Source organism: Massilia forsythiae, assembly GCF_012849555.1.
In the GTDB taxonomy this organism is placed as follows: domain Bacteria; phylum Pseudomonadota; class Gammaproteobacteria; order Burkholderiales; family Burkholderiaceae_D; genus Telluria; species Telluria forsythiae.
This window is the reverse complement of record NZ_CP051685.1, coordinates 2,468,976-2,699,661: the sequence shown is the minus strand read 5'-3', so window position 1 is coordinate 2,699,661 and position 230,686 is coordinate 2,468,976. Positions and strand designations below refer to the sequence as shown.

190 protein-coding genes, 1 tRNA gene and 2 pseudogenes (2 of these 193 only partly in view) are annotated in these 230,686 nt (G+C 66.2%); 87 read left to right on the top strand and 106 right to left on the bottom strand.

Annotated features, from left to right (window positions below; genetic code table 11):
* On the bottom strand, window positions 1-1,234 hold the 5' portion of the coding sequence (gene mpl, locus HH212_RS11635; protein ID WP_170202622.1) for a UDP-N-acetylmuramate:L-alanyl-gamma-D-glutamyl-meso-diaminopimelate ligase. The gene continues 149 nt to the left of window position 1, outside the view; the window shows 1,234 of its 1,383 coding nt (coding positions 1-1,234); its start codon is at window positions 1,232-1,234; the stop codon falls past the left edge of the window.
* Window positions 1,235-1,323: 89 nt separating this feature from the next.
* Here mpl and HH212_RS11630 point away from each other — a divergent pair, with 89 nt between their 5' ends.
* The 8 genes from HH212_RS11630 (at window position 1,324) to HH212_RS11590 (ending at window position 8,803) form a co-directional block, all read left to right on the top strand.
* Window positions 1,324-1,956 (top strand): hypothetical protein, encoded by a 633-nt coding sequence (locus tag HH212_RS11630; protein WP_170202621.1) that lies wholly within the window; start codon window positions 1,324-1,326, stop codon window positions 1,954-1,956.
* Window positions 1,953-2,501: a TlpA family protein disulfide reductase gene (locus HH212_RS11625; RefSeq protein ID WP_170202620.1), complete on the top strand. Its 549-nt coding sequence runs from the start codon at window positions 1,953-1,955 to the stop codon at window positions 2,499-2,501. The genes HH212_RS11630 and HH212_RS11625 overlap by 4 nt, the downstream gene beginning before the upstream one ends.
* A gap of 112 nt (window positions 2,502-2,613) precedes the next feature.
* Window positions 2,614-3,051, top strand: a complete 438-nt coding sequence (gene aroQ, locus HH212_RS11620) for a type II 3-dehydroquinate dehydratase (RefSeq protein ID WP_170202619.1) — start codon at window positions 2,614-2,616, stop codon at window positions 3,049-3,051.
* 87 nt (window positions 3,052-3,138) lie between these two features.
* Entirely contained in the window at window positions 3,139-3,612 is a 474-nt protein-coding gene (gene accB / locus HH212_RS11615; RefSeq protein ID WP_170202618.1) for an acetyl-CoA carboxylase biotin carboxyl carrier protein, read from the top strand.
* Between the two features lie 113 nt (window positions 3,613-3,725).
* Window positions 3,726-5,132, top strand: a complete 1,407-nt coding sequence (gene accC / locus HH212_RS11610; protein ID WP_170202617.1) for an acetyl-CoA carboxylase biotin carboxylase subunit — start codon at window positions 3,726-3,728, stop codon at window positions 5,130-5,132.
* Window positions 5,129-6,079 (top strand): 50S ribosomal protein L11 methyltransferase, encoded by a 951-nt coding sequence (gene prmA, locus HH212_RS11605; RefSeq protein ID WP_170202616.1) that lies wholly within the window; start codon window positions 5,129-5,131, stop codon window positions 6,077-6,079. The genes accC and prmA overlap by 4 nt, the downstream gene beginning before the upstream one ends.
* A 4-nt stretch (window positions 6,080-6,083) precedes the next feature.
* Window positions 6,084-7,853 carry a zinc-ribbon and DUF3426 domain-containing protein gene (locus tag HH212_RS27310; protein ID WP_229217679.1) on the top strand — a complete coding sequence of 590 codons (1,770 nt, stop codon included), beginning with the start codon at window positions 6,084-6,086 and terminating at the stop codon, window positions 7,851-7,853.
* A gap of 11 nt (window positions 7,854-7,864) precedes the next feature.
* Window positions 7,865-8,803 carry a carbohydrate kinase family protein gene (locus HH212_RS11590; protein ID WP_170202615.1) on the top strand — a complete coding sequence of 313 codons (939 nt, stop codon included), beginning with the start codon at window positions 7,865-7,867 and terminating at the stop codon, window positions 8,801-8,803.
* Window positions 8,804-8,921: 118 nt separating this feature from the next.
* Here HH212_RS11590 and HH212_RS11585 read toward each other — a convergent pair whose 3' ends face one another.
* Both HH212_RS11585 and HH212_RS11580 read right to left on the bottom strand, forming a co-directional pair.
* Window positions 8,922-9,443, bottom strand: a complete 522-nt coding sequence (locus HH212_RS11585) for a YggT family protein (protein WP_229217678.1) — start codon at window positions 9,441-9,443, stop codon at window positions 8,922-8,924.
* Between the two features lie 78 nt (window positions 9,444-9,521).
* Window positions 9,522-11,804: a hypothetical protein gene (locus HH212_RS11580; RefSeq protein WP_170202614.1), complete on the bottom strand. Its 2,283-nt coding sequence runs from the start codon at window positions 11,802-11,804 to the stop codon at window positions 9,522-9,524.
* Window positions 11,805-11,915: 111 nt separating this feature from the next.
* On the opposite strand from HH212_RS11580, the gene HH212_RS11575 reads away from it, so the two are divergent.
* Complete coding sequence (locus HH212_RS11575) at window positions 11,916-12,200, top strand: hypothetical protein (protein WP_170202613.1); 285 nt, start codon at window positions 11,916-11,918, stop codon at window positions 12,198-12,200.
* Window positions 12,201-12,412: 212 nt separating this feature from the next.
* Here HH212_RS11575 and HH212_RS11570 read toward each other — a convergent pair whose 3' ends face one another.
* From HH212_RS11570 to HH212_RS11520, 11 genes are all read right to left on the bottom strand, one after another.
* Window positions 12,413-14,107, bottom strand: coding sequence for a glycosyltransferase family 4 protein (locus tag HH212_RS11570; RefSeq protein ID WP_170202612.1), 1,695 nt, complete (start codon window positions 14,105-14,107; stop codon window positions 12,413-12,415).
* Window positions 14,104-15,366, bottom strand: a complete 1,263-nt coding sequence (locus HH212_RS11565) for a glycosyltransferase family 4 protein (protein WP_211172487.1) — start codon at window positions 15,364-15,366, stop codon at window positions 14,104-14,106. The genes HH212_RS11570 and HH212_RS11565 overlap by 4 nt, the downstream gene beginning before the upstream one ends.
* Before the next feature lie 225 nt (window positions 15,367-15,591).
* A complete protein-coding gene (locus HH212_RS11560) occupies window positions 15,592-16,716 on the bottom strand; it encodes a ribonucleotide-diphosphate reductase subunit beta (protein ID WP_170202611.1) in 1,125 nt (374 codons plus the stop codon).
* Window positions 16,717-16,848: 132 nt separating this feature from the next.
* On the bottom strand, window positions 16,849-19,776 hold the full coding sequence (locus HH212_RS11555; protein ID WP_170202610.1) for a ribonucleoside-diphosphate reductase subunit alpha: 2,928 nt from the start codon (window positions 19,774-19,776) through the stop codon (window positions 16,849-16,851).
* A gap of 462 nt (window positions 19,777-20,238) precedes the next feature.
* Window positions 20,239-21,804, bottom strand: coding sequence for a sigma-54-dependent transcriptional regulator (locus HH212_RS11550; RefSeq protein ID WP_170202609.1), 1,566 nt, complete (start codon window positions 21,802-21,804; stop codon window positions 20,239-20,241).
* Window positions 21,805-21,895: 91 nt separating this feature from the next.
* Window positions 21,896-23,638: a sensor histidine kinase gene (locus HH212_RS11545; RefSeq protein ID WP_170202608.1), complete on the bottom strand. Its 1,743-nt coding sequence runs from the start codon at window positions 23,636-23,638 to the stop codon at window positions 21,896-21,898.
* Window positions 23,639-23,691: 53 nt separating this feature from the next.
* Entirely contained in the window at window positions 23,692-24,036 is a 345-nt protein-coding gene (locus tag HH212_RS11540; RefSeq protein WP_170202607.1) for a PP0621 family protein, read from the bottom strand.
* Window positions 24,033-24,836 (bottom strand): cytochrome C assembly family protein, encoded by an 804-nt coding sequence (locus HH212_RS11535; protein ID WP_170202606.1) that lies wholly within the window; start codon window positions 24,834-24,836, stop codon window positions 24,033-24,035. Before HH212_RS11535 ends, HH212_RS11540 begins: the two co-directional genes overlap by 4 nt.
* Window positions 24,837-25,036: 200 nt before the next feature.
* On the bottom strand, window positions 25,037-25,831 hold the full coding sequence (locus HH212_RS11530; RefSeq protein ID WP_170202605.1) for an ABC transporter ATP-binding protein: 795 nt from the start codon (window positions 25,829-25,831) through the stop codon (window positions 25,037-25,039).
* A 1-nt stretch (window position 25,832) separates the two neighbouring features.
* Window positions 25,833-26,669 carry an ABC transporter permease gene (locus tag HH212_RS11525; protein ID WP_170202604.1) on the bottom strand — a complete coding sequence of 279 codons (837 nt, stop codon included), beginning with the start codon at window positions 26,667-26,669 and terminating at the stop codon, window positions 25,833-25,835.
* Between the two features lie 16 nt (window positions 26,670-26,685).
* Window positions 26,686-27,666, bottom strand: a complete 981-nt coding sequence (locus tag HH212_RS11520; RefSeq protein ID WP_170202603.1) for an ABC transporter substrate-binding protein — start codon at window positions 27,664-27,666, stop codon at window positions 26,686-26,688.
* Window positions 27,667-27,934: 268 nt separating this feature from the next.
* Between HH212_RS11520 and ffh the strand changes: the two genes are divergently transcribed.
* Window positions 27,935-29,302, top strand: a complete 1,368-nt coding sequence (gene ffh / locus HH212_RS11515; RefSeq protein ID WP_170202602.1) for a signal recognition particle protein — start codon at window positions 27,935-27,937, stop codon at window positions 29,300-29,302.
* Window positions 29,303-29,573: 271 nt separating this feature from the next.
* Entirely contained in the window at window positions 29,574-30,002 is a 429-nt protein-coding gene (locus tag HH212_RS11510; protein WP_170202601.1) for an SWIB/MDM2 domain-containing protein, read from the top strand.
* Between the two features lie 104 nt (window positions 30,003-30,106).
* On the opposite strand, the gene HH212_RS11505 is transcribed toward HH212_RS11510, so the two are convergent.
* The gene (locus HH212_RS11505; RefSeq protein WP_170202600.1) at window positions 30,107-30,895 is read right to left on the bottom strand and encodes a sulfite exporter TauE/SafE family protein; all 789 of its coding nucleotides are present in this window, start codon (window positions 30,893-30,895) and stop codon (window positions 30,107-30,109) included.
* A 113-nt stretch (window positions 30,896-31,008) separates the two neighbouring features.
* Between HH212_RS11505 and HH212_RS11500 the strand changes: the two genes are divergently transcribed.
* The gene (locus HH212_RS11500) at window positions 31,009-31,926 is read left to right on the top strand and encodes a LysR substrate-binding domain-containing protein (RefSeq protein ID WP_170202599.1); all 918 of its coding nucleotides are present in this window, start codon (window positions 31,009-31,011) and stop codon (window positions 31,924-31,926) included.
* A 61-nt stretch (window positions 31,927-31,987) separates the two neighbouring features.
* Here HH212_RS11500 and HH212_RS11495 read toward each other — a convergent pair whose 3' ends face one another.
* Together HH212_RS11495 and HH212_RS11490 are read right to left on the bottom strand one after the other, a co-directional pair.
* Window positions 31,988-32,623, bottom strand: coding sequence for a lytic transglycosylase domain-containing protein (locus HH212_RS11495; protein WP_170202598.1), 636 nt, complete (start codon window positions 32,621-32,623; stop codon window positions 31,988-31,990).
* Window positions 32,623-34,365: a proline--tRNA ligase gene (locus HH212_RS11490; protein ID WP_170202597.1), complete on the bottom strand. Its 1,743-nt coding sequence runs from the start codon at window positions 34,363-34,365 to the stop codon at window positions 32,623-32,625. The genes HH212_RS11495 and HH212_RS11490 overlap by 1 nt, the downstream gene beginning before the upstream one ends.
* 280 nt (window positions 34,366-34,645) lie before the next feature.
* On the opposite strand from HH212_RS11490, the gene HH212_RS11485 reads away from it, so the two are divergent.
* On the top strand, window positions 34,646-35,323 hold the full coding sequence (locus HH212_RS11485; RefSeq protein ID WP_229217677.1) for an RNA pyrophosphohydrolase: 678 nt from the start codon (window positions 34,646-34,648) through the stop codon (window positions 35,321-35,323).
* 317 nt (window positions 35,324-35,640) lie between these two features.
* Window positions 35,641-36,066: a DUF1841 family protein gene (locus HH212_RS11480; protein ID WP_170205394.1), complete on the top strand. Its 426-nt coding sequence runs from the start codon at window positions 35,641-35,643 to the stop codon at window positions 36,064-36,066.
* A gap of 33 nt (window positions 36,067-36,099) precedes the next feature.
* On the opposite strand, the gene HH212_RS11475 is transcribed toward HH212_RS11480, so the two are convergent.
* From HH212_RS11475 to HH212_RS11465, 3 genes are all read right to left on the bottom strand, one after another.
* Window positions 36,100-37,653, bottom strand: a complete 1,554-nt coding sequence (locus tag HH212_RS11475) for a SulP family inorganic anion transporter (RefSeq protein WP_229217676.1) — start codon at window positions 37,651-37,653, stop codon at window positions 36,100-36,102.
* Window positions 37,654-37,842: 189 nt separating this feature from the next.
* Window positions 37,843-38,196, bottom strand: coding sequence for a c-type cytochrome (locus HH212_RS11470; RefSeq protein WP_170202596.1), 354 nt, complete (start codon window positions 38,194-38,196; stop codon window positions 37,843-37,845).
* A 9-nt stretch (window positions 38,197-38,205) separates the two neighbouring features.
* Window positions 38,206-38,565 (bottom strand): c-type cytochrome, encoded by a 360-nt coding sequence (locus HH212_RS11465; RefSeq protein ID WP_170202595.1) that lies wholly within the window; start codon window positions 38,563-38,565, stop codon window positions 38,206-38,208.
* Between the two features lie 217 nt (window positions 38,566-38,782).
* Here HH212_RS11465 and HH212_RS11460 point away from each other — a divergent pair, with 217 nt between their 5' ends.
* The 3 genes from HH212_RS11460 to HH212_RS11450 are packed head-to-tail and all read left to right on the top strand — an operon-like array spanning window position 38,783 to window position 41,390.
* The gene (locus tag HH212_RS11460; RefSeq protein WP_170202594.1) at window positions 38,783-39,637 is read left to right on the top strand and encodes an AAA family ATPase; all 855 of its coding nucleotides are present in this window, start codon (window positions 38,783-38,785) and stop codon (window positions 39,635-39,637) included.
* Window positions 39,634-40,227, top strand: coding sequence for a GNAT family N-acetyltransferase (locus HH212_RS11455; protein WP_170202593.1), 594 nt, complete (start codon window positions 39,634-39,636; stop codon window positions 40,225-40,227). Before HH212_RS11460 ends, HH212_RS11455 begins: the two co-directional genes overlap by 4 nt.
* Complete coding sequence (locus HH212_RS11450; protein WP_170202592.1) at window positions 40,221-41,390, top strand: vWA domain-containing protein; 1,170 nt, start codon at window positions 40,221-40,223, stop codon at window positions 41,388-41,390. Before HH212_RS11455 ends, HH212_RS11450 begins: the two co-directional genes overlap by 7 nt.
* 7 nt (window positions 41,391-41,397) lie before the next feature.
* Here the strand turns inward: HH212_RS11450 and HH212_RS11445 are convergent, their stop codons facing one another.
* Window positions 41,398-41,988, bottom strand: a complete 591-nt coding sequence (locus HH212_RS11445; RefSeq protein ID WP_170202591.1) for a CPBP family intramembrane glutamic endopeptidase — start codon at window positions 41,986-41,988, stop codon at window positions 41,398-41,400.
* A 164-nt stretch (window positions 41,989-42,152) separates the two neighbouring features.
* Between HH212_RS11445 and HH212_RS11440 the strand changes: the two genes are divergently transcribed.
* Window positions 42,153-43,385, top strand: coding sequence for a cation:proton antiporter (locus tag HH212_RS11440; RefSeq protein WP_170202590.1), 1,233 nt, complete (start codon window positions 42,153-42,155; stop codon window positions 43,383-43,385).
* Window positions 43,375-44,538: a YbdK family carboxylate-amine ligase gene (locus HH212_RS11435; protein ID WP_170202589.1), complete on the top strand. Its 1,164-nt coding sequence runs from the start codon at window positions 43,375-43,377 to the stop codon at window positions 44,536-44,538. Before HH212_RS11440 ends, HH212_RS11435 begins: the two co-directional genes overlap by 11 nt.
* Before the next feature lie 47 nt (window positions 44,539-44,585).
* Here HH212_RS11435 and HH212_RS11430 read toward each other — a convergent pair whose 3' ends face one another.
* On the bottom strand, window positions 44,586-44,975 hold the full coding sequence (locus HH212_RS11430; protein WP_229217675.1) for a hypothetical protein: 390 nt from the start codon (window positions 44,973-44,975) through the stop codon (window positions 44,586-44,588).
* A 134-nt stretch (window positions 44,976-45,109) separates the two neighbouring features.
* Window positions 45,110-46,240 (bottom strand): gamma-glutamyl-gamma-aminobutyrate hydrolase family protein, encoded by a 1,131-nt coding sequence (locus HH212_RS11425; RefSeq protein WP_370663920.1) that lies wholly within the window; start codon window positions 46,238-46,240, stop codon window positions 45,110-45,112.
* 194 nt (window positions 46,241-46,434) lie between these two features.
* Between HH212_RS11425 and HH212_RS11420 the strand changes: the two genes are divergently transcribed.
* Window positions 46,435-48,435 (top strand): DNA topoisomerase IV subunit B, encoded by a 2,001-nt coding sequence (locus HH212_RS11420; protein WP_170202587.1) that lies wholly within the window; start codon window positions 46,435-46,437, stop codon window positions 48,433-48,435.
* 179 nt (window positions 48,436-48,614) lie between these two features.
* A complete protein-coding gene (gene parC / locus HH212_RS11415) occupies window positions 48,615-50,954 on the top strand; it encodes a DNA topoisomerase IV subunit A (protein WP_170202586.1) in 2,340 nt (779 codons plus the stop codon).
* 88 nt (window positions 50,955-51,042) lie between these two features.
* Here the strand turns inward: parC and HH212_RS11410 are convergent, their stop codons facing one another.
* From HH212_RS11410 to HH212_RS11390, 5 genes are all read right to left on the bottom strand, one after another.
* Window positions 51,043-51,531, bottom strand: coding sequence for a hypothetical protein (locus tag HH212_RS11410; protein WP_170202585.1), 489 nt, complete (start codon window positions 51,529-51,531; stop codon window positions 51,043-51,045).
* 153 nt (window positions 51,532-51,684) lie between these two features.
* The gene (locus tag HH212_RS11405) at window positions 51,685-52,224 is read right to left on the bottom strand and encodes a hypothetical protein (protein ID WP_170202584.1); all 540 of its coding nucleotides are present in this window, start codon (window positions 52,222-52,224) and stop codon (window positions 51,685-51,687) included.
* Between the two features lie 132 nt (window positions 52,225-52,356).
* Window positions 52,357-53,805: an IgA Peptidase M64 gene (locus HH212_RS11400; RefSeq protein WP_229217674.1), complete on the bottom strand. Its 1,449-nt coding sequence runs from the start codon at window positions 53,803-53,805 to the stop codon at window positions 52,357-52,359.
* Between the two features lie 114 nt (window positions 53,806-53,919).
* Window positions 53,920-55,167, bottom strand: a complete 1,248-nt coding sequence (locus HH212_RS11395; protein ID WP_370663919.1) for a cyanophycinase — start codon at window positions 55,165-55,167, stop codon at window positions 53,920-53,922.
* A 188-nt stretch (window positions 55,168-55,355) separates the two neighbouring features.
* Complete coding sequence (locus HH212_RS11390) at window positions 55,356-55,796, bottom strand: GNAT family N-acetyltransferase (RefSeq protein ID WP_170202583.1); 441 nt, start codon at window positions 55,794-55,796, stop codon at window positions 55,356-55,358.
* Window positions 55,797-55,980: 184 nt separating this feature from the next.
* Here HH212_RS11390 and argH point away from each other — a divergent pair, with 184 nt between their 5' ends.
* Window positions 55,981-57,378 carry an argininosuccinate lyase gene (gene argH, locus HH212_RS11385; RefSeq protein ID WP_170202582.1) on the top strand — a complete coding sequence of 466 codons (1,398 nt, stop codon included), beginning with the start codon at window positions 55,981-55,983 and terminating at the stop codon, window positions 57,376-57,378.
* Between the two features lie 260 nt (window positions 57,379-57,638).
* The gene (locus tag HH212_RS11380) at window positions 57,639-58,334 is read left to right on the top strand and encodes an HAD-IA family hydrolase (RefSeq protein WP_229217673.1); all 696 of its coding nucleotides are present in this window, start codon (window positions 57,639-57,641) and stop codon (window positions 58,332-58,334) included.
* A 59-nt stretch (window positions 58,335-58,393) separates the two neighbouring features.
* Here HH212_RS11380 and HH212_RS11375 read toward each other — a convergent pair whose 3' ends face one another.
* Window positions 58,394-58,918, bottom strand: coding sequence for a cupin domain-containing protein (locus tag HH212_RS11375; protein WP_308633261.1), 525 nt, complete (start codon window positions 58,916-58,918; stop codon window positions 58,394-58,396).
* A 114-nt stretch (window positions 58,919-59,032) separates the two neighbouring features.
* On the opposite strand from HH212_RS11375, the gene HH212_RS11370 reads away from it, so the two are divergent.
* Complete coding sequence (locus tag HH212_RS11370; protein ID WP_170202579.1) at window positions 59,033-59,416, top strand: hypothetical protein; 384 nt, start codon at window positions 59,033-59,035, stop codon at window positions 59,414-59,416.
* Window positions 59,417-59,501: 85 nt separating this feature from the next.
* Here the strand turns inward: HH212_RS11370 and paaZ are convergent, their stop codons facing one another.
* The 12 genes from paaZ to paaA all read right to left on the bottom strand — a co-directional run bounded on the left by paaZ (window position 59,502) and on the right by paaA (window position 71,963).
* On the bottom strand, window positions 59,502-61,553 hold the full coding sequence (gene paaZ / locus HH212_RS11365) for a phenylacetic acid degradation bifunctional protein PaaZ (RefSeq protein ID WP_170202578.1): 2,052 nt from the start codon (window positions 61,551-61,553) through the stop codon (window positions 59,502-59,504).
* Window positions 61,554-61,716: 163 nt separating this feature from the next.
* The gene (paaY, locus tag HH212_RS11360) at window positions 61,717-62,310 is read right to left on the bottom strand and encodes a phenylacetic acid degradation protein PaaY (RefSeq protein ID WP_170202577.1); all 594 of its coding nucleotides are present in this window, start codon (window positions 62,308-62,310) and stop codon (window positions 61,717-61,719) included.
* Between the two features lie 2 nt (window positions 62,311-62,312).
* Window positions 62,313-63,518 (bottom strand): 3-oxoadipyl-CoA thiolase, encoded by a 1,206-nt coding sequence (gene pcaF, locus HH212_RS11355; protein WP_170202576.1) that lies wholly within the window; start codon window positions 63,516-63,518, stop codon window positions 62,313-62,315.
* A gap of 26 nt (window positions 63,519-63,544) precedes the next feature.
* Window positions 63,545-64,858, bottom strand: coding sequence for a phenylacetate--CoA ligase PaaK (paaK, locus tag HH212_RS11350; RefSeq protein WP_170202575.1), 1,314 nt, complete (start codon window positions 64,856-64,858; stop codon window positions 63,545-63,547).
* Between the two features lie 12 nt (window positions 64,859-64,870).
* Window positions 64,871-65,344, bottom strand: coding sequence for a hydroxyphenylacetyl-CoA thioesterase PaaI (gene paaI, locus HH212_RS11345; RefSeq protein WP_170202574.1), 474 nt, complete (start codon window positions 65,342-65,344; stop codon window positions 64,871-64,873).
* The gene (locus HH212_RS11340) at window positions 65,334-66,980 is read right to left on the bottom strand and encodes a 3-hydroxyacyl-CoA dehydrogenase (protein ID WP_170202573.1); all 1,647 of its coding nucleotides are present in this window, start codon (window positions 66,978-66,980) and stop codon (window positions 65,334-65,336) included. Before HH212_RS11340 ends, paaI begins: the two co-directional genes overlap by 11 nt.
* A gap of 12 nt (window positions 66,981-66,992) precedes the next feature.
* Window positions 66,993-67,784: a 2-(1,2-epoxy-1,2-dihydrophenyl)acetyl-CoA isomerase PaaG gene (gene paaG, locus HH212_RS11335; RefSeq protein ID WP_170202572.1), complete on the bottom strand. Its 792-nt coding sequence runs from the start codon at window positions 67,782-67,784 to the stop codon at window positions 66,993-66,995.
* A gap of 216 nt (window positions 67,785-68,000) precedes the next feature.
* On the bottom strand, window positions 68,001-69,080 hold the full coding sequence (gene paaE / locus HH212_RS11330) for a 1,2-phenylacetyl-CoA epoxidase subunit PaaE (protein ID WP_170202571.1): 1,080 nt from the start codon (window positions 69,078-69,080) through the stop codon (window positions 68,001-68,003).
* A gap of 139 nt (window positions 69,081-69,219) precedes the next feature.
* Window positions 69,220-69,774, bottom strand: a complete 555-nt coding sequence (paaD, locus tag HH212_RS11325; protein ID WP_170202570.1) for a 1,2-phenylacetyl-CoA epoxidase subunit PaaD — start codon at window positions 69,772-69,774, stop codon at window positions 69,220-69,222.
* An 11-nt stretch (window positions 69,775-69,785) separates the two neighbouring features.
* Window positions 69,786-70,550: a 1,2-phenylacetyl-CoA epoxidase subunit PaaC gene (gene paaC / locus HH212_RS11320; protein ID WP_370663918.1), complete on the bottom strand. Its 765-nt coding sequence runs from the start codon at window positions 70,548-70,550 to the stop codon at window positions 69,786-69,788.
* Window positions 70,547-70,831 carry a 1,2-phenylacetyl-CoA epoxidase subunit PaaB gene (gene paaB, locus HH212_RS11315; RefSeq protein ID WP_170202569.1) on the bottom strand — a complete coding sequence of 95 codons (285 nt, stop codon included), beginning with the start codon at window positions 70,829-70,831 and terminating at the stop codon, window positions 70,547-70,549. Before paaB ends, paaC begins: the two co-directional genes overlap by 4 nt.
* 142 nt (window positions 70,832-70,973) lie before the next feature.
* Window positions 70,974-71,963, bottom strand: coding sequence for a 1,2-phenylacetyl-CoA epoxidase subunit PaaA (gene paaA / locus HH212_RS11310; RefSeq protein WP_170202568.1), 990 nt, complete (start codon window positions 71,961-71,963; stop codon window positions 70,974-70,976).
* Between the two features lie 114 nt (window positions 71,964-72,077).
* On the opposite strand from paaA, the gene paaX reads away from it, so the two are divergent.
* Together paaX and HH212_RS11300 are read left to right on the top strand one after the other, a co-directional pair.
* A complete protein-coding gene (gene paaX / locus HH212_RS11305; protein WP_170202567.1) occupies window positions 72,078-73,034 on the top strand; it encodes a phenylacetic acid degradation operon negative regulatory protein PaaX in 957 nt (318 codons plus the stop codon).
* Window positions 73,035-73,102: 68 nt separating this feature from the next.
* Window positions 73,103-74,239: a M14 family metallopeptidase gene (locus HH212_RS11300; protein WP_170202566.1), complete on the top strand. Its 1,137-nt coding sequence runs from the start codon at window positions 73,103-73,105 to the stop codon at window positions 74,237-74,239.
* A gap of 62 nt (window positions 74,240-74,301) precedes the next feature.
* Here the strand turns inward: HH212_RS11300 and nfsB are convergent, their stop codons facing one another.
* Window positions 74,302-74,955, bottom strand: a complete 654-nt coding sequence (gene nfsB / locus HH212_RS11295) for an oxygen-insensitive NAD(P)H nitroreductase (RefSeq protein WP_170202565.1) — start codon at window positions 74,953-74,955, stop codon at window positions 74,302-74,304.
* 231 nt (window positions 74,956-75,186) lie between these two features.
* Here nfsB and HH212_RS11290 point away from each other — a divergent pair, with 231 nt between their 5' ends.
* Entirely contained in the window at window positions 75,187-76,263 is a 1,077-nt protein-coding gene (locus HH212_RS11290) for a porin (RefSeq protein ID WP_170202564.1), read from the top strand.
* 307 nt (window positions 76,264-76,570) lie between these two features.
* Here the strand turns inward: HH212_RS11290 and pmbA are convergent, their stop codons facing one another.
* A complete protein-coding gene (gene pmbA / locus HH212_RS11285; protein ID WP_170202563.1) occupies window positions 76,571-77,923 on the bottom strand; it encodes a metalloprotease PmbA in 1,353 nt (450 codons plus the stop codon).
* Window positions 77,924-78,013: 90 nt separating this feature from the next.
* Here pmbA and yjgA point away from each other — a divergent pair, with 90 nt between their 5' ends.
* The 5 genes from yjgA to HH212_RS11260 all read left to right on the top strand — a co-directional run bounded on the left by yjgA (window position 78,014) and on the right by HH212_RS11260 (window position 81,335).
* Window positions 78,014-78,619, top strand: a complete 606-nt coding sequence (gene yjgA, locus HH212_RS11280) for a ribosome biogenesis factor YjgA (protein WP_170202562.1) — start codon at window positions 78,014-78,016, stop codon at window positions 78,617-78,619.
* Window positions 78,603-79,220 (top strand): molybdopterin adenylyltransferase, encoded by a 618-nt coding sequence (gene mog, locus HH212_RS11275; RefSeq protein ID WP_170202561.1) that lies wholly within the window; start codon window positions 78,603-78,605, stop codon window positions 79,218-79,220. Before yjgA ends, mog begins: the two co-directional genes overlap by 17 nt.
* 29 nt (window positions 79,221-79,249) lie before the next feature.
* Window positions 79,250-79,918 carry an alpha/beta hydrolase gene (locus HH212_RS11270; RefSeq protein ID WP_170202560.1) on the top strand — a complete coding sequence of 223 codons (669 nt, stop codon included), beginning with the start codon at window positions 79,250-79,252 and terminating at the stop codon, window positions 79,916-79,918.
* On the top strand, window positions 79,918-80,115 hold the full coding sequence (locus HH212_RS11265) for a hypothetical protein (RefSeq protein ID WP_211172486.1): 198 nt from the start codon (window positions 79,918-79,920) through the stop codon (window positions 80,113-80,115). The genes HH212_RS11270 and HH212_RS11265 overlap by 1 nt, the downstream gene beginning before the upstream one ends.
* A gap of 86 nt (window positions 80,116-80,201) precedes the next feature.
* On the top strand, window positions 80,202-81,335 hold the full coding sequence (locus HH212_RS11260; RefSeq protein ID WP_170202559.1) for an NADH:flavin oxidoreductase: 1,134 nt from the start codon (window positions 80,202-80,204) through the stop codon (window positions 81,333-81,335).
* A 7-nt stretch (window positions 81,336-81,342) separates the two neighbouring features.
* Here the strand turns inward: HH212_RS11260 and HH212_RS11255 are convergent, their stop codons facing one another.
* Window positions 81,343-81,897: a carboxymuconolactone decarboxylase family protein gene (locus HH212_RS11255; protein ID WP_170202558.1), complete on the bottom strand. Its 555-nt coding sequence runs from the start codon at window positions 81,895-81,897 to the stop codon at window positions 81,343-81,345.
* Window positions 81,898-82,009: 112 nt separating this feature from the next.
* Between HH212_RS11255 and HH212_RS11250 the strand changes: the two genes are divergently transcribed.
* Window positions 82,010-83,365: an aspartate aminotransferase family protein gene (locus HH212_RS11250; RefSeq protein WP_170202557.1), complete on the top strand. Its 1,356-nt coding sequence runs from the start codon at window positions 82,010-82,012 to the stop codon at window positions 83,363-83,365.
* Between the two features lie 194 nt (window positions 83,366-83,559).
* Here the strand turns inward: HH212_RS11250 and galB are convergent, their stop codons facing one another.
* Window positions 83,560-86,445, bottom strand: a complete 2,886-nt coding sequence (gene galB, locus HH212_RS11245) for a beta-galactosidase GalB (protein WP_229217672.1) — start codon at window positions 86,443-86,445, stop codon at window positions 83,560-83,562.
* A gap of 250 nt (window positions 86,446-86,695) precedes the next feature.
* Window positions 86,696-87,547: a fumarylacetoacetate hydrolase family protein gene (locus tag HH212_RS11240; RefSeq protein WP_170202556.1), complete on the bottom strand. Its 852-nt coding sequence runs from the start codon at window positions 87,545-87,547 to the stop codon at window positions 86,696-86,698.
* 128 nt (window positions 87,548-87,675) lie between these two features.
* Here HH212_RS11240 and HH212_RS11235 point away from each other — a divergent pair, with 128 nt between their 5' ends.
* Window positions 87,676-89,457 carry a methyl-accepting chemotaxis protein gene (locus tag HH212_RS11235; RefSeq protein ID WP_170202555.1) on the top strand — a complete coding sequence of 594 codons (1,782 nt, stop codon included), beginning with the start codon at window positions 87,676-87,678 and terminating at the stop codon, window positions 89,455-89,457.
* 57 nt (window positions 89,458-89,514) lie between these two features.
* Here HH212_RS11235 and HH212_RS11230 read toward each other — a convergent pair whose 3' ends face one another.
* Both HH212_RS11230 and HH212_RS11225 read right to left on the bottom strand, forming a co-directional pair.
* Entirely contained in the window at window positions 89,515-90,756 is a 1,242-nt protein-coding gene (locus HH212_RS11230; RefSeq protein ID WP_170202554.1) for a YbfB/YjiJ family MFS transporter, read from the bottom strand.
* Window positions 90,757-90,760: 4 nt separating this feature from the next.
* Window positions 90,761-92,773, bottom strand: a complete 2,013-nt coding sequence (locus tag HH212_RS11225) for an FAD/NAD(P)-binding protein (protein ID WP_170202553.1) — start codon at window positions 92,771-92,773, stop codon at window positions 90,761-90,763.
* A gap of 254 nt (window positions 92,774-93,027) precedes the next feature.
* On the opposite strand from HH212_RS11225, the gene HH212_RS11220 reads away from it, so the two are divergent.
* Window positions 93,028-93,489, top strand: a complete 462-nt coding sequence (locus tag HH212_RS11220; RefSeq protein WP_170202552.1) for a cache domain-containing protein — start codon at window positions 93,028-93,030, stop codon at window positions 93,487-93,489.
* 39 nt (window positions 93,490-93,528) lie between these two features.
* Here HH212_RS11220 and HH212_RS11215 read toward each other — a convergent pair whose 3' ends face one another.
* Entirely contained in the window at window positions 93,529-94,101 is a 573-nt protein-coding gene (locus HH212_RS11215; RefSeq protein ID WP_170202551.1) for a DNA-3-methyladenine glycosylase, read from the bottom strand.
* Between the two features lie 166 nt (window positions 94,102-94,267).
* Here HH212_RS11215 and HH212_RS11210 point away from each other — a divergent pair, with 166 nt between their 5' ends.
* Both HH212_RS11210 and HH212_RS11205 read left to right on the top strand, forming a co-directional pair.
* A complete protein-coding gene (locus tag HH212_RS11210) occupies window positions 94,268-95,134 on the top strand; it encodes an HDOD domain-containing protein (protein ID WP_170202550.1) in 867 nt (288 codons plus the stop codon).
* Window positions 95,135-95,208: 74 nt separating this feature from the next.
* Window positions 95,209-96,426 (top strand): tetratricopeptide repeat protein, encoded by a 1,218-nt coding sequence (locus HH212_RS11205; RefSeq protein ID WP_229217671.1) that lies wholly within the window; start codon window positions 95,209-95,211, stop codon window positions 96,424-96,426.
* A 170-nt stretch (window positions 96,427-96,596) separates the two neighbouring features.
* Here HH212_RS11205 and infA read toward each other — a convergent pair whose 3' ends face one another.
* Complete coding sequence (gene infA, locus HH212_RS11200; RefSeq protein WP_170202549.1) at window positions 96,597-96,860, bottom strand: translation initiation factor IF-1; 264 nt, start codon at window positions 96,858-96,860, stop codon at window positions 96,597-96,599.
* Window positions 96,861-97,120: 260 nt separating this feature from the next.
* Here infA and HH212_RS11195 point away from each other — a divergent pair, with 260 nt between their 5' ends.
* A complete protein-coding gene (locus HH212_RS11195; protein ID WP_170202548.1) occupies window positions 97,121-97,684 on the top strand; it encodes a cysteine hydrolase family protein in 564 nt (187 codons plus the stop codon).
* On the opposite strand, the gene HH212_RS11190 is transcribed toward HH212_RS11195, so the two are convergent.
* The 6 genes from HH212_RS11190 to HH212_RS11165 all read right to left on the bottom strand — a co-directional run bounded on the left by HH212_RS11190 (window position 97,681) and on the right by HH212_RS11165 (window position 105,838).
* Window positions 97,681-98,223, bottom strand: a complete 543-nt coding sequence (locus HH212_RS11190) for a DNA-deoxyinosine glycosylase (RefSeq protein ID WP_170202547.1) — start codon at window positions 98,221-98,223, stop codon at window positions 97,681-97,683. The genes HH212_RS11195 and HH212_RS11190 overlap by 4 nt on opposite strands.
* Before the next feature lie 353 nt (window positions 98,224-98,576).
* On the bottom strand, window positions 98,577-100,106 hold the full coding sequence (locus HH212_RS11185; RefSeq protein ID WP_170202546.1) for an efflux transporter outer membrane subunit: 1,530 nt from the start codon (window positions 100,104-100,106) through the stop codon (window positions 98,577-98,579).
* Entirely contained in the window at window positions 100,106-103,309 is a 3,204-nt protein-coding gene (locus HH212_RS11180; RefSeq protein WP_170202545.1) for an efflux RND transporter permease subunit, read from the bottom strand. Before HH212_RS11180 ends, HH212_RS11185 begins: the two co-directional genes overlap by 1 nt.
* A 12-nt stretch (window positions 103,310-103,321) precedes the next feature.
* Window positions 103,322-104,539, bottom strand: a complete 1,218-nt coding sequence (locus HH212_RS11175; protein WP_170202544.1) for an efflux RND transporter periplasmic adaptor subunit — start codon at window positions 104,537-104,539, stop codon at window positions 103,322-103,324.
* A 229-nt stretch (window positions 104,540-104,768) separates the two neighbouring features.
* The gene (locus HH212_RS11170) at window positions 104,769-105,647 is read right to left on the bottom strand and encodes an alpha/beta hydrolase (RefSeq protein ID WP_170202543.1); all 879 of its coding nucleotides are present in this window, start codon (window positions 105,645-105,647) and stop codon (window positions 104,769-104,771) included.
* The gene (locus HH212_RS11165) at window positions 105,644-105,838 is read right to left on the bottom strand and encodes a hypothetical protein (protein WP_170202542.1); all 195 of its coding nucleotides are present in this window, start codon (window positions 105,836-105,838) and stop codon (window positions 105,644-105,646) included. Before HH212_RS11165 ends, HH212_RS11170 begins: the two co-directional genes overlap by 4 nt.
* 154 nt (window positions 105,839-105,992) lie before the next feature.
* Here HH212_RS11165 and HH212_RS11160 point away from each other — a divergent pair, with 154 nt between their 5' ends.
* From HH212_RS11160 to HH212_RS11140, 5 genes are all read left to right on the top strand, one after another.
* Complete coding sequence (locus HH212_RS11160; protein WP_170202541.1) at window positions 105,993-106,979, top strand: LysR family transcriptional regulator; 987 nt, start codon at window positions 105,993-105,995, stop codon at window positions 106,977-106,979.
* 58 nt (window positions 106,980-107,037) lie between these two features.
* Window positions 107,038-107,475: an Mpo1 family 2-hydroxy fatty acid dioxygenase gene (locus tag HH212_RS11155; protein ID WP_170202540.1), complete on the top strand. Its 438-nt coding sequence runs from the start codon at window positions 107,038-107,040 to the stop codon at window positions 107,473-107,475.
* Between the two features lie 159 nt (window positions 107,476-107,634).
* A complete protein-coding gene (locus HH212_RS11150) occupies window positions 107,635-108,090 on the top strand; it encodes an outer membrane lipoprotein (protein ID WP_170202539.1) in 456 nt (151 codons plus the stop codon).
* A 231-nt stretch (window positions 108,091-108,321) separates the two neighbouring features.
* Window positions 108,322-109,269, top strand: coding sequence for a DMT family transporter (locus HH212_RS11145; RefSeq protein ID WP_170202538.1), 948 nt, complete (start codon window positions 108,322-108,324; stop codon window positions 109,267-109,269).
* The gene (locus tag HH212_RS11140; protein WP_170202537.1) at window positions 109,266-109,793 is read left to right on the top strand and encodes a GNAT family N-acetyltransferase; all 528 of its coding nucleotides are present in this window, start codon (window positions 109,266-109,268) and stop codon (window positions 109,791-109,793) included. Before HH212_RS11145 ends, HH212_RS11140 begins: the two co-directional genes overlap by 4 nt.
* Window positions 109,794-110,006: 213 nt before the next feature.
* Here the strand turns inward: HH212_RS11140 and HH212_RS27305 are convergent, their stop codons facing one another.
* From HH212_RS27305 to HH212_RS11100, 8 genes and pseudogenes are all read right to left on the bottom strand, one after another.
* Window positions 110,007-111,791, bottom strand: a complete 1,785-nt coding sequence (locus HH212_RS27305; protein ID WP_229217670.1) for an ABC transporter permease/substrate-binding protein — start codon at window positions 111,789-111,791, stop codon at window positions 110,007-110,009.
* A 224-nt stretch (window positions 111,792-112,015) separates the two neighbouring features.
* Complete coding sequence (hutI, locus tag HH212_RS11130; protein ID WP_170202536.1) at window positions 112,016-113,281, bottom strand: imidazolonepropionase; 1,266 nt, start codon at window positions 113,279-113,281, stop codon at window positions 112,016-112,018.
* A complete protein-coding gene (locus tag HH212_RS11125) occupies window positions 113,274-113,891 on the bottom strand; it encodes a HutD/Ves family protein (protein WP_170202535.1) in 618 nt (205 codons plus the stop codon). The genes hutI and HH212_RS11125 overlap by 8 nt, the downstream gene beginning before the upstream one ends.
* 60 nt (window positions 113,892-113,951) lie before the next feature.
* Window positions 113,952-115,406 carry a formimidoylglutamate deiminase gene (locus HH212_RS11120; protein WP_170202534.1) on the bottom strand — a complete coding sequence of 485 codons (1,455 nt, stop codon included), beginning with the start codon at window positions 115,404-115,406 and terminating at the stop codon, window positions 113,952-113,954.
* Entirely contained in the window at window positions 115,403-116,215 is an 813-nt protein-coding gene (hutG, locus tag HH212_RS11115) for an N-formylglutamate deformylase (protein ID WP_170202533.1), read from the bottom strand. Before hutG ends, HH212_RS11120 begins: the two co-directional genes overlap by 4 nt.
* Window positions 116,216-116,362: 147 nt before the next feature.
* Window positions 116,363-117,979, bottom strand: coding sequence for a histidine ammonia-lyase (gene hutH, locus HH212_RS11110; protein ID WP_170202532.1), 1,617 nt, complete (start codon window positions 117,977-117,979; stop codon window positions 116,363-116,365).
* An 86-nt stretch (window positions 117,980-118,065) separates the two neighbouring features.
* Window positions 118,066-119,853: pseudogene (gene hutU / locus HH212_RS11105) on the bottom strand (urocanate hydratase); the annotation flags it as partial.
* A gap of 240 nt (window positions 119,854-120,093) precedes the next feature.
* Window positions 120,094-121,761: an amidohydrolase gene (locus HH212_RS11100; protein WP_170202530.1), complete on the bottom strand. Its 1,668-nt coding sequence runs from the start codon at window positions 121,759-121,761 to the stop codon at window positions 120,094-120,096.
* Window positions 121,762-121,955: 194 nt separating this feature from the next.
* On the opposite strand from HH212_RS11100, the gene HH212_RS11095 reads away from it, so the two are divergent.
* Window positions 121,956-122,684: a transposase gene (locus HH212_RS11095; protein ID WP_229217669.1), complete on the top strand. Its 729-nt coding sequence runs from the start codon at window positions 121,956-121,958 to the stop codon at window positions 122,682-122,684.
* Between the two features lie 8 nt (window positions 122,685-122,692).
* Here HH212_RS11095 and ada read toward each other — a convergent pair whose 3' ends face one another.
* Window positions 122,693-123,823, bottom strand: a complete 1,131-nt coding sequence (gene ada / locus HH212_RS11090; protein WP_170205385.1) for a bifunctional DNA-binding transcriptional regulator/O6-methylguanine-DNA methyltransferase Ada — start codon at window positions 123,821-123,823, stop codon at window positions 122,693-122,695.
* Between the two features lie 95 nt (window positions 123,824-123,918).
* Here ada and hutC point away from each other — a divergent pair, with 95 nt between their 5' ends.
* The 5 genes from hutC to HH212_RS11065 all read left to right on the top strand — a co-directional run bounded on the left by hutC (window position 123,919) and on the right by HH212_RS11065 (window position 129,447).
* Window positions 123,919-124,665: a histidine utilization transcriptional repressor HutC gene (gene hutC / locus HH212_RS11085; protein WP_170202529.1), complete on the top strand. Its 747-nt coding sequence runs from the start codon at window positions 123,919-123,921 to the stop codon at window positions 124,663-124,665.
* Between the two features lie 453 nt (window positions 124,666-125,118).
* Window positions 125,119-125,445, top strand: coding sequence for a thioredoxin TrxA (gene trxA / locus HH212_RS11080; protein ID WP_170202528.1), 327 nt, complete (start codon window positions 125,119-125,121; stop codon window positions 125,443-125,445).
* A 149-nt stretch (window positions 125,446-125,594) separates the two neighbouring features.
* Window positions 125,595-126,857, top strand: coding sequence for a transcription termination factor Rho (gene rho, locus HH212_RS11075; RefSeq protein ID WP_170202527.1), 1,263 nt, complete (start codon window positions 125,595-125,597; stop codon window positions 126,855-126,857).
* A 326-nt stretch (window positions 126,858-127,183) separates the two neighbouring features.
* A complete protein-coding gene (locus HH212_RS11070) occupies window positions 127,184-127,453 on the top strand; it encodes a type B 50S ribosomal protein L31 (protein ID WP_170202526.1) in 270 nt (89 codons plus the stop codon).
* Between the two features lie 149 nt (window positions 127,454-127,602).
* The gene (locus tag HH212_RS11065; RefSeq protein WP_170202525.1) at window positions 127,603-129,447 is read left to right on the top strand and encodes an ArnT family glycosyltransferase; all 1,845 of its coding nucleotides are present in this window, start codon (window positions 127,603-127,605) and stop codon (window positions 129,445-129,447) included.
* 4 nt (window positions 129,448-129,451) lie between these two features.
* Here HH212_RS11065 and HH212_RS11060 read toward each other — a convergent pair whose 3' ends face one another.
* Window positions 129,452-130,132 carry an FxDxF family PEP-CTERM protein gene (locus tag HH212_RS11060; RefSeq protein WP_170202524.1) on the bottom strand — a complete coding sequence of 227 codons (681 nt, stop codon included), beginning with the start codon at window positions 130,130-130,132 and terminating at the stop codon, window positions 129,452-129,454.
* A 275-nt stretch (window positions 130,133-130,407) separates the two neighbouring features.
* On the opposite strand from HH212_RS11060, the gene HH212_RS11055 reads away from it, so the two are divergent.
* From HH212_RS11055 to HH212_RS11030, 6 genes are all read left to right on the top strand, one after another.
* Window positions 130,408-130,878, top strand: a complete 471-nt coding sequence (locus HH212_RS11055) for a hypothetical protein (protein WP_170202523.1) — start codon at window positions 130,408-130,410, stop codon at window positions 130,876-130,878.
* Window positions 130,879-130,948: 70 nt separating this feature from the next.
* Window positions 130,949-131,033 (top strand) — tRNA-Leu (locus HH212_RS11050).
* Window positions 131,034-131,210: 177 nt separating this feature from the next.
* On the top strand, window positions 131,211-132,401 hold the full coding sequence (locus HH212_RS11045; RefSeq protein ID WP_170202522.1) for a tyrosine-type recombinase/integrase: 1,191 nt from the start codon (window positions 131,211-131,213) through the stop codon (window positions 132,399-132,401).
* 299 nt (window positions 132,402-132,700) lie between these two features.
* Window positions 132,701-132,901, top strand: a complete 201-nt coding sequence (locus HH212_RS11040; protein WP_170202521.1) for a helix-turn-helix transcriptional regulator — start codon at window positions 132,701-132,703, stop codon at window positions 132,899-132,901.
* Window positions 132,902-132,971: 70 nt separating this feature from the next.
* Window positions 132,972-133,661, top strand: coding sequence for a hypothetical protein (locus tag HH212_RS11035; protein ID WP_170202520.1), 690 nt, complete (start codon window positions 132,972-132,974; stop codon window positions 133,659-133,661).
* Between the two features lie 55 nt (window positions 133,662-133,716).
* A complete protein-coding gene (locus HH212_RS11030) occupies window positions 133,717-136,386 on the top strand; it encodes a bifunctional DNA primase/polymerase (protein WP_170202519.1) in 2,670 nt (889 codons plus the stop codon).
* A 1,511-nt stretch (window positions 136,387-137,897) separates the two neighbouring features.
* Here HH212_RS11030 and HH212_RS11025 read toward each other — a convergent pair.
* Window positions 137,898-139,340, bottom strand: a complete 1,443-nt coding sequence (locus HH212_RS11025) for a P-loop ATPase, Sll1717 family (protein WP_170202518.1) — start codon at window positions 139,338-139,340, stop codon at window positions 137,898-137,900.
* A gap of 212 nt (window positions 139,341-139,552) precedes the next feature.
* On the opposite strand from HH212_RS11025, the gene HH212_RS11020 reads away from it, so the two are divergent.
* The gene (locus HH212_RS11020; protein WP_170202517.1) at window positions 139,553-140,143 is read left to right on the top strand and encodes a recombinase family protein; all 591 of its coding nucleotides are present in this window, start codon (window positions 139,553-139,555) and stop codon (window positions 140,141-140,143) included.
* A gap of 99 nt (window positions 140,144-140,242) precedes the next feature.
* A complete protein-coding gene (locus HH212_RS11015; protein ID WP_170202516.1) occupies window positions 140,243-140,836 on the top strand; it encodes an HNH endonuclease signature motif containing protein in 594 nt (197 codons plus the stop codon).
* An 83-nt stretch (window positions 140,837-140,919) separates the two neighbouring features.
* On the opposite strand, the gene HH212_RS11010 is transcribed toward HH212_RS11015, so the two are convergent.
* The 4 genes from HH212_RS11010 to HH212_RS10995 form a co-directional block, all read right to left on the bottom strand.
* A protein-coding gene (locus tag HH212_RS11010; RefSeq protein WP_170202515.1) for an IS3 family transposase occupies window positions 140,920-142,007 on the bottom strand; the annotation gives its coding sequence in 2 pieces (ribosomal slippage) (window positions 140,920-141,755 and window positions 141,755-142,007; 1,089 coding nt in all).
* A 624-nt stretch (window positions 142,008-142,631) separates the two neighbouring features.
* Window positions 142,632-143,066: a hypothetical protein gene (locus tag HH212_RS11005; RefSeq protein WP_170202514.1), complete on the bottom strand. Its 435-nt coding sequence runs from the start codon at window positions 143,064-143,066 to the stop codon at window positions 142,632-142,634.
* Window positions 143,067-143,438: 372 nt separating this feature from the next.
* On the bottom strand, window positions 143,439-143,708 hold the full coding sequence (locus HH212_RS11000) for a hypothetical protein (protein ID WP_170202513.1): 270 nt from the start codon (window positions 143,706-143,708) through the stop codon (window positions 143,439-143,441).
* 53 nt (window positions 143,709-143,761) lie between these two features.
* On the bottom strand, window positions 143,762-144,202 hold the full coding sequence (locus HH212_RS10995) for a hypothetical protein (RefSeq protein WP_170202512.1): 441 nt from the start codon (window positions 144,200-144,202) through the stop codon (window positions 143,762-143,764).
* Between the two features lie 89 nt (window positions 144,203-144,291).
* Between HH212_RS10995 and HH212_RS10990 the strand changes: the two genes are divergently transcribed.
* From HH212_RS10990 to HH212_RS10945, 11 genes are all read left to right on the top strand, one after another.
* Window positions 144,292-144,534, top strand: a complete 243-nt coding sequence (locus tag HH212_RS10990; protein ID WP_170202511.1) for a helix-turn-helix domain-containing protein — start codon at window positions 144,292-144,294, stop codon at window positions 144,532-144,534.
* A 715-nt stretch (window positions 144,535-145,249) separates the two neighbouring features.
* Entirely contained in the window at window positions 145,250-145,696 is a 447-nt protein-coding gene (locus tag HH212_RS27820; protein ID WP_370663917.1) for a Fic family protein, read from the top strand.
* Window positions 145,697-145,946: 250 nt separating this feature from the next.
* A complete protein-coding gene (locus HH212_RS27815) occupies window positions 145,947-146,165 on the top strand; it encodes a hypothetical protein (RefSeq protein ID WP_370663916.1) in 219 nt (72 codons plus the stop codon).
* 21 nt (window positions 146,166-146,186) lie between these two features.
* Window positions 146,187-151,490 (top strand): DEAD/DEAH box helicase family protein, encoded by a 5,304-nt coding sequence (locus HH212_RS10980; RefSeq protein WP_170202510.1) that lies wholly within the window; start codon window positions 146,187-146,189, stop codon window positions 151,488-151,490.
* An 18-nt stretch (window positions 151,491-151,508) separates the two neighbouring features.
* Complete coding sequence (locus HH212_RS10975; protein WP_170202509.1) at window positions 151,509-154,301, top strand: DUF8741 domain-containing protein; 2,793 nt, start codon at window positions 151,509-151,511, stop codon at window positions 154,299-154,301.
* An 18-nt stretch (window positions 154,302-154,319) separates the two neighbouring features.
* A complete protein-coding gene (locus tag HH212_RS10970) occupies window positions 154,320-158,765 on the top strand; it encodes an Eco57I restriction-modification methylase domain-containing protein (protein ID WP_170202508.1) in 4,446 nt (1,481 codons plus the stop codon).
* Window positions 158,758-160,701, top strand: coding sequence for a coiled-coil domain-containing protein (locus HH212_RS10965; RefSeq protein WP_170202507.1), 1,944 nt, complete (start codon window positions 158,758-158,760; stop codon window positions 160,699-160,701). Before HH212_RS10970 ends, HH212_RS10965 begins: the two co-directional genes overlap by 8 nt.
* Before the next feature lie 38 nt (window positions 160,702-160,739).
* Window positions 160,740-161,510, top strand: coding sequence for an HNH endonuclease (locus tag HH212_RS10960; protein ID WP_170202506.1), 771 nt, complete (start codon window positions 160,740-160,742; stop codon window positions 161,508-161,510).
* 228 nt (window positions 161,511-161,738) lie between these two features.
* Window positions 161,739-161,933 (top strand): hypothetical protein, encoded by a 195-nt coding sequence (locus tag HH212_RS10955; RefSeq protein ID WP_170202505.1) that lies wholly within the window; start codon window positions 161,739-161,741, stop codon window positions 161,931-161,933.
* Window positions 161,934-162,568: 635 nt separating this feature from the next.
* The gene (locus tag HH212_RS10950) at window positions 162,569-162,772 is read left to right on the top strand and encodes a type II toxin-antitoxin system VapB family antitoxin (protein ID WP_170202504.1); all 204 of its coding nucleotides are present in this window, start codon (window positions 162,569-162,571) and stop codon (window positions 162,770-162,772) included.
* Window positions 162,769-163,152, top strand: coding sequence for a PIN domain-containing protein (locus tag HH212_RS10945; RefSeq protein ID WP_170202503.1), 384 nt, complete (start codon window positions 162,769-162,771; stop codon window positions 163,150-163,152). Before HH212_RS10950 ends, HH212_RS10945 begins: the two co-directional genes overlap by 4 nt.
* A gap of 95 nt (window positions 163,153-163,247) precedes the next feature.
* Here HH212_RS10945 and HH212_RS10940 read toward each other — a convergent pair whose 3' ends face one another.
* Together HH212_RS10940 and HH212_RS10935 are read right to left on the bottom strand one after the other, a co-directional pair.
* Window positions 163,248-163,667 carry a bleomycin resistance protein gene (locus tag HH212_RS10940; RefSeq protein ID WP_170202502.1) on the bottom strand — a complete coding sequence of 140 codons (420 nt, stop codon included), beginning with the start codon at window positions 163,665-163,667 and terminating at the stop codon, window positions 163,248-163,250.
* Between the two features lie 31 nt (window positions 163,668-163,698).
* Entirely contained in the window at window positions 163,699-164,853 is a 1,155-nt protein-coding gene (locus tag HH212_RS10935) for a sensor histidine kinase (RefSeq protein WP_170202501.1), read from the bottom strand.
* A gap of 294 nt (window positions 164,854-165,147) precedes the next feature.
* On the opposite strand from HH212_RS10935, the gene HH212_RS10930 reads away from it, so the two are divergent.
* Window positions 165,148-168,564 carry an MHYT domain-containing protein gene (locus tag HH212_RS10930; protein ID WP_170202500.1) on the top strand — a complete coding sequence of 1,139 codons (3,417 nt, stop codon included), beginning with the start codon at window positions 165,148-165,150 and terminating at the stop codon, window positions 168,562-168,564.
* Window positions 168,561-169,577: a response regulator gene (locus HH212_RS10925; RefSeq protein WP_170202499.1), complete on the top strand. Its 1,017-nt coding sequence runs from the start codon at window positions 168,561-168,563 to the stop codon at window positions 169,575-169,577. Before HH212_RS10930 ends, HH212_RS10925 begins: the two co-directional genes overlap by 4 nt.
* Window positions 169,578-169,774: 197 nt before the next feature.
* Here HH212_RS10925 and HH212_RS10920 read toward each other — a convergent pair whose 3' ends face one another.
* The 6 genes from HH212_RS10920 to HH212_RS10895 all read right to left on the bottom strand — a co-directional run bounded on the left by HH212_RS10920 (window position 169,775) and on the right by HH212_RS10895 (window position 178,119).
* Entirely contained in the window at window positions 169,775-170,923 is a 1,149-nt protein-coding gene (locus HH212_RS10920) for a glycosyltransferase family 4 protein (protein WP_170202498.1), read from the bottom strand.
* Window positions 170,924-170,933: 10 nt separating this feature from the next.
* A complete protein-coding gene (locus tag HH212_RS10915) occupies window positions 170,934-172,055 on the bottom strand; it encodes a glycosyltransferase family 4 protein (protein WP_308633260.1) in 1,122 nt (373 codons plus the stop codon).
* Entirely contained in the window at window positions 172,052-172,951 is a 900-nt protein-coding gene (locus tag HH212_RS10910) for a GDP-mannose 4,6-dehydratase (RefSeq protein WP_170205383.1), read from the bottom strand. Before HH212_RS10910 ends, HH212_RS10915 begins: the two co-directional genes overlap by 4 nt.
* A gap of 55 nt (window positions 172,952-173,006) precedes the next feature.
* Complete coding sequence (gene gmd, locus HH212_RS10905) at window positions 173,007-174,050, bottom strand: GDP-mannose 4,6-dehydratase (protein ID WP_170202497.1); 1,044 nt, start codon at window positions 174,048-174,050, stop codon at window positions 173,007-173,009.
* 409 nt (window positions 174,051-174,459) lie between these two features.
* Window positions 174,460-176,772, bottom strand: a complete 2,313-nt coding sequence (locus HH212_RS10900) for an NADP-dependent malic enzyme (protein WP_170202496.1) — start codon at window positions 176,770-176,772, stop codon at window positions 174,460-174,462.
* 63 nt (window positions 176,773-176,835) lie between these two features.
* Window positions 176,836-178,119, bottom strand: coding sequence for an ROK family transcriptional regulator (locus tag HH212_RS10895; RefSeq protein ID WP_170202495.1), 1,284 nt, complete (start codon window positions 178,117-178,119; stop codon window positions 176,836-176,838).
* Between the two features lie 176 nt (window positions 178,120-178,295).
* Between HH212_RS10895 and HH212_RS10890 the strand changes: the two genes are divergently transcribed.
* Both HH212_RS10890 and thiL read left to right on the top strand, forming a co-directional pair.
* A complete protein-coding gene (locus HH212_RS10890; protein ID WP_170202494.1) occupies window positions 178,296-178,610 on the top strand; it encodes a SemiSWEET transporter in 315 nt (104 codons plus the stop codon).
* 55 nt (window positions 178,611-178,665) lie between these two features.
* Window positions 178,666-179,655, top strand: a complete 990-nt coding sequence (gene thiL, locus HH212_RS10885) for a thiamine-phosphate kinase (RefSeq protein ID WP_170202493.1) — start codon at window positions 178,666-178,668, stop codon at window positions 179,653-179,655.
* A gap of 18 nt (window positions 179,656-179,673) precedes the next feature.
* Here the strand turns inward: thiL and HH212_RS10880 are convergent, their stop codons facing one another.
* Together HH212_RS10880 and HH212_RS10875 are read right to left on the bottom strand one after the other, a co-directional pair.
* Window positions 179,674-182,304 (bottom strand): EAL domain-containing protein, encoded by a 2,631-nt coding sequence (locus tag HH212_RS10880; RefSeq protein ID WP_170202492.1) that lies wholly within the window; start codon window positions 182,302-182,304, stop codon window positions 179,674-179,676.
* 17 nt (window positions 182,305-182,321) lie between these two features.
* Window positions 182,322-184,481, bottom strand: a complete 2,160-nt coding sequence (locus HH212_RS10875; protein ID WP_229217666.1) for a sensor histidine kinase, YfiR-like protein-associated — start codon at window positions 184,479-184,481, stop codon at window positions 182,322-182,324.
* A gap of 301 nt (window positions 184,482-184,782) precedes the next feature.
* Here HH212_RS10875 and HH212_RS10870 point away from each other — a divergent pair, with 301 nt between their 5' ends.
* From HH212_RS10870 to HH212_RS10860, 3 genes are all read left to right on the top strand, one after another.
* Entirely contained in the window at window positions 184,783-185,265 is a 483-nt protein-coding gene (locus HH212_RS10870; RefSeq protein ID WP_229217665.1) for a CinA family protein, read from the top strand.
* Window positions 185,266-185,342: 77 nt separating this feature from the next.
* A complete protein-coding gene (locus tag HH212_RS10865) occupies window positions 185,343-186,395 on the top strand; it encodes a metallophosphoesterase family protein (RefSeq protein ID WP_170202490.1) in 1,053 nt (350 codons plus the stop codon).
* Between the two features lie 98 nt (window positions 186,396-186,493).
* A complete protein-coding gene (locus HH212_RS10860) occupies window positions 186,494-189,466 on the top strand; it encodes a M16 family metallopeptidase (RefSeq protein ID WP_170202489.1) in 2,973 nt (990 codons plus the stop codon).
* Window positions 189,467-189,473: 7 nt separating this feature from the next.
* Here HH212_RS10860 and HH212_RS10855 read toward each other — a convergent pair whose 3' ends face one another.
* Entirely contained in the window at window positions 189,474-192,368 is a 2,895-nt protein-coding gene (locus HH212_RS10855) for a M16 family metallopeptidase (protein WP_170202488.1), read from the bottom strand.
* A 164-nt stretch (window positions 192,369-192,532) separates the two neighbouring features.
* Here HH212_RS10855 and HH212_RS10850 point away from each other — a divergent pair, with 164 nt between their 5' ends.
* Both HH212_RS10850 and HH212_RS10845 read left to right on the top strand, forming a co-directional pair.
* The gene (locus tag HH212_RS10850; RefSeq protein ID WP_370663915.1) at window positions 192,533-192,844 is read left to right on the top strand and encodes an ArsR/SmtB family transcription factor; all 312 of its coding nucleotides are present in this window, start codon (window positions 192,533-192,535) and stop codon (window positions 192,842-192,844) included.
* The gene (locus tag HH212_RS10845) at window positions 192,841-193,857 is read left to right on the top strand and encodes a cation diffusion facilitator family transporter (protein ID WP_170202486.1); all 1,017 of its coding nucleotides are present in this window, start codon (window positions 192,841-192,843) and stop codon (window positions 193,855-193,857) included. The genes HH212_RS10850 and HH212_RS10845 overlap by 4 nt, the downstream gene beginning before the upstream one ends.
* 101 nt (window positions 193,858-193,958) lie before the next feature.
* On the opposite strand, the gene cysK is transcribed toward HH212_RS10845, so the two are convergent.
* Genes cysK through tcdA form a run of 3 tightly spaced genes read right to left on the bottom strand, consistent with a single transcriptional unit; the run spans window position 193,959 to window position 196,420 of the window.
* Window positions 193,959-194,897 carry a cysteine synthase A gene (gene cysK, locus HH212_RS10840; protein ID WP_170202485.1) on the bottom strand — a complete coding sequence of 313 codons (939 nt, stop codon included), beginning with the start codon at window positions 194,895-194,897 and terminating at the stop codon, window positions 193,959-193,961.
* 37 nt (window positions 194,898-194,934) lie between these two features.
* The gene (locus HH212_RS10835; RefSeq protein WP_170202484.1) at window positions 194,935-195,519 is read right to left on the bottom strand and encodes an FKBP-type peptidyl-prolyl cis-trans isomerase; all 585 of its coding nucleotides are present in this window, start codon (window positions 195,517-195,519) and stop codon (window positions 194,935-194,937) included.
* Between the two features lie 34 nt (window positions 195,520-195,553).
* Complete coding sequence (tcdA, locus tag HH212_RS10830; protein ID WP_170202483.1) at window positions 195,554-196,420, bottom strand: tRNA cyclic N6-threonylcarbamoyladenosine(37) synthase TcdA; 867 nt, start codon at window positions 196,418-196,420, stop codon at window positions 195,554-195,556.
* A gap of 143 nt (window positions 196,421-196,563) precedes the next feature.
* Between tcdA and pdxH the strand changes: the two genes are divergently transcribed.
* Both pdxH and HH212_RS10820 read left to right on the top strand, forming a co-directional pair.
* Window positions 196,564-197,808: a pyridoxamine 5'-phosphate oxidase gene (gene pdxH, locus HH212_RS10825; RefSeq protein WP_229217732.1), complete on the top strand. Its 1,245-nt coding sequence runs from the start codon at window positions 196,564-196,566 to the stop codon at window positions 197,806-197,808.
* Window positions 197,809-197,855: 47 nt separating this feature from the next.
* Window positions 197,856-199,076 (top strand): class I SAM-dependent methyltransferase, encoded by a 1,221-nt coding sequence (locus tag HH212_RS10820; protein WP_170202482.1) that lies wholly within the window; start codon window positions 197,856-197,858, stop codon window positions 199,074-199,076.
* 90 nt (window positions 199,077-199,166) lie between these two features.
* Here the strand turns inward: HH212_RS10820 and msrA are convergent, their stop codons facing one another.
* On the bottom strand, window positions 199,167-199,703 hold the full coding sequence (gene msrA / locus HH212_RS10815; RefSeq protein ID WP_170202481.1) for a peptide-methionine (S)-S-oxide reductase MsrA: 537 nt from the start codon (window positions 199,701-199,703) through the stop codon (window positions 199,167-199,169).
* 140 nt (window positions 199,704-199,843) lie between these two features.
* Between msrA and HH212_RS10810 the strand changes: the two genes are divergently transcribed.
* Together HH212_RS10810 and HH212_RS10805 are read left to right on the top strand one after the other, a co-directional pair.
* Window positions 199,844-200,344 carry a flavin reductase family protein gene (locus HH212_RS10810; RefSeq protein ID WP_170205380.1) on the top strand — a complete coding sequence of 167 codons (501 nt, stop codon included), beginning with the start codon at window positions 199,844-199,846 and terminating at the stop codon, window positions 200,342-200,344.
* 255 nt (window positions 200,345-200,599) lie between these two features.
* Window positions 200,600-201,792, top strand: a pseudogene (locus HH212_RS10805) (acyl-CoA dehydrogenase).
* Between the two features lie 221 nt (window positions 201,793-202,013).
* On the opposite strand, the gene HH212_RS10800 reads toward HH212_RS10805, so the two are convergent.
* From HH212_RS10800 to HH212_RS10745, 12 genes are all read right to left on the bottom strand, one after another.
* The gene (locus HH212_RS10800; protein ID WP_170202479.1) at window positions 202,014-202,691 is read right to left on the bottom strand and encodes an OmpW/AlkL family protein; all 678 of its coding nucleotides are present in this window, start codon (window positions 202,689-202,691) and stop codon (window positions 202,014-202,016) included.
* Between the two features lie 60 nt (window positions 202,692-202,751).
* On the bottom strand, window positions 202,752-204,116 hold the full coding sequence (locus HH212_RS10795; protein WP_170202478.1) for an SGNH/GDSL hydrolase family protein: 1,365 nt from the start codon (window positions 204,114-204,116) through the stop codon (window positions 202,752-202,754).
* A 198-nt stretch (window positions 204,117-204,314) separates the two neighbouring features.
* Entirely contained in the window at window positions 204,315-205,826 is a 1,512-nt protein-coding gene (locus tag HH212_RS10790) for an alpha/beta hydrolase family protein (RefSeq protein ID WP_170202477.1), read from the bottom strand.
* Window positions 205,827-206,094: 268 nt separating this feature from the next.
* Window positions 206,095-207,150 (bottom strand): L-threonylcarbamoyladenylate synthase, encoded by a 1,056-nt coding sequence (locus HH212_RS10785; RefSeq protein ID WP_170202476.1) that lies wholly within the window; start codon window positions 207,148-207,150, stop codon window positions 206,095-206,097.
* A gap of 5 nt (window positions 207,151-207,155) precedes the next feature.
* On the bottom strand, window positions 207,156-208,376 hold the full coding sequence (locus HH212_RS10780; RefSeq protein WP_170202475.1) for a 5-(carboxyamino)imidazole ribonucleotide synthase: 1,221 nt from the start codon (window positions 208,374-208,376) through the stop codon (window positions 207,156-207,158).
* Window positions 208,373-208,891 carry a 5-(carboxyamino)imidazole ribonucleotide mutase gene (purE, locus tag HH212_RS10775; protein ID WP_229217664.1) on the bottom strand — a complete coding sequence of 173 codons (519 nt, stop codon included), beginning with the start codon at window positions 208,889-208,891 and terminating at the stop codon, window positions 208,373-208,375. The genes HH212_RS10780 and purE overlap by 4 nt, the downstream gene beginning before the upstream one ends.
* A 7-nt stretch (window positions 208,892-208,898) precedes the next feature.
* Window positions 208,899-209,795 (bottom strand): phosphoribosylaminoimidazolesuccinocarboxamide synthase, encoded by an 897-nt coding sequence (locus HH212_RS10770; protein ID WP_170202474.1) that lies wholly within the window; start codon window positions 209,793-209,795, stop codon window positions 208,899-208,901.
* A gap of 329 nt (window positions 209,796-210,124) precedes the next feature.
* A complete protein-coding gene (fba, locus tag HH212_RS10765; RefSeq protein ID WP_170202473.1) occupies window positions 210,125-211,189 on the bottom strand; it encodes a class II fructose-bisphosphate aldolase in 1,065 nt (354 codons plus the stop codon).
* Window positions 211,190-211,408: 219 nt separating this feature from the next.
* Entirely contained in the window at window positions 211,409-212,857 is a 1,449-nt protein-coding gene (gene pyk, locus HH212_RS10760; RefSeq protein ID WP_170202472.1) for a pyruvate kinase, read from the bottom strand.
* Between the two features lie 23 nt (window positions 212,858-212,880).
* Complete coding sequence (locus HH212_RS10755; RefSeq protein ID WP_170202471.1) at window positions 212,881-214,092, bottom strand: phosphoglycerate kinase; 1,212 nt, start codon at window positions 214,090-214,092, stop codon at window positions 212,881-212,883.
* A gap of 185 nt (window positions 214,093-214,277) precedes the next feature.
* Entirely contained in the window at window positions 214,278-214,634 is a 357-nt protein-coding gene (locus HH212_RS10750; protein ID WP_170202470.1) for an AzlD domain-containing protein, read from the bottom strand.
* Window positions 214,627-215,379, bottom strand: a complete 753-nt coding sequence (locus HH212_RS10745) for an AzlC family ABC transporter permease (protein WP_229217663.1) — start codon at window positions 215,377-215,379, stop codon at window positions 214,627-214,629. Before HH212_RS10745 ends, HH212_RS10750 begins: the two co-directional genes overlap by 8 nt.
* A 242-nt stretch (window positions 215,380-215,621) precedes the next feature.
* On the opposite strand from HH212_RS10745, the gene HH212_RS10740 reads away from it, so the two are divergent.
* Genes HH212_RS10740 through HH212_RS10730 form a run of 3 tightly spaced genes read left to right on the top strand, consistent with a single transcriptional unit; the run spans window position 215,622 to window position 217,559 of the window.
* Window positions 215,622-215,813: a zinc-finger domain-containing protein gene (locus tag HH212_RS10740; protein WP_170202469.1), complete on the top strand. Its 192-nt coding sequence runs from the start codon at window positions 215,622-215,624 to the stop codon at window positions 215,811-215,813.
* A 53-nt stretch (window positions 215,814-215,866) separates the two neighbouring features.
* Complete coding sequence (locus tag HH212_RS10735; RefSeq protein ID WP_229217662.1) at window positions 215,867-216,958, top strand: YheT family hydrolase; 1,092 nt, start codon at window positions 215,867-215,869, stop codon at window positions 216,956-216,958.
* A gap of 4 nt (window positions 216,959-216,962) precedes the next feature.
* Entirely contained in the window at window positions 216,963-217,559 is a 597-nt protein-coding gene (locus HH212_RS10730; RefSeq protein ID WP_170202468.1) for a DUF2946 family protein, read from the top strand.
* A gap of 421 nt (window positions 217,560-217,980) precedes the next feature.
* Here the strand turns inward: HH212_RS10730 and HH212_RS10725 are convergent, their stop codons facing one another.
* Window positions 217,981-219,552, bottom strand: coding sequence for a M48 family metalloprotease (locus HH212_RS10725; RefSeq protein ID WP_170205376.1), 1,572 nt, complete (start codon window positions 219,550-219,552; stop codon window positions 217,981-217,983).
* Window positions 219,553-219,737: 185 nt separating this feature from the next.
* Between HH212_RS10725 and moaC the strand changes: the two genes are divergently transcribed.
* The 3 genes from moaC to HH212_RS10710 all read left to right on the top strand — a co-directional run bounded on the left by moaC (window position 219,738) and on the right by HH212_RS10710 (window position 224,653).
* Entirely contained in the window at window positions 219,738-220,283 is a 546-nt protein-coding gene (gene moaC / locus HH212_RS10720) for a cyclic pyranopterin monophosphate synthase MoaC (RefSeq protein WP_255486986.1), read from the top strand.
* 400 nt (window positions 220,284-220,683) lie between these two features.
* A complete protein-coding gene (locus tag HH212_RS27705) occupies window positions 220,684-222,441 on the top strand; it encodes a methyl-accepting chemotaxis protein (RefSeq protein WP_170202467.1) in 1,758 nt (585 codons plus the stop codon).
* A gap of 184 nt (window positions 222,442-222,625) precedes the next feature.
* Window positions 222,626-224,653 (top strand): S9 family peptidase, encoded by a 2,028-nt coding sequence (locus HH212_RS10710; RefSeq protein WP_170205374.1) that lies wholly within the window; start codon window positions 222,626-222,628, stop codon window positions 224,651-224,653.
* Between the two features lie 119 nt (window positions 224,654-224,772).
* Here the strand turns inward: HH212_RS10710 and HH212_RS10705 are convergent, their stop codons facing one another.
* The 7 genes from HH212_RS10705 to recA all read right to left on the bottom strand — a co-directional run.
* Entirely contained in the window at window positions 224,773-226,161 is a 1,389-nt protein-coding gene (locus HH212_RS10705) for an O-antigen ligase family protein (RefSeq protein ID WP_170202466.1), read from the bottom strand.
* A 157-nt stretch (window positions 226,162-226,318) separates the two neighbouring features.
* Window positions 226,319-226,783 carry a pilin gene (locus HH212_RS10700; protein ID WP_170202465.1) on the bottom strand — a complete coding sequence of 155 codons (465 nt, stop codon included), beginning with the start codon at window positions 226,781-226,783 and terminating at the stop codon, window positions 226,319-226,321.
* A gap of 315 nt (window positions 226,784-227,098) precedes the next feature.
* Window positions 227,099-227,980: a succinate--CoA ligase subunit alpha gene (gene sucD / locus HH212_RS10695; RefSeq protein WP_170202464.1), complete on the bottom strand. Its 882-nt coding sequence runs from the start codon at window positions 227,978-227,980 to the stop codon at window positions 227,099-227,101.
* A 17-nt stretch (window positions 227,981-227,997) separates the two neighbouring features.
* Complete coding sequence (sucC, locus tag HH212_RS10690) at window positions 227,998-229,167, bottom strand: ADP-forming succinate--CoA ligase subunit beta (protein WP_170202463.1); 1,170 nt, start codon at window positions 229,165-229,167, stop codon at window positions 227,998-228,000.
* A 79-nt stretch (window positions 229,168-229,246) separates the two neighbouring features.
* Window positions 229,247-229,804 carry a DUF2889 domain-containing protein gene (locus HH212_RS10685; protein ID WP_170205373.1) on the bottom strand — a complete coding sequence of 186 codons (558 nt, stop codon included), beginning with the start codon at window positions 229,802-229,804 and terminating at the stop codon, window positions 229,247-229,249.
* A 327-nt stretch (window positions 229,805-230,131) separates the two neighbouring features.
* A complete protein-coding gene (gene recX / locus HH212_RS10680) occupies window positions 230,132-230,587 on the bottom strand; it encodes a recombination regulator RecX (protein WP_170202462.1) in 456 nt (151 codons plus the stop codon).
* A gap of 20 nt (window positions 230,588-230,607) precedes the next feature.
* A protein-coding gene (gene recA, locus HH212_RS10675) for a recombinase RecA (RefSeq protein ID WP_170202461.1) crosses the window boundary here: on the bottom strand, window positions 230,608-230,686 show its final stretch. It continues 1,004 nt past the right edge of the window; only the last 79 of its 1,083 coding nucleotides appear in the window; its start codon lies off the right edge, out of view; it ends in the stop codon at window positions 230,608-230,610.

Below are 230,686 nucleotides of genomic sequence, written 5' to 3'. Positions count from 1 at the left end.
GCGGTTTCAGGGCGTCGGCCAGCGACCAGCCCAGCGCCTGCTGGCTGCCGAAGCCGAACACCAGGTCGGCATCCTTCAGGCTGCCCGGCAGCGCATCCTTCATGGCGCCCAGCTTCATGGTGTTCGAGCGCGGTTCCAGCACCGCCAGGATGCGTCCATTCGTACCACTGGCCGCGCCGATCTTCTGGCGCAGGCCGCCGACCGTGGTGGCGATCGCGGTCGGATGGTGGGCGAAGTCGTCGTACACCGTCACGCCGCGCACCGCGCCGCGCACTTCCATCCTGCGCTTGACGCTCTGGAAGCGCGCCAGCGAATCGATCGCCTGCGCCGGCGGCACGCCGACGTGGCGCGCGGCGGCGATCGCGGCCAGCGCATTGGTGCGGTTGTGGTGGCCGGTCAGGTCCCATTGCACGGTGCCCTGCAGCTCGTTCTTGAACAGCACCTCGAAGCTGCCGCCGCCGGCGTGCTCGACCAGGCTCCAGTCGACCCCGCCCGAGGCGCCGAAGCTTTCCTTCTCGCTCCAGCAGCCGCGTTTCAGCACCCGCGCCAGCGCGGCCTCGTCGCCATTGACCACCAGGCGCCCGACGCCGGGCACGGTGCGCACCAGGTGGTGGAACTGGGTCTCGATGGCGCCGATGTCCGGGAAGATGTCGGCGTGGTCGTATTCCAGGTTGTTCAGCACCGCGGTCTTGGCGTGGTAGTGCACGAACTTGCTGCGCTTGTCGAAGAAGGCGGTGTCGTACTCGTCCGCCTCGATCACGAAGAAGTCCGAGTCCTGTTCGCCTGACAGGCGCGCCGACACGCCGAAGTTCATCGGCACGCCGCCGATCAGGAAGCCGGGCGAGTAACCCGCGTCTTCCAGGATCCAGGCCAGCATCGACGAGGTCGTGGTCTTGCCATGCGTGCCGGCCACGGCCAGCACCCATTTATGACGCAGGATATGTTCCCCGATCCATTGCGGTCCCGACATATACGGCAAGCCGCGATTCAGGATTTCCTCGATCAGCGGATTGCCGCGCGTCATCACGTTACCGACCACGTACAAGTCCGGATTCAACGCCACCTGCTCCGGCGAAAAACCCTGGATCAGTTCGATCCCCTGGGCTTCGAGCTGGGTACTCATCGGGGGATAGACGTTGGCATCGCAGCCGGTGACGCGGTGTCCGGCCTCCTTGGCCAGGACCGCCAGTCCGCCCATGAAAGTGCCGCAGATGCCGAGGATATGGATGTGCATGTTGACCGGAAAAATATGCTGGGGAAAGAACGAATACGCGATTCTACCCGACGCGATGCCCTTTTCCGTTCAAGAGTATCATCATGGACATGATGCCTACACCAAACGATGACCTCCAACAGTTACGCTCGCGCATCGCCGCCACCGCGGCGCGCATGATCGCGCAGGACGGCGCCGACTATGCCACCGCCAAGGCCAAGGCGGCGCGTCAGGTGCTGGGCGTGGACCGGCCGGCGCCGAACTATTTGCCCGACAATTTCCAGGTCGAGGACGAGGTGCGCCGCTACCAGGCACTGTTCCAGGGACCGGCGCTGGCGGCGCGCCTGCTGCGCAAGCGCCGCGCCGCGCTCGAGGCGATGGAACACCTGGCCGAGTTCAATCCCTACCTGACCGGCAGCGTGCTGAGCGGCACCGCCGGCGAGCACGACGATATCCACTTGCAATTGTTTGCCGACAGCGCCAAGGAAGTCGAGATCTGGCTGCTGAACCGCAACGTCGACCTCGACATCTCGGAAACCCCGCACTTCAAGGGCGGGCGCCACGACCCGGTCGAGACGGTGAGTTTCCAATGGCAGAAGGAAACCGTGCACGCCGAACTGTATGACTTGAACGATTTGCGCGGCGCCCTCAAGCCGCGTGCCGATGGACGCCTGCAGCGGGTCGACATGACCGGCCTGCGCGCATTGATGACGACCGACGAAACCCTGGAACAAGACGAATGAACAAGAAACGACTGGCGGGCTACGCCATCCTGGCAACCGCCTTTACCGTGTTCGGCGCCATCGCCGGCGTCAAGACCACCGGACCGGCCAGCGCCACCCCGGCGGACGGCAGCCTGGACGGCGGCAGCGCCAAGCTGTACGCCCAATCGCTGAACGACCTCGCCGGCAAGCCGCAGGCGCTGGCGCAATGGAAGGGCAAGCCGCTGCTGGTGAACTTCTGGGCATCGTGGTGCGCGCCATGCGTGCAGGAGATGCCGGAACTGTCGGCGCTGGCGGCCAAGGACGGCGGCAAGCATTTCAACGTGATCGGCATCGGCATCGATTCCCCGGGCAACCTGGTGGAATTCACGCAAAAGGTCAAGGTCGCCTACCCGGTCTACGTCGGCGGCATGGGCGCCACCGACCTGGCGCGCGGCCTGGGCAGCGCCACCGGCGGCTTGCCGTACACGGTCCTGATCGGCGCCGACGGCAAGGTGCGCAAGACGTATACGGGACGCCTAAAATTCGACCAGTTGCGTGCAGATCTTGCCAAGCTGCAAGGTTGACAACTGATCCGCGAACGGTCGTTCACTTCTTTTCGCTCGGCTTTTTAGCGCTTGCCAACACGACATGTTGGCGGCAAAATGCCTGACTTTCGGGCAAACAGACGGTTCCACCATGGCGAAAAAGCTCCTGCTGCTCAACGGCCCCAACCTGAATTTGCTGGGGACGCGCGAGCCGGCAGTGTACGGCGCGACGACGCTGGCCGATATCGAACGGGCCGCCACTGCCCAGGCGGCGGCGGCCGGTGCGCAGTGCGCCTGCTTCCAGAGCAACCATGAGGGCGCGCTGATCGACCGTATCCATGCCGCCAGGCAGGAAGGGGTCGATGCGATCGTCATCAACCCGGGCGGACTGACCCACACCAGCGTGGCGCTGCGCGATGCGCTGGCCGGCGTCGACATTCCGTTCGTGGAAGTGCACATCTCTAATATCTACAAGCGTGAGGAGTTCCGGCACCACTCGTTTTTGTCCGCGATCGCGCAAGGCACGATCTGCGGGCTGGGAGCTGATGGATATCGCTTTGCCATCGACTTCGCTCTGAAAGAGCGTTAATCTACGACAACTTCACGCATTCTTGCGGATTCGCGCAACACCTGACGCGCCGCATGCTCTTAAACCAATAATTCCAAGGGGTTTCACATGGATCTAAGAAAACTCAAGACGTTGATCGACCTCGTCGCCGAATCGGATATTGCTGAACTCGAAGTCACCGAAGGCGAAAGCAAGGTTCGCATCGTCAAGTCTTCCGCAATCCCGCAGAGTCAGGTGGTCATGGTCCCGCCGCAAGGCGTGCAGCAATTCTCGGCGCCGGCCGTGCAGGCCGCCGCGCCGGCCCCGGCGGCCAATGGCGCCGCCCCGGCCGCGGCCGCCGAGCCGACCGGCCACGTGGTCAAGTCGCCGATGGTCGGCACCTTCTACCGTTCGTCGGCGCCGGGCGCCCCGGCCTTCATCGAAGTCGGCTCGACCGTGAAGGAAGGCGACACGCTGTGCATCATCGAAGCGATGAAACTCCTCAATGAAATCGATGCCGACATCGCCGGCACCGTCACCAAGGTGCTGGTGGAAAACGGCCAGCCCGTCGAATTCGGCCAGCCGCTGTTCGTGATCGGCTGACGATCCCTCTCGGCGCAGGCGGTCGCTGCGGCGCACGGCGCCGGGTGTCCGCCCTCCCCCGATCCAGTTGTTCCCGGCATGCCGCCGGCACTCACAGAAACATCGAACTTACCATGTTTGAAAAAATCCTCATCGCCAACCGTGGTGAAATCGCGTTGCGTATCCAGCGCGCGTGCCGTGAAATGGGCATCAAGACCGTTGTCGTGCACTCCGAAGCGGACAAGGACGCCAAGTACGTGAAGCTTGCCGACGAGTCCGTCTGCATCGGCCCGGCGCCGTCGGCCAAGAGCTACCTGAGCATGCCGGCCATCATCAGCGCGGCCGAAGTGACCGATGCCGAGGCGATCCACCCGGGCTACGGTTTCCTCTCCGAAAACGCCGACTTCGCCGAGCGCGTGGAAAAATCGGGCTTCGTGTTCATCGGCCCGCGTCCGGAATCGATCCGCTTGATGGGCGACAAGGTCTCGGCCAAGCAGGCCATGATCAAGGCCGGCGTGCCCTGCGTGCCGGGCTCGGACGGCGCCTTGCCGGACGATCCGAAGGAAATCATCCAGACCGCGCGCCGCGTCGGCTATCCGGTCATCATCAAGGCGGCCGGCGGCGGCGGCGGACGCGGCATGCGCGTGGTGCATACCGAGGCGGCCCTGCTGAACGCGGTGGCGATGACCAAGACCGAGGCCGGCAGCGCCTTCGGCAACCCGGAAGTCTACATGGAGAAGTACCTGGAAAATCCGCGCCACGTGGAAATCCAGGTACTGGCCGACGAGCACAAGCAGGCGGTCTGGCTGGGCGAGCGCGACTGCTCGATGCAGCGCCGCCACCAGAAGGTGATCGAGGAAGCGCCGGCGCCGGGCATCCCGCGCAAGCTCATCGAGAAGATCGGCGACCGCTGCGCCGAAGCCTGCCGCAAGATCGGCTACCGCGGCGCCGGCACCTTCGAGTTCCTGTACGAGAACGGCGAGTTCTACTTCATCGAGATGAACACCCGCGTGCAGGTGGAGCACCCGGTCACCGAAATGATCACCGGCATCGACATCGTGCAGGAACAGATCCGCATCGCCTGCGGCGAGCGCCTGCGCTTCAAGCAGCGCGAGATCATGCTGTCGGGCCACGCGATCGAGTGCCGCATCAACGCCGAAGACCCGTTCAAGTTCACCCCGTCGCCGGGCCGCATCACCGGCTGGCATCCGCCGGGCGGTCCCGGCATCCGCGTCGATTCGCACTCGTACGCCGGCTATTACGTGCCGCCGCACTACGATTCGATGATCGGCAAGGTCATCGCCTACGGCGCCACGCGCGAGCAGGCGATCCGCCGCATGCAGATCGCGTTGTCGGAGATGGTGGTCGAGGGTATCCTGACGAATATCCCGCTGCACCGCGAACTGATGGTCGACGCCCGCTTCATCGAAGGCGGCACCAACATCCATTACCTGGAACAGAAGCTGGCGCACAAGCCGGACCTGTCGAAGGAAGTCGCCATCGGCGCCCAATCGGCAGCAGACGCGAAGGTCGAACAATGAGCTGGACTGAAGTCGTCATCGAAATCGCCCGCGAGCATGCGGAAGGCCTGTCCGACGCGCTGATGGAAGCGGGTGCATTGTCCGTCTCGGTCGAGGATGCCGACGAAGGCACCGAGGCCGAGAAACCGCTGTTCGGCGAGCCGGGCATGGTGCCGGAACAGGCCGCCTGGGACCACAGCCGCGTGGTGGCATTGACCGACGAAGACGCCGACCAGGCCGCCATCATCGCCGAAGCCGCCGCCGCCATTGGCCTGCAGGCGCCGCCGGCGTTCACCACCCGTTCGGTGGCGGACGCGGACTGGGTGCGCCTGACGCAATCGCAGTTCGAGCCGATCCACATCGGCAAGAACATCTGGGTGGTGCCGAGCTGGCACGAAGCGCCGGACCCGAACGGCCTGATCCTCGAAGTCGATCCGGGACTGGCTTTCGGCACCGGCAGCCACCCGACCACGCGCCTGTGCATGGAGTGGCTGGAAGCGCATCCCGCCCTCGAACGGTCGGTGCTGGACTACGGCTGCGGCTCGGGCATCCTGGCGATGGTGGCCAAGAAGCTGGGCGCCGGCGACGTGGCCGGCGTCGACATCGACGAGCAGGCAATCGAATCGGCCAGGCTGAACGCCGAGCGCAACGATTGCGCCATCGACTTCTACGTCCCGGACGCCTTCGTGGCGTCCAGCCGCGGCAACGCGCGCTTCGACATCGTGGTCGCCAACATCCTGTCCAGCCCCCTGAAACTGATGGCGCCGATGCTGTCCGGCCGCGTGGCCGAAGGCGGTTCGCTGGTGCTGTCGGGCGTGCTGGCGCGCCAGGCCGAGGAAGTGGCCGCCGCCTACGCCCCGTTCATCCAGCTGGGCGTATGGGCCGAGCACGACGGCTGGGTCGCCCTGCACGGCCGTCTCGGCCAGGAGAGCGCGCCGCCGCCGCGCGGCGCCGACGCTGCCGGGTAAGGCCATGGCGCTCGCGACCCGGTGCCCGTATTGCCAAACCGCGTTCCGGGTCGCGGCGGACCAGCTCAAATTGCGCGGCGGGATCGTCCGCTGCGGCGCCTGCCAGCGCATCTTCGATGGCGGCGCCAACCTGATCGACACCGAGGCGCCGGCGGCCGGCAAGGGAGATGGCGGTGCGGCGCCTGCTCCGGGCGCGGCTGCGGCTTCGCCTGTCTCCCCCGCCGGCGCCACGCCACCCGTCCCCGACGCCACCACCCAGGCCACGCCGGAAGCGTCCGCGCAAGCGGGCCAGGACGCGGCGGCGCCGGCCGAGCCGGCGCACGGCATCGACTTCGATACCGTCCCGGTATATACCCTCGATTTCGGCAGCACTTTCGGTCCGCTGGGCATCCTGCCCAGGGCGGCACCCGACGGCGCCGCGGCGGCGCCACGACCGGCGCAGGAAGCGCCGCCGCACGGCGACGTGCTGGCCCGTGCGGTCGACGCGGCGGCGGCGCCTGCCCTCGACGAGGCGCCCGCGCCGACGCCGGACGCTTCCGCAGCGGACCAGGAACCGCCGGCGCCGCACGGCGAGGTTCTCGCGTACGCGCTGGACGCGCTGACGCGTGGCGCCGCGGACGCGGCCGCCGCACCGCACGATGCATCCGCCCTGCCCGCGCAAGACACGCCGACGCAGGACACGTCCACGCCACATGGCGACGTGCTGGCCGCTGCCGTGGACGTCGCTGCGGAAGCCGGCGACGCGCCTGGCGACGCGCCCTTGCAGGCCCTGCCGGACTGGATCGAGCCTGACCGGTTCGCGGCCGACCGGGTCGCGCCTGACCGGGTCACGCCTGACCAGGCCGCACCCGCCCGCGCGGGACCGCAGCAGGCCGAATCCTCCCCCCTGCCGCCGGCATCCGCCTTTGCGCCGCAAGGCCGCATCGAACCGCGCTTCGACCTGCCGGTGGACGAGGAACTGGTCGCGCAAGCGCTGCCCGGCCACGACCCGGAACCCGAAGCGGCGCACGGCCGGGCCGATGGCCGCGATGCCGCCGCGCCGCCGTCCGCGGATACGGCGGGCGCCGGCGACGCCTTTTCCGCCGGCCTGCCGCTGCGCGCCTCGGCCGCCGGCGAAACCCAGTCGTTCCCTTCGTCGACGGCCGCACCGGAACCGAAATCGGCGCGCGCCAGGGCGCTCGATGCGCGCACGCGCCGCTCGCGCATGACGCCGACCAACATCGACGCACCCAAGCTGCGCGTGCCGGAAAGCGACGAGCCGGAATTCGTCAAGCGCAGCCGCAAGCAGGAACGCTCGGGGCGCGTGCGCCGCATCGTCATGGGCGTCGGCGCGGCGCTGCTGCTGCTGGCGCTGGCGCTGCAGCTGGCGCTCGCCTTCCGCAACACGCTGGCGGCGCGCCATCCGGGTGCGCGGCCGGCGCTGGGCGCGCTGTGCGCCGTGTTCGGCTGCCGCGTCGGACTGCCGGCCCAGATCGACAGCCTGGCGATCGAGACCGGTGAGCTGACCAGCCTCGGTCCCGACACCTACGCGCTCGCCACGCTGCTGCGCAACGGCGGCGCGCTGCCGCAGACCTGGCCCAGCATCGAACTCGAACTGACCGACAGCGGCGACAAGCCGGTGCTGCGGCGCGTCTTCGCGCCCGCGGAATACCTGCCGCCGGGGGTGTCCGCCGCCGCCGGCTTCGGCGCGCGCTCGGAACAAGCGGTCAAGCTGCAATTCGCGCTGACCGACCTGAAACCTTCCGGCTATCATATCGCCGTTTTCTACCCCTGAGGCTTCATCCCATGTCCAAGACTTCGCTGATCTGCGGCTCGCTCGCGTTCGACAAGATCATGCAATACCACGGCCGCTTCGGCGAAACCCTGCTGGCCGACCAGCTGCACCGCGTGAACGTCTCGTTCCTGGTGCCGACCCTGCGCACCGAATACGGCGGCTGCGCCGCCAACATCGCCCACAACTTGGCCATGCTGGGCGGCGATCCGCTGATCATGGCCACCATCGGCCAGGACGGCGGCGAATACCTGGAGCGCTTCAAGAAGGCCGGCATCGCCACCGGCGCCATCCGCGTCATCGAGCACGCGTACACGGCCCAGTGCTTCGTTACCGCCGACCTGGACAACAACCAGATCAACGCCTTCCACCCCGGGGCGATGCAGTTCTCGCACGAGAACAACGTGGCCGACCATGGCGAGTTGCGGGTGGCGATCATCGCCCCGGACGGCCGCGACGGCATGCTCAAGCACGCGCGCGACTGCGCTGCGCAGGGCCTGCCCTTCGTGTTCGACCCGGGCCAGCAACTGCCGATGTTCAACGGCGAGGAACTGCTCGCCTTCATCGAGCAGGCGACTTATTTGGCCTGCAACGACTACGAGTTCGAGATGGTCATGGACCGCACCGGCCTGGGCCTGGAAGACATCGCGACGCGCCTCGATGCGCTGGTCATCACGCGCAGCGAAGACGGCTCCGACATCTATGCCGGCGGCGAGCACCACAAGATCCCGGCGGTGCCGGCCAGCGCCGTGGTCGACCCCACCGGCTGCGGCGACGCCTACCGCGCCGGCCTGCTGTTCGGCATCGCCAACGATCTCGACTGGCCGACCACCGGCCGCCTGGCCAGCCTGCTCGGTTCGATCAAGATCGCGCACCAGGGCGGCCAGAACCACCGCTTCACGGCGCAGGAAATCGCCGACAGGTTCGAGACGGCGTTCGGCTACCGTTATTGAGCGACAGCGGCCGGCTTGCCGGCACGCCTGCACCGTCTTAAACGACAAGGGCTCCAGCCCGGCATGCAGCGCCGGCCTGGAGCCCTTGTCGTTCCGGACGCCGTCCGGGAGGCAGGCTTCAGAAGATCTGGCGCAGGATGTACAGGGCGATCTGCAGCAGGATGAAGGCCACCAGCACGGTGATGTCCAGGCCGCCGAGCGGCGGGATCACGCGGCGCAACGGCCGCAGCAGCGGTTCGTTCAGCGCATGCACGAACGGCGCCAGCGGCGCATGCGGATTGATCCAGCTGAAGATCACTTCGATGATCAACAGGCCCATGAAGCCGTACACGATCCAGGTAAGGAAGCGGTACAGCGCATACAGCACCACGGCCTGTCCCGAGGCGCCCATCAGCAGCAGCACCGAGCTGGCCGCCAGCACCACCAGGAACGCGCCGATCAGGCTGGCCCAGTCGTAACCGCGCATGCCCGGCACGACGCGGCGCAGCGGCAGCACCAGCCAGTCGGACAAAGTATAGGTGAACTGCCCGACCGAGGCCGGCGGACGCACGCGGATCAACTGCATCCAGAAACGCAGCAGCAGCACCCCGCCGAGGACGCCGGCCGCGGTATCGACGATCAACTGAAGAATGGACAGCACAAGAACTCCTTAAAAAAAAACCGCTGTGTGAACATTTCCACACAGCGGTATTGTGCCTGAAGCAGGCGCGTATTGTCGTTACGGACGGCTGCTGGTCGGGAAGGGCCATGCGGCCGGTGCGATCACCGTCTTGGCGGCCGGCTGGGCGCCGTCCTGCTTGGCATCGGCGCCATCGGACTTGGCGTCGGCCTTGGTATCGGCCTTGGCTTTGCCCTTGGCGGCGGTGGCCTTCCTGGCGGCCGGCTTTTTCGCTGCGGTGTCCTTGGCGACGGTGTCCTTGGCTACGTTATCCTTGGCCGCGCCTTTGGCGGCGGTCTTTTTCGCTGCGGCCGGCGTCGATGCCGCGCTTGCGGCCGGCGCATCGGCTGCAGTGGAAACGGCGGCCGTTGCCGTCACATCCGGCTGGATGCCGGACTGGACTTCCGGTTGTGCATCCGCCTTGGCGCCGGACTTGCTTTCCGCCTGGGCGGCGGGCTGCGCATCCGCCTTGGCATCGGACTTGGCATCCGGCTGGCTTGCCGATGCGGCGTCAGGCTGGCCGGCCGGCTGCGCCTGGGCGCTCTTCGCGCTCTTGCCGGCCTTGGCCACGGCCTTTTTCAACTCCGTCATCGTGTCGAACGGCGGCGGCTCGCCATTCGCGGAATCGGTCTTGACGCCTGCCTCGGTGGCCAGCGCGGCCGCCTTGCCGGTGGCAGCCGGTTTGGCACCAGCCGATTTCGTACCAGCCGCCTTTGCCGGTGACTTGGTCGACTTGGCGACCGGCTTGCCGGTGCTCGACGCGGCGGTGGCCGGGGTGGTGGCGGCCTTGGCGGACGACGCCTTGGTCACTGCCGATTTGGCGGCCGGGGTCTTGGCCGCTGTGCTGCCGGTCGCTGCAGATTTGGCGGCGCCGCCCTTGGCGGTGGTTGCCTTGGTAGCGCTGGCCTTGGTGGCGGCTGCCTTGGTGGCGCTGCCGGCGGCAGCGGTTTTCTGTGCGGCCGGCTTGACGCCGGCTTTCGGCGCTGCGCTTGCCGCGCCCTTGCCTGCGGTGGCCTTGGCGGTGGTGTTTTTGGCGCTGGTGGTTTTGGCGGCAGCAGTCTTGCCCGATGCTGCGGCGCCGGCTACCGGCTTGGCTGCCGCAGCCTTGGCGCCGGTCTTGGCGGTAGCGGTCTTGCCGGCCGTGGCCTTGCTTGCAGCTGGGGTTGCTGCCGGCTTGGCAGCGGTGCCCTTGGCAGCAGCGGTCTTGGTTGCAGCGGTCTTGGTTGCGGCGGTCCTGGTTGCAGCCGGCTTGGTGGCGCTGCCCTTGGTCGCGCCGGTCCTGGTGGCAGCGGTCGCGGTTGCCGACGCGCCAGCCGTCCTGGCGGCCGAGGTCCTGGCCGTTGGGGTTTTGGTTGCAGCCGACTTGGTGGCGCCGGTCTTGGCGGCCGTGCTCTTGGCGGCGCTCGTGCTCTTGGCAGCGGCAGTCTTGCTTGCAGCCGTCTTGGTCGCGGCAGTCCTGGTGGCGGCGGTCTTGCCTGCTGCGGATTTGGCCGCCGAGCCCTTGGCGGTGCTGGCCTTGGTTGCCGTCGCCTTGCTTGCGCTGGCCCTGGTGGCCGGCGTCTTGCTGGCGGCGGTCTTGGCGGCGGTCGACTTGGCTGCGGTCGACTTGGCTGCGGTCGACTTGGCTGCGCTTGCCTTGGTAGCGGTGGTCTTTGTAGCGGCGGCCTTGGTGGTCGCGCCCTTGGCGGCGGTCGATTTGGCAGCGCTCGATTTAGCGGCCGCGCCCTTGGTAGCGCCTGCCTTGGTTGCCGCAGTCCTGGTCGCCGCGGTCTTGGCGGTCGATGCGCTGCTTGCAGCGGACTTGCTTGCGGTGGACTTGCCTGCAGCCGGCTTGGTAGCGGTTGACTTGCTTGCCGACGCCCTGGACGCTGCGGTCTTGGCTGCTGCCGGCTTGGCGGCGGCGCCCTTGGCGCCAGTCGCCTTGGTGGCGCTCGCCTTGGCCACAGTCCTGGTGGCCGCAGCCTTGCTTGCCGGTGCCTTGACGGCAGCGGTCTTGCCTGCTGCCGGCTTGGCGGCGCCAGACTTGGTGGCAGCGGTCTTGGTGGCGGTGGTCTTGGCGGCGGTGGACTTGGCGACGGCAGCCTTGGTCGCAGTAGTCTTGCCGGCTGCAGGCTTGGTTGCTGCGGTCTTGGTCGCAGGGGTCTTCGCGGCCGCAGTCCTGGTCGCAGCGGCGGTCTTCGTGGCGGCGGTCTTGGTCGCTGCAGCCTTGGCCGCAGGCTTGCCGGTCGTCTTCACGGCTGCCTTGGCCGCCGTTTTCTTGGCGACGGGTTGATCGGCGGCGGCTTTGGTGGCGGCGGTCTTTGCGGCCGGCTTTGCTGCTGGTTTTTTTGCGGCTGTTGCCATTTTGTGTTCTCCTTCTCTGCGATGAGAAATACGCTACAAGGTTTGAACCCGTCCGACCCGGTCTGCTTGGTCGGGCGAATTATTCATCGTCGCACACGCCCGTGTACGTCAATGAATCCGGCACCAGCTGAACGACTGCAACACCCCGAAGAACATCTCGAGAAACCTGCTGCGCGTCGCATCGACGACATGACAGGCGCGAAGGTTTTTCGAGATTCCCTACTTCTGCAGTACTTCAGCTATCGTCGTCGCCGACGACCGAAACAACAAGTTCGATGGTTCATGACGCCGTTCATCGCGCTGCGCGCCGAGGAGCGAAAAGAAAAAGCCGCCATGCCCGAATTCCAGTTCAGGCATTGCGGCTTGTTCTTTTCGATAAGCTCACGTGCATACTGAATGAATCAACGCCCCATTTTTAATCGGTTTGCTTCCCGTTTTGCGCTCGATAAAACCGGCGTGTTCACGTTTTGACAAATTCAATCACGTAAAGTACACGAAAACCTTGTCAGTGCGCAACCCGCGCACGGGAATTTTCGTTCTCGTGCGGAGGCGGGCAAGCAGGCATCGAATTTCTTGTGATCGGTTGCTGCGAAAACGTTTATTCCTTATCACTCGTCGGCCGCGCGGATGCGCAGCAAATCCATCTTGCACAACCACGCCAGGCCGCGCAGCAGCATCGGACGGTCGCACGGTCCCAGCGTGTCCAGCAATTCATCCACCTGCGTCGGCCGCGATTCGATCGAGCCGAAGATCTGGCCGAACTCCTCGAGCGTCGGCAGCGACGCCGTGGCGAAGCGGTTGATCGCCAGCTCGCGGTACTGGCGCAGCAGCGCCAGCGACGCGTCCGGCGCCAGTTCCACCAGCGATGCCGGCGTGATTTGCGCGCTCGGATAACTCGCGAACAGCGCGAACGGGTCTGGCCGGTCCGGCGCGCCCGCGTGCACGCCCGGCGGCAAGGCCGGCGCCAGCGCGGCATCGGCGCGGCGCCGCTCATCGAGCTCGCCCCACAGCCGGCGATAGCACCCGAAGATGACCGACCAGTCGAACTCCGCCTGCGCGCGGCGGCGCCCGTTCTCGCCCAGCTGGCGGCGCAGGGCCGCATCCCCGATCAGGCGCCCGTAGGCCTGCGCCAGCTGCGCGCCATCCAGCGCCACCGCCTGGCTGGTATGACCGCAATACTGGTCGTAGCTGTCGACGCCATCGTCGTAACGCTGCGCGAGATCAAGGCCGGCGCCCGCTCCCGGCATCACGGTCGCGATGCGGTAGCCATCGACGCCGTCGCGCACCGTGTCGCGATATCCGCTCCAGTCGCTCACCACGCAGGGCAGGCCGGCCGCCATCGCTTCCAGCGGCGTCAGGCCGAAGGTTTCCTGGACGTTGTCCGAGAGCGAGGTGAACACATCGGCCGCGGCCCAGGCGCTGGCCTGGCTGTCCGGCGCGCGGCCGTCCAGCACCGTCAGCCGGATCGAGGGACACAATGCCGCCGCGGCGTCGCGGAAGGCGCGCTCGATCGCCTCGTTGGCGAACCAGCCGCACAGGATCAGGTGCACCTGCCGGACCCCGGCGCCAGGTCCGTTCTGGCCGTCCTGGCTGCATGCGCGTTCGAGCGCGCCGAACATCTGCTGCGGATGGGCCTTGGCGTGGAACGACAGGCGGCCGACATACAGGAAGGCGACGTCGTCCTCCGCGATGCCGAGCCGGCGGCGGGCTTCGGCGCGCGCGTCGGCATCGAAACGCAGGTCGGCGCTGTGCACGCCGAGCGGGATCAGCGGCAGCTGCGGCAGTTCGAAGCGCTGGGCGCCGAGGCGCGCGCCGAGATACTCGGCTTGCCGTTCGAGCAGGTGGCGCACGCTGTTGCGCACCACGCGCGAGGTGCAGATGACGGCGTCCCAGCTGCGCACCGGCGCCACCAGCAGGTTGGCGATCGCGCTCATCACCGTGTGGCTGGCGGTGGTGTGGGTGATGCCGCACAGGCTGTAGCGGCGCTCGCCGACGCCGAGGCGGCGCCAGGCCAGCCGCTCGATGCCGGGCGCCGGATGGTACAGCGTGCCGAAGCGCGCCAGGTCCTGCGGCCGGCCCGGGTCGAGGCGTTCGACCCGGCCGGCGTAGCCCAGCTCGCGCAGCTGGCGCTCGCAGGCGGCCGCATGGCCATCGCCGGCGGCCCAGCACCCCAGCATGGCCAGTCCGGCGCTGCGCGCAGCGGCGCGCAACAGGCCGGCGCCGGCCGCCTGGCGTCCCATCAGCCTGTGGCCCGCGACAGAATACCCTTCCGGGACGAAGTGCAGTGCGAAGCGGTCCGTCATGCGGCCTCCCTGGACGATGCCGGCAGCGGCTTGAGCAGGTCGAGATAGGCCGGCAAGCCCGCCGTCTCGAAATCGTAGTGGTGCAGCACGGTCTCGCGGCCGCGCAGGCCGGTGGCGGCGATCTCGTGGCGGCGCGCGATCGGGTCCAGCGCACGCCCGGCCAGCGCATCGGCATCGAAGAAATCGGTCAGGTAACCGTTGTCGCCGTCGCGCAGTACTTCCTCCACCGGCGGCGTGCGCGAGCCCAGCACCGGCGCGCCGGCGGCCATCGCTTCCAGCATCGACCACGACAGCACGAACGGATAGGTCAGATAGACGTGCAGGCTCGACACCTGCAGCACCGTGCGGTAGGTGGCGAACGGCAGCTTGCCGAGGAAGTGCACGCGCGCCCAGTCGACCCGCTGGCCCGAGTCATCCAATTCGGCCGCCAGCGCGGCGCGGTAGCTGGCGAAACCGGCCGGCGGACGGCGCCCATAGCTGACCTCGTCCCCGCCGACCACCACCACCCGCAAGTCCGGATTGCCGGCCAGCAGGCGCGGCAGGCTGCGCATGAACACGTGGAAGCCGCGGTACGGCTCCAGGTTGCGCGCGACATAGGTCAGCACCGGCCGGGCGCGCGTCAGCACCGTGCCGTCCGGCAGGACCAGGCTGGCGTCCGCGTCGGGCGCCAGGTAGGCGGTGTCGATGCCTTCGTGGATGGTGCGGATCTTCGGGCGCAGCTCGGGCGGATGCACGCTTCTCTGCCAGGCGGTCGGCGCGACGCCGTCGTCGGCCGCCATCAGCGACTGCATCAGCACCGAGTTCTTCATGCGGATGCGCAGGCGGTCGTCGAACGACACCGGGTACTCGGGATCGAAGCCGACGTCGGCGCCCTCGCCCGACCACCAGAATTCGCAGAACACGACCAGGCGCGCGCGCGGGAACACGTCCTTGACGAACAGGCCCTCTCCCCAGCCCGGATGGCACAGCACGACGTCAGGTTCGTAGCCGCTTTTCTCCAGCGCCACGCAGAGACGCGTAACCGCCTGGCCGCGCCGCACGCAGCCCTCGAAATGGCGCAGGTAGTGGTGGGTCTTCTCGCCTGGCCCGTCGGGCTTCCTGTAGACGATGGCGCGCAGGCGCGGCCCGAGGTGTTCGCGCTTCACCGCGGCCTCTTCGCCGATGCCGGTCAGCTCGTAGCCGGGCTGGCCCTGCAGGTGGCGGATCAGCCGCCGGAACTGGCCGGGCAGATTCTGGTGGATGACGAGGACGCGGATCATGTTTTTATGAATATGGCACGTGATCGCATCATATCCGCAGCGGAACGCCAGTGGCGCAAAACATGGCGGAAAGCGTGCAAGCGCCGTCGCCATTCGCCCGGCTTGCCACCGCGCGCGCATCCGGTCGAAAAAATGTCGACGGTGCCGGGCCTCGAAAAACAAAAGGCCCGCGCTGCGGGCCTCGGTGCGCGGACGGGAACGCGCCCGTCCATCGGTACGGCAGGATCAGTCCCAGTTCAGCGCGCCGCCGGTCTGGTATTCCGTCACGCGCGTCTCGAAGAAGTTGCGCTCCTTCTTCAGGTCGATCATCTCGCTCATCCACGGGAACGGATTCTCTTCGTTCGGGAACAGCGCATCCAGGCCGATCTGCACCGCGCGGCGGTTGGCGATGAAGCGCAGGTAGCCCTTGAACATGGCCGCGTTCAGGCCCAGCACGCCGCGCGGCATGGTGTCTTCGGCGTACGCGTATTCCAGTTCCACCGCCTTGGTGAACAGCGCCTTCAGCTCGTCGCGGAACTCGGCGGTCCACAGCTGCGGGTTTTCCATCTTGATCGTGTTGATCAGGTCGATGCCGAAGTTGCAGTGCATCGACTCGTCGCGCAGGATGTACTGGTACTGCTCGGCGGCGCCGGTCATTTTATTTTGGCGTCCCAGCGCCAGGATCTGGGTGAAGCCGACGTAGAAGAACAGGCCTTCCATCAGGCAGGCGAACACGATGATCGACTTCAGCAGCTTCTGGTCGTTTTCCAGCGTGCCAGTCTTGAATTCCGGGTCGTTGATGACGTCGATGAACGGGATCAGGAACTGGTCCTTGTCGCGGATCGACGGGATCTCGTTGTAGGCGTTGAAGATTTCCTTCTCGTCCAGGCCGAGCGATTCCACGATGTACTGGTAGGCGTGGGTGTGGATCGCTTCCTCGAAGGCCTGTCGCAGCAGGTACTGGCGGCATTCCGGCGCCGTGATGTGGCGGTAGGTGCCCAGCACGATGTTGTTGGCGGCCAGAGAGTCGGCGGTGACGAAGAAGCCCAGGTTGCGCTTGACGATGCGGCGCTCGTCCTCGGTCAGGCCGTTCGGGTTCTTCCACAGCTCGATGTCGCGCTGCATGTTCACTTCCTGCGGCATCCAGTGGTTGGCGCAGCCGGCCAGGTACTTGTCCCAGGCCCACTTGTACTTGAACGGGACCAGCTGGTTGACGTCGGTCTGGCCGTTGATGATGCGCTTGTCGTCGGCGTTGACGCGCTTGGCGACGTCGGCGGCGCTGGTGCCCGCGTGCGCTTCGGGGTTTACGTTGGCGGCAACGGCGGGAGCCGGTGCAGCGGTGGTCGGTTCATCGTCCCAGGAAAGAGCCATGATGAGTTCCTTCTAATATTGTTTAAACCGTCGTTCCCGCGTAGGCGGGAACCCATGCACCGTCGGCACTCCTGCTCGGCTTGGGTCCCCGCCTGCGCGGGGACGACGTGCTATTTTTTACGTACTAATGAGTTACTGGCAGGCTTCGCACTCGTCGAAGCCGGCATCGCCCGGACGCAGGTAGCAGGCGGCGCCTTCCACCACATCGGCGGATGCCGCCGGCGCCGCGGCCACCGGTGCGACCGGCGCCGGGATGGCGCCGCCCGCCGCCGACAGGCCGCCATCCACCGCCACCGCGTTCAGCGCGCCGGTGCGGGTGGTCGACTTCTCCATGTGCGTCGCGGCGATGGTGCGCAGGTAGTAGGTGGTCTTCAGGCCGCGCAGCCAGGCCAGTTTATAAGTCTCGTCCAGCTTCTTGCCCGAGGCGCCGGCCATGTAGATGTTCAGCGACTGGGCCTGGTCGATCCACTTCTGGCGGCGCGAGGCGGCTTCCACCAGCCACTTCGGCTCGACTTCGAAGGCCGTCGCGTAGATGTCGCGCAGGTCTTGCGGCACGCGGTCGATGCGCGACAGCGAGCCGTCGAAGTACTTCAGGTCGTTGATCATGACCTCGTCCCACAGGCCGCGCGCCTTCAGGTCGCGCACCAGGCAGGCGTTGATCTCGGTGAACTCGCCCGACAGGTTCGACTTCACGTACAGGTTCTGGAAGGTCGGCTCGATGCAGGCCGACACGCCGATGATGTTCGAGATGGTCGCGGTCGGGGCGATCGCCACGCAGTTCGAGTTGCGCATGCCGAAGCGCTTGATGCGCTCGCGCACCACGCTCCAGTTCATGGTCTCGCTGGTGTCCTGCTCCAGGTAGCCGCCGCGTTCCTCGGCCAGCAGCCTGATCGAGTCCTGCGGCAGGATGCCGCGGTCCCACAGCGAACCCTCGTACGAACCGTAGCGGCCGCGCTCTTCCGCCAGTTCGGTCGAGGCCAGGTAGGCGTAGTAGCACACCGCTTCCATCGAGCGGTCGGCGAACTCCACCGCCTTGTCCGAGGCAAACGGCACGCGCATCATGTGCAGGCAATCCTGGAAACCCATGATGCCCAGGCCGACCGGACGGTGGCGCAGGTTCGAGTTGCGCGCCTTGTCGACGGCGTAGTAGTTGATGTCGATGACGTTGTCGAGCATGCGCATCGCGGTGCGGATGGTCTTCTGCAGCTTGACCGCGTCCAGGCCGTCGCCCTTCATGTGCGCCGGCATGTTCACCGAACCCAGGTTGCAGACGGCGATCTCGTCCTCGTTGGTGTTCAGCGTGATCTCGGTGCACAGGTTCGACGAGTGCACCACGCCCACGTGCTGCTGCGGCGAGCGGATGTTGCACGGATCCTTGAAGGTCATCCACGGATGGCCGGTCTCGAACAGCATCGACAGCATCTTGCGCCACAGGTCGAGCGCCTGCACCTTCTTGTACACGGTCATCTCGCCGCGGGCGGCACGCGCCTCGTAGCCGAGATAGGCTTCCTCGAACGCGCGGCCGACCTTGTCGTGCAGGTCCGGCACTTCGGACGGCGAGAACAGGCTCCACTCGCCCTTTTCCATCACGCGCTTCATGAACAGGTCCGGAATCCAATTTGCCGTGTTCATGTCGTGGGTGCGGCGGCGGTCGTCGCCGGTGTTCTTGCGCAGGTCGAGGAATTCCTCGATGTCCAGGTGCCAGGTTTCCAGGTAGGCACACACCGCGCCCTTGCGCTTGCCGCCCTGGTTGACCGCCACCGCGGTGTCGTTGGCCACCTTCAGGAACGGCACCACGCCCTGCGACTTGCCGTTGGTGCCCTTGATGCGCGAGCCGAGCGCGCGCACCGGGGTCCAGTCGTTGCCCAGGCCGCCGGCGAACTTCGACAGCAACGCGTTTTCCTTGATGGCGTCGTAGATGTCTTCCAGGTCGTCGCCGACGGTAGTCAGGTAGCACGACGACAGCTGCGAGCGGCGCGTGCCCGAGTTGAATAGGGTCGGGGTCGAGCTCATGAAGTCGAAGCTCGACAGCAGGTTATAGAACTCGATCGCGCGCGCTTCGCGGTCATCTTCACGCAGCGCCAGGCCCATCGCCACGCGCATGTAGAACGCCTGCGGCATCTCGATGCGCACGTCGCGCACGTGCAGGAAATAGCGGTCGTACAGGGTCTGCAGGCCGATGTAGCCGAACTGCAGGTCGCGGTCGGCGACGATCGCCTTGGCCAGGCGCGCCAGGTCGAACTTGCCGAGCTCTTCGTCCAGCAGTTCGTTGTCGATGCCCTTGGCGACGTACTGCGGGAAATAGGTGATGTATTCGGCGGCGGCGCCGGCCTGCGGCACTTCGCGGCCGAAGACTTCCTTGCGGATCGTGTGCAGCAGGATGCGCGCGGTGACCTGACTGTAGGCCGGGTCCTTTTCCATCAGCGCGCGCGCCGCCAGGATGGCCGACTTGTGCAGTTCCTCGACCGGCACGCCGTCGTACAGATTTTTCACGGTCTCGGCCAGGATGGCGTCGGCATCGACGTGCTTTTCCAGGCCGGCGCAGGCGGCGTTGATCAGGCTTGCCACCTCGTTCATGTCGAGCGGACGGCGCACGCCGGCGTCGACCACGCTGTACTGCGGCGCGTCGGACTGGGTCATGCCCGCCGCTTCCTTGGCGGCGCGGCGCTCTTCCATGCGCTTGGCGCGGTACAGCACGTATTCGCGCGCGACGTCATGCTCGCCCGAGCGCATCAGGGACAATTCCACTTGGTCCTGCACATCCTCGATGTGGAAGGTGCCGCCGTTCGGCTGGCGGCGCACCAGCGCGGCCACCGCATTGGTGGTCAGCTCGCCGACCAGTTCGCGGATACGGGCCGATTCGCGGCCGCTCTCGCCGTTCACGGCCAGGAAGGCTTTCGACACGGCGACTTCGATCTTGTTCGGCTGGAACGGCACCACTGCGCCGTTGCGGCGGATGATGCGGTAGTCGGCGTTGGCGACCAGGTCGGCTGCATTGGCAGCTGCGTTGGCTGCCGCCGCGGCGTGCGGATTGATGGAAATGTCCGAAGATGTTTGCATTGAGGCTCCCGAGGTGGCGTGCAGAGCGACCGCCATGGCGTTCATTGATATAACTTGGTGTTCGGATCGCCTGATGGCATCCAGGCGAAACTGACAAAAACCCAAACTTGTCAGCCTAATAATCTTTCGCCGATAAAAATAGGAGCGGCCGGCTAGAAAAACGCTTCCGCGCTCCTGGTGTGTGTCTAGTGACATCCTGGCAGCAACCACTAGATGTAGTGGTCATCTACCCAACAAGCCTAATTGTAGTCGATCTTGGAAAATTTTTAGCGGCCTGCACTTGGGTTTTTTTATGCGTCCGACCCTTGACATTCAATAACGCCGATCAGTAAAGCCGCCAGGCGATAGCAAGCACTAACCTGCAGATTTTTCTGCCTTTTCGATAGGCAGGTTTGTAGAGGCAAGTATTATTTTTTGATTATCGGCAGATGAATAAAAAACAACGGATCGACGTACATACCGTCAGGGTTCCGGTGCGTGGATGTCCAGTTTCTGCATCTGGTAGCGCAGCTGGCGCAGGCTGATGCCGAGCAGGCCGGCGGCTTGCGTGCGGTTGAACTGGGTCTGGGTCAGCGCGCGCAGGATGATGTCGCGCTCGACCTGGTTCAGGTAATCGGGCAGGTTGCTGGGCAGTTCACCGTCCGCCAGCAGGCCGGCGGCGGGCGCCGCGGACGCGCCTCCAGGTGCTGGCGGCGCCGGCGCGCCGGTTGCCGGCAACGGCTGCGCAGCGCCATCCGCTGCGTACGATGGCGCACCCGCCGCGTGCGCATCCGGCCCAGGTGCCACCACCTGGCCAGCAGCCGCGCCGGCCGTGTGCGCCGCGCCGGCAGCGGGCGCCAGCGGCGCCGCGGCCGGCGCCACGCGCGCCCCTTTCAGCAGCAGATCGCCGACCTCGATCATGCCGCCGTCGGCGAACGCCAGCGCCCGCTCCAGCACGTTTTCCAGCTCGCGCACGTTGCCCGGAAAAGAATAGGTCTGCAGCAGGTCCAGGGCGCCGGCCCCCAGGCGCGCCCCGCCCGGCCCGGCCAGGCGCGCCAGCACGGCGTCGACCAGCAGCGGCAGGTCGTCGAGCCGCTCGCGCAGCGGCGGCAGCGACAGTTCGATCACGTTAAGGCGGTAGAACAAATCCTGGCGGAACACGCCGGTCTCGACGCAGCGCGCCAGGTCCTTGTGCGTGGCGCTGACGATGCGCACGTCCACCGGCTCCTCGGCGGTGGCGCCGATCTTGCGCACGCGCCGCTCCTGGATCGCGCGCAGCAATTTAACCTGCATCGCCAGCGGCAAATCGGCCACCTCGTCCAGCATCAGGGTGCCGCCGGCGGCGGCCTGGAAGAAGCCGTCGCGCTCGTCGGTGGCGCCGGTAAAGGCGCCCTTGCGGTAGCCGAAGAACTCGGCTTCCATCAACGCCTCGGGGATCGCGCCGCAGTTGACCGCCACGAAGGGCTTGCCGGCGCGTGCGCTGCGGGCGTGGATCTCGCGCGCCGCCAGCTCCTTGCCGCTGCCGGATTCGCCGTTGATCGCGACCGGCGCCTGCGAGCGCGCCAGCCGTTCGATCTGGGCGCGCAGCGCCTGCATCGCCTGCGAGCCGCCGATCAGGCGCGAGCCGGCGCCGTCCACGGCGGCCGCCTGCCCGTCCGCCGCGCCGGGTTCCATTCCCGTTGCGGACAGCTTCAGCGCCGAGCGCACCATCGCCCGCAGGTCGTCCAGCACCACCGGCTTGGAGACGTAGTCGAAGGCGCCCGCCTTGAGCGCCACCACCGCGTTCTCGGCGCTGCCGTAGGCGGTGATCACGGCGATCGGCGTGCCGCGGTGGCTGGCCGCCACCTCGCGCACCAGTTCCAGGCCGAGGCCGTCGGGCAGGCGCATGTCGGTCAGCACCAGCGCGTAGTCCTTGTCGGCCAACAGCGCGCGCGCCTCGCGTATGGTGGCGGCGCTGTCGACGTCCAGGCCCATCTTGAGCAGCGTGATCTCCAGCAGTTCGCGCAGGTCGGCCTCGTCGTCGACCACCAGCACGCGCGGCGCGCTCATGCCCGCCTCCCGCGGCACGGCGGACGGCGTTTCCGGTGGTGTGTGATGGTTCCCATGTGCTCCTGCCTTTCCTGGCTCGATATCGATGTCGTCATGCCTGCGCCGCGGCCGCGAAGGTGATCACGAAGCGGCCGCTGGCCTCGCCGCCGGCTTCTTCCCCCACGCCGCCGACGCGGTATTCGTAGTCGAGCATGGCGCCGTTGTTCAGGCACAGTTCGCGCGCCAGGTACAGGCCCAGGCCGGTGCCCTTGCTCGATGTGGTGTAGAACGGCTCGAACAAGTGCGCGCGCACTTCCGGCGTGATGCCGGGGCCGTCGTCCTGCACGTGCAGCTCGATGCGCCCGGTGGCGTCCGGCACCGGGAACACGCGGATGCTGGCCGGGCTGCCGCTGGCGTAGCGCACCGCGTTGCCGAGCAGGTTGACCAGCACTTCGCGCAGGTGCAGCGCGTCGAAGCGTACGCTGCGCCCGCCGCTGGCGCCGACCTGCACCATGCCGGCGGCCAGGCCCTGCGTCTCGGTGAATTCGGCCTGCAGCTCGGCCAGGAAACCGTCCAGCACCACCGGCTCGCCGTTCGGCTGCACCTTGCGCGACAGCTTCAGGATGTCTTCGACCATGCGGTTCACGCGCCCGACGTTGTCGTTGACGATGCGCAGCAGGCGCTGTTCCGCCTTGCCGTGCAGGTCCTCGGCCAGTAGCGCGGTCGCATGGCCGATCGCCGACAGCGGATTGCGCACTTCGTGGGCGATGCTGGCGGTCAGGCGCCCCATCGACGCCAGTTTCAATTGCTGCGCCTGGTTCTCGATGGCGCTCACGTCCTGCATGAAGATCACGCTGCGCTCGACCGCGCCGTCCGGCGTGTCCACGCGCGCGAAGCGCAGTTTCAGGTGCACCGGCTGGTCGAGCCGGCCGCGCACCGCGCCGTCGGCGTCGTGCCAGCGCTTCAGCGTGACATAGTCGGCCGGCGGCGCCGCGCCGGCGCCGGTGCAGCAGCCGATCCAGGCCGCGAAGCTGTGCGCCACCGGCTCGAACGCGGCGACGTCCCCCAGGCGGAAGCCGTTGCCGGCGTCCGCAGCCGCTTCGCCATGCATGGCGTCGCGTCCTTCTCCCTCCAGTCCCAGCATGCGGCGCGCCGCCGGGTTGGCGGAAAACACGTGGCCGTCGCGCCCCAGCACCAGGATGCCGTCGTCGACGTCGTCGACCACGATGCGGTAGATGGCCTGCTGCACGCGCAGGTCGGCGCCACGCTGCGCCGCCAGCTCTTCCTGGCCGATCAGCCGGGCGGCCAGGCGGTTCACCACCAGCACCAGCGCAAAAAAGGCGGCGCCGGTCATGCCGGCCTGCGCCAGCGGCGGGTCCTGCAGGCGGATGAAGATCTGCCAGGCGCTCTCGCCCAGCACGAACAGGGTCGCCAGCGCCGCCGCGGACAGCGCCGGCAGCAGCGGCGCCAGGATCGCGGCGCCGGCCAGCGGGAACAGGTACAGCAGCCCGAGGCCGCTGTGGGCGCCGCCAGCGGCGAGGTAGAGCAGCGAGATCAGGAAGATGTCGGCCAGCACCTGGGCCCAGAGCTGCAGCGAGAAGCGGCGCGGCCGGAAGCGGGCGGCCAGCGCGAACAGCAGCGCCGCCAGCACGTACGCGGCGCAGGTCTCGGCATACGCGGTGCCGGCCAGGCGCCCGCGCCCGGCGTCCAGGCTCAGGTACAGCAGCAGCACCGCCGCGATCATCAGGCGGGTCGCGGTGAAGGTCTGCAGCGAGCGCCAGAAGGTCTGGCGCGATTGCGCGGAAAGCGGCGGCGGCTGAAACGCCGGCGGGCGGCCGGGGACGAAGCGCCTCATCGACATGGATTCAGCACGATGGATTCAGCACGATGGACTCGCCACGAAACGCGTCAGGCACCCGGCATGTCCGCTGCCTGCTGGCGCGCGTGCGCCGCGCAGCAATAATCCCGCCCGCCCTCGCGCACCGCTTCCGAGGCCGGGAAGTAGATGCCGCAGCGGGTGCAGCTGGTCATGCGTTCGGACGCGTCCTCGACGCGGCCGTAGTCCGCGCGCGCGCCGACGCCCGGTCCGGCGCCGGCGCCCATACCCGGCATGGGGCCGGCGCCGTGCACCCCTCCATGAGCGCCGCCCTGCATGCCCCCGTGCTGCGCGCGCGCCAGCGCCGCGCGCACCTTGCTGCGCACCGCCATCACCACCAGGATGACGAGCGCAATCCAGAATAACAGTCGCGTCATAGGAACCCCCGGTGCAAGACGACTTCGAAGACGAAACGGCTGCCGACATAGGCCAGCACCAGCGTGGCGAATCCCGCCAGCGTGAAGCGCAACGCGGTCTTGCCGCGCCAGCCGCGCCAGCTGCGCCCCACCAGCAGCGCCGCGAACAGGATCCACGACAGCAGCGCGAACACGTTCTTGTGGTCCCAGCGCAGCGCCTTGCCGAACAGCTGTTCGGAAAACACCACGCCGGACAGCACGGTCAGGCTGAGCAGCACGAAGCCGATCCAGATCATCCGGAACAGCAGCTTTTCCATGGTCAGCAGCGCCGGCAGCTGGTCGATGGCCCCGCCCAGCCAGCCCGGCCTGGAATCGCGCGTATGCAGGCGCGCCTCCTGCAGCGCCATCAGCACCGCGTGGAAGGCGGCGATGGTGAGCGTGCTGTAGGCCATCACCGCCACCGCCACGTGCCAGCCGAAGGCCGGCGACTGGGCCGGCACCGGCATCAGGTTGCCCGGGAACAGCGGCGGCAGCACCGCCGCCACGGCCGCGCACGGCATCACCATGCGGCGCATGCCGTCCAGCGCGAAATTGCGGTTCTCGATCCAGTAGGCAGCCACCGAAATCCACAACGCCGCCGACAGCATGAAGGCGAAGCCGACGCGCAGCGCCCCGTTCGACACCACGTCCGGCCACAGTCCGGCACCATGCAGCACCCAGGCCGCCGCGGTGACCCCGGAAATGGCGGCGCCCTGCCGCGACGGCAGCAGGGCGCATACCGCGTACAGGATCGCCGCGGCAATGAATAAGATGGTTTGCATACGCGCGAGTCTACACCATCCGGGGCGGGCGGGAGCGAGTCGACAAGATGGAGAACCGTCGCGTTGCCACCGTCGTCCCCGCGGAGGCGGGGACCCATGCAGAAGCACCGAAGTTGGTAAAGCTAACTGTCTGCAGCATCGCCAACTTCGGTAGCTCGGTATGGGCCCCCGCCTCCGCGGGGGCGACGATCGTTGGCGAATCAATCCACCGCCGCACTCCGCATTTCCGCTTCATGATGGCGCTGCTGCTCTTCCATCACCAGCAGCCCCAGCTCGCGCTTGAGCGCGTTGAACGCCGGCGCCGCCGGGTCGCGCAGGCGCGGCAATTCCACCGGCAGGTCGCGCTTGACGGTGCCGGGCCGGTAGGTCATCACCACGATGCGGTCGGCCAGGTAGATCGCTTCCTCGATGCTGTGGGTGACGAACACCACTGTCTTCTTCAGCTCGGCCCAGATGCGCAGCAGTTCGTCCTGGAGGTTGCGCCGGGTGAGCGCGTCGAGCGCGCCGAACGGCTCGTCCATCAGCAAGATCGGGGAATCCAGCGCCAGCACGCGCGCGATCGCCACGCGCTGGCGCATACCGCCGGACAGGTCCTTCGGATAGCGGCGCGCGAAATCCTCCAGCGACAGCATGCGCAGCAAGCCGGCCACGCGCGCATCGATGGCCGCCCGCGCCAGGCCCTTGATCTCCAGGCCGAAGCCGACGTTCTGCTCGACCGTCATCCAGGGAAACAGCGCGTATTCCTGGAACACCATGCCGCGCTCCGGCCCCGGCGCGCCGACCGCGACGCCGTCCACCAGCACGCGGCCGGCGCTGGGCGGAGCGAAGCCGGCGATGGCGTTCAGCAGCGTCGACTTGCCGCAGCCCGAGGGACCCAGCAGGCACACGAACTGGCCGCGCGGGATGGCCAGGTCGATGCCGTGCAGCGCGTCCACTTGGCGCCCTTCGCTGGCAAAGGTCTTATTCACCTTGTCGATGAGGATGTGCGCATCCATGTCAGTGCTCCAGGCCGCGGTGCCAGCGCAGCAGATGGTTGTTCAGCCGGTTCATGCCGGCGTCGATCGCCAGGCCGAGCAGGCCGATGGTGATCATGCCGGCGATGATCTTGTCCGACCAGAAGTACTCGCGCGCTTCCAGGATGCGGAAACCGAGGCCGTTGTTCACCGCGATCATCTCGGACACGATCACCACGATGAAGGCGGTGCCGATGCCGATGCGCACGCCGGTCAGGATGTAGGGCACGGCTGCCGGCAGGATCACCCGCAGGAACAGGGTCGTGCCGCCGGCCCCCAGGTTGCGCGCCGCGCGCAAGTAAATGCCGTCGACCTGGCGCACGCCGGCGATGGTGTTCATCAGCACCGGGAAAAAGGCGCCCAGCGCGATCAGGAAGATCGCCGGCGGATTGCCCAGCCCGAACCACAGGATCGACAGCGGAATATAGGCGATCGGCGGGATCGGCCGCAGCAGCTGCACCAGCGGATTCAGCCAGGCGTACACGATGCGGCTGGCGCCCATCGCCAGGCCGAGCGGCAGCGCCAGCCCGGCGCCGACGGCGAAGCCGACCACCACCCGGTACAGGCTGCCGAGCGAGTCGACCACCAGTTCGCCCGAGACCGCCCACGCCAGCCGGCCGCCGTGCGGATTGTTGTCGCGCCAGGCGGCGTAGTCCTGCAGCGGCAGCAGGTAGGCCACCCACTTGCGCCACACCGCCAGCGGCGACGGCAGCACGTGCTCGTTGACCCATCCCATGCTGGCCACCCATTGCCAGATCCCGATCGCCACGACCGGCACCACCAGGCCGGCCGCGGCGTCCTGCCACCTGCGCTTCACCATCGCCGCTCCCCCTGCCTCATTGGACGTTGAGGCTTTTCTTGGCCGCCTCCAGCAGGTCGGTCTTGACCCACTCCTTCGCCGCCGGCGGCCTGGCCATGCGGCCGACGCCGGTCCTGGCCATGATGTCGGTGGTGACCTGGATGTGTTCCGGCGTGACGTCGTAGGTATAGGCGGCGTTGCCCATCGCGTCGCGGAAATCGTCGCTGCTGATCTGGCCCTTGAACACGCTGTCGCGCACGTATTTCTCGGCCAGCGCCGGATCCTTGATGAAGGCGCTGGTGGCCTGCACGAAGCAGCGCATGAATTTCTCGGCCAGCGGACGGCGCGTGTTGTAGAACTTTTCCGTCATGACCATGGTGCGCACCGGCTCGCCGATCGGCGTGTCGTACGGCTTGATGACCTCGACGCCGAAGCCCTTGTTGATCGCCTGCGAGGATTGCGGTTCCGACTGCATCATGGCGTCGATGTTCTTGCCCAGCAGCGCCTGGTTCAGGTCGGCGTAGGCCAGGAACACCAGCTGCACGTCCTTGCCGGGCGCGGCGTCGGCACTCAGGCCGGCCTTTTGCAGTTCGGCCATCAGCAGCACTTCCTGGATGCCGCCGCGGGTCACGCCGACCTTTTTACCCTTCAGGTCGCGCACCGACTTGATGTTGGCACCCTGCCCCGCCACCAGGCGCGCGCCGCCCTTGGCGAAGCCGGCCACCACGTAGATCGGCGCGTTGCCGGCGCGGCCCGAGATCGCCGCTTCCGACGCCGTGGTGCCGACGTCGATCTCGCCGGCGATGATGGCCTGCATCACGTCCAGGCCCTTGGCGAACACGCGCTCCTCGACCTTGATGCCGCACTTCGGCGCGATTTCCTTGATGTACGACACCGCGCCGTAGTGCGCGAACTTGAGGTTGCCGAGGCGGACCGTTTCCTGGGCCTGGGCGGCACCAGCGGCGAGCAGCGCCGCGACGATGGTGGACAGGGTCTTGCCGAACACGTTTACCTTCATGCTTGTCTCCGTAGGGTGTCAACCACTTCGATGAATTGCCGAGGTGCTGCGCTGTTGCGGTGTAGCCCATGCGATGCGCTGCCGCATGGCGTGTGAAAAAGGCTATAACGCAAAGCAACATGTTGTCAAACGATTCAATCGACTGCTTGACCACGGCGCTTGAAAGCGGTTGGATGGGCGTTTTTGTACGCCAAAAATCGGGGCCGACATGCGGTAAAATGGCGGTTTGCCGTACGCGCCCACTCATCCATTTGCAAGAAGGTAGACCATGCTGGATAACTTAACCCAACGCCTTGCCAAGGTCGTCAAGACGATGCGCGGCGAGGCGCGCCTGACCGAGGCCAACACCGCCGAGATGCTGCGCGAAGTGCGCCTGGCCCTGCTCGAGGCCGACGTGGCGCTGCCGGCCGTGCGCGAATTCATCGCCAAGGTGAAGGAAAAGGCCCTGGGCGAGGAAGTCATCGGTTCGCTGTCACCGGGCCAGGCCCTGGTCGGCGTGGTGCAGAAGGAACTGGCGGCGCTGATGGGCGCCGACCTCGGTCCGGAAGCGGCGCAATTGTCGTTCGCCCAGCAACCGCCGGCGATCATCCTGATGGCCGGCCTGCAGGGCGTGGGCAAGACCACCACCACCGGCAAGCTGGCCAAGTACCTGCGCGAGCAGAAGAAGAAAAAGGTGCTGACCGTGTCGGCCGACGTGTACCGCCCGGCCGCGATCGCGCAGCTGGAATCGGTGACGAAACAGGTCGGCGCCGACTTCTTCCCGTCCACCGCCAACGACAAGCCGGTCGACATCGCCAGGAACGCGCTCGACTGGGCCAAGAAGCACTACCACGACGTCCTGATCATCGACACCGCCGGCCGCCTCGGCATCGACGAAGCGATGATGCAGGAGATCGCGGCCGTGCACGCGGCCGTGAACCCGGTCGAGACCCTGTTCGTGGTCGACGCCATGCTCGGCCAGGACGCCATCAATACCGCGAAAGCCTTCAACGATGCGCTGCCGCTGACCGGCGTGGTGCTGACCAAGCTCGACGGCGACTCGCGCGGCGGCGCCGCGCTGTCGGTGCGCCACGTGACCGGCAAGCCGATCAAGTTCGCGGGCGTCTCGGAAAAGCTGGATGGCCTGGAAGCCTTCGATCCAACGCGGATGGCCAACCGCGTGCTGGGCATGGGCGACATCCTGGCGCTGGTGGAAGAAGCGCGCAAGGGCGTGGACATGCAGGCCGCGGCCGACATGGCCAACAAGATCAAGTCGGGCGGCAAGTTCGACATGAACGACTTCAAGGCCCAGCTGACGCAGATGAAGAAGATGGGCGGCATGTCCGGGCTGCTGGACAAGCTGCCGGCGCAGTTCCAGCAGGCCGCGGCCGGCGCCAACATGGACCAGGCCGAGAAGCAGGTGCGGCGCATGTGCGGCATCATCGATTCGATGACGCCGCTGGAGCGCGCCAAGCCGGAGCTGATCAAGGCCAACCGCAAGCGCCGCATCGCGGCCGGCGCCGGCGTGCAGGTGCAGGAAGTCAACCGCATGCTGAACCAGTACGACCAGATGAACACCATGATGAAGAAGCTCAAGGGCGGCGGCCTGATGAAGATGATGCGCGGGATGAAGGGCATGATGCCGGGCATGCGCTGAGCGGCCGGGCAGCGCGTCCGAGGCTGCGAAAAGGCCGTGCGGAGCCGGGTGCTCCACACGGCTTTTTTTCGTTTCGAGGGAGCGGTTTTGGAGGCCGAAAAGGCTGATTTTTCACTCTTGCACGGCTTTGGCGGCACACCCTGCCATTTTCGCGCTCGTAAGAGTGAAAAAATTTCGAAAAAGACTTGCATGAACACTAAAACCCTACCAATATAAGCCGGTGCGATCAATTGCGCAATTTTCCAATGTATTCCGTTTAGGAGGCTCGAATATGGCAACAGCCAAAAAAACCACCGCAGCACCGGCGAAGAAGGCCGCTGCCAAGCCGGCTGCAGCGGCGAAGCCGGCAGCTAAGAAGGCAGCAGCTCCTGCCAAGGAAGCAGAATCGACGAAAGCACCGGCCAAGGCAGCAGCACCCAAGGCAGCGGCAACCAAGACCGCCGCAGCCCGCAAGCCCAACGCCGCGTTCATGAAAGAGATGACCCCGTCGGAAACCCTGGCAGCCGTCGTCGGCACCAAGCCGCTGCCGCGCACCGAAGTGACCAAGAAAGTCTGGGAATACATCAAGAAGCAAGACCTGCAGGATGCAGCGAACCGCCGCATGATCAATGCGGACGACAAGCTGAAAGCCGTGTTCGGCGGCAAAGCGCAGGTGTCGATGTTCGAAATGACCAAGCTGATCTCGGATCACCTCAAATAAGAAGCAGGGACGCTCCGTCCCAGGCTGTACCCGCCAGCCCCAAAACGCCAAAAAGCCCTGCCCCGCAGGGCTTTTTGGCGTTTGGCGTTCATACACCACCATCGTCAATGCAAAAACGGCCGCAGCATCAAATGCGCTCCCAGCGCCAGCAAGCCGACGAAGAAGCAGCGCCGGAACAGCGCCGGCCGGATGCGCCCGCGCACCCGCTGCCCCAGCCACATGCCGAGCAGCGCCGGCAGCAGCGCAGCAAACGACGCCCCGGCCACGCCCGGCCGCCACTCCCCGGCCAGCAGCAGCGAAGCGGCCAGCGCGCAGGTGGACGCCGTGAACGCCAGCCCGAGCGCCTGCACCAGCGCGTCGCGTTCCAGGCGCAGGCCGCCCAGGTAAGGCACCGCCGGGATCACGAACACACCGGTAAAGGCGGTGATGGCGCCGGTGGCCGCGCCGACCAGCGGCCCGGCCACGGCCTCGAAGCGCGGCGCCACCGGCAGCGTATATGACGCCAGGCCGCTGGCCGCATACAGCACCAGCGCGCCGCCCAGCGCCGCATTGGCATCGGCGATGGCGGAAGCGGAAGCCGCCGCATCGGCGGCCGCCGGCACCAGCAGGCCGCCGGCCAGCGTGCCGGCGGCGATCCCGGCCAGCATCGGCCACAGGCGGCGCCACAGTGGGCCGATGGCGGGACCGGCCGTCAGCTGCCACACGTTCGTCACCAGCGAAGGCAGGACCAAGAGCGCCGCCGCCTCGCGCGGCGCCATCAACGTACCCAGCAGGCCGACCGCCACCGTCGGCAAGCCCAGTCCGACCACGCCCTTGACCGTGCCGGCCAACAGGAAAACCAGGAAAATGAAGGCCAGCGCGAGTGGGCGCTGGCCGAGTATGATCGTGTCCATGCCCGCCATTCTGGGCCATGCGCGGCGTGGCGACCATGCGGGAATGGCGCAGCCGGCCTTCGGCCACGACGGAGGCAGACGGCGCCGGCATGGCGCCGCGCGAAAGGATAACGATGCGATTCGACCTGGTGGATCTACGCCTGTTCCTGCATGTGGCGGAAGGCGGCAGCATCACCGCCGGCGCCGCCCGTGCGCACCTGTCGCTGGCGGCGGCCAGCCAGCGCATCCAGGAACTGGAAGCGGCGCTCGGCGCGGCGCTGCTGGTGCGCGGCCGGCGCGGCGTGCAGCCGACGCCGGCCGGCGAGGTGGTGGTGCGCCATGCGCGTGCGCTGGTGCGGCAGCTGGCGCACATGGAGGCGGAACTGGCCGAGCACGCCGGCGGCCTGAAGGGGCAGGTGCGCGTGCTGTGCAACACCGCGGCCCTGAGCGAATACCTGCCGCAGGTGCTGGCCGGCTTCATGGCGCGCCACGCCGGCGTCGACGTCGACCTGGAGGAGCGGCCCAGCTTCGATGCCGCGCTGGCGGTGCGCGCGGGCGCCGCCGACCTCGCCATCGTCACCGACACGGTCGACCTGTCCGGCCTGCAGGCCTACCCGTTCCGCCGCGACCGCCTGGTGGCGGTGGCGGCGCCGGCGCAGGCGCGGCGGCTGCTGGGAGAGGACGTCACGCGGCCCGGCGCCACGGTGGGGTTTTCGCGATTGGCGGACGTCGAGCAGGTCGGCCTGGCCGGCGACAGCGCCTTGTTCCGCTACCTGGCGCGCCAGGCCGAGCAATCCGGGCGCCTGCTGCGCGCGCGTGTGCGGGTGCGCAGCTTCGAGGCGGTCTGCCAGGTGGTGGCCGGCGGGATCGGGGTCGGCATCGTGTCCGAACCGGCGGCGCGCCGCTGCGCGCAGGCGATGGATCTCGCCGTCATCGAACTGGCCGATGCCTGGGCCTTGCGGCGGCTGGTGGTGTGCGTGCGCAGCCTGGACGAGCTGCCGCGCCAGGCGCAATTGCTGGTGGAAGCCTTGCGGGCGGAATGGGTAGGGTAGACGTGGCCGGCGAGGCGGCTACGCCGTCCAAGCGGTGATCACCGGCGGCGATCGCGGAAATTCACGCCGGCGGCGCGAACTCCCAGTTCTTCCACGCCGCCAGCACCGCGTTCGGGTACTCGGGCCGGCCGCGGCTGCCGTTGTAGCGGCCCAGGGCCAGGTACAGGTTGCCGCCTTCCATGTCGATGTACATGCGCAGGATCGAGCAGCCGTAGCGCAGGTTGGTCTGCATGTCGAACAGCGCGCGCCGGTTGGCGTCGCCGATCACCTTGGTCCAGAACGGCATCACCTGCATGTAGCCGCGCGCGCCGGCCATCGACACCGCGTACTTGCGGTAGGCCGATTCGACCTGGATCAGGCCCAGCACCATGCCCGGATCGAGTCCGGCGCGGGTGGCTTCGTACCACGCCGATTCCAGGAACTCGGTGCGCAGCTGGTCGTCCGGCAGGCGCCGCTTGAGGCGCCCGGACATGGCGTCGAACCACTGCTGGTAGCGGGCGCGCGCGGCGTCGTCGCGCAATACCGGCTTGGGCGGACGGCCGTCGCGGATCGCACGCTCGAGCGCCAGCCGCACGGAATCGGCCATCGCCTCTTCCTTCTGGTTGCCGGCCTGCGCCGGCGCGCCGCCCAGCAATCCGGCGGCGAGCAAGGCGCCCCCGAACCAGGCGGCGGCCCGGCGTGCGATCCCGCGGCGCATTACTTGCCCGGCGTGCCGAGTTTGCCGGTGATGAACGACACCATCTCGGCGGCCGGTACGGCGGTCGCCTCCGCATCGCGGCGGCCCTGGTATTCCAGGTTGCCTTCCTTGAGGCCGCGCTCGCCGATCACCACGCGGTGCGGCACGCCCACCAGTTCCCAGTCGGCGAACATGGCGCCCGGACGCAGGCCGCGGTCGTCGACGATCACGTCCACGCCCGCCGCCTGCAGTTCGGCGTACAGGCGGTCGGTCTCAAGCTTGACCAGTTCGCTGCGGTCGTAGCCCATCGGGCACAGCACCAGTTCGAACGGCGCGATCGCGTCCGGCCAGACGATGCCCTTGTCGTCGAAGTTCTGCTCGATCGCCGCGCCCAGGATGCGGGTCACGCCGATGCCGTAGCAGCCCATCTGCAGCGGCGCCGGCTGGCCTTTCTCGTCCAGGTAGGTCGCGTTCATCGCGGCCGAGTACGCGGTGCCGAGCTGGAACACGTGGCCTACCTCGATGCCGCGCTCGATCGCCAGCACGCCCTTGCCGTCCGGCGACGCGTCGCCCTCGACCACGTTGCGCAGGTCCGCGACGACCGGCTCCTGCAGATCGCGGCCCCAGTTCACGCCGGTGTAGTGGAAACCTTCCTCATTGGCGCCGCACACGAAATCGGCCATGTTGGCGACGGTGCGGTCGGCCACCACGTTCACCGGCTGTTTGGTGGCGACCGGGCCGAGGTAGCCCGGCACGCTGCCGTAGGCTTCCAGGATCTCGGCTTCGCTGGCGAAGCGGAAGTTCGACAGGCCCGCGACCTTCGAGACCTTGACTTCGTTCAGCTCATGGTCGCCGCGCAGCAGCAACAGCCAGTTTTCCTTGGTTACCTCACCTTCGCTTTCCTTCTCGACGGTCAGCGCGATCGACTTCACCGTGCGCGCCAGCGGCAGGCCCAGGAACTCGGCCACGCTCTCGCACTTGGTCTTGCCCGGGGTCGCGGTCTTGGCCAGCGCCTCGGCGGCGGCGGCGCGTCCGACCAGCAGCGGCAACGCTTCGGCCGCTTCCATGTTGGCGGCGTAATCCGAGGTGGGGCAGTACACCAGCGCGTCCTCGCCGGTGCTGGCGATCACGTGGAATTCGTGCGAGCCGGTGCCGCCGATGGCGCCGTTGTCGGCCGCCACCGCGCGGAACTGCAGGCCGAAGCGGGTGAAGATTTTTACGTAGGCGTCGAACATCGCCTGGTACGACACCTGCATGCCGGCCACGTCGCGGTCGAAGGAATAGGCGTCCTTCATGGTGAACTCGCGGCCGCGCATCAGGCCGAAGCGCGGGCGGCGCTCGTCGCGGAATTTGGTCTGGATGTGATAAAAGTTCAGCGGCAGCTGGCGGTAGCTCTTGATCTCGCTGCGTACCACGTCGGTGATGACTTCTTCCGAGGTCGGCTGGATGGCGAAATCGCGGCCGTGGCGATCCTTGACGCGCATCAGCTCGGGGCCCATCTTGTCCCAGCGCCCGGTTTCCTGCCACAGCTCGGCCGGCTGCACCAGCGGCATCAGCAGTTCGATTGCGCCGGCCTTGTTCATTTCTTCGCGCACGATGGCCTCGACTTTGCGGATCACGCGCAGGCCCAGCGGCATGTAGGTGTAGATGCCGGAACCGAGACGCTTGATCATCCCGGCGCGCATCATCAGCTTGTGGCTGACGATCTCGGCATCGGAAGGCGCTTCCTTGAGCGTTGAAATAAAAAATCGTGAGGCGCGCATATCGTTGAATTCTTTTTAAAAAGAGAGGGTTATAATCGACCTAATTTTAAAGGATTAGCTGGCTGATGCATCCAATCTTTATACAAATGGGTCCGAGAAAGATGCTGCATGCCGTTGTTCCTGTGCGGGAGAACGACAGAAGCACCTGGAAGAAACCTTGCAGAACCGTCGCGAACGGCAGCAGTTTTGTACGGGAAGTGCAGCAGGTTTGGCAAGGTTTCCGGATTTATAAGTAAAAAATTTAAGATCAGACGGCCGGCAGAAAGTTTCGAGGTGAATCATGCTCGATCGTGAAGGGTTTCGCCCCAACGTCGGCATCATCCTGCTGAACGCCAACAACGAGGTGTGGTGGGGCAAGCGGGTGCGCGAGCACTCATGGCAATTTCCGCAAGGGGGGATCAAATACGGCGAGACGCCGGAACAGGCGATGTACCGCGAGCTCGAGGAAGAAATCGGCCTGCGCCAGGAGCACGTCAAGATCGTGGGCCGCACCCGCGACTGGCTGCGCTACGAAGTGCCGGACCATTTCATCAAGCGCGAGGTGCGCGGCCACTACCGCGGCCAGAAGCAGATCTGGTTCCTGCTGCGCATGGTGGCGCGCGACAACGACGTCAACCTGCGCCTGACCGACCATCCGGAATTCGACGCCTGGCGCTGGCACAACTACTGGGTGCCGCTGGACGTGGTCATCGAATTCAAGCGCGACGTCTACCAGCGCGCGCTGCAGGAGTTGTCGCGTTTCCTGACCTGGCCCTCGGGCGGGCAAGGCGAGCGGCGCCACAGTTCGCGCTACCTGCGCCAGCCGCATGCGCCGCGCGCCCCGGGCAACGGCAGCGGACCGGCCGCCAGGACGGCCGTACCGTCTCCCGGCGCCAAGGTCGTGGCGGTGGCCGGCAAGGCGATCGCGGAAGTCGTCGTCGGCAGCGCGCAGTTGGCGCTGATGCGTGACAAAGAGTGAGAATGCGTCGCTGAAGTCGTAAAATGGCAACATAAAGTGAGGCAAGCGTGGTGCTGATCGCACTGCGTTTGCCTTTTTGCGTTTTTAAATTGCCATATTTACAGATTTTGCGCTGTAGAATCATTTTTGAACATGACTCTCCAGGGCGTGGAGGCGCCGGCCGCGCAAGGCGATTGCGAACCCGCCAAACCGTGACAGGCACGCCGATGGTGACCGGATTGCTGGAACTGGCCATGCCGGACCTGCAGGCGGCGCCGGCGGCGCGGCGGGAGGCGCGCTACAATGGCGCCCTTCCCTTCGCTTGTACCGTTCCCGCCATGTTCACCCCTTCTTCCCACGACGTGCGCCGCTTCTTTTGCGAGGCCTGGCGCAAGCGCCGCGCCGGCGAAGTCCTGACCCCGATGGATGCGATCGCCGCCGACTGGATCGACCGGCATCCCGAATACCACGACGCCCTGCGCGACGCCGACGCGGCGGTGGCGCGCGACTATTCGGTCGAGGGCGGCCAGGCCAATCCGTTCCTGCACCTGTCGATGCATCTGTCGATCACCGAGCAGCTGTCGATCGACCAGCCGCGCGGTATCCGCGCCGCCTTCGAGACGCTGGCCGGCCGCATCGGCGAGCACGAGGCCTACCACGAAGTGATGGAATGCCTGGGCGAGATGGTCTGGAGCGCGCAGCGCCACGGCACGCTGCCCGATACAGATGCCTACGTCGAGTGCGTGCGCAAGCGCGCGCGCTGAGCCTGCAAGCTGCTGCGCAGCTTTATGGTTTGATCAGTCCAGCTTGTCGTCCGCCACCCGGTAGCGCGGATCGTCCGCCAGGCTGACCTCGATCATGGCGTCGGCGCGCGCCAGCAGCGCGCGGCAGTCCGGGCTCAGGTGGCGCAAGTGCAGGCGCTTGCCGAGCAGGCGGTAGCGCTGCGCCAGGCCGTCGATGGCCTGGATCGCCGAATGGTCGGCCACGCGCGCGCCGCGGAACTCGATCGCCACGTCCTGCGGGTCGTCCCTGGGCGAAAACAGCGCCTGGAAGCCGGCGCTCGATGCGAAGAACAGCGTGCCCTCCAGTTCGTAGACCTTCCAGCCGAGAGCGTCGGTCGAGACCGTCGCGCGGATGCGCTTGGCGTGCTCCCAGGCGAACACCAGCGCCGACACGATCACGCCCACCACCACCGCGGTGGCCAGGTTGAAGGCCAGCGTCACGCCGGCCACCAGCACCACCACCAGCGCATCGGCGCGCGGCACCTTGCCGAACAGGCGGAAGGTGCCCCATTCGAAGGTCTTTTCGCACACCACGAACATCACGCCGATCAGCGCCGCCAGCGGAATCCGCTCGATCACGCTGGAGCCGAACAGGATGAACGACAACAGCAGCAGCGAAGCCGCGATGCCGGACAGGCGCCCGGTGGCGCCGTTGCCGACGTTGATCATGCTCTGGCCGATCATGGCGCAGCCGCCCATGCCGCCGAACAGGCCGGTGACCACGTTGGCCGCGCCCTGCGCCAGGCTTTCGCGGTTCGGCTGGCCGCGCGTGTCGGTGATCTCGTCGATCAGGGTCAGCGTCAGCAGGGTCTCGATCAGGCCGACGCCGGCCAGCACCAGCGAGTACGGGAACACGATCCTGAGCGTCTCCAGGTCGAACGGCACGGCCGGCGCGTGGAAGGCCGGCAGGCCACCGGCGATCGAACCGAGGTCGCCCACGGTCTTGGTGTCGATGCCGAGCAGGCGCACCAATAGCGCTACCACGACGATGCCCATCAGCGTGGCCGGCACCGCTTTCGTGATGCGCGGCGTCAGGTAGATCAGCGCCATCGTCAGCGCCACCAGGCCGAGCATGGTCCACAGCCGGGCGCCGACCATCCAGTGCGCGGCCCCATCGGCGCCCGCCACCTTGAAATGCTCGAACTGGGCCACGAAGATCACGATTGCCAGGCCGTTGACGAAGCCGAGCATGACCGGATGCGGCACCATGCGGATGAACTTGCCGAGGCGCGCCAGCGCGAACAGCATCTGCAGCACGCCCATCAGCACGACGGCGGCGAACAGGTATTGCACGCCGTGCTGCGCCACCAGCGCCACCATCACCACGGCCAGCGCGCCGGCGGCGCCCGAGATCATGCCCGGCCGGCCGCCGAAGGCCGAGGTGATGAACGAGACCAGCACCGCGGCGTACAGGCCGGTGAGCGGCGACACGTGCGCCACCAGCGCGAACGCGATCGCTTCCGGCACCAGCGCCAGCGCGACCGTCAGGCCGCTCAGCAGGTTGGTCTTGACGTGGGCGGGCGACAGCCCGGATGGGGAAATGGATGACGGTGAAACGGCGGGCGGCACGGCGACTCCTGATGCGGACGGGCGGATGGGATGGAAGACGGGAGCACGCCTGCGCCGGATGGACGGAGCAGCGCGCCAAAACAAAAATCCCTCCGGCCGGCGAGCGGCTGGAGGGATCCCGGTGGAACCGGAGAAGGCGGTATTCTACCCGCGAACGCGGGCAGGTGATGCGTGCGACCTGCTTGCGGCTTACTTGCGTACGACCAGCGGCCCCGGCAAGCCGTGCAGGTAGGCCGCGATGTCGGCCATGTCGCGGTCCGACAGCGGCTGCGCCATGCCCGCCATGATCGCGTTGTTACGGCCGTTCATGCCCTTGTCGCCGCGCTTGTAGGCGGCCAGCGCATGCGCCAGGTAGTCGGCGTGCTGGCCGGCCAGCTTCGGGTAGCCGGGGTCGATCGGGGTCTTGTAGTCGGCGCCGTGGCAGGAGGCGCAATTGTATTTCTTGGCCAGCGCGGCGCCGTTGGCGGCATCCGCGGCGGCAGCCGCCGGCAGGCACAAGGGCAGCACGGCGGCGCAGGACAGGGCAAGGGCGAGTTTTTTCATGGCGCTTCCTTATTTGCCGTCGGCCGGGGCTTGCTGCGCGTAGTAGGCGGCGATGTCGGCGATGTCCTGGTCGGACAGGCTGGCGGCGATGCCGCGCATCGACAGGTTCTTGCGGTCGCCCTTCTTGTACGCCTGCAGCGCGGCCTCGATGTAGCGCGCCGACTGGCCGCCGATCATCGGCACCTGGAATACTTCGGGAAACGCCGCCTTGTAGCCGGGGATGCCGTGGCAGCCGATGCATTGCTCGATCTTGTTGGGCGCCGCCTTGGGATTGGCGACGATGTCGGCCGCGCCGGCTGCACCGGCCAGGGATGCCAGCGCCGTGGCCAGTACCGCGGTGCGTACCGCTACTGCGAGTGGTTTTTTCATGGTTGGGCAATCGTTGGGTGGATCGAATACCGCACTGCACAAAACACACTGCACGAAACTTGACGTTTGTACCACTTGCCGATTCTATCTGAAGAGGATGGCACAGTCCACCAGGCAATTCAGCCCGGATGCAGCCTTCCCGGCCCCATCCGCGGCGGCATCGAAGCCGCATTTTTGGCATATACTCGATGGCATTTCCCTCCCCGTTCCGACGCCCATGACAGCACCCCGACGCTTCGACGGCAGCGACAGCTACGTCGCCACCGATGACCTGAAACTGGCGGTGAACGCCGCCCTCACCCTGGGCCGCCCGCTGCTGATCAAGGGTGAGCCCGGCACCGGCAAGACCATGCTGGCCGAGGAGGTCGCCGCCGCGCTCGGCATGCCGCTGCTGCAATGGCACATCAAGTCGACCACCAAGGCGCAGCAGGGCCTGTACGAATACGATGCCGTCTCGCGCCTGCGCGATTCGCAGCTGGGCGACGAGCGCGTGCGCGACATCCACAACTACATCGTCAAGGGCGTGCTGTGGCAAGCCTTCACGGCGCCCGAACCGGTGGTGCTCCTCATCGACGAGATCGACAAGGCCGACATCGAATTCCCCAACGACCTGCTGCGCGAACTGGACCGCATGGAATTCCACGTCTACGAGACGCGCGAGACCGTGACGGCGACGCACCGGCCACTGGTGATCATTACCTCCAACAACGAAAAGGAATTGCCGGACGCCTTTTTGCGGCGCTGCTTCTTCCACTACATCCGCTTCCCCGACCGCGACACGATGGCGGCGATCGTCGACGTGCACTACCCGCAACTGAAGCAGGAACTGCTGGCCGCCGCCCTGCACAGCTTCTACGAACTGCGCGAGGTCGCCGGCCTGAAGAAGAAGCCGTCGACGTCCGAACTGCTCGACTGGCTCAAGCTCCTGCTGGCCGAGGACATCCCGCCGGAAGCGCTGCAAGCCCAGGACGGCAAGGCGGCCGTGCCGCCGCTGCACGGCGCCCTGCTGAAGAACGAGCAGGACGTGCACCTGTTCGAGCGCCTGGTGGCGATGGCGAGGCGCAACCGATGATCCGCGTCGATCCGGTCACGCTGGCGTTCAACGGCGTGCGCCTGGAACCGCTGGCGCCGCACCATGCGGACGGCCTGCGCGCCGCCGCCGCCGACGGCGAACTGTGGACGCTGCGCGTGACCTCGGTGCCGGCACCGCAGGAAACCGGGCAGTACATCCGCACCGCGCTGGAAACAAGCAACCGCTGCGCCTTCGCCGTGATCGACGCCGCCAGCGGCACGGTCATCGGCAGCACCAGCTACCACGACATCCTGCCGGCGGTCGACCGCGTCGAGATCGGCTACACCTGGTACGCCGGGAGCCGCCAGCGCAGCCACGTCAACACCAGCTGCAAGCTGATGCTGCTGGCGCACGCCTTCGACACGCTCGGCTGCGCCGTGGTCGGCCTGCGCACCGACAACCTGAACCTGGCCTCGCAGGCGGCGATCGAACGCCTCGGGGCCGGCAAGGATGGCGTGATCCGCCACAGCGCGCTGCGCCGCGACGGCAGCGTGCGCGACACCGTCATGTACAGCATCCTGCGCAGCGAGTGGCCGGCGATCCGCACGCGCCTGCACGCGCGCCTGAATGCGTACGGTCCGGCATGCTGATCGACTTCTTCTACGCACTGCGCGACGCCAGGGTCCCGGTCACGATCCAGGAATTCCTGACGCTGCTGGAAGCGCTGCAGCGCCAGGTGATCCCGCCCTCGCTCGACGACTTCTACCACCTGGCGCGGCTGGCGCTGGTGAAGGACGAAGCCCATTTCGACAAGTTCGACCGCGCCTTCGGCAGCTACTTCAAGGGCATCGAGAGCGTGTTCGAGGACCGCCAAAGCGTGCCGCTCGACTGGCTGGTGAAACGCCTGGCGCGCGAGCTGACGCCGCAGCAGAAGGCGCAGCTGCAGAAGTTCGGCTACGACAAGCTGCTGGAGCGCCTGCAGCAACTGCTGGACGAGCAGAAGGAACGCCACGAAGGCGGCAGCAAATGGATCGGCACCGGCGGCACTTCGCCGTTCGGCAACGGCGGCGTCAACCCGGAGGGCATCCGCATCGGCGGCGCGGGCGGCCGGCGCAGCGCCGTAAAAGTGTGGGAACAGCGCGAATACCGCGACTACGACGGCGAACGCGAACTGGGCACGCGCAACCTCAAGGTCGCGCTGCGCCGCCTGCGCCGCTTCGCGCGCCAGGGCGCGGCCGACGAGCTGGCGCTGGACGACACCATCCGCGCCACCGCCAACAACGCCGGCTGGCTCGACGTGCGCATGCGTCCCGAGCGCAGGAACCGCATCAAGGTGCTGATGCTGCTGGACGTGGGCGGCAGCATGGACGACCACGTCGAGCGCACCGAGGAACTGTTCTCGGCGGCGCAATCCGAGTTCAAGCACCTCGACTTCTTCTACTTTCATAATTGCGTGTACGAGCACCTGTGGAAGCACAACGGCCGCCGCCACAGCGAGCGCATGCCGACCCGGGACGTGCTGCGCACCTATCCGCCCGACACGCGCCTGCTGTTCGTCGGCGACGCCACCATGAGCCCCTACGAGATCCTGGCGCCGGGCGGCTCGGTGGAATACCACAACGACGAAGCCGGCGCCGAATGGCTGGCGCGCCTGTGCAACGCGTTCCCGAAATTCGCCTGGCTGAACCCGGAACCGGAACACCTGTGGCAATACCGCCAGTCGATCGCCATCGTGCGCCAGATCGTGGGCGAGCGCATGTTCCCGGTGACCATCGACGGGCTGGAGCGGGCGATGCGGCTGCTGGGCAAGTAAAGGCGCCCTACCCTTGTTCCACGCTGCTGCGGGCCAGCACCAGGCTGACGATGGCGGCCCACCAGTGCACCACCATCGCCGCCAGCAGGCCGACGCGCGCGAAGACGAAGCCGAGCGCCACGCCGGCGGCGAACACGCCCGCCGCCTGCACCAGCGCGGCGCGCTCGAGGCGGCGCAGCTGGTCCAGCGGCACGTGCGCCAGCACGAACAGCAGCGACACGATCCAGATCCCGAGCAGCGGCTGCAGCGCGGCGCGCAACAACAGCTCCTCGCCGAAGGCGGCGGCCAGCGCGATCAGGAGCGGATTGTGCCCGCGCAGGTCGAGGCGCCGGTAGCGGCGCTGCATGGCGGCGAGCGCGTAGTGCGCGTCCACCCGCCACAATCCATACACCAGCGCCCCGCCCACCAGCGCCAGGCCCTGGCCGATCAGCATCTGGTAGGCCGGCCTCACCGGGCCGGCGAACAGCGCGCGCAGCGGCGTGCCGCTGACGTGGATGATCACCAGGGCCAGGACGCCGGCGGCCAGGCTGGCCAGCAGCTGGGCGGCGAGGCCGATCGGCGGGCGGGTGGAAGATGGGACGTACAAGCGAGGGGGCATGGGCGATTTGATCCGGACCGTATCGACGCGCCATTCTAGCGTAGGGTAGACGGCATGTACTCCACGCATCCGATGACGGTCCGCCCCACGCAATCGTGCGTGGCCGGCGCTCTTGTAGAATCGGCGCATCGCCGTACATACACCGTTGAGCGAAAGGAACCTGCATGGCGCAATTGCAGGGCATCCTGGCCAGCCTCGCCTGGCCGTTCGCGATCACCGTCGCCTGGCTGGCGGGCGAGTTCGGGCAGCGCTGGAGCGGCCTGCCGCGCATCAGTTTTTATGGGCTGGCCGGCTTCGCGCTGGCCGCCGGCCAGCTCGGCGTGCTGCCGCCGGCCGGCGTCGGCAACGCGCTGCTGCTGGCCGACGTCGGCTTCGCCCTGGTGCTGTTCGAACTGGGTTACCGCATCAACCTGCGCTGGCTGCGCACCAATCCGTGGATCGGCATCGCCGGCCTGGCCGAGGCGGGCCTGACCGGCATCGCGGTGTTCCTGATCGCGCGCGCGTTCGGCGTGGCCGGCATCCATGCGCTGATGCTGGCGTCGCTGTCGATGGCGACCTCGCCGGCCACGGTGGTGCGCGTCATCAACGAACAGAAAAGCTCCGGCCAGGTCACCGAGCGCGCCCTGCACCTGTGTGCGCTGGACTGCGTGCTGGCGGTGTTCGCCTTCAACGCCAGCGTCGGCCTGTGGATCTTCCGCACCTTCGAGGACGTCGGCGACGCACTGTGGAACAGCCTGGCGATGCTGGGCGTGTCGGCCTTTGCGGGCACGGTGTTCGGCATCGCCGTGCCGGCCGTGCTGCGCCTGCTCGGCAAGATGACGCAGGATGCGACGGCGGCGTTCGCGCTGGCGGTGATCCTGCTGGTGTCGATGGCATATGCCCTCGGCCTGTCGCCGGTGGTGGCGGCGCTCGCCTTCGGCCTGACGGCGCGCCACCGCCGCGTCGCCTTCAGCCAGGCGCAGCGCAACTTCGGCGCCCTCGGCGAACTGTTGACGGTGGTGCTGTTCGTCTATGTCGCCTCCACGCTCGACTGGCGCCGGGTGGCGGCCGGCGGCGCGCTGGCGCTGGCGCTGGTGCTGATACTGGCGCGCCTGCTGACCAAGACCGCCGGCGTGACCGCGTTCGCCCACCTGTCCGGCATTTCCTGGCGCAAGGGCGTGCTCACCGGCGTGGCGCTGGCGCCGCTGTCGGTGTTCGCGATCCTGATGCTCGAGCACGCGCGCCACGCCGGCGTGCAGGTGGTCGAGGAATTGCGCGCGATGGCGGCCGTGACCATGCTGCTCGAAGTGTTCGGCCCGGTCATCCTGCAGCGGGCGCTGGCGTGGGCGCGCGAAATCCCCGCAACCGGTCCGGAAACGCCGCCGGACGCCCGCCCGGAGAACCGCCATGCCGCTTGAACCGTTCACGTCGTCCGAACCGCTGACCTTCGGCGTCGAACTCGAGCTGCAGCTGGCCAGCCTGTCCGACTTCGACCTGACCCCGGCCAGCACCGACCTGCTGCACCTGCTGAAACGAAAACCCTTTCCCGGCAACGTGACGCTGGAGATCACCGAGAGCATGATCGAGATTAACTCCAGCGTGCAGACCCGCCACGGGCCGCTGCTGGCGGAACTGGGCGCGATCCGCGACACGCTGGTGGCGGCCAGCGACATGCTCAACATCGGCATCTGCGGCGGCGGCACCCATCCCTTTCAACATTGGTCGGAACAGCGCATCTCGTCCAAGGCGCGCTTCCAGGAACTGTCGTCGCTGTACGGCTACCTGGCCAAGCAGTTCACGGTGTTCGGCCAGCACGTGCACATCGGCTGCGCCAACGGCGACGACGCGCTGTACCTGCTGCACGCGCTGTCGCGCTACATCCCGCACTTCATCGCCCTGTCGGCCTCCTCGCCCTTCGTGCAGGGCCAGGACAGCGGCTTCGATTCGGCGCGCCTGAACTCGGTGTACGCGTTTCCGATGAGCGGGCGGGCGCCGTTCACGCTGCGCTGGGACGATTTCGCCGGCGTCTATTTCGCCAAGATGGAACGCACCGGCATCGTCAGGAGCATGAAGGATTTTTACTGGGACCTGCGGCCGAAGCCGGAATACGGCACGATCGAACTGCGCGTGTGCGACACGCCGCTCAGCGTCGAACGGGCGGCGGCGCTGGCGGCCTACCTGCAGGCGATCTGCCGCCACCTGCTGCTGCGGCGTGCTGCGGCTGCGCCGTCCGACGATGCGCCGTCGGAAGACGCGCCGTCGGAAGACGATTACCTGGTCTACAACTACAACCGTTTCCAGGCCAGCCGCTTCGGCCTGGACGGCGTCGTCACCCATCCCAAGACCTATGCCTCGGTCCCGCTGCGCGACGACATCCTCGCCACCCTCGGCCTGCTGGAGCCGCACGCCCGCGCGCTGGACAGCCTGGACGCGCTGCGCGACCTGGCCGACGCCGTCACGCACGGCAGCGACGCTTCCTGGCTGCGCGAACAATACCGGCGCCAGGGCAGCGCCGAAGGCATGGTGAATGCCGCCATCGGGCGCTTCCGCGGCGAGTGGCGCACGCGCTAGCCGCCGGCCGCGGATGCAGCGGCGTCGGAGTGTCCGCTAAGGCCCGGTCAAACCAGGGCGGCTGCGGAAGACAGTGGTACCGGGGCCAGCGGCGCTGCCGCCGGCGAAGACGACGACTCCTCAGCCTTGCGTGGCGCCGCGCGCAGGAGGCGCGCCAGCAGCGGGCGCCTGGGCGCGACCGGCATGGCGCTGTCGACCAGGCCGGCCCATTTGGCGCTGAGTTGCTCGCAGGTCGCGCGCAGCACCGGATCGGCGTCTGGCAGGCGCGCCAGCGCGGTCAGGTGGCGCTCGATCACCGAGGCCAGCTTGACGCACGGCCCTTCGCTGCTCCTGGTCGTGTAGTGCGACATCAGGTGCAGCAGTGCCGCGACCAGCACGGCGTTCTGGTCGCGCGACGCGTTCGGCAATCGCAGTTCGTCCAGGTAATCATCGTCCATCGAATTCTCCCTCGGTTGGTCACGGCTCGGCTGTCTTGAGAATGATTCTCATTTAGATTATGCGTGGGAGTACGAGGCAAGGCAAGCGAATTCGCTGGCTTGTTGATCGAAAGCGAGTGATGGGTGGGATGGAATTACAGCCGCGTCTCGCGCGCAGCACGCAGGAATTCGTCCAGCACCGGCGTACAGTCGAGCAATTCTCCGCCGCCGGCGCGGTGGAATTCCGGGTGCCACTGCAAGCCCATCACGAAGGGCGCACGCTGGTAGCGGATCGCTTCCACCACGCCGTCCGGATCGGACATCGCCTCGACGTGGATGTCGCGGCCCAGGTCCTTGACGGCCTGGTGGTGGATCGAGTTCACCACCGCGCGCTGGTTCCTGGGGAACATCCCTGCCAAGGAAGAACCGGGCGGGAACACAATGTCGTGGCGGTGCGCGTCGTAGAGGTCGTGCACGTGCGGCCGGGACCCGGGCAGGTTGGTGGCCACGTCCTGGTACAGGGTGCCGCCGAAGGCGACATTGATCAGCTGGCAGCCGCGGCAGATGCCCAGCACCGGCTTGCCGGCGTCGACGAACTCGTGCAGGAGTTCGAGCTCGTACAGGTCGCGCGCGCGGTCGCCGTTCCACTCGGGCCGGGTCGGCGTTTCGGAATAGGTCATGGGCGACACGTCGGCGCCGCCCTGCAGCACCAGGCCGTCCAGGTGGCGCGCATAGTGGCGCAGGGTGATGTTGCTCGGATGCAGCAGACCGTTTGTATTCACGGTCGGCACCATGAACACCAGCACGTCGCGCGACATGACCCATTGCGCGATCGATTCTTCCAGGTATTGCAGGTTCTTGCTGCGCAGGCCGGTGGCGCCCGGCTCCGGGTGATAGATGCGCGCCGACACGCCGATGCGCAGCGTGCGCCGCATGAAATCGCGCTGGAAACGGTCGGTCAGCGCGCGCCAGCGCGATTGCAGCACGCGCCCCGCCAGGTTCCACGGCGTGTCGCTGCTGCGCAGGTAACGCGCCGCGCCGCCCCGGGCGCGCCGGTCGGGCACGCGCGCCGGGCCGCCGGGACCGGAAGGGGCTTCCGGATCGGGCGCGCCTTGCGGCTTGTCGATGTCCTCTGCCATGGCCCCACTATATCGCCGCCCATGGCCGCGCACGATTTGGATCGAGAAAAAATGTCGCTTCGACACAGACCTGCAGCCCTTCCCGCTCGCATCGGCCTTGCCGCCGGACGGCAAGGCCCCATCTTGGTGGGCGTCAAGCTGCGGCAAATCCTACTTGGCAAAACACGCAAACCCTTGCAAACTTCCGTACAACAGGCAAAAATACTGTATTTCCATACAGTCCTTTTTCTCGAGAGACGTGTTCAGGATGCCACTGATGGCTTCCAGTCCATTTTCGGGAGTCGCTTATTTTCCACGCGACAAGATAAAATGCGCACGCATTTGCAACCTCACGATCCAGCATGGCCACCAAGAAAAACGCAACCGACTATAGCGAATCATCCATCCGCGTCCTGAAGGGACTGGAACCCGTCAAGCAGCGTCCGGGCATGTACACGCGCACCGAGAATCCGCTGCACATCATCCAGGAAGTCATCGACAACGCTTCCGACGAGGCGCTGGGCGGCCACTGCAAGAACATCGCGGTGACGATGAACGCGGACGGCTCGATCACGGTCGAGGACGACGGCCGCGGCATCCCGGTGGGCATCCACCCGGAAGAAGGCGTGTCCACGGTCGAGATCGTGTTCACGCGCCTGCACGCCGGCGGCAAGTTCGACAAGGGCAGCGGCGGCGCCTACGCGTTCTCGGGCGGCCTGCACGGCGTCGGCGTGTCGGTCACCAACGCGCTGTCGAAACGCCTGGAGATCACCGTCTGGCGCAAGGACGAGGGCGGCAACGGCATCCACAAGCTGGTGTTCGCCGACGGCGACGTGATCGAGCCGCTGACGTCGGCTCCGCCCGAGCGCGGCGGCAAGAAGAACGGCACCCGCGTCACCGCCTGGCCGGACGGCAAATACTTCGATTCACCCAACATCCCGCTGGCCGAGCTGCAGCGCCTGCTGCGCTCGAAGGCCGTGCTGCTGCCGGGCGTCACCGTCACACTCACCAACGGCAAGACCGGCGACGTCCAGACCTGGCGCTACGACGAAGGCTTGCGCGGCTATCTCACCGAGGCGCTGGCGCAGACCGCGACCAACGGCCAGACCGTGATTCCGCTGTTCGAGGGCGCGCAGTATGCGGCCGCCGGCGACGAGGGTTTCGCCGAGGGCGAAGGCGCGGCCTGGGTCGTGGCCTGGACCGAGGAAGGCGCCGTGGTGCGCGAATCCTACGTCAACCTGATTCCGACGGTCAGCGGCGGCACCCACGAATCCGGCCTGCGCGACGGCCTGTTCGGCGCCGTGAAGAGCTTCGTCGAGATGCATTCGCTGCTGCCGAAAGGCGTCAAGTTGCTGCCGGAAGACGTGTTCGCGCGCGTCTCGTTCGTGCTTTCCGCAAAAGTACTGGACCCGCAGTTCCAGGGCCAGACCAAGGAACGCCTGAACTCGCGCGACGCGGTGAAGCTGGTGTCGACCTTCACCCGCCCGCCGCTGGAACTGTGGCTGAACCAGCACGTCGAATACGGCCGCAAGCTGGCGGAACTCGTCATCAAGCAGGCGCAGTCGCGCCTGCGCTCGCTGCAAAAGGTCGAAAAGAAGAAATCCTCGGGCGTGGCGGTGTTGCCGGGCAAGTTGACCGATTGCGAGTCGAGCGACATCGCGCGCAACGAACTGTTCCTGGTCGAGGGCGACTCGGCCGGCGGCTCGGCGAAAATGGGCCGCGACAAGGAATTCCAGGCCATCCTGCCGCTGCGCGGCAAGGTCTTGAATACCTGGGAAACCGACCGCGACCGCCTGTTCGCCAACAACGAGATCCACGACATCGCGGTGGCGATCGGCGTCGACCCGCACGGCCAGGACGATACCCCGGACCTGTCGAATCTGCGCTACGGCAAGATCTGCATCCTGTCGGATGCCGACGTCGACGGCTCGCACATCCAGGTCTTGCTGCTGACCCTGTTCTTCAAGCACTTCCCTGCCCTGTTCAGGAACGGCAACATCTGCATCGCCCGCCCGCCGCTCTACCGCGTGGATGTGCCGGCGCGCGGCAAGAAGCCGATCCAGAAGGTGTACGCGCTGGACGCCGGCGAGCTGATCGCGATCGAGGACAAGCTGAAAAAAGAAGGTCTGAAGGAAGGCGTGTGGAGCATCTCGCGCTTTAAAGGCCTGGGAGAGATGAATGCCGAGCAGCTGTGGGAAACCACGATGAATCCAGACACGCGGCGCCTGTTGCCGGTGGCCTACGGCGACTTCGGCGTGGCCGAATCGTCGGCACGCTTCAACATGTTGATGGGCAAAGGCGAAGCCTCGGCGCGCAGGGCGTGGCTGGAAGAGCATGGGAATGAGACCGAGGCGGATATCTGATCAAGAGGCGGTACGACGACGCATCCTATCCATGGGTCCCCGCCTGCGCGGGGACGACGGTTTTGAGGCCGCCGAACTAAGCACGTCGTCCCCGCGCAGGCGGGGACCCATGCTGAACATCGGAACTTGACGACGGCACCTTAGCCGCAACGCTCCCAGGAACCAAGAATAGTAAAACCATGACCCAAGCAAGCCTTTTCGAACAAGCAAGCGAACAACCGAGCGCCCCGGCCGACGACGCCGAAACGCTCACCCTGTCCACCTTCGCCGAGCGCGCCTACCTCGACTACGCGGTCTCGGTGGTGAAGGGCCGCGCGCTGCCGGACGTGGCCGACGGCCAGAAGCCGGTGCAGCGCCGCATCCTGTACTCGATGAACGAACTCGGCCTCGGCCCGACCGCCAAGCCGCGCAAGTCGGCCACCGTGGTCGGCGACGTGCTCGGTAAACTGCACCCGCATGGCGACCAGTCGGTGTACGACGCACTGGTGCGCATGGCGCAAGACTTTTCGCTGCGCTACCCGCTGATCGACGGCCAGGGCAACTTCGGCTCGCGCGACGGCGACGGCGCGGCGGCGATGCGCTATACCGAGGCGCGCCTGACGCCGGTGTCGCGCCTGCTGCTCGACGAGATCGACATGGGCACCGTCGACTTCCAGCCGAACTACGACGGTTCCAGCGAAGAGCCGCGCAGCCTGCCCGCGCGCCTGCCGATGCTGCTGCTGAACGGCGCCTCCGGCATCGCAGTCGGCATGGCCACCGAGATCCCGTCGCACAACCTGCGCGAAGTGGCCTCGGGGGCGGTGGCGATGATCCGCAACCCGAAGATCACCCACGCCGAGCTGATGACCTTCATGCCGGGTCCGGACTATCCGGGCGGCGGCCAGATCATCACCCCCGCCGGCAACATCGCCGACATGTACGCGGTCGGGCGCGGCTCGATGAAGGTGCGCGCGCGCTGGAAGATCGAGGAACTGGCGCGCGGCCAGTGGCAGGCGGTCGTCAACGAATTGCCGCCGGGCGTGTCCAGCCAGCGCGTGCTGGAAGAGATCGAGGAACTGACCAACCCGAAGATCAAGCTGGGCAAGAAGACCCTGTCGCCGGAACAGCTGGCGCTGAAGCAGACCGTCCTGGGCGCGCTCGACACGGTACGCGACGAATCGGGCCGCGAGGCGCCGGTGCGCCTGGTGTTCGAGCCGAAGTCGAAGAACCAGGACCAGGCCGAGTTCATGCTGATGCTGCTGGCGCACACTTCGCTGGAAAGCTCGGCGCCGATCAACCTGGTGATGATCGGCGGCGACGGCCGCCCGCGCCAGAAGGGTCTGTCGGAAATCCTGCAGGAATGGATCGACTACCGCTTCGTGACCGTGCGCCGCCGTACCGAATTCAAGCTGGGCAAGGTCAACGACCGCATCCACATCCTGGAAGGCCGCGAGACGGTCCTGCTGAACATCGACGAGGTGATCGCCATCATCCGCAATGCGGACGATCCGAAGGCGGCGCTGATCGAGCGCTTCCGCCTGTCCGAGCGCCAGGCCGAGGACATCCTGGAAATCCGGCTGCGCCAGCTGGCGCGCCTGGAAGCGATCAAGATCCAGCAAGAGCTGGCCGAGCTGCGCGGCGAAAAGGAAAAGCTCGAAGACATCCTGAACAACCCGTCGTCGATGAAGCGCCTGATCGTGCGCGAGATCGAGTCGGACGCCAAGCAGTACGGCGATGCCCGCCGTACCTTGATCGAAGAAGCGCAAAAGGCGGTGGCCGAGCAGCGCATCGTCGACGAGCCGGTGACCGTGATCGTCTCAGAGAAAGGCTGGGTGCGCGCACGCACCGGCATCGGCCACGACCCGGCCCAGTTCACCTTCAAGGCCGGCGACTCGCTGTACCGCGCCTTCGAATGCCGCACGGTCGACACGCTGCTGTGCATCGGCGACAACGGCAAGGCGTATTCGGTGCCGGTGAACGCCCTGCCGGGCGCGCGCGGGGATGGCGTGCCGATCACCACGCTGGTCGATTTGTCCGGCGGCATCCGCATCCTGCACTACTTCGTCGGCCCGGCCGACACGCGCCTGCTGCTGGCCACCAGCACCGGCTTCGGCTTCATCGCCAAGGCCGGCGACATGGTCAGCCGTCTGAAGGGCGGCAAGTCCTTCATCACGCTGGACGAAGGCGCGGTGCCGCTGCCGCCGCGCGTGGTGGCGGATCAGGCCGGCGCCATCGCCTGCCTGTCCGAGCGGGGCCGCGTGCTGGTGTTCGGCATCGACGAAATGAAGGTGCTGACCAACGGCGGCCGCGGCGTGACGCTGATGGAACTGGAGCCGAAGGAAACGCTGCTGGCGGCGCAGCCGATCAGCCAGAAAGGCGTGAAAGTGATCGGCACCTGGGCCGGCGATAAGCCGCGCACGGTGGAATTGTTCGCGTCCGGTCTGGAGCCACACTTCGGCAAGCGCGCCAAGAAGGGCAAGCCGCTCAGCGCAAAACTCAAGGCGCGCGACCTGGCAATGCGCCAGACTGACGCCAACTGATTCTGCCAAAAACAAACGGACCCGATCGGGTCCGTTTGTTTTTCATGCCGTGCCGTGCGGACGGGCTGCCCCGTCCGCGTTCACCGTATTACTTGGCGGCGTCCTTGTGCGCATCGGCCATGGCGTCGGCGCGCTTGTCGTTGGCCTTGGCATGGGCCTTGGCCTTGTCGGCGTTGGCGTCGACGATCTTCTTCTGGGCCTTTTCATCGGCCTTGATCATGGTCTTCTGGGCGTCGTAGTTGGCGTCGGCGATCTTCTTCTCGGCCTTGGCGGAGGCCTTGGCCTGGTCTTCCGGATCGGCCTTGGCGACTTTTTCCTGGGCGTCAGCGATCTTCTTGTCGGCCTTGGCTTGTGCCTTGGCTTTCTTCTCGCTGGCCTTGGCGCTGGCCTTGTTGATCTTCTCGTTCTGGTCGGCCATCGCCTTGGCTTCTTTCTGGTCGGCCTTGGCGATGTCCTTGTCGGCGCTGGCGTTGCCGGTCGAACCAGCCATGTGGGTTGCCGGCATGGTGGTTTGCGCCTGGGCGAAGGAAGCGGTAGCGAACAGGCCGGCGATCAGGGTAGCAGCGAGTTTGTTCATGGTCATTCTCCTAAAAATCACGTATATGGTGGGGCGCTTGGGGCGCCTTAGTTATTGTTCGATGCAGGTTCAGAATATTCTCGGCGCCGTCTGTTTTCTGTTCGCCAGCGCACGTAGCCTTGCGGAAAATAGTTAAAGTTGTGACAAAACTTTTCAGCGGTTCTCGCCGTTGCCGCCGGCAGCGCGGTCAGCCGCCTTGCGGTCGGTTTTTTCCTTTACTTCCTGGCGCTTTTCGATGCCGGCCTCGGCCGAAGCAGCGGTCTTGTTGCGCGCCCCGACCGGTTCCTTGACCGCGCGTGCATTCGCCTTCATGACTTCCTTCTCGGCCTTGGTGCCCGCCTTGCCGCGGCCGCCGGTGGCCGTCGCATCCGCTTCCTTGCTGTTGGGCGCGGTGGTATTCGTGGCCAGGGCATTCACGTTGTCCGACTTGCCCGGCGCGACGCCGACCACGGCCGTGCTCTTGCCGACCACCTTGCCCGAGCTGTTGACGCCGGCGGCTTCCATGCCGGTCTTGGTGTGGCGCGAACCGGTATTGGCAGTGCCGTCGGTGCGCAGGCCGGTGCCGGACACGCCGGCGGCGGTGGTGTTCTGGCCGGAGACGGCCTGGCCGATGGCCGGCGAATTGGCGCTGGTCTGGGCTTGGGCGGAAACGACCACCAGGCCGGCGATGAGGGTGAAGAGCAGTTTGTTCATGATGTATCCCGTTTCAGGTGTTTGGCTGTTGAAATCAGGATAGGATCAGCGCCGGTTTGCCTCTGTTCGGCAGCGCACCCAGGGTAAGTACGCTGCCCGATCTTGTGTAACCGATTGTGAGTAAGAAAGAGCTTACTTGACGCCTGTAGGGCGCGCGTACAAGTCGATGATGTCGGTGATGCCGTCGCGGCACACCGGGCAGAACTGTTCGCTACGGTCGAACATGATGCATTGCATGGCGGGCCGGTAGTAGCCGCTGGCCTCGTAGTTGGCGCCTTCGAAAGCGCCGATGGCGTTGCGGTACGCGGCCTTGGCGAACAAGGCATTGCTGCGCGCCAGGTCTTCCTTGAACAGCTCGCTCATCTCCGATTCCGGGCGGTTGGCGGCGCGCAGGGCGGCGCGGCGTTGTTGATAAGCGCGCGACTCGGCTTCGTACTCGGCCTTCGGCCACGGCGTCGGCAGCGGCGTGCCGGCCTGCACGTGGCGCTTCCACTTCAACCGGGCCGGGTCGCGCAGCGCAGTCACGTTCGGCTCCCACGGCTCCATGCGCGTGCTGCTGGCCTGATAGGCCACCGGCGAGGTGTAGTACTCGTCCGCCAGGCCGGCGAAGTGATGGCCGAACTCGTGCACGAACAGGTAATCGGCCCAGTCGTTGCCGGCCGCCGCCGTGCTGAACTGGCCGAAGATGCCGCCGCCCCCATAGGTATCGTTGTTGACCAGGATTTCGATGAATTCGTAGGGCGCGTACTGGGCGATGTCGCGCAGCGCGCGATTGTCCAGCGTCAGCACGTAGCGCTCGCTGCCGAAGATGTCGTAGCGGGTGCCGAGCGCGGACGCGTGGTGCACGCCGGTGGACGGGCGCGAGATGCCCGATTCCTGGGTCGGCACCGCCATCGCCCAGACGTTGAAATCGTCCGCGCGCTCCTTGAACGGCGAGACGGCGAACAGGTGGTCGGACAGGCGGCGCGCATCGGCCTCGAATTTCTTCATGTCGGCCTGCGTATAGCCGTCGCCCAGGATCAGCAGGTCGACCTTGCGCGGCGACGGGCCGCTGTTCCTGACCGCAAACGGCCGCGCCGGCGCCGGCCCCTGCCTGCGCACCACGTCCTGGGCGTCGGTATCGACCTCGACGCTCCACGCCACCGAGAATGCGTTGCGCTCGTCGCGCCTGAGGATGCGCACGCGCACCGGGCGGTCCGGCTTGGGAAAGCGCACCGACTCGTGGAAGCCGCGGCTGATCTTGCTGGCTTCCTCCGTCGTCTTCCACTCGCCGAACACGGTGGAAAAGCCGCGCGAATACAGCAGGTCGCCGGTCTTGGCATCCACCACCTCGACCCGGTTGTTGCCGCGGTCGGTAGCGTCGAACGGCTGCGCCATGTCGCCGGGCCAGGGCAACGGCTCGATCAGCACGCGCTCGATGGCGTATTGCTCGCCGAGGGCGTTGCCGCTGTGGGTGTAGTCGAGGCGGACGGTGGCGGGCGGCTGCGCGATGGACGGCTGCGGCGCCGCGGTTGCCGTCACGCCGGCGCTGCACACCAGTGCCAGCGCGGCGGCCATCAGGCGGGTAAGGGAATGGGGCATGGGATCCTTGCATGAATTCACGGCATCGAAGTCATGGCATTGTAGACCGCGCCTTGGCGCTCGAGTGCACCGGCGATGCCCATCCGCCGTCGCAGAGGCGCCGGCCTGTCCTGATTACTTGTACTGGTACAGCGGCCGCCGGATCAGGATCGGCCGGATGTCGAGGCGCACGTTGTAGATCGAGTAGGCATCGTTGTAGGCCGACTGGTAGCCGACGCTGTCCGCGGTGCGCGTAAAACGGAACTCGAAGCCGAGATCCGGCTGCACGCCGTTCGGGCTGCCCAGGGTGATGCCGATGGCTTCCGGCTGGTCGCTGTCGATCAATTTGCTCATCAAGTCGACCACGGTGGCGTTGCCGAGGATGTCGGCGGAAAACAGCGGCTCGCGGTAGTACGGGCGCGACGGGTCCAGCTTGCCGTCGGCCTTGTCGGCGGCCGGCGTGAACGCGTGGGTGGCGATGTTGAAGCGGTCGCCGTTGTCGAGGTAGCTGACGCGCACGTTGTCGATGTTGAAGGCGCCCTCGTGCACGCTGGCGCCGGCCAGGTCGAGCACCAGCGCGCCCTTGTAGCCGATGATCTCGACCTCGCGGCTGGCCGAGACCACCATGGCGCTGTCCTCGTCGATGCCCAGGCCCAGTTTATACCCCTTGGCCAGCATCGCCGGCAGCATGCGCGCGAAGCGCCCGCGCACCAGCAGGTGCTGGTCGACGAACACGTCGTTGCCGACGAAGCCGAGGCCCTCGGTGATTTCCTGGCCGTCGGCCACGCCCAGCTTGAGCGTGGCCAGCACGGTGCGCGGACGGTTGAACATGGTGCTGCTCATGATGGCGGCGCCGGCGCTGGAGCCGGCGATCACGCCGCCGCGCCGGTACATGTCCCAGACGGCATCGAGCACGCGGGTATTGCTGCCGTCCTCGTGGCGCAGCGCGCGCGTGATGCGGCTCTGGTCGCCGCCCGAGAAAAAGGCGCCGCCAGCGTTGCGCACCGCCTGCGCCAGTTGCGGGTCGTCGGCCGCGGCCTGGTAGTCGCTGCCCGCCAGCTTGACCGCCACCGGCACGAAAAAGGCCTTGGCGCCGTAGCTGTTCAGCAGCTCCACCAGGCTTTTACCGGACCGCTCGGGATTGCCCGACGCCGATGCGAACACGGCGATGCCGGCGCCCTTGCCGCCGGCCAGCTTGACGATGCGCTCCCACACCGCGCCGTTGGCCGGCCGCAGGTTGCCGCCGATGATGACCAGCGACCCCTTGGCCGGCGCCGCCTTGGCGGGCGCCGCTTTCAGGAGCGGCGCGCCGGCGGCGGGACGCGCCATGCCCAGCAACACGCACAGCATGCACGACAAGAAACGCAAGGCAGACCGCGACATACACTTCCTTCCAATGGAGCAGACCGGTATCCGGAAACCTGTCTCGATAGAATGAACCATTCCATCACACCGGGTTCCAGGGTGTTAGCGTCATTGTAGAAGAGTCGCCGGAGTTTGATGGAAGTCGTGGAGCGGTGTCGTGCGGCGGACACGCATGATTGCCAGGATGAGCCGGCCGGCGCGGCCGGCTAGGACAAATAAATTTTCGGCAAAAAACGCTCCATGACGGTGTCCGGGCGCTTGGGCGCGGCGAAGCCGAAGCGTTCGAACAGGCTGTGCGCATCGTCGGTGTTGAGCATGAAGCGGCGCAGGTTCTGCAGGCTGGGATGCTCGACCACCACGCGGATCATCTGCTTGGCATAGCCGTGGCCGCGGAATTCGGGAATGACGAACACGTCCGCCAGGTGGGCGGTGGTGGCGTAATCGGTGATCACGCGCGCGAACGCGATCTGGCGTCCGTCGAGGTAACCGCCGAAGCACAGGGAGTTGTCGATCGAGCGTTCGACCATGTCGCGCGAGATGCCGACGGCCCAGGACGAACTTTCGCTCAGGAAGCGATAGATCATCGGCACGTCGAGCCTGGTGCGGTCGGTGCTGACCCGGAAACTGGAGTCGTTGGTGGTTAGCATCTTTTGACGTGGAACACCGGTCTGGTAAAAAAACCAATTCTAGCGCCGATCAACGCGGTACGAACGATTCGCGCAATCGTGCGTCGCCCGTCCTGGCGCCGCTGCGGCCTGCCGCCTTTTTCTGCGCAATGCTTGCGCAGTTTATAATCGATGCATCCCAGTATTCCTCGTCACCGCTCCCATCATGACCGCACAACTTTCCAAAAAAGGCGAAGCCTGGTCGGCCCGCTTCTCCGAACCCGTCTCCGACCTCGTCAAGCGCTATACCGCCTCGGTGTTCTTCGACAAGCGCCTGGCCCTGTTCGACATCCAGGGCTCGCTGGCCCACGCCGAGATGCTGGCCGCGCAAGGCATCATCAGCGCGCAGGACCGCGCCGAGATCGAGCGCGGCATGGCGCAGATCAAGGGCGAGATCGAGGCCGGCCAGTTCGAGTGGCTGCTCGACCTGGAAGACGTGCACCTGAACATCGAAAAGCGCCTGACCGAACTGGTCGGCGACGCCGGCAAGCGTTTGCATACCGGACGCTCCAGGAACGACCAGGTCGCCACCGACATCCGCCTGTACATGCGCGCCGCCATCGACGACGTGCTGGGCCTGCTGGCCGGCCTGCGCGGCGCGCTGGTCGACCTGGCCGAGCGCCACCACGACACCATCATGCCCGGCTTTACGCACTTGCAGGTGGCGCAGCCGGTGACCTTCGGCCACCATTTGCTGGCCTACGTGGAAATGTTCGGCCGCGACGCCGAGCGCATGCAGGACACGCGCCGCCGCGTGAACCGCCTGCCGCTGGGCGCCGCCGCGCTGGCCGGCACCACCTTCCCGATCGACCGCCTGCGCGTGGCCAAGACCCTCGGCTTCGAGGACGTGTGCCACAACTCGCTGGACGCCGTATCCGACCGCGATTTCGCGATCGAGTTCACCGCCGCCGCCTCGGTATTGATGATGCACATCTCGCGCATGTCGGAAGAGCTGGTGACCTGGATGAGCCCGCGCATCGGCTTCATCGATATCGCCGACCGCTTCTGCACCGGCTCGTCGATCATGCCGCAAAAGAAGAACCCGGACGTGCCGGAACTGGCGCGTGGCAAGACCGGCCGCGTCTACGGCCACCTGATGGGCCTGCTGACCCTGATGAAGGGCCAGCCGCTGGCCTACAACAAGGACAACCAGGAAGACAAGGAGCCGCTGTTCGACACCGTCGACACGCTGCTGGACACGCTGCGCATCTTCACCGACATGGCCGGCGGCATCACGGTCAAGGCCGGGAACATGCGCGCCGCCGCGCTGCAGGGCTACGCCACCGCCACCGACCTGGCCGACTACCTGGTCAAGAAGGGCCTGCCGTTCCGCGACGCCCACGAAGCCGTGGCGCACGCGGTGCGCGCCTGCGACGACGCCGGCTGCGACCTGTCCGAGATGTCGCTGGAGCGCCTGCAGGCATTCTCGCCGCTGATCGGGGAAGACGTGTTCGCCGTGCTGACCCTGGAAGGCTCGGTGGCGGCGCGCGACCACGTCGGCGGCACCGCGCCGGCGCAGGTGCGCAAGGCGATCGAACGCGTGCGCGGGCAGCTGGCCGAATAAGGCGGCTGGTCGCGTCGAATCGGGTTGCGGTCTGCCCCTCGGCGCGATGGAGCTGACGTTGATCGTAGGGTGGACGGGGGCGCCTAGACGGCTTCGCCGTCCACGCGTTCGACCGGCGCCGACACATCCGGCGACACGTCACCGTCATCCGCTCCCTGCCGCACCGCCTGGCCGGCGCCGCCGGCGCGCTCCCACCGCTACACTGCCCGCTTCTTCCGCCCATGCGCGGACCCGATATCCATACGCACCGGACCCGCCACGTGACTTCGAACGACCCGCCCAGCACTTCCCCGCGCGCCCTGCCCGCGCGCGCCTACGCCGCCTTCCTGTTCGACATGGACGGCACCATCCTCACCTCGATCAAGGCCGCCGAACGCGTCTGGAGCGCCTGGGCCGCCGGCCACGGCCTGGACGTCGCCGCCTTCGTGCCGACCATCCACGGCAAGCGCGGCGTGGACACCATCCGCAACCTGAACCTGCCGGGCGTCGACCCGGCGGCGGAAGTGCTGCGCATCATGCTGGCCGGGATCGAGGACGTGGCCGACATCGAAGGCATCCGCGGCGCCGCCGCCTTCCTGGCCAGCCTGCCCGCCGGGCGCTGGGCCATCGTCACCTCGGCGCCGCGCCGGTTGGCCGAGGCGCGCATTGCCGCCGCCGGCATGCCGCTGCCGGCGGTGCTGGTGGCGGCCGAGGACGTCGCGCGCGGCAAGCCGGCGCCGGACCCGTTCCTGCTGGGCGCGCAGAAGCTGGGCGTGGCGAGCGCCGATTGCCTGGTGTTCGAGGATACGCTGGCCGGCCTGCAGTCGGCCGCCGCCGCCGGCATGGACAGCGTGGTGGTCACGACCACGCACGCGCATCCGTTGGCAACCGACGTCGCCGCCGTGCTCGACTACGAAGACCTGCGTACTGAAGTGGCGCCGGACGGCGGCCTGCGCCTGGCGCGCCGCGGCGCCTGAACGGCTGCGGCCCGCGCCGACCGGCCGGATGCGATCCGGCCAGGGCGGCCGGCGTGGCCTTATTCGTGCCGGTAGACGCGCGGCGCCAGCGTCTCGGCATCGACCGGCAGGTCCGCCGCCGGCTGGTCCGGCTGCGCCGTGCTTTTCGGATACGGCGTGCCGTCGCGGTGGGTGTAGCGGTCGCTGTCCTCGTCGTACACCATGTCGATGTCCGGATAAGTGGCGCGGTCGCCCGGCACATTGGGGCCGACCGCGAGCATCAGCGCGCTGCCCCAGCTGCGGTTGACCAGCTGGTGGCCGTTCGGCCGGCCGGCCGGGAAGGCGGCGCAGTCGCCGGCGCGCATGATGGTCTCGCCTTCGTCGGTGACGAGGGTCAGCTCGCCCGACACCACCATCACGAATTCGTCTTCCTTCGAATGCCAATGGCGCTGCGACGACGCGGCGCCGGGCTTCAGCTCGACCAGGTTGACGCCGAACTGGCTCAGGCCGCCCGCCTCGCCCAGCGCCTGGCGGCTGCGCCCGTTCACCGCTTCGGCGAACGCTTCGGGATAATCGGTGCCGGTCAGCACGGGGATGATGCTCAAGTCTAGCCTGGACATGGGACGACGCTCCTCTGATTGAATGGTGTGCGGCACCAGCATAGCCTATCTTGCCGAAGGCGCCGTTGCGCGTGCGTGCGGTGCGGTCGGACGGCGCGCATGGACGCCATCGTATCGGCCGGCGACTACCGCCTGGCCGACCGCATCCGCCCGCAGCCGGAAACGCAGATCCGCGAGGAAGCGGCGTTCCTGGCGTCGCAAGTCCTGCGCATCAAGCGCAAGCCGTTTACCAGGGCGCCGGTGCGCTGGGCGAGTGTCAGGGGATATGCCGACGTGGTGCGCCGCCACCTTGCGATCGCGTCCGGCATCGGCGACCCGGCGCAGGCCGCGCGCCTGCAGGCGCTGGCGGTCCGCCTGATCGACAATCCATCGCTGCGCGCGGCGGTGCGCGCCGATATCGCCCGGCGCGCGGATTCGCCGCGCCTGGACCTGTACCGGCGCGGCTGGAACAAGCACGGCCGCAGGCGGCGCAACCCGCGCTAGACGGGTTGCCCGCGGCGCCGGCCCGCCTGCACGGTGCCGGCCCTACCGCGGAGCCGAGCGCCGCCGCCGACCCGATGCCCGCCGCTCAGGCGTGCTTCAGCACCAGCGTCAGGATGTCGTAGCTGGCCACCAGTTCCTCGTGCTGGTTGGTGACCTGCACGTCCCAGGCCACCACGCCCTGCCCGCGCCCGGCCTCGTCGGTGCGGTTGCGGTCCACCTTGCGCTTGCAGGTCAAGCGCGCGCGGATGGTGTCGCCGATCGCCACCGGCGCCACGAAGCGCAGATTGTCGAGGCCATAGTTGGCCAGCACCGGTCCCGGCGCCGGCGACACGAACAGGCCGGCCGCCGCCGACAGCACGAAGTAGCCATGCGCGATGCGCTTGCCGAATTGCGTGTCCTTCGCCGCGATCTCGTCGAAGTGCATGTAGAAATAATCGCCCGAGACGCCGCCGAAATTCACGATGTCGGCCTCGCTCACGGTGCGGCGGTGGGTCAGCAGCGAGTGGCCGACCTGCAGGTCCTCGAAGTGGCGGCGGAACGGGTGGATATCCGATTCCTTGACGGCGCCGCCGCGCACGTACTCCCCCGTCACCGCGGCCAGCATGGTGGGCGAGCCCTGCACCGCCGCGCGCTGGAGAAAATGTTTGACGGCGCGGATGCCGCCCAGCTCCTCGCCGCCGCCGGCGCGTCCCGGCCCGCCGTGCTTGAGTTGCGGCAGCGGCGAGCCGTGGCCGGTGGAATCCACCGCCGCTTCGCGTTCCAGGATGTGCACGCGGCCGTGCGAGGCGGCGGCCACCGGCACCGCGTGCGCGGCGATGGCCGGATCGCGCGTCACCAGCGTGGTCACCAGGCTGCCGCGCCCGCGCGCCGCCAGTTCCAGCGCCTCGTCGATGCCGTCGTACGGCATCAGGGTGCTGACCGGGCCGAAGGCTTCGATGTCGTGCACGGCGTCGTTGCGCATGGCGTCGCGGCACAGGAGCAGCGTGGGCGAGAAATAGGCGCCGCCGCCGCCGCCCGCGCCGACCGGATTGAAACCGTCGCGCGCGCCGAACAGGATCTCGTTGCCGCGCGCCAGCCGTTCCACCCGTTCGGACACGTCGCGGTGCTGGTCCATCGAAGCCAGCGCGCCCATGCGCACGCCGTCCATCTTCGGATTGCCCACCACGATCTTCGCCAGCCGTTCGCGCAGGCGCTGGCCGACCGCCTCGACGTGCTGCCGCGGCACGATCACGCGCCGGATCGCCGTGCACTTCTGGCCGGCCTTGCCGGTCATCTCGCGCGCGACCTCCTTCACGAACAGGTCGAATTCCGGGTCGTCCGGCGTGACGTCCGGCGCCAGGATGGCGGCGTTGAGCGAATCCGCCTCGGCGGTGAACGGCACGCCTTCGCGCAGCAGATTCGCGTTGCTGCGCAGCTTGACGGCGGTATCGGCCGAGCCGGTGAAGGTGACGGCGTCGAAGCCGGTCAAACGGTCCAGCAAATCGCCGGTGCCGCCGATGACCAGCTGCAGCGCGCCTTCCGGCAGCAGGCTTGAATCCATCATCATCTTCACCACCGTGTGCGTGAGGTAGCTGGTGGCGGTGGCCGGCTTGGCGATGCACGGCATGGCGGCGAGAAAACTCGGTGCGAATTTTTCCAGCAGCCCCCAGATCGGAAAATTGAAGGCGTTGATGTGCACGGCGACGCCGCCGCGCGGCACCAGGATGTGGGTGCCGGCGAAGCCGCCGCGCTTGCCCAGCGCCATGGCCGGGCCTTCGTGCAGCACGTTCGACGAGGGCAGCTCGCGCCCGCCCATGCTGGCGTAGGCGAACAGGGTGCCGATGCCGCCTTCGACGTCGACCCAGCTGTCAGGACGGGTGGCGCCGGTCAGGTGCGAGATCTCATACAACTCTTCCTTGCGCTCCATCAGGTACAGCGCCAGGGCTTTCAGGCGCTGGGCGCGTTGCTGGAAATCGAGCTGCATCAGGCTGCGGATGCCGGTCTTGCGGGCGTAGTGCAGGGCTTCGGCGAAGTCGATCGGTTCGGCATGGGTGTGGTAGATCAGGCCGTTGTCGAGGGCGCTGTGCAGGGGCTGGTGGGCTTGCTGGCCGTGCCAGCGGCCGGCGATGTGGCTTTGCAGGGTGGTGGGGGTGTGCATTTGCTTGTCTCCTCCGATCGGGCTATCTGGTTCGGTTGTTTTTCGATCGTTGATGCTATGTATGGGTCCCCGCCTGCGCGGGGACGACGTATCAACGGTACGTATCCTAGAAACCGTCGCCCCCGCGCAGGCGGGGGCCCATGCTGAGCGTGATTCGATAAAACTAGTTTTTAGGCCGGTGCGGCGCTTCGAACACCATGCGCCGCCGATCCGCTTCCATCTCGGTGAACGCCTCCACCTCGCGCATGCCCTGCATCGAGCGCACGGCCAGGTCGTGGTACTGGCGCGTCCCATGGCTCTTCCACGCGATCTCCTCGTCCGTCACCGCGCGCACCACGCGCGCCGGGGCGCCCAGCACCAGGCTGCGCGGCGGGATCGCCATGCCGGCCTTCACGAAAGCGGCGGCGCCGACGATCGATTCGGCGCCGACCACGGCCTTGTCCATCACCACCGCGTTCATCCCGACCATGGCGTTGCGCCCCACGCGGCAGCCGTGCAGCACGGCGCCGTGGCCGACGTGGCCATCCACTTCGACCACCGTGTCGTCCTCGGGAAAGCCGTGCATCACGCAGGTGTCCTGTAGGTTGGCGCCCTCTTCCAGGACCAGGCGCCCGAAGTCGCCGCGCAGCGAGGCCAGCGGGCCGACGTAGCAGCGCGGGCCGACGATCACGTCCCCGATCAGCACCGCGCTCGGATGCACATAGGCGCTCGGGTGCACCACCGGGCGCAGGCCGTCGATCTCGTATACCTTGACCATGCCTACACCCGCTCGATGACCACGGCGATGCCCTGGCCGACGCCGATGCACATCGTGCACAGCGCATAGCGCCCGCCGGTGCGCTGCAGTTGGTACAGCGCGCTGGTCACCAGGCGCGCGCCGGAGGCGCCGAGCGGGTGGCCGATGGCGATCGCGCCGCCGTTCGGGTTCACGTACGCCGCATCGTCGGCCAGGCCGAGGTCGCGCAGCACCGCCAGGCCTTGCGCCGCGAAGGCTTCGTTCAGCTCGATCACGTCCATCTGCCCGATCGTCAAGCCGGTCTGCGCCAGCACCTTCCTGGTGGCCGGCGACGGGCCGAAGCCCATGATGCGCGGCGCCAGGCCGGCGGTGGCCATGCCGAGCACGCGCGCACGCGGCGTCAAGCCGAAGCGTTCGATGGCGCCAGCGGAGGCCAGCAGCAGCGCGCAGGCGCCGTCGTTGAGGCCGGAGGCGTTGCCGGCGGTGACCGTGCCGTCCGCCGTCACCACGCCTTTCAGCTTGGCCAGCGCCTCGATGGTGGTGTCCGGACGCGGATGCTCGTCCGTGTCGAACACGCGCGAGTCACCCTTCTTGCCATGGATCGTCACCGGGACGATTTCATCCTCGAACACCCCGGCCGCATGGGCCGCGGCCCAGCGCTGCTGGCTGCGCAGCGCGAAGGCGTCCTGGTCGGCGCGCTCGATGCCGAACTCGCGCGCCACGTTCTCGGCGGTCTCCGGCATCGAATCGATGCCGTACTGCGCCTTCATCCTGGGGTTCACGAAGCGCCAGCCGAGCGTCGTGTCCTCGATCTTCGCCGCGCGCGCAAAGGCACTGTCGGCCTTGCCCATCACGAAGGGTGCGCGCGTCATGCTTTCCACGCCGCCGGCGACGATCAGCTGCGCCTCGCCGGCGCGGATGGCGCGCGCGGCGCTGCCGACCGCATCCAGGCTGGAGCCGCACAGGCGGTTGATGGTATTGCCCGGCACCTCTGGCGGCAGGCCGGCCAGCAGGCCCGCCATGCGGCCGACGTTGCGGTTGTCCTCGCCGGCCTGGTTGGCGCAGCCGTAATACAGGTCGTCGACGGCGGCCCAGTCCACGCCCGGGTTGCGTTCGATGAGCGCGGCGATCGGCAGCGCGGCCAGGTCGTCGGCGCGCACGCCGGCCAGGGACCCGCCGTAGCGGCCGAACGGGGTGCGGATGGCGTCGACGATGTAGGCATCGTTCATGTCAGTCTCCTTGGTGATCCTATGGTTCAGTTCCGGACACGCTTGTCGAGCACGCGGCGCGCCTTGCCGGTCAGCGAGCGCTCGATGCCCTGCGGCGGCAGCAGGCGCACGGCGGCGCTCACGCCGATATGGGTCTTGATGCGGTGCCGGAGGTCGTGCGCGAGGACGTCGATGGCGCCTGGGGCCGCGGCGCCGTCGCGCAGCTCACACAGCACCTCCAAGGCATCCAGGTGGCCGTCGCGCGTGACGACGAGTTGATAATGCGGCGCCAGCGCCGGCATCGCCAGCACGATTTCCTCGACCTGGCTCGGGAACACGTTCACGCCGCGGATGATCAGCATATCGTCCGAACGCCCGCCGATGCGGCCCATGCGGCGCATCGCGCGCGCGCTCGGCGGCAGCAGTTTCGTCAGGTCGCGCGTGCGGTAGCGGACGATCGGCAACGCTTCCTTGGTCAGCGAGGTGAACACCAGCTCGCCTTCCGCGCCGTCGGGCAGCACTGCACCGGTGTCGGGGTCGACGATCTCCGGATAGAAGTGGTCTTCCCAGACGGTCGGACCGTCCTTGCTCTCGATGCATTCGCTGGCCACGCCCGGCCCCATCACCTCGGACAGGCCGTAGATGTCGAGCGCGTCGATGCCGGCGCCGAGCTCGATCTCGCGCCGCATGGCGTCGCTCCACGGTTCGGCGCCGAAGATGCCGACCTTCAGCGAGGAATGCGCCGGATCGACGCCCTGGCACCTGAACTCCTCGAGGATGTTCAGCATGTACGAGGGCGTGACCATGATGATCGACGGCTGGAAGTCGCGGATCAGCTGCACCTGTTTTTCGGTCTGGCCGCCCGACATCGGCACCACGGTGCACCCGAGGCGCTCGGCGCCGTAGTGCGCGCCCAGGCCGCCGGTGAACAGGCCGTAGCCGTAGGCAACGTGCACCATGTCGCCGGGACGGCCGCCGGCGGCGCGGATCGAGCGCGCCACGAGGTCGGCCCAGGTGTCGATGTCGCGCCGCGTGTAGCCGACCACGGTCGGCTTGCCGGTGGTGCCGGACGAGGCGTGCACGCGCACCACCCGTTCGCGCGGCACCGCGAACAGGCCGAACGGATAGTTGTCGCGCAGGGTGGCCTTGTCGGTAAACGGAAATTTCGCCAGGTCGGCCAGCGTGCGCAGATCGTCGGGATGCACGCCGGCGGCGTCGAAGGCCCGGCGGTAGTGCGCGACATTGTCGTAGGCGTGGCGCAGGCTCCAGCGCAGGCGTTGCAGCTGCAGCGCCTGCAGTTCGTCGCGGCTGGCGCGTTCGATCGGCTCGAGCTCGGCGGGGTCGGGCGTGCGTTGCACCATGTCGGTCTCCTGTCAGGCTGCGCCGGTTGTGGCGCCGGGCGCGTCGACCGGCACCAGCGTGCCGGCCACGCGATGCGACTTGCCGCGGAACAGGGCGATCGCCCGCCCTTCCCCGTTGCGCACGGTGACGTCGTAGACGCCGGTCTTGCCGGCCAGCGCCTGCTCGACCGCTTCCGCGCTCAACAAATCGCCTTCGCGGCCCGGCGCCAGGTAATCGATGCTGCAGCCGGCGCCGACCGTGTTGGCGTTGTGCGAATTGCAGGCGAAGGCGAAGGCGCTGTCGGCCAGCATGAAGATATAGCCGCCGTGGCAGCTGCCATGGCCGTTGAGCATGTCGGCGCGCACCGGCATCGACATGCGCGCGTAGCCGGGGCGGATCGCGTCCAGCGTCATGCCGAGCGCCCGGCTGGCCGGATCGCGTTCGTACATGGTCTTGCCGGCCAGTTCGGCCAGCCGTTGTTGCTGTTCTTGCGGATCAGCGTGCATGGAAACGCGCCTCCAGCGGATCGGCGGCCAGCTTGCGGCGCAGCAGCGGCGACATCCGGTAACGGTCTTCGCCGTACACGTCCGCCAGGTTGGCCAGCACGGCGCCGACCTGGCGCAGGCCGATGGCGTCGGCCCAGGCCAGCGGCCCGCACGGGTAGTTGACGCCCTTCTGCATCGCGAGGTCGACCGCGGCGGCGCTGCACACGCCCTGGTTGACGGCGTCGGCCGCCTCGTTGGCCAGCATGGCGACGGTGCGCATCACCGCCATGCCGGGTACGTCGTCCAGGCGCGTGACAGCGAAGCCGGCCGCCTGGAACAGGCCGACCGCGGCTTGCCAGGCGACCTCGCCGCACTGGTCGGCGCGCGCCAGCGCGATGCGGGTGGCGCCCGCCGGATCGAGCAGCAGGTCGAACAGCACGGTGTCCTCATAGCCGTCGTCGGCGGCGCGCTGGGTGGCGCTGCGGCCGTCGGTCAGGAAGATGCTGGCGCCGTGGGCATGGAAAGCCGGCGCCTCGCGGCCCTCGACGCCGTCCAGCAAGCCCGGGTGGGCGACGTCGACGCCGGTCGCCGCCAGGCGCGCGTTCACCACGTCGTGCAGCGCGTCGAACGCCGGATTGGATGCACCGGACGCGCCATGCGCGCGCGTGACGCGCACGCCGTGCGGACGCTCGGCCTGCGGTTCGTTCTGCACTTGCGGCGGCAGCGCGTCGCCGCCGTAGCGGTAGAAGCCGCGCCCGGACTTGCGGCCGAGGAAGCCGGCGTTCACCAGTTCCTGCTGCAGCACCGAGGGCGTGAAGCGCGGGTCGTTGAAGTAGGCGGCGAACACCGATTGCGTCACCGCGAAGTTCACGTCGTGGCCGATCAGGTCCATCAGCTCGAACGGTCCCATGCGGAAACCGCCGGCCTCGCGCATCACGGCGTCGATGGTGGCGGCATCGCCCGCGCGTTCGTTCAGCAGGCGCAGCGCCTCGGCATAGAACGGACGCGCCACGCGGTTGACGATGAAGCCGGGCGTGGACGTCGCATGCACCGGCTGCTTGCCCCAGGCCGCGGCGGTGGCGTACACCGTATCGGCCACGGCGCGCCCGGTGGCGACGCCGCTGATCACCTCGACCAGCGCCATCAGCGGCACCGGATTGAAAAAGTGCATGCCGGCCAGGCGCTCGGGCCGTTGCAATGGCGCCGCGATGGCGGTCACCGAGATCGACGAGGTGTTGGTGGCCAGGATGCAGTCCGCGCCGACGATGCCTTCCAGGCGCGCGAACAATTCGCGCTTGACCTGCACATCCTCGACCACCGCCTCGATCGCCAGCGCGGCATCGTGCAGCTCGTCCAGCGACTTGGCAGGCAGCAGGCGCGCGCGGGCGCCGTCGGCATCGGGCGCCTGCATGCGGCCCTTCGCCACCAGCTTGTCGAAGCCGGCGCCGATGCCGGCAATCGCCTGGTCCAGCGCGTCGGGACGGGTATCGAACAGGCGCACCGTGTGCCCGGCGGCGGCGGCCACCTGGGCGATGCCGGCGCCCATGGCGCCGCTGCCGATCACGGCCACCACGCTGCCCGGCGGCAGGGGCTGGACCGCTGCCTGGTTCGTCGACGCCTGGCTCGTTGCGGCTTGACTCGTCGATATCTCGTTCATGGCGTCCTCCCTTTATTTTCCCTGGAAGCGCGGCTGGCGCTTGTCGATGAAGGCGGCCACGCCTTCGCGGTAATCGTGGCTGTGGCCGAGTTCGCGCATCATCTGCGCTTCCAGCGCCAGTTGCTGGTCGAGCGTGTTGGTCCAGCTGGCCAGCAGCGCGCGTTTGGTATAGGCCAGGCCTTTCGTGGGCGCGCCGGCGAAGTGGGTGGCCATGGCGATCGCTTCGTTCATCAGTTCCGCATCCGGCACGCAGCGCCAGATCAGGCCCCATTCCTCGGCCTTGGCGGCCGGCAGGCGCTCGCCCAGCAGCGCCAGGCCCATCGCGCGCGCGGGGCCGACCAGGCGCGGTAAGGCCCAGGTACCGCCGGTGTCCGGAATCAGGCCGAGTTTCGAGAACGCTTCGATGAAGCTGGCCGATTGCGCGGCCAGCACGATGTCGCAGGCCAGCGCCAGGTTGGCGCCGGCGCCGGCGGCCACGCCGTTGACGGCGCAGATCACCGGCAGCGGCAGCGTGCGCAGGGTCTTGACCAATGGCGCGTAGTACCGCTCGACCGATTCGCCCAGGTCGACGCCGGGCGCGCCGGGTTCGACCGCGCGGTCGTTCAAGTCCTGGCCGGCGCAAAAGGCGCGGCCGGCGCCGGTGAGCAGCAGCACGCGCACGCTGTCGTCGGCTTGCACCCGGTCGAGGGCGGCGCGTACTTCGGTGTGCATCGCCTGCGTAAAACTGTTCAGGCGCTCGGGGCGGTTCAGGGTCAGGGTGGCGATGCCGTTGTCGATCGTGAACTGGATGGTCTCGTAAGTCATCGGGTTTCCTCGTTTGTTTGCGCTGTGCTTGAGCGATTTCCACCAATAGCCCATACATCGTCGTCCCCGGCCTAGGCGGCCCCTTGGCGGGGATCCATGCAGCGCGTGAGCGTATGCGGCTTAATCGACGACCGCGTAGTTTCAAGCTCGGTATGGGTCCCCGCCTGCGCGGGGACGACGGTCTTCAAGCTTGCGATCATCAAGTCAGGTATTCCCTCACTCCGCCGCATCGAAATCGATCACCACCCGGTCCGTCACCGGAAAACTCTGGCAACTCAGTACGAAGCCGCGCGCCACCTCGTAGTCCTCGAGCGCGTAGTTGACGTCCATGTCGACCGTCCCTTCCAGCACCTTGCAGCGGCAGGTCGAGCACACGCCGCCCTTGCAGGAATAGCGCATGTCCAGGCCGGCGCGCAGGCCGGCGTCGAGCACCGATTCCCTGTCCTTGTCCATGCTGAAGGTGGCGTGGCTGCCGTCCATGATCACGGTCACCTCGGTTTGCTGGCGCACCTGGGCGGCGGGCGCGTGGCGCGCCTTGCGCCCGGCCTTGCCGGCATTGGCGGCGAACAGTTCGATGCGGATGCGCTCCTTGGGCATGCCGGCTTCCTGCAGCGCGTTCGAGACGCCGTGCATCATGTCTTCCGGCCCGCAGATGAATGCGTGGTCGACGTCTTCCACGCGCAGCCAGTGGCGGAACAGCTGGCGGCACTTGGCTTCGGTGATGCGGCCGTTGAACAGCTCGATGTCCTGCTGCTCGCGGCTCATCACATAGACCAGGTTGAGGCGTTCCATGTACACGTCCTTCAGCTCGGCCAGCTCGTCGCGGAACAGCACCGAGGACGAGGCGCGGTTGCCGTACAGGATAGTGAAACGGCTGTGCGGCTCGGCCAGCAGCGTGGTCTTGGCGATCGACAGGATCGGCGTGATGCCGCTGCCGGCCGCGAACGCCAGGTAGTGGTGCCGCGCGGCGGGGTCGAGCGGCAGGTTGAAGCGGCCTTCCGGCGCCATCACGTCCAGTGTCACGCCGGGACGGATGCAGTCGTTGGCCCAGGTCGAGAACAGGCCGCCGGGCACGCGCTTGATCGCCACCCGCAGCCGCTCGTCCTGCACCGCCGAGCAGATCGAATACGAGCGGCGCACGTCCTCGCCGTCGATCATCGCGCGCAAGGTCAGGTGCTGGCCCTGGCGGTATCGAAAAGCGTCTTTCAGGCGCGGCGGCACGTCGAAGCCGACGACGATCGCCTCGCGCGTCTCGTGCTTTACGGTGGCCACGGTCAGGGGGTGGAACTTGGTCATCTTGTCTCGCTGTCGCTTTCAAAAACCGCGTCAAACCGTCGCGAGCGGCAGCAGTTCGGGAGGAGAAGCGCAGCTGTACGTGAGTACAGCGAGCATCGCAGTCCCGAAATGCAACGCGCAGCAGGTTTGGCACGGTTTTTCAATGGCATTTGAAATAGTCGAACGGCTCGCGGCAGTCGAGGCACTGGTACAGCGCCTTGCACGGCGTCGAGCCGAACTGGCTGGTGAGGCGGGTGTGATTGGAACCGCAGTGCGGGCAGGCGACCTGCGGCGCCCGGATCGCATGGCGCCCGACGCCGTTCGCCAGGCCGCTGATGTCGATCACCTGCTGCACCGGCGGCGCGATGCCGTAGCCCTTCAGGGCGGCGCGGCCGGCATCGCTCATCCAGTCGGTGGTCCAGGCCGGCGACAGGCGGCTGTCGATGCGCACCCGCGCCAGGCCGTGCGCTTTCAACGCGGCCTGCACGTCCTCGGCGATCACCGCCATCGCCGGGCAGCCGGAATAGGTCGGCGTGATCGTCACCACCCACTCGCCGGCGGCGGCGTCGAAGACGACCGCGCGCACGATGCCCAGGTCGACCACCGAGATCACCGGGATTTCCGGATCGGGAACCTGGCCGAGCCAGTCCCACACCTGTTCCGGCGTGACGGCCGGCGCAGGCGCAGTCACAGGCACGATCGCGGGCGTATCCATGCTGGTCTCCGTCACCATTCGGCGCCGGGATAGGCGCGCTGCAGGAACTGCATCTCGGCCAGCAGGTAGCCGAGGCGCTCGCCGTGCCGGCCCTGCTTGCCGCCGCGCTGCATGTAGGCCTCCGGGTCCGGCATGCGCAGGGTCGCTTCCTCGAACACTTCGCCCACGTGCTGCAGGAAGGCGGCGCGCAGGGCGTCCGGCGCGGGCGCGACGCCCTGCGCCAGCATGGCGCGCTCGACCTCGTCGTAGACGAAGAATTCGCCGGTATAGGTCCACAACGCGTCGACGGCGGCCTGCATCCTGGCGTGGCTGGCCTCGGTACCGTCGCCCAAACGCACCACCAGGTCGCCGCTGCGGCGCAGGTGGTAGGTCACTTCCTTGATCGACTTTTCGGCGATCTCGGCGATGCGCCGGTCGCTGGACGCCAGCAGCGCGCGCATCAGGAAGTAGTGCCAGGTGTCGAAGAAGAACTGGCGCACCATGACCTGCGCGTAGTCGCCGTTGGGCTGCTCGACCAGCAGGCAGTTGCGGAATGCGCGCACGTCGCGCAGGTAGGCCAGGCGGTCCTCGTCGCGGCCCGCGCCCTCGACTTCGCCGGCGTAAGTCAGCCACATGCGGGTCTGGCCGAGCAGGTCGAGGGCGACGTTGGTCAGCGCCATGTCTTCTTCCAGCGCGGGGCCCTTGCCGCACAGCTGGGACAACTGCTGCGACAGGATCAGGGCGTTGTCGCCCTGGCGCAGCAGGTAGTCGAAGCGGGCGTCCACGTCCGGCCTCACAGGTTCTTGACTTCTTCCGGCATCGGGAAGAAGGTCGGGTGGCGGTACACCTTGCTGTTGGACGGCTCGAACAGCGCGTCCTTGTCGGCCGGGCTGGAAGCGACGATGTCGGCCGCCTTGACCACCCAGATCGACACGCCTTCGTTACGGCGCGTATAGACGTCGCGCGCGTTGTTGACCGCCATGCCGGCGTCGGGGGCGTGCAGGCTGCCGACGTGCTTGTGGGCGAGGCCGTGCTGGCTGCGGATGAAGACTTCCCACAGGGGCCATTCTTTGCTCATTGTTGTCTCCGTGTTTTTATGATGCGCCACCATCTCGTCGTTCCCGCGGAGGCGGGAACCCATACGTAGCATCCATGGTTCGCTCAGCATGGGTCCCCGCCAAGGCGGCCGGCCAGGCCGGGGACGACGGCGATGGCTGTTCTCAGGCTGCGGTTTGCTTCGCCGCCTGTTTATCGGCATGCGCCACCAGCGCCTCGCGGAACCAGGCGCCGTCTTCCCACGCCGTCACGCGCGTACGCAGGCGCTCGCGGTTGCACGGGCCGTTGCCCTTCAAGACGTCCTGGAATTCGGTCCAGTCGATGTCGCCGAAGTCGTACTGGCCGCGTTCCTCGTTCCAGCGCAAGTCCGGATCGGGAATGGTCAAGCCCAGGAATTCGGCCTGCGGCACGGTCTGGTCGACCATGCGCTGGCGCAGCTCGTCGTTGGAGAACAGCTTGATGCGCCACTTGCTCGACTGGGCGCTGTTGACCGACTCGGCGTCCGACGGGCCGAACATCATCAGGGAAGGCCACCACCAGCGGTCGAGCGCATCCTGCGCCATCGCCTTCTGTTCGGGCGTGCCCTGCGCCAGCTTCAGCATGATGTCGTAGCCCTGGCGCGCGTGGAAGGATTCTTCCTTGCAGACGCGCACCATGGCGCGCGCGTACGGTCCGTACGAGCAGCGGCACAGCGGGATCTGGTTGATGATCGCCGAGCCGTCCACCAGCCAGCCGATGGCGCCCATGTCGGCCCAGCTGAGGGTCGGGTAGTTGAAGATGCTCGAATACTTGGCCTTGCCGGCGTGCAGCGCCTCTAGCAATTCGTCGCGCGACACGCCCAGCGTCTCGGCGGCGCCGTACAGGTACAGGCCGTGGCCGGCCTCGTCCTGGATCTTGGCCAGCAGGATCGACTTCCTCTTGAGCGTGGGCGCGCGCGTTACCCAGTTGCCTTCCGGCAGCTGGCCGACGATCTCGGAATGCGCGTGCTGCGAGATCTGGCGCACCAGCGTCTTGCGGTAGGCGTCGGGCATCCAGTCCTTGGCTTCGATCTTGACGCCGGCGTCGATGCGCGCCTGGAACGCCTGTTCTTCCGCGCTCATGTCGGCGGCGGTTCGTACTTGCTTGAGGCCGGTTTCCACCAGTTGGGCGTACATATCGTCTCCCTTGTCTCCTGTATCGATCCATAATACGATACAAGAATATCGATGTACACCAGAATTTTGAATCATATCGACCGCAAACAGACAACCAACACGTGTCAGGAACTTATGCCGGCAAGCAGCGTCAACCAATGGATCGATGACTTCCTCGCCGCCGATCCGCCACGCGCCAAATCGCTGGTGATGACGATCTTCGGCGACGCCATCGCCCCGCACGGCGCACGCCTGTGGCTGGGCAGCCTGATCGAACTGGTGGCGCCGCTGGGCGTCACCGACCGCCTGGTGCGCACCAGCGTGTTCCGCCTGGCCCAGGAAGGCTGGCTGACGGCCAGCCGCGAGGGCCGGCGCAGCAGCTACGCCCTTGACGAGCACGCGCGCGCGCGCTTCGAGCGCGCCAACCGGCGCATCTACGCGCGCCCCGGCCAGGACTGGGACGGCAGCTGGACCCTGCTGCTGGCGCCCAACGGCAGCATCGATGCCGAGCTGCGCGCCGCCGTGCGCAAGGAACTCGAATGGGAAGGTTTTTCCATGCTGGCGCCGGGTGTGCTGGCGCATCCGGCCTTCGACGGCGCCGCCCTGGCCGAGATCCTGGCGCGCGTGCAGGCCGGCGGCAAGGTGTTCGTCTGCCGCGCCGCCGACATGCCGGGCGTGGACGGCCGGCCGCTCGCCGAACTGGTGCGCGAAGGCTGGGACCTGTCCGGCACGCAGGCCGGTTACCGGCACTTCGTCGAGACCTTCGCGCCGCTGCCGGACCTGCTGCGCACGGCGGCGCAGCCGGGCACGGGCAGCGGCATCGCGCCGCGCGAGGCGTTCGTGCTGCGCAGCCTGCTGGTGCACGCCTACCGCCGCGTGCAGCTGCACGACCCGATGCTGCCGCTGCCCCTGCTGCCCGATCCGTGGCCGGGCATGGAAGCCTATGCACTGGCGCAGGCCGTCTACCGCCTGCTGTGGGAAGCGGCGCAAACGCACGTCGTGCAGGTGCTGCAACGGGAAGATGCGGCGGCGCCGGCGGCGGATGCGGCGTTCCATGCGCGCTTCGAGGGCTTGCCGCCCGGCGGCGCCTGATCCATTCGCGGCGTGGAAAGCGGTATCATGCACGCCTGCCTTCAACACCTCCAACAACAGGACACACCATGTCTATCAAGATCAGCAGCCGGTTCGACGCCGGCGCCATCGACATCGTCGACGCCACCAGCGCCGGCGCCATCGACTTGAACATCCGCAAGGATTCGCACGCCGACATCACCCAGTGGTTTTATTTCCGCCTGCAGGGCGCGCAGGGCGAGCCGTGCACCATCCGCCTGCTCAACGCCGGCCAGTCGGCCTACCCGAAGGGCTGGGAAGACTACAGCGCCATGGCCAGCTACGACCGCATCGACTGGTTCCGCGTGCCCACCAGCTTCGACGGCCAGGTGCTCACCATCGAGCACACCCCGGCCATGGACAGCGTCTACTACGCCTACTTCGAGCCGTATTCGTGGGAGCGCCACCTGGAACTGCTGGACCGCGCCCAGCTCGCCGAGAACGTGCGTATGCTCGACCTGGGCTCGACCGTCGACGGCCACGACCTGAACCTGCTGGTGATCGGCGAGCCTGACGCGGGCAAGAAGAAGGTGTGGGTGATCGCGCGCCAGCACCCGGGCGAAACCATGGCCGAATGGTTCGTGGAAGGCATGCTGGACGCCCTGCTCGACCCGGCCCACCCGTTCGGCCGCCAGCTGCTGAAGGAAGCGGTGTTCTACGTGGTGCCGAACATGAACCCGGACGGTTCGGTGCGCGGCAACCTGCGCACCAACGCCGCCGGCGCCAACCTGAACCGCGAGTGGGCCACCCCGAGCATGGAACGCAGCCCGGAAGTGTTCCTGGTGAAGCAGAAGATGCACGAGACGGGCGTCGACATGTGCCTGGACGTGCACGGCGACGAGGGCCTGCCCTACGTCTTCATCGCCGGCAGCGAATCGCTGCCGGATTTCACGCCCGAGCAGGCGGCGGCGCAAAAGGCGTTCTCGGACGCCTTCATGGTCGCCAGCCCGGACTTCCAGGACGTGCACGGCTACGGCGAGACGGCCTACAGTGAAGAAACCCTCACCATGGGGTCGCCGCACATCACCCACGCCTTCGGCTGCCTGTCGCTGACGCTGGAACTGCCGTTCAAGGACAACGCCAACGACCCGGACCCGCACGTGGGCTGGGACGGCGCGCGCAGCGCGCGCCTGGGCGCGGCGGTGCTGCAGCCGGTGCTGCAGGCGGTGCGCGCGCTGAAGAAGTAAGCCGCGTTCGCGGGCCGGCGCCACCGGGCAAATTCGCCCGGTGGCGCCGTACGTTTACCCTGTTACAGGAACGTGAACACCTGTTCCTGGCTCAGGCGCGACTTGGGCGCCGCGGCATTGAAATCGCCCGGTGCGCTGTAGCCGCAGCTCAGCATCACCAGGCTGGTCAGGCCCTGCTCGTGCAGGCCGAATTCCTTGTCCAGCACGCCCAGGTCGATGCCTTCCATCGGCGTGGTGTCGACGTCCAGCGCCGCCGCGCCCAGCATGGCGGCGCCCAGCGCGATGTACACCTGCTTTTCCAGCCATTGCGGCAAGTCCTTGTCGGTATAGCGGTGCTGGTCGACGTAGCCCTTGCGCGCGCCGTGCTGGCGCGCCTTGGCGGCGGCGTCCGGCAAGCGGCCGTCGCGCTCTTCCTGCGCCAGCACCTGGTCCAGGTGGCCGGCATCGGCGTCGATGCGCACGCACAGCAGGATCACGTGCGAGGCGTCGGTGATCTTCGGCGCGTTGTAGGCGAAGCCGCCCTGCGCGCCCTTGGCCATGCGCGCCTTGGCTTGCGCGGTGCTGGCGACGACGAAGTGCCACGGCTGCGAATTCACCGAGGACGGGCTGTTGCGCAGCAGCTCATAGATCTGCTGCATGGTTTCTTCCGGCACGCGGCGGGAAGGGTCGTAGGCTTTGGCGGTGTAGCGCTGCTTGGCGGCGGTGACGATATCCATGGGTTCCTTTGATTGACGATGCATATCGGCACATTATTGCAGGAACCAAAAATTCGCGTGCGGGGTGGGCCGGAATGGCCGAAGGGTCGCGTGCGCACCACAACCACCGGCGAGTATTTCTGCCGTTCAAGCCGACAATGCGTCAGCGCAAATTTCCTCAATGCACGAAATGATATTCATAAAAATGCTTACAAGCATTTTTTATCGATGTCACTTGCAGAGGATAGAACAATGAAACGGATTGGCACCGCAGTCGCACTGAATTCCACCCTGATCGCCGGCCTGCTCACATCCGGCGGCGCCCTGGCGCAGTCGAACACCGAGGTCTACGGCATCGTCGACGTGCTGGTCGGCCCGACCACCAACATCACCAAGGACAAGGGCACGGTCTGGCGCGTCAGCGCCAGCGGCATGAACGTGTCGCGCCTGGGCTTTCGCGGCGGCGAAGACATCGGCGACGGCCTGAAGGCGGTCTACCAGCTGGAGATGGGCATCGCCCCGGATACCGGCACCGCCGACACGCCGCTGTTCAAGCGCCAGGCCACGGTCGGCCTTGAGGGACGCTGGGGCCGCCTGGTGATGGGCCGCTCGTTCACCTCGGTGTACGACTTCATGCTGCCCTACGACCCGATGGGCTACGCGCCCTTCTATTCCTGGGTCCCGACCGGCAACGCCAGCGGCGCCAGCAAGTACGGCATGACCACCGGCTTCGACAACTTGGTCAAGTACACGGGCAAGGCCGGCAACCTGAGCGTGGGCCTGACCTACGGCGCCGGCGAGCAGTCGGCGTCGAACGCCGACGGCGTCAAGGGCGCGGCGGCGGTCAACTACGTGATGGGACCGGTGGCGGTGGTGGCGACCTACGAGCGCGTCAACGGCAACCTGGTGGCCGGCACCGGCACGCGCGACGCCACCACCGCCGCGCACGTGGGCGCGATGTTCACCAGCGGCGGCCTCAAGCTGCAGGCCGGCGCGCGCGACTACCGCCTGGACCCGGCCAAGCTGCTGGCCCCGGACGTACGCGCCCGCCTGTACTGGCTGGGCGTGAACTACCTGGTCGCCCCGCAGGTCACGCTGACCGGCGCCGCCTATTACCAGGACGTGCGCAACGTGCCGGTGGCCACCGAAGCGGACCCGGTCATGTACGTGGCGCGCGCAAAATATGCCCTGTCCAAGCGCACCGACCTGTACACGGTGGGCGCCTACGCCAAGGCCAAGCACCATCAATTGGTCAGCCTATCGCGCGACGACGCCGGTTTCGACTGCAACCAGCGCAGCCTGGCGGTGGGGATACAGCACCGTTTCTGACCTGCGCGGGCGAAAAAAGGCAGCGCCGGCGCGCATGCAGTTCAGTCGAACCGCAATACGCACGTCGTCCCCGCGCACGCGGGGATCCATACCGAGCAAGAAAATTTGGTAGCCGGAAGCAATCAGAATGCTTCAAAAATACCAACTTTTGACACTCAGTATGGGTCCCCGCCTTCGCGGGGACGACGGTTTTTAGGCCAGCAATACTATCTTGGACAGTAGTGCGCCTGCGCGAGAACGACGGTATGTTCCGTTTGAGTGAGTGATTGGTGCCGGCGCTTCGTGATGACCGCGCTTCGCCTGTTGCTCAGTTACCCGCGATCACCATCTTCTCGATCAGGATCGAGCCGGTCGACTTGTTCCCGCGCGTCAGCACGTCGTTGCCGATGCCGACGATCGACTGGAACATGTCCTTCATGTTGCCGGCGATGGTGATTTCCTCGACCGGGTACTGGATCACGCCGTTCTCGACCCAGTAGCCGGAGGCGCCGCGCGAATAGTCGCCGGTGACGTAGTTGGTGCCCTGCCCCATCAGTTCCGTGACCAGCAGGCCGGTGCCCAGCTTGCGCAGCATGCCCTCGAAGTCGTCGCCGGCCTGCGTCTGGTTCGACGTCATTTCCAGGTTGTGCGAGCCGCCGGCATTGCCGGTGGTCTGCATGCCGAGCTTGCGCGCCGTGTACGAGGACAGGAAGTAGCCCTGCAGCACGCCATCCTTGACCACGTCGCGGCGCTGGGTGCGCACGCCTTCCTCGTCGAACGGCGAGGAGCCGACGCCGCCCACCACGTGCGGGTCTTCCAGCACCTGGATGTGCGCCGGGAAGATCGCCTGGCCGAGCGAGTCGAGCAGGAAGGTCGACTTGCGGTACAGGGCGCCGCCCGAGGTGGCCTGCACCAGCGCGCCGACCAGGCCGGCCGCCAGCGGCGCCTCGAACAGCACCGGGCAGGTGCGGGTATTCAGCTTGCGCGCGTTCAGGCGCGCCAGTGCGCGCTCGGCGGCGTAGCGGCCGACCTTTTCCGGATCCGCCAGTTTCTTCGGATCGCGCGCCGAGCTGTACCAGTCGTCGCGCTGCATCTTGTTGCCGCGCCCGGCGATCGGCGCCACCGACAGGGTATGGCGCGAGAACGGGTAGCCGGCGCAGAAACCGAGGCTGTTGGCGGCCACGAAGTGCGATTGCTGCACGTAGACGCTGGCGCCCTCGCTGTTGGTGACGCGCGGGTCGACCGCGAACGCGGCCGCTTCGCAGCGCTGGGCGATGCGGACCGCTTCCTCGGCGCCGATCTGCCACGGGTAGCACAATTGCAGGTCGCGCGGTTCCATCTCCAGCAGCTCGGCATCGGGCAGGCCGGCGGCCGGGTCCTCGGCGGTGAAGCGGGCGATGTTGTAGGCCGCTTCCACGGTGGCGCGCAGCGACTCGGTGGAAAAGTCGGAGGTGCTGGCGTGGCCGCGGCGCTTGCCGCAGTACACCGAGACGCCGATGCCCTTGTCCTTGTTCTGCTCGATGGTCTCGACCTGGCCCTTGCGCACCGTCACCGCCAGTCCGCTGCCCTCGCTGATCTCGACCGAGGCGTCGCTGGCGCCCTGCTCCTTGGCGAAGCCGAGCACGTCGCGCGCGAGCTGCTTGAGCTGGTCCTGGGTGTGGGTGAAGACGGAAGCGTTCATGTGCGTTTTTCTTGGCGAGCCCTAAAACAGTTATCATAGCAGCCGTTTACCGTTTTTACCGGCCGGCCGCGCGCCCGCCTCATCCATACCATGCCAAATGCCAATCGCGGCTCGGTCGGCTTCCGCTCCGACGAGTTCGACCAGGAATACGACCGTCCGTCCAAGTCGGAACTCAAGCGCCAGATGAACGAGCTGCAAAAGCTCGGCGAGCAGCTCGTCGACGAGCCGCGTGACCGCGTCAAGCGCGTCCCGATGCCGGACGACGTCAAGGAAGCGATCCTGATGTGCCAGACCATCACCAACCACGAGGGCCGCCGCCGCCAGCTGCAATTCGTCGGCAAGAAGATGCGCACCCTCGACGACGAGGAAGTGGCGGTCATCCAGCGCACCATCGAGAGCTGGAAAGGCGCCTCGAAAGCCGAGACCGCGGCCCTGCACGCGCTCGAGCGCCGCCGCGACAAGCTGCTGGCCGACGACAACGCCCTGACCCAGCTGCTGGAAGAGCACCCGGAACTGGACGTGCAGCAGCTGCGCACCCTGATCCGCAACGCGCGCAAGGAGCAGGCGGAGAACAAGCCGCCCAAGGCCTACCGCGAGATCTTCCAGATCCTCAAGGACGTTTCGAAGAAGAAGAAACCGGCCGCCGACGAAAACGACGACACGCTCGAAGGTGACGACGATGAGTCTGACGAATAAAGTGCAGGAAACCGTGATCGGCCTGGTCTCGGTATCCGACCGCGCCAGCGGCGGCGTGTACGAAGACAAGGGCATCCCGGCGCTGCAGGCCTGGCTGGAAAGCGCGGTCTCGACCCCGTTCCGCGTCGAGACGCGCCTGATCCCGGACGACCGCGCCAGCATCGAAGCCACCTTGATCGAGCTGGTCGACAATGCCCGCTGCCATCTGGTGCTGACCACCGGCGGCACCGGCCCAGCGCGCCGCGACGTCACGCCGGAAGCGACCCTGGCCGTCGGTACGAAAGAGATGCCGGGCTTCGGCGAGCAGATGCGCCAGATCAGCCTGCACTTCGTGCCGACCGCGATCCTGTCGCGCCAGACCGCGGTGATCCGCGAGACGGCCGACCATGCGGCGCTGGTCATGAACCTGCCCGGCCAGCCGAAGTCGATCAAGGAAACGCTGGAAGGCGTCAGGGATGCCGCCGGCAACACGGTCGTGGGCGGCATCTTCGCCGCGGTCCCGTACTGCATCGAGCTGATCGGCGGTCCCTTCCTCGACACCAACCCTGACGTGTGCAAGGCCTTCCGTCCGAAGTCGGCGCAGCGTGCCGGCGCCGCCTGAAGCCCCCGTCAACAACGCAAGGAAAACGCATGAGCGAGCTGCTTGAACACGTGCAAGTCGACACCGCCGACGACCCGCAAGTCTCCGTCATCTGGCTGCACGGCCTGGGCGCCGACGGCAACGACTTCGTGCCGATGGTGCGCGAGCTGGACCTGTCCGGCCTGCCCGGCATCCGCTTCATCTTCCCGCACGCGCGCACCATCCCGGTCACCGTCAACAACGGCTACGTGATGCGCGCCTGGTACGACATCACCGGCGCCGAACTGGTGCGCCGCGAAGACGAGAACGGCCTGCGCGCCTCGCAACTGGAAGTGGAAGCCTTCATCGCGCGCGAAAAGGCGCGCGGCATCCCGGCCTCGCGCATCGTCCTGGCCGGCTTTTCGCAGGGCTGCGCGATGACGATCCAGGCCGGCCTGCGCCACCCGGAACCGCTGGCCGGCATGATCTGCCTGTCCGGCTACGTGCCGCTGTCCGCCAAGCTGCCGGCCGAGCGCACGGACGCCGCGCTGGCCACGCCGATCTTCATGGCGCACGGCCGCCACGACAACGTGGTGCCGTTCAACCGCGCCACCATGTCGCGCGACCTGCTGGTGTCGATGGGTTGCCGGGTCGAGTGGCACGAATACACGATGGCGCACTCGGTGTGCATGGAAGAAGTGCAGGACTTGTCGGCGTTTTTCAGGAAGGTGATCGGCTGATGGCGAAGAAGGAACAACTCGACGACGAGACGATGGCGCTGATCAACTGGTGCATCGAAGTCGAAAAACACCTGGTCGCCGGCGGCGCGACCCAGGCGCAGGCGCAGGAACACATCGAGGAACACGTCGAGTGGTTCACCGACCTGTTCTACGACGAGCTGACGCCGGAACAGGCGGCGAAGGAAGCGCTGGCCTGAACTCTTGCGCCGGCCGCCGCGGCCGCCGGCGCGTTTTCCGTATCGTTGCTACCATGCTCCCTCCTATTTACCCACGGAGCATGCCGATGACCCCATCTTCCACCGCGCAGTCCCCCGCCGACATCCTGTTCCAGCCGTTCCGCCTCAAGACGCTGGAACTGAAGAACCGCATCGTGATGGCGCCGATGACGCGCAACTTCTCGCCGAACGGCATTCCGGACGGCGCCGTCGCCGACTACTACACCCGCCGCGCCGCCGCCGACGTCGGCCTGATCCTTTCCGAAGGCACCACCATCGCCCGCCCGGCGGCCAAGAACCTGCCGCAGATTCCCTCCTTCCACGGCGCCGCGCTGGACGGCTGGAAGCGCGTGATCGACGCCGTGCACGGCGCCGGCGGCAAGATGGGACCGCAGATCTGGCACGTCGGCTCGGTACCCGGTCCCGGCACCGACTGGACGCCCGACGGCGCCCCCGAAAGCCCGTCCGGCCTGGTGGCGCCCGGCGCCGCACGCGGCGTGGCGATGAGCGACGAGGACATCGCCGACACCATCGCCGCCTTCGGCGCCGCCGCGCGCGCTGCCAAGACCCTCGGCTTCGACACCTTCGAACTCCACGGCGCGCACGGCTACCTGATCGACCAGTTCTTCTGGGACGGCACCAACCGCCGCGACGACCGCTGGGGCGGCGCCACGCTGGCGCAGCGCAGCCGCTTCGCCGCCGAGGTGGTGAAGGCGGCGCGCGCCGCGGTCGGTCCCGACTTCCCGATCATCCTGCGCCTGAGCCAGTGGAAGCAGCAGGACTACGACGTCAAGCTGGCCGCTGACCCGGACGCCATGACGCAATGGCTGCTGCCGCTGGTGGAAGCCGGCGCCGACGTGCTGCACTGCTCGCAGCGCCGTTTCTGGGAAGCGGAATTCCCGGAAATCGACGGCGAGCAGGGCCTGAACTTCGCCGGCTGGGCCAAGAAGCTGACCGGCGCCGCCACCATCAGCGTCGGCTCGGTCGGGCTGGACGGCGAATTCCTGTCCGCCTTCGCCGGCAAGGGCGCCGCCGTGGCGCACCTGGACGGCCTGCTGGCGCGCATGGAACGCGGCGAGTTCGACCTGATCGCGGTGGGCCGCGCGCTGCTGGCCGATCCGCAATGGGCGGCCAAGGTCAAGGCCGGCGACCAGGCCGGATTGACGGCGTTCGAACCGAAGGCGCTGGCGACGCTGTCCTGATGGCCGTTCAATCCGGCAGCGGCGCCGCGCTCGACGGCGGCGCCGCGGTCTGCGCGGCGTTCATCACCATCGCCAGCAAGGTGTAGTAGCCGTTCACTGCCATCAGGTCGACCACGCCCTGTTCGCCGAACAGCGCCAGGGCATCGGCATACACGCGGTCCGGAACGCGCTTGTCGCGGTGCAGCGCGACGCAGAAGTCGACCACCGCCGCTTCGTCGGCCGCCATTCCCTGCGGGCGCTCGCGCCGGGCGATCGCCTCGATGACGCCGGCAGAAATGCCCGCCCGGCGCGCGATCGGTTCGTGGATCGCCCATTCGACCTGCTGGTCCCACGCGCGCGCGGTGACCAGGATCGCCAGCTCCGACAGGCGCATGCCGATGGCGCTGCGGTAGCGCAGGTAGGCGCCCAGGCGCTGCACGTGCCCCGTCAATTCCGGACTGCGCAGTAGCGCCACGAACGGGCCTTCCAAGGCGCCGCGCGGCCCGTCGACGATGTCCCGGGCCGCGGCGCGCTGGTCATCGGTCCACGCGGACGGCGGAATGGGAGGAAGGCGATCGCTCATGATAGTCGGGCGTTGTCCACCCGAAAATATTCGCATGCATCAAGGCAAAAATCAAAGGAATCTCCGGACATCGCGCCTATTGTCGAATGTCAATCTTCCGAGGAGACCGCCGATGAGCCACATCCTTCACCGCAGCCTGCGCCACATGCCGCCCGTCGCGGTTGGCGGCGAAGGCATCTATTTGCGCGACCGCCAGGGCCGCACCTGCATCGATGCCGGCGCCGGCGCCGGCGTGTGCTCGCTCGGCTACGGCCAACCGGACATCCTGGCCGCCATGCGCCGCCAGATCGACCGCTGCGCCTATGCGCATACCGGCTTCTTCACCAGCGACGCGGCCGAGGAACTGGCCGAGCGGCTGGTGGCGCGCGCGCCGGCCGGGATCGGCGGCGTGTACCTGGTGTCCGGCGGCGCCGAGGCGATGGAGGCGGCGCTCAAGCTGGCGCGCCAGTACTTCGTCGAGGCCGGCGAACTGCGGCGCTCCGTCTTCATCGCACGCCGCCAGAGCGACCACGGCCACACGCTGGGCGCGCTGGCGCTGGGCGGCAACGAGTCGCGCCGCCGGCCGTTCGCGGCGCTGCTGATGGACGTGCCGCGGGTATCGCCCTGCTACGAATACCGCGGCAGGCCGGCGGACCAGGACACCGCGGAGTACACCGCATCCCTGCTGGACGAACTGGAAGCGACGATCCTGCATGCCGGCCCGGACCACGTGATCGCGTTCTGCGCCGAACCGGTGGCCGGCATCGGCGGCGGCGCCGTCCCGCCCACGCCCGGCTACTTCCGCGGCGTGCGCGCACTGTGCGACAAGTACGGCATCCTGTTCATCGCCGACGAAGCCACCTGCGGCATGGGCCGCACCGGCACCCTGTTCGCGCTCGAGCAGGACGGCGTGGCGCCCGACCTGGTCACGCTGGCCAAGGGCCTGGGCGCGGGCTATGCGCCGATCGGCGCGGTGCTGGTCAACGGCGCCATCGTCGAGCGCCTGCGCGCCGGCAGCGGCGCCTTTTCACACGGCCATACCTGCAGCGGCCACCCGGTGGCGGCCGCCGCCGCGCTGGCGGTGCAGGACGTGATCGAGCGCGACGACCTGCTGATCCAGGTGCAGAAGCGCGGCGCCACGCTGCGGCGCATGCTGGGCGACGTGTTCGGCGGCCACGAACACGTCGGCGACATCCGCGGACGCGGCCTGTTGATGGGACTGGAACTGGTACGCAACCGCGCCACCAGGGCGCCGTTCGCGCCCGAGCTGAAGCTGCACGCGCTGGTGCGGGACAGGGCGCTGGAAGCCGGCCTGCTGGTGGCCGCGGCGGGCGGCACCGTCGACGGCCGCCAGGGCGACCATGTGCTGCTGGCGCCGCCCTTCATCGCCAGCGCGGCGCAGTTGTCGGAGATCGTGGCGCGCCTGAAGGAGGCGATCGATGCGGCGCTGATGGAGGTGGTGAAGGAGGCGCAGGTGGGGTGTTTTTGATGGCGCTGGTGTCGTGCCCGATACTGCCGGAAGCTACTGCTCGCGCAGGGGGCTGTACGTCGTCCCCGCGCAGGCGGGGACCCATGCTGAATATCAGAATTCGTCGTCCTGGAAACGCCGTGATGCTTCCAGGGTACGCGACTTCGGAAACGATGTATGGGTCCCCGCCTTCGCGGGGACGACGGTGTGGCTGCTCAATCTTCGCCGCGCACCGCCCGCACCTTCACCACCGCTTCCCGCAACCCCGGTGCGCTCGCGCGCACCGTGATGTCGCCCTGCGCCCCCGGCCGTGCGCGCACGATCCCCAGCACCAGGCCGTTGAACGCGGCCCGTTCCGGCGACGGGAACGCCTCCAGGTCGGTCGGATCGCCATTGTCGGTGGCCACCAACTCGCCCGCGCCCTCGACCTTGAAGCGCACGCGCTGCGACGCACGCGGTGACGTCCTGCCGTCCTTGTCGGCCACGCGCACGGTGACGAAGGCCAGGTCGCGGCCGTCGCCGGCGATGACGGCGCGGTCGGCCTCGGCCTGCAGCAGCGCCGCCTCGCCCGCGGTGCGCACCGAGGAACGCGCCCACTCCCTGCCGTCGCGGTAGGCGACCACGGTGACTTCGCCCGGTTCGTAGTTCACGTAGTCCCAGCGCAGGCGGTAGGCGTACGGCGCCTTTTTCTGGCGTCCCTGCGACTTGCCGTTGACGAATAGCTCGGCCTCGTCGCCCGAGGTGAACACGTGCACCGGCGTGACCTGGCCGACGCGCTCCGGCCAGGTCCAGTGCGGCAGGATGTGCGCCATCGGCAGTTCCGGGCGCCAGCGCGACTGGTACAGGTAATAACGGTCCTTCTTGAAGCCGGCCAGGTCGATGATGCCGGAATACGAGCTGCGCGCGTCGTAGTACGGGGTCGGCTCGCCCAGGTAGTCGAAGCCGGTCCAGACGAATTCGCCGGCCGTGTACGGGTTCTGGTCGAGCGCGCCGAACGCGCGGTCGGCCGAGCTGCCGAAGTCGGCGGCGAACAGTTCGTAGGCGCTGACCTGTTTCGTGGCCGGGTCGCCGCCCGAACCGGGTCGCACCGCCGCGCTGGCCACGCCCGGCACCGGGAACTGGTACGCGCCGCGCGAGGACAGCGCCGAGGCGCTCTCGGTGTGCAGGATCACCTTGTCCGGGAAGCGCGCGCGGAACGCCGGGAACTGGCCCGGCAGCGTGCGAATGCCGGTGCCCTGGTAGTTCAGGCTGATGACGTCCATCGTGGCCGGCAGCGGCATGTCGGCCTTGGCCCAGTTCATGGCGCTGGTGGCCGGGCGCGTCGCGTCTTCCTGGTGCGCGATGGCCACCAGTTCGCGGCCGATGGCGGCGCCCTCTTCTCCCGTGTACTGCTCGCCGACCTCGTTGCCGACGCTCCACATGACGATCGACGGGTGGTTGCGGTCGCGCCGGAGCATCGCGCGCAGGTCCTGTTCGTGCCAGTCGGGGAAGATCAGGTGGAAATCGAGCGGCGTCTTCTTTCTCTGCCAGGAATCGAACACCTCGTCCATCACCACGATACCCATGCGGTCGGTCAGCTCCAGCAATTGCGGATCGGGCGGGTTGTGGCTCATGCGCAGGGCGTTCACGCCCATCTCCTGCAGCATCTGCAGCTGGCGCTCGGCGGCGCGCACGTTGAAGGCGGCGCCCAGCGCACCCAGGTCGTGGTGGTTGTTGACGCCGCGCAGCGGCACCTTTTCGCCGTTGACCACCAGGCCCGAATCCGGATCGAAGCGCAGCGAACGGATGCCGAACGGCGTTTCGTAGCGGTCGACCACGCGCCCGTCCTGGCGCACCGTCACCCGCGCCAGGTAGCGGTTCGGCTTCTGGTTCGGCAGCGGCCCCCACAGGCGCGGCTTCGGCAGGCGCGCCGCGCCGGCCACGTCGATGCCGGCGCCGGGGGCGACCGCGGTGCGCGCCGAGGTGCTGCTCGCCACCGCGGCGGCGCCGGGACGGCCCTGCTCGTCCAGCGCGAACAGTTCGGTGACGACATCGGCCATGGCCGGGACCTTGCCGGCGTTTTCCAGCCGCACCTGCCAGGCGACCCGCGCCGCTTCCGGCGACACCTCGGGCGTGGTCACTTTCACGCCCCACTGCCCCACGTGCAGCGGCGCGGTCTTGGTCAGCCAGACGTTGCGGTACAGGCCCGCGCCCGGATACCAGCGCGCCGACTCCGGCGTGTTATCGAGGCGGATGGCGAGCTGGTTGTCGGCGCCCGCTTTCAAGTAGGGCGTGAGGTCGATGCGAAAGCCGTTGTAGCCGTACGGCCAGCCCCCCGCCAGGCGGCCGTTGACCCACACGCTGGCGTAGGCCATGGCGCCGTCGACGTCGAGGAAGATCGATTTGCCGGCGTCGGTGGCGTCCAGGCGGACGGTCTTGCGGTACCAGGCCGGCCCCCAGGTTTTCAAACGCCCCATGCCGCCGTACGGGCCGCTGGCGAGGAACGGCCCCTCGATGGCCCAGTCGTGCGGCAGGCGCACCGCTTTCCAGGCGCCGTCGTCGAAGCCGGCGCGCGCGAACGGGGCGTCGATGGCCGGCTCGCCCGCCGGACGCTGGTATCGCTTGGCCGCGTCGGCGATAAAGGCGTTGCCGCTCGGGAGGATCCAAGGCTTGAGCACCTGGCGCGCACTGGCGGCGACGCGCGCCGCTTCTTCCGGTACGGCGTCGGCCACCTTGCCGTCGGCCGATGCCGTCACCTGCGGGCGGATGTCGTACAAATAGGCGTCGCCGGCGCCCTCCGGGTCGCCCAGGTGGAAGCGCCATCCTTCGTCGAGCAGGATGCGCTGGCGCGGCGCCAGGCGTTGCGCCGACTGGCGCACGGCGGCCGCCATCGACGCCACCATCGATGGCGGCGCGGCTGCCGTTGCGACGGCCTCCTGCTGCGCTGCTACTGCGCTCGCTACGGCGGCGGGCGCCGCGCCCGACGCCAGTGCCGCCGCCAGCAGGCAGGCCGGCCAGCGGATGCCGCGGCCGATTTCAAGGTAAAAGCGACGGCCGTTGTCCGCGACGCGCGGGCGGCCGGATGCACCCGGACCGGGTCCGGTTCGATGCGTTTGTTGCATGACTCCTCCAGGATGAGAAGATTGCGCGCTCCGGGATGGCCGGCATCACGGTATGGATTATTTTTGTTAGCGCAATCACCCTGGAGTGTATTGTCATCGAGACAGCACCGTCAACCGCAGCGTCGTCTCGACTTGCCACCGTGGACGCCGGCTCCCGACCATGCATCGATCGTTTCCCGGTGCCGCACAGCGCTTCCGATAACACGATTGTTGATCGCTAACATTCTCGAACGTCAGCGATCCATCCCGTTCACGGCTTGGGAAAGGCGAGCACTTCCTGCTGCTGCTCGCCCAGGCCGGCGATGCCCAGGCGCAGCTGGTCGCCCTTCTTGAGGAAGCGCTGCGGCGTGCGGCCGAAACCCACGCCCGGCGGGGTGCCGGTACTGATGATGTCGCCCGGCTCCAGCGTCATGAAGCGCGACAGGTAGCTGACGATCTGCGCCACCGTGAAGATCATGTTCGACGTGTTCCCGGTCTGCATGCGCTTGCCGTTGAGTTCCAGGTACAGGTCGAGGTCCTGCACGTCGAAAATCTCGTCCTTGGTCACCAGGAACGGGCCGACCGGGCCGAAGGTGTCGCAGCCCTTGCCCTTGTCCCACTGCGAACCCAGCTCGAACTGGTAGGCGCGCTCGGAGACGTCGTTGACGACGCAATAGCCGGCCACGTACTTCAGGGCGTCCGCTTCGCTGACGTATCGGGCGCGCTCGCCGATCACCACGCCCAGTTCCACTTCCCAGTCGGTCTTCTTCGAGCCCGGCGGCAGCTGGACCGGATCGTCCGGGCCGGACAGCGAGCTGGTCGCCTTCATGAACAGGATCGGTTCCGGCGGGATCGGCGCCCCGACTTCGGCCGCGTGGTCCGAGTAATTCATGCCGATACCGATGAACTTGCCGACGCCCTTGACCGGCACGCCGAAGCGTGGGTTGCCGCGCACCAGCGGCAGCGTCTTCCAGTCGACCCTGGCCAGCTTGCGCAAGGCCTTTTCCGACAGCACCGAGGCGTCGATATCGTCGATCACGCCGGCCAGCGAGCGCAGGCGGCCTTCTTCATCGAACAGGCCGGGCTTTTCTTTGCCGGGGCGGCCGTAGCGAACTAACCTCATATTGTTCTACCTCTGGATAAGCGTGGAAATCGCGCATTTTACCCCTTCTTGTGACAGCGCAAGCCTGGCCACCCCCGCCCGGCATACCGTATCAAATGCCCGTAAGAAACTTTTTCCAAGAGGAAGACATGCTCAAGAAATTGCGGATCGGTCCCAAACTGTTGCTGGCGCCGTCCCTGGTGCTGCTGTTGCTGCTGCTGCTGTCGGGCGCGGCGTATTACGGCATGGTGCGCCAGAACGCATCGCTGGAAAACATGGTGCAGGTACGCGCCGCGCGCCTGCAGGCGGCGGCCGACATCGCCGGCGACGCCAAGTACGCGCATGCCAGCATCTACCAGCTGCTGGCCTCGATGGCCGGCAGCTTTTCCGACGACCGCATCAAGGCCATGACCGCCGACATCGCCAGGAAGCACGAGGCGATCCAGGCCCGGCTGACGGACCTGGCCAGGGTGGCCGAACCGGCCGAGCGCAAGCTGATCGACGCCTCCGGCGCGGCGCTGGCGGTGTACCATAAAAGCGTCAAGGATTGCATCGACCTGGCCCAGCTCGACCAGTCGACCGCCACCGGCGCCATGCAGACCGCGGAAAAACGCTTCCTGACGCTGAACGCCAACCTGGCCCAGCTGGCGACGCTGGAACGCGACCTGAGTACGCAGGCGCACGGCGACGCCAAGGACGAGTTCCACGAGCTCGGCATGACCATGGCGGCGCTGGTACTGCTGTCGATCGTACTGTCGCTGGGGGTGACCATGCTGGTGCGGCGCGCCATGCTGAAGGACATCCAGGTCATCTCGGCGGTGGTGGGCGACCTGGCCGAGGGCCGGCTGACCAGCGTGGCCGCCAACGACGGCCGCGACGAGATCGCCGAAGCCTCGCGCGCGCTCGACCACACGATCGCGACCCTGAACACGACCCTGCGCAGCATCACCGGCTCGGTGCGCTCGATCGACACCGCCTCGAAGGAAATCGCCAGCGGCAACCTGGACCTGTCGGCGCGCACTGAGATGCAGGCCGGTTCGCTCGAAGAGACCGCCAGCGCGGTGGAAACGCTGACCCAGGCGGTCAAGAAGAACGCCGAGAGCGCGCGCCTGGCGACCGGGCTGGCGGCCGAGGCCAGCCAGCTGGCGGCCAGCGGCGGCGCCGCGGTCGACCGCGCGGTGAACACCATGGAATCGATCCGCGCCAGCTCGCGCAAGATCGTCGAGATCATCGGCGTCATCGACGGCATCTCGTTCCAGACCAATATCCTGGCGCTGAACGCGGCGGTGGAAGCAGCGCGCGCCGGCGAGCAGGGCCGCGGCTTCGCGGTGGTGGCGTCCGAAGTGCGCACGCTGGCGCAGCGCTCGGCGTCGGCGGCCAAGGAGATCAAGGCGCTGATCGCCGATTCGGTGGCGATCATCGACAACGGCAGCGCCTCGGTCAACGAGGCCGGCGCCAGCATGGGCAGCGTGGTGGCGTCGGTGCAGCAGGTGAACGACATCATCAGCCGCATCAGCGTGGCCAGCGACGAGCAGGCCGACGGCATCGTCGAAGTCAACCGCGCGGTCGGGCAGATGGACGACATGACCCAGCAGAACGCCGCGCTGGTCGAGCAGGCGGCGGCCGCGGCGGCCAGCCTGCACGAGCAGACCGTCAACCTGGCGCGCGCGATCTCGATCTTCCAGATCGAAGGAGCGGAGGCGGAACATGCGGTGGAGACGGACGGCGCGCTGCCGGCGGCGCCGGTGGAAGAAGAAGCATCGTCGTTCGCGCTGCCGGCCGAGCGGCGCGGCCACGACAGCCCGATGCGCGCAGCGCGCCGCGCCCTGCCCGACCAGAGCCGTAACCAGCACCGGAAGCAGGACCAGCAGCAGGACCAGCTAGACCGCAACCAGGGCCGCCAGGCGCGCGCCCGCGGCAGGCGCGGTTGAGAAAACGGCAGCGGCGCCATCCCGCGGCGCCGCTGCCTTGACGCTACCGCCCTTCCTTCACGCCACCACCGGCGCCAACTCCCCTTCCGGCACCTGCCTGCGCCGCCACGCGGCGATGGCGACGATGCACAGCGCCGACAGCGCCAGCGCGCCGGCGCTGATCCAGAACAGGATCGCATACGAGGCCCGTCCTTCCATCAACGCCGTCATCATGCTGGCGCCGCCGGCCTGGGCCAGCGAAAAGCACAGGTTCATCGCCATCCAGTTGCGGCGGTGGCGCGCCACGCCGCCGATCTCGAGGGCGTAGCTGGAAGCGGCGCCGACGATCCCCGGCGAGAAGAAGCCGACCAGCACCGACGATACCAGCAGGGCCGGGGCGCCGCTCGCCAGCAGCGGCAAGGCCACGCCGACTGCCTTCAGCGCGAAGCCGATCCCCAGCGTGCGCGCCAGGCCGAAGCGGTCGGCCAGCACGCCGGTGAGGTAGGGTCCGCAGGCGGCGCCGAGGCCGAAGCAGCCCCAGAAGAAGCCGGCGGCGGCCAGCGGCCGGTGCAGCTCGCGTGTGATGTAGTCGGCCCAGAACAGCGTGTGCGGGAGGTAGCCGACCGCGTTCAGTGTGTAGGCGAGGCACAGCAGCAGGATGGGTGCGGACCAGCCATGCCGGGAGCCGGTCGCATCGCCCTGGGACGCGGCCGGCGCGGCCGGCACGGACGCAGGCGCGGGCGCCGGCAGCCCGCCCCAGTAGCGCCAGGACGCGGCCGTCAGCAGCGCGCAGATGCCGCCCAGCCCCAGCCACGCCAGCGCCAGGCCGTGCGCGGCCAGCGCCGGCACCACGGTAGCGGCGGCGACGATGCCCAGGCCGACGCCCGAGAAGATCAGCCCGGCCACGCGGCCGCGCCGCGCCGCCGCCACGCGCGGCAGGATCAGCACCGGCGCCTGCACCATCAGGATCGCGCCGCAAGCCCCGGCCACCACGCGCCAGAACAGGAACCAGGGCATGCCGCCGCCGCGCCAGGCGCAGGCGAACAGGCTCAGTGCGCACAGCAGCATCGACCAGCGCACCTGCCGGCCCGGGGCGCAGCGCCCGGCCAGCACGGCCGCCACGCCGATGCCGAGCAGGTAGCCGGCCAGGTTGGCCGCGCCCAGGTGGCCCGCGGCGGCGCGCCCGAACCAGCCCTGCTGCACCAGCACCGGCAGGATCGCGGCGTACGCGAAGCGGGCCACGCCGACCCCGGTCAGCGTGGCCGCCATGCCGCACAGGCCGGGAACCGCCCCGGCCGCACGATTGCGCCATCCGCCCATGGATTCAGGCCGCGGCCAGGTCGTTGGCGGGCAGCGGGGCGCCGGCCTGCTGCGGCCAGGCGTCGAACGCGCAGGCCGGCGCCGCGGGCCCGGCGGCGAGCGCCGGCGCCGGCCCGTCCATGGCCGGCAGCGCCTCGTCCTGGCGGTCGCGCTGCGCGATCGCTTCCATCATGCGCCCGACCGCGCGGCCGGCATCGACCATGGTGGTCGAGTTCGCGCCCGGACGGGGCAGCACGAAGGTGTAGAACTTGCAGCCTTCGACCAGGGTGCCGAGTGCCCACAGGGTGTCCTGCACGGCGCTGTCGGCGCCGACCACGTTCATGTTGCGGTCGACCGTGATCCCGCCCGGATGGAAGGCGCCGTTCATGAACGGCTTGACGATGCCGCGCTTGACCATCTTGCGCATCAGCGGCGAGCGGTCTTCCAGCGGCCCCGGCAGCGAGGCGCGCGCGCGCACCAGCACGTTGGCCTGCTCGCTGCCGCCCCAGTGGTCGCGCACCACGAAGCAGCCGGCGTCCTCGTCGTACACGCCGCGCGCGCCGGGGCCGAAGTCGGCGCTGACCACGCCGGCGTCCATCAGCGCCAGCAGTTGCTGGATGCGTTCCTTCGGCGGTCCCACCGCCAGCCGGTTCATGATCGGCAGGAATTCGCCCAGCAGCCAGCGGTGCGACTCTTCGGTCAGGCCGGCGAAGTCGATCGCGCTGCGGATCACGTCGCGCACGTCGCGCAGCACGTCGCAGGCCGACTTCACCGGGCTGTTCAGGTTGCCGAGCAGGGCCTGCTCGACGTCGCGCCACAGGTAGCCGCGCAGCCAGTCGTCGTACTGGCGCCGGCTCTGCAGCGCGCGCGCCGGGACCGGGTTGACCATCGCCTCCCACGACAGCTGGTCGCGGCGCGGCACGCGCTTGTCGATCAGGGTCTGGCGCGCCGCGGCGCTGTCGGCGGCCAGGAACTCGTTGCTGAACACCAGCGCGGTGAGCCGGTCGTGGCGCTGGTGCAGGTAGGAGAAGTAGTAGGCGAACTGCATGTCGCACAGCAGCAGCGGCATGATCTGCCGCTGGAAATCGAGCTGGCCGCCGGGCGTCGCGGCGCGCAGTTCCTCGACCTTGGCCAGGGTCAGGAACTTGGCCTTGTACTGGCCGAACACGCCCTTCTGGTTGGCCGCGCGCGCCGTCAGCGGCAGCCCGGAGCGCGCATACAGCAGGATGCGCGGCTCCTTGCCCGAGGGACGGTAGCGCAGGCGCCCGGCCGGCTCCGTCTTCCCGCACGGCTCGAACGCGCCGCCGCGCGCGCTGGTCAGCTGGGCCAGCAGGTCGAAGGTGGTCAGGCCGATGCCTTCGATCGCCACCGTGTCGCGCTCGGTCACGCCCGACACCGCGTTGCGGATCGGGTAGGGTTCGAGCACCAGCTGCAGGCGCGGATTGCGCATGCGCCCCGCTTCCACCTTGCTCATCAGCTCGCGCTCGCGTTCGGTGGGCACCTTGCGCGCGTGGCCGGTGGTCAGGAACACGAAGTCGGCGAGGTAGCCCTGGCCGTCGTACGACACCTGCCAGCCGCCGCCCTTCCATTCGAGGTCTTCGACCGTCGAAAAATTGTGCAGGTAGATCGTCACGTGCGGCGGCGCCAGCTTCTTCACGTAATCGAAGCACCAGCGCAGGTAGTCGCCGAACAGGGCGCGCGAATAATAGCCGTTGCGGTCGATGTCGACGCGGCCCGCGGGCGCGTCCGGCGCGCTGCCGCTCTTGCTGCTGAGCCAGTCGGCAAACGCGGGACCGTACAGCAGCGGACCGCCGCCGCGCACCGTATCGTCGGAAAACTGGGTCATCTGGCACGCCACGGTATTGACCAGCAAGTGCGATCCCTGATCGGTCGTGTGGCAGCCTGGACCGAATTCCTTGCCGTCGAAAATATACAGCTCGAGCGGCGAGGCGCTCGTATCGTTCCTGGCATAGGCGATGATCCGATCGAACACGGACAGGCCGCGCGGACCCAATCCGATAATTGCAATCTTGTGCATGGTTACCTCATGTTGGCGTGACGGGGGACGCGAGCGGGACACCCGCGGGAGAGACACTGAAAATGCGCAATCAATGGTAGGTACATGTGAAACAATGCAATTGCGATCACGCAATTTCAGCGGCACCGCACCAATACTCACAAATTGTTGCTTGCGCGTTCGCAGAGGGTCAGGCCTTTGCGCTCAAACAAAGGCTGTAAAGCACATGTGTTTACAGTTCCTTTAGTCAACAATTTTTACGAGGAAACTAAACCATGAACCGCTTACGACACACCGTCCTGTTGCTGGCCACGGCCGGCGCCTGCACGTTCGCCTTCGCATCCGTCAACGATCCGACCGACAAGGACGCCATCGCCCTGGTCGAAAAGGGCGCCGCCTTCATGAAGGCCAAGGGCAAGGATGAAATGATCAAGCAGATCAATGCCAAGAACCCGGACTACGTCGAGGGTCCGCTCTACCTGGTAATGCGCGACAACAAGGGGGTCGTGCTGGCCAATCCGGTCAATCCGGCGATGGTCGGCAAGGATCTGCTGGACGTGCCCGACGTCGACGGCAAGCTGTTCCGCCGCGAAATCCTGGACGTGGCCAAGACCAAGGGCAAGGGCTGGGTCGACTACAAGTTCAAGAACCCGGCCAACGGCAAGGTCGAAGCGAAGACCTCGTACATCTACAAGGTCGGCGACGTCACGCTGGAAGCCGGCATCTACAAGAAGTAGGCGCTACGAGAAATAAACGCGACAAGACGTGCGCGATCGTCACTTGAACGGCTTGCTGACGTAGCGCGAATGCTTCAGGCCGAAGCGCCACGGCACGTCGACCGCCTTCGAGATGCCGATGCGCGGTCCGGTCACCACCTCGATGTCCTCCGGCGCGGCCGCCAGCTCGAACGGCGGCTGCGCCAGCGGATGCCCGTTCAGGGCCCGCGTCACCCCGAGCGCCTGGCACAGCTTGCCGGGTCCGGAACACAGCAGCCATTCATCATCGGTGGCGCGCCTTTCCCGCATCGTCTGCAGACCGGCCACGGGTTCCAGCGCGCGGATCAAGACCCCGGCGCCATGCCCCGCTTCCCGGCACACGAAATTCAGGCACCAGTGGATGCCGTAGGAACGGTACACGTACGCGTGCGCCGGTGCGCCGAACATCGCGATGTTGCGCTCGCTCGGTCCGGAAAAGCTGTGCGAGGCCGGATCCTCGCCGTCGTACGCCTCGGTTTCGACGATGCGCCCGCCGATGCCGTCCACCAGCACGGTCATGCCGATCATCCGGCGGGCGACGACATGGGATGGCGCCGAAAAATCGATGCCGGCAAGGATGGAAGAAGAAGACATGTATGCATCCTACAACAGCCGTACCCGACGGGCCGCACGCCCGGCGCAGCCCGTGCAGCTTGGTGCGTGACGTGAAGTCGATGTACCGGCGCAACTATCACGCCGCCGCAGTTAGTGCTACACTCTGTCGATATTTCCTTACGGCATCATTCTTTCTCTTTCATCCATGAGCACAGCATCCGTCCTGGCGCGCCCCGGCGCCGAGGATCCGGTCGACGCCTTGATCAAGTCGATCCGTATTCCACCGCGTCCCAGCCTGCTGGCGGACCTGCAGCGTGAACTGGCATCGAGCGACCCGAGCCCGGACGCCATCGGCCGCATCGTCGCCAGCGACGTCGGCATGTCGGGCGCCCTGCTGAAGCTGGCCAATTCGTCGATCTACGGCGGGCGGCGCCAGGCCAAGTCGATCGAGCAGGCGATCCTGTTCCTCGGCATCAACCAGGTCGCCGCGCTGATGACCGGCCTGCTGGCGCGCCAGGCGATTCCCGCCGACAGCGAAGCGCTGGCCAGCTTCTGGGACGTGTCGACCCGGCGCGCCCAGGCGATGGTGTACCTGTCGCGCCGCCTGCGCATCGGCGAAGCCGACGTGGCCCACACCTTCGGCCTGTTCTGCGACACCGGCGTGCCGTTGCTGATGAACCGCTTCCTCGACTACCGCGCCACCTACGCCGCCGCCTCGCTCGACGCCGAACATTCGTTCACCGCGCTGGAGGACGCGCGCCACAGCACCAACCACGCCGCCGTCGGCTGCCTGCTGGCGCGCAACTGGGGCTTGTCCGGCGACCTCGGCTGGGCCATCCTCCAGCACCACGATTTCACGGTGCTGGACGATGCCAGCAGCCCCTCGACGGTGCGCTCGCTGGTGGCGCTGGCACTACTGGCGGAAAACGCCATCTGCAAGTACCAGGGCCACGGCGAATCGCCCGAATGGCACAAGGGCGGCGCGCGCGCCCTGGCCTACCTCGGCCTGTCCGACGAGGAAACCGCCGAGCTGTTCGACGAACTGTTGGAAGCGTTCCACGGCGACGATTGAGGTTTTGACTTCCCTCGCGCGGCGGCCGATACTCGTAGCGGCGGCCCGCTGCCGGCGCCGCCGAGGGAGGAATCATGCGATGGCTGCCGCCGCCTTTGTCGTCGATGACCGCGCCGGCGCGCCTGATCCTCGTGCTGGCGCCGTTCCTGTTCGCCGGATGCGCCGCCCTGCCCGCGCGCGATACCGCGCCGCCGCCCGGCCTGTTCGCCGACGCCGGCTTCGCCCCTCCCTCGGCGCCAGTCGGCGCCGCCGGCCTGTTCGCCGTCAGCCCCGCCATGCGGGCCTACCTGCGCAGCCCCGCCTTTGCCGCGCACCTGCGCGCCAGGGGCCTGCAGCGCGGCCTGATCGACGCGCTGTACAGCAAACGCGACCTGAAGCTCGACTATGAAGCGAGCGTCACCGGGACTGCGGCCGAGACCTATGCGGCGCGTTCCGGCAACTGCCTGTCGCTGGTGATCATGACCGCCGCCTTCGCCAGGGAACTGGGCATGACGGCGCGCTTCCAGCAGGTGATCGTGGAAGACGCCTGGACGCGCCAGGGCGGCCTGTACCTGGCCTCCTCGCACGTCAACGTCGCCCTCGGCCGGCGCATGCGCAGTGCCTACGACCCCGACGCCGAGCGCGAACTGCTGGTCGATTTCCTGCCGCCGCCGGACGCCGCGCGCCTGCGCGTGCGCCAGCTGGAGGAAAACGATATCGTGTCCCTGTACATGAACAACCGCGCCGCCGAAGCCCTGGTGGCAGGCCGCCTCGACGACGCCTACTGGTGGGCGCGGGCGGCGGTGCTGGCCAATCCGCTCGAGGCGACCGCCTACAATACCCTCGGCGTGGTCTACCAGCGCAGCGCCCGCCCGGCGCTGGCCGAAACGGCCTACCGCGCGGCGCTGGAACGCGCGCCGGACAGCGTTGCGACACTGCAGAACCTCGGCCCGCTGCTGGCCCAGCGCGGCCGCCCCGACGAGGCGCGCGCGCTGGCCGAGCGGCTGGCGCGCCTGCAGCCGGCGCCGCCCTACTTCTACTTCCACCAGGGCGTGGCCGCCTTCCGGCGCGGCGAGTTTATCAGCGCGCGCGACCTGTTCCGGCGCGAGGTCGAGCGCGCCGGCTACAACGACGAATTCCATTACTGGCTGGGACTGGCGCACCTGCGCCTGGGCGAGGACAGCCAGGCGCGCGCACAGCTGGCGCAGGCGTTCGACACCAGCACCCGCGCCGAGCGGCGCGCGCTGTATGCAGCCGAACTGGCGCAGCTGCGCCGGCCGGGTACTGCCGCCGCGATCTCCGAGCGCCAATGACAAAGGGCCAGCTTCCTCGCGAAAGCCGGCCCTGGATATCGTCGCCCCCGCGAAGGCGGGGGCCCATACTGCGCAACCGAACCCGATATGCTGGAATCGATTGGAATACTTCAAAAATAACAGCTTTGGATATTCAGCATGGGTCCCCGTCTGCACGGGGACGACGCGATTTAGCGCCGGCGCTGGCGCGCCGCCGACGGCATCGGCGCCCCGCGCGTTTCCAGGTGACGGAAGGTGATCCGCCCCTTGTTCAAGTCATACGGCGACATCTCCAGCGTCACGCGGTCGCCGGCGATGATGCGGATGTGGTTCTTCTTCATCCGCCCGGACGTGTACGCCACCAGCTGGTGGCCATTCTCCAGATCCACGCGAAAGCGCATCTCCGGCAACACTTCGGTGACCTTGCCCTGCATTTCGATCAGCTCTTCTTTCATTTCATTGTCCTTTACGATATGGGCAGCGGCCAAGCTTTTCCGGTAGCGACGAGGACGGCAACGGCGCCGCCAACGCAACCGCGCATGCCGCGCTGCCATCGACGCAGGGTCAGTCAAAATCGGGAAAAAAGGACGGCGCCAGCTGCATGTGGCGCCGTACGAACTTGGGGATAGATCCGATATGGGGACGTTGCGCCAGAATAAAAGGGGTGCCTGCAAGGGGTTATGATGAACCTTCCGACAACGCCCGCGCCGCCATCATGCCCATATCGCCCGCCGCCGCCCTGATCATCATCGACATGCAGAACTGCATGGCCAACCCCGCCGCCGGCCAGCGCAACAATCCGGACGCCGAACGCCGCATCGCCGACCTGCTGACCGCCTGGCGCCGCACCGAAGCCCCGATCGTCCACGTACGCCACATCTCGCGCTCGCCGCGCTCGCTGTTCGCCCCGGGCCAGCGCGGCGCGGCGTTCCAGGACGCCTTCCTGCCGCTGGACGGCGAACACGTCGTCGAAAAGAACGTGCCCGACTGCTTCATCCACTCCGGCCTGGAGCGCTGGCTGCACGTGCGCGGCATCGGGCGCCTGGTCATGGTCGGCGTCAGCACCAACAACTCGGTGGAAGCCAGCGCGCGCACGGCCGGCAATCTCGGCTTCGAGGTGCGCGTGGTGAGCGACGCCACCTTCGCCTTCGCCAAGCCGGACTACGCGGGCACGCCGCGCAGCGCGGACGAGGTCCACCTGATGGCGCTCGCCAACCTGGACGGCGAGTACGCGACCGTGGTCGACAGCGCCGCCGTCCTGGCTTGCCTGGACGACTAGCGCAACAGATCCATCTGCACCTCGTCCTGCGCGGCCGCCGCCGGATCGACCAGCGCGCGCCAGCGTGCCAGCTTCTGCTCGAAGCCGAGCGCCATGTGCGCCGGCGAGGACGACGGCAGCACCACAGTGTGATAGCCGTGCCGGGCGAACTGCGGCGCGAACTTGCCCGAGGCCTGCCCATTGAAGCCGACCGTTTCCAGTTGCGGACACAGGTGGCGCAGGCGCTCGAAGTCGTTGGCGGCCGGCTTGCGGATGGCGGCATCGAGGCTGCCCTCGCGCTCGCAGGCGGCCAGCACGTCCCACAGGCCGATGCGGTGCGCCAGCAGGCGCGGCAGGCGCTTGGCGTAGGGCAGCGCATACAGGTCCTCGCCGACCAGCGAGCCGACCAGTTTCCAGAACTGGTTCCTTGGATGGGCGTAGTACTGCCGGGCGGCGAGCGAGGCGGCGCCGGGGAAGCTGCCCAGGATCAGGACACGGGTATCAAAGCCGATGACGGGAGCGAGGCCGGTGAGCAGCGGGGGTTGTACGGATGTTGGCATGCAGCGATTTTAGCGCCGGGTCTGGTGGGATGGCGGACGCATGGCAGCGGCTTCATGACGGCCACCTGCCCGTCGTTCCCGCGCAGGCGGGAACCTATACTTACTTCCAAAAATCGATATCCCGGATTTTCCGGGAGCTTTAAATGTCGTGGCTTCAGTGGCTCAGCATGGATCCCCGCCTGCGCGGGGACGACGTGCTAGCTGAGCTCGCCAAAGGTAGCGATTGCCATGCTCGCATGCCCCTTGTCATCCGCAAGCACGCAAAAAAACGGCGACATGCTCGCGCATGCCGCCGCAAAGGGCATCACCGGTATCGGCAAGCGCCGGAGACTCGTTCTACACCCGGTTCAGTTTCAATTGCGCGCCTGCGCCGTCTCGTCGGTGCGCATGGCAGCACCGTCCCAGCCGCCGCCCAGCGCGCGGATCAGCTCCACCGTGGTGACGGCGCGCTCGCCGCGCAGCTGCACCGCGCCGCGTTCCACCGCGGCCTGGTTGCGCTGGGCGTCCAGCAGTTCCAGGTAGCTGCCGCGGCCGGCGTCGTACAGCTTTTGCGCCAGGTCCGCCGAACGGCGCGCCGACACCACCGCGGCGTCGAGTTCGGCGCCCTGCCCGGCCAGGATGCGCAGGCCGGCCAGGTTGTCCTCGACCTCGGAGAACGCCGCCAGCACGCTCTGGCGATACGACGCCACCGCCTCGTCCAGCGCGGCTTCGCTGCGCACCACGTTGTTGCGGTTGCGGCCGCCGTCGATCAGCGGCATCGACAGGGCCGCGCCCAGCAGCCAGGAACGGCTGCTCCACTTGAACACGTCGGCGAACGCGCCGCCCACGCCGCCGCCGTCGGCGCTGATGTTCAGGGCCGGGAACATGGCCGCGCGCGCCACGCCGATGCGGGCGTTGGCCGCCTCCATCGTGCGCTGGGCGCCGGCGATGTCGGGCCGGCGTTCCAGCAGCGCGGACGGCAGGCCGGCCGGGATCGCGGGCAGCACGCCGTCCGCGGCCATGGGCCTGGCCGGCGCGCCGAAACTCGATGCCGGCTTGCCCAGCAAGACCGCCAGCGCGTGTTCGGCATTCGTGCGCTGGCGCTGCAAGCCGATCGCCTCGGCGCGCGCAGTGGAGAGTTCCGTCCTGGCGCGCGCCAGGTCGAATTCGCCGATGTCGCCCAGTTCGAAGCGGCGCCCGGTCACGCGCACGCTTTCCTCGCGCAGCTGGACGGTGCGGTCGAGCGTGGCCAGTTCGGCGTCGAGCGCACGCAAACGGAACCAGGTCTGGGCCACGTCGGCCTGCAATGACAGCAGCACCGAGCGGTAGGTCGCCTCCACCGTGCCGGCGTCCAGGCGCGCCGCCGCCACGTTGGCGGACACCCGTCCGAACAGGTCGACCTCGTAGCTGGCCGACAGCCGCGCCGAATAGGTGGTGGCGGGCGCCGCCTGCGTCCCCGGCGGCAGCGCGGCTTCCAGCGGCGACAGGCGCGCGCGCTGGGCGCCGATGCCCACGCCGACCTGCGGGATGCGGTCCGCTTCGGCGATGCCGGCGATCGCCCGCGCCTGCTTGACGCGCGTGGCGGCGACGGCCAGGTTCTGGTTGTTGGCGCTGGCCTCGGCGACCAGCGCGTCCAGTTCGGCGTCGTGGAACACGCGCCACCATTCGCCGCGCGGCTGGGCTTCGGCCGGTTGCCCGACCTTCCAGGTGGTGCCGTCGGCGGCGCGGCGCACCGCGCCGGCATCGCCAGCCACCGCAGCCGCATCGCGGGCGTTTTCCTTGAACGCGGCCGGCACGCTGACGGCCGGCTGCCTGAACTCGGGTGCCGCGCACGCGGTCAACAACAGCGCCGCCACAAGTGGGATCAACTTCGGGGCCACGCCCCGTGCCATCATGGTTTTCATCAGTGGTTTCCTTCCAATGCGGGCGCCTGGTCGGCAGGCAGCGCGGCTTCGGCGTGTTTGTGGCCGGGACGCTCGAAACGCTTGGCCAGCGTGCGCAGCAACACGTAGAACACCGGCGTCAGGAACAGGCCGAAGAAGGTCACGCCCAGCATGCCGGCGAACACCGCCACGCCCATCGCGTGGCGCATCTCGGCGCCGGCGCCATGCGAGAACACCAGCGGCACCACGCCCATGATGAAGGCTATCGAGGTCATCAGGATCGGACGCAGGCGCAGGCGGCAGGCTTCCAGCGCGGCGGCGACGATGCTGCGGCCGTGGTGTTCCAGCTCGACCGCGAATTCCACGATCAGGATCGCGTTCTTCGACGCCAGTCCCACCAGCACGAACAGCGCGATCTGCGTGAACACGTTGTTGTCGCCGCCGGTCAGCTTGACGCCAAGCAGCGCGCACAGGATCGACATCGGCACGATCAGGATCACCGCCAGCGGCAACGTCCAGCTTTCGTACTGGGCGGCCAGCACCAGGAACACCAGCAGCACGCACAGCGGGAACACGTAGATCATGGTGTTACCCGACAGGATGTCCTGGTAGGTCAGATCGGTCCACTCGTAGGCGATCCCCTTCGGCAGCACTTCGCGCGCGATTTCCTCCATCGCCGCCTGCGCCTGGCCCGACGACACGCCCGGGGCCGGGCCGCCGTTCATCTCGGCGGCGACGTAGTTGTTGTAGCGCTGCACGCGGTCCGGGCCGTAGGCATCCTTGATCGTCATGATCGAGGACAGCGGGATCATCTCGCCCTTGTCGTTGCGCACCTTCAGCTGGGCGATCTGTTCGCGCTGCGAACGGAACGGCGCGTCGGCCTGCACCCGCACCTGGTAGGTGCGGCCGAACTGGTTGAAATCGTTGACGTACAGCGAACCCAGGTTGATCTGCAGCGTCTGGTTGATCTCCGCCAGCGGCACGCTCAGCTGCTTGGCCTTTACGCGATCAACGTCGGCGAACAGCTGCGGCACGTTGATCTGGTAGCCCGAGAACACGCCGGCCAGCCGTTTATCGGTCGCGGCCTTGGCCATGAAGGCCTGCACCGCCTTGTTCAACTCGTCGTAGCCGAGGTTGCCGCGGTCCTCGATCATCATCTTGAAGCCGCCGGTGGTGCCCAGGCCGTTGACCGGCGGCGGCGGCAGCACCATCACGAAGGCGTCCTCGATGGCGGCGCCCATGCGCTTGTTGATCTCGCCGGCGATGGCTTCGGCGCTCTGGTCTTTGCCGCGGCGCTGGTCGAACGGCTTCAGGCTGACGAAGGCGATGCCGGCGTTGGGCGCGTTGGTAAAGCCGTTGATCGACAGGCCCGGGAAGGCGATCGACGATTCCACGCCCGGGATGCCGCGCGCCACGTCCGACATCTTGCGGATCACGGCGTCGGTGCGGTCGAGCGAGGCGGCATCGGGCAGTTGGGCGAAGCCGATCAGGTAAGCCTTGTCCTGGGCCGGCACGAAGCCCGGCGGCACCGCCTTGAACATGAAGACGGCGGCAATCGCCAGCAAGGCGTACACGCCCAGCGACGCGCTCTTGCGCTTCAGGACGCCCTGCACGCCGGCCTCGTACTTGTGCGCGGAACGGTTGAAGAAGCGATTGAAACCCCTGAAGAAGCGGCCGAACACGGCGTCCATGCCGCGCGTCAGCCAGTCCTTCTTGGCGCCGTGCGGCTGCAGCAGCACGGCCGACAGCGCCGGCGCCAGCGTCAGCGACAGGAAGGCCGAGATCACGGTCGAGATGGCGATGGTCAGCGCGAACTGGCGGTAGAACTGGCCGGTCAGGGCGGACACGAACGCGATCGGCACGAACACGGCGCACAGCACCAGCGCGATGGCGACGATCGGACCGGACACTTCCTTCATCGCCTGCACGGTGGCATCGTGCGGATTCAGGCCGTTCTCGATGTTGCGCTCGACGTTTTCCACCACCACGATGGCGTCGTCGACCACGATGCCGATCGCCAGCACCAGGCCGAACAGCGACAGCGTGTTGATCGAGAAGCCGAAGGCGAGCATCACCGCGAAGGTGCCGACCACCGACACCGGCACCGCCAGCAGCGGAATCACGGAAGCGCGCCAGGTCTGCAGGAACACGATCACGACGATGGCCACCAGCACGATCGCCTCGATCAGCGTGTGCAGCACCGAGTCGATCGACTCGCGCACGAACTGGGTCGGATCGTACACGATGCTGTAGGTCATCCCCTGCGGGAAGTCCTTCGACAGTTCTTCCATCTTGGCGCGCACGTCGGTCGACAGTTGCAGCGCGTTCGCGGTCGGCGACTGGAACAACGGGATCGCCACCGCCGACTTGTTGTCCAGCAGCGAGCGCAGCGCATACGAATTGGAACCCATCTCCAGGCGCGCCACGTCCTTCAGCAGCGTGACGGCGCCGTCCGGGTTGGTCTTGACCACGATGTTGCCGAACTCCTCGACGCTGGCCAGGCGGCCCTGCGTGTTCACGGTCAGCTGGAAGTCGGCGTCCTTGGACGGCCCCTGGCCGACCACGCCGGCCGCCACCTGCACGTTCTGCTCGCGGATGGCGTTGACGACGTCGGTCGCGGTCAGGTTGCGTCCGGCCACCTTTTGCGGATCGAGCCAGACGCGCATCGCGTAGTCGCCCGAGCCGAACAGCTGGACGTCGCCCATGCCGTTGATGCGTGCCAGCTGGTCCTTCACGTTCAGGGTCGCGTAGTTGCGCAGGTACAGGTCGTCGTAGCGGCCGTCCGGTGAGTTCAGGTGCACCACCATCGTGATGTTGGGCGAACTCTTGACGGTCGTGACGCCGATCTGGCGCACCTCTTCCGGCAGGCGCGGCAGCGCGCGCTGGACGCGGTTCTGGACCGCGGTCTCGGCCTGCTCGACGTTGGTGCCGATCTTGAAGGTCACGGTCAGCTGCAGCGCGCCGTCCGAGGTATTCTGCGAGGTCATGTAGAGCATGCCCTCGACGCCGATGATCTCCTGCTCGATCGGTGTGGCGACCGTCTCGGCGATGACTTTCGGATTGGCGCCCGGGTACTGGGCGCGCACCACGATCGACGGCGGCACCACCTCGGGGTATTCCGAGATCGGCAGCTGGAAGATCGAGATCAGGCCCGCCACGAACACGATGACGGACAGGACCGCCGCGAAGATCGGCTTGTCGACGAAAAAGCGTGAAACGTTCATGGTCGTCGCTCCTTATTCGGCCATGGCGAGCTGCGCGCCCTTGGCGGCGCCGCTGGCGCTGGTCGCCACCATCGGCACGGTCTGCGCCGTGATCGGCGCGCCCGGGCGCACCCGCTGCAGGCCGTTGACGACGATCTTCTCGCCCGGCTTGAGGCCGCTGCGCACCACGCGCAGGCCGTCGACCACAGGGCCCAGGGTGACGGCGCGGTACTCGGCCTTGCCGTCCTTGTCGACCACGAACACGAACTTGCGGCTCTGGTCGGTGCCGACGGCGCGGTCGGTAACGAGCAGCGCGTTCTTCATGTCGCCGCCGCCGATCTGCACGCGCGCGAACAGGCCCGGCGCCATGGCGCGGTCCTTGTTGTCGAAGGTGGCGCGCATGCGCACGCTGCCGGTGCGGTTGTCGAGCTGGTTGTCGACGAATTCCAGCTTGCCCTCGTGCGGGAAGCCCGGTTCGCCGGCCAGGCCGACGTGCACGGCGACGCCGCGGCCGGCATGCGCATCCTTGCTGACGCGCAGGTAGGTTTCTTCGTCGCCGTCGAAGCTGGCGTAGATGCGGTCCAGCGACACCACCGAGGTCAGCACGGCGGAGGCGTCGACCAGGTTGCCGAGCGTGATCTCGGCCTTGGACACGCGGCCGTCGATCGGCGAGGTGACGCGGGTGTAATCCAGGTTAAGGCGCGCGGTGGCGGCCTGCGCATCGGCGGCGCGCGCGTTGGCGTCCAGTTCCTTCTGGCCGGCGGCGCGCTCGTCGTATTCGCGCTGGGCGATCGCCTTGTCGCCCAGCAGGCGCTCGGCGCGGGTCAGTTCCAGCTTGGCCAGTTCGGCTTTTGCGCGTGCGGACTTGGCCGACGCTTCGGCGCGGTCGTATTCGGCCTGGTAGGGGCGCTGGTCGATCACGAACAGCAGGTCGCCCTTCTTGACCTCGGCGCCCGGCTTGAAGTGGACCGCGGTGATGAAGCCGGACACGCGCGGACGGATCTCGACGCGCTCGACCGCTTCCAGGCGGCCCGAGAATTCCTGGGTTTCCGCGATCTGTTTTTCGACCACGGTGGCGGCCGAGACCGGCGGGCCGGCCTGGGCCTGGGTCTGCGCCTGCGCTGCTTCGGCCTTGCCGGTGGCGTCCGAGCAGGCGGACAAGGTGGCCGCCAGGGCGGCCGCCATGCCGGCGGCTGCCAGCGCCTTCGTCAGCGGTCGCAATGCCGCCCTGGGTTGTCGATTCGAGTTCATGATGCCCTCCGTTCCAGATGGATTTTTAGTGATTTATTGGTAACTTCTTAAATTGCAGACGACAGCGGTCCCTTCCGGGCTTTTGCAAGGAAAAGACAGGTCTCCGGCACCGCTGCGCGGCGCCTTTTATGGTTATGGGTATGGCGGCGCCCAGCGCCGGGATGGCGGCGCTGCGGCGCAGGATCGGTACTGCTGCGGCTCGCTGCCGCTCATGGCTACACGGGGGACGTCAACAGCGTGCAGGCTTGGCCTGCGCCGCGAGTCCGTCGATGAAATCGGTGATCTCGTCCAGTACCTGGACCTGGCACGCGCACTCGTTGCGCGCATTCGGTTCCTGCAGGCGCGCCGGCGACATGCGCCGCACGGTGGTGGGCACGCCCGCATCGGTCAGTTTCTTGCCATAGGCTTCGGCCTCGTCGCGCAAGGGGTCGTCCTCGGCCGACAGGATCAGCGCCGGCGGGAGATTCTTCAGGCGGCTCGATTGCAGCGGCGACGCGTACGGATGGCTGCGGTCGGCCGGATGCAGGTAGCCGCGGTAGGCGGCCGCGCACTCGTTGACGACCTTGGCGCTGTCGACGCAGTTCGGCATTTCGCGCATCGAGCAGGTCGACAGGCCGGGGTCCAGCATCGGCATGATCAGGATCTGGCCGGCGATCTTCGGCGCGGCGCGGTCGCGCGCCATCAGCGAGCAGACGGCCGCCAGGTTGGCGCCGGCCTCGATGCCGGCCACCACCATGCGCTTGCCGCTCCAGCCGAGTTTCGCCTTGTGCTGCCTGGCCCACATCAGTACCGCGTGGGCATCCTCGACCGCCGCCGGAAACGGTTTTACTTGCGCCAGCGTATAGGTGGAGGCCAGCACCACCGGGCACGGGCCGGCGCCGGCCAGGCGGCGCAAAAAGGTGTCGGAGTGGTCCAGGTCGCCGTCCACGAAGCCGCCGCCGTGGAAGAATACGATCAGCAAATCGCACTTGGCGCCGCTGCCGCCTTGGTACAGGCGCGCCGCCAGCGGCCCCTCGAAGCCGCCGGCTTCCAGGTTGCGCACCGCGGGCGCCGACGTCGCGTACGGGCCGGCCCCGGCCTGCGGCGGCAGGTCCTGGCGCGCGCTCATGCGCCCACCTCGGTGGACGGCACCGTCGTCGGCGCCGCTTGCTGCGACACAGCATGGAACAGGGCCTGGTAGCCGCGCGCCTCGGCGGCGGCGGCGTGGTCATAAGCGCCGGTCGCCACCATGCCGCTCATGGCCGCCACTGCGGCCACCAGGCCGAGCGCCGTCGCGATGCGATCGAGATGCCATTTCATGATCCACTCCTGTTCCGATTGTTGTCGATGTGCTTTCGGCCCCGCTGGGGCAGCGACCGTACCGACACTATAAACTTGAACTAAAATCAGATAAATAGTGCGATTACGAATGGATTATTCAGATTCCTGAACAATCGCCATTCCGAGGATCAATATGAACAAGCTGCAAGCGATGGAAGTCTTTGTCCAGGTGGTCGATGCCGGCAGTTTTACACGCGCCGCCGAGACGTTGCAATTGCCCAAGGCCACTGTGTCGACGCTGATCCAGTCACTGGAAAGTGCGCTGTCGGCCAAGCTGCTGCACCGCACCACGCGCCAGGTGACGGTGACCACCGACGGCGCCGCCTATTACGAACGCTGCCTGCGCATCCTGTCCGACGTGCGCGACGCCGAGGAATCGCTGTCGCGCACCCGCCTGTCCCCCAGCGGACGCCTGCGCGTGGACGTGCCGACCGGCCTGGCGACCGAGGTGCTGGTACCGGCGCTGCCGGCCTTTTTCGAACGCTATCCGGACATCATGCTGGAACTGGGCAGCGGCGACCGCCCGGTCGACCTGGTCGAGGAAGGCGTCGACTGCGCGGTGCGCGGCGGCGAATTGTTCGACACCAGCCTGATCGCGCGGCGCGTCGGCGTGATCAACTTCGTCACCGCGGCCTCGCCCGGCTACCTGGCACGCCACGGCGTGCCGCACCACCCGCGCGACCTCGAGCGCCACCGCTGCGTGAACTATTTTTCGGCCAAGTCCGGGCGCACGCTCGACTGGGATTTCGTGCGCGGCGACGACAAGATCACGGTGCCGCTGCACGGCGTGATCGCGCTGAACGATTCGGTCGCCTACGTGCAGGCCGGCGTGGCCGGCCTGGGCGTCGTCCAGATGACCGACTACCTCATGATGGAACACGTGCGCGCCGGGCGCATGGTGCAGGTGCTGCCCGACTGGACCAGCGAGCCGCTGCCGGTGCACGTGGTATACCCGCAGAACCGTCACCTGTCCGCCAAGGTGCGCGTGTTCGTCGAATGGGTGTCCGACCTGTTCGCCGCGCACCCGTACATGCAGATCGGCGCGCTGCCGCGGCTGGCGGCGATGACGGCCACGCCGGGCGAGGCCTCGCGCGAAGCGGCGGCGGCCGTGACGATATGAGGCAGAGTGTAGAATCGCCGCAACGCCGCAACGCCGCACCCAATCCACAGGAGACGCCATGTCCCGGCCGCGCCCCATCGACCTGCTGCTCGCGCAGTACGCGCACAGCCACCGCCATCCGACCAACGAGCTGATCCATATGGTATGCGTGCCGCCGATCGTGCTGTCGCTGCTGGGCATCCTGTGGAGCGTGCACCCGCTGGCCGCCGTGGCCGCCTGCGGCGCCGCGCTCGCGTATTACTGGAAGCTGTCCCGGCCATTCGCGCTCGGCATGCTGGGGATGAGCCTGGCGATGCTGCTCCTGCTGGCGCTGATGCCGCCGATGACGGTACTGCCGCTGTCGGTCGCGGTGTTCTTCCTGGCCTGGACCGGGCAATTCATCGGCCACAAGATCGAAGGCAGGAAGCCCTCCTTTCTCGACGACGTGCGCTTCCTGCTGGTCGGGCCGCTGTTCGTGCTGGGGTTCCTGTACCGGCGGCTGCGCCTCGCTTATTGAACCCGCGCCGGTTGCCGCGGCGCAGCGCGGCTAGGCTCGGCGAAGGCAAGGTGGCCATGGGACGCATGCCGGCGCTTGCGACCTTGAACATGGCGGGTTCGCAACCATATTGTTCCAACAAGCGGCGGCTTGGCCGCGCGCACTCGACCGGAGCAGACCATGAAACTCGCCACCACCGCCATCGCCATCACCCTCGCCGGCGTGCTCGCCGGCTGCGCCACCCAGGAGCCTTCGGGCAGCGTGTACAACAGCTACCAGACCATGAACGAACAAGTGGTGCGCATGGGCACGGTGGAATCCGTACGTAACGTCACCATAGCCAATCCGGACAGCGGCGCCGGCACCGTGGGCGGCGCCGCGCTCGGCGGCCTGGCCGGTTCCCAGGTCGGCGGCGGCAACGGCTCGGCCGCGGTCGGCATCCTGGGCGCCATCGCCGGCGGCGTGCTCGGCAACCGCATCGAGAACAATGCCAACCACCGCCCCGGCTACGAGATCACCGTGCGCCTCGACAGCGGCGAATTGCGCGCCGTGACGCAGCTGGCGGACGAGGCCTTCAAGCCGGGCGAGCGGGTGCGCTTGTTGAGCAATGGGTATAACACGCGGATTACGCACTGAGCGTAGCCGTCCGCATTAAGCGTAGCCGTCGTCCCCGCGCAGGCGGGGACCCATGCCGAGTATCCAGAATCACTTAAGTCACGGCGTCCAGATCATTCAACTGGAACGAATTCCGATCCGACGTATGGGTCCCCGCCAAGGGGGCCGCCGAGGCCGGGGACGACGGTATTTGCGCTGATGGTCATCATCCGATAGTTTCAACCGCCACGGGAAAGCACGTATACTTCCCGCATGCCCTCCTCCCTCCTGTTCGTCATCATCACCCTGATCTGGGGTTCCACCTTCTGGGCCATCACCTTGCAGCTGGGCGAGATCGCGCCCGCCGTCTCGGTGGTGTACCGCTTCGTCCTGGCCTCGGCCACGCTGTTCGCCTGGTGTCTGTTGCGCGGTAACCGGCTGTGGCTGCCGTGGCGGGTGCAGCGCTGGACGCTGCTGCAGGGCTTCTTCACCTTCGGCCTGTCCTACGTCTGCACCTATAACGCCGAACAGTTCGTGGTCTCGGCGCTAGTGGCGGTGCTGTTCGCGCTGATGGTGTTCTGGACCCCGGTGTGTGCGCGCCTGGCGCTCGGCACGCCGATTCCGCGCCGTACCTGGAGCGCCGGCGCGGCGGCGATCGCCGGCATCGTGCTGCTGTTCTGGCATGCGATCGGCGCGGCGCTGCACGATATCGGGCACGGCGGCGCCGGCGGCCAGGGCCACTTCCTGCTCGGACTGGTGCTGGGCGTGGTCGCCTCGTTTGCCAGCTCGGCCGGCAGCGTGGTGGTGGCCAAGGTGCGCGCCGAGTCGAGCAACCTGATGCTGACCACCGGCTGGTCGATGTTGTGGGGCGCGCTGATGGTCGCCGTCTATTGCCTGGCGAGCGGCCAGGCATTCGCCGTTCCGCGTGCGCCCAGCTACGTGTTCGGCCTGCTGTACCTGTCGATCTTCGGCTCGGTGGCCGCCTTCATCTGCTACTTCACGCTGATCAACCGCATCGGCTCCAACAAGGCCGTGTACGTCACCGTGATCACGCCGGTGATCTCGGTGCTGCTGTCGATCCGCCTCGAACACTACCGCCCCGGTCCGGCCGAATGGCTGGGCATGGCGGTGTGCCTGGGCAGCGTGGCCTGGGCGCTGCGCGCGCCGGCCGCCCAGCCGGCGCCCTCCATCCAATTGAACAACGCAATCGAAACGCCATGAACACGCACACCGCAACCGCTTCCGGCAGCAGCGACGCCGCCCTGTCCACCTTCGCGATTCGTCCGGCCACGCCGGCCGACGTCGCCCACATCCACGCCATGATCGTCGAACTGGCGGTGTTCGAAAAGCTCGAGCACATGGTGGTCGCCACCGAGGCACTGCTGCACGAAGGCCTGTTCGGCGCCCGTCCCGGCTGCGAAGCCATCGTCGGCGAGGCCGACGGCGAAGTCGTCGCCTTCGCGCTGTTCTTCCACAACTTCTCGACCTTCCTCACCAGGCGCGGCCTGTACCTGGAAGACCTGTACGTGCGCCAGTCCCAGCGCGGCAAGGGTTACGGCAAGGGCATGCTGGCGCACCTGGCGCGCATCGCGGTGCAACGCGGCTGCGGCCGTTTCGAATGGTCGGTACTGGACTGGAACACGCCCGCCATCGATTTCTACAAGGCGATGGGCGCCGAGATCCTGCCGGACTGGCGCATCTGCCGCGTCACCGGTGCGCCGCTGACGGCATTGGCCGAAGTGTAAACCGCCTGCTCCACAAGAAAAAACCCACGGGCCGCTCGCAGCGCCGTGGGTGAACCCATGCATGGATGGGGAGGGGAGACTTGAATCCAACGAGGTTCAATATATGCCTCTCCTCCGGCCGCACGGCGGTTCCTTACAAATGCTTACCTCGGTAACAGCTCGAAAGAAACTGTCAATGTTTGGCCCGTGAATGCGTTGACGGCGCCGATCCGCTTACCGGCGAGCGCGCCGGCGTTCCAGCCAACGCTCGCACAAATCGAAGCCGGCCTGGGTCAGCAGCGCCAACAAGGCAGCGGGAATGGCGCCCGCCAGCAGCATGTCGTTGTCGTTCAGCGCCAGCCCGGTGGTGATGCGCTCGCCGAAGCCGCCGGCGCCGATGAAGGCGGCGATGGTGGCGGTGCCGACGCTCATCACGGCCGCCGTCTTGACGCCGGCCAGGATCACCGGCGCCGCCAGCGGCAATTCCACCGCCACCAGCGCCTGCCGCCGCGTCAGTCCCAGCGCCAGCGCCGCGGTGCGCAGGCCGGGCGGCACCTGCAGCAGGCCGGTGCAGGTATTGCGCACGATCGGCAGCAGCGCGTAGGCGCACAGCGCCACCAGCGCCGGCACCGTGCCGATGCGGCCGAGCAGCGGAATCAGGATCGCCAGCAGCGCCAGCGAGGGCACGGTCTGCAGCACCCCGGCCAGCGCCAGCACCGCCTGGCGCAGGCGCGGCGCCAGCGCCGCCACGATCCCGAGCGGAATGCCGAGCGCGCAGCCGAGCAGCACCGCCAGCGTCACCAGTAGCAGGTGCTGGCGCGCCAGCGTCGTGAAGCCGTTGCCGAAGGTCTTGGCCCACAGGCCGTCGCGTTGCGGTTTGGCGTCGGCGCCGATGCCGGCGCCGGTATCGGCGCCGTGCGTAGGGTGGACGGCTGCGCCGTCCACGCGTGCACGCGGCGCCGATGCGCCGGCGGCATCGGGTGCGGCGACGGCGGAGGGCGCGCCGGTGCGGCAATGCGACTTCCCGTTGGACGCGTGGACGGCGGAGCCGTCCACCCTACCCTTGGCGGTAGTCGCCGATGACGCCGCGCCAGCGGCATCGGCGGAACGGCACGCCAACCACGCACGGGCGATCGACGCAAATCCCTGGCCGTCGAGTTCCGCAGCGGCGTTCATGGCGATCATGGCACCGGCGTCGATGCTGCCTTCCAGCCCGGCGATCGCGCGCCAGGCCTGCGGAAAACGCTGCGGCAGGTCGAGGCGGTACAGCAGCACCGCGTCGTAGCGCGGAAAATAGGCCTTGTCGTCGTCCAGCACGCGCAGGCCGTACTGGCGGATCTTGGCGTCGGTCGAATAGATGTCGATGGCGTCGACCTGGCGCCGCGCCAGCGCCTCGTAGGCGATGCCGTGCTCCAGGCCGCGCGGCTGCTGCGGCAAGCCGTAGCGGCGCGCCAGGCCGGGCCAGCCGTCGGCGCGTCCCAGGAATTCGTGCGACAGCCCGATGCGCAGGTCGGGACGCCGCGCCAGGTCGGACAGGCGCGTGACCGCACCGGCGCCGGCGGCTGGCGCGCCGGCCGCCGGGCCGCCACCCGAAGCATCGTTTGCCTTGTCGCCCCGGACCGCCAGCGCATAGCCGTTGGAAAAGCCGAGCGGCACCGCCACGCCCAGGCCCAGCGGCCGCAGCGCCGCGCGCATCCGCTCCATCGAAGTCGGCTGCGGATTCTTGAGGATCTCGAGGTCGATGGTGCCGAGGTATTCCGGGTAGACGTCGATCGCGCCCGAGCGCAGCGCGGCCAGCACGATGGCGGTGTTGCCCAGGCCCTGGCGGTGCTCGACCGGGCCTGCGGAGGCGGCAGTCTGCGCCAGGATCTCGCCCAGGATGTACGACTCGGTGAAGCGCTTGGAGCCGACGTGCAGGACGTTATCGGATGGTGCGGCGCTGGGCGCGGCGGCGGCCGGCGCCAGGGCTGCGTACAGGAAGCCGGCGCAGGCCAGCGCCAGCAGGATCAGTCTCTGCATAGGTTTCCATCGATAAGGAGGCCGGCCCGGGAGGGCAGCGACGTGGATGAGCGGTCGACCGCCAGCATACCCGATCGCGCCCGCCGGGCCAGGCCGGATGGCCGGGTACGTGAGCATGGGTCCCCGCCAAGGGGGCCGCCGAGGCCGGGGACGACGCATACCTGGCCGTCCCTGCGGGCAGCGGTGCAGGCTGCGAACGACGAGTCAGCTGCCGCGGACAGCATTCATGCCGCGAGCTCGACCTGCGGCAGGCGCAGCACGCCGCCGTTGACGACCGCGCGGCACGGCCGGGCGCCGATGGCGTAGGCCAGGTCGGCCGGGCGGGCGATGTCCCACAGCGCCAGGTCGGCGCGTTTGCCGGGTTCCAGCGTGCCGATGTCGGAGCGCCCCAGGGCGCGCGCGGCGTGCGCGGTGCAGCCCAGCAGCGCCTCCAGCGGCGTCAGGCGCCACAGCGTGCAGGCCAGGTTCATCGCCAGCAGCAGCGAAGTCAAGGGCGAGGTGCCGGGGTTGCAATCGGTGGCCACGGCCAGCGGCACGCCGGCCCGGCGCAGCGCGTCCAAGGGCGGCATGCGCTGCTCGCGCAGGAAATAATAGGCGCCCGGCAGCAGCACCGCCACCGTGCCGGCGCGCGCCATGGCCGCGACGCCCTCTGGCGACAGGTATTCCAGGTGGTCGGCCGACAGGCCGCCGTACTGCGCCACCAGTGCCGCCCCGCCCTGGTCGGACAGCTGCTCGGCATGCAGCTTGACCGGCAGGCCATGGCAGCGCGCGGCGTCGAGCACGCGCGCCGTCTGCGCATGGCTGAAACCGATACGCTCGCAAAAGGCGTCGACCGCGTCGACCAGGCCCGCGGCGGCCAGCGCCGGCAGCATGCGTTCGCACACCTCGTCGATGTAGTCGTCGGCGCGCCCGGCGAATTCGGGCGGCAGCGCGTGCGCGCCGAGGAAGGTGGTGCAGACCTGCACCGGCAACACGTCGCCGATGCGGCGCGCCACGCGCAGCATCCGGGCTTCGTCTTCCAGCGCCAGGCCGTAGCCGGACTTGATCTCGAGCGTGGTCACGCCCTCGGCCAGCAGCGCCAGCACGCGCGGCGCGCTCTGGCGCAGCAGCTCGTCGTCGGAGGCGGCGCGGGTGGCGCGCACGGTGGACAGGATGCCGCCGCCGCGCCGGGCGATGTCTTCGTAGGTCGCGCCGTTCAGGCGCGCCTCCCACTCGTCGCTACGGTTGCCGGCGTGGACGATGTGGGTATGGCAGTCGACCAGCCCCGGCGTCATCCAGGCGCCGCCGCAATCGTGTTCGACGCAGGCGCGCGGGGCGTCGCGGCGCGCGCCGAGCCAGGCGATGCGGCCGCCGCGCAGCGCCAGCGCGGCGTCGTCGATCTCGCCGTAGCCGCCGGCCATGGTGGCCAGGCGCACGTTGGTGAACAGCAGGTCGCAGGGCGCCGCGCCGCCGGTATCGGCAACGGCAGCGGCGGCCCCGCCCTCATTCATAGTAGCCGTCCTCGTCCTCGAGGTCGTCCTCGTCGTCGTAGTAATGGATGTCGACGATGAAGATCATGCCCTGCCCCGCGTCCAGCTTCCAGGTGGTGCCCTGGTCGAGCACGATGGCGTCGTAGCGCACCATGGCGATGCGCTGCTCGTCGCTGCGCAGTTCCAGGCTGTCGCCCTCGGCCAGGAACAGCACGGTGACCGGGGCGCGTGCGACAAAGCCCGAGGGGCCGTCCAGGCGGCGGCGGCCGAACTGGTGGTAGCAGCGGTCGGTGCGCGTCATGACGTTGAAGTCGGTGCTCGGTCCGCGGTTCAGCTTGGCCACCACGCGCGCTTCGCCTTCGAAGGCGGCGACCGGATCGGCCGCCGACAACAGCGTCGGCTCGCCGTCGATGTCGAGCGTGACGCCGTGGCCGTCGACCAGCGCCAGCGTGCGCTCGACGCCGTGGAACACCGAGAACGGCCCATCGGCCGCGATGCTGGCCAGGCTGACGCGCCAGTCGAACTCGTCGAAGCCGGCGTCCGGCGGAAATACGGCGATCTCGGTGGTGCTGCCGGCGCCGTTCTTCCACGGCACCGGGGACAAGCCTGTAAACGGAATCAGCGTGGACATGGCATACCTCATGAAGCGGGACGTGCCGCCATGATGACACATCGTCACGGCATCGCAAGATTAATCCTGGCGCAATTGGCGCATGGCTGTGCGCCAGCGCCGCGCGATCGCCTCCTGGTCGACGTGGCGCCCGCCGCGCACCGCCCAGCGCCCCCCGGCCAGCACGTCGCGCACCAGGTTGTCGTTACCGCAGAACAGGAAGCGCCCGAGCACCGCGTCCGGCCCGAGCCCGTCGAGGTTGGGGTGGCCGTCGTCCAGCACCAGCAGGTCGGCGCGCCGGCCGGGCGCCAGGCTGCCGATCGGGCGCGCCGCCGCCTGGGCGCCGCCGCGCAGCGCTTCGCTCCACAAGAAGGCGGCGACGTCGGGCCGGCCGGGCGCGCAGGCGACGTTGCGGCGCCTGCCGGCCAGGCGCTGGCCGTACTCCAGCCAGCGCAGCTCTTCCACCGGGCTCTGGGACACGTGGCTGTCGCTGCCGATGCCGAAGCGGCCGCCTGCGGCGATATACGGCGCCAGCGGGAACAAGCCGTCGCCCAGGTTGGCCTCGGTAGTCGGACACAGGCCGGCCACGGCGCCGCTGGCGGCCAGGCCGGCGATCTCGTGCGGCGCCAGGTGGGTCGCGTGCACCAGGCACCAGCGCGCATCGATGTCGCCGTGTTCCAGCAGCAGCTCGACCGGACGGCGGCCGGTGGCGCGCAGGCACGCGCGCACCTCCTGTTCCTGCTCGGCGACGTGGATGTGCAGCGGCCGCCCGGCGGGCAGCGCCTGCGCCAGCGCGCGCACCTGCGCGAGCGTGGCGGCGCGCAGCGAATGCGGGGCGGCGCCGATTTCCAGTTGCGGCCCGCGCAGCGGGGCCAGCGCCTCGACGATGCGCAGCACGCGGTCCGGATCGGTGTGGAAGCGCCGCTGCTGCGGCGCCAGCGGCGCTTCCCCGAAGCCGGCATGCGCGTACAGCACCGGCAGCAGGGTCAGGCCGATGCCGGCCTCCCGCGCCGCGCGCGCGATGCGCTGGGCGGTCTCCGCCGGCTGCGCGTACGGCTGGCCCTCGGGGTCGTGCTGCAGGTAGTGGAACTCGCATACCGCCGTGTAGCCTTGGCGCAGGCACTCGGCGTACAGCTGCGCCGCCACCGCTTGCAGCTGCTCCGGCGTGATGCGGTTGGCGCAGCGGTACATCAGCTCACGCCAGGTCCAGAAGCTGTCCGGCTCGGCGCCGCCGCCGGCGCGTTCGGCCAGGCCGCCCAGGGCGCGCTGGAAGGCGTGCGAGTGCAGGTTGATCATGCCGGGGATGACGTATTCCACGCACGGCGGCGCGGCCGCCTCCGCGGCCCCGTCCGCATCGCCGCGAGGAGCGGGATGCGCCGGCCGGATGTCGGGCCGGAGGCCGGGCCGGGCAGCGCCCGCCTCCACCCGCACCAGGTCGCCGCTACCGTCCCAGGCCAGCAGCACGTCGGCCTGCCAGCCATCGGGCAGCAATGCGTGGCGCGCGAACAGGGCGCCGCCGGCTGCGTCCGCGCTCATGCGCGCACCCAGGCCAGCGCCGCCTGCAGCAGCGCGCGCAGCAGCGGCTGCACCCGGGCCGCCAGCGCGGGGCGGTAGGCGAAGGGCGGCGCCTCGTCCATGTACAGGCACTGGCACATCTCCAGCTGGATCGCGTGCACGCCCTGCTCCGGACGGCCATAGGCGCGGGTGATGTGGCCGCCCTTGAAGCGGCCGTCGAAGACGAACGTCAGGCGTTCCCGGGCCGGCGCCGCACTCACCTGAAAACGCCGAAGCGCCTCCTGCAATGCGTCCTGCAACGCCGGCGCGCACGACTTGCCGTCGGCGCTGCCGAAGTTCAGGTCGGGCAGGCGACCGTCGAAGAAGCGCGGCACGCGCGAGGCGATCGAATGCGCATCCCACAGCACCACCTGCCCGTGCAGCGCGCGCAGGCGCGCCAGTTCGGCCTGCAACTGGCGGTGATAAGGCTGCCAGTAGCGCGCCAGGCGCTCTTCGATCTCGTCCGCATCCGGCTCCCGGCCCGGCCGGTACAGGCGCTCGCGCGCGAAGGTGTCGACCGGACACAGGCCGGTGGTGTCCCGGCCCGGATACAGGCTGCTGTCCTCGGGCGGCCGGTTCAGGTCGATCAGGTAGCGCGACCAGCGTGCCGACAGCAGCGACACGCCCAGTTCCTCGGCAAACGCATACAGCCGGTCGAGGTGGCGGTCGGTGTCGGCGCGCGCCGCGGCGCAGGGCGCGAAGCGCGCATCGATTGCGTCCGGGACGTCGGTGCCGACGTGGGGAATCGACAGCAGCAAGGGCTGAGTGCCCGGCTTGAAGTGGAAATCCATTGCGCCTCCCGTAGCGGCCATGCTGCCTGCCCTCGCCCGAAGCGCCGCCCGCGCTGCGGCTTGGTGGCCGGTTTTCATGGCCCTAGTAAATCGGTTAGTTGCATTTTAAAGCGACAGCTGCGCTTCAGGCGCTGCGCCCCGGCAGTGTCAATCCGGACGCAGCGCCGCGAACACCGGCGCGCATACGGCGGACAACGCGCCCGCCATCACCATCCCGCGCGCCGCCTCGATGTCCGGCGCCAGGAAGCGGTCCTCGTCGAAGGCGGGCACCGTAGTCCGCAACAGCGCGTGCACCTGCTCCAGGTGCGCCGAACTGGCCAGCGGACGGTGGAACTCGATCCCCTGCGCCGCCGCCAGCCATTCGATGGCGACGATCGCGCCGGTATTGCGCGCCATCTGTTCCAGGCGCCGGGCCGCGAAGGTCGCCATGCTGACGTGGTCTTCCTGGTTGGCCGAGGTCGGCAGGCTGTCGACGCTGGCCGGATGCGCCAGCGACTTGTTTTCCGACGCCAGCGCGGCCGCGGTCACGTGGGCGATCATGAAGCCGGAATTCACGCCCGGCTCGCGCACCAGGAAGGGCGGCAGGCCGGACAGCGTGGCGTCGATCAGCAGCGCGATGCGGCGCTCGGCCAGCGCGCCGATCTCGGCGATGGCCAGCGCCAGCGTGTCGGCGGCGAAGGCGACCGGCTCGGCGTGGAAGTTGCCGCCCGAGATGACCAGCGGCGTGCCTCCATGCGCATCGCCAGCGGCGCCCGCCGGGAACAGCAGCGGATTGTCGGTGACGGCGTTCGCCTCGATCAGCAGCGTGCGTCCGGCCTGCGCGATCAGGTCGAGCGCGGCGCCCATCACTTGCGGCTGGCAGCGCAGGCTGTACGGGTCTTGCACGCGCTCGTCGCCGACCAGGTGCGAGGCGCGGATGGCGCTGCCGGCCACCAGCTCGCGGTACACCGCCGCCGCCGCGATCTGCCCCGGCTGGCCGCGCACCGCGTGCACGCGCGCGTCGAACGGCGCATCGCTGCCGCGCGCGGCGTCCAGCGACAATGCCCCGGTCGCCATGCCGGCTTCCAGCACGCGCTCGGCCAGGAACAAGCCGTGCAGCGCCAGCGCCGTCGATACCTGGGTGCCGTTGATCAGCGCCAGTCCCTCCTTCGCCGCCAGCACCACCGGCGCGATGCCGGCCGCCGCCAGCGCCTCCGCGGCATCGACCAGCGCGCCGGCGACGCGCACCCGGCCCACGCCCAGCAGCGCCAGTGTCATGTGCGCCAGCGGCGCCAGGTCGCCGGACGCGCCGACCGAGCCCTGCGCCGGGATGGCCGGCACGATGCCGGCGTTGTACAGCGCGACCAGGGTATCGACGATCAGCGGGCGCACGCCGGAAAAGCCGCGTGCCAGGCTGCCGATCTTGGTCAGCAGGACCAGGCGCACCACCGGATCCGGCAGCAATTCCCCGGTGCCGACCGCGTGCGACAGGATCAGGTTGCGCTGCAGGCGCTCGAGCTGGTCGGGCGCGATGTGGCGCCGGGCCAGCAGGCCGAAGCCGGTGTTGATGCCGTAGGCCGGATCGCCCCTGGCGATCAGGGCGCGCACCACGGCGGCGGAGGCGTCGATGGCGGCGTAGGCGTCCGGCGCCAGCGCCAGCGCGGGGGCGCCGCCTGCTCCGATGGCCGCGGCGGGCGCATCGGCGGCGTTCCAGACCCGGCGCAGGTCCGCCAGCGTCAGCGCGCCGGGTTGCAGGGCCAGCGTGGCGCCGCGTTCGTGGCTCATGGCGCCGTGTCCATGCCCGCATCCGTGCCGGCGGACGCGGAAGCGTGCCGGCCGGGGTGCGCCGCATTATCATTCAAATTCGCATCCAGCATCGGCAGGTCCAGCCCGTGGCGCCTGGCGGTGTCGACGGCGCTGTCGTAGCCGGCATCGGCGTGGCGCATCACGCCCGAGGCGCAATCGTTGACCAGCACGCGCGCCAGGCGCTTGTCCGCTTCTTGGCTGCCGTCGGCCACGATGACCACGCCGGCATGCTGCGAATAGCCCATGCCGACGCCGCCGCCGTGGTGCAGCGAGACCCAGGTGGCGCCGCCGGCGGTGTTCAGCAGCGCGTTCAGCAGCGGCCAGTCGGACACCGCGTCGCTGCCGTCGCGCATCGCTTCGGTTTCGCGGTTGGGACTGGCGACCGAGCCGGTGTCGAGGTGGTCACGCCCGATCACGATCGGCGCCTTCAACTCTCCGCTGCGCACCATGGCGTTGAAGGCCAGGCCGGCCAGGTGGCGTTCTCCCAGTCCGAGCCAGCAGATGCGCGCCGGCAGCCCCTGGAAGGCGATGCGTTCACGCGCCATGTCGAGCCAGCGGTGCACGCGCGCGTGCTGCGGGAACAGTTCCTTGATCTTGGCGTCGGTCTTGTAGATATCCTCGGGGTCGCCGGACAGCGCCACCCAGCGGAACGGACCGCGCCCCTCGCAGAATTGCGGGCGGATATAGGCCGGCACGAAGCCGGGAAAGGAAAAGGCGTCCGCCACGCCGGCGTCGAATGCTACCTGCCGGATGTTGTTGCCGTAGTCGACCGCCTGCGCGCCCAGCGCCTTGAAGTCGAGGATGGCCCGCACGTGCGCCGCGCACGAGCTGGCGGCGGCCTGGCGCAGCACGGCGTGGCAGGCCGGGTCGCGCTGGGCCGCCTGCCACTCGTCGATGGTCCAGCCGAGCGGCAGGTAGCCGTGCAGCAGGTCGTGCGCCGAGGTCTGGTCGGTGACCAGGTCGGGCACCAGGCCGGCGCCTGCGTCACCTGCGCCATCTGCGCCGCTGCGCGCGCGCCGCACCAGTTCCGGCAGCACTTCGGCGGCATTGCCGAGCAGGCCGATCGACACCGCCTCGCGCCGCGCCTTGTGATGGCGCACCAGCGCCAGCGCCTCGTCGAGGTCGCGCGCCTGCTTGTCCAGGTAGCCGGTGCGCAGGCGGAAATCGATGCTGCCCTGGCGGCACTCGACGATCAAGGACACCGCTCCGGCGAAGCTGGCCGCCAGCGGCTGCGCGCCGCCCATGCCGCCCAGGCCGGCGCTCAGGATCCAGCGGCCGCTCATGCTGCCGCCGAAGTGCCGGCGCCCAGCCTCGGCAAAGGTTTCGTAGGTCCCCTGCACGATGCCCTGGGTGCCGATGTAGATCCAGCTGCCGGCCGTCATCTGCCCGTACATGAACAGGCCCTTGCGGTCGAGCTCGTTGAAATGCTCCCAGGTCGCCCATTTCGGCACCAGGTTCGAGTTCGCCAGCAGCACGCGCGGCGCGTCGGCATGGGTCTGGAATACGCCGACCGGCTTGCCGGACTGGATCAGCAGGGTCTGGTCGTCTTCCAGCGTGCGCAGCGTGGCCAGGATACGGTCGTAGCATGCCCAGTCGCGCGCGGCGCGGCCGATGCCGCCGTAGACCACCAGGCGCTGCGGGTCCTCGGCGACTTCGGCGTCCAGGTTGTTCTGCAACATGCGGTAGGCGGCCTCGGTCAGCCAGCTCTTGCAGTGCAGCCCGTTGCCTCGCGGGGCGCGGATGTGGCGCGCGGGGTCGAAGCGTGGGTCCGGCGCACGGTGCAGGTCCGGGGCCGCATGAAGATCCGTACCGGTGGCGGCTGGCGCGGCGGATGGCGGCAAGGCATCGGTCATGACGGCTCCTCGGATAGGTGCACGAAACATGGAACGCAAAACATGGCGCTCAAACAATGCATGCCGGCTGATACACGCGCGGCTGACAAGCGCAATGCTCATAGCGCAAGACACAGCTTGGACGGCACGGCAGCGCCGTCCATTCAAGCCAGTCTAGGTTGTCTATACAAGGCCGTCAATCCATTTTTGCACGCCGGGCGCTGCCCGCCGATCGCAGCGCCCGGCGGTCTGGCGAGCAGCTTATTTCCTGGCGTAGACCTGGCGGCCGGCCACCCAGGTTTCCAGCACGCCCATCTTGTGGATGTCGTACACCGACATCTTGAACAGGTCCTGGTCGACCACGATGAAATCGGCGTACTTGCCCGCTTCGAGCGAGCCGAGGTTCTTTTCCTGGTGGCCGGCATAGGCCGCGTCCAGCGTGAAGCAGCGGAACGCTTCCTTCAGCGACATTTCCTGCTCCGGATACCAGCCGGCGATCGGCTGGCCGCCCGCATCCTGGCGCGTGACGGCCGCGTGGATGCCGAAGAATGGATTCGGCGCCTCGACCGGGAAGTCGGAACCGCAGGCGATGCGCGAACCCTGCTGCAGGAAAGTGCGCCAGGCGTAGGCGCCCTTGATGCGCTCGGCGCCGACACGCTGCTCGGCCATGTTCTTGTCCGAGGTCGCGTGGGTCGGCTGCATCGACGGGATGATGCCGATGGTCTTGAAGCGCGGGATGTCGGCGGGAGTCACGACCTGGGCGTGCTCGATGCGGTGGCGCAGCGCCTCGGCGTGGTTGGCCGGGATTTCCTTGGCGAAGGTGTCGAGGATTTGATGGTTGCCGGCGTCGCCGATCGCATGCACGTTGACCTGGTAGCCCTTCTTCATGGCCTTGGCGATCATCGCGTCCATTTCCTGGTCGGTGTGGAACAGCAGGCCGTGCGAATGCGGATCGTCGCTGTAGGGCGCCAGCAGCGCGGCGCCGCGGCTGCCCAGCGCGCCGTCCGAATACAGTTTGACGGCGCGCAGCGCGTACATGTCCTTGCCGTAGCCTTGCAGCGGACCGTTCTTCGACAGCTGGTCGAAGTCGGCGTCGGTGCCGCCGATCATGCCGTAGATACGCGCGGTGAGCTTGCCGTGGTCGGCATAATCCCGGTACAGGCGGTCCTGCACCGCGCTGACGCCGGCATCGTGGGCGCTGGTCAGGCCGACGCTGGCCATCGCCGCCAGCGCCTTGTCCAGCATCGTGCGGCCTTCCTGCTCGGTCGGCTGCGGCAGCACCTTCTTCATCAGGCCCTGGGCGGCGTCGACCAGCACGCCGGTCGCCACGCCGTTGGCGTCGCGCACGATCTTGCCGCCGACCGGGTCCGGCGTGGCATTGGTGATGCCGGCCAGCGCCAGCGCGCGGCTGTTGGCCCAGCCGGCGTGGCCGTCGACGCGTTCCAGCCAGGCCGGGCGGTCGGACACGGCGGCGTCGAGTTCCGCGGCGGTCGGGAAGCGGCCCAGCTTCCAGTTCTCCTGGTTCCAGCCGCGCCCGCGCACCCATGCGCCTTGGGCATTGGCGCGCGCATAGGCGCCGATCGACGCCAGCGCGCCCTGCAGCGAGGTGCTGGCCGACAGGTCCAGCTGGGTCAGCATCTCGCCAAGGCCGAACACGTGGCCATGGGCATCGATCAGCCCGGGCAGCACGGTGCGCCCGCGCATGTCGACGTGACGCGCCCCCGGCGCCCTGGCCGCCACCTCCTGCGCCGCGCCGACCGCCGTGATCCGGCCCCGATCGTCAAACGCCAGCGACGCAAACCGGACGACGTCGCCCCGGGCGTTCAGCGTGTAGCCGTTGGCATTGTCGATCACCGTATCGGCCTGCGCCGCCGACAACACGCCGCACGCGGCCAGGACGAAAGAGGAACACTGCAGGGCAAAGCGCATCGGGGTCTCCGTAAGAGTGAAAGGCAAACGCCGAGTGTAGCGAACATTCGGGGTCAGAGCACAATTCATTCGGGGTCAGAGCACATTCACGCAAAATTTCGGGGTCAGAGCACTTTCAATAGAAACGAACTGCAGGCAATTGAGCTGTCTCCATTTGTTTGTCACCAGCTTCGCTAAGGTCGAGCTTTTCGTTCATGACCGATGACACCATGGCACGACGCCCACGCCTGCTGCTTCCCGCAGTACCTCTGCATATCATCCAACGCGGGAATAATCGCAATCCTTGTTTTGCCGAGGAAGCCGACTATCTGGTGTATCTATCGCTATTGCAGCAATATGCCGCAGCTGCGGCCTGCCAGATCCACGCCTATGTACTGATGACGAATCATGTGCATTTGCTGCTCTCCTCAGGCAGTGCCAACGGCCCGAGTGTGCTCATGCGCCGGCTCGGTCAACACTATGTCCAGTATTTCAATCGCCGCTACCAACGCACTGGGACGCTGTGGGAGGGACGGTTCCGCTCCTCTCTGGTGGACCATGAACGCTATTTGCTGGTTTGCCAGCGTTATATCGAGCTCAATCCCGTACGCGCTCGCATGGTAAGCGAACCGGGCCAGTATCGCTGGTCGAGTTTCCGTGCGAATGCATTGGGCGAAGACGATCCCTTGATTACGCCGCACATCGTGTACGAGGGACTGGGCCGGCACGACGCGGAACGTCGGTGCACATACCGATGTCTGTTCGAGGAAACGCTGTCCGATCACATGCTGGAACAGATCCGGTACGCAGGCAACAGCAATTCACCGCTCGGGCCGGAATCGTTTGTCGTTGAAACCTCCAGGTCGCTTGGCATGGCGCCTCGCAGGAAATACAACAGACAACCAGTTGTAGTCGGCAAGAACTTGCCTGACAAAGTGCTCTGACCCCGAATTCAATCGCGATTGTGCTCTGACCCCGAATTTTCCAGGCTTTCGCGGGCCAGCAGCGTGCGCTTGCGCTCGATGCCCCAGCGGTAGCCGGACAGGGCGCCGTCGAGGCGCACCACGCGGTGGCAGGGGATGGCGATGGCGGCCGGGTTGGCGGCGCAGGCGCCGGCGACGGCGCGCGCGCCTTGCGGCATGCCGAGGCGCTCGGCCAGTTCGGCGTAGCTGACGGTCCGGCCGGCCGGGATCTGGCGCAGCGCCTGCCACACGCGCTGCTGGAAGGCGGTGCCGCGCACGTCCAGCGGCAAATCGAGGCCGAGGCGCGGCGCCTCCACCAGCGCGACCACCTGCGCCACGGTGCGTTCGAATTCCGCTTCGGCGCCCACCAGCTTGGCCCGCGGAAAGCGTTCCTGCAAGTCGCGCACCAGAGGTTCGGGATCGTCGCCCAGCAGGATCGCGCAGATGCCCTTGCCGGTGGCGGCCACCAGCAGCGCGCCCAGCGAGCAGGCCGCCACCGCGAAACGGATCGCTTCGCCGCTGCCGCCGGCGCGGTAGCGGCGCGGCGTCATGCCGAGCACGCCGGAGGAGGCGGCGTAGAAGCGGCCGCTGGAGTTGAAGCCGGCGTCGTAGGCGGCGGCGGTGACGCTGCCCGCCTGCGCCAGCGCCTGGCGCAGGCGGCCGGCACGGCGCGCGTTGACATAGGCCTTGGGCGTGATGCCGGTCTGCGCCTTGAACACGCGGTGGAAATGGAAGCGGCTCATGCCGCCGGCCTCGGCCAGGGTGTCGAGGTCGGGCTCGTCGGCGCCATTGTCGACGGCAGCGTCGATGAGGCGGCAGGCGCGCGCCACCGCCTGCGCCTGGCGCTCGGCCAGCGGCGCTTCGGTGGGACGGCAGCGCAGGCAGGGCCGGAAGCCGGCCGCCTCGGCATCGCCGCGGCTGGCGTGAAAGGCGACGTTGCCGCGCCGCGGCGTGCGCGACGGGCAGGACGGCCGGCAATACACGCCGGTCGTGCGCACCGAATAAAAGAACGCGCCGTCGGCCGCCCCGGCGCGCGCGCAGACCGCGGCCCAGCGCGCATCGTCGCTGGCGAACGCGTCCGTTTCACTGCTCTTGTCACTGCTGTCGATGATGGTGTCCATGCCGTTCTCCCGGTTCATGACGCCATCGTAAACGCCGCCGCCGCGGCGCGCATCCCGGGTCTTGCTTTCGAATCCGCGGTGCTAGAATGCGCCGCATGGCACCACCCACACCGGAGAGCAGTTTGAACGGACAGATCGCGCAGGACAGCACGCCCATCTTCCAGCGCATCAAGGATTACCTGGTGGGCGAGATCGCCGCCGGGCGCTGGAAGGAAGGCGACCTGGTGCCGTCCGAGCAGGCGCTGGGGCGCCAGTTCGGCGCCTCGCGCATGACCGTCAACCGCGCCGTGCGCGAACTCACCGCGCAGCAGGTACTGACGCGGCGCCAGGGCGCCGGCACCTACGTCGCGCCGCAGAAATACCAGGCCACGCTGGTCGAGATCCGCAACATCGCCGACGAGGCGCGCGCGCGCGGCCACGCCCACGCCAGCCGCCCGCACCTGCTGGAACGGGCCGTGGCGGACGAGGCGCTGGCGCCGCGCTTCGGCCTGGTACCGGGTGCGCCGCTGTTCCACTCGCTGATCGTGCACGAGGAGGACGGCCGGCCGATCCAGGTCGAGGACCGCTGGGTCAATCCGGCCTGCGCACCAGGCTACCTGGAACAGGATTTCACCCGCATCACGCCCAACGAGCATTTGATGGCGGTGGCGCCGCTACAGGGCGCCAGCTACAGTATCGAAGCCTTGCCGGCGCCGCGCGACATCGCCGCGATGCTGGACATCTCCCCCGGCACATGCTGCCTGGTACTGAACCGCAGCACCACGTCGAACGGCATGGTGGCGTCGGTGGTGACGATGTGGCATCCCGGGCACTTGTACAAATTTACCGGGCGTGTCGCTTGAACCACGCGCCGAAAAAAAGCCGGCGGCAGATGCGCACGGGGCTTGTAGTTACGCGATAATGGCGCCAATTCAGAGGTTGGAAATCGTGTCGTGCACCGGCCGCCGCCAGCTCGGCGAGCGTGTCGGGATTTTGTACAAAGCTCACGAACACGTTTCAATAAAATAGGTTATTATTTCAGCCAATCCCCGCCTGATATCCTCTTGCAGCCCTTCCCCATCTTGAGTGGCGCACACATTGTCTCCACCATTGTGTTGCCGAACCAGTCTGACGAATGCGGAAACCGGCTGGCGACCAGGGAACCTTGAACCTCGACGCGAGCGGCAGCCATGCCGGTCGGAGCGCGCCGCCCACGCAGCGCCCCGCCGCAATGCCGCCGGCGCCGCCGGATCACAGGATCGCCGGCCGGCAGAGGCCCTGCAGGCATTAACCGACCACCTCTGACTGAGGAAAACATGAGCGACAACATCAAACACATCAGCGATGCTTCTTTCGAAACCGACGTCATCAAGTCCGACGTGCCGGTCCTGGTCGATTTCTGGGCCGAGTGGTGCGGTCCCTGCAAGATGATCGCCCCGATCCTGGAAGAAGTGGCCCGCGAATACAATGGCAAGCTGGTGATCGCCAAGATGGACGTGGACGCGAACCAGGCCGTGCCGGCCAAGTTCGGCATCCGCGGCATCCCGACCCTGATCCTGTTCAAGAACGGCGTTCCGGCCGCGCAAAAAGTCGGCGCCCTGGCAAAAGGTGCACTGACGGCCTTTATCCAAGACAACATCTGATACCGTTTCGCCTATAATACGCGGCGGCAGCGCGCCCGCACTGCCGCCATTCCGGAAAGACGATCGACTCCGACGCCTTCCCCGTTTATTGACTGACCCACGCAGTTCCCTCCCCTACCTTTACTTTCCCGTCACGGGACACCCGACACATGCACTTATCTGAACTGAAGGCAATGCACGTCTCCGCCCTTCTGGAGATGGCGATCAGCCTGGATATCGACAACGCAGCCCGCCTGCGCAAACAAGAACTGATGTTCGCGATCCTCAAGAAGCGCGCGAAACAAGGCGAACAGATTTTCGGCGATGGCGCGCTCGAGGTATTGCCGGACGGGTTCGGTTTCCTGCGTTCGCCGGACGCCAGCTACATGGCCTCCACCGACGACATCTATATCTCGCCGTCGCAGATCCGCCGCTTCAACCTGCATACGGGTGACTCGATCGAAGGCGAAGTGCGCACGCCCAAGGATGGCGAGCGTTACTTTGCCCTGGTAAAGGTAGACAAGGTCAACGGCGAATCGCCGGAAGCCTCCAAGCACCGCATCCTGTTCGAAAACCTGACGCCGCTGCACCCGAACGAGCCGCTGCGCCTGGAACGCGACATGAACGGCGCCGAAAACATCACCGGCCGCATCGTCGACCTGATCTCGCCGATCGGCAAGGGTCAGCGCGGCCTGCTGGTGGCGTCGCCGAAGTCCGGTAAATCGGTCATGCTGCAGCACATCGCCCACGCCATCACCGCGAATCATCCGGACTGCACGCTGATCGTGCTGCTGATCGACGAGCGTCCGGAAGAAGTGACGGAGATGCAGCGCTCGGTGCGCGGCGAAGTGGTCGCCTCGACCTTCGACGAACCGGCCACCCGCCACGTGCAGGTCGCCGAGATGGTGCTGGAAAAGGCCAAGCGCCTGGTCGAAATGAAGAAGGACGTCGTGATCCTGCTGGACTCGATCACGCGCCTGGCGCGCGCCTACAACACCGTGATCCCGGCCTCGGGCAAGGTGCTGACCGGCGGCGTCGACGCCAACGCGCTGCAGCGTCCGAAGCGTTTCTTCGGCGCCGCCCGCAACGTCGAGGAAGGCGGTTCGCTGACCATCGTCGCCACCGCGCTGATCGAAACCGGCTCGCGCATGGACGACGTGATCTACGAAGAATTCAAGGGCACCGGCAACATGGAAGTGCACCTCGAGCGCCGCCTGGCCGAGAAGCGCGTGTACCCGGCGATCAACCTGAACAAGTCGGGCACCCGCCGCGAAGAACTCTTGATCAAGCCGGACCAGCTGCAGAAAATCTGGATCCTGCGCAAGCTGCTGTACTCGATGGACGAGATCGAGGCGATGGAGTTCATCCTCGACAAGATGCGTGCCACGAAGAACAACGTCGAGTTCTTCGATATGATGCGCCGCGGCGGTTAAGCGCCAAAGGCATCAGTAGCGGCAGGTCATAACTTGCCGCACCACGTCGTCCCCGCGCAGGGTAAAGAATGCCACTGGCATTCTTTACCCCATGCTGAGCCAATTTAATCGGCTATGTATGGGTCCCCGCCTGCGCGGGGACGACGCGTTTGGGCTCCCCAATTTGTATTGGAAACAGTGCCTCACCACCGCGGTTGCCGAGCAGCGCGGCCTGGCTTATAATCTCCGGTTCCGTACCAACCCTGGCAAGTGATCGGCAATCGGGTCAAGAAGCAGCGCGACCGACGAAGTGCCGTTTGGCTACCGACTCAACCAAGGCAAATACCATGAAGACCGATATCCACCCGAATTACCGCGAAGTCGTTTTCCACGATCTGTCGTGCGATTTCAAGTTCATCACCCGTTCGACCATCGCTACCCGCGAAACCACCGATTTCGAAGGCAAGCAATACCCGCTGGTCAAGATCGAGGTGTCGGCTGAATCGCACCCGTTCTTCACCGGCAAGCACAAGATCGTCGACACCGCCGGCCGCGTCGAGAAGTTCCGCCAGAAGTTCGGTTCGGTCGGTTCGAAGACCAGCGTCGCCAACGGCTAAGCCCCGGCTGCACGCATATCGGAAGCCTCCGGGCTTCCAAAGAGGAAGCCTGGGGGCTTCCTTTTTTTTTCGCCGCTATACTACGCGACAATAACCGCGGAGCCTCGACGGACTCCGCGCCGCCTTCGTTCCTACCGCATCCGCTATCGATGAAACCAGTCCGCCTCCCCGCCGCCGCCACCCTCGCGCTGCCACGATGGGCCTTGTACGCACTCGGCCTGCTGTACATCCTGCCGGGCCTGATCGGGCGCGATCCGTGGAAGGACGATGCCGCCAGCTTCGGCATCATGTGGACCATGGCGCACGGCGGCTTCGCCGACTGGCTGCTGCCCAACATCGCCGGCCTGCCCTCGCCCGAGGAAGGGCCGCTGGCATTCTGGCTGGGCGCGCTGTGCATCAAACTGTTCGGCTGGCTGGTGGGCGACGTGCTGGGCGCACGCATCTCGACCATCGGCATCTTCGTGCTGGGCACGGTCTCGCTGTGGCACACCGCCTTCCGCCTGGGGCGGCGCCCCGAGGCGCAGCCGCTGCGCCTGGCCTTCGGCGGCCAGCCCGAACCGGACGACTACGGCCGCACGCTGGCCGACACCGCCGTGCTGCTGTATCTCGGCTGCCTGGGCCTGCTGCTGCACTCCCACGAAACGCTGGCCGTGACCCTGCAGGGCTCGCTGCTAGCCTGGTTCCTGTACCGCTCGGTACGCTACATCGAGCAGGCCGATACCCGCAACGCCGTGCTGGTCGGCGCCGCCCTGGGCGCACTGACCCTGACGCGCGGTTTCGCACCGCCGCTGGTGCTGCTGGCCGCCCTGTACCTGTGCACGCGCTTCCTGCACCTGCCCGCCGCGCCCACCCTGCGCCACCTGGGCCAGGCCGCCGGCGTGGCGCTGCTGGTGGCGCTGGTGTGGATCGTGCCGGCGTCGCTGGCGCACACCTACGGCCAGAACCCGGTGGGCGACTGGATGGCCTGGAATGCCGGCCAGCTGAGCGTGCCGGGCTGGCTGTCGCTGAAAGCCTTTTTTCGCGTCGGCATCTGGTATCTGTGGCCGGCCTGGCCGTTCGCGGCGCTGGCCGCCTGGGCCTGGCGCCGCCAGCACGGCCTGCCGCACATCATCCTGCCGACCTGCTTCGTCGGCGCGCTGACGCTGCTGCTGCTGTGCGACCCGGTCTCGGAAAACGGCGACCTGCTGAAACTGCTGCCGCCGCTGGCGCTGATGGCCGCGTTCGGCCTGCCGACCATGAAGCGCGGTACCATCAACGCCATCGACTGGTTCTCGGTGATGGTGCTGACCCTGCTGGGCGCCCTGGTGTGGCTGTTCTGGATCGCCAAGCTGACCGGCTGGCCGGCCCAGCTGGCCAAGAACGCCCTCAAGCTGGTGCCCGGCTTCACGCCGGAATTCGGCATCGTCTCGTTCACGGTGGCAGCCGCCGTCACCGTCGGCTGGATCTTCCTGGTGCACTGGCGCCTGTCGCGCCAGCCGTCGGTGCTGTGGCGCGCCGTGGTGCTGTCTTCCGGCGGCCTGATCCTGCTGTGGGTGCTGCTGATGACGCTGTTCCTGCCGGACCTGAACTACAGCAAGAGCTACGCCAGCGTAGCACGCCAGATCGCCGCGCGCCTGCCCGCCGACGCCGACTGCATCGACACCAACGTCGGCCCGGCCCAGCGCGCCTCGTTCGCCTACTTCGGCCACCTGCCCTTCGCCGGCGTCGAAGGCAGCAAGTGCAGCTTCCTGCTGGTGCAGGACAGCCAGCGCGCCCTGGCGCAGCAGAAGCTGGAAGCGCAGCAAAAAGCGGACGGACTGCAGAAGGCAGAAGCACAGCAGAAGGCGGCGCCGAAGGAAGACGCGGAACGGCGCGTGATCCAGTATGGCGAACGCCTGTGGGGCGGCAAGGAAGTGCTGTCCGACTTCCGCCCGCGCGACTGGACCCTGTTGTGGGAAGGCCGCCGCCCGTCCGACCGCGACGAACGCTTCCGCCTGTACCGGCGCGCACGCTGAGAAATCAGGGTACGCCGTCATGCTCGATCCTGATCGGCACGGCGGTGCGCGCAGGGTCGCGTCGACGTGCAGACCCTGCCGCCAATCCCAGGCTGCACAAGCCGGACAGCAACACCGTCCAGGCCTGCGGCTCGGGCACTGGCGAAACCGTCAGGTCGCCGCCGAAGGCGCCGCCGCCGGCCCCGGCCACGCGACCATCGATCCGCAATGCGTACGATCCGGCGGCGAGTCCGTAAGCGGAGAGCGTCCATAGATCGGTCAGGTTGGCGCCGAAGCCGGTTTCATCGATGCCGGCGATGGCGTTGCCGAGCACTGCGCCGGTAGCGGGGTCGTAGCGATACAGGTTCAAGCCGGTGATCAAGAGATCCTTGGTCTGCGGCGTGTCCAGATAGGACGAACTGAGCGATGCGGCGACGTCGAACGGTGTGCCCGTATCGAACGTGAAGATGTCGCTGAAGCGTCTGCCCTGTGTTGCAGTGGCAAAGGTATCGCCGAACGACGCGTTGAAGCCGCCCAGGCCATCGTCCACCGCGGCCAGCACAGCGCTGCGCTGAATCTCCTGGGCCTGCGTGGCGGGCGCAGCGAACGCCAGGCCCGCGACGACCGCTGCCAGCAGCCGCAATAACCAGATGCGCGCGACCACTGCCCACGCCTGCGTCCTCCATGGATGCGATGTCGATGTCATGATCGTTCCTTGCCTGGTTGGCGGAATGCCATCCGCGTAGCGATATCCTTACTGATCATTCATCACGGCTGAAGTTCGCCCAACCAGGGTAGCGCCTAGATCAAGCACAAACCCTATCTGTTTACTCAAAAGAGAAAAAGAATCACCCAAGCAATTCGCTTCCTAAAGACATTTGTTTTTGGAAAAGTACCTTTTGAGGAAGGTCAATTATCGCCACGGCTGCCTCGTCAGAATGGTGGATGCGGCCCGCTCCCGGCGCCGTCCGAGGAGCCTCCATGAAAAGCGTGACGTTTTCCGAAATCGAGTGCCTGCAGGACAAGGCGCCGCACCTCTCCACCCTGCTGGCGCCACGCCGCCTGGCCCAGCTCGCACTGCTGATCGCGCTTGGCGTGCCGGCCCTGGTCATCGCCTTCTACCTGCTGCACCCCACCGCGCCGCTGGGCTACCTGGTGGTGCCGGTGCTGCTGGCCGGCGCGCTGCCGCTGGCGCCGGTGCTGCCCGGCCGCCTGGAGGTGACCACCCGCTTCGACGCCTGCCACATGGTCGGCACCCTGGACGCCACGCTCGGCCAGATGGGCTACACCCAGGCCGAACGCAAGCCGGGCAGCGTGCTGTACCGCGCCCGCGCGCCGTACTGGTCGCACTGGCGCAGCAAGGAAATCGTGGTCAAGGTGCGCCGCCATACGCTCGAAGTCAGCGGCCCGGAAACCACGCTGCGGGCGCTGCGCCGGCAGATGCTTCCCTGACGCGCGCGGCGCCGCACGAACACTGGTCAGTCCGGCATCGCCTGTGCTACACTGCGCGCCTGCGCTTGCAGCCTCTGTGGCGGAATTGGTAGACGCACTTGACTCAAAATCAAGCGCCGAAAGGCGTGCCGGTTCGATTCCGGCCGGAGGCACCACGAACATGAATTACCCCGTCTCATCTCAGCTCAAAACCCGCATCCTCCCCAAGGAGAGCGGGTTTTTTGTTGTCTCCCCTCTTCTCATCTCACTTCGACCCATCGCAACCAAATACCGTCATTTCTGGCGGTATCTCGGCACACCGATAAACACATACCGTCAAGATGAGATAGAACATGGGATTAACCGATACTTTTGTAAAACAAGTCAAACAAGTTAAGCCGGCTGGAGATAAGTACACTGATGGGCAAGGCATGTACTTGCTCGTCAACTCCGCCGGAAAATACTGGCGCTTCGACTACCGCTTCCTCGGAAAGCGCAAGACGCTGGCTTTGGGCGTTTACCCGGCCGTCAGCCTCGCCAAGGCCCGCACGCGGCGCCAAGAGGCGCGCGAGTTGCTCGCGGACGGCATCGATCCGGGCGCGGCCAAACGTGACGCTAAAAACTCCAAGCTGATCGCTGCTCAGCACACGTTCGAGGCCGTGGCGCGTCTCTGGCTGGATAAGACCAAATCCGAGCGTGCTAGCACCACACAGGAGAAGGTACAGAACTGGCTGGCCAACAATCTCTTCCCTGCCATCGGATCGCTGCCCATTTCCACCATCAAGCCGCGCGATGTGCTGGTTGCGGTGCAAAGGATCGAGGCTCGTGGCGCCAATGAATCTGCACACCGCGTCAAATCGCTATGCGGGCAGGTGTTTCGCTTCGCAGTGGCCATCGGATTGGCGGAGCGCGATGTTACGGCCGACCTCAAAGGCGCGCTTGCATCCGTGCAGACAAACCACTTCGCGGCGATTACAGAACCCCACGAGGTAGCCAAGCTGCTCAAGGCGATCCATGGCTATAGCGGCCACGCATATGCCGCCGCCGCGCTGAAACTGGCGCCGCTGGTGTTCGTCCGCCCTGGGGAGCTGCGCAGCGCAGAGTGGGTGGAGATCGACTTGGACGCCGCCGAGTGGCGCATCCCTGGGCATAAGATGAAGATGCGGAACGATCACATCGTCCCGCTGGCCAAACAGGCCGTCGACATCCTGCGCGACGTGCACGGGATGACGGGGCACGGCAAGTATGTGTTCCCGAGTATTCGCAGCGGGGACCGCTGCATGAGCGAAAACACGATCAATGCGGCCTTGCGCGGTCTCGGTTTCGGCAAGGATGTCATGACCGGCCATGGCTTCCGTGCCATGGCACGCACCATCCTCGACGAGGTGCTTGAAGAGCGCGTGGACTACATCGAGCACCAACTGGCGCATACCGTCAAAGATGCGAATGGGCGGGCGTATAACCGCACTGCTCACCTGCCTGCACGTCGCATGATGATGCAGCGCTGGGCAGACTATTTGGATGCTCTTCGCGCGGCAGCGTAGTCACGGCATATATTTTGTCGCCATATCGCAACATTTAATTGACTTAATCCACGAGGATTTTCGGGGCAAATTCCATTGGCTCGACTTTTTCGTGGAAATTTTGACATTCCCCCATGGAAATTTCAACGTATATAAATGTCGAAAAATGTAGAGTTCAGAATGAAATAGTAGGCAATAGTCTTATTTAGCTTTTTAATGAAATAAAAGCATAAAACCGTTTAAAAACATGGGCTTACAATTCTCCTGATTATATTGTTTAATACTCTCACTCGCCCTTATGGCGGCTTATGGAGTATTAAATGCAACCTCGTATCATCCGTATCGCGGACCTCGCGACTACGCCAAAGAAGGCCGGCATACTGCCGGTAAGCCCGGCAACCATCTGGCGTTGGGTGAATGACGGCAAATTTCCCAAGCCCATCAAACTCGGTCCCTGCGTGACCGGCTGGCATGCGTACGAGGTCGATGCCTTCATCAAGGCGCGCACTGTCAGCACCTAAGTACATTCAACCTTCCGGAACAAACCGTTCCCGGCGGGTTACCGCAATCCTTCTCATTTTTTAAGGTCCCATGGGCATTCATACCGTATCCCAAATTATGTCGCAGAACCTGGCTGTTAAAGCCGCTGCGATGAATAGCTACAAGCAGCAGCTCGCCTTGACGGGCAGTGTTGCGCGCGTGATTTATGACTCGGCCACACCGGAGAAAGTCCGCAACAAGCTCCGCACGGCAATCCAGACTTCGGAAGAAAAGGCATATCGCCAACTGCGTTACGAAGCGAAATTGAGCATGATCCCAGTGGATCAGCAGGTTTCGGCCCTCCGGGACGTGCCGTTGGTGGACAAGCGCAAGCTGCTGGATGCGATGCCGATCATCCCCGTGCCGATCGGGTCCGCATTCCTCGGTGTCGCCGAAGCAGATCTGCACGACATCAATTCCCAAAGCGGCGGCGTGTTCGGCGACATCTACATGCGCCGCCGCTGCAACTCGATGAACGAACTGGCGTTGATCGCCAAAAATCCGGGTTGGTTGGGACGCCACTCCGACGCAGCGCCGGCCCTGACATCGCCGGACTCCAAGATGCTGGACGGGATGACCTATGTAGATATCTGGACCGCCATGGCCTACATCAACATGAGCTGGGACGAGATGAAAGAACAGGTCGAAGCGAACGGCCGCTACCACCGTTGTGACCGCACCTATCGCGTGTCTGACTTGGAAGAGATCCGCGTCGCCAAGTTGAGGACTAAGCACGTATAACCCTCCCTCCCCGTCGAATGCGGGCTGTTCTGCCCGCATCATCACCTTCTATCCAATGAACGCAACCCTCAAATTCCAAGACCAGGACGGTGCGCAAGTCGCCGAGCTGGCACCGCCCTTCATCTCCATCGACAGCCCGGCCAGCGACGCGCCCGCCGACAGTGCGGCTCCGGGCGCTGAGCACGTCATCGTCCAGGCCAAGAATCAAGCCCTTAAGGACGGGGCGGACGGCAAGAACAATGCTGTAGCTGCCGCAGCCAGCCTCGCACGTCCCGCTACCGCTACGACCAATGTCGAGCAAGTGGTTCGCCCTCCGCTGGTACAGCCTGCCATGCATCACGTGCCTGCCATGCCCATCGCGAAGCCTCAAGGCAATCCCTACGATACCTCCGCCGCTGTCTCGCCGGCCCACGCACAGGCCCTCCTGATGGCATCGCATGGCCACCCTGTGTTTCCACTGTACGGCATTAAGAACGGCAAGTGCACCTGCGGCAACGCCACTTGCAGCGACTCCGGCAAACACCCGCGCCGCTCGAATTCCTTCAAAGAGGCCACCACCAATCCGACCATCATCAACATGTGGTTCAAGTATGAACCCGAGCTGAACTATGGCGTACGTCTGGGCCAAGAGATCGGCCACACCGGCAAAATGGCCGTGGTGGTGGACGTGGACCGCTACAAGGTCGGCGGCGCAGAGGCTCTGGAAGAGCTGGAGAAGGTCCACGGTCGCCTGCCGGCAACCGTCGAGGTACTGACCGGCGCGGGCGGTAGCCACTACTACTTCCTGGCCGACTGCTCGCTCAGCTTCACCGACAAGTTGGGGAAGAACATCGACCTGAAGGTCAACGGCTACGTCGTCGGTCCCGGTTCCGTCCACGCATCTGGCCGCCGCTACGAGATGGAGGCTTCCAGCGACCTGTTCGAGGGCCAGGTGATGACAGACCTCCCGCAATGGGTGCCCGACAATTTCAGCAAGTCCGCAAAGTTGACGGAGTGCGGCGTGGAGATCGCACCCAACGCCGAACCGCTGCTGCCTTACGAGCGTGCTTCCATCAAATACGACCTGGCCGTGATCTCCGCCGCGTGCAGTCGGGACACATGGCTCAAGGTCCTGATGGGCCTACACAGTCGCAACCAGTCCAAGGAGATGTTCGATATTGCCGACGAGTGGAGCCAGACCTGCCCGGAGAAATACGATGCCGGTGCTGTGACCAAGGCGTGGAACAGCCTCAAGCCGGGCGGCGGCATCACGTACGAGACGGTCAGGATGATGGCCGACGAGGAACGCATCAAAGGTGTGGACATCAGCAAGCTGCTGGAGAGCCTGAACCGCATGCCTGTCACCAAACCAAAGTCCGGTACGGCCGCAAATCCCATCGTCGTGCCCGATGAAGTTCCTATGCCTGCCAAACCCGCGTGCGCCATCCCGCCCCACCTACTGACCATCCCCGGCAAGCTGGGTCTGATGGTTGACTGGACCAATGCCACGGCCATGAAGCCGCAACCGATGTTCGCCGTGCAGGCGGCACTGGCACTCGGCAGTGTGGCCATGGGGCGCAAGTTCCGCACCACGAATGACAACTGGCCATCGCTGTTCTTCCTCAACATCGGCGTATCGGGCGCCGGCAAGGAGCACGCGAAGACCGCCATCGAGCGCGTCCTGCGTGCCGCCAAGTTCTCTGCCATGTCCCCCGCGTCGGAATACACGTCCGACAGCGCCATTGACTCGATGCTGCGCGCGCATCCCACCCACATCGCCATCATTGATGAGTTCGGCTACATGCTGAAGACAGCCAACGCGAAGAATAATACCAATGGGGGTACGGCGCGCAAACGCCTCATGGAGGTGTTCGGCCGTTGCGGGGGCACGCTCCAGCCCAAGGCTTTCTCCACCGCCACCCTGAACCAGGCACAACGTGACGGGTTGGGGCCGCGCCATGTGGAGAATCCGGCACTGACGGTGCTGGGTATGACCACGCCCACGCCGTTCTACGAGGCCGTAGGATCGGGAGCGTTGACGGATGGCTTTCTGAACCGCCTCATCGTCGTTGAATCTGATCTGGGGCGCCAGCCGGCCCGCTTTGTTGATCAAGTCGCGATGCCCGACGATCTGGTTCGCTGGGTCCGTGAATGCCGTGTCAAAGGCGCCGGGGATCTGGCGGATGTCATCGACACGGCGCACAGCGAGGTGCCAGTTCCGGCTATTTTGGATTTCTCGGGCGAGGCGCGCCGTTTGTTCACCGAACTGGAGCTGCGCTGCATCAAGCGCATGGATGAGCTGGAAATGCACGGCATGGCCGAGATGTACAGCCGTGTGCGGGAAATCGCCATGCGCGTCTCGCTGATCGTCGCGCACTCCAGCGAAACGGGCGTGATCGGCCGAGAGCACGCGCAATGGGCGATTGACTACGTGACCTTCTGGGCTGACCGGGCGATCAGCCGAATGGCCGATAACATCGCCGACTCCCCATTCGCAGCCCTGTGCAACGACGTGGCCAATCTGATCCTGAAGGCCGGCCGCCGTGGCCTCACCGTCTTCGAGCTGGCAAGGAAGTCCGCGAAATTCAAAGGGGCCGACACTCGCATGCGCCGCAGCGTGTTCGAGAATCTGGAATCAGACCGCGACATCCGCCGCTACGATACGAAGTCGGCCAGTGGGAAGGGTAAGACGCGCGAAGCGTATATCGCATCCGAGTTCATCGGGCAACCGAACCTGGAACAATAACGGCAATAAAAGCAATCAAAACAGTACCCTTTCTGGCACGGTATAGGGCCGCGTGAAAGAGGATGTATGAGAAAGAGAGGTATTCCTTTTATATACTATTTACCCTGAAAGCCGCATGTGGCCTAGCTTATAGACCGCAAGCGGCTTTTGCTTTTGATCGCTACTTATCATCCAGCCAGTTGCTTGTGCGGCTCCACGATGATGGGGTACGCCGTGGATACGCGCCCAGCATGCAGCATCAACCGGGGTCGCGCGATGTGGCGGTGCTTGCAACGCTTCCTCAGCTCCGTGCACACGCAATGGTGCGTGCTTGCGCTGGCCACCGATGGATCGAACTGGCGGCGCGGCAGCGCGCGAGCCGGCTGGATCAGGCAGCCGAATTATTTTCCGTCCGGTACTCTAGCTGCATCCCTGGGCCCAATCACAGACGTGCTCGAGTTCCCGCTCCGACCCCGCCCCCACGAACCGCGCATGCATGTGCCCGGTTTGCTTTTCTTTTAGGTACCCGAAATGAAAAAAGCAAAGGCGCCAAGAGTGCCGGTCCTCGAAAATGCATTCGAGGTGAACCTGCCGAAGCTGATACGGGCCGCGAAGGCCACAGGATCGTCTAGGCTCGTCTTGGACGATGGAGACGTGCGGACCGTTGCCGTGCTTGCTGAGACCCGCCTGGCGGTCTTCTTGGGCGGCCATCAATGGGTGGTGGACATCGTGCCCGTCCAGTGCCTCCAGAGCCGTGTACGGCCCCTCCTCAAGTGCCCTCGCGCACACGAGGGGAATTTTCAGTCGCTGTACTACAGAGGCGGCGAACTTGCTTGTAGGCACTGTCAAGCGCTGCGGTATCGCAGCAATCTCGCAGCGACCTCTGTTGACCGGGCGAGGATCGCGCAATCAAAATTGCTGAGGCAGATTGGAGCAGAGTCTGGAGAGCCGGTCGCAGCGCGTAAGCCGTTCAAGTGGCGCAAAAAACATCTCGTTTTGGCCAAGCGCGTTGAGCGCATGACCGCTCTCCACTATCGAAACATACGGGAATGGTTGCAGCGTACATGACAGACTATTTGCTTTATGCGTGCGATCACACAAGCCGTTTTTCTAAAATGGGCGCGTCGATTTTATGTAGAGCCTAAGCGTCATTTGGCCGCGAAGTCGTAAAATATCAGCTCAGAATACTGCACTCTCAAATGGGATTAATCCGTCCCGCCCTGAAACTTTTTCTGTCGATGCACAAAGATAGGTGGTATGTAACAACATACGTCTTGGTAATGGACATGACGTACCTACTGGTCATCATCTACATTAAAGAGACAGTAGATCTTAGAAGCTGTCCCGGCAACTAGCACATTCTCGGAAATACGGCCGAGGGTATGTGAATGTCTGACTGATTCAACTCGTGGTTTCTACATTTAAAAATGAAAATAAGTTTTCGTTTGAGAAGTAGGTCGTTGCTATCTTCCCATCTGCAAAGAGATGGGAAGTTTAAATAAGTTGACGCAATGGCTGAATAAAATTTATTTTTATTCAGCACTCGGCTTCATTTGCGTTAAAACCTCAGTTACATTTTCTGGCTGGAGCGCCCACCGGTAAGCTGGATGAACTTCCCAGTCAAAGCCAAAATCAGCGAATCTCTGCGATAGATATCTGCTTTCCTCGAAATACTTTCGGAGGATAAAGTTTCCCTCATCTCGCCGAGCAGTCAAAAAATTAATTTTATACATAAAGGCAGCCAAGCTCTGTCGATCCGCCTCTTTTCCGTTCGCAAATTTGAATTTGCCAGACTGCTCTATGTTTCTTATTTTTTTTAACAATGCATCAGTCGTGTATATAAATCCTGACATTGTTTGCCTCTCTGCTTTAGAAGGCTTCATGCCAAATAAAAGGCGTTCAATATCAGGCAACTCTGACCGATATTCATTAATCGTGTCTTGAAGGCGACCTTGTGAATATTCTTCAAAGATCTTGGCGAAGTGATCAGTACGGATTAATGCAGAATTATCGTCTTCAGCGGCACGCGCAGCTAAAGTACACAATTTAACTAAGTCGCGAGGACGTTTTCTAATCAACGACATCAACATGCGATAAGTCGGAATTGACGCCCAGTGCCCCTTCCCGTTGAAAATTGGAACAAGAATAGAAGTTAATTTTTCAGCGAGCAATGGTTGTGCCAGTGAAACTAGTTCAGAAGTTTCATGCTTGCGACCGAAGTACTGTTCCACACGCTTTACTAACAACGCTAAAATTTCATGGTTAGTCCAAGACTGCCATACAACAGAACCTTCGATTTTGTCCGTCGATTCATCCGACGTTCTGACCAAATAATAGACATCGGATCGAAGGCTAATTCTGAATGAAAGCCCTTTTATATCGGATGCAATGTCTCTTACCGCGTTTAATAAGGCGGAGATTTTTCTAATGTCACTTTTCTGGCCTTGCCAACCACGATCTAAGTCATCCAAATAAACATAAATCCGGCCATTTTTTAAAAAATCATTTAAAACGAGGCGATGTGACTCAGAAAGATTTGCGTGCTTCTCGGCTCGTAATGTGCTTTGCAAAAAATCGATAGTCCGCCCGCCATATTCGTTTATTTTTGCACGAAGACCTTCATGAAGAATTCCAAAGGATGTCAATGCTTTACGAGCAACTATTTCATTAATTCCTAATTTCCATTCGCGGATGAGCTTTAGAAAGTCTGGCTCATCAACAACAATGCCAGCAATATCATCTGGTTTAATTATGATAGCGAGCTTTCCTTTGGACCTTTCCTCGTCCATCGACACACGAAAAAGGGCAGATTTCCCAATTCCTTTATGACCTACTAGTATTCGGATAGGCAGATCGTTTGAAACCTGATTGAATGTATTCCCTTTTAAGTAATAAGATTTTAAACGATCAATTTCTTCATCTTCGGCTGCCTCATGTCCGAACAATACAGCAATATTTTCCGCAGAGAATTCCATAGTCTGTCGTATTTTGTTAATGTATCGCAAGCATACTTCTTCGATATGTTTATGTCTATATTCAATGATAAGTATACCTCTGCTGTTGAAAAATGACCGTTTTCCGACACGTCGTCGCATGAGCCTTCTGCGATGTTGAAAAAATAGCCTTTACATATAACAACATGTTGATATATAGTTCATTGGTTTTCTAACACATACGGGGACAGGCTATGGCGGTATTCGGGTACGGACGGGTGTCTACAGTAGAGCAAACGGCAGGCAATCAGCGTTTGGAGATTGAGCGCGCAGGCTACGCGGTCGAGTACTGGTTTGCGGACACTGTGAGCGGCAAAGCTCACGCGGCTCAGCGCAAGCAGTTCAGTGAAATGCTCACGAAACTGAGGAAGAAGGACACGGTAGTGGTATCGAAGCTTGATCGCCTAGGCCGGGATGCACCAGACGTGCTAGGGACAATCAAAACATTGGCCGGTCTTGAAGTTGAAGTAGTCGTGCTTCAGCTCGGCAAACTCGACCTGACCTCGCCGGCGGGCAAACTGATGTTGGCAATGCTGGCGGCAGTGGCTGAGATGGAACGCGACCTGATCGTAGAGCGTACCCAGGCCGGGCTTGCCCGCGCTAAGGCCGATGGCAAAGCCCTCGGTCGACCGCCCAAAACGACGCCAGAGCAGCGTAAAGCAATGATTGAGGGGTATGCGAATAAGCAAAGCGTGAGCGCCTTAGCGAAGCTCTACCGAGTTTCTCGCTCGACTGTTCTCGCTGTAGTCAAACCGACTGCTTCGGCCTCGACCATGAAACAATAAGAAGATGTAAGCGGTGACGCGAGGTTTCGATATGGTATCGCCTACCCAAGGCTTACGGCATCGTTGGCTCCACACGAAATTGGAGCGAGGAGAACAAGAATGGCACGAGCTAAGGGCAAGAAGCATCTAGACTTTGACTTACCAGGTAGTAGCAAAATTACTGGCCGTAAGTCGACTATTACGGGCCTTTTTCTAACATCCATTACGCCTTGCATTGAGCCAAGTGATGCGGAAATCCGTGAGGCCTTAGAGGTCCTTGGCATGAAGCCGGGGAACTGCGTTTGTGCGTATTGTGGAGATCCGCGTACTGAATGGGATCACTTTCGCGCAATCGTCAAGGACCGGAAACCGACCGGGTATATTACTGAAATTGCCAATCTCGTCCCTTCGTGTGGCAAGTGCAATCAGTCAAAGGGAAACAAGCCTTGGCGCAAATGGATAAAGAGTACGGCGCGGCATTCTCCGGCAAACCGAAATGTCGTGGATCTGGAACAGCGTATTGCACGCCTAGCTGCATATGAAAAATGGCGTGAACCCTGCAAGCTCAACTATGAGGCTCTCCTTGGTGACGAGCACTGGAAGAGCCACATGTCTAACTTACAAAGTGTATTGGACCTTTTATCGCTCGCAGAAAAGCATGCGGAGATTTGTCGGCAATTGCTCGCACAAGCTAGTCCACGACTCGGGTTATGAATTTTCGATTCTCTACAGCCCAAGGCTAAGGTGTACGCTTGTGTGGTAATCCCCCCATTTTTAGAGCACGCTAAAAGTAGAGGTTAAGCGGCAAGGGCAAGTTTCTGTTTTGGCGTAATACCGCCGAGCGCCATGTTGGGCCGGTCGTGATTGTAGGTCCACAGCCAGTTGGTGGCAAACTCCTGGATTTCGTCGAGCGTTTCGAACAGGTGGTGGGCAAGCCAGTCATAGCGAACCGTCCTGTTGTAGCGCTCGACGTAGGCGTTCTGTTGCGGTTGGCCAGGTTGAATGAAATCGATACGGATGCCGCGCTTTGCGGCCCATGCCAAGGTCACGGCGCTGATGTATTCAGGGCCATTGTCGCATCGGATTGCCTCCGGCCTGCCGCGCCATTCGATGATCCGGTCTAGTGAACGTATCACGCGTTCAGACGGCAGCGAGAAGTCGACCTCGATTCCTAGGCCTTCGCGGTTGAAGTCGTCGATCACATTGAACAGACGGATGCTGCGCCCATCGGCGAGCTGGTCGTGCATGAAGTCCATCGACCAGCTTTGGTTGATCGCGCTCGGCACTGCCAGCGGCAGCGGCTTCTCGCGCACCAGGCGATGGCGCGGCTTGATCCGCAGGTTCAATTCAAGTTCACGGTAAATCCTGTAGACGCGCTTGTGGTTCCATTTGAAGCCTTTCACGTTGCGCAGGTACAGGAAGCACAACCCGAAGCCCCAGTTACGCTGGTTGTTGGTCAGCCGCACCAGCCAGTCGGCAATGAGGCCATTTTCTGCATCCAGCTTGGCTTTGTACCGGTAGCAGGTCTGGCTGATGCCAAACGCCTGGCACGCCAGTTTGACCGTGGCTGACCGTTCTGTTACGGCCCATTGCGCCATCTCTCGCCGCTGAGATGGCGCTACCATTTTTTTGTGAGCGCCTCCGCGACGATCTCGGCCTTGAGACGCTCCTCGACATACATCTTCTTGAGCCGCCGGTTTTCCTCCTCCAGCTCCTTCATCCGCGCCATCAACGAGGCGTCCATGCCGCCGAACTTGGAGCGCCACTTGTAGAACGTGGCGTTGCTGATGCCGTGCTCGCGGCACAGCTCCGGTACAGGACTGCCGGCTTCGGCTTGCTTGAGGATGGCGATAATCTGGCTGTCGGTAAAGCGGGACGTCTTCATGTAGAGCTTTCTGTGTCTTAAGTAGAAAATTCTACTTCTGATCGCGCTCTTTTTGTGGGGGGATTACCGTGTCTGTCGGCACGACTACACCGGCTTGCATACGCGACTTTGGTTGGATGGTCGTGATCGTGCGCAGCGCCAAGACGGTGCGCACCGCCGTCCAGCTCTACCTCGATATGGCGCTGCCTGAGGCGCCGGCATAATCCGCGACGCTATCATGAGGGCCCTTGCCGGGCTCAAGAGCCGATCCAAGGCCGCACCGTCGCCACCGCTGCCGGCCTGCCGTACAAACAGGGCGTCAATGCCTTCGGTCGCATGCTCGATGCCGGCGTCGTCGTCCAAGTTCGGCCGCAAGTACAGCGCCGTATGGGCGCTCGTCGGCACGCCCGCCGCCCGCCTGCGCGACGCGCTCGCGGCCGTCGAGACGGCCTGGCGCGGGCCGGAGATCCCGCCCCCCCACGGGGGGGAGGGCAAGGCCATCCCCCAGCTCGTGATTATTTATCGGTTACTTCGTCAAAAATTTTTTCGCCATAGAAAAACCAAAAAATTTTTTCGGCGCTCATCCAGAAGAGACAACGGCCTGCGTCAACTGCCTCGGCGGTGCCACGCGATTCAAAACGGGATTCACCAAGTCGGGCGGCTTAGCTCCCGGACCAGTGAATCACAACCTCGTGCGAGTTTTTCAATTTTTACCGCCCTGACTTCGCTATGACCATCCACCGGCACTGCCCTCAACACAGCAATGGCTTCGTCGAAACGGCCCAGCAAGCGTAGCAATTCGCCTTGCTGGATCATGCACCCCGGTCTAGCCTCGCCGTCCTGCAGCATGTGTAGCATGACCTCCATGTTCTTCCGCTCTGCCGCCACTGGCCAGTTAGGCAAGCCAGGCCAAGGCGAGCCATCGGCTCGCCTGCGATAGCGGTCGTTCAGGTCCCACCAGATGCGCTTCCTCAGCCACAGCACCCAGTTGAAACTCACGCCTTTCGACCGTGACAACACGTGCACTACGTCGTCGAAGCCAGCATAGTCCACATGCCGCGCAGTGCCCCATGTACTCATGGCCTCGTCCCATTCTTCGTGTCCCTGCAACTCACCTGTCGGGTCGCCGCTCCAGTGCAGCCATGCCCGTCGCAAACGGCCCATCGGGAATGGTCTTTCCGGCATGATGCCAACCGATTCGATGTCGTCAACCCAGAACAGTGCCGCGCAAGCCCTGCACCGGACCAAGGGCCCGTTCGCCCAGAACGCGGTCGGCTTGCCATCGGACCAGTCTCAGGTAGCGTAGAAATTCATGCTGCGAAAGCGATGGCGTAGGAAGAAGGCGTTGCAGCCTGGGCAGGCATGAACCGATGGCGGGGCGTAGCGCGTCATAACGTCATGGTAGCGTTGTGCCACTTGCTCGGCTACTAGGTGTGAAGAGCGCGCAGGAACTTATATACAAGTAAAGTGGAGCGTAGTCTGCGGGAACTGGCCGAGCGAACGCGGCGTATCGGTCTCGCGGAGAATCTGCATCGTCTTGTCTTGCGCAGCGCAGTGCGCACTAGCGTCTTTCATTGTTGCCGCCTTGAGGCTGCCGAGCGATGCAGTCGGGCCGTTGTCTTCCCGGGAGATCATGTACTGATTTGCCCCCGTCGAGATGACGCCGGTAGTAGATGCACAGCCCGCTAACGCGACCACCAACAACGTATTCTTCAACTGCATATTTTCTCCTCTACGTTTGTCAAAGACGAACAGCAAAAATTTTCCGAGCGGGGCTATTCCTTGTAGTGCTTGTCAACGAGGTAGTCGCACAACAGGGTCGCGCCCTCGCGCAGGATTCGGAGGCGCGACATCTTCGGCACGTTATCGCACACCCAATTCATCTTGGCGTGCAGCGTCGCATCCGGCTGGAAGTTGAGCCCGCGGGGCTGTTCCGTAGCGTTCTCCCACGGTTTCGGCGCGGATTTCATCTCTGCGGGCGGCGTACCGGCGGTTGGGGGCGTTTTCGGCTCCTCGACAGGAGAATGAGCCGGATCATGTACGTTCGCCCCTGCATTGCCACGAGTCGCCACATAGTGGGCAATGTAGCCGGCAGCCTCTTCGTGCAGCGCCTGTGCGTCTACCGCCGGTGGTTGCTCTGTGCGCGCGGAAATCGTGATAAGAATTTTGTTATCTAACATAGTCATTTGATAAGAAACGTCAACGAGATCGAACAAAAAAAAGTTTCCTGTTCATCAAGGAAATTTATCTTTAATGGGGAAGATTGCCCGTGGAAAGCGGATGATATTACCCCGAACATCACGGGATGCCAAGTCGCTCCCCACACACTTCAGACACAGCGCTTGTAGCATTTGGTCGAGCCGTCCGATCCCTACGTGCTGAGCGGACGATGTCACAGGAAGAGCTTGCTCATCGAAGTGGCATAGACCGCTCCTATCTCGGCGCAATCGAGCGCGGAGAGCAAAATTCTGGGTTGCTGCACCTTGTCCGAATTGCTGAGGCTTTAGGGAGCACGCTGGGTGCCCTCATGATCAAAGCCGGGCTATAGACAAAATACACACACGGATGCTTCAGTCCGAGTTCGGCGCATGCATCCCGATGTATCTATTTGCGTCCCTCGCCGACGCGGCGTTAGTGGCAGATATCTCAATACGGTTCCGGTAGCTACAAGTAGACAGGAAGAGGGCGTCACGATAAGCAGATACAAACCGGCTTACAAGCCGAAGCGTGTAGCGTATTGTTTTTGTAAGTTATTGGGTGACTGATGGGACTCTAAGCGGAAATGGCGGGTATCGGGGGGCGGAGCATTCTCAACCGTCCGCCCTCGGAAGATGCCCCTCGGATGCCCGCCGCCCCCCAGAATTGCCCCTGTCTTAGCATCCGGCTTTGTAGTTTGAACCTCAAGGCAAGGCCGTTGACTAAAGCGCGAGCTGCCTTCTTAAGGCCCGAATTCCAGGCTTGGCGCCCTCCCGCTCTGCGGGCTCAAAGAATGTGATATTGGTTGACTTATTGGGGTAACAACGAAGACAAATACTCCAATTTACAGTAGCATTACCCCATTTTTTTGCTGCCTGGAAAATGCTGCATGCACCTGCCCTCGCCCGACTACAAGCCAAGCTACGTTTCAATACGCAGCAGTCGGCGACCTGCGTGCCCCGGGCGAGTACTGGGGCATGCAGCAACTCTATGTCGCAAAGGCGCCCGAGATCTTGAGCAACCTGCGCCAAGTGGCTGTGGTGGAGTCGACCTAGTCTTCGAGCTGCTTGAAGGGCGTGGTCGGCGCAGCGCACCGACTCAAGTCACCTGTGCTCAGAAACACCGCGCCGCAGAGCCGATCAGAACAAGAGGTGGCAGGCGACCGCGACACGTTGAGCCTGATACATGAAAGCAGGGGCCATATGCCGTTCTCGGAAGGCACCGTGTTGCAACTCCACGGCATCTTGTATCGCTACATGCCCCAACCAGGCGGGAACTGGAAGGCGACCAACAACGACACCATCGAGCGCTACCCTGATGACAGTTTACGCATCCAATTTCAGCCGGTGGTCGCGCATCTAACGCTCATGGCGATGACCGACATGCTTGCGCGCTACCGCACGGGGCTGGAGCAACGTTTGGCTGGCCGTTGGTGCTGGTCCTGCTTGTCGTCTTTGACTTGCTCTGCAACTATCCGTTCCCGGATGGCAACGGACGCATGGAGAGACTGTTGACACCGCAGCTCTATTACTTCGACTACACCTTGGAGCACTTCATATGCCTGGAACGCATTTGGAGGAATCGAAAGAAAGCTACTACGAGACGCTGGAGGCCAGCTCGCAGCCCTGGCACGGCGCAGCCCACAACATCGCCGTGGCTGGATTACTTCTGGGCTAGGGCGTCGTCTTACGCGCCTACAAACAGTTTGAACAACGGGTGGGCGCCATCGAACGCGGGCGCGGAGGTAGGGGCGACCGTGTTCGCATGGAAATTCTCAAGCGCCAGCTATCCTTCTCTAGCTCGAAAATTGAGGAGGCCGCTCTTGGCGTCAACCGCGATATGGTGCGGGTGATTTTGCGCGCCATGAAGGCTGAAGGATTGATTGAACTAAATGGTAAAGGCAGAGGTGCAAAATGGCAGCGCAAACGGCCATCACCTTCTGCAGGGCCGCCGTGGCCCTTGGCGCGTCACATGCCCATATAGAAGACAAGGAAGAGAAGAACCGTGGATGACGTTTTTCAGTTTCGTAACCAGTTGGTTGACCGTTACAGCAACTTCTCTCGCAGTTTTGTTCGCATTGCTGCAGATGACATCCAAAAGGAAGTTGAGCGCCAGTATCAGGATGGTCGCTATTGGCCCGAGCCCCTGGTTCAGATTAATCCCAACTACCAGCGCAAAGGCACCGTTCAGTCGTTGGCCTTGGAAGGTGTGTTGCATCCCCTATGCGCAGATGTCTTTCAGGTTGGGAAGCCCGAAGGTCATCCGCAACCGCTCCACCTCTACGCCCATCAGTTGCAGGCTCTCGCCAAGGGGCAGGCAGGCCAAAGTTATGTCGTGACAACTGGGACAGGGTCCGGCAAGTCACTGTCTTTCTTCATCCCCATCATTGACCGCATCATCAAAGCCAAGTCAGAAGGGAGTAATGCGCGCACACGGGCCATCGTCATCTATCCGATGAACGCATTGGCAAACAGTCAACTGGAAGAACTTGACAAGTTCCTCCATGGCTACGGATCGGATCAACGCCCATTCACCGTCGCCCGGTATACAGGCCAGGAAAAAAAGTCTGAGCGCGATGCCATAGCGGACAACCCGCCAGATATTCTGCTCACTAACTTTATGATGCTGGAGTACATCCTAACCCGCTTCGATGATGTGGATCGCAGGGTAGTGGACCATTGCGAAGGCTTGGAATTTTTAGTGCTGGATGAACTGCACACTTACAGGGGCCGGCAGGGAGCCGATGTGGCCTTGCTCGTTCGTCGGCTACGCGAACGGCTCAAGGCCGACAAGCTTGTGTGTATTGGCACATCCGCAACCATGTCGAGCGCGGGCACTCAGGCAGATCGCAATCGCACCGTGGCCGAGGTAGCTGCCAAACTTTTTGGCGCCCGGATCAGTGAGCACGATGTGATTGGCGAAACGCTAGAGCGCGTCACGAACCCGCTTAGAGATGTCACTGCCGTTGCCGCCGAATTGCCAGCCGCCGTCATGCGCGAGCAGTTCGCGTGGCCAGACTTTGAAGCATTTCAGCGCGATCCATTGTCCATCTGGGTTGAGCTCAACCTTGGAATTGAACTACCCGATCACGAACCCCCAAGACGAGCCAAGCCGAAGACACTTCAGGTCGCCAGCGAGAATTTAGCGCTGGACGCCAAGTGCGATGTGGCGCTGGCTAGAGTGGCATTGCAAAAGTTTCTGGTGGCCGCCCATGAGGTACGAACACCTCAAGGGCGCCCGCCCTTTGCCTTCAAGCTGCACCAATTCATCAGCGGCCCCGGCAAGGTGCTCACCACGCTGGAGGCCTCAGGTCAGCGGCACATCACCTTAGATGCGCAACGCTTCGCGCCAGCTCGGCAAAATGAAGGCGTATATCTGTATCCCGCTCACTTTTGCCGGGATTGCGGCCAAGAGTACCTGCCCGTGTGGCAGTCTGGGCAACGCCCACTCACCTATCTTCCTAGAGAGATCGACGACGTCAGCGCAGATGACAATGAAGACACCAGCTACGGGTTTCTCTGCCCAACGAAAGGCGGGCAGCAGTATGGCGGCGAGATCGACGATCTACCTGAGGCTTGGCTGGACCTGAGTCGCGAAGAGCCGAAGGTCAAGCCAGCCTACAAAAAGGCTATCCCCTATCGGGTGGCCGTAGACCCTCAAGGACACGACGGGTCGGGTGAGGATTTCTGGTTCATTCCAGGCAAATTCCGCTTCTGCCTGAATTGTGGCGTGGTGCATGAGGCACATGGCAAGGATGCTAACCGCCTATCCAGCCTGTCCGGTGAGGGACGATCCTCGGCCACTACCATGATTGCGCTGAGTGCCCTGCAACAGCTCTTCGCTTTGCCCGATCCGTCGCCTGGGCAACCCGACCCACGCAAACTTCTAGGGTTCACCGACAACCGGCAGGATGCCGCCTTGCAGGCGGGGCATTTCAACGACTTCATCTTCGTGCTGACCCTGCGTTCGGGCCTGATTGGTGCCCTGCAGGACAACGCTGGCGTGCTCAACGAAGAGCAACTCGCTGATGCCGTTTTCAAAGCGCTCGGCTTCCAACAGGTCGAGCAGAGCATCTTGGTGGAATACCTGCGCTCTCCCAAACTGATGGGTCTGGCACGTCAAGAGGCACAGCGCACCCTGCGCTTCATCATCGCGTATCGCTTGCTGCGCGACCTGCGAAGAGGCTGGCGGTATAACAACCCCAATCTTGATCAGCTGGGTTTGTTAGCCATCCGCTACCGTGGCCTGGACGAGTTTTCCGCGGATACTGATGCATTCGCAGATCACAAGGTGTTGTACCGTCTTAGCCCAGCACACCGCACCAGATTGAGCGAGCTGCTGTTTGATAATCTGCGTCGTCATCTGTGTCTTGAAACTCGCTACCTTGACCCTGTCGAGCACGACAAAGCGCGAACGAGCGGACATACCTACCTCACGGAGCGCTGGGCTTTTGCTCCTGACGAAAACCTCGAGACGGGCCGCTACCTGATTCTGGGCAAACGCCCTGAGTACAAAGGCAAGCCACGAACCGATCTTGTTACTGGCGGCGCGCGCTCGCGACTGCTGCGGCTGGTCAAGGCATCCAGCTTCTGGCAAGACACAGTCTTTGCAGGTGAGGTCAAACACTGGAAAGACCCTGAGTGGGTTGAACTCATTGAGGCGATGCTGCGCGCTGCAGGCAACTACGGCTATGTTCAGAAGCACGCCATTGACACGCAATTGGCAGGCTGGCGCCTGAACGCCGCCGCCTTGGACTGGTGCCTGACCAGCGATCAGGCGCTTGGTGACGACAGCCGGGTCAACACCTTCTTCCGAGAGCTCTACCTCAGCGTGGCAGATCTGCTGCGCCTGCCGTCTCACCCCTTGTTCGAGTTCGAAGCCCAAGAACACACCGCACAGATTGACGCGCCGCGCCGCCAACTGCTAGAACAGCGCTTCCGCTACACCGACAAAGACCGCAACGACTGGTCGCAGAATCCCGCGCACGAGGCTCCGTTGGAGCGCTTACCGGTCATGTTCTGCTCCCCTACTATGGAACTGGGCGTGGACATCTCCGCGCTCAACACCGTGTACCTGCGGAACATGCCGCCCACGCCAGCTAACTATGCGCAGCGCAGCGGCCGGGCGGGCCGCTCCGGCCAACAAGCTTTGGTCGTCACCTATTGCGCTGCGCTCAGTCCGCACGACCAATGGTTTTTCCACCATGCCAACGACATGGTCCATGGGGTGGTTCGCGCGCCCACACTGGATCTGGCCAACCGCGACCTCGTGGACAGCCACCTGCAGGCTGTGTGGCTGGCGAGCACGCAAACTCCGTTGGATGCCAGCATTGCTCCAATGCTAGACCTGGATCAGCCCGGTAAGCCACTCAAACAGAGCTACCAAGACGCCTTCAACTCACCCGGTGTGCGTGAGCGCGCCTTGCGTAGCGCGCAGCGCGTCGTGGAGCAGCTCCTGCCCGATTTGAACGGTAGTCACTGGTTCACAACCGAGCACGTGCAGCAGGTCATCGAGCGCGCTCCCCAACAGCTTTCCGGCGCCTTGGAGCGCTGGCGTGTTTTGTTTGACGCCACACGGCAGCAGATGAACATGGCTGACCAGATCGTCAAGAGCCATACAGCATCGCACGCCGAGCGCCAAAACGCTCAACGCCGCTACGGTGACGCCGCACGGCAGTACGATGTACTCCTCAAATCGGGCAACAGCCAGAACACCGATTTCTACACATACCGCTACCTGGCCAGCCAAGGCTTCCTGCCGGGTTACAACTTCCCTCGTCTGCCCCTCATGGCTTGGATTCCAGCCCGAGGCGGGCAGACCACCAACGGTAAAGATGACGAGGGCAGCATGGTTAGCCGCCCCCGCTTCCTTGCCCTGTCTGAGTTCGGACCACGCAGCCTCATCTACCACCAGGGACGCATGTACCGAGTGGTGCGTGCTAAGCTCAACGTGGGCAATGCCGACCACATCTCAGGCAACAGTCAGCTCTCAACGATCACCTCTTTGGTATGCAGCCAATGCGGCTATGGCCACTTGGGCGAGCCGGGTGGTGGGCAGCCGCTGGTCAACCGTTGCGAGAACTGCGATGCGCTGCTGACGGAAACTGATTGGGTACGCGAGCTCTACCGCATTGAGACGGTCGAAACCCTTCCGGTCGAACGCATATCCATCAACGACGAAGACCGTCAGCGCCAAGGCTTCGAGCTGCAAACCACATACCGTTTCTTGCCTGGGCCTGATGGAAAGATTCAGAAGCAGAAGGCCGATGTTCTGCAGAGTGAGGGTGTCCTGGCCGAACTCAGCTACGCGCCCGCCGCCCGCATCTGGCGTATAAATCGGGGATGGCGCCGTCGCAAAGACAAGGAACAACTAGGCTTCTACATCAACCCAATTACGGGAACCTGGAGCAAGCAGGATGCCCCGAATGCGGGCGACGACAACGGCAACGATGACGCGCTCATGGACAAGGTGCCCAACCAGCGCATCGTTCCCTTCGTTGAAGATCATCGCAACTTGCTGATCATGGCGCCGGTTCATGTGCTTCCATTGGAGGCTATGGCTACGTTGCAGGCTGCGCTTAAACGGGGTGTCGAGATGACTTTTCAGATCGAAGAATCTGAGCTCGTGGCCGAGCCATTGCCAAAGCTCGACGAACGCCGCGCGCTGCTGTTCTATGAGGCCGCGGAAGGTGGCGCGGGCGTGCTCACCCGGTTGGCCAATGACTCCGCCAGCTTGGCCCTGGTTGCACAGAACGCGCTACGGCTCCTGCATCATAGAGATCCCGCCGATCGCATTTGGCGGATCGAAGACCTGCCGGCGCTGGAAGAGACCAATGACCTCGGTAACCACATCTGTGAGGCCGGCTGTTACCAGTGCCTGCTCTCATACTTCAACCAGCCTGACCACGAGCACATCAACCGACGCAACCCAGAGGCGCTCAAGCTGCTGGTTGCCATGGCCAACGCCCAAGTCAAGTTGCGCCCTTCAGATGATAGTTTACCCGTTCGCCAGATTGATACCACCGGTGCTAAACCAACAGACGACGCGCCCCAGGCGCGCTGGCTGGCCGCACTGCATCAGGCTGGCTTCACTACACCGGACGCCCTGAACATCCCGGTCAATCAAGGCGCAGCCACCGCTGCGGCCCAGTACAAGGCCGCGCGCGCATTGGTATTCCTCAGCCCGCTCGATGACGCCACAGCCGCCTCGCTGCAAGACAAGGGCTGGCAAGTGCTGGACTTCTCCGAACCCGAACATTGGTCCAAACGCTTCGCTGAACACCCGGCCGTGTTTGGTTCAGCCAGTTGATACCCCCGAACGCATTCTATGACAACTCTTGAACACGACTTTCAGCCTGGCAACCTGGTTCGCGCCCGTGGTCGCGAATGGGTGGTGCAGACCGACTCGCACCGTGACTGGCTGCGCTTGCGCCCTCTGGGCGGCGCAGAAGACGAAACGATTTCTCTGATCCCCGCGCTGGAACTGGCGCCGATTGAACACGCCACTTTTGACCTGCCGGATCCAGTTCTCGCTGGCAACCATGCGGCGGCCGTCCTGTTACGCGATGCTTTGCGCCTTACTCTACGCGCTGGTGCCGGCCCGTTCCGGTCGTTCGGCAACATCGCAGTGGAGCCACGTGGTTACCAATTGGTGCCCTTGCTGATGGCCCTGCGCTTGTCCACAGTTCGCCTGTTGATTGCCGACGACGTGGGCATCGGCAAAACCATTGAAGCAGGGCTGATTGCGCGCGAGCTGATGGATCGGGGAGAAATTGCCCGTCTCGCCGTGTTGTGCCCACCCCACCTTGTCGAGCAATGGCAAGCGGAGCTCGAAACCCGGTTTAACCTTCACGCCGTTGCGCTCACGGCATCGTCGGCCGCGCGGGTCGAGCGCGAACTGCCAAATGGGGTGGCCCTGTTCGATCACCACCCGGTGGTAGTCGTGAGCCTGGACTACATTAAGAGCGAACGCAACCGCGAGCAATTCATCGCCACTGCGCCCGAATGCATCATCGTGGACGAGGCCCACACCTGCGTCAGCAGCGGCGCCGGCAAGCAACTTCGCTTTGAGCTGTTGCAGCGACTGGGGAGGGACGAGCACAGACATCTGATCCTGCTCACCGCCACGCCACATTCCGGCGACGAAGTCGCCTTCTACAACCTGCTGACGTTGCTGGATCAGCGCTTTCTGGCGTTGCAAGGCCGCATGTCGGCCAGCGATCCGCTGCGCCAGGAACTGGCTCGCCATTTCGTGCAACGCCGTCGCAAGGATATCGCCGAGTGGCAGGCCGAGACAGAAGACGGCCGCGGTTTTGCACGGCGCATGAAAACTGAGCTCACTTACGAGCTCAGTGGTGACTGGGGCAACTTCTTCGACGCGGTGCAGGACTACTGTCGCGAACTGGCAGAGACCGCAGAACGCGAGGGGGTCGCCGCAAGCTCAGGCCTTATGTGGTACGCCACGCTCGCCTTGCTGCGTTGCGTGGCATCTTCTCCTGCCGCTGCGGTCAAAGCCTTGACCACTCGTCTTGAAGGCACCCAGTCCGAAGATGACCTGCTAACCGACGAACGTTTGCATGATGGCGCGGCCGACGACCTTTCAGTCAACGACCTGGAGCCTCCAGCTCAGGTGCAAGACGTGTCCCGCCTGCAAGACCTCATCGCCACGGCTCAACGGCTTTCCGGCCAATCCGGCGACCCAAAGCTGGCCGCATTGATTCAGCATGTTGGCCAGTTGCACATAGATGGCTACCACCCAGTGGTGTTCTGCCGGTACATCGCGACCGCACACTACGTGGCGGACCAGCTCAAGGCAAAGTTTCCCCAGGCTACCATTGAGGCCATCACAGGCGAATTCACGCCCGAAGAGCGGCGTGAGCGTGTGGAAGTCATGGGTGAAGCCGACAGTCGCATCTTGGTCGCGACCGATTGCCTGTCAGAAGGCATCAACCTGCAACACCTATTCACCGCAGTCATCCACTACGACCTGGCTTGGAACCCAACACGCCACGAACAACGCGAAGGGCGAGTAGACCGCTTTGGCCAGCAAGCCCCTGAGGTGCGCTGCACGATGCTCTACGGGCAAGACAACCCGATCGACGGCTTCGTGTTGAAGGTCATCTTGCGCAAGGGTGAGGCGATCCAGAAGGAGCTGGGCGTGATGGTCCCACTGCCCGAAGACGATGCTCGCATCAACCAAGCCTTGGTCAAGGCTGCGCTAATGCGCCGAGACCACAGGGCGCCGGCCATCATGTTGCAAGAGTCCTTCGACTTTGGCGAGCCAGAGCGACTGCTCGCGCCCTTGCAGGCCCAGTGGCAAGACGCATTGGAAAAAGCCAAGGCAAATCGCACCGTGTTTGCGCAGCGCCGCATCCGTCCTGACGAGGTACTCCCTGAGTGGCACAAACAGCAGCAGGCCCTGGGTACCCAAGCCGATGTGAAGCGTTTTCTTCAAAGCGCCTGCGTACGCCTAGGATCACCACTAGACAGCACGCGCCGCGCCAACCAGGCGCGCTTCACCCCTCAACATCTTCCCGAGGCCTTGCGCCTGCGCCTAGCCGACGAAGGGCTGGACGCAGTTCAGCTAATCGACTTCGCCGAGCTGCACCGCAGCCACCCGCTTGTGGGCCTGCTGGCCCAACACCTGCTGGAAGACGCATTGGGCAACACCCAGCCGGTAGCAGCCCGCTGCGCTGCAACGCTAACTAACGACGTGGAAGTGGCCACTACTTTATACCTGTTGCGCGTGCGCCATCAGCTCAGCTATGTGCGCCGCCGCGAATCCTTCCAGATGATGGCTGAAGAAACCGTCGCCTTGGCCGTACGCGGCCGGGCAAATCCAGTGTGGCTGGCCGATGACCAGGCAGCCCGCCTCATCGAATGCACCCCTAGTGGCAACCTGCCCCCTGAAGCCGTTCAGCGAGAGGTCTGCCAAGCCCTTGAACTCTTGGCTGCCAACCCTCAACAGTTGGAATCCCTGGCGCAGCAGCGCGCTGAAGCCTTGCTGGATGACCACAAGCGCGTGCGTGAAGCCGCTCGCGATGTGGGCCAATACAACGTCAAGCCCTGTCTACCGGTAGATGTGATGGGTGTGTACGTGCTCCTGCCTGATTCGCTGTAAGCCTGAGCCGAGAAGAACATGAAACGCATACGCAACAGCAAGCACCAGGCTACGCTCAATCTGCCCACCATTCAACTGGAAGGCAGCCTGTTCCTCCCCGACCAGTTGGAGAAGGCCGCGCAAGGCCGCGCGCAAGGTCAGACCGAGGTCGACTACGGTGTGCCCAAAGGTGTCAAGCTCAAAGATGAATACAGCCGCGCCTTCCAGATTGCCTGCGCGCAGTGGCAACACTTCGCAGCCCAGCTGGACCGTGCAGATGTAGATGCTCACCGGCTGACCGTCAGCTTTGTGAGTGAACTGCTCCGCGATGCCTTGGGCTACACCCCTGTGCAGTCCACCACTTCCGTGCAAGTGGCCACCATGGCCTACCCCGTCAACGTGCTGGCAGGCCGTATGGCGGTGCTGGTGGCCCCGCACAACGTGGCTCTGGACGACGCCGACTCACGCTTTGCGATAGCGGGCAGCAGCAACCGCAAGAAGTCCGCCTTCCAGGTCATGCAGGAGCTGCTCAACGCCAGCCCTGATCATACCTGGGGCATCGTCAGCAACGGCAAGCAACTCCGCCTATTGCGCGATGCGGCCTCGCTCACCCGGCCCACCTACTTGGAATACGACCTGGCCGATCTGCTGGGCGGCCAGCGTTATGCCGAGTTCGCCAACGTGTGGCGCCTGATGCACAGCAGCCGTGCACCGCAGTCTGGTAGCGCCGCTTGCGTCTGGGAGCAATGGCGCGAAGCAGGCAAAGCCGAGGGCACGCGTGTGCGCGCCGGTCTGCGCAACGGGGTCGAGAAAGCCCTGCTGACCTTTGGCGAAGGATTCCTACAGCATCCCGCCAATGACGCGCTGCGGGCTGCGCTACATGACGGCAGCCTAAGCAAGGACGCCTACTTCCAGCAGCTGCTGCGGCTCATCTATCGGCTGATCTTTGTCTTCACCGTGGAAGAGCGCGGTGTGTTGCACCCGGTTGATGACAGCGTAGAGGCATTGGCTGCCCGCAAAGCGTACGCCGGAGGCTATGCACTGAGCCGTTTGCGTGAGCTATGCCTAAAGCGCCGCGCCCGAAATAGGCATGACGACCACTGGCAGGCCATCCGGATCGTCTGGCGCGGCTTGGCACACGGACAGGCGCGGCTGGCACTGCCTGCCTTGGGCGGTCTGTTCGCCGAGGACCAATGTCCGCAGCTGGACGCCGCCAGCCTGCACAACACCCACATGCTCGCCGGGATGCAACACCTGCGCTGGGCCGTCATCGCCCAGGGTAATGCCAGCAGCCTCACCCCGGTGGACTACCGCAACATGGGGCCTGAAGAGCTGGGCAGTGTGTACGAAAGCCTTCTTGAACTAGTGCCCACCATCGATTTGCCTGCGCGCCGATTCGGCTTTGTTGGCATCACCGAAGAAGGCAGCACCGCAGGCAATGCCCGCAAAACCTCAGGCAGCTACTACACACCTGACAGCCTAGTGCAGGAGCTGATCAAAAGTGCGCTGGACCCCGTTATCGAACAGCGCCTAATGGCCCACGCCAACAATCCCACGCAAGCCCTGCTATCCATCCGAGTGATGGATCCCGCTTGCGGTAGCGGCCACTTTCTGCTGGCAGCAGCCCGCCGGCTGGCGGAAAAGCTGGCCGAACTGCGCAGCGTTGAGACTGGTCAGGAGGGTGCCGTGCGCCCACAAGACTACCGCCACGCTCTGCGCGAGGTGGTGGCGCGCTGTATCTTCGGGGTGGACCGCAACCCTATGGCCATTGAACTCGCCCGCACCGCGCTCTGGCTAGAGGGTTTCGAAGAAGGCCGTCCCTTGAGCTTTCTGGATCATCACCTACAAGTGGGCGATGCGCTTTTAGGCCTCATCGACCTTAAAGCCCTTGAGTTCGGCATAGCGAAAGACGCCTTTAAGCCCCTGTCCGGTGACGACAAAGAGGTGTGCAAGGCCTTGACCAAGGCCAATACGGCCGCGCTCAAACAGCTCGCCACCGAACGCAAGAGCCGACAAGCCCGGCTGCAGTTGGAGGATACTCATGGTCTGACACAGCTTCGAGCTATTGAGACCTTGCCGGAAAGCAGTACCACTGAAATCGAGGCCAAGGCCCAAGCCTACGCCCTCTATCTGCAAACAGCACGCACCAGCCACTTGGCCGCTGCGGCCAATGCATTGCTGGGGGCCTACCTACTGCCCAAGACTTCGGCCAACGCCGAGGCTATTCCAACCACCACAACACTGGTCCTCACTCTGCAGGGCTCCACCTTACAGACCGGACAGCAGGCCGCCCTGGCCGCAGCACAAGCTGCCTGCCAGCAGGCTCGGGTCTTCCACTGGCCATTGGCCTTTCCACAGGTATTTGCTCAAGGTGGCTTCGACTGCGTGCTTGGCAATCCGCCGTGGGAACGCATCAAGCTGCAGGAAGAAGAGTTCTTTGCCACTCGCCATCGCGACGTGGCTGGGGCTCGCAACAAGGCGGAACGAACAAAGCGCATCCAATGGCTCAGCGAGGGCATGTTAGCGCGACACCTTTACCCCGATCTCGCCCAGGTGACGCAGGAGGATGAAGCCGAAAAGAGTTTGTACGATGAATTCATCACTGCCCGCCGCACGGCGGAAGCGGCCAGCCTCTTTGCCCATGTGGGTGGAAAAGATGGAGGGCGCTATCCGCTGACAGGCATTGGCGATGTCAATACTTATGCGCTATTTGCGGAAACCATTCTGCAGATCCATTCGGGCAATGGGCGAGCAGGCTTTATTGTGCCTACCGGGATTGCTACCGATGACAGCACCAAAGCCTTTTTTGGACACATCACACAGCAGAGCCGCTTGGTGAGTTTGTATGACATCGAGAATCGCGATGCCGTCTTTCCATCGGTACACCGCAGCTTCAAGTTTTGCCTATTGACCCTTGGGACAGCGAACCGGGCCGAATTTGTTTGCTTTGCAAGCCAAGTTGATCAGCTGTCTGACCCCAGGCGCCGTTTTACCCTCAGCCCTGACGAGTTCCGGCTCATCAATCCCAACACACTGACCTGCGCGGTGTTCCGTAGCACGCGCGACGCCGATCTCACAAAGAAGCTCTATCGCGCCGCGCCAGTGCTGATTAACGAAGCCCAAGAGGGTGGAAACCCCTGGGGTCTAACCTTTCACACTAGACTCTTCCATATGGCTGAAGACAGCCACCTCTTTCTTGACCAAGCAGGCGTCGACGCCGTACCGCTATATGAGGCAAAAATGATCCATCAGTTTGATCATCGATGGGCTACGTATACACCGAGCGGTGACAGTCGAGAACTAAGCGAGAGTGAGAAAAGAGATGCGAACTTTTCTATCACGCCTCGGTACTGGGTAGATGCCGAGGAGCTTGACTCTCGCTTGGAGAAAGTCAAATGGTCAAAAAATTGGCTTATTGGATGGCGCGACATTTGCAGGGCGACTGACTACAGGACACTAATTTCAAGCGTGATACCTCGAGCCGCCATTGGAAACAAGTATCTGCTGATGTTTCCTGGGACCACGCCAGACAGAATTGCAGCACTACTTGCAAACCTCGACAGTCTTACTTGTGACTTTGTTGTTCGACAAAAGGTCGGCGGCACATCGCTGACACTTTTTACGCTTCGACAGATACCAGTTTTCGCTCCCGAACACTACACGCCCGCCGACCTCGCGTTCATCGTCCCGCGGGTACTCGAACTGACCTACACGGCTCGGGATCTGTGTGACTGGGCCAAAGACCTGAACTTTGACGGTCCGCCTTTCGCCTTCGACCCCGACCGTCGCGCTGTTCTGCGGGCTGAACTCGATGCCTACTACGCCCGGCTGTACGGCTTGACGCGCGACGAACTGCGCTACATCTTGGACCCCGCCGATGTCATGGGCGAGGGCTATCCCAGCGAAACCTTCCGCGTCCTCAAGAACAAGGAGCGCATTCCCGGCACAAAGCAATATCGAACCCAACAGTTGGTATTGGCTGCATGGGATGCTTTGGAAGTGCAACAACCGACCACGACGCCGGCACCCAAGCCGGTCCGCCGCAGGGCTCCATTGCCGATCTACGCGGAAGGCACCACACCGGCGTCCACAGCAGAAGATTGGCTTGCCGGCCTACTATTCGACGTGCTGCAACAAGCCGGGCCATGTGATGACAATCAGCTGCGGCGAATTGTCGGCGCCCGGCTCCCAGCCGGAACTCCGAACGCAGAGGTTCTGCAAGCTTGGTTAGCACCCGTGAATACGGAACGGTGGGGGCACATTTGCAGTTGGCTTCGCGCTCTGTTGGGTGTGCCGGTAACAGCTCCCCTGTCAATCCGAGATGCACAGGCGCAAGCAGAAGTCTTGGGTGACCATCGCACCGAAGCACTGGCTCGCGCTTTGATAGCGGCTCGTCGCCACCAAGAGTCTGCCTTGGCTGAAGTTCTGGTAGGTTCCACATCGGAAGTTCGACCCGGCGAAAACAGGGATAAAAGCTATGGATGACGCGGCCGCTCCCCCAATTGACCATGCAAGACCACGCCTATGGGTGGAAACATTGTGGCTGCTGGATTCACTGACAACTTTGCAACCGTTACGCGAGATTCCTTTTCGGTGCGGACTCAACCTAATCGTTTCGCCGCCTGGCAAGGGCAGCGCCGGCCACGGGGTCGGCAAAACGGCCTTATGCCAATTGTTGCGCTTCGTGCTGGACGATCCTCTCTGGTCCGATGGCTCAACCCTACGCGACGAACTGCTGCACAGCCGCAAATTGAAAGAAGGAGCGGTGGCGGCCCGCGTGCACGTCGGCGGCGAGGTGTGGACAGTTCTTAAACCGTGGGCGTATCGAAAACAATACCGGGCATCCCGCACGGCCGACTGGCGACAACTGGCGGCCAATGAGGTCGAAAACGAGTTAAGTGCCTACCAAACTGCGCTCCGGCAGCATCTGGTGGCAATACTGCCTGTACAGAAGCTGCCGGGGTCTGAGCAGCCCATCGAATGGCACCAGATACTTGCCTGGTGTTCGCGTGACCAGAACGCCCGTTATCAAAACTACTATCAATGGCGCTCAGATGGAGTCAAATTCAGCCTGCCAGCAAAGTCACCGGCCGCATTGATGCAGATCGTGCTGGGCCTGATGCACGATGCCGGGACATTACGTGAGCTGGACAGCACCGCCAAGACGCTGGAGGAGCAAAAGACCAAGCTGCAAGACTTGCGAGAGGAGCCAGCTCGTTTGCTCACGCACGTGCGCCGCCAATTGACACGCCGCCTCAACGTGTCTGCCACCACGCCGTTCCGGCAGGATGGCTTGCTTGAACTCCCCAACCTGATCGGGCTCGCCAAGCAGCGGCAAGGCGCTTATCAGCAAGAACTGCGCGACATTGAAGCTGAGCGGGAAGAGCTCACGGCAAGGCGCCAAAGCTGGCTGGAAACACGTGCCCCCCTGAAAAGCAGCATAGATCTTCTGACCAACGAAATCCAGCAGATAGAAGCATTGATTGCAGGCGACATGCAACGCGTAACGGAACTGCAAAACGAGGCCGCGTCATTGCAGCAACAGCTGCCCACACGTTGCGATGCCGGGAACCTTTTGCGCAGGGACTGCAGCTATGTGATTAGTCGAATCGAGCAGACACAGCTTGATCGAAGCCAACGCATCACAGGGCATCAACGATCCACGCAAGCTCTCGAGAATGACATGCTGCCTCTGCGCAGCAGGCTTCAAGAATTGAGAGCCGATATTGCTCCAATCGATTTAGAACTGGCCGACATCGATAAAAAAACCACCGCCTTGAGCACGAGGCAGGCGCAATCGTTGTCTGCAGCCCAGTTGCTTGATGATGCCCTCGAAGATTACGAGCACTACGACGGCATCGCGACTGGGAAGTCATCCACAGCTGATATCGTATCGGTGGAGCGGCAACTTGAATCGACTCAACGCCGCCATGACCAGCTTCAAATCCGGCTTGACAAGGAACGGGCCGCATTGAACGGTCGGCATCAGGTCATCAGCAGTGCCATGCATGCCGTTGCCAAGGCCCTTCCCTCATTTCATTGGGGAGTGCTAAGTAACGACGACAAGCGCCGCACCCGTCCTTTTCAGATGGGGCCGATGCACTCCACAACCTTCAAGGTTCTCGAAATCCTGGCTGGAGACATCGCCTGTCTGCTCGACAGCAGCAACGCACAAAGCTATCACCCGGGGTTCCTATTGCATGACTCGCCCCGGGAGGCTGAAATGAGTGAATCCATGCTGTGGGCTCTGCTGGGCCATGTGGCGTCGGCAGGGGATGATTCAACTCAGTACATTGTCACCACATCAACAGAACCTGTCGAGGCGTTCCGTCCGTACGTACGCCTCAGGCTCTACGCAGATAATGACGATGGTTTCCTTCTGCGTCATCGTATGGGCGTAGAGCAGATGCCATTGACCTGAGACTCTGACGCATGGGATCTCTTCAACAATACCCAACGATGAACCTGCTGCAACGCTCATTGATTGAAAAGGCAGGCCACGATCATGGCTTCGAGCATGTAGTCGCCAGCGAGCCCGGCGGCGTACTGCTGGCTTCGGCAAAGCACACTGCAAGTGCGCAGGTAGTCGCCCAGCCCGCAGGCGCTTACCTGCTGCGCTTGCAGACTGAAATGCCTGCCCTGCTACCCGAGATGAGCCGTTCATTTCCCCAGCAGAGCCAAATCAATGGCTTTTCTGCCAACACGGTAGCGGGCTTAGCAACCTTGCTTCGCCGCGCTGCTGGTTTGGCGCGTGCCCTGCCTAGCCAAGTCGTCAACGACTATGAGGCGACGGTCGCCAACCAGTTGGCTCAATTGCCTGCGGACCTCGGTGGAACAGAGGTGGAGCGCCTGGTTCGACAGCGAATAGGGCAGCAGAAATTTCGGGATGCCATGCTTGATTACTGGGGCGGTGCCTGCGCGGTGACTGCCGTGGCATTCCCTGAAGTGCTTCGTGCCAGTCATGCCAAACCATGGGCGGAGTGCGCCAGCGATGCGGAGCGACTGGACGTGTTTAATGGCTTCTTGTTGGTGGCTAATCTGGATGCTCTGTTTGACCGGTTTCTGATCAGCTTTGACGACGACGGTAGACTTTTGATCTCGCCAATTTTGACGGCTGAAATCCGGATTCGATTGGGGCTACATCCTGGCATGGCGCTCCGCTGGCTCACCGATGCACATCGCGTGTACTTGGCGTGGCACAGATTGCGGTTGAGCACAAGGCTGGCCTAAACAATCGAACGCATGACAACAGAAATCACAAGCCTAAAATCTTCAACCTTGGTTTAGCAGGCGGCGGATATCGGCAACTGGCCACGCAAGTCGACCATTGACTCGGACTGGACGCAGCGGCCCATCTTCATAACACGCCCATTTCCGCAAGGTTTGGGGCGTCCGGCCAAGCAGCCCCGCCGCCGTGTTTGTGTCGACGTGGCTGCGCGTGTCTGCGCCCATTATCGCATGCAAACCCGCCCCTCCCCGGCCAACTGGGGCCTCTTCGGTCCCAAGAAGGACGATCGCACGCTCAAGCGCCTCTACGCGAGCCTCCAGGTCGGCAACACACTTCAAAACCTCGTTAAACGTGCTCGCGACGCGGCCAAGGGCAACGGCCGCATTTGCAGCGTCGCGAAGCGCCACTGTAGCATCGTGGACTGACGTGGAACTCGCGGACATATCCTCCTCCCAAGGATGTCAGATAGCGGCGACGGCAGACTGGACCGATCATAAGATGGAACGTTAACCGCACGAACCAACATGGTAAACTCTGGCCGTCGCGCTGGGATGAGTCTCGGTGAGATTGTGTGAGAGCGGGTGGCTACGCGAAGATTTGACGGTAGTTTTGGCGGTATCTCTGCAGGAGGAAATGGCGAACGCTAGCATCTATGCGGGTTCCAGCCTACTTTTCGATTCCGGCCGGAGCACCACCTACTCATCCAGAGTAGTCCAGCATTGTCCAAGAAACCGCGTATCTTGCTCTGGGAACGCGGTTTTTTTGTGCGCCGACGTTTGACCTCGTCCATTACCACCCCGCATTTTTGTATCCATACATCGTTCACGGGTACCGAAGGCCAAGTGTCATGGATCTGAAATGCCCAAGTCCTGCGCCCCATTGACGTACACCGTAATTCGAAACGCCCAACCCCGAGACAAAACCTGCACCCTAGGCCCATGTTGAGTCAGTTGTAAAAATCTTTCCTCAAGAAAATAAATACAGCGATTGCTTGGAGATCGCTTGTGAAGATGCTCCATCTGATGCAAAATGTCTTCATATTTGATGCTGAGAGCGAAAGATGCGCACCACCGTGACGATCGACGATGCCTTGTACGAAAAGGCGCTGGAAATGGCGGATCCAGACATGGACAAGGCCGACCTGTTTCGTGAGGCAATCAAAACCTTCGTGCGCGTTCAAGCAGCTCGGCGTCTTGCCAGCCTCGGCGGAGCGTCACCCAATATGGCGAACGTCCCGCGCCGGTCCAGCGAGCCAGTGGAATGAAAGGCGTGCTGGTCGATACATCGGTGTGGGTAGACCACTTCCGCAATCGCAATGAGAACCTGGTCAGCCTGCTGACGCTGGACCTGGCCCTATCCCATCCTCTGATCGTGACCGAACTCGCTTGCAGCACGCCGCCGGCACCACGGTCCCGTACCTTGACCGATATCTCGACCTTGCCGCAAGCACGTCAGGCAACACTGGATGAGGTACGCGGTTTGATCGAGCGCGAAAAGCTGTATGGTCTCGGCTGTGGTGTGGTCGACCTGGCGTTATTGGCGTCGACACTGCTCACGCCAGGATCGCGTTTGTGGTCACTGGACAGGCGCTTGGCCGAGTTGGCGCAACGGTTCGACGTTGTCTTCCGGCCGGCGCTTCAATAGCGCGTGCAACGCCACTCCTGCCTCACTTGGAAGCAACGGTCGGCCATCCGTGGACGTACCCGTCCCACAGATGAGCACGCCAAGAAAACTCAGCGCTAGCGCTGCACCAACGCAATACACACCCCCGACGGATCGACGATCGAAAACTCGCGCGTCCCCCACGGCCGTTCACCGAGCTGCCCGTTCGGATGCACGCACCCGGCCGCCACGCAGCGCGCATGCAAGGCATCGATCCCCGCCACCCCGATCCGCAGGCTGGTCCACTCGGCCAGATGCCGGTCCTGGCTGGCAAACAGGTGCAATTCCGCCCCCTCGCACCCCACGATCGCGAACCCGGCCGGTTCCGCATCCCGGTAACGCAATCCGAACCCGAGCGCGTCGCGGTAGAAAGCAATCGCCTCTTCCACATCGCGCGCGGGAATCGATGGAGAAACGCCCAGGAAGCGGGTCGAACCAGCCATTGCTCCGGCGTCTGCGCCGCCACCGGCGCTGTCATGCGATACGGCATCCTGCATACGATTCTCCTCACAAAATGAAACGCTACCCTCAAGCCTGCGGCTGTCCGACGTTCGGCAACTCCCCCTGCTGAAACGGCCTTGCATCCACCGGCACATCCATCACGAACACCGTCCCCTCGTTGGCATCGCTGTACACCACCGCGCTCCCCCCGTGCCCCTGCGCCACGCTGCGCACGTACGGCAATCCCAGCCCCCAGCTGCCGGTGCTCGAGACGCCGGCATCGCTGGAGCGCACGAACTGCTGGAAGATCGCATCCAGTTCGCCGGCCGGGATCGGCCTGCCCTGGTTGCGCACCGACAGGATCATGCGGCCCTTGCTGTCGGCCACGCTGACGTCGATCGGCTTGCCGGGTTCGCCGTATTTCTGGGCATTGTTGAGCAGGTTTTCCAGCGCGCGCTCGAAGGCCGCCTGGCTCCACCAGCCGGTGACGCGCTTGCCTTCCAGGCGCACGTCGGCGCCCTGGTAATCGCGCGCGCGCTCGGTAACGCTGCGCGCCAGTTCCAGCATGTCGAACTGCGCCAGTTGCAGCGACAGGCGCTCGCCCGCCTGGATCGCCAGCGCGTCCAGCAATTCCTCGAGCATGCCCGACATGCGCTCGCCGTTCCTGACGATGCGTTCGGCCCAGCGGGCGATGTCCGGCGCCGGGTCGGCGCGCAGGATCAGGTTGGCGCCCAGCACCATGTTCGAAGCCGGCTGGCGCAGGTCGTGCGCCAGCGCGCCGGCGACGCGTTCGCGCAGCGAATTGGTGGCGGCGACGAAGGCGCGCACGCTCTCGCGCACGGCGGCGTCGATGGTCAGGTGCAGCGCGCGCCGCTCGGGCGCGGTCAAGGTCACGTCGTGGGCGTCGAGCACGTCGAACAGCACGCTGCGGAACATCTGGAATTCGGCCAGGATCGCTTCCGCGTCGTAGTCGGACAGGTTGGCGCGCTCGACGCCGTGCTCGGCGCCGATGCTGGCCACGTCCAGCCCGTCGCGCGTGAAGTAGGCCGGGGTCAGCGCCGAGCACAGGCGCTCGTACAGCACCGGCATGGTGTCGATCAGCACCGGCTGGCTCAGCTTCTGCGCGCTCGCCAGCCTGGTGCGCACGTGGTTTTCCCAGGACTGCAGCACCGTGTCGCGCAGCGACAGCATGCGGTAGGAGCTCACGGAAAACTCGTTGGTCGGGATCAGGTGTGTCGGCATGGCTGCGGCGTGAAAAGCGAAAAAAGAAGTGAATCATATTACACATGGCCTGGGCTTTACAGTATGCATCGCCATGCCGCAGGCCGACGGTCTGCGCCATGCAACCAGCGCGTATGCGCACGCGCCGGCTCGGCCCATTTCCACGCTGCCGCCGCCGGCGGTGGCATGCACGCCACATTTTCCCGGCCGGCGCCGCCCCGGAAGACATTTCAGCGGCCGCAGAATACTTTCCTCATGGAAAAATGCGATACTGACGTTTCTAATTTACTTGTTTCGGCAGTTTCGTCAATTCACATGCCCTTATTCGACCTGTTCACCGTGCCCGCGGACGCCTCCCTGCTCAGCTACGGCACCTATTCGCCGCAGCTGGTCGCGCTGTCGGTGCTGGTGGCGATCTTCGCCTCCTGGATGGCGCTGCAGGTCGCCGGCCAGGCCGCGGCCAACCGTTCGCAGCGCTGGATCGTGCTGGGCACCGGCAGCCTGGCGCTGGGCGCGGGCGTGTGGGCGATGCACTTCATCGGCATGCTGGCCTTCGACCTGTGCACGGAGGTCGACTACGATCCGATCACGACCATCATCTCGGCGCTGCCCAGCATCGGCGCCTCGCTGGTGGCGCTGTCGATGATCGCGCGCGAGCGCCTCGGTGCGCGCGACCTGGTCATCGGCGGCACCCTGGTCGGCGCCGGCATCGGCGCCATGCACTACGCCGGCATGGCCGGCATGCGCATGGGCCTGGGCCTGCGCTACGACCCGCTGATGTTCGGCCTGTCGATCGTGGTGGCGGTGGTGCTGGCGACGATCGCGCTGTGGGTGCGCTTCGGCCTGTCCAGCCTGTCGCACCGGCTGAGCGAAGGACGGCGCCTGCTGCTGGCCTCGATCGTGATGGGCTGCGCCATCGCCGGCATGCACTACACCGGCATGGCGGCGGCGCGCTTCGTCGGCCATGCGGCGCCGAGCACGCACCTGACCATCGGCAGCACCTTCCTGGCGGTGACGATCAGCCTGATCACCGTCATCTTCACCGGCGTAGTGTTGGCTGCGAACGGCCTGCTGCGCTACCGCCAGCTGTTCCGCGAGCTGTCGCGCAACGAGGCCTGGATGCGCGCCCTGCTCACCACCACCGTCGACGGCGTGATCACCATCGACCAGGACGGCAGCATCCACGAATTCAACGCCTCGGCCGAGCGCATCTACGGCTGGACCCGCGCCGAGATCGTCGGCAAGAATATCCGCATGCTGATCGGCGACGAGGAAGCCTCCGAGCAGGGCGGCCTGCTGCGTTCGCTGAAGACCGGCGAGATCACCCATTGCGCCAGGAGCGCCGACGTCACCGGACGCCACAAGGACGGCAGCATCGTGCCGATCCGGCGCGCTGTCGGCCATGCGCGCCTGGGCGGGAAGGACCTGTTCGTATGCTTCATCACCGACATCAGCGAGCGGCGCACGATGGAACAGCAACTGCGCGCCAGTGAGCGCCAGTTCCGCTCGCTGATCGGCAACATCCCCGGCATTTCCTACCGCTGCCTGGTGGAAGAGGATCACAAGCTGGCCTTCATCAGCGACGCCGTCGAGCGCGTCACCGGCTATCCGAGCGCCGACTTCATGGGCGACCGGCCGCTGCGCCGCTTCGACAACCTGATCCATGTCGCCGACCGCGCCCGCACCGAAACGGCCTACGCCGAGGCGCTGCGCGACGACCGCCCCTACCTGGTCGAGTACCGGCTGCAGCATGCCGACGGCAGCACCCGCTGGCTGTGGGAAAACGGCACCGGCGTGCGCGACGACAATGGGGAACTGCGCTGGATGGACGGCGTGGTGCTCGACATCACCGAGCGGCGCCAGATGGAAGAGGCGCTGCGCGAAGCCAAGGAAAAGGCCGAGCAGGCGGCCAGCGCGCGCGCCAGCTTCGTGGCCAACATGAGCCACGAGATCCGCACGCCGATGAATTCCATCCTCGGCTTCACCGACGTGCTGCTGGACGGCGAACTGAGCGACGACCAGCGCCGCCACCTGGACACCGTGCGCCGCGCCGGCCGCTCGCTGCTGCGCCTGCTGAACGAGATCCTCGACACCGCCAAGCTGGAAAAAGGCGCGGTCGAACTGGAACAGAACGACTACAACCTGCTGTCGCTGATCGACGAGCTGACCTCGACGCTGTCGGCCAACGCCCATGCCAAGGGTTTGCAGCTCGACGTCCACTACGATCCGGCGCTGCCGACCGCGCTGCGCGGCGACGAGCTGCGCCTGCGCCAGGTGCTGACCAACCTGCTGGACAACGCCGTCAAGTTCACCGCCGAGGGCAGCGTGACCCTGAGCGCCGGGTTGCAGGACGGCCAGCTGCACTTCGCCGTGCGCGACACCGGCATCGGCATCGCGCCCGAACGCCTGCAGGCGATCTTCGAGCCGTTCACCCAGGCCGACGCCTCGATGACGCGCCGCTTCGGCGGCACCGGGCTGGGCACCACCATCTGCAAGCAGCTGGTGGAACTGATGAAGGGCAGTATCCACGCCGAGAGCGTGCCGGGGCAAGGCACCACCTTCCACGTGCTGTTGCCGCTGGTGCCGGCGCGCCATGCGCCGCAGCAGGCACGCGTGCGCACCGCCGCCGTTTTGCCGCCGCTGCGCGTGCTGGCGGCCGACGACGTGGCGCAGAACCTGGAACTGCTGCAGCTGCTGCTCACGCGCCGCGGCCACACCGTCACCGTCGCCGGCGACGGCGCGCAGGTGGTCGAGCTGGCCGGGCGCGGGGATTTCGACCTGGTGCTGATGGATTTCCACATGCCGCTGATCGACGGCTTGAGCGCCACCCGCCTGATCCGCGCACAGGCCGCCGGCGCCGGCCGGCCGCGCGTGCCGGTGATCGCCATGACCGCCAGCGTGCTGGACGAGCACCGCCGCGCCAGCGTCGATGCCGGCATGGACGGTTTCGCCTCCAAGCCGGTCGACTGGTACCAGCTGTCGCACGAGATCGCGCGCGTGCTCGGCCTGGCGCACGGCATGACGACCGCTCCTGCCCTGCCGGCGCGGGTGCGGCAGGTGCTCAACCGCCATGCCGGCCTGCAGCGCTGGAGCGGCAACGAAGCGGCCTACCTGCAGGCGCTGGCGCAGTTCCGCGGCCAGCACGCGGGCCTGGCGCAGGCGCTGGCCACGCACGCCACGCGCGCCGACTACCGCTCTTTGTACATGTTGTCTCACAAGGCGCGCGGCGTGGCCGCCAACCTCGGCCTGGAATTGCTGGCCGACGAGCTGGCCGCGCTGGAAGGCATGATCGACGCCGACAGCGGCAAGCTGTATCCGGGCGCCGACGCCCGCCTGTACGCCGGCCTGCAGGCGCTGTGCCCGCAGCTGGCCAAGGCGCTGGGCGCGCTGCGCGACGCGGTCCCGGCACCGCTGCGCGCGACGGCCGCAGCCGCGCCAGCGGACGGCAGCGCGGCGGCGCCCGACCGGTCCGCCAACCCGGCGCCCGAACCCGCGCCCGACCTCGCCCGTGCGCGGCGCGCCGGCGAAACGCTGCGCGAGGCGCTGCGCCGCGGCGCGCTGGGCGACGTCCCGCTGGCCGAACTCACCGACGCCCTGGGCGGCCACGCGCTGGCCGCCAGGGTGGCGCAGGTGCACGCGGCGCTGTCCAACTTCGAATTCGACATGGCCCTGCAACAGCTCGACACCGTGCTGGGCGCCATCGATGCCCATGAACAGGAAATGACTGCATGACGAACATCCACCAACCCCTCATCCTGGCCGTCGACGACGAAGCCAGCAACCTGCAGCTGCTGCGCCAGATCCTGCAGGACCACTACCGCCTGCGCTTCGCCAAGGACGGCCCGCGCGCGCTCGAACTGGCGCACGAGGAGCGCCCCAACCTGATCCTGCTCGACGTGATGATGCCGGGCATGAGCGGCTACGAGGTGTGCGCCGCGCTCAAGGCCGATCCGAAGACGGCCGGCATCCCGATCATCTTCGTGTCCGCGCTGGGCGACATCGAGGACGAGCTGGAAGGCTTCGAGGCCGGCGCGGTCGACTACATCACCAAGCCGATCAGCCCGCCCATCGTGCGCGCGCGCGTGCGCACCCACCTGTCGCTGGTGCGCATGGAAGAGCTGCGCGCCTCGCGCCTGGAGATCGTGCAGCGCCTCGGCCTGGCCGCCGAGTACAAGGACAACGAGACCGGCCTGCACGTGATCCGCATGAGCCACTTCGCGCGCATCCTGGGCCTGGCCGCCGGCATGACCGAGGCGCAGGCCGACGATCTGTTGCACGCGGCGCCGATGCACGACGTCGGCAAGATCGGCATCCCCGACCGCATCCTGCAAAAGCCCGGCCCGCTCGATCCGGACGAGTGGAAGATCATGCAGAGCCACGCGTCGATCGGCGCCGAGATCATCGGCCGCCACGACGGCGGCATGCTGGCGCTGGCGCGCGACATCGCCATCTCGCACCACGAGAAGTGGGACGGCAGCGGCTATCCGAACGGCCTGGCGGGACAGGCGATCCCGCTGGTCGGACGGATCTGCGCGATCGCCGACGTGTTCGATGCGCTGACCTCCGTGCGGCCCTACAAAAAGGCGTGGACCGAGGAAGAAGCGGTCGAGTTCATGGTCAAGCAGAAGGAAAAGCACTTCGATCCGGCGCTGGTCGACTTGTTCGTCACCCAGCTGCCGGCGATCCGCGCGATCCGCCAGCGCTGGGCGGAGCAGCCGGCGGAAGCGGAGAAAGCGGCGGCATGATCACCGCCGTGCCAGCACGGGGTAAAGGCTGCCACTGGCATTGTTTACCCCGTGCTGCGTGTCCGAAGTTCGTATTGTCGAAGCATTCGGGTTCCTTTTGACGTACCGGATTCCGTTGCCGAGCATGGGTCCCCGCCTGCGCGGGGACGACGATATGCATATGCCCGTGGCCGGGTGAACGCGGGGAGGGTGCCGGTTCAGCGCGCCGGAACGGCCGCGATCCTGGCCGGCGCCCTGCGCGCCACCAGTTCGCGGTACAAGGCCGCGTACTCGTCCGCCATCTGCGCCGAGGTGAACAGCTGCCAGTAGCGCGCCTCGGCACGCTGCCCCATCCGGCGCGCCATGTCCGGATCGTCCCACAGCGTGCGCATGGCCGCGCGCAGCGCCTCGGGGTCGGACGGCGGCACCACCAGCCCGCTTTCGCCGTGCACGTTGATGTAGGTGGTGCCGGTGCCGATCTCGCTCGAGATCATCGGCTTGCCGAACATCGCGCCTTCCAGCAGCGAGATGCCGAAGGCTTCCGAGCGCAGGTGCGACGGGAACGCGACCGCGTAGCACAGCTCCAGCAGTGCCACCTTGTCCGGTTCGTCCAGCGCGCCCATGAACATCACGTTCTCGAGGCCGAGGCGCGCGGCGTGGGCCTTGAGTTCCTGCTCGATCGGGCCGGCGCCGACGATCACCACCGGGTAATCGGTGCCCTGCACCGCGTCCAGCAGGATGTGCAGGCCCTTGTAGTAGCGCAGCACGCCGACGAACAGGAAGAACTTCGGGCCGACCCGGGCGCGCCAGTGGGCCAGGCGCGCCGGGTCCGGTTCCGGATAGGTGCTGCGGTCCAGGCCGAAGGCGATCACGCGGGTCTTGTCACGGTAACGGTCCAGCACCGCCGACGACGCCAGGTAGTTGGGCGAGGTGGCCACGATCGCGTCCACGCTGCCGAGGAAGCGGTGCATCAGCGGCTGGTACAGCTTCAGCAGCGCCTGCTGGCGCACGATGTCGGAGTGGTACGTGACCACGGTCGGCTTGTCGATGCGCGCCAGGAAATGCGCGACGTCGGTGAACGGCCACGGGAAGTGGTAATGCACCACGTCGGCCTGCGCCGCCATGCGTGCCAGCGCGCCGATGGCCCGCACCGAGACCGCGTTCGAGGCCAGTTCGAAGTCGAGCGGGACGCGGTGCACGGTGTGCCCCTCGAATTCGAAGGGCGCCAGGTCGGCCGCGCGCGACAGCGACAGGACCTGGTTGGTCACGCCCAGGCGCCCGGTGCCGACGCACATCTGGCGGATCACCTGCTCGATGCCGCCGACCGAATCGGGAAAATACGTCTTGCAGAAATGTATGACACGCATGGCTTGGCTGTCAAAGTAGGGAACGGTACACGGCGGCAGTCTGCCGCGCCGTGGCCTTCCAGGTCAGCTGGGCGGCGCGCGTGCGCCCGGCCGCGATACAGCGCGCCCGCAGCGCCGGCTCGCGCGCCAGCGCCAGCATGGCGGCGCCAATCGCCCCGGCGTCGAGCGGATCGACCTCGAGCGCGGCGCCGGCGCTCACCTCCGGCAGCGAGGTCGTGTTCGACGCCACCACCGGCACCCCGGAAGCGAAGGCTTCCACCACCGGAATGCCGAAGCCTTCGTACAGCGAGGCGAACACGAACACGCCGGCGCAGGCATACACGTGGCGCAACTGGCCGTCGTCGGTCAGGCGGTTCAGCCAGACCACGGCGGCGCCGTCCTGCACCGCGGCGGCGATGCGGCGCAGCAGTTCTTCCGAGCGCGCGCCGGCATTGCCGACGATGACCAGCTGGCGCTCGGCGCGCACCGCGGCCGGCAGCGCCAGGTAGGCATCCAGCACGCGGCCGACGTTCTTGCGCGGCTGCAGCGTCCCGACGAACAGGAAATAGCCCGGCCGTAAACCATGCGCGGCCAGCGTCGCCGCCACGTCGAAGGCGTCGGGCGGATCGAGCCATTCGTCGTCGACGCCGCACGGCACCACGCTGACGCGGCGTTCGTCGACCCCGAAGCATTCGACCAGTTCGTCGACCGCATAATGCGACAGCGCGATCACGCGGTCGGCCTTTTGCGCGGCCTTTTTCTGCAGCCAGTTCTTCATGCCGCGCAGGCGCGGGTTGCACCACTCCGGGTGCTTGATCGGCAGCGCATCGTGCAGGCTGGCCACGACCGGGCAATCCATGCGTACCACGCGGTAGTCGGTGACGTGGAAGACGTCGGCCGGCATGTGCATGCGGCGCCCGGGCAGGATCAAATCGGCTGCCGAAGCCAGCTCGAACGAGGCCGGCAAGGCACGTCCGACCGTCGGCCGTGCCTTGCCGCGCAGGCGCGGCCAGGAAAACGGCGCTACGCTGCAACCGGCGTCCGGCAGGTGGCGCAGCAGGGCGCGCGTGTACACGCCGATGCCGTCCAGCCTGCCGCCCGTGAAGCCCGGTTCGATCATGTTCGTTCCCAGGCCGACGCGTACTCCGGTCACGCGCGGTACATCCAGCGCAGCGTCTCGACCAGCGGCACCGGCTCGACCGGGCCGGTGGCCGCGGCCAGCCTGGCGTTGCTGCCGGCCAGGGTCTGCACCTCGTTGGCGCGCACGAAGGCCGGGTTCACGTGCACCTCGATACGATAACCGGCGATGTCGCTCATCATGTCGATCACGCTCTGCAGCGCATGCGACTGGCCGGAACAGATATTGAAGGTGCCGCCGGCCGGGGCCGCCGCCAGCAGGCGGCGGTAGCTGCGCGCGACGGTGCGCACGTCGGAAAAATCGCGTGCGATCGCCAGGTTGCCCAGCTCGATGCGGCGCGCGCCCTGGCGGAAATGCGCCACGATCTTCGGCAGCAGGAACTGTTCGCCCTGGCCGACGCCGGTATAGTTGAACGGCCGCGCGATCACGATCGGCAGGCGGTCCATCCACAGGCGCGCCATGTATTCCATGGCCAGCTTGCTGACGGCGTAGTCGTTGGCCGGCATCGGCGCCACGTCCTCGTCGATCAGCGCCACGCGGGCATTGCCGTAGATGTTGGCGGACGAGGCCAGCAGCACGCAGGACGGCTTGTGCGCACACGCCGCCAGCGCTTCCAGCAGGTTGCGGGTGCCGGCCACGTTCACGCGATAGAACTGTTCGGCGTCGGCATGGCCGACGAAGGCGATGCCGGCCAGGTGCACGACCACGTCCGGGCGCGCCTGCTCGACCATGGCGGCCACCACCGCGCGGTCGCACAGGTCGACGGCGAACACGCCGGGCCCGGTCGCGTCGCCCGGCATCACGGTGCCGAGCACCTCGTAGCCGGCGGCTTCGAGTTCGCGCGCCATGTAGACGCCGGTGAAGCCGCGCAGGCCGGTGATCAGCGCGCGCCTGCCCTCGCCTTCGCGCATCGTGTCTGCGCGCACTGCATCGTGGCCGGCGCGGTCCTCCGTCGGGCGCGCCATGTCAGAAGGAAAAGCCCAGTTCGTTGCGGCGCAGGTCGGCCTCGACCATCATCTGGCACAGTTGCTCGAGCGTGGTGCCGGCCTTCCAGCCCAGTTCGCGCTGCGCCTTGGAAGCGTCGCCGATCAGGAGGTCGACCTCGGCCGGACGGTAGAACTTGGGCGATACGCGCACCAGCAGCTTGCCGCTGCGCGCGCAGCGGCCGGTTTCGCCTTCGCCCTGGCCGCTCCATTCGACGTCGATGCCGGCCGCCTTGAATGCCATGCCGACGAAGTCGCGCACGGTTTCGGTACGGTTGGTAGCCAGCACGAAGGTATCCGGGTCGCGCGCCTGCAGGATGCGCCACATGCCTTCCACGTATTCGCGCGCATAGCCCCAGTCGCGCTTGGCGTCCAGGTTGCCCAGTTCGAGCACGTCGAGCTTGTTGAGCACGATCTTGGCGACCGAGTCGGTGATCTTGCGGGTGACGAACTCGCGGCCGCGCAGCGGCGACTCGTGGTTGAACAGGATGCCCGAGGAGCCGAAGATGCCGTAGGATTCGCGGTAGTTGACGGTCATCCAGTGCGCGTACAGCTTGGCCACGCCGTATGGGCTGCGCGGGTAGAACGGGGTGCTTTCGACTTGCGGCACGGCCTGCACCTTGCCGAACATTTCGGACGTCGAAGCCTGGTAGAAGCGCGCCTTCGGATGCACGATGCGGATCGCCTCGAGCAGGTTGACCGCGCCGATGCCGGTGATGGTGGCGGTGGTCACCGGCTGCTCGAAGGAAACGCCGACGAAGCTTTGCGCCGCCAGGTTGTAGACTTCGTCCGGACGGCTGCTCTCGATCAGGCGGATGCTTGAGGACAAGTCGGTCAGGTCGTATTCGACCAGCGCCAGGTTCGGGTGGTTCTGGATGCCGAGTTCCTCGATGCGCCAGAAGTTGACCGAACTGGACCGGCGGAAGGTGCCGGTCACGTGATACCCTTTTTCCAGGAGCAGTTGCGCCAGGTAGGCGCCATCCTGGCCGGTAATCCCGGTGATCAGGGCTTTTTTTGTTGTGTGCATGTTCTTGGTGATTCCAGTATTGGTCTTGAGGAACCTCTCCCGGCAGGGATGGGTTCCAGGAACCTCCGCGAGGGCCGCAGGGCAAACGGGACAGGTTCGGACCAGATAAATTTCCGACAACCCGGCATTGTAGCAGAGCCGGCAATCCCGTCTTTGCACAAAAGAAAGCGTTCAAAATATGCAACGGTTGATTTTGCATTATGGCTTGAAAAGCGGATTCGTCAGCGTGTGATTACGTCTTGTTACGAGTGCCTCAAGCTATCTTACAGTTTCACGAATTGTCTGGAACTTCCTGCGTTTGCAGACAATCATCCGAGGTGAAAAACGCCGCGGGCACGGCGCACCCGTACCCCAAGGAGGCCGGGCACACCGCGCCCGCGGCGGCGTCATGGTGCGGGCAGACCGGCGCTCAACGCGCGGACACGGCGTCCACCACGCACAACGCGGTCATGTTGACGATGCGGCGCACCGTCGCCGACGGCGTCAGGATGTGCACCGGACGCGCGCAGCCGAGCAGCACCGGACCCACCGCGATGCCGTTGCCGGCGGCGGTCTTGAGCAGGTTGTAGGCGATGTTGGCCGACTCGATGTTCGGCATCACCAGCAGGTTGGCGTCGCCCTTCAGCGTCGACTGCGGCATCAGCTTGTTGCGGATCTTCGAATCGAGCGCGGCGTCGCCGTGCATCTCGCCGTCGACTTCCAGCTCCGGCGCCTTTTGCTGCACCAGGGCCAGCGCGGCGCGCATCTTGCGGGCCGACTCGCTGTTCGAGGTGCCGAAGTTGGAGTGCGACAGCAGTGCCGCGCGCGGGGTGATGCCGAAGCGTTCCAGCTCCTCGGCCGCCATGATGGTGATCTCGGCCAGCTGCTCCGCGCTCGGGTTTTCGTTGACGTGGGTGTCGACCATCGCCAGCTGGCGTTCCTGGGTGATGACGAAGTTCATCGCCGCGTACACGTTGCTGCCGGCGCGCTTGCCCAGCACCTGGTCGATGTATTCCAGGTGCACCTGCGTGGTGCCGTAGGTGCCGCAGATCATGCCGTCGGCGTCGCCCTTGTGGATCATCATCGCGCCGATCAGGGTATGGCGGCGGCGCATGGCCAGCTTGGCCAGGTCGACGGTGATGCCCTTGCGCATCACCATCTGGTGGTAGCTCTGCCAGTAGTCGCGGTAGCGCTCGTCGAAGTCCGGGTTGATCACGTCGAAGTGCTCGCCCAGTTTCAGGCGCAGGCCGAACTTCTCGATGCGCTGCTGCAGCACGGCCGGCCGGCCGACAAGGATCGGGCGCGCCAGCTTTTCGTCGACCACCACCTGCACCGCGCGCAGTACGCGTTCTTCCTCGCCCTCGGCGTAGACGATGCGCTTGAGTTCGGGCGGCGTGTCCTTGGCCACTTGGAACAGCGGCTTCATGAAGCTGCCGCTGCGGTACACGAACTGCTGCAGGCTCTCGGCGTAGGCGGCCAGGTCGGCGATCGGCCGGGTCGCCACGCCCCCGATCATGGCGGCCTTGGCCACCGCCGGCGCGATGTGGGTCAGCAGGCGCGGGTCGAACGGCATCGGGATCAGGTATTCCGGCCCGAACGACAGGTTCGAGATGCCGTAGGCCGAGGCCACGATGTCGGATTGCTCGGCGTGCGCCAGGTCGGCGATCGCGTGCACCACCGCGATTTCCATCTCGCGCGTGATGGTGGTGGCGCCGCAGTCGAGCGCGCCGCGGAACATGTAGGGGAAGCACAGCACGTTGTTGACCTGGTTCGGATAGTCCGAACGGCCGGTGGCGATGATGGCGTCGCTGCGCACCGCTTTCGCATCTTCCGGCAGGATTTCCGGATTCGGGTTGGCCAGCGCCAGGATCAGCGGATTCGGCGCCATGTCGGCCACCATCTCGGGCTTGAGCACGCCGCCGGCGGACAGGCCGAGGAAGATGTCGGCGCCGGGGATCACCTCGCGCAGCGAGCGGTGCGGCGTGTCCTGGGCGAAGCGTTCCTTGTCCGGGTCCATCAGCTCGGTGCGGCCCTGGTAGACCACGCCGGCCAGGTCGGTGACGTAGATGTTCTCGATCGGGAAGCCGAGGTCGACGATCAGGTCGAGGCAGGCCAGCGCGGCCGCGCCGGCGCCCGACACCACCAGCTTGCACGCCTTGAGGTCCTTGCCGACCACCTTCAGGCCGTTCAGGATGGCGGCGCCGACGATGATCGCGGTGCCGTGCTGGTCGTCGTGGAAGACCGGGATCTTCATGCGCTCGCGCAGCTTGCGCTCGATGTAGAAGCACTCGGGCGCCTTGATGTCTTCCAGGTTGACGCCGCCGAAGGTCGGCTCGAGCGCGGCGATCACCTCGATCAGCTTGTCCGGATCGGTCTCGTTGATCTCGATGTCGAACACGTCGATACCGGCGAACTTCTTGAACAGCACGCCCTTGCCTTCCATGACCGGCTTGGACGCCAGCGGGCCGATATTGCCCAGGCCGAGTACCGCGGTGCCGTTCGAGATCACCGCCACCAGGTTGCCGCGCGCCGTGTATTTGTACGCGGTGGACGGGTCCTTGACGATTTCCTCGCAGGGCGCGGCGACGCCGGGAGAGTAGGCCAGCGCCAGGTCGCGCTGGTTGAGCACGGACTTGGTCGGGGTGACGGCGATCTTGCCGGGGCTGGGAAACTGGTGGTATTCGAGTGCCGCGGCACGCAGTTGCTGGCGGAGTTCTTCTTTTTTATCGGTTGACGAATCCATGCTGTGCTGCCTTCCTGTCTCACTGGGGGCTTACGATTCTAGCAGAGTGGTTCGCCGCACCCCCTACGTATTTTTACCGACGGCCCGCGCGCCCGGCACGGCCGCTTTCAGGAACAGGCCGTGCGCGGGGGCGAAGTGGGCGTGCAGGGGCAGCCAGGCGGCGCCGGTCGCCTTGGCGTCGGCGCCGGCTTCGCCGGCGTGCAGGCGCGGACGCGCCACGCCCTGCCAGCCGTAGCGCTCCAGCGCCGCCTGCGTGGCCTGCAGCAGCTCGTGCAGCAGCGTGCGCCCGAGCGCCCCGTCCACCACCACGCCCTCCAGGTCGAGCAGGCAGGCCGCGCTGCAGGCCGCGTACGCGAGCGCGTCGGCGGCGCGCGCGATCCAGCGCCGCACCACCTCGGCCGCCGGGCCGCCCGGCAGGCGCTCGTCCATGCAGTCGAACGCGGCCAGGCCGGCATCGAGCAGCATGCCTTCCAGCGCCAGCAGCGAAGCCGCTTCCAGCAACTGGCCGACCCTGCCGTCCGCCCCGGCGCCCAGGCCGGGTCCGCCGGACGCGCCGTGCAGCCCCAGCGGCAGCGACGCCAGCGCGCCGGCATTGCCGTGCAGGCCGCCGTGCGGCTGGCCGTCGATCACCAGGCTGCCGCCGACCAGGGTGTCGACGAACACGTACAGGTAAGTGCGCAGGCCGCGTCCGCGTCCCGTCGCCAGTTCGGCCATGCCGGCGGCGGCGGTGTCCTTGGCGAAGCTCACCGGCAGCGGCGTCATGTCCTGCAGGCGCTGGCGCAGGTCGGTGCGCGCCCAGGCATCCGCATCCTGCGCCGCCATCTGCAGCTGCTCGCGCCAGCCGCCGAACGACAGCGGCGCCGCCAGGCCGACGCCGGCGATGCGGCGCGCGTCCGCTTCGCCCAGGAAGGCGTGCACCCGGCCCAGCTGCGCGCCGATGGCCGCGAACACCGCTTCCACCCGCGGGCTCGCATAGTCGACGCCGCCACGCCAGCGCGGCGCCCCGCCGAAGTCGAGCAGCAGCACGTCCAGCCGGCGCCGGCCGATCGCCACGCCGAGCGCATACGCCGCATCCGGCCGCAGCGCGATCGGACGCGACGGCTGGCCGACCGCGCCGCGGCGCGCCGCCAGGCGCTGCACCATGCCCTCTTCCAGCAAGCGTTCGACGATCACCGACACCGCCTGCGTGCTCAGGCGGGTCAGGCGCGCCAGTTCGGCCTTGGGCAGGCTGCCATGCACGCGGATGGCGTGCAGCAGGATGCGCTCGTTGAATTCGCGTACGCCGACCTGGTTGGAACCGGACAGGGCATTCGGGGTGGCGTCGGATGGCGCAGGAAACAGGGACATGGGCTCGCTTTGATCGTCGTTGGGGACGGATCGCTGCGTGTTGCACGCACGATCGACCGGAACACGCTTGATTAAATCAACCGGTGTGATTTATTATAACCTTTCCCTGGCGCCGTATTGCAAAAGCACCGCATCCGGCGCATGTCCAACAGCAAGTCATGAAAAGGGGGTTGCACATGCAACATGTCATCGAACTGATGGGCTACCTGGCGGGCCTGTGCACCACCGCCGCCTTCATTCCCCAGGTAATCATGGTGTGGCGCCAGCGCTCGGCGCAAGGCATATCGCTCGGCATGTACCTGGCGTTCTGTTTCGGCGTATTCCTGTGGCTGTGCTACGGCCTGATCATCCACGCCTGGCCGGTGGCCATCAACAATGCCTGCACGCTGGTACTGGCGGCATCGGTGCTGGTGATGAAATGGCGCTTCGACCATGCGCCGGCGCGTGCGGCCGCGCGCGCAGCGCTGGGCAACGCCGGCCAGGCATCCTGAGCCGGGGAAGGCATCCGCTTGCCGGTGCGGCATCCGTCCGGCTTACAATCGCGGCATGCTCTCCGAATTCGACCTCATCAAACGCTATTTCAAGCGTGACCGTCCCGCCGCTCCCGGCAGCCGCACCGTCCTCGGCATCGGTGACGACTGCGCCCTGCTCGCTCCCACGCCCGGCAAACTGCTGGCGGTATCGTCCGACATGCTGGTCGAGGACCGCCATTTCTTCGCCGGCGCCGATCCGTTCCTGCTCGGGCATAAATCGCTGGCGGTGAACCTGTCCGACCTGGCGGCGATGGGCGCGGCGCCACTCGGCTTCACGCTGGCGCTGGCGCTGCCGGGCGCCGATCCGGCCTGGCTGGACGGTTTTTCGCGCGGGCTGTTCGCGCTGGCCGACGAACACGGCTGCGAACTGGTGGGCGGCGACACCACCAGGGGACCGCTGAACGTCTGCATCACCATCTTCGGCGAAGTCGCGCCCGGCCGCGCGCTGCGGCGCGACGGCGCCCGTCCCGGCGACGACATCTGGATTTCCGGCACGCTGGGCGATGCGCGCCTGGCGCTGGCCGCTTGCCGCGACGAAGCCGGGATCGACCGCGCCGCGCTCGACGCCGCCCACGGCGCGCTGGCGGCGCGGCGCCTGCATGCGCCCACGCCGCGCGTGGCGCTGGGACGGCTGCTGGCCGAAGGCGCGCTGGCGCGCGCGGCGCTCGACATCTCGGACGGGCTGGTGGGCGACCTCGGGCATATCCTGGCGGCGTCGCGGGTCGGCGCCGTGCTCGACGTCGACGCCCTGCCGGCCGGCCCGGCGCTGGCGCGCCAGCCGCGCGCGCTGCGGCGGCGCTTCACGGCGGCCGGCGGCGACGATTACGAATTGTGCTTCACCGCGCCGGTCGCCGGCCGCGATGCCGTCCTGGCGGCCGGCGCGGCGTGCGCTACGCCGGTGACGCGGGTCGGGCGCATCGCGGCGCAGCCGGGGCTGGCGCTGGTAGATGCGGACGGCGCGCCGCTCGACCTCGGCCTGCGCGGGTGGGACCATTTCGCGTAGGGTCCACCATCCACGTATTTACGCGGCCTCTTCGTCGCGCGGCGCCTTGCGGTCGTCGTACGGCCCGTGCGTCAGCCAGTACTCGCGGAACGCCAGGCGCACGTTGTCGCGCAGCTCGGTGTCGTTCCACGGTTTCGTATAGAAACGGTAGATGGCGCCGCGGTTGATCGAATCCAGCACGGTCTCGACGCCGGTGTAGCCGGACAGGATGATGCGGATCGTGTCCGGATACATCTCCTTCACCTTGCTCAGGAATTCGGTGCCGTTCATCACCGGCATGCGCTGGTCGCACAGGATCACCTGCACCGGGTGCAGCGCCAGCAGCTCGAATCCTTCCGCGGTCGACGCCGCCGTCAGCACCCGGTAGTTGTCGCGCCGGAACAGGCGGTACAGCGCCGCCAGCACGTTGACGTCGTCGTCCACGACCAGCAAGGTCTGCAGGTTGCGCTCGTCCGTGGCCGGCCGGCTCGGCTGGCTGCGGTTTTCCAGCACCAGCCGCATCAATTCGTCGGCCGGCAGCGCGCGCGCGATATGGAAACCCTGCACCTCGTCGCAGCGGTGGCGCCGCAGCAGCGCCATCTGGGCGCGCGATTCCACGCCTTCGGCGATCACCTGCATGTGCAGGCTGTGCGCCATGCTGATGATGGCCAGCGCGATGGCCGCGTCGTCCGGGTTGGTGGTGATGTCGCGCACGAAGGCGATGTCGATCTTGAGCTTGTCGATCGGGAAGCGCTTCAGGTAGGCCAGGCTGGAGTAGCCGGTGCCGAAGTCGTCGATGGCGATGCGGATGCCGAGTGCCTTCAGGCTTTCCAGCACCTCGATGGTGTGCTCGAAGTTCGACATCAGCGCGCTTTCGGTCAGCTCCAGTTCCAGCAGGCCCGGGTCGACGCCGTGGCGCGCCAGCGCGGCGCGGATGTCGCCTTCCAGGTCGCCCTCGGCGAACTGGCGGCTGGAGACGTTGACCGCCACGCGCAGGTCGCGCACCCCGTCCGCGCTCCAGGCCGCGATCTGGCGGCAGGCCTCGTCGATGATCCAGGAACCGACCCGCACCACCATGCCGGTGTCTTCCATCAGCGGCACGAATTCGGCCGGGTAGACCAGGCCGAAGGCGGGACGGCGCCAGCGCAGCAGCGCTTCCACGCCGCCGATGCGGCCGGTGTTCAGGTCCATCTTGGGCTGGTAGTGCAGCTCGAACTGCCGTTCGTCCAGGGCCGAGCGCAGCGCCAGTTCCAGGTCGAGGCGCGCCAGCACCTGCACGTTCATGCCGGCGGTGAAGAAGCGGTAGCCGTCGCGCCCGGCCTCCTTGGCGCGCACCATCGCCACGTCGGCATACTTCACCAGCGTACCGGGGTCGACCGCGTCGTCCGGATACATGGCGATGCCGATGCTGGCAGTCAGCAGCGCCTGCTTGCCGTACAGGTCGAACGGCGTGCGCAGCGCTTCGCGCACCTCGTTGGCCAGCGCCACCGCCTCGCCTTCCTGCTGCTCGCGGGACATGATCAGGATCAGCGCGAACTCGTCGCCGCCGAGCCGGCCGACCCGGTCGCGCAGGCGCACGCAGCGCACCAGGCGCGTGCTGAACTGGCGCAGCAGTTCGTCGCCCAGCGACGGCCCGAGCGAATCGTTGACCACTTTAAAACGGTCGAGCGTGATGAACAGCACCCCGATGCGCCAGTTCTTGTCCTGCGCCAGCTCGATGGCGTCGCGCAGGGTCTGGAAGAACAGCGTGCGGTTCGGCAGGCCGGTCAGGCTGTCGTAGTTGGACACGTCCTTCAGGCGCTGGGCCGCCTGCAGCCGTTCGGTGATGTCGCGCGCCACTGCGATCAGCATGTGCATGCCGGGCTGGCGCTGCCAGCTGATCTCCACCGGCACCGTGCCCTGGCCGTCGCCGCACATCATCTCGGTCTCGGCGATATCGTGCTCGAACTCTTTACCGTGCTCGAAGTCTTGACCGTGCTCGAACCCGGGACCGTGCTCGTGTTCGTGCCCGGCCACGCCCTGGCCGGCATAGCGCTCCAGCTGTCCGCGCTCGGCCAGGCCCAGCGCCACCGGGTCGATGCGCAGCAGCGCGTCGCGCGAAAACCCGAGCATGCGGCAGGCGCCGTCGCTGACGTCGATCATCGCCATGGTGGCGGCATCGACCAGGAAGATGGCGTCGGACGTCGCGTCCATGGCGCCGCGGAAGCGCTGCAGCTCGGCGGTGCGCTCCTGCACCTTTTTTTCCATGCGCGCGCCGTGCTCGCGCGATTCGCGGTGCAGCAGGCGCACCTCGAGCAGGTTGCGGATGCGCGTGAGCACCTCGACCGTGTCGAACGGCTTGCCGATGAAGTCGCGCGCGCCCGCCTCCAGCGCCGCCAGCTTCTTGTCCGGCTCGGCCGTCACCACCAGCACCGGCAGCCACGACTCGCGCTCCATCGGTTTCAGCGCCTCCATCACCTGGAAGCCGTCCATGTGCGGCATCTGCAGGTCGAGGATGATCAGGTCGTAGCGGTGCTGCGCGTGCAGCGGGGCCACTTCGCGCGGGTCGGTCGTGCTGGACACCTGCTCGTAGCCGCTGCTCTTGAGCAGGAACTCGAGCAGCTGCACGTTGACCGGTTCGTCGTCGACGACCAGGATGCGCGCGCGGCGTATGTCCGACGGCGAAATCATGCGGTGGTCCTCATGGGCTATCCTTTCTGCTTCAGCGCGCCGTCGATGGCCTCATTGAATTTGTCGATGTCGATCGGCTTGGTCAGGTACCGCATGAATCCGGCGGCCAGGCCGCGTTCGATGTCGCGCGGCATGGCGTTGGCCGACAGCGCCACCACCGGGATGTGCGCGGTGGCCGCATCGCGCCGCAATCCGGCCAGTACATCGTACCCGCTGATGCCGGGCAGGTTCAAGTCGGTCAGCACCACTTCCGGCAGCTCGGCGCGCGCGATCTCCAGGCCGGCCTGGCCGTCGGCCGCGCACACCAGGCGCAGGTCGGGCCGGAACCCGACGATCTCGCGCACCAGCCGCGCATTGCCGGGATTGTCCTCGATGTACAGCACCAGGTGCGGCGCGCCGGGCGCCTGCGCCGCGGTTTCCCGCGCCTGCTGCGGTTCCTGCGGCGCGGCGCCCGCCTCCCCGGCCGGCGTCGCGGTGGCCAGCTCGATCCAGAACACGCTGCCCTCGCCCGGGCTGCTGGTGACGCCGATCGTCCCGCCCATCATTTCCACCAGGCGGCGCGTCACCACCAGGCCGATGCCGGTGCCTTCCTGCGGACCGCTTTCCTGCCCCAGGCGGTTGAACGGCTGGAACAGCGCGGCCAGCTGTTCGCCGCGCATGCCGATGCCGGTATCGCGCACCGTCAGGCGCAGGCGCTGCGGGCCGGCGTCGACACAGTCGAGTGTGACCGCGCCGCCCTCGCGATTATACTTGACGGCATTCGAGAGCAGGTTCAGCAGCACTTGCTTCAGGCGCGTGCGGTCGGCCTGCAGCACCGCGCCCGGCGCCGGCGGAAACTGCACGGCCACGCCGCGCGCCGCCGCCAGCGGCGCGATCATGCCGCGGCATTCGGTCAGGATCTCGGCCAGTGCCACCGGCTCCATCGACAGCGTCAGCGCGCCCGCCTCCACCTTGGCCAGGTCGAGGATCTCGTTGATCAGGGTGAGCAGGTGACGCCCCGACTTCAGGATGTGGCTGGAGAATTCCTTCTTCTGCTCGAGCGTGGTGGGCATGGCGTCGGACGCCAGGATCTGGGCGAAGCCGAGGATGGCGTTGAGCGGCGTGCGCAGCTCGTGGCTCATCGAGGACAGGAAGGCCGACTTGGCCTGGTTGGCGGCATGCGCCTCGCCGACCGCCACTTCCAGCTCGGCATTCGCCAGCTCCAGCTGCGTGGTGCGCTCGTGCACGCGCTGCTCCAGCCCTTCGTTCAGGCGCATCACTTCCTGCTGCGCGCGGGCGCGCTCCTGGGCTTCGCGCGCGATCTCGCGGTTCGATTCCTCCAGCGCGCGCGTGCGCTGCTCGATCTCGGTCAGCATGGCGTTGAACGAATCGACCAGCTCGGCCGCCTCGTCCTGGCTGATGCGCGGCGCGCGGCGCGAGTAGTCGCGCCGCGCCACCACTTCGCGCGCGATGTCGGTGATCGCGGCGATCGGGGTGATGATCGACTGGCCGAGGCGGCGCACCAGCGCGTACGCGGTGAGCAGCGCCAGCAAAGTGACGCCGAGGCCGATCAGGATGTAGTCGCGCATGCGCTCGGCCAGCAGGTTGTCGGCGCGCAGGTAGACCGTGCCCAGCGTGTCGCCGTTCTCGGCGATCGGCTTGACCAGCACCAGGTCGTCGCCGTCGCGGGTGTAGGCGTCCTTGCCGTGCTGGCGCGCGTCCGTGTGCGGCGCGTGCGCCGGAAAGACATTGGGCTCGCCCGGCGCCACGTAGGCAGCGAATAGTTGGCCATGCGCATCGTAGAGCGCGGCGGCGCGCACCGAGGGCCGGGTGCGCAGCAGCGCCAGGTTCTCGCGCGCCAGGCGCGGGTCGTCGAAGGCCAGCGCGGCCGAGGTCATGTGGCCGACCAGTTCGGCCTGGGTGGCCAGGTCGTGGCGCAGCGCGCCCTGGTAGCTACGCAGGTCGTAGGCGATGATGGTACCGACCGAGATCACCACAGCGGCCAGCGTGGTCGACATGACGATCGCCACCAGCTTTTCACGGATCGAGCGGCGCGTCATGCGGCGCGCTCCGGCGTCGCGGCGGCGCGGGCCGGCGCCTGCGCGCGCACGGGCGCGCACGGCGAAGGCGGCGCGCAGTAGAGCGGGGAGCACGGCGCCGGACGGCGCGAACATGGTGGCGCGATCGCGGAAGAACACGGCATCGCGCGCGGTACTGCAGCCGGCGCGCCCGCCCCCGGTTGGCCATGAACGAAACGGTGGAGCGGCATGTGGGTCCTGCATCGGTCGATAAACGGCGGCGCGGGCGGGCCCGGCGGCCGGAGGGGCAAGGCGCAGGATAGCAGCATGGATGAAAACAATGTCGCACAAAACAAATCAGTAAAATCCACGCGAACCATGTCTTCCAGCTAAGTTTTCAATGCGGCGGCCGGGCCAGGCGCGCTAGAATGGTTTCGACGCCGCCACGGGGTGGCGGCGAGATCCCATGGAGGAGACACCCGTGACGCACGACATCAACGACCTGGCCGGCCGCGTCTGCACGCTGCTCGACAACCGGCGCCTGCTGCTGGCCACCGCCGAGTCCTGCACCGGCGGCGGCATTTCGCACGCCATCACCGACATTCCCGGCTCGAGCAATTCGTTCGAGTGCGGCTTCGTGACCTATTCGAACGCCGCCAAGACCGAAATGCTGGACGTATCCGCCGCCATGATCGCGCAGTTCGGCGCGGTCAGCGAGGAAGTCGCCGCCGCCATGGCGCAGGGCGCGGTCGCCAACAGCAATGCCGACGTGGCGGTGTCGACCACCGGCATCGCCGGCCCGGCCGGTGCGGTGCCGGGCAAGCCGGTGGGCACCGTCTGCTTCGGCTGGTCGAAGGGCGACGTCACCCATACCGAGCGCCTGGTGTTCGCGGGCGACCGCCAGGCGGTGCGCCGGCAGACGGTGGCGCACGCGCTGGCCGGCCTGCTGCGTTTCCTCGAATAACGGTGCGGCGCACGCCGGGAAGGCCGGCGCGACGGACGCGCATCTGGCCGGCGCGCTCATCGCCGGCGCATCCATGGATGGCGCACCAGTTGGCGGCGGCCGCCGCCGCGCTGGCGCTGGCCGGCGCTGTCCTGGCCGGTTGCGCGGCGCCCCAGACGAGCGCCCCGCGCACCGACGGCGCGGACGCGGCGGCGCTGGCGCGTCCGTACACCGGCGCCACGGCCGGCAGCGGCACGACGGGCAGTATCGTTTCAGGCAGCAGCGGCCCGGGCACCAGCGCGACGAGCGACGCCAGTACGCGCGCCGGCGCCGGCATCACCGTGTACGCGGCGGGCGACATCGCCGACTGCCGCTACCGCGCCGCGGCCTGGTCGGGCGCGGCCGCCACCGCCGCCACCGTCGCCGCCGGCCTGGCGCGCGAGCCGGACGCGGTGGTGTTGACCCTGGGCGACCATACCTACCCGATCGGCACCGCGCGCGAATTCAGCGACTGCTACGAGCCGACCTGGGGCCGCTTCAAGGCGCGCACCTGGCCGGCGCCCGGCAACCACGAATACGCCACCGCGAACGCCGCGCCCTATTTCGCCTATTTCGGCGCGCGCGCCGGCCCCGGCTACTACAGCATCGACCTGCAGGGCTGGCACGTCGTCTCGCTCGACAGCAACCTGGGACCGGACCGGCAGGCGGCGCAACTGGCCTGGCTGCGCGCCGACCTGGCCGCGCACCCGGCGCGCTGCCTGCTCGCGTTCTGGCACCATCCGCTGTACAGCTCCGGCGGCCACGGCAGCGTGCCGGCGATGCGCGATGCCTGGGAACTGCTGCAGCAGGCCGGCGCCGAACTGGTGTTGTCCGGGCACGACCACGAATACGAACGCTTCGCGCCGCAGGATGCGCACGGCCGGCTCGACCGCGCGCACGGCGTGCGCCAGTTCGTGGTCGGCACCGGCGGTGCCTTCCCGACGCCGTTCCTGCTGACGGTGGCCAACAGCGAGCTGCGCGACAGCAGCCGCACCGGCGTGCTGCGCCTGCGCCTGCGCGAAGACGGCTACGACTGGGCGTTCCTGGAATCGAACAAGATCACGCCGTTCGAGGCGGCGCCGCCGGACCGCGGCAGCGACACGTGCCGCTGAGATCGACGTGCGCCGCCGCGATGTCATGACGGCACCCGCCGGGCTATCATCGGGGCACCGCATCCCGCCATCCGACCGCGCCGCCGACTGGAGCCGCCATGAAACCGCGCCTGCCGCACGTGTTCCCGCTGTCTAGACTGCGTCCACTGTTTCTGCTGCCCCTGCTGGCGGCGCCGTTGCCGGGTGCGCACGCCGCCGGCCAGGACGGCGCCGGCCTGCCGCCGACGGCGCTGCTGCCCGAGGTCGCCGCCGTGGCCGCCTCGCCCGCCGCCCTGCCCCGGGTTGCCTTCGAAAAGACCGTGCTGCCCAACGGCCTGGAACTGATCCTGGTCGAGGACCACCGCCTGCCGATCGTCGCCGTCAACATCTGGTACCACGTCGGCCCGGCCAACGAGGCGCCCGGCCTGACCGGCTTCGCGCACCTGTTCGAGCACATGATGTTCGCCGGTACCCGGCATTTGCCGCGCGGCCTGGCCGACCGCCTGCTGGAAGGCGCCGGCGCCACCGACAGCAACGGCAGCACCGACTACGACCGCACCAACTACTACGACACCGTCCCCTCCAACCGGCTCGAACTGGCGCTGTGGGTGCACGCCGACCGCATGGGCTACCTGCTCGACGTGCTCGACCAGGCCGCGCTGTCGAACCAGCAGGACGTGGTGCGCAACGAACGCCGCCAGAGCGTCGAGAACCGGCCCTACGGCATCGTCGAGGAAGCGTTGAACCACGCGCTGTTCCCCCAGGATCACCCCTACTATGCGGCGGTAATCGGCTCGCACGCCGACATCCAGAACGCGAAACTGGCCGACGTGCGCGACTTCTTCGCCCGCTACTACGGCCCCAACAACGCCAGCATCGTGATCGCCGGCGACATCGACAAGCGCAAGACGCGCGCACTGGTCGACAAGTACTTCGGCAGCTTCAAGCGCAGTGCGCCGGTGGCGGCGCCCGTCACCGTGACGCCGCCGATCGCGCGCGAACGGCGCGTGACGGTGGCCGACCGGGTCGAGCTGCCGCGCCTGTACATGGGCTGGCTCACGCCGCCGGCCTACCGCGACGGCGACGCCGAGCTGGCGGTGACGGCGCAGATCCTGGCCGGCGGCAAGAGCTCGCGCCTGTACAAGACGCTGGTGTACGAGCGCCAGATCGCCCAGGAAGCGGCGGCGGCGCAGAACGCCAACGCACTGGTCTCGACCTTCGTGATCGACGCCACCGCCCGCCCCGGCCACGGCGTGGACGAGCTCGAACGCGCCATCGACGCCGAATTGGCGGCGCTGCGCGACCTCGGTCCGTCCGACGCCGAAGTGGAACGCGCCCGCAACACCATCGAGACGGCAATGCTGGGCTCGATCGAAAAGCTGGGCGGCGACGGCCTGGCCGACCGCCTGAACCACTACAATCAGGCCACCGGCGACCCCGGCTACCTGGCGCGCGACATCGAGCGCCTGCGCCGCGTCAGCGCCCTGGACGTGCGCCGCGTGGTGCGCGACTACCTGCGCCCGGACGCGCGCGTGCTGGTGGCGGGCGTGCCGGGCAAGCCGGCGCTCGGGCCGGACCTGCCGGTTCCGGCGGCGGCGCAGCCGGCAGGCGCTGCGGAACCTGCGTCCGGCGCCGCCGAGGCCGACGGCGCTACGCCAGCCATTACCCTTGCGCCAGCCGTCGGCGCCGCCGCAGTACCCCCTGCGCCCGCCGCCATCAACCGCGACGAGCCATGGCGCAACACGCCGCCCAGGCCGGGCCCGGCGCCGGTCTTCGCGCTGCCGCGGCGCGCGTCGTTCAAGCTGCCCAACGGCCTGACCGTGATCCACCACTACAACCCGGCGCTGCCGCTGGTGGCGGCCGAGCTAGTCGTCAGGAGCGGCTCGGACGCCAACCCCGAGGACCGGCCCGGCCTGGCCGGCTTCACCGCGCAGCTGCTGCAGGAGGGCACCGCCACGCGCAGCGCGCCGCGCATCGCCGACGAGATCGCGCAGCTGGGCGCCTTCCTCGGCAGCGAAAGCGGCGCCGATGCCTCCACCGTGTCGCTGCTGTCGCTGCGCGCCACCTTCGCGCAGGCGCTCGACGTGCTGGCCGACGTGGTGCAGCACCCCGCCTTCCCGACCGCCGAGGTGGAGCGCCAGCGCGCCGCGCGCCTGGGCGACCTGGCGCGCCGGCGCGACGATCCGGCCCTGGTGGCGGCGGTGGCGGCGGCCGGCGCGCTGTACGGCCAGCGCCATCCGTACGGCTACGGCCAGCTCGGCACCGAAGCGGCGATCCGCGCCGTCACCCGCAACGAACTGGCGGCGTTCTGGCGCCGCCATTACGTGCCGTCCAACGCCGCCCTGGTCGTTTCCGGCGCCATCACGCAGGACGAGCTGCGCGCCCTGGCGCTGGCCCGCTTCGGCGCCTGGACGCCCGCCGTCGCGGCGCCCGCGGCACCGGGCAAACCGGCCGGCAGCGGCGCGCGCCTGGTCATCGTCGACAAGCCGGGCGCGCCGCAGACCGCGCTGCGCGTGGCCACGCTGGCGGCGCCGCGCGCCACCCCGGACTATGCCGCCATGGAAGTCATGAACGCGGCGCTGGGCGGCCTGTTCTCCAGCCGCATCAACCTCAACCTGCGCGAGGACAAGGGCTACAGCTACGGCATGTTTTCAAGCTTCCGCTACCACCGCACGCCGGGCCCGTTCACGATCGCCGGCAGCGTGCGCACCGACGTCACCGGCGCGTCCGTCGCGGAAATCTTCAGGGAAGTGCGCAAGCTGCGCGAGCGCGTGCTGCCGCCGCAGGAACTGGCCGGCGCGCGCGATGCGCAGGTGTATTCGCTGCCGGGCCGGTTCGAGACCAACAGCGGCATCGGCGCCAGCCTGGCCGAGACCTGGGTGTTCGACCTGCCGCCCGACTACTGGAATACCCTGCCCGGGCGTTTCCGGCGCGTCGACGCGGCCCAGGTGCGCGCCGCGGCCGGCAAGTACCTGCGGCCGGATCGGATGACCGTGGTGGCGGTGGGCGACCGCGCGCGCATCGCGCCGCAGCTGGCGCCGCTGGGCCTGGGCCGGCCGGAAACGCGCGACACCGACGGCCTGCTGCCGTGACGGGCGGTCACGCTTCCGGCTCGAGCACCATCTCCACGTACTGCTGGCGGTTCAGGAAGCGCCTGGCGGCCGCCTGCACCCGCGCCGCCGTCACCGCATCGACGCGCTGTTCCAGCGTCAGGATATCGTGCACGTCGCTGCCTTCCAGCACCGCCGTCTGCATGGTTTGCAGCCAGTAGCCGTTCTCGCGCATCGACTTGCGGTAACCCTGCAGCAGTGCCTGCTTGACCTTGTCCAGGTCTTCCGCGCTCGGCCCCTGGTCCTGCAGGCGCGCGATCTCGGCCCACAGGCCGGCCTCCACCTTTTCCACGTTCTGCGGGGCGGTCGGCAGCTGGATCGCCAGGGAATAGGCGCCGCGCGGGATCATCTCGTACCTGCCGCCGGCGCTGCCGCTGTAGATCAGCTTCTGCTTTTCGCGCAGCGCGTCGGTGATGCGCAGGTTGAGCACGCCGAGCAGGACGCGGAACGCCGTCGACTCGTCCTTCGAATACGGCACGTCGCCGCTGAAGTCGACGCTGACGATGCTCTTCTGCTCCAGGCCGGCCTTGAATTGCTTGCGCACCACGCCCGGCACCTGGCGGATGCCCGGGTCGCGGTAGTGCAGCGCCAGGTCGGTCACCGGCAGGGTCGCCACGTAGGTCGCCAGCAGCGGCTTGATGGCCTCGACGTCGAAGTCGCCGACGAAGAAGAAGGTCATGCCCTTGGCGCTGGCCATGCGCGAGCGGAACAGGGTCAGGGTGCGGTCCAGGTTCAGGGTCTCGAAGTCCGCCGGACGCGGCTGCAGCTCGACGCGCGGGTGGCCGCCGTACAGCGCCTGCAGGCGCGCATCGGCGAAGCGCGCCTCGGGCACGGCGGCGCGGCCCTGCACTTGCTCGGCGCTGCGGCCGACGAAGCCGCGGAACAGGTTTTCGTCGCGGCGCGGATTGGTCATCGCCAGGTAGTTCAGCTGCAGCAGCGTCTCGACGTCCTCGCTGCTGCTGCGCCCGTTCAAGAAATCGGCATAGTTGCTCATGCCGGCACCGGCGGTGACGTTCCTGCCCGCCAGCACGTTGCGCAGGTCGGACGGGCTGTACGAGGCCACGCCCATCGCCCCCTGCACCGCCGCCGCGAAGCGCGCCGCGGTCTTGTCGGCGTCCGGGAACAGCATCTGGCCGCCGGGACGCACCGCCGCCATCTGCACGCTGTCCTTGCTGAACCCGGTCGGCTTGAGCACCACCTTGACGCCGTTCGACAGCGTCAGCCGGGTCAGGCCGAGCGCTTCGTCCCGGCTTTGCGCGACGATGGCGCCCGGCTCCGGCTTGTAGCTCATCAGCTTGCCGACCACCGGCTTGTCGATGGTCTTTTCCACCGGCAGCGTTTGCGCGGCGTCCACCCGCGCCAGCAGGGCCGGGCCGGTCGGCGCGGTTTGCGCGTTGGCGCTGTTGCTGGTGTACAGCACCGTCTTCGGCGCCGTCGCCGGGATGACCGTCCTGGCATAGGCGTTGACTTCCTCCAGCGTCACGCCCGGCATGAAGGCCTTGGCGTAGCCGTATTCGTTCTCGCTGCCGGGAATCGCCTCGCCGGTGAGGAAGTTGCGGATGTATTCGGCCAGCACCTGCGCCGAATCGCGCGTGTCGCGCGAGCGGTAACCGTAGTCGTAGGCGGCCAGCACGCTGCGCTTGGCCACATCCAGTTCCGACTCGCTGAAGCCGAACTGGCGCGCGCGCTGGTTCTGCTGCACCAGCGCATCGATGGCGGCATCCACGCCGGCCTTGCCCACCGTGGCGCCGGCGGCGTACTGGCGCTGGTTGATTCCGAACGGCACGCCGGTCTCGCCGGCGAAGCCCTGCACGAACGGCGGTTCGGCCAGCTGGATCTGGCGCGCCATGCGCATGCCCATCATGCCGGCGAACAGGCGCCGCACCAGGTCCTGGCGATAGTCGCCGACCGTGGCGTCCGGCCGGCGCCGGTACAGCGAATAGATCAGCTGCACGCTGCTGTTGGGCGCTTCCCGGTCGAGGAATACCAGCGCCTCGGGCGCGCCCAGCGGCGGCAGCGGCGTGAGCGGAAGCGCACGCGGTTTGCTCGGCATCGCCAGGGTGGAGAAATGGCGCCGCACCATGCGCTCGGCCTCAGCCGGATCGATGTCGCCGACCACGATCACCGCCATCAGGTCGGGGCGGTACCAGTCGGCATAGAAGCGGCGCAGTGCGTCGGGGCGGCTGTGCAGGATCGAGTCCTCGGTGCCGATCGGCAGGCGGTCCTGGTAGCGAGCGCCGTTGGCCAACTTGGGCAAGGCCGCTTCCAGCCAGCGCGCGCCGTAGCCGCTGCGCAGGCGCTTTTCCTCGAGGATGATGCTGCGCTCGTCATCGATTTCCTGGGTTCCGAGGGCCATGCCGTGGGCCCAGTCTTCCAGCACCTGGAAACCCCGCTCCAGGTTGTCCGGCTTGTCGGTCGGGATCGGCAGCATGTAGATGGTCGAATCGAAGCCGGTCTGGGCGTTCAGGTCGGCGCCGAAGCGCACGCCGATCGACTGCAGGTAGGACACCAGTTCGTGCTTCCTGAAATGGGTGCTGCCGTTGAAGCCCATGTGCTCGATGAAATGGGCCAGGCCGCGCTGGTCGTCGTCTTCCAGGATCGAGCCGGCTTTCACGACCAGCCGCAGTTCGACGCGCTGGGCCGGTTTGGCGTTCTTCTGGATGTAGTAGGTCAGGCCGTTGTCCAGCTTGCCCAGCTTGAGTGCCGGGTTGACCGGCAGCGGATCGGTCAGCGCCGGGGCGGCAGGCGCAGTAGGCGCAGCAAGCGCGGCCGGCGTGGATTGCGCCTGCGCCGGCAGGGCCAGCGCCAGGCAAGTCGCGCAGGCGGCGGACAACCGGCATAGGGTGTCGACGGGCGACGCCGGCGCGGAGGGATGCTTGGGCATGGGAGCGTTCGGTGATATTGAAAATAAACTATATTTCATTTTTTTTGAATTGAATAGAAGAAAGCCCTGGGCCCGGCAGTGTATGCGCGCATCCACAACGGCCTTGCACCAAGCCTGCAAATTCGACTAACATGTGAACAATTCTTCACACGTTGATTATGAGCATGCCACCCGATATCGATCACCTGGTCGACGAAGTCGCCGACCTGTTCCACCTGCTGGGCGACCCGACCCGCCTGCGCATCGTGCTGTCCTGCCTGGCGCAGCCGACCGCGGTGGGCGACATCGCCGCCGCCCTGGATCTCTCCAGTTCGCTGGTCAGCCACCACCTGCGCCTGCTGCGCGCGGCGCGCATCGTGAAGGCCGAGCGCCAGGGCAAGCAGGTGTTCTACGCGGCCGCCGACGCCCACATCAGCAGCCTGCTCACGAACATGTTCGAACACATCGCCGAACCCACCACAGGACTTGACGCATGAGCCACCAGCACGCCCACGACCATGGCCACGGCCATGGACACCACCACCACCACGCCGACCCGGCGGACGCCGGGCGCGCCTTCGCGTTGGCGATCGGCCTGAACATCGCCTTCGTCGCGGTCGAATTCGTGTACGGCTTCATCGCCAATTCGACCGCGCTGATGGCCGACGCCGGCCACAACCTGTCCGACGTGCTCGGCCTCGGCCTGGCCTGGGGCGCGGCCCTGCTCACCAGGCGCGCGCCGACGCGCCGCTTCACCTACGGCCTGCGCGGCAGCTCGATCGTGGCCGCCCTGCTGAATGCCCTGCTGCTGATGGTGGCCTGCGGCGCCATCGCCTGGGAAGCGGTGCTGCGCTTCGCCCATCCGGAACCGGTGGCCGGCAGCACGGTGTCGATCGTGGCGCTGGTCGGCGTCGCCATCAACGGCTTCTCGGCCTGGCTGTTCATGTCCGGCAGCAAGGACGACATCAACGTGCGCGGCGCCTACCAGCACATGGCCGCCGACGCCGCGCTGTCGCTGGGCGTGGTCGTGTCGGGGCTGGTGGTCATGTATACCGGCTGGAGCTGGCTCGATCCGGCGGTGAGCCTGGTCATCGTGGTGATCATCGTGGCCGCCACCTGGTCGCTGCTGAAGGAATCGGTGCAGATGGCGCTGGCGGGCGTGCCGGCCGGCGTCGACGCGCCGGCGGTCAAGGCCTTCCTGGCGGCGCAGCCCGGCGTGACCGAGGTGCACGACCTGCACATCTGGGGCATGAGCACCACCGAGACCGCGCTGACGGCGCACCTGGTGATGCCGGGCGGCTACCCGGGCGACGCCGAGATCGACGCCATCGTGGCGGCACTACGCGCGGATTTCTCGATCCACCATTGCACGCTGCAGGTGGAGCAAGGCACGACCAAGCACGGCGCGTGCGCATTGCATGGCGGAGAGCAGCACGGCCACGATCACGATCACGATCATGACCACCGCCATGATCATGGCCACGATCGTAGGGGTCATGCACATTCGTAGGGTGGACGTGGCCGGCGAGGCGGCTTTGCCGTTCACGCGGTGATACGCGCCGTCGATGCCGTCGAACCGGTCACGTATCGATACACCACCGTTCCGCCAAATCACCCGGCCAGGTCGGCGAACAACGCGGTGCTCAGGTAACGCTCGCCGTACGACGGAATGATCGTCACGATCATCTTGCCGGCGTTCTCGGGCCGCCTGGCCACCTGCAGCGCCGCCCACAGCGCGGCGCCGGACGAGATCCCGACCAGCAGCCCTTCCTCGCGCGCCACCGCGCGCGCGGTGGCGAAGGCATCCTCGTTGCTGACGGCGATGACCTCGTCGTAGGCGGCCGTGTCGAGCACCTGCGGCACGAAGCCGGCGCCGATGCCCTGGATCGGATGCGGTCCCTTGGTTCCCTTGGAGAGCATCGGCGAGGCTTGCGGTTCCACCGCGATCGCCTGGAAACCGGGCTTCCTGGCCTTGATCACCTCGGTCACGCCGGTGATGGTGCCGCCGGTGCCGACGCCCGCCACCAGGATGTCGACCTTGCCGTCGGTATCGCGCCAGATTTCCTCGGCGGTGGTGCGGCGGTGCACGTCCGGATTGGCGGGGTTGTTGAATTGCTGGGGCATGAAGCAGTGCGGGTCGGCCGCCACGATCTCTTCGGCGCGGCGGATCGCGCCCAGCATGCCCTCCGCACCGGGCGTCAGCACCAGTTCGGCGCCGTAGGCGCGCAGCAGCATGCGCCGTTCGCCGCTCATGGTGTCCGGCATCACCAGGCGGCAGCGGTAGCCGCGCGCCGCGCACACCATCGCCAGCGCGATGCCGGTGTTGCCGCTGGTGGGTTCGACGATGACGGTGTCCGGGCCGATCTTGCCGGCCCGCTCGGCGGCCTCGATCATGGACCGGCCGATGCGGTCCTTCACGCTGTGCGCGGGATTATAGAACTCCAGCTTGGCGAGGAGTTGGGCGCCGCCGTCCGCATCTTGCCCCATGCGGCGGATGCGCACCAGCGGGGTATTGCCGATCAGTTCGGTGACGTCGTTGGCGATGCGCATGGTTTCCCCCGCTGGCAGTTGGATGACTTACATGGTCTTACTTCACGTCCAGCAGTTCGACGTCGAAGATCAGGTCCGAATCCGGCGGGATCGAACCGCCGCCGGCGCCGCGCTTGCCGTAGGCGAGGTCGCTCGGGATGATCAGGGTGCGCTTGCCGCCCACCTTCATGCCGGCCACGCCCTGGTCCCAGCCCTTGATGACCTGGCGCGCGCCGACCTGGAATTCCAGCGGCTCGCGGCCGGCGTCCAGCGACGAGTCGAACTTGCGCCCGCGCCCCTTGTTCGCCAGCGGCTTGTAGAACCAGCCGGTGTAGTTGACCTTGACCTTGCTGCCGATCGTGGCTTCCCTGCCCTTGCCGACCACGTGGTCGGTGACCTGCACCTGAGGGCCGGACTGGGCCGGCACGTCGGTGGTCTGCTGGGTGCTGCCGGGATTGGTGGCGCTGGACTGGGCCTGGGTCTGGACCTGGTTCTGGACCGTATCCTGGGCCGCGGCCGGCACCGCCGCGCTTTCGGCGGCCGCGGCCGGGGCGCTGGCCTGGGGTGCGGTCTGGACGTTGTTCTGGGCGCCGGCCGCAGCGGCGGCCGCCAGCAGGCTCATAAGGGCGATACGACGGATCATGGAAGCTCTTTCACGGATCGTTGGATGACCGGTCCTATGATAGCAAGGCCTCTTCCCGTTGCCCAGCATCGGGTTGCACGGCTGCCTCGACCTGGCCGGCCAGGCGCAGCAGCAGGTGGCCGGCGGCCACCATGCCGAAGGTGGCGGTGACCACCATGCTGGAGCCGAAGCCGGCGCAGTTCAGGCCGGTGATCGTGCCGGGATCGATCGCGCAGGCGTCTTGCGCTTCCGGATAGCGCAGCGGCTCCATCGAGAACACGGCGTCGATGTGGTACTTGTTCTTTTCGCCGCGCGCGAAACCGTAGTGCGCGCGCAAGACCTTGCGCACCTTCTTGAGCAGCGGTTCCTGCTCGGTGCGGGCCAGGTCGCGCACCTCGATTTTGGTCGGGTCGAGCTGGCCGCCGGCGCCGCCGATCACGATCAGGGGGATCCTGCGTTCGCTGCAATAGGCGATCAGCGCGGCCTTGGCCTTGACGTTGTCGATGGCGTCGACCACGTAGTCGAAGCGGCCTTCGCCGATCATCTGCGCAATGTTGTCCGGGTCGATGAAATCCTCGACCAGGTCGACTTCGCAGTAGGGGTTGATCAGGGCGATGCGCTGCTTCAGCGCCTCGATCTTGGGCATGCCGATGGTCGAGGACAGCGCCTGCAGCTGGCGGTTGATGTTCGACTCGGCCACGTTGTCCAGGTCGATCAGGGTCAGGCGGCCGACCGCGCTGCGCGCCAGCGCCTCGACGATCCAGGACCCGACGCCGCCGACGCCGACCACGCAAACGTGCGCCGTGCGGAAGCGTTCCAGGGCACGCTCGCCATACAGGCGGGCGATGCCGCCGAAGCGGCGGCCGAAGTCGACCTCGTCGCCGCCGGCCGCCGGAATGAAGGAAGGAGAAGTGAATGTCATGATCCGCCCATTTTACCGGACACGACCCTATTCATTGCTCTAAAATAACTTTCAGTCAACCAAATTCCACCGCGTTACACCACGACAGCAACACTCACCATGACCCCCTCCCTTCCCGATACCGCCCCGATTTCGACCAGCCGATCGCGGTCCTGAAACATTGCCATGGACGCATCCGCAAGCAGCTGGCCACCCTGGAAAAGCTGCTGGCCCACCTGCCCGGCCACGGCGCCGACGAGCAGGCGCGCCAGGCCGCCGGCGCGGTGCTGAAGTACTTCGACAAGGCGGCGCACCTGCACCACGACGACGAGGAACAGGACTTGATCCCGATGCTGCACGCCACCGCGCAAGGCGAGGATGCGGCCACGCTGGCGGCGCTGGCGCCGTCGATCCTGCAGGACCACAAGGACATGGACGCGATGTGGCAAGACCTGCACGAGCAGCTGCGCGCCATTGCCGACGGCAGCGGCGCCTGGCTCGCGGCCAACACCGTGCAGCGCTTCGTCGCCAGTTACCAGAGCCACATGGAGCGCGAGGAAGGCACGATGGCGCCGATGGCGCTGCGCCTGTTCAGCGCGCAGCAGATGGCGCAGCTGGGCCAGGCCATGCGCCGGCGGCGCGGGATCGGTGCGGAGGGTGGCGCGGCCTGCGCCGGCGCGCCGCCAGCGGACGGCGTGGAATCGGCTGGCGCAGCATCGGCTGCCGCAGCACCGGCTACCGCAGCCACGGTCGTGGGCGGCAGCGCCATCGGCGAGCAGGTGGCCGGCCTGCGCAAGGACTACGGCCAGGCCGTGCTGGACGAGAACGACGTGGCCGACGACCCGATCGACCAGTTCACGCGCTGGTTCGAGCAGGCGCTCAAGGCGCAAGTCAACGAGCCGAACGCGATGAGCGTGGCCACCGTGGACGGCGACGGCCGCCCGACCTCGCGCATCGTGTTAATCAAACAGTTCGACGCGCGCGGCTTCGCCTGGTACACCAACTACGACAGCCAGAAGGGACGGCAACTGGCGCACAACCCGTTCGCGGCGCTGCTGTTCTTCTGGACTGAACTTGAACGGCAGGTGCGGATCGAAGGAAGAGTGGAACGCACCAGTGCGGCGGAAAGCGACAAGTATTTCAACAGCCGCCCGCTGAAGAGCCGCCTGTCGGCGATCGCGTCGGCACAGAGCGCCCCCATCGCCAGCCGCGCCGCCCTCGAAGACAACTACGAGGCGGTGGCGCGCCAGGCCGGCGACGAACCGGCGCGGCCGGATCATTGGGGCGGCTTCCGCCTGGTGCCGGAACGCATCGAATTCTGGCAGGGACGGCGCTCGCGCTTCCACGACCGCATCGTGTACACGCGCCGGGCGGACGGCGGCTGGACGCGCGAGCGCCTGCAGCCTTGACGTGAGCGCCCGGCCGCCCGGCCGGCCACGCCGGACGGGAGGAACACGTGTTCGACCAGCTCAAGCTGTCCGCCTGGACCAGCGCCATCCGCGGCAAGGTCAACCTGCCCTTGCGCGTGGAGCTGTGGAACGGCCACCGTTTCGATTTTTCCGCGCAAGCGCCGCGTGTGACGATCCGGGTGCCGAACCCGGGCGGCTTGCGTTACCTGCTGTCGCCTTCGCTCGGCGGCCTGGGCGAAGCCTACGTCGAAGGCGCGCTCGAGATCGAGGGCCGCGCGGCCGACATGATCCGCATCGGCAGCGCGCTGGCCGGCACCAGCGGCAAGCCGCCGCGCGCCGGTTCTCCCGGCCGGCGCCTGCTCGATGCGCTGCTCGCTTCGCCGCACACGCGCGCCGGCGACGCCCAGGCGATCCGCTATCACTACGACGTCTCGAATGCGTTCTACGGCCATTTCCTGGACCCGGCCATGGTGTATTCCTGCGCCTATTTCGAGAATGGCGACGAAGATCTGGCCACCGCGCAGTGCAAGAAGATCGACCACATCCTGACCAAGATCGACCTGCGGCCGGGGCAGACGCTGCTCGACATCGGCTGCGGCTGGGGCGCGCTGGTGCTGCGCGCCGCCGAGCGCTTCGGCGCGTGCTGCACCGGCGTGACGCTGTCCAGGAACCAGTACGACCTGGCCTGCGAACGCATCGCACGCGCCGGCCTGCAGGGCAGCGTCGAGGTGCGCCTGCAGGATTACCGCGACGTCGACGGGCGCTTCGACCGCATCACCAGCGTCGGCATGTTCGAGCACGTCGGCGTGCAGCACCTGACCGATTATTTCGCGCGCATCGAGCGGCTGCTGGCGGCCGACGGCGTCGTCATGAACCACGGCATCACCACCACCGACGTCGCCCAGCGCGCCAGTCCACACGGCAGCGGCAGGTTCATCGGCAAGTACGTGTTCCCGCACGGCGAACTGGCGCACCTGTCGACCGTGGTGCGCAGCATGCAGGAAGGCGGCCTCGAAGTGCGCGACGTGGAAAACCTGCGCCGCCACTACGCACGCACCTGCGCCCTGTGGACCGAGAACTTCGAGAACAACGCCGCGCGCATCCGCGAGCTGGCCGATCCGAAGACCTTCCGCATCTGGCACGTCTACCTGGCCGGGTGCGCGCACGCGTTCACGCAGGACTGGATCGGCCTGTACCAGATCGTGTGCGGCAAGGCGGGGCAGGATCCGGGGCAGATACCTTGGTCGCGCCGCGGCATGTATCGCTGATGGCTGACCACGCGTTCAAACCCTGCCGGCACCATGCATACGCGGGTTGAACGCGTGGGCGGCGAAGCCGCCTCGCCGGCCACGCCCACCCTACCGGATATGGTCGGCGAACATGGCGCGCACCTTGTCCACCTTGGGCGCGACCACGAGGGCGCAATATCCCTGGAACGGGTGCCGGGCAACGTAATTCTGGTGATGATCCTCGGCCTTGTGCCAGGTTGCGGCCGGCAACAGCTGGGTGACGAGCGGCGCGTCCCACACCGACGCCATCCCGGCCATCACCTGCTTCGCCATCGCTTCCTGCTGCGGCGAGGTGGTGAAGATCACCGAGCGGTACTGGGTGCCGACGTCCTTGCCCTGGCGGTCCGGCGTGGTCGGGTCGTGGATGGTAAAAAAGATTTCCAGGAGGTCGCGGTAGGCGATCACGCCGGGATCGAAGACCAGGCGCACCACTTCCGCGTGTCCGGTCGTGCCTGAGCATACTTGTTCGTAGGTCGGGTCGGGGGACGTGCCGCCCATGTAGCCCGACTCGACCCGGGTCACCCCGCGCACCTCCAGGTAGACCGCCTCCAGGCACCAGAAGCAGCCGCCGCCCAGGATCGCCACTTCGTTCGCTTGCTGACTCATCGCTTTCCCCGGCAGATCGTGTCATCGACGATGCACTTTACCGCAAAGCCCATGCCTGCGCATGGCGCGCATGGATGGGCATGATTGCCGGCGGCGGCGCGGGCGCGGAGCACGATTCCATTGGTGGCATAATGACGCAGATGAATACCAGCTCTCCTCGCGCAGCCGAACGCGGCTTCGATTCCGCCCATTTCCGCCAAGCGCTTTCCCAGTTCGCCACCGGGGTCACCGTGATCACCACGCGCCTGGCCGACGGCACCTTCCGCGGCCTGACCGCGAGTTCATTCAATTCGGTCTCGCTGGAGCCGCCGCTGGTGCTGTGGAGCCTGGCCAGCGCGGCCAACAGCCTGCCCATCTTCAGCGGCAATTCGCATTACGTGATCAACGTGCTGTCGGCCGGCCAGGAAGAACTGGCGCGCCGCTTCTCGCGCCGCGGCGTCGACCCGTTCGACGAAGCCGACTACGAACTGTCGCGCACCGGCCAGCCGATCCTGAAGGGCGTCAGCGCCTGGTTCGAATGCCACAACCGCAGCCGCTACCCCGAAGGCGACCACGTCATCTTCGTCGGCGAAGTCGAGGACTGCGCCGTTTCTCCCCAATCCGCCCTGCTCTTCCACGGCGGCCAGTTCGGCCGTACCTAGGGTCAGAGCCCGGTTCTAGGGGTCAGAACCCGGTTATAGGGTCAGAGCCCGGTTTTCCCGGGTGGGCTCTGACCCCGGTGTTCAGCCACGAGCGCGACCAACACCCCGAAAATGAAAATGCCTGTCGCACTTTGAAAAGCCTTCTCGGGAACCTGTTTCTATAATGGCCAAGCCCACGGCCATCCGCCCGCCCGGCGCGCGCAATGGCCACCCGCCGGCGCCCATTCCAACGAGAACTTCTGAGACAGGACACCCATGACCCGTTCCGACACGCCCCGCAAAGCCCATTTCCACTGGGATGACCCGCTGCTGCTGAACGAACAGCTGAACGACGAAGAGCGCATGGTGCGCGATGCCGCCGCCGCCTACTGTCAGGACAAATTGCAGCCGCGCATCCTGGAAGCGTTCCGCCACGAACGGATGGACACGTCGATCTTCCGCGAAATGGGCGAACTCGGATTGCTCGGCCCGACCATCCCGGAACAGTACGGCGGCCCCGGCCTGGACTACGTCAGCTACGGCCTGATCGCGCGCGAAGTGGAACGCGTCGATTCCTGCTACCGCTCGATGATGAGCGTGCAGTCCTCGCTGGTGATGGTGCCGATCTTCGAGTTCGGCAACGAGGACACCAGGCAGAAATACCTGCCCAAACTCGCCACCGGCGAATGGATCGGCTGCTTCGGCCTGACCGAGCCGAACCACGGCTCCGACCCGGCCTCGATGGTCACGCGCGCGCGCAAGGTCGACGGCGGCTATTCGCTGAGCGGCGCCAAGACGTGGATCACCAATTCGCCGGTGGCGGACGTGTTCGTGGTATGGGCCAAGGACGACGAAGGCGCGATCCGCGGCTTCGTGCTCGAAAAGGGCTGGAAGGGTCTATCCGCGCCGGCGATCCACGGCAAGTTCGGCCTGCGCGCCTCGCTCACCGGCGAGATCGTGATGGACGAGGTGTTCTGCCCGGAAGAAAATGCCTTCCCCGAAGTGCGCGGCCTGAAGGGCCCGTTCACCTGCCTGAACTCGGCGCGCTACGGCATCGCCTGGGGTGCGCTCGGCGCCGCAGAAAGCTGCTGGCACACCGCGCGCCAGTATGTGCTGGACCGCAAGCAGTTCGGTAAACCCTTGGCCGCCAACCAGCTGGTGCAAAAGAAACTGGCCGACATGCAGACCGAGATCACGCTGGGCCTGCAAGGCTGCCTGCGCCTGGGCCGCATGAAGGACGAGGGCACGGCCGCGGTCGAGATCACCTCGATCATGAAGCGCAATTCCTGCGGCAAGGCGCTGGACATCGCCCGCATGGCACGCGACATGCTGGGCGGGAACGGGATTTCGGACGAGTTCGGGATCATCCGCCACATGGTGAACCTGGAAGTGGTGAATACCTACGAAGGCACGCATGACATCCATGCGCTGATCCTGGGCGGGCGCAGACGGGGATTGCGGCGTTTTGAGCCGAGTAACGCAAACGTTTGTTTATCAAGGCAGCCTAAACGTCGTCCCCGCGAAGGGTAAAGAATGCCACTGGCATTCTTCACCCCATGCTGAGTTTCCAAAAATTCGTACTCGAAAAATACCCCAGTATTTCCAAAGTGACGAATTCTGATGCTCGCTATGGGTCCCCGCCTGCGCGGGGACGACGGTCAGCCTGGCGGCGTCGGCCGCCCAAGCGATGTTAGAACTTGTAACCCACCGACAGCATCACCGAATTCGGATCCAGCTTCATGTGCTGCATCTGGCCGGTCGAGAAATGCACGTCGGTGCGCAGGCGGGTCTTGATGAAGGCGGCGTTGGCGATCCATTTCTCGTTGACGTTCCAGGTCGCGCCGATCTGGCCGGACACGGTGAACTTGTTGTCGATGCTGAAGGTGGTGGCCGAACCGCCCGGGTTGGTCAGCGCCGTCATGCGGAACGAACCGGTTTCCTTCTGGAAGTACGCATAGGTGGCGCCCAGGCCGACGAACGGACGCACGACCGCGTTCGGCTCGAAGAAGCGGTATTGCACGAACAGGGTCGGCGGCAGCGCCTCGACCGTGCCCAGCTGGCCGCCTTCGGCGATCGCGCCGGCGCCGTAGATCTTGTGTTTATAGGGCGTGCCGATCGCGGCTTCGGCCGAGATGTTGTCGGTGATGCCGTAGTTGAAGATCACGACCGGCTGGGTGTCCTTGCCCACGTCGCCGAAGGAATTCGGCAGCGCCGGCGCCGAGATCGGACCGCTCTCGACCTTCGGGGTGATCTGGTTGACGCCCACCGACACGGCCCACTGCCCCTTGGTCTGGGCCGAGGCGCCGGCCGCCACCGCCAGCGCGCCCGCCGCGACCAGCGCTTTCACGACGTTGATACGAACATTCATGTTATCTCCTGATTTTTTGGACGGCCCATCCCGGCTCGGGGACGGGCCTGGTCGTGACGGTTACAGCCAGCCCTTGCCGCTCATCTGCAGCAGCACGTAGCGCGCGATCAGCGAGTTCTCGAACGGGGTCGGGTGGATCTCGTCGGCGAACATGTAGTGGCTGACGTCGCCGGCGATCACGTTGGACTTGGTGCAGACCAGCGAGCTGGTGCCGAGCTGGTTCGGGCCGCAGGCCGGGGTGGTGGTGTTGGTCAGGCCGTACGGGGCCGGGTTGGTCACCTGGTCGTGGCTGATGGCGTACAGGTCGACGTACAGCGCCTTGGTCTCGCCGGCGATGCCGTTCTTCAGCTGGGTGTTGAAGGCGTCGACGGCGGCGGCGATCAGCTTCTGGGTATCGGCCGACTGCGCCTTGCCCGACGGGGTGCCGGCGACGTCCGGCAGCGCGTTCACCACCACGTAGTTGGCGCCCTTGGCGATGATCTGGTTCTTGACCAGGGCCGCCAGTTCGGCGCCGGCAGTGCCGAGCGCGGTGACGATGGCGGCGCCGTTGGCGGCGGCGTAGTTGGCGCCCGCGGTGGTGCCGGCGGCGGTGGCGGCGGCTTGCGCCTTGGCGACGATCGGACCGTACACGGCCGGTTGCGCGGCGGCGGTGTAGCCGGCCTGGACGGCGGCGCCGACGGCGGCCTGCACGATGGTGGTGTCGGTATGGCCGGTGCGCGCGGCTTCGGTCTGGATCGCCAGGCCGATCGATTGCGCGGCGGTGGCCGGGTTGGTCGCGCCGGCGGCCAGCTGGGTGGCCAGCGAGGTGGCGAAGGCGGTGGCGCCGGCGGCCGTGCCGGCGGCGGTGGCCGCCGTCTGCAGGGCGCCCAGCTGGAACAACACGTCGTTGCCGCCGGCCAGCACGGTCACCACTTCGGTGCCGCTGAACTTGCCGCCGCTCTTGGCCAGGTGGTTGGCGATCTGGGTCACGACCGGCACCGTGGTCAGGCCGAGGGTCGGGTTCACCGCTGCGTTGTTGGGGCCGATCGGCGCGGTCACGCGCGAGCCGCCCTGGGCATAGTTGTAGCAGTTGGTGTTGAAGGTGACCGGGACCGAGAAGCCTGCGGCGGCACTGCCGTTCAGGCCGGTCTGGGCGGCGCACGGCGCCGGCAGGCCGAGCTGGGCCGCCACGTATTCGGTCCAGTTCTTGCCGGTGAATTCCGGATTGACCGTGGTGTTGTCGCCGTTGATGGTGAACTTGCCGCCGCCGAGGGCCTTGACGGTGCCGACGGCATAGGTGCCGACGTCGGACAGGCTGTCGCCGAACGTGACCTGGGCGCTGAACTTGGTTGCCGGGGTCTGGTCGCCGCCGCGCGGGCCGTTGCCGCCGCAGGCCGCGAGCACCGCGGCAGTCAACAGCGCGAGCGCAAATGAGGTCTTACGCATTGTGTCTCCTAAGTAGATTTGTTATTCGAAACGAACGCCCGTGCTATTCGCTTTTCGATAACTATGCCAGTGTTTAATTCGCTTGTATAGCGAAAAGGATTTTGTCCCACGCCTGCAATACAACAGCTTCGACATCGTGAACGGCCGGTTTCGACAGCGCTGGGATTATAGCAACGGCACTCAAGTCGTTGCCACCGATTAACGCGACAATACCGACTGAAAATAGTCGCGTGTTGCAGCCATGCAGAAAGGCGCCACCAGGCCGGCGTGGTAACTCGCCTCCACCGCGGCGCTGCCGGACGCCAGCCGCAGCACCGCCTTGGCCGCCACGAAGCCGGCCTTGGCTGTGCGGTACGGATCGTTCAGGCCGGGCGTGTCGTCGATATCGAGCTCGGTCACGTTGGCGCCGCGCGCGCGGAAATAGGCGCCGGCCGTGCTGGTATTGAAATACGGTACGGTGGGGTCGTCGTGGCCGCCGCACAGCAGCGTCGGCGCGCCCGGCGCATAGCTGCGCAGGTCGTTGCGGATCAGCCACTTGCGCAGGTTGTGCGCGGGCGCGCATGACAGCGGCGCCGCCGCGCTTTGCTCGCACGGGTGCGCCGCCACGTCGGCCAGGTAGCCGGCGCGGTAAGCGCTGCGGATCAGGTTGCCGGCGCCGAAGTACTGGGTATAGCCGGTGCTCTGCGGCAAGGAATCGGCCGCGAACAGGGCCGTGGCCGGCAGCTTGCCCTGGCCGACCAGGTCGCCGCTGCCGAGGGTGCCCGGCACCAGGTCGGCGATGGTGGCGAAATACGGCGCCTCGTAGACGTCGGCCGGCGTGTTATACAGCGCGGCGCTGGCGTGCTGGCCGGCGTTGATGATCAAGGGAACGATGACGGTGGCGCCGTTGCGTGGCGCGCCGCCGAACAGCTCGTCGCCGAAGCGGCTCAAGGCGTACGGGCCGGACATGCCGCCCACCGCGCTCGGCGTGAATTCGGCGGTGCCGAGGTCCTGCATCGCGCGCTGGGTCGCCAGCGCCACGTAGCCTCCCTGCGAATAGCCGGACAGCACCAGCTTGCCGGAGTCGCGCGCGCCGATCGCCGTGAACGAACTGCGCGCCGCGCGCAGCGCATCGATCATGTCGGCCGACTGCTGCACGCGGTCGAGATAGGCGTGGTAGCCCAGGCTAGAACCGCCGTAGCCGGCGTAGTTGGGCGCCACCACGATGAAGCCCTGCGCCGCGAACACGGCCGCGGCCAGGCGCGCCTCGGTATTGTTGGCGATGTCGGCCATGTCGTAGGATTTCTGTAACGAGGTGCCGTGCGCGTACAGCAGCACCGGACGCGAATTGGCGCAAGAATTGCCGCTGCCCGAAGGCACGAACACGGCGGCGCTGGCGTCGGTCGCCTCGCCCGCCCCGCCGACGGTGTTGTAGTGCACGCGGTACACCGACACCGCGCACTGCGGCTGGCCGGCCACCGCCAGCGTGCCCTGCTGGGCCGATTCCAGGAAGCCGGCCAGCACCGACGGCGACAGCGTGGTCAAGGCGTTGCCGCCGACATTGACGGCGACCGATGCGGCCTGGCCGACCAGGCTGCCGCGCGTGACGCCGGGCAAGGGCGCGGGATTGGCGACCCCGGCCGGGGTGCCGCCGGTGGTGGTGCCGCCGCCGCAGGCGGCAAGCAAAAAGCCCAGGCCGAGGCCGGCAGCCAGGGTGGAAAACGGACGCATGGTGTTCCTTCGATGACGATTCAGGGTGGATTGCGTGGATGGCACATGGAGGCCGGAGCTGGCCGGGCTGCATGGGACCGGCGCCGGGCGCCGGAGACGAGCGCCGGCGCGGCCTGCGCCGCCGGCACGTAGAGACGCCGTTCGACGCCGGCGCATCGCGCTAACCGGGAGGAATACGTTTTGATCGAGCGCAAAGCGCGGCCATGTTGCGGCGGCATTTCCGCAAAGCATGCACCGCGCCGGGGATTTTGAAAAGTCCCCGAGGAAATTACGATGCGAGTGTGTTGTTTATCAGACGCGCAATCACGCCGCTCGAGCCGTGCGCGGCGCGGCGCAGGCGGTCGTTGACGCCCAGCCAGGCATCGTCCTGCGGCGGCGCCTCGACCAGGATCAGGTCGGCGCCGGCGCCGTCCATCGCGCGCAGCGCCGCATACAGCGCGTGCGCATAGCCTTCGGGCGTGGCCGGCAACTGCAGGTGGGCGCGCACGCCCGCGGGCGAGGCGGCATGATGGATCAGCGCCAGCTTGCGTCCCGCAGCGGTCAACTGTGCCAACACGGTTGCCAGTTCGTCCTTATCCAGCATTGCCACCGGCGTGCGCGGCGCATAGTGCGATTCGAGCGTGCCGGACGCGCGCGGCGCGGCCGCATCCGGGCGCGCCGGCATGCGGCCGATGACGGCGGCGATCGCCTCGGCACCGATGTGGCCGGGACGCAGCAGCACCGGACCGATCGTGGCCAGGCGCGACAGGTCGACGATGGTCGATTCGATGCCGACCTGGCTCTGGCCGCCGTCCAGCACCGCCGCCAGCGCAGAACCCGCGCCGGGAGGGCCGAACTCGTCGATGACGTGGCGCGCCGTGGTCGGGCTGACGTGGCCGAACTTGTTGGCCGACGGCGCCGCCACCCCGCCCTGCCCGCCCTTGAACGCCTGCAGCAGGCGCAGCGCGACCGGGTGCGACGGGCAGCGGATGCCGACCGTGTCCTGCCCGCCGGAGACGGCGTCCGGAATGCCGGGCGCGCGTTTCAGGATCATGGTGAGCGGTCCCGGCCAGAAGGCCGCCGCCAGGCGCCGCGCTTCGTCGGGTATGTCGCAGGCCCAGTGGTCGAGCGCGGCGCCGGGCGCCACGTGCACGATCACCGGGTGGTCCTGCGGCCGGCCCTTGGCGGCGTAGATGGCGGCCACCGCGGCCGGGTTCTCGGCGTCGGCGCCGAGGCCGTACACGGTCTCGGTCGGGAATGCCACCAGTCGGCCCGCCGCGAGTGCGGCGGCGGCGTCGATGTCGGCGGCGGAGGGCTCCTGCCCCTGCTGTCGGTTGGTTTCCATCTTCTTCAAGGGGCGATGTCCAGGATGGCGCAGGCGGCATCCAGTTGTTGCCGGGCCTGCTCCAGCGTCGGCGCGACGAAGGTGACGTGGCCCATCTTGCGGCCGCGGCGCGGATCGTCCTTGCCGTACAGGTGCAGGTGGGCGCCGGGCAGCGCCAGCACGCGCTCCCAGGCCGGTTCGCGCGCCGTATCGCTGCCTTCCGCGAACCAGACGTCGCCCAGGATGTTCAGCATCACCGCCGGCGAATGCTGGCGCACGTCGCCCAGCGGCAGGCGCGCCATCGCCCGCACCTGCTGCGCGAACTGGCTGGTGACGCAGGCATCGATCGTGTAGTGGCCGCTGTTGTGCGGGCGCGGCGCCATTTCGTTGACCACCAGGGAACCGTCGTCCAGCACGAAGAATTCGATGCACAGCACGCCCACGTAGCCGAGCTCGGCCACGATCGCACGGGCCGCATCCTGCGCCTGTTTCGCGCACGCATCCGACACGTTCGGACCCGGCACGGTGGTGGTGAACAGGATGCCGTCGCGGTGCACGTTTTCGGCGATCGGATACACCACGGACATGCCGTCGGCGCCGCGCGCGGTCAGCACGGATACCTCGTAGGCCAGCGGCAGCATCTTTTCCAGCAAGCAGGTGACCTGGCCCATGGACTCGAACGCGGCGCGCACCTCGTCGCGCGAGCGCACCCGCACCTGCCCCTTGCCGTCGTAGCCCATGCGCACGGTTTTGAGGATACCGGGCAGCAGCTCGTCGGCGATGGCGTCGATGTCCTGCTGCGCGGCGATCACCTTGTGCGGCGCCGGCAACACGCCGGATTTGTCGGCGCAGGCAACGAAGAAACGCTTTTCGGCGATGCGGTCCTGGGCCACCGATACGCCGTGCGCGCCGGGCGCCACGAACACGCGCTCGGCCAGGCGCGCCAGGCTGTCGGCCGGCACGTTCTCGAATTCGGTGGTGACGGCGGCGCAGCGCGCGGCCAGCGCATCCAGGCCGGCGCCATCGTCGTAGCCGGCGTCGATCTGCCGCTGGGCCACCTGCCCGGCCGGCGAATCGCTGCCCGGCTCCAGCACGGCAACCTGGTAGCCCATGCTCTGCGCGGCCTGGGCGAACATGCGGCCGAGCTGGCCGCCGCCCATCACGCCGAGCCAGGCCGGCGGGTTGGCGGTCGGCAGCACTGGTGAGGAATGCTGCGCGGACTGCGGCGTGGAATGCTGGTCGTTCATGGCGCGGGCGGCAGGGTCATGGCCTTGGCGGCGGCGGTCTGCTGGGCACGGAACGCTTGCAGGCGCTCGGCCAGCACGTCGTCGCCGGCGGCCAGGATGGCGACCGCGGTCAGCGCGGCGTTGGCGGCCCCGGCCTCGCCGATGGCGAAGGTCGACACCGGCACGCCCTTCGGCATCTGCACGATCGACAGCAGCGAATCCTCGCCGCGCAGGTATTTCGACGGCACCGGCACGCCCAGCACCGGCACGATGGTCTTGGCGGCCACCATGCCCGGCAGGTGGGCGGCGCCGCCGGCGCCGGCGATGATCGCGCGCAAGCCGCGCGCGCGCGCGCCTTCCGCATACGCGAACATCTCGTCCGGCATGCGGTGCGCCGAGATCACCAGCGCCTCGTGCGGCACGCCGAACTGTTGAAGGATCGCCACCGCGTTCTGCATCACGTCCCAGTCCGAGCTGGAACCCATGATCACGCCGACCAGCGGCTTGTCCGTACCGTTCTGCATCGTCTCTACCATCGCCATGTCAGGCCTTCAGCTTTTCGCCGGTCAGGCGTTCGATGGCCTCGAAGTACTTGGCCTGGGTCTTGTCGATCACGTCCTGCGGCAGCGTTGGCGCCGGCGGGGTCTTGTGCCAGTCGGTCAGGGTTTCCAGGTAGTCGCGCACGAACTGCTTGTCGTACGACGGCGGCGACATGCCCGGCGCGTACGAATCGGCCGGCCAGAAGCGCGACGAATCCGCGGTCAGCACTTCGTCCATCAGGTGCAGCACGCCGTCGTCGTCCAGGCCGAACTCGAACTTGGTGTCGGCGATGATGATGCCGCGCGTGGCGGCGTAGTCGGCCGCGGCCGTGTAGAGCTGGATACTGATGTCGCGCATCTTGGCGGCCAGTTCGGCGCCGATGCGCTCTTCCATCTCGGCGAAGCTGATGTTCTCGTCGTGCTCGCCCAGGTCGGCCTTGGCGGCCGGGGTGAACAGCGGTTGCGGCAGCTTGTCGGCCTGGCGCAGGCCGGCCGGCAATTCGATGCCGCACACGCTGCCCGTGGCCTGGTAATCCTTCCAGCCGGAACCGATGATGTAGCCGCGCACCACCGCCTCCACCAGGATCGGCTTCAGGCGCTTGGCGACCACGGCGCGGCCCTTCACCTGCTCCACTTCCCCGGGCGCCACCACCGATTCCGGAGCAATGCCGGTCAGGTGGTTCGGCACGATGTGGCCGAGCTTGTCGAACCAGAAATCGCTCATCTGGTTCAGCACCATGCCCTTGCCCGGGATCGGCTCGTTCATGACGACGTCGAAGGCCGACAGGCGGTCGGTGGTGACGATCAGGATCTTGTCGTCGCCGACGGCGTAGTTGTCACGGACTTTGCCGTGGCCGAGCAATGGCAGGGAGGAAATAGTGGACTGATAAAGGCTTTTCATAGAGGGGATGTCTTGATAAAGCGAAACCGGCGGATGGCCGCCGGTGGGAGGGATCAGGCTGGGAGAGCCTGTGCCAAAGCGATATTTTACGTCATTCCGGGGTAAAGGCTGCCAAGCTTGAAAGGGCTGGATGGCGTAATAGCGGTTTTACGAACAGCGCATGTGAAACCGTCGCCCCCGGCCTTGGCGGCCCCCTTGGCGGGGGCCCATGCTGAGCTACAAAAAACGTCAGCCAGGAATTACCGGTGCAGATTCGGCAAAGCGACTTCGGTGGCGCGGCATGGGTCCCCGCCTGCGCGGGGACGACGCTTCAAACGTACGCGCAATGCTTACTGAACGATCTGCGCCAGCTCGCCCGCCTTATAGCGCTCGGCCATCTTGTCCAGCGGTACTGGCTTGATCTTGGACGCCATGCCTTCGCAGCCGAACGACACGTAGCGCGCCTTGCACACCAGGGTCGCGGCTTCGCGCGCCGGTTTCAGGTAGTCGCGCGGGTCGAATTTCGCCGGGTTCTCGAACAGGTACTTGCGGATCGCGGCCGTCATCGCCAGGCGGATGTCGGTGTCGATGTTGATCTTGCGGACGCCGTGCTTGATGCCTTCCTGGATTTCCTCGACCGGCACGCCATAGGTTTCCTTCATGTCGCCGCCGAATTCGCGGATGATCGCCAGCAGTTCCTGCGGCACCGACGAGGAACCGTGCATCACCAGGTGGGTGTTCGGGATGCGCGCGTGGATTTCCTTGATGCGGTCGATGGCCAGGATGTCGCCGGTCGGCTTGCGGGTAAACTTGTAGGCGCCGTGCGAGGTGCCGATGGCGATCGCCAGCGCGTCGCATTGGGTGCGCGCCACGAAGTCGGCGGCCTGCGCCACGTCGGTCAGCAGCTCTTCGCGGGTCATGGTGCGGTCCGCGCCGTGGCCGTCTTCCTTGTCGCCCTTCATGGTTTCCAGCGAACCGAGCACGCCCAGTTCGGCTTCGACGGTGACGCCGATCGAGTGCGCGAATTTCACCACTTCCTTCGACACCTCGACGTTGTACTCGTACGAAGCGACCGACTTGCCGTCGGCTTCCAGCGAACCGTCCATCATCACCGACGAGAAGCCGGAGCGGATCGCCGCCATGCACACCGCCGGCGACTGGCCGTGGTCCTGGTGCATGACCACCGGGATGTGCGGATAGGCCTCGACGGCGGCGTCGATCAGGTGGCGCAAGAAGGCTTCGCCGGCATATTTGCGGGCGCCGGCGGACGCCTGCATGATCACCGGGCTGTTGGTGGCGTCGGCGGCGGCCATGATGGCCTGCACCTGTTCCAGGTTGTTGACGTTAAAGGCCGGCAAGCCGTAACCGTGTTCGGCGGCGTGGTCCAGTAGTTGACGCAGTGATACGAGTGCCATGGTTGCTACTCCAAACAATAAAGAAACTTGTGTGGGGATATCGAAACCGTATGCCAGCTTGTACGTCGGCAGTGAACTCATACACGTCGTCCCCGCGAAGGCGGGGACCCATGCAGCGCTACCGAAATCACATGATTCGCGTGAACGCGAACTCAGTATGGGTCCCCGCCTACGCGGGGACGACGCGATTTACACGTGCATACCAGGTTTCAGATTCCCTTAATCGAATTCGCCCACGCGCACGATCTTGAGCGCATTGGTACCGCCGGCCTGGCCCATCGGCGAGCCCCAGGTCACAACGATCAGGTCGCCCTTGCGTACGACACCTTCGCGCATCAGCAGTTCCTCGGCCTTGCGCAAGACCGCATGGCTGCCGCCTTCCTGCAGCAGGTGGAAGGCCTGCACGTTGCGGTACAGCGAAGCCTTGCGCTGGGTGTTCTGCAGCGGGGTCAGTGCATAGATCGGCGTGTCGATCGAGTGGCGGCTCATCCACAGCGCGGTCGAGCCGGATTCGGTCAGCGCCACGATCGCTTTTACGCGCAGGTGGTGCGCGGTGAACAGCGTGCCGTAGGCGATCGACTGGTCGATCCGGGTGAACTGCACGTTCAGGAAATCGGCTTCCAGCTTGTTGTATTCGGAGCGCTCGGCTTCGACGCAGATCGCCGACATCATCTCGACGGTCTCGACCGGGTACTTGCCGGACGCGGTCTCGGCCGAGGTCATCACGGCGTCGGTGCCGTCCAGCACGGCATTCGCCACGTCCGAGACTTCAGCGCGGGTCGGCACGGCGTTGACGATCATCGATTCCATCATCTGGGTCGCGGTGATCGCCAGCTTGTTCGATTCGCGCGCCATCTTGATCATGCGCTTTTGCAGCGCCGGCACCGCGGCGTTGCCGACTTCCACCGCCAGGTCGCCGCGCGCCACCATGATGCCGTCCGACGCGTCCAGGATTTCCTGCAGCACCGGAATCGCTTCGGCGCGCTCGATCTTGGCGATCATCATCGGCTTGTGGCCGAACGGCTCGCCGGCGATGTTGGCCAGCTGGCGCGCCATTTCCATGTCGGTGGCGCTCTTCGGGAACGAGATCGCCAGGTAGTCGGCCTGGAAGCTCATCGCGGTCTTGATGTCTTCCATGTCCTTGGCGGTCAATGCCGGCGCGGTCAGGCCGCCGCCCTGGCGGTTGATGCCCTTGTTGTTCGACAGTTCGCCGCCGACCTTGGTCGTGGTATAGATCTCGTGGCCCACCACCTTGTCGACGACCAGCACGATCAAGCCGTCGTTCAGCAACAGGCGGTCGCCCGGCTTGACGTCGCGCGGCAGCGCCTTGTAGTCGAGGCCGACGCGTTCCTGGTTGCCCAGTTCGCCGTTCTCTCCCCACTTGGCGTCCAGGATGAAGGCATCGCCATTGTTCAGGAAGATCTTGCCTTCTTCAAACTTGCCGACACGGATCTTCGGACCCTGCATGTCGGCCATGATCGCGACCTCGCGGCTGCATTCGGCGGCGGCGCGGCGCACCAGGGCCGCGCGGTCGATATGGTCTTGCGCCTTGCCGTGCGAAAAATTCAAGCGCACGACGTCGACGCCGGCGCGGATCATTTTGACGAGGATATCGAAGTCGGTCGAAGCGGGGCCGATGGTTGCTACGATCTTGGTGCCACGGTACATGGTAGTCCTTGAATAGTGACCAATTAAGGTTGTTTTGCAGCGCTGCGCTGCAGCAGGATCTCCACCGCGGGCAGCGTCTTACCTTCGAGGAACTCGAGGAAGGCGCCGCCGCCGGTCGAGATATAGCCGATCTGGTCGGCAATGTTGTACTTTGCAATCGCCGCCAGCGTGTCGCCGCCACCCGCGATCGAGAAACCTTGCGACGACGCGATGGCTTGCGCCAGCGTCTTCGTGCCTTCGGCAAACTGGTCGAACTCGAACACGCCGACCGGGCCGTTCCAGACGATGGTGCCGGCCTGGCCGATCTGCCGGGCCAGCTGGGCCGCGGTCTGCGGGCCGATATCCAGGATCATGTCGTCGTCGGCCACGTCCTTGACATCCTTGACGGTGGCGGCGGCCGTCGGCGAGAACTCTTTTGCGCACACCACGTCGACCGGGATCGGCACCTGCGCGCCGCGCGCCGCCATCTTGTCGATGATGGACTTGGCGTCATTCACCAAATCCGCTTCCGCCAGCGACTTGCCGATGTTCAGGCCGACCGCCTTCATGAAGGTATTGGCGATGCCGCCGCCGACGATCAGGTTATCGACCTTGTCGGCCAGGCTCTGCAGGATCGACAGCTTGGTCGAGACCTTGGAGCCGGCGACGATCGCCAGCAGCGGACGCTGTGGCGCGCCCAGCGCCTTGCCCAGCGCATCCAGCTCGGCCGCCAGCAGCGGACCGGCGGCGACCACGGGCGCGAATTTCGCGATGCCGTGGGTGGTCGCTTCGGCGCGGTGCGCGGTGCCGAAGGCATCGTTCACGTACACGTCGCACAGCTTGGCCATCTTCTGGGCCAGCTCATCCGAGTTTTTCTTTTCACCCTTGTTGACGCGGCAGTTTTCCAGCAGCACGACCTGGCCCGGCGCGACGTCGACGCCGTCGACCCAGTCCCGCTGCAATTCGACCGGCTGCCCCAGCAGCTCGGACAGGCGCGCGGCGACCGGAGACAAGCTGTCTTCCGGCTTGAATTCGCCTTCGGTCGGGCGGCCCAGGTGCGAGGTCACCATGACGGCGGCGCCGGCATCCAGCGCGGCGCGGATGGCGGGCACCGAGGCGCGCACGCGCGTGTCTTCGGTGATGTTGCCGGCGTCATCTTGCGGCACGTTGAGGTCGGCGCGGATGAAGACGCGCTTGCCTTTCAGCGCGTCTTGGTCGATCAGGTCTTGCAAGCGGGTGAAATTGAGGACGGCCATGGCAACAGTATGTAGTTAGGAAACTGACAAGGATAACAAGATCGCTATTTTACCTTAGCCTGGACCCGGAAGCCGGTTCCGGACGGGTGCAATCCAGCATGAATACACAAGCAAAATAGTGACAGACAAGTGTAGGACAGGCATCGTGCACAGGCACAGAAACAATCATGCGGATGAGCGGGCTCTCAGGCGCCATGCCCGAAAACTGGCCAATAAGCCGGCCACAGACGCAACACCGTGAACGCCAGCATGCCGAACACGATGGTCTGCAGCATGTTGCGGCGCCACAGGTAATAGCCGAGCGCGGCCAGGCCGCCCAGCAGCTTCGGGTTGTCCAGCCCCAGCTGCAGTTCGCCCTGCTGTCCCAGCACCAGGTCCGGACCGACGATGGCGGCCAGCGCGCAAGCCGGCGCGTAGCGCAGCATCTCCTGCACGCGCGGCGGAATCGTGACGCGGTGGCCGATCAGCCAGAAGGTGCTGCGGGTGCACGCCGTGGCCACGCCCAGCACCAGGATCACGATCCAGATTTCCCAGTCAGCCACGGCGCACCTTGTTGGACGTTTCCTCGCACACCATGGCGGTGCCCATGCCGAGCAGTACCGCCACCAGCAAGCCGAGTTTATAGGGCAAGGCATGCGCCAGCACCGCCACCACGCCGGCCACCAGCACGCCTACCAGCGCCGGCTTGTTGATGATCAGCGGTACCATGATGCACAGGATGGCCAGCGTGCCGGCAAAGCCGAGCTGCCATTCGGCCGGCACCGCGCTGCCGAGGAACACACCGATCAGCGAACCGATCTGCCAGGCGCACCAGTTCGGATACATCAAGCCTTTCAGGAACGACAGCTTGCCCGGCGCCGGCGTCGATTGCGGGTAGTGGCGCAGGAACAAGGCGATGCTGATGTCGCCGGAGATATAGCCGAGATAAAAGCGCTGGCGCAGCGGCAGGTGCGCGAAATGCGGCCCCAGCAGCGCGGAAAAGATCACGAAACGCAGGTTGACCACCAGTGCGGTGGCGAAGATCACCCAGACCGGCGCACCGGCGGCGATCAGCGGCAGCGACGCCAGCTGGGCCGAGCCGGCAAACGCGACCAGGGTCATGCCGGCCGCCTGCCACACCGTCAAGCCGCCCTTGACCATGGCCACGCCGACCACCATGCCCCAGGCGCCGATGCCGAACAGGGTCGGCAAGCCGGTCTGCAACCCGGCGCGGAAGGCGGAGGGGTCGGGACGGTCGAACTCGTGCGGGATGGGTGGCGCGCCCATGGCCCGGTGCGGCAGGCTCATGTCGCAGTCCTGCAACGATGACAACGCATGAGCGGAATGACGGGCAGGAATCGGGTGGACATGAAGCAGGCAGGTGACAGAGCGTGTGAATTTCTGAAAAGAAACTCTACTCAACAATAATCGTTGCACTATTCTACCGGACCATTCCGGCGAACAGGGTGAATCCGTTAGAATCATGCCTTTGCGGAACGGATAAATCCTGTTCCTTGAGCGCGCGTTTAATTTTGCTGACGGAGAAGTGAATGAACCAGAAGAACATCCCTGCTGTCGAACTGGAAGCCAAGGACTTGCCGGCCTACTGCCCGAACCCGGCCATGTCGCTGTGGTCTTCGCACCCGCGCGTGTTCCTGGACTTCGACCACGACGGCAACGCCCGCTGCCCGTACTGCGGCACCCAGTACCATGTGGCGCCGGGCGCCATGGGCCACCACTGATCTTCTCTCCCTGACGGGGCCGCACCGGCCATCGAATGCATCCCTGACGCACCATGAGCCGCTACTGCGCCGATTGCCATGGATTGTTTTCCGCGATGCCGGCGTACCGCGCACCCGCCTGGCTGCCGGGCGGGCACCTGCAGACGATCTATCCGGCCACCTGCATCGCCAAACCCGCGGTGGCGTTCCGGCGCGAACGCTGGGACACGCCGTGCGGGGCCGACTTCATCGACCTCGACCTGGTCGATGCGCCTGCCGCCTCCAGCGCCAACGCCAGCCCCGGCGCGTCCGATGCGCCGTGCGTGCTGCTGTTCCACGGCCTCGAAGGCTCGTCCGACAGTCACTATGCCCGCGCCCTGATGGCGCAGGTAGCGGCGCGCGGCTGGCACGGCGTGATCCCGCACTTCCGCGGCTGTTCCGGCGAAGCCAACCTGGCGCCGCGCTTCTACCACTCTGGCGACGCCGAGGAACTCGACTGGATCATCCGCCGCCTGCGCCCGCGCTATCGCGGCCCTCTGTACGTGGCCGGCGTCTCGCTCGGCGGCAACGCGTTATTGCGCTGGCTGGGCGAACAACAGCATGGCGCCGCCATCGTCGACGCCGCGGTGGCCGTGTCCGCGCCGCTCGACCTGGCGGCCGGCGGCGCCGCCCTCTCCACCGGCCTGAACCGCGTTTATACGCGCATGTTCCTGGAAACATTGAAACCCAAGGCGCTGGCCAAGCTGGAACAATTTCCTGGACTATTCGACCGCGAACGCCTGCTGGCCGCGCGCGATCTGTATGCCTTCGACAACGTCGTCACCGCGCCGCTGCACGGCTACCGCGACACCGACGATTACTGGCACCGCGCCAGCGCCCGGCACGTGCTGCACGACATCGTCGTGCCGACGCTGGTGCTGAACGCGCGCAACGACCCGTTCCTGCCCGGCCGCCACCTGCCGGCCAGCGCAGCGCCCGCGGTGACGCTGGAATACCCGGACGGCGGCGGCCACGTCGGCTTTCCCACCGGTCCCTTCCCGGGCCGCATCGATTGGCTGCCGCGACGCATCTTGTCTTTCTTCGACGACGTGGCGGGACGACCCGATCCGCATCCGCCGGCGGACCACATGCGCGCGCCGGACGCCGGCCGACTGTGCCAAGCTTGAGTGCATGGACGATATCGTAAAACAGGCAATGGCCAAGTGGCCGAACGTGCCCCACTGCTACGGCTGGCTGGGGCTGGACGCGCGCGGCGCCTGGCGCATGCGCGACGAAGCGGCGCAGCAGGCCGATGCGCCCGGCGACAAGCTGGCCAACGAAGCGCTGGTCGGCTTCATCGAGCGCAACTATGCGGCGGACGAGCGCGGCTGCTGGTATTTCCAGAACGGTCCGCAGCGGGTCTACGTCAACCTGGAAAGCACGCCGTTCATCGCGCGTACCGATCCGGCCCACGGCCTGGTGCTGCACACCGGCGCGCCCGCGGGCGTGCCCGAGCGCGCCTTCCTGAGCGAGGCCGGGCAGTGGCTGCTGGGTCTGGGCGCGCGCATCGCCCAGGTCGACGACCGCGACGCCGCGCAATTGCTGCAGGCGCTGGAACTGGATGGCAAGCCGGCCAGTGACGACGCCGTGCTGGCCTGGCTCGGCGGCGGACCGGGCGCGCTGGCGCTGCGTTGGCAGGAACGGCGCATTCCGGTCGAACACATCGGCGCGGACGAGGCGCCGGCACGGTTCGGGTTCGTGCGGCGCCCGGATCGGCTGTTTGCTTGATCAGCGTCGTCCCCGCGCAGGCGCACTACTGTCCAAGATAGTATTGCTGGCCTAAAAACCGTCGTCCCCGCGAAGGCGGGGACCCATACTGAGTGTCAAAAGTTGGTATTTTTGAAGCATTCTGACTGCTTCCAGCTACCAAATTTTCTTGCTCAGTATGGATCCCCGCCTTCGCGGGGACGACGAGTTATTGGCTAGGAATGATTTTTACGTTACTGCTAGCAACAAAAACTGCTTAAGGCAGAGACAACGATCGTCTTGGACAGCAGTGCGCGCAGGCGGGGACCCATGCTGAATAACCGATTACCGCAAACTCGATCGATCGCAATAGGCACATGAGATCGACCTTGGTTCTTACGTATGGGTTCCCGCCTGCGCGGGAACGACGGCTATTCTGCCGACATCGGCCGAGACATCCAGCTCAATCCCTCTCCTTCTTCTCCTTCTTGTCTTCCTTCTGCTTCGCCTGCAACTCCCGTTCGCGTGCATCGATCACCGCCTGGTCGTAGAACGACACGTCCTTCGCCTTGCGCGCCAGGTTCAACTGGTCGACCGCGGCCGGCAGTGCGCCGGACAGCACGTAGGATTCGGCCAGCGCCATGTGCTGCAGCGCGATCTTGCCCTGCGCGGAATAGGTCTGGGCCAGCTGGTCGTACAGCTTCGGCTCGGCGCGGTATTGCTGCACCTGGTCGCGCAGGAAGGTCGCGGCCCGGTCCAGCTTGCCGTCCGCGATCAGGGCGGCGGCGTACTGGCGCGCCAGCGCGCGCGACAGCGGGAACTTCTGGTGCGCCGCCTCCGCATCCTGCACCGCCTGCGCCAGCAGTTCCTTCGGCTGGCCCGGCGCCAGCTTGATCTCGGTGCCGAGCGCGGCGAACATGGCGCTGCCGTCGGAACCGGGCCGCTCGCTCGAAAACACGCCCGGCCGCGGCTTCATCGAGGCGCGCGCCTTGTCCAGCCATTCCTGCGCCGCCTTCAGGTCGCCCTGCTTCAGGGACCAGTACGACATGCCGTACATGGCGGCGGTCTGGTGCTGCGTGTTCTGCTCGGCCAGCTGCGTCTCGAACACGCCGCGCGCTTCCTCGCGCCCTTTCTGGCTTTCGTCCTGCAGCACGCGGATGCGCGCGCGCACCAGGTGGAACTCGATGCTGTCGGGCCGGATGCGGCCCGGCTTGGGCGCCTCGCGGATGCGCGCCTGGATGTCGGCGATGCGCTCGCCGGTCAGTGGGTGGCTGCTGAGCCAGGCCGGGGCCTCGTCGTACAGGCGGCTGCTGCTCTGCAGGCGCTTGAAGAAGGCGACCATGCCCGAGGTGTCGTAGCCGGCGTTGCGCATGGTCTGGAAGCCGACGCGGTCGGCCTCGCGCTCGGCGTCGCGGCTGAAATTCAGCTGGCGCTGGATGGCCAGCCCCTGCCCGCCCATCATGACGCCCATCGCCGCGTCGGCACCGCCGCCGGCCTTGCCGACCAGCGCCGCCAGGATCAGCGCCGCCAGCGGCAGCAGCGCATCCTGCTTCTGCTGGCCGATCATGCGCGCGATGTGGCGCTGCGACACGTGGCCGATCTCGTGCGACAGTACCGACGCCAGCTCGGATTCGCTCTGCGCCGCCAGCAGCAGCTGCGAGTGCGCGGCGATGAAGCCGCCCGGCAGCGCGAACGCATTGATCATCGGATCGCGCACGACGAAGAAGAAATAATCGGCATTGGTCTCGCCGCGCGCGCCCGGCGACGCGGACACCAGCGCATCGCCGAAATTGTTCATGAACTCGACGACCTGGTCGTCGTCGAGGTAATCGCGGTCGCGCCGGATGTCGTTCATGATCTCTTCGCCGAGCTTGCGCTCGAGCACCGGAGACAGGTCGGCGCGCGCGGTATCGCCCAGCGTCGGCAAGCCGACGGTGTCGGCGGAGCGCAGCACCGGCGTGGTCGGCACGGTCGGCACGGTCGGCAGCGCCGGCGCGGCGGCGCTGCCGGTGGCCAGGCAGGCGGCCAGCAGCATGTGCGACAGGCGCGCGCGCGGACGAAGCACGCGCGCCGGCGCGCCCGGCAAGCGACGCCATGGTGAAAGCTGCAACAGCGCTGGAATCGGGATCGGTTTCACGGTGCTATGATAACCGCATCCCGGCGCGCCGATCGCCGGGCCGATCCTTTGTTACCGCGTCCCGACAGTCCGACACATCACCGATGACCGATTCCACCGCTCCCGCTTCCGCTTCTACCCCCGCCGCTCCCAATGCCGCCGCCTCCGGCGCCAGCCCGCTGACCCACTTCGACGCCACCGGCCAGGCCCACATGGTCGACGTCGGCGCCAAGCACGACACCCACCGCATCGCGGTCGCGGCCGGCACCATCCGCATGCAGCCGGAAACCCTGGCGCTCATCACGTCGGGTAGCGCCAGGAAGGGCGACGTGCTCGGCATCGCGCGCATCGCCGCGATCATGGGCGCCAAGCGCACCAGCGACCTGGTGCCGCTGTGCCATCCGCTGGCGATCACGCGGGTGGCGGTCGACTTCGAGGTCGATGAGGCGAACAACAGCGTCCATTGCCGGGCGCAGGTGGAAACCCATGGCAAGACCGGGGTCGAGATGGAAGCGCTCACCGCCGTGCAGGTAGGATTGCTGACCATCTACGACATGTGCAAGGCGGCGGACCGCGGCATGGTGATGACCAATGTGCGGGTGCTGGAAAAGCATGGCGGCAAGTCGGGCGACTGGACCGCCGCATTATAAGGCTGGCGTCTATCCAGCATCCCAGCGTGGTTTCGCCAAGCGGCAAGACAGTGCAACGCTGTCACTGCCGCCGCCATCGTCTGGTCCCGGCCATCCCTGCATGACCGGTTCATGTGGGTATCGGGCGCCATTGCTTGTCCAACGACCGGCCTTCTTGCTTTCCTCCAAGCTCGATCAATACCCGATGACTGAATAGCAAGCAAAACTTGCCATTTTGCCCTCAAGTGTCGGCAAAACACGCCAATCGCGCGCACCAAAAACGGATTTGACTTAAAATATTTCCGTACATCAATTAGTATTTACCGGACTCACAACTGCCGACTCCTGGCTGGCGCACCCTGCGCGCGCCATACGCAACGTGGCTGAGGCCGCGTCAATCACCATCTCGGAGAACCCATCCATGTTTCGAAATATGAAGGTCGGCACGCGGCTGATCGTTTGCTTCCTGGCCGTGGCCTTGCTCGGCGTCGTCGTCGCCGGCATCGGCATCCACAACATGGACCAGATGAACGAACGCGCCAGGATCCTGTACCAGCGCGAACTGCTCGGCGTGTCGTACGCCAAGGAAGCGAATATCAACCTCATCTACATCAACCGCGCCCTGCGCGGTGCGATGCTGGCCGCCACCGAGAAGCGCCGCCAGACCTCGCTGGAGAATGTCGAGGTGTTCAAGAAGACCATGCAGCAGTACCTCGACCTGGCCCGTCCGCTGTTCAACACCGAGGAAGGCAAGCAGAAATTCGCCGAGCTGGACGCCCAGTTGCGCGCCTATAACGACGTAATCGCCGAGCTGGCGCGGCGCACCCGGGCCGAAGAGCTGCAGGCGCAGCGCGATTCGGTCGTCTACCTGTTCGACACTTTCATGCCGCGCTCCAACGAGATCGACGACAAGATGACGGAACTGGCCAGGCTCAAGGAAAAGACCGCACTGCAGACCGACCAGGAAAACATGGCCGCCTACGAACACAGCCGCGGCCTGATGCTGATCCTGGCACTGTGCAGCCTGGCGGCCGGCGTCGTCCTGGGCGTGCTGATCACCCGCAGCCTGACCCGCCAGCTGGGCGGCGAGCCGGCCTACGCCGCCGAAGTCGCCAACCGCATCGCCTCGGGCGACCTGGTCAGCGAGGTGCAGTTGCGCGCCGACGACCGCGCCAGCTTGCTGTTTGCGATGAGCACGATGCGCGCCAAGCTGGCCGAGATCGTCACCCAGGTGCGCGGCGGCACCGATGCCATCGCCTCGGCCTCCGGCCAGATCGCGGCCGGCAACCTGGACCTGTCCTCGCGCACCGAAGAGCAGGCCAGCTCGCTGGAAGAAACCGCATCCTCGATGGAAGAACTGACTTCGACCGTCAAGCAGAACGCCGACAATGCGCGCCAGGCGAATGCGCTGGCGATGACCGCCTCCAGCACGGCCAGCAAGGGCGGCGCCGTGGTGGCGCAGGTGGTCGAGACCATGGGCTCGATCAGGGATTCGTCTTCCAAGATCGTCGACATCATCGGCGTCATCGACGGCATCGCCTTCCAGACCAACATCCTGGCGCTGAATGCCGCCGTGGAAGCGGCGCGCGCCGGCGAGCAGGGCCGCGGGTTCGCGGTCGTGGCCGGCGAGGTACGCACGCTGGCGCAGCGTTCGGCCGCCGCCGCCAAGGAAATCAAGCAATTGATCGGCGACTCGGTCAGTAAGGTCGAAAGCGGCAGCCAGCTGGTCGACCAGGCCGGCGGCACCATGCACGAAGTGGTGGAAAGCATCCAGCGCGTGGCCGACATCATGAGCGAGATCACCGCGGCCAGCCAGGAACAGACTGCCGGTATCGAGCAGATCAACCAGGCGATCATCCAGATGGACAATGTCACCCAGCAGAATGCCGGGCTGGTCGAGGAAGCCGCGGCGGCCTCGGAAGCGCTGCAGGAGCAGGCCGGCAAGCTGTCGGGGCTGGTCAGTTTGTTCCGGGTGGAGATGACGCAGGCGGCGCAGGCAGCCGTGCCCGCCAAGGCGCCTGTCAAAGCGACGCTTGCCAAGGCAGCCATCAAGGCCTCGTTGCCCGCGCCGGTCAAATCGGTGGCGGCGCCGTCCAAGGCGGCAAGCGCCGCGCCGGCGGCGCGTCCTGCGGCGAAGGTGCCGGCGCCGGCGGGCGATGGGGATTGGGAAGAGTTTTGATCCGCTCGTAAAGACCCTGCCATCCTTGCTGCATGGTAAATTGATCGTTTTCACTACGGCTGCCTGAACGGCGCCGTGGCTCGATCATCAGCAGACAGGACAAGGCAGGATGAAGACACGTATCAAAACATGCTTGCCGGCGCTGGCAGCCGCGGCGCTGGTCACGGCCGCTGCCGTGGCAACCATGACCCCGGCGCTGGCGGCCGCGCCGCGCGGTTTCACGGTCGAGGACCTGGTGGCGATGGAGCGCGCCGGCACCCCGGTGGTGTCGCCCGACGGATCGCGCATCGTGTATCCGGTGCGCAGTACCGACCTGGCCAAGAACAAGGGCCACACCGATTTGTTCCTGGTCGACCTGCGCGCCGCCAACCCGGCGCCGCAGCGCCTGACCGCCGACGCCGCCAGCAGCACCGAGCCGGAATGGTCGAATAGCGGCGACGCCCTGTATTTCCTGTCGACCCGCTCGGGTTCGTCGCAAGTCTGGCGCCTGCCGCTGGCCGGCGCCAAGCCCGGCGCCGCGACCCAGGTGACCGACCTGCCGCTCGACGTCGATGCCTTCCGCATTTCCCCCGCCAACGACCGCATCGCCGTCAGCATGGCGGTGTTCCGCGACTGCGCCGACCTGGCCTGCACCAGGCGCCGCACCGAGGCGCACGAGCAGGACAAGGCCACCGGCAAAGTCTACGACCGCCTGTTCGTACGCCACTGGGACACCTGGGCCGACGGCCGCAACGCCGTGCTGTATTCGCTGCCGCTGGACGCGGCCGGCCGTGCCGGCGGCACGCCGGTCAGCCTGTCCGGTTCGCTCGACGGCGACGTGCCTTCGAAGCCGTTCGGCGACCGCGAGGAATTCCGCTTCAGCCCGGACGGCAGGAACATCGTGTTTTCGGTGCGTATCGCCGGCAAGACCGAAGCCTGGTCGACCAATTTCGACCTGTACACGGTCCCGGCCGCCGGCGGCCAGGCGCCGCGCAACCTGACGGCCGACAATCCGGCCTGGGATACCAAGGGCGTGTTTTCTCCGGACGGCCGCACCCTGGCCTACCTGGCCATGGCGCGTCCCGGTTTCGAGGCCGACCGCTACCAGGTCATGTTGATGGACGTCGCCAGCGGCAGCAAGCGCAAGCTGGCGGCCGACTGGGACCGCTCGCCCGGCAACCTGCAATGGACCCAGGACGGCAAGTCGCTGGTGGTCGATGCCGAGGACATTGGCCAGCACCGCCTGTTCAGCATCGATATCGCCGGCGGCAAGGTGACGCCGCTGACGGGCAAGGGGTCGATCGGCGGCTACGACGTGCGCGGCGGCACCCTCGCCTACACCCAGACCAGCCTGTCATCCGGCGCACAATTGTTTTCGATGAAGCTGGGCGGCGCGGCGCCGACGCAATTGACGCACCTGAACGCCGAGCGCCTGGCCGACGTGCGCTGGGGCGAGGCGGAACAGTTTTCGTTCAAGGGCGCCAACGGCGACACGGTGTACGGCCACGTGATGAAACCGTGGAACTATGAACCGGGCAAACGATACCCGGTCGCCTTCCTGGTGCATGGCGGCCCCCAGGGCAGCTTCGGCAACGGCTGGAGCTACCGCTGGAATCCGCAAGTGTACGCCGGCGCCGGCTACGCCACCGTGTTCATCGATTTCCATGGTTCCACCGGCTATGGCCAACGATTCACCGACGCCATCAGCGGCGACTGGGGCGGCAAGCCGCTGGAAGACCTGCAAAAGGGTCTCGCCGCGGCGGTCGGCAAGTATGCGTGGCTGGACCGCGGCAACGCCTGCGCGCTGGGCGCGTCCTATGGCGGCTACATGATGAACTGGATCGAGGGCAATTGGCCGGACGGCTTCAAGTGCATCGTCAACCACGACGGCGTGTTCGATACGCGCGGCATGGCGTATGCCACCGAGGAACAATGGTTCACCGATTGGGAAAACGGCGGCCCCTATTTCCAGGTGCCGGAAAAGCACGAACGCTTCAACCCGGTCCTGTTCGTGAACAAATGGAAGACCCCGATGCTGGTGGTGCAAGGCGACCTCGACTTCCGCATCCCGACCGCGCAGGGCCTGTCGACCTTCACCGCGCTGCAGCGGCGCGGCATCGACAGCAAACTGCTGGTGTTCCCGGACGAAAATCACTGGGTCTTGAAGCCGGCCAATTCGCTGCTGTGGCATCGCACGGTGTTCGACTGGCTCGATCACTACCTGAAGCATTGACACTGGATGAGCTTTTTAGGATCGCGCCCGGCGTCATCGCCATCGAATGGCGTGCTGGCCGCATCATTGTCCTGGCGCAAAATGCGGGAGACATGACGCTAGAGTGCACGATCGTCTAGTCAAAAGTAGCCGGCTTCCCACATACGTGGCCAATGCATGCCCGAATTGGCGGCCTGCTCGGCGCCGCGCAGCGGCACATGGCGTGCACGGTCTGCCAGGGTTGGCGCCACGGACCAGCCCAGCAGGCAGGCGGCAAACACCACCAGCATCGCCGTGACAGGCCGCCTGGCTGCAGGCGCATCGCTGCAGGCGGCCTGCGGCGCCAGCGCACGCACCCACCCGGCAGCGCAGCCGACTACCAGCACGACTGCCAGCCGGCTTTGCGGCATGACGAACACGCCGGAAAACAGGGCGTCCACCATAATGGCCAGGATCGCCGCCAGGAACATCACGCAGGTTTCCTGCTGACGCCGGTCGGATTGTGCCAGGCCTGCCATGGCACGCAGGAATGCCCGCATCCCCACGCCAATCGCGCCGAAGAGACATAAAAGGGCCGGTAAGCCCCACTCCACCGCCACCTGCAAGATCCAATCATGCGGATGGGCGCCGATCTTCAGGTCGGCGCCGTAATGGGCAAAGTGCAATGGCCCGACGCCCAGCCACGGATGTGCAACAATCAATTGCACCGCGCGTGACCAGAGGAACTGGCGGCCGGAAGCGGGATCGGACGTGGTACGCGCCATCACATTGTCCACGTTGCCGAGCGGCTGCAGCCCGGCGCACTCTGGCAACAGCACGAACAACAAGACATACAGCGCGCAGCCCGCCAGTGCCGTCGCCATCATGGCTCTCAGGAATCCATGCGCATGACGGCCACGCAGGCAGAGCACCGCCACGCCTCCGGCCGCCAATGCGACCAGGCTGGCGCGCGCCTCGCCCACGTACAGCAGGGACCACCAGAAGGCGGCCAGCGCAAACCATGCACGGCGTCGCATGCCGCCCGGAGGCGCCTGCTGGTACGACAGAATGATCAGTGGCAGTAAGGCTGTCTGCGTGTGATTAAGAAAACGCACGTTACTGAAGCCGATGGCCAGACTGTGGATACCGATTTGATAACCGTTGGCAAGCGCGGCCGCATACATCAACATCACACGCAGCGAATAGAACAGACAGGCAAGGCCTACCCATTGCAAGACGCGCTCGACGGCATCGCCTCCGCCACGAGCAACCTCGGCATGCACCACGTGCGCGAGCAGCACCAGCAACAGGATGCTCGACCACTCGTACAGTGCATGGCGCGGCGACCAGGCGGCCAGCGCAGAGACCAGGCCCAACAGGAAAAACGCGGACAAGAACAGTCGTATTGCCCACGGCATCGTGGCTGGCGTCTGAAAAAGCTGTTTGCCGGACACGATCCTGGCGACGCAAACCAGTAGCAGGACAAGTTCCGTACAGCGTTGCAGGTCATGCCCATCGACAAGAAGGAAATTCAGCAGAAGTGCGGTCATCAGGGCTGCCGTGCAAGCAGGCCCTTTCCATGCGATCGAAAACGTGGTTGTCGAAACGATCGGTGTGCCAGGATGCGACATGTGCTTGTCTCGCGCCAGGAGGTAACGGAAACGAAAAAGCCGCCCATGGGGCGGCTTGCGATACTGCGTATGTCAATTAGCTACCGATCGAACCCTTCTCGAGGACAGTTTTCACAGCAGTATTGGTGGTGGCGGCAGCAATCTTCCAGGTGACGGCGCTGTCGCCGATGGTCGGGGTGAAGACGACGTTGGTACCCGACGTGTTCTTGCCGATGTCGGCCAGGGTCAGGGTAATGACGCCATTCGCCTCAACCTTGACAGCGCTGACTTCCTTGGTGGCAGTGAAGGTAGCAGGGAACAGCGCAGGATTATCGGTGGTGTCGCATTTGGCCACTGAACCGGCTTCCTGGCCGCACATGGCGACGGCGGTCTTGTACGGATCGGCTGCCGACAGCGCGTTCGCGGCCTTGGCCTTGGCGGTGTAGTCGCTGTACGCCGGAATGGCGACGGCAGCCAGGATGCCGATGATCGCGACAACGATCATCAATTCGATCAGGGTGAAACCGGCTTCGGCTTTCTTGACAATTTTCGGTGCTTTCATGATATTTCTCCGGATGGGTACGACGTTAAGGGGTACTGCTTGTCTGGTTACTGCTTGCTTCTGCTCTACTCTATGCAAGCGCTGTGCCAGGTCGTTTCCATACGGAATCGTTATTCATGAATTATTGAACAGATCCGTTTTTGCACATTTATGCTTGCCATGTGACAATTTTTGTTACTCCTCGACGGCGCAATTTGTCAGGTCACCGTCTTTGGCATGCCGCTGTCAAAAAATGTCAGCCCAAAATGCAAAAGGGAGCCGCAGCTCCCTTGTTCTTGCCAGGTCCGGCGCAGGCCGGACCCTTGTATCGATCGATTACAGCATGGCCTGCAGCAGGCGCGCCATTTCCGACGGGTTCTTGGTGACCTTGATGCCGCAGGCTTCCATGATTTCCAGCTTGGCTTGCGCAGTGTCGGCGCCGCCCGAGATCAGCGCGCCGGCGTGGCCCATGCGCTTGCCCGGCGGCGCGGTGACGCCAGCGATGAAGCCGACCACCGGCTTCTTCATGTTGTCCTTGATCCAGTACGCAGCGTTGGCTTCGTCCGGGCCGCCGATCTCGCCGATCATGATGACGGCGTCGGTATCCGGATCGTCGTTGAACATCTTCATCACGTCGATGTGCTTCAAGCCGTTGATCGGGTCGCCGCCGATGCCGACTGCCGACGATTGGCCCAGGCCCAGCGCGGTCAATTGACCCACTGCTTCATAGGTCAGGGTGCCCGAGCGCGACACGACGCCGATGCGGCCCTTCTTGTGGATGTGGCCCGGCATGATGCCGATCTTGATTTCGTCCGGAGTGATCAGGCCCGGGCAGTTCGGGCCCAGCAGCAGGGTCTTGCTGCCGGCCTTGGCCATGCGATCCTTGACTTCCATCATGTCACGGACCGGGATGCCTTCGGTGATGCAGATCGCCAGGTCCAGTTCGGCTTCCACGGCTTCCCAGATCGCGGCGGCGGCGCCTGCCGGCGGCACGTAGATCACGGACACGTTGGCGCCAGTTTCCTTCTTGGCTTCGGCGACGTTGGCAAAGATCGGGATGCCTTCGAAGTCTTCGCCGGCTTTCTTCGGATTCACGCCGGCAACGAAAGCTTCGCGGCCGTTCGCGTAATCGCGGCACATGCGGGTGTGGAACTGGCCGGTCTTGCCGGTGATGCCCTGGGTGACTACTTTGGTGTCTTTATTGATGAGAATCGACATTTTCTTTCCTTCGCGAATTAGGCTTGACCGGCGGCAGCGGCAACGACCTGCTTCGCTGCATCTTCCATCGTATCGGCGGCAATGATCGGCAGGCCGGATTCGGCCAGCATCTTCTTGCCCAGGTCTTCGTTGGTGCCCTTCATGCGCACGACCAGCGGCACTTGCAGCGACACGGCCTTGGAAGCGGCGATCACGCCTTCGGCGATGACGTCGCAACGCATGATGCCGCCGAAGATGTTGACCAGGATTGCCTTCAGGCCTGGGTTTTTCAGCATGATCTTGAACGCTTCGGTGACCTTCTCGGCGGTGGCGCCGCCGCCCACGTCCAGGAAGTTGGCAGGTTCGCCGCCGAACAGCTTGATCGTGTCCATGGTGGCCATGGCCAGGCCGGCGCCGTTCACCAGGCAGCCGATGTTGCCGTCCAGCGAGATATAGGCCAGGTCGAATTTCGATGCCTCGACTTCGGCCGCGTCTTCCTCGTCCAGGTCGCGGTAGGCGACGATGTCCGGGCGGCGGAACAGGGCGTTCGGGTCGAAATTGAACTTGGCGTCCAGGGCGATCACTTTACCGTCGCCGGTCAGGATCAGCGGGTTGATCTCGGCCAGCGATGCGTCGGTTTCCCAGTAGGCTTTGTACAGGCCTTGCAGGTTGGTGCGGGCGGCTTCGATCGAGCCTTCCGGCACGCCGATCTTGCGGGCGATGTCATCGGCTTCGGCATCGGTCAAGCCGACTTTCGGGTCGATGGCGATGCTGTGGATCTTTTCCGGGTTGCTGTGCGCGACTTCTTCGATGTCCATGCCGCCTTCCGACGAGGCCATCAGCACGACCTTCTGGGTGACGCGGTCGGTGACCAGCGACACGTACAGTTCCTTCTTGATGTCGGCGCCTTCTTCGATCAGCAGGCGGTTGACCTTCTGGCCTTCCGGGCTGGTCTGGTGGGTGATCAGCTGCATGCCCATGATCTGGTTGGCGTACTCGCGCACCTGATCGATCGACTTGGCGACCTTCACGCCGCCGCCCTTGCCGCGGCCGCCAGCATGGATCTGCGCCTTGACTACCCAGACCGGGCCGCCCAGCTCTTCAGCTGCCTTGACGGCCTCGTCCACCGACATGCACGGAATGCCGCGCGGAACGGTCACTCCGAACTTTCGGAGGATTTCTTTGCCCTGATACTCATGGATTTTCATGCTGGCTTCCCTTCTCTGTTACTGATTAAGAAATGCGGTTGGAATAAAGATTCGAACAACTAAGCGACAAAACCGGATACTAACCCGGTACCGCCTTCAATACCCAGCGCGGATAATAGGTCTCGACGACGGGGCCGTCGAGGCGCAGGGCGTGGCAGCGGCCGAGTTCATAGGGACGCTCGGGCGAGGCATCGCCCGGGCGGCTTTCCATGGCGTCGTCGGACCAGGCTTGCAATGCCGCGGTGGGCAGGACCTGGGCCAACTCGGTCAGGTGCGTGCAGCCGAGGACGCCGGACAGGCGGTCCTTCAAATGCAGCCGGAAATGGTTCAGCAGCGACAAGCCGATCAGCTTCTGGTAGGCAGGGGCAATGGTGTCGCAATGGCCGGGAAAGGGCACGGCGTCGGAGGCGGCTTGCGCATCGACGATGGTCATGTCACGGTCAATCGTCACGCGCAGCTTGAGATCGTGGACCGGCACGCCGCCGGGGCGGTGACCGGACGGCAGTTCGATGTCATGCGGTTTTATGTCGCGGATGCAGGCGTCAAGGTCCCACAAACCATCGTCGCGTGCATACGCTTCAACGGTAATGGCGCGCGTATGCCGAAGCTGACGCGGAGCGGGTGAAGACAAGGGCATAAAAACCAATGCCGACATGCGGCGATAAAAGTATTGCAGCCGTGTGCCTGATGCACGTTGCCGCAGCTTCTACGGCAACAACCGCTCTTGCGGCGCTGCTTAAACCATGAAAGTTTAGCACAGCGCGCCAGCCATGTGGCGGTTGGAACGGCGATACCGGAATTATGAAGGGAAGATAAAAGAAATTCGGCCGACAAGGCCGACAGGCGGCGACACGGCCGAATAATCGATGCCGGCCAGCCGCGCAGCGGAGACAGGCCAGGACTGTGACGACAGAGAAATGCGCAATGAACAGCGCCTGCTTGCTGCGGAGATCGGCTTCCGCGACTACTCGTCGTCGTCCTCGCGCCCCTGCATCGCATTGCGTACGGCACCCTGGGAAAAACCGCGCGCCAGCATGAAGCGCATTTGCTTGCTGCGCTCGGCCGCATCCTGGGCGACGCGGCCGAACTTGCGCTGCCAGACTTCCCTGGCGCGCGCCAGTTCGGTGGAAGCGAGCTCGGATTTCAACTCGGCCAGGTCCTCCCCCTTCACGCCATGCTGCTGGAGTTCGGAGAGGACCCGGCTGTTGCCGTAGCGGCCGGCGCGGCGATGCACCAGCGATTCGGCAAACCGTTCCTGCGACAGCCAGTTGTTCTTTTCGAGGAAGTCGAGCAACGCCTCGACGTCGTCGCCTTCCTCGGCGTGGCGGGCCAGCTTGCGCCCCAGTTCGAGCCGGCTGTGCTCGCGCGTCGAAAGATACTTCAACGCGCGCCCCTTCAAACTGAGCTGCTGGCGCACCATCCGCTACCGGCCCCCGACGATTACTCTTCGACGGCCGTGGCGGCCACCGGGGCGGCAGCCTCGGCACCGGCCGCGACCGGCGGCAGTTCGCGCACGCCG

Bases quoted from the DNA above. Each gene is read 5' to 3' on its own strand.
- HH212_RS11630 (WP_170202621.1), top strand. From the start codon at position 1,324: ATGATGCCTACACCAAACGATGACCTCCAACAGTTACGCTCGCGCATC.
- HH212_RS11625 (WP_170202620.1), top strand. From the start codon at position 1,953: ATGAACAAGAAACGACTGGCGGGCTACGCCATCCTGGCAACCGCCTTT.
- aroQ (WP_170202619.1), top strand. From the start codon at position 2,614: ATGGCGAAAAAGCTCCTGCTGCTCAACGGCCCCAACCTGAATTTGCTG.
- accB (WP_170202618.1), top strand. From the start codon at position 3,139: ATGGATCTAAGAAAACTCAAGACGTTGATCGACCTCGTCGCCGAATCG.
- accC (WP_170202617.1), top strand. From the start codon at position 3,726: ATGTTTGAAAAAATCCTCATCGCCAACCGTGGTGAAATCGCGTTGCGT.
- prmA (WP_170202616.1), top strand. From the start codon at position 5,129: ATGAGCTGGACTGAAGTCGTCATCGAAATCGCCCGCGAGCATGCGGAA.
- HH212_RS27310 (WP_229217679.1), top strand. From the start codon at position 6,084: ATGGCGCTCGCGACCCGGTGCCCGTATTGCCAAACCGCGTTCCGGGTC.
- HH212_RS11590 (WP_170202615.1), top strand. From the start codon at position 7,865: ATGTCCAAGACTTCGCTGATCTGCGGCTCGCTCGCGTTCGACAAGATC.
- HH212_RS11580 (WP_170202614.1), bottom strand. From the start codon at position 11,804: ATGGCAACAGCCGCAAAAAAACCAGCAGCAAAGCCGGCCGCAAAGACC.
- HH212_RS11575 (WP_170202613.1), top strand. From the start codon at position 11,916: ATGAATCCGGCACCAGCTGAACGACTGCAACACCCCGAAGAACATCTC.
- HH212_RS11570 (WP_170202612.1), bottom strand. From the start codon at position 14,107: ATGACGGACCGCTTCGCACTGCACTTCGTCCCGGAAGGGTATTCTGTC.
- HH212_RS11565 (WP_211172487.1), bottom strand. From the start codon at position 15,366: ATGATCCGCGTCCTCGTCATCCACCAGAATCTGCCCGGCCAGTTCCGG.
- HH212_RS11560 (WP_170202611.1), bottom strand. From the start codon at position 16,716: ATGGCTCTTTCCTGGGACGATGAACCGACCACCGCTGCACCGGCTCCC.
- HH212_RS11555 (WP_170202610.1), bottom strand. From the start codon at position 19,776: ATGCAAACATCTTCGGACATTTCCATCAATCCGCACGCCGCGGCGGCA.
- HH212_RS11550 (WP_170202609.1), bottom strand. From the start codon at position 21,804: ATGAGCGCGCCGCGCGTGCTGGTGGTCGACGACGAGGCCGACCTGCGC.
- HH212_RS11545 (WP_170202608.1), bottom strand. From the start codon at position 23,638: ATGAGGCGCTTCGTCCCCGGCCGCCCGCCGGCGTTTCAGCCGCCGCCG.
- HH212_RS11540 (WP_170202607.1), bottom strand. From the start codon at position 24,036: ATGACGCGACTGTTATTCTGGATTGCGCTCGTCATCCTGGTGGTGATG.
- HH212_RS11535 (WP_170202606.1), bottom strand. From the start codon at position 24,836: ATGCAAACCATCTTATTCATTGCCGCGGCGATCCTGTACGCGGTATGC.
- HH212_RS11530 (WP_170202605.1), bottom strand. From the start codon at position 25,831: ATGGATGCGCACATCCTCATCGACAAGGTGAATAAGACCTTTGCCAGC.
- HH212_RS11525 (WP_170202604.1), bottom strand. From the start codon at position 26,669: ATGGTGAAGCGCAGGTGGCAGGACGCCGCGGCCGGCCTGGTGGTGCCG.
- HH212_RS11520 (WP_170202603.1), bottom strand. From the start codon at position 27,666: ATGAAGGTAAACGTGTTCGGCAAGACCCTGTCCACCATCGTCGCGGCG.
- ffh (WP_170202602.1), top strand. From the start codon at position 27,935: ATGCTGGATAACTTAACCCAACGCCTTGCCAAGGTCGTCAAGACGATG.
- HH212_RS11510 (WP_170202601.1), top strand. From the start codon at position 29,574: ATGGCAACAGCCAAAAAAACCACCGCAGCACCGGCGAAGAAGGCCGCT.
- HH212_RS11505 (WP_170202600.1), bottom strand. From the start codon at position 30,895: ATGGACACGATCATACTCGGCCAGCGCCCACTCGCGCTGGCCTTCATT.
- HH212_RS11500 (WP_170202599.1), top strand. From the start codon at position 31,009: ATGCGATTCGACCTGGTGGATCTACGCCTGTTCCTGCATGTGGCGGAA.
- HH212_RS11495 (WP_170202598.1), bottom strand. From the start codon at position 32,623: ATGCGCCGCGGGATCGCACGCCGGGCCGCCGCCTGGTTCGGGGGCGCC.
- HH212_RS11490 (WP_170202597.1), bottom strand. From the start codon at position 34,365: ATGCGCGCCTCACGATTTTTTATTTCAACGCTCAAGGAAGCGCCTTCC.
- HH212_RS11485 (WP_229217677.1), top strand. From the start codon at position 34,646: ATGCTCGATCGTGAAGGGTTTCGCCCCAACGTCGGCATCATCCTGCTG.
- HH212_RS11480 (WP_170205394.1), top strand. From the start codon at position 35,641: ATGTTCACCCCTTCTTCCCACGACGTGCGCCGCTTCTTTTGCGAGGCC.
- HH212_RS11470 (WP_170202596.1), bottom strand. From the start codon at position 38,196: ATGAAAAAACTCGCCCTTGCCCTGTCCTGCGCCGCCGTGCTGCCCTTG.
- HH212_RS11465 (WP_170202595.1), bottom strand. From the start codon at position 38,565: ATGAAAAAACCACTCGCAGTAGCGGTACGCACCGCGGTACTGGCCACG.
- HH212_RS11460 (WP_170202594.1), top strand. From the start codon at position 38,783: ATGACAGCACCCCGACGCTTCGACGGCAGCGACAGCTACGTCGCCACC.
- HH212_RS11455 (WP_170202593.1), top strand. From the start codon at position 39,634: ATGATCCGCGTCGATCCGGTCACGCTGGCGTTCAACGGCGTGCGCCTG.
- HH212_RS11450 (WP_170202592.1), top strand. From the start codon at position 40,221: ATGCTGATCGACTTCTTCTACGCACTGCGCGACGCCAGGGTCCCGGTC.
- HH212_RS11445 (WP_170202591.1), bottom strand. From the start codon at position 41,988: ATGCCCCCTCGCTTGTACGTCCCATCTTCCACCCGCCCGCCGATCGGC.
- HH212_RS11440 (WP_170202590.1), top strand. From the start codon at position 42,153: ATGGCGCAATTGCAGGGCATCCTGGCCAGCCTCGCCTGGCCGTTCGCG.
- HH212_RS11435 (WP_170202589.1), top strand. From the start codon at position 43,375: ATGCCGCTTGAACCGTTCACGTCGTCCGAACCGCTGACCTTCGGCGTC.
- HH212_RS11430 (WP_229217675.1), bottom strand. From the start codon at position 44,975: ATGGACGATGATTACCTGGACGAACTGCGATTGCCGAACGCGTCGCGC.
- HH212_RS11420 (WP_170202587.1), top strand. From the start codon at position 46,435: ATGGCCACCAAGAAAAACGCAACCGACTATAGCGAATCATCCATCCGC.
- parC (WP_170202586.1), top strand. From the start codon at position 48,615: ATGACCCAAGCAAGCCTTTTCGAACAAGCAAGCGAACAACCGAGCGCC.
- HH212_RS11410 (WP_170202585.1), bottom strand. From the start codon at position 51,531: ATGAACAAACTCGCTGCTACCCTGATCGCCGGCCTGTTCGCTACCGCT.
- HH212_RS11405 (WP_170202584.1), bottom strand. From the start codon at position 52,224: ATGAACAAACTGCTCTTCACCCTCATCGCCGGCCTGGTGGTCGTTTCC.
- HH212_RS11400 (WP_229217674.1), bottom strand. From the start codon at position 53,805: ATGCCCCATTCCCTTACCCGCCTGATGGCCGCCGCGCTGGCACTGGTG.
- HH212_RS11395 (WP_370663919.1), bottom strand. From the start codon at position 55,167: ATGTCGCGGTCTGCCTTGCGTTTCTTGTCGTGCATGCTGTGCGTGTTG.
- HH212_RS11390 (WP_170202583.1), bottom strand. From the start codon at position 55,796: ATGCTAACCACCAACGACTCCAGTTTCCGGGTCAGCACCGACCGCACC.
- argH (WP_170202582.1), top strand. From the start codon at position 55,981: ATGACCGCACAACTTTCCAAAAAAGGCGAAGCCTGGTCGGCCCGCTTC.
- HH212_RS11370 (WP_170202579.1), top strand. From the start codon at position 59,033: ATGGACGCCATCGTATCGGCCGGCGACTACCGCCTGGCCGACCGCATC.
- paaZ (WP_170202578.1), bottom strand. From the start codon at position 61,553: ATGCACACCCCCACCACCCTGCAAAGCCACATCGCCGGCCGCTGGCAC.
- paaY (WP_170202577.1), bottom strand. From the start codon at position 62,310: ATGGTCAAGGTATACGAGATCGACGGCCTGCGCCCGGTGGTGCACCCG.
- pcaF (WP_170202576.1), bottom strand. From the start codon at position 63,518: ATGAACGATGCCTACATCGTCGACGCCATCCGCACCCCGTTCGGCCGC.
- paaK (WP_170202575.1), bottom strand. From the start codon at position 64,858: ATGGTGCAACGCACGCCCGACCCCGCCGAGCTCGAGCCGATCGAACGC.
- paaI (WP_170202574.1), bottom strand. From the start codon at position 65,344: ATGCACGCTGATCCGCAAGAACAGCAACAACGGCTGGCCGAACTGGCC.
- HH212_RS11340 (WP_170202573.1), bottom strand. From the start codon at position 66,980: ATGAACGAGATATCGACGAGTCAAGCCGCAACGAGCCAGGCGTCGACG.
- paaG (WP_170202572.1), bottom strand. From the start codon at position 67,784: ATGACTTACGAGACCATCCAGTTCACGATCGACAACGGCATCGCCACC.
- paaE (WP_170202571.1), bottom strand. From the start codon at position 69,080: ATGACCAAGTTCCACCCCCTGACCGTGGCCACCGTAAAGCACGAGACG.
- paaD (WP_170202570.1), bottom strand. From the start codon at position 69,774: ATGGATACGCCCGCGATCGTGCCTGTGACTGCGCCTGCGCCGGCCGTC.
- paaB (WP_170202569.1), bottom strand. From the start codon at position 70,831: ATGAGCAAAGAATGGCCCCTGTGGGAAGTCTTCATCCGCAGCCAGCAC.
- paaA (WP_170202568.1), bottom strand. From the start codon at position 71,963: ATGTACGCCCAACTGGTGGAAACCGGCCTCAAGCAAGTACGAACCGCC.
- paaX (WP_170202567.1), top strand. From the start codon at position 72,078: ATGCCGGCAAGCAGCGTCAACCAATGGATCGATGACTTCCTCGCCGCC.
- HH212_RS11300 (WP_170202566.1), top strand. From the start codon at position 73,103: ATGTCTATCAAGATCAGCAGCCGGTTCGACGCCGGCGCCATCGACATC.
- nfsB (WP_170202565.1), bottom strand. From the start codon at position 74,955: ATGGATATCGTCACCGCCGCCAAGCAGCGCTACACCGCCAAAGCCTAC.
- HH212_RS11290 (WP_170202564.1), top strand. From the start codon at position 75,187: ATGAAACGGATTGGCACCGCAGTCGCACTGAATTCCACCCTGATCGCC.
- pmbA (WP_170202563.1), bottom strand. From the start codon at position 77,923: ATGAACGCTTCCGTCTTCACCCACACCCAGGACCAGCTCAAGCAGCTC.
- yjgA (WP_170202562.1), top strand. From the start codon at position 78,014: ATGCCAAATGCCAATCGCGGCTCGGTCGGCTTCCGCTCCGACGAGTTC.
- mog (WP_170202561.1), top strand. From the start codon at position 78,603: ATGAGTCTGACGAATAAAGTGCAGGAAACCGTGATCGGCCTGGTCTCG.
- HH212_RS11270 (WP_170202560.1), top strand. From the start codon at position 79,250: ATGAGCGAGCTGCTTGAACACGTGCAAGTCGACACCGCCGACGACCCG.
- HH212_RS11265 (WP_211172486.1), top strand. From the start codon at position 79,918: ATGGCGAAGAAGGAACAACTCGACGACGAGACGATGGCGCTGATCAAC.
- HH212_RS11260 (WP_170202559.1), top strand. From the start codon at position 80,202: ATGACCCCATCTTCCACCGCGCAGTCCCCCGCCGACATCCTGTTCCAG.
- HH212_RS11255 (WP_170202558.1), bottom strand. From the start codon at position 81,897: ATGAGCGATCGCCTTCCTCCCATTCCGCCGTCCGCGTGGACCGATGAC.
- HH212_RS11250 (WP_170202557.1), top strand. From the start codon at position 82,010: ATGAGCCACATCCTTCACCGCAGCCTGCGCCACATGCCGCCCGTCGCG.
- galB (WP_229217672.1), bottom strand. From the start codon at position 86,445: ATGCAACAAACGCATCGAACCGGACCCGGTCCGGGTGCATCCGGCCGC.
- HH212_RS11240 (WP_170202556.1), bottom strand. From the start codon at position 87,547: ATGAGGTTAGTTCGCTACGGCCGCCCCGGCAAAGAAAAGCCCGGCCTG.
- HH212_RS11235 (WP_170202555.1), top strand. From the start codon at position 87,676: ATGCTCAAGAAATTGCGGATCGGTCCCAAACTGTTGCTGGCGCCGTCC.
- HH212_RS11230 (WP_170202554.1), bottom strand. From the start codon at position 90,756: ATGGGCGGATGGCGCAATCGTGCGGCCGGGGCGGTTCCCGGCCTGTGC.
- HH212_RS11225 (WP_170202553.1), bottom strand. From the start codon at position 92,773: ATGCACAAGATTGCAATTATCGGATTGGGTCCGCGCGGCCTGTCCGTG.
- HH212_RS11220 (WP_170202552.1), top strand. From the start codon at position 93,028: ATGAACCGCTTACGACACACCGTCCTGTTGCTGGCCACGGCCGGCGCC.
- HH212_RS11215 (WP_170202551.1), bottom strand. From the start codon at position 94,101: ATGTCTTCTTCTTCCATCCTTGCCGGCATCGATTTTTCGGCGCCATCC.
- HH212_RS11210 (WP_170202550.1), top strand. From the start codon at position 94,268: ATGAGCACAGCATCCGTCCTGGCGCGCCCCGGCGCCGAGGATCCGGTC.
- HH212_RS11205 (WP_229217671.1), top strand. From the start codon at position 95,209: ATGCGATGGCTGCCGCCGCCTTTGTCGTCGATGACCGCGCCGGCGCGC.
- infA (WP_170202549.1), bottom strand. From the start codon at position 96,860: ATGAAAGAAGAGCTGATCGAAATGCAGGGCAAGGTCACCGAAGTGTTG.
- HH212_RS11195 (WP_170202548.1), top strand. From the start codon at position 97,121: ATGCCCATATCGCCCGCCGCCGCCCTGATCATCATCGACATGCAGAAC.
- HH212_RS11190 (WP_170202547.1), bottom strand. From the start codon at position 98,223: ATGCCAACATCCGTACAACCCCCGCTGCTCACCGGCCTCGCTCCCGTC.
- HH212_RS11185 (WP_170202546.1), bottom strand. From the start codon at position 100,106: ATGAAAACCATGATGGCACGGGGCGTGGCCCCGAAGTTGATCCCACTT.
- HH212_RS11180 (WP_170202545.1), bottom strand. From the start codon at position 103,309: ATGAACGTTTCACGCTTTTTCGTCGACAAGCCGATCTTCGCGGCGGTC.
- HH212_RS11175 (WP_170202544.1), bottom strand. From the start codon at position 104,539: ATGAACTCGAATCGACAACCCAGGGCGGCATTGCGACCGCTGACGAAG.
- HH212_RS11170 (WP_170202543.1), bottom strand. From the start codon at position 105,647: ATGAGCGCGCGCCAGGACCTGCCGCCGCAGGCCGGGGCCGGCCCGTAC.
- HH212_RS11165 (WP_170202542.1), bottom strand. From the start codon at position 105,838: ATGAAATGGCATCTCGATCGCATCGCGACGGCGCTCGGCCTGGTGGCC.
- HH212_RS11160 (WP_170202541.1), top strand. From the start codon at position 105,993: ATGAACAAGCTGCAAGCGATGGAAGTCTTTGTCCAGGTGGTCGATGCC.
- HH212_RS11155 (WP_170202540.1), top strand. From the start codon at position 107,038: ATGTCCCGGCCGCGCCCCATCGACCTGCTGCTCGCGCAGTACGCGCAC.
- HH212_RS11150 (WP_170202539.1), top strand. From the start codon at position 107,635: ATGAAACTCGCCACCACCGCCATCGCCATCACCCTCGCCGGCGTGCTC.
- HH212_RS11145 (WP_170202538.1), top strand. From the start codon at position 108,322: ATGCCCTCCTCCCTCCTGTTCGTCATCATCACCCTGATCTGGGGTTCC.
- HH212_RS11140 (WP_170202537.1), top strand. From the start codon at position 109,266: ATGAACACGCACACCGCAACCGCTTCCGGCAGCAGCGACGCCGCCCTG.
- HH212_RS27305 (WP_229217670.1), bottom strand. From the start codon at position 111,791: ATGCAGAGACTGATCCTGCTGGCGCTGGCCTGCGCCGGCTTCCTGTAC.
- hutI (WP_170202536.1), bottom strand. From the start codon at position 113,281: ATGAATGAGGGCGGGGCCGCCGCTGCCGTTGCCGATACCGGCGGCGCG.
- HH212_RS11125 (WP_170202535.1), bottom strand. From the start codon at position 113,891: ATGTCCACGCTGATTCCGTTTACAGGCTTGTCCCCGGTGCCGTGGAAG.
- HH212_RS11120 (WP_170202534.1), bottom strand. From the start codon at position 115,406: ATGAGCGCGGACGCAGCCGGCGGCGCCCTGTTCGCGCGCCACGCATTG.
- hutG (WP_170202533.1), bottom strand. From the start codon at position 116,215: ATGGATTTCCACTTCAAGCCGGGCACTCAGCCCTTGCTGCTGTCGATT.
- hutH (WP_170202532.1), bottom strand. From the start codon at position 117,979: ATGAGCCACGAACGCGGCGCCACGCTGGCCCTGCAACCCGGCGCGCTG.
- HH212_RS11100 (WP_170202530.1), bottom strand. From the start codon at position 121,761: ATGCGCTTTGCCCTGCAGTGTTCCTCTTTCGTCCTGGCCGCGTGCGGC.
- HH212_RS11095 (WP_229217669.1), top strand. From the start codon at position 121,956: ATGACCGATGACACCATGGCACGACGCCCACGCCTGCTGCTTCCCGCA.
- ada (WP_170205385.1), bottom strand. From the start codon at position 123,823: ATGGACACCATCATCGACAGCAGTGACAAGAGCAGTGAAACGGACGCG.
- hutC (WP_170202529.1), top strand. From the start codon at position 123,919: ATGGCACCACCCACACCGGAGAGCAGTTTGAACGGACAGATCGCGCAG.
- trxA (WP_170202528.1), top strand. From the start codon at position 125,119: ATGAGCGACAACATCAAACACATCAGCGATGCTTCTTTCGAAACCGAC.
- rho (WP_170202527.1), top strand. From the start codon at position 125,595: ATGCACTTATCTGAACTGAAGGCAATGCACGTCTCCGCCCTTCTGGAG.
- HH212_RS11070 (WP_170202526.1), top strand. From the start codon at position 127,184: ATGAAGACCGATATCCACCCGAATTACCGCGAAGTCGTTTTCCACGAT.
- HH212_RS11065 (WP_170202525.1), top strand. From the start codon at position 127,603: ATGAAACCAGTCCGCCTCCCCGCCGCCGCCACCCTCGCGCTGCCACGA.
- HH212_RS11060 (WP_170202524.1), bottom strand. From the start codon at position 130,132: ATGACATCGACATCGCATCCATGGAGGACGCAGGCGTGGGCAGTGGTC.
- HH212_RS11055 (WP_170202523.1), top strand. From the start codon at position 130,408: ATGAAAAGCGTGACGTTTTCCGAAATCGAGTGCCTGCAGGACAAGGCG.
- HH212_RS11045 (WP_170202522.1), top strand. From the start codon at position 131,211: ATGGGATTAACCGATACTTTTGTAAAACAAGTCAAACAAGTTAAGCCG.
- HH212_RS11040 (WP_170202521.1), top strand. From the start codon at position 132,701: ATGCAACCTCGTATCATCCGTATCGCGGACCTCGCGACTACGCCAAAG.
- HH212_RS11035 (WP_170202520.1), top strand. From the start codon at position 132,972: ATGGGCATTCATACCGTATCCCAAATTATGTCGCAGAACCTGGCTGTT.
- HH212_RS11030 (WP_170202519.1), top strand. From the start codon at position 133,717: ATGAACGCAACCCTCAAATTCCAAGACCAGGACGGTGCGCAAGTCGCC.
- HH212_RS11025 (WP_170202518.1), bottom strand. From the start codon at position 139,340: ATGGAATTCTCTGCGGAAAATATTGCTGTATTGTTCGGACATGAGGCA.
- HH212_RS11020 (WP_170202517.1), top strand. From the start codon at position 139,553: ATGGCGGTATTCGGGTACGGACGGGTGTCTACAGTAGAGCAAACGGCA.
- HH212_RS11015 (WP_170202516.1), top strand. From the start codon at position 140,243: ATGGCACGAGCTAAGGGCAAGAAGCATCTAGACTTTGACTTACCAGGT.
- HH212_RS11005 (WP_170202514.1), bottom strand. From the start codon at position 143,066: ATGAGTACATGGGGCACTGCGCGGCATGTGGACTATGCTGGCTTCGAC.
- HH212_RS11000 (WP_170202513.1), bottom strand. From the start codon at position 143,708: ATGCAGTTGAAGAATACGTTGTTGGTGGTCGCGTTAGCGGGCTGTGCA.
- HH212_RS10990 (WP_170202511.1), top strand. From the start codon at position 144,292: ATGCCAAGTCGCTCCCCACACACTTCAGACACAGCGCTTGTAGCATTT.
- HH212_RS27815 (WP_370663916.1), top strand. From the start codon at position 145,947: ATGGAAATTCTCAAGCGCCAGCTATCCTTCTCTAGCTCGAAAATTGAG.
- HH212_RS10975 (WP_170202509.1), top strand. From the start codon at position 151,509: ATGACAACTCTTGAACACGACTTTCAGCCTGGCAACCTGGTTCGCGCC.
- HH212_RS10970 (WP_170202508.1), top strand. From the start codon at position 154,320: ATGAAACGCATACGCAACAGCAAGCACCAGGCTACGCTCAATCTGCCC.
- HH212_RS10965 (WP_170202507.1), top strand. From the start codon at position 158,758: ATGGATGACGCGGCCGCTCCCCCAATTGACCATGCAAGACCACGCCTA.
- HH212_RS10960 (WP_170202506.1), top strand. From the start codon at position 160,740: ATGAACCTGCTGCAACGCTCATTGATTGAAAAGGCAGGCCACGATCAT.
- HH212_RS10955 (WP_170202505.1), top strand. From the start codon at position 161,739: ATGCAAACCCGCCCCTCCCCGGCCAACTGGGGCCTCTTCGGTCCCAAG.
- HH212_RS10950 (WP_170202504.1), top strand. From the start codon at position 162,569: ATGCGCACCACCGTGACGATCGACGATGCCTTGTACGAAAAGGCGCTG.
- HH212_RS10945 (WP_170202503.1), top strand. From the start codon at position 162,769: ATGAAAGGCGTGCTGGTCGATACATCGGTGTGGGTAGACCACTTCCGC.
- HH212_RS10940 (WP_170202502.1), bottom strand. From the start codon at position 163,667: ATGCAGGATGCCGTATCGCATGACAGCGCCGGTGGCGGCGCAGACGCC.
- HH212_RS10935 (WP_170202501.1), bottom strand. From the start codon at position 164,853: ATGCCGACACACCTGATCCCGACCAACGAGTTTTCCGTGAGCTCCTAC.
- HH212_RS10930 (WP_170202500.1), top strand. From the start codon at position 165,148: ATGCCCTTATTCGACCTGTTCACCGTGCCCGCGGACGCCTCCCTGCTC.
- HH212_RS10925 (WP_170202499.1), top strand. From the start codon at position 168,561: ATGACGAACATCCACCAACCCCTCATCCTGGCCGTCGACGACGAAGCC.
- HH212_RS10920 (WP_170202498.1), bottom strand. From the start codon at position 170,923: ATGCGTGTCATACATTTCTGCAAGACGTATTTTCCCGATTCGGTCGGC.
- HH212_RS10910 (WP_170205383.1), bottom strand. From the start codon at position 172,951: ATGCGCGAAGGCGAGGGCAGGCGCGCGCTGATCACCGGCCTGCGCGGC.
- gmd (WP_170202497.1), bottom strand. From the start codon at position 174,050: ATGCACACAACAAAAAAAGCCCTGATCACCGGGATTACCGGCCAGGAT.
- HH212_RS10900 (WP_170202496.1), bottom strand. From the start codon at position 176,772: ATGGATTCGTCAACCGATAAAAAAGAAGAACTCCGCCAGCAACTGCGT.
- HH212_RS10895 (WP_170202495.1), bottom strand. From the start codon at position 178,119: ATGTCCCTGTTTCCTGCGCCATCCGACGCCACCCCGAATGCCCTGTCC.
- HH212_RS10890 (WP_170202494.1), top strand. From the start codon at position 178,296: ATGCAACATGTCATCGAACTGATGGGCTACCTGGCGGGCCTGTGCACC.
- thiL (WP_170202493.1), top strand. From the start codon at position 178,666: ATGCTCTCCGAATTCGACCTCATCAAACGCTATTTCAAGCGTGACCGT.
- HH212_RS10880 (WP_170202492.1), bottom strand. From the start codon at position 182,304: ATGATTTCGCCGTCGGACATACGCCGCGCGCGCATCCTGGTCGTCGAC.
- HH212_RS10865 (WP_170202490.1), top strand. From the start codon at position 185,343: ATGGCGCACCAGTTGGCGGCGGCCGCCGCCGCGCTGGCGCTGGCCGGC.
- HH212_RS10860 (WP_170202489.1), top strand. From the start codon at position 186,494: ATGAAACCGCGCCTGCCGCACGTGTTCCCGCTGTCTAGACTGCGTCCA.
- HH212_RS10855 (WP_170202488.1), bottom strand. From the start codon at position 192,368: ATGCCCAAGCATCCCTCCGCGCCGGCGTCGCCCGTCGACACCCTATGC.
- HH212_RS10850 (WP_370663915.1), top strand. From the start codon at position 192,533: ATGCCACCCGATATCGATCACCTGGTCGACGAAGTCGCCGACCTGTTC.
- HH212_RS10845 (WP_170202486.1), top strand. From the start codon at position 192,841: ATGAGCCACCAGCACGCCCACGACCATGGCCACGGCCATGGACACCAC.
- cysK (WP_170202485.1), bottom strand. From the start codon at position 194,897: ATGCGCATCGCCAACGACGTCACCGAACTGATCGGCAATACCCCGCTG.
- HH212_RS10835 (WP_170202484.1), bottom strand. From the start codon at position 195,519: ATGATCCGTCGTATCGCCCTTATGAGCCTGCTGGCGGCCGCCGCTGCG.
- tcdA (WP_170202483.1), bottom strand. From the start codon at position 196,420: ATGACATTCACTTCTCCTTCCTTCATTCCGGCGGCCGGCGGCGACGAG.
- msrA (WP_170202481.1), bottom strand. From the start codon at position 199,703: ATGAGTCAGCAAGCGAACGAAGTGGCGATCCTGGGCGGCGGCTGCTTC.
- HH212_RS10810 (WP_170205380.1), top strand. From the start codon at position 199,844: ATGAATACCAGCTCTCCTCGCGCAGCCGAACGCGGCTTCGATTCCGCC.
- HH212_RS10800 (WP_170202479.1), bottom strand. From the start codon at position 202,691: ATGAATGTTCGTATCAACGTCGTGAAAGCGCTGGTCGCGGCGGGCGCG.
- HH212_RS10795 (WP_170202478.1), bottom strand. From the start codon at position 204,116: ATGCGTAAGACCTCATTTGCGCTCGCGCTGTTGACTGCCGCGGTGCTC.
- HH212_RS10790 (WP_170202477.1), bottom strand. From the start codon at position 205,826: ATGCGTCCGTTTTCCACCCTGGCTGCCGGCCTCGGCCTGGGCTTTTTG.
- HH212_RS10785 (WP_170202476.1), bottom strand. From the start codon at position 207,150: ATGGAAACCAACCGACAGCAGGGGCAGGAGCCCTCCGCCGCCGACATC.
- HH212_RS10780 (WP_170202475.1), bottom strand. From the start codon at position 208,376: ATGAACGACCAGCATTCCACGCCGCAGTCCGCGCAGCATTCCTCACCA.
- purE (WP_229217664.1), bottom strand. From the start codon at position 208,891: ATGGTAGAGACGATGCAGAACGGTACGGACAAGCCGCTGGTCGGCGTG.
- HH212_RS10770 (WP_170202474.1), bottom strand. From the start codon at position 209,795: ATGAAAAGCCTTTATCAGTCCACTATTTCCTCCCTGCCATTGCTCGGC.
- fba (WP_170202473.1), bottom strand. From the start codon at position 211,189: ATGGCACTCGTATCACTGCGTCAACTACTGGACCACGCCGCCGAACAC.
- pyk (WP_170202472.1), bottom strand. From the start codon at position 212,857: ATGTACCGTGGCACCAAGATCGTAGCAACCATCGGCCCCGCTTCGACC.
- HH212_RS10755 (WP_170202471.1), bottom strand. From the start codon at position 214,092: ATGGCCGTCCTCAATTTCACCCGCTTGCAAGACCTGATCGACCAAGAC.
- HH212_RS10745 (WP_229217663.1), bottom strand. From the start codon at position 215,379: ATGAGCCTGCCGCACCGGGCCATGGGCGCGCCACCCATCCCGCACGAG.
- HH212_RS10740 (WP_170202469.1), top strand. From the start codon at position 215,622: ATGAACCAGAAGAACATCCCTGCTGTCGAACTGGAAGCCAAGGACTTG.
- HH212_RS10735 (WP_229217662.1), top strand. From the start codon at position 215,867: ATGAGCCGCTACTGCGCCGATTGCCATGGATTGTTTTCCGCGATGCCG.
- HH212_RS10730 (WP_170202468.1), top strand. From the start codon at position 216,963: ATGGACGATATCGTAAAACAGGCAATGGCCAAGTGGCCGAACGTGCCC.
- HH212_RS10725 (WP_170205376.1), bottom strand. From the start codon at position 219,552: ATGCTGCTGGCCGCCTGCCTGGCCACCGGCAGCGCCGCCGCGCCGGCG.
- moaC (WP_255486986.1), top strand. From the start codon at position 219,738: ATGACCGATTCCACCGCTCCCGCTTCCGCTTCTACCCCCGCCGCTCCC.
- HH212_RS27705 (WP_170202467.1), top strand. From the start codon at position 220,684: ATGTTTCGAAATATGAAGGTCGGCACGCGGCTGATCGTTTGCTTCCTG.
- HH212_RS10710 (WP_170205374.1), top strand. From the start codon at position 222,626: ATGACCCCGGCGCTGGCGGCCGCGCCGCGCGGTTTCACGGTCGAGGAC.
- HH212_RS10705 (WP_170202466.1), bottom strand. From the start codon at position 226,161: ATGACCGCACTTCTGCTGAATTTCCTTCTTGTCGATGGGCATGACCTG.
- HH212_RS10700 (WP_170202465.1), bottom strand. From the start codon at position 226,783: ATGAAAGCACCGAAAATTGTCAAGAAAGCCGAAGCCGGTTTCACCCTG.
- sucD (WP_170202464.1), bottom strand. From the start codon at position 227,980: ATGTCGATTCTCATCAATAAAGACACCAAAGTAGTCACCCAGGGCATC.
- sucC (WP_170202463.1), bottom strand. From the start codon at position 229,167: ATGAAAATCCATGAGTATCAGGGCAAAGAAATCCTCCGAAAGTTCGGA.
- HH212_RS10685 (WP_170205373.1), bottom strand. From the start codon at position 229,804: ATGCCCTTGTCTTCACCCGCTCCGCGTCAGCTTCGGCATACGCGCGCC.
- recX (WP_170202462.1), bottom strand. From the start codon at position 230,587: ATGGTGCGCCAGCAGCTCAGTTTGAAGGGGCGCGCGTTGAAGTATCTT.